The organism is Roseibium sp. Sym1 (genome assembly GCF_027359675.1).
In the GTDB taxonomy this organism is placed as follows: Bacteria; Pseudomonadota; Alphaproteobacteria; order Rhizobiales; family Stappiaceae; genus Roseibium.
The window spans coordinates 6,456,965-6,687,650 of the sequence record NZ_CP114786.1 but is presented as its reverse complement, the minus strand read 5'-3'; the positions used below and the strand labels follow the sequence as shown (position 1 = coordinate 6,687,650).

Genomic DNA, 230,686 nt, shown 5'->3' with positions numbered 1-230,686 from the left:
TCACCATGCGCCTCGAACGTTGCGCGCATCTCCGAATTGAACAGGTCGTGATGCCCGGGGCCTTTCTGCTTGGCGGACCGCAGCGCGAGGGCGACATCCGTGAGGATCTGATCCGTTGCCCGCACGCCGGTCTTCGAGACAAGGAGACCGGCATTGCAGTCAACGGTCGTCTTCTGGCCGTCGATAATCCGCTCCTTGCCGAGCTCATGAATGAGCTTGTCGGCAAACTGCTGGAACTGTTCGGTTTTCCGCAGACCGGTCCGCAAGAGCGTGAATTCGGTTCCACCCGTGCGGCTGAGAAAGTCGTCCGGCTCGGCCAGAAAGGTCAATTGCTGCGCGACGGTCCGCAGAAGCGAATCGCCGCTGCTGTCGCCGTAGGTGTCATTGATCTTCTTGAAATGCCGCAGGTCGATGACCATCAATCCCGTTTTTGTATCGGGCGAGGGCTCCGGGAGCGCGCGTATCGTGTTCAAGAGCGCACGGCGGTTGGGCAAGCCGGTCAGCGGGTCATGGAAGCCGAGGTCTTCAATCTCCTGCTGCGTGCGCGTTGCGAGTGCACGGCTCAGGGCAATCGCGATCGCGAAGGCGGCAACGATGACCAGACCGCCGAAGAGACCGGCAAACATCACGTCCAGGAGCGTTTTCCTGCGTTGAAGCTGAAGGTCTCCGTTCAGGTAGTCGAGGCTGGCCTGCCACAGAACGAACGTGGCGTTCACCAGAGCCGGATGGGCTTCGATCACCGGTGCCGCGTTCACGTCCTCGCCGGTTTTGGCCAGGATGGTCGAGGAAAGCAGTTTGCTGCCATGCGACTGGAAGATGAAATTCGCCTTCCGGAAAGCCTGCGCCTTGCTCTGGAGGCTCGCGGCGCCCTGGCCCGTCAGGTTGTCGAGATGTTCGGCCGTTCTGAGGGCGGCGCCGTCCGCCGAGACCTTGAATTTGCCGCCCTGGACCGGGATCAGCATTTTTTCCCAGACGTTGATGGTCGGTCTTTTGACGAGCTTGCGCGCGTTGTCGACCATTTTCGAGGATTCGATGATGACCGAAAACAGCATCGAATTGACGAGATGCGGGAGCGTGGAACTCTCATACGAGACCGACATGTCCAGCTGCGCGAGCCGGGATATCATGGTGCTGAGTTCCTGGGCATAGCCGAGCGAGGTCTTGACATCCGGTTCGTTGAGAAAGATGTCGAAACGGCTGGTCAGCCTTTCAGCCTGCGTGGCTCCGCCGAAACCGACAAGCTCTTCGCGAAGCTTTTCGGTGTCCTGTACCAGTTCTCCCGAGACGGCCTTTTCCTGGACAAGCGGACCCAGCGACTGGATCAACTGCAGGCCCGTGAGGCTGCGGTCGATCGCGTTGACGTCCTCGAATTTGTTGTAGAACCACAACGAGGCGAACAGGAGGCTGGGCACCAATAGAAAGACGATCAGTCCTGTCAGCCAACCGCGAATACGCACTTACAAGCCTCTTCGATTACCCCGCCTGACGTTTGTAGTAATGATAGAGGTTTAAGGATTGGCAAATTTGGAGTGGTATTCTGTCCCTAATGAAGGGCAAATTTAAAAATATGCCGAAAATTGAACAAGTTCACGAGCTGGTGAAGAACTTGCGCGGGTTTTTCTTTCGCGGCTCCAAGACAAGCCGGAGGCCGTTCGCTGTAGTGTCGAATCTGCCTCCTGCAGTAGCTTCCGGACTTGAGCTTGCGGGCCCAATGGCGTATCGCTCGGCTCCTGTCAGTCCCCGTTCAAGCCGTGGAAGCCGTTCATGTCGCATAACAGTTTTGGTCATCTGTTCAAGGTTACGACCTGGGGGGAAAGCCACGGACCGGCCATCGGTTGCGTGGTCGACGGATGTCCGCCGCTGATCCCGTTGACCGAAGCCGATATCCAGGGGTTCATGGACAAGCGCCGGCCGGGACAGTCCAAATACACCACGCAACGGCGCGAGCCCGATCAGGTGAAGATCCTGTCCGGCGTCATGGTCGATGACGACGGCGTGCAAAAGACCACCGGCACGCCCATTTCCCTGATGGTGGAGAACACCGACCAGCGCTCGAAGGACTATTCGGACATCAAGGACCGGTTCCGCCCGGGCCATGCGGATTTCACCTACAATGCCAAATACGGCATTCGCGACTATCGCGGTGGCGGACGCTCATCCGCGCGTGAAACCGCCATGCGCGTGGCTGCCGGGGCCGTGGCACGCAGGGTCCTGCAGGGTGTGACCATCCGTGCGGCGCTCGTTCAGGTCGGTCCGCACAAGATCGCCCGTGAGAACTGGGACTGGGCGGAAGTCGACAACAACCCGTTTTTCTCGCCCGATGCCGAGGCCGCAGCCTTCTGGGCGGATTATCTCGACGGCGTGCGCAAGGCGGGCTCTTCCGTCGGGGCCGTTGTCGAGGTTGTCGCCGAAGGTGTTCCGGCAGGCTGGGGCGCCCCTATCTATGGCAAGCTCGACACGGACATTTCGGCGGCGATGATGTCGATCAACGCGGTCAAGGGCGTGGAGATCGGCAACGGGTTCGAGGCAGCCAGCCTCACCGGCGAAGACAATGCCGATGAGATCCGCATCGACGATGTCGGCCAGCCGGTGTTCCTGACCAACCATGCGGGCGGCGTTCTCGGAGGCATTTCCAACGGCGATCCGCTGGTGGCCCGCTTCGCGGTCAAGCCGACGTCCTCGATCCTGACGGAACGCAAGTCGATTACCCGTCAGGGCGAAGAGGTCGATGTCATGACCAAGGGGCGGCACGACCCCTGTGTCGGCATTCGCGCGGTGCCGGTGGGCGAGGCCATGATGGCCTGCGTGCTCGCGGACCACTTCCTGCGCCATCGCGGCCAGGTCGGCTGACACCGGGCCGGCGGAAAGGGGGCCGGCGACACATCTTGTTACAATTTCCGAGGTCCTTTGCCCATGGACCTTGCTCGTCATGATCCTAGTTTCGATTGCAGCACGTCTGCGTGCCTATCAGGGAGTGATGACATGAACGAGATGACACCGGTGCGCCGCATGACGGCAAAAGACTTTCCGCAGGAATTGCTCGATCTTTATGACTATTACGCACATGGCAAGATCACCAAGCGCGAGTTCCTGAACGGCGCCGCCAGGTTCACTGTCGCAGGTGTGACGGCGGCCATGCTGCTGGACCAGCTGTCGCCCGACTACGCGCTTGCCCAGCAGGTTGCTCCGGACGATGCAGACATCGTCACCGAGCGCATCACCTATCCGTCCCCGAACGGCCATGGCGAGGTCAACGCTTACCTGGTCAGGCCCACCGGCGCGACGGGCAAGCTGGCTTCGGTGCTGGTGGTTCACGAGAACCGCGGCCTCAACCCGTATATCGAGGATGTCGCCCGCCGCCTCGGCAAGGCAGGGTTCATGGCGCTCGCACCGGACGGTCTGACCTCTGTCGGCGGCTATCCGGGCACGGATGACGAGGGCCGCGAACTGCAGCGCACGGTCGACCGGGAAAAGCTGCTCAACGATTTCTTCGCAGGCTTCGAGTTTCTGCTCAATCACGAAGGCAGCACCGGCAAGGTCGGCGCGGTCGGTTTCTGCTACGGCGGCGGTGTCGTCAACGCCATCGCGGTCGCCTATCCGGAACTGGCGGCGGGTGTGCCCTTCTATGGCCGCCAGGCGGACGCCGCCGACGTGCCGAAGATCCAGGCGCCGCTCATGCTGCAATATGCCGAGCTGGACGAGCGCATCAACGCCGGCTGGCCGGCCTATGAAGAAGCGCTGAAAGCCAATGGCAAGGACTACGTCGCCCACATGTATCCGGGCGTGAACCACGGCTTCCACAACGACACCACGCCGCGTTACGACGAGGCGGCCGCCAAGCTTGCCGAAGAGCGCACGGTGGAGTTCTTCAAGGAACATCTGATGTAGGCGTTCGCAAATCCCAAGGGGGCGCCGCAAACACATCCTTGTTCGTCATTGCCGGACTTGATCCGGCAATCCATGCCGTGACCTCGCACAGTCCAGAGGCCTTGCAACTGGATACGGAACGGCATGGATCCCATGGTCAAGCCCACTGCTGTCCGGTTAAGCAGGAACCTCTGACCACAATCAGGCTATGCCGCTTGTTCCAGTCTCCCCCCCCGGAGGGGGAGATGTCTCCGATAGGAGACAGAGGGGGGGCTCAACCTCTCGGCAAACAAGGCCTTTTTCGAATTCGCGGAACCGCTGCGCCCCCCTCTGTCCGGTTCCCGGACATCTCCCCCTCCAGGGGGGAGAGGGGCGCAAGCGGCAAGACGCTACGTGTCCCGGATCGGAAAAAGCGGAAATATCGACAATGAATCAATGACCTGTTGAACATGGACCGAGTTAAACCGGGCAGCAGTGGGTCAAGCCTGGGATGACGACGATGGGAAGGTGTTCCTTCCGGGGCCCGGTCTTGCCGCTTTCGCGTCATACCGCGATGACACATCATCTTGTGTCGAGAGGAGCTGCACCTCAAACGAACTTGAACGCCCGGATGCGGCTGAGGATTTCCTCCGGGTCGGCGGCGAGCGTGTGCAGGTTGATGGCGATCAGCTCCCGCCCGTGTTCGCGCGGGGTGCGTTTCCAGTTGCGCATCATCAACGTCTTCCACACAGGGAAGGTCTGCGCCTTTGCAACGGCGTCGTCCAGGGAACGTGTCAGGAGAACGTCGAGCCGGACAAGCTCCATGTTGCGTACAGAGGTCCGCTTGACATCCGTCATCCGGATCGCGGCCCAGTCAATGAACCCGATGCGCTCCACGTAAAGACCGTCCTCGCTGGCGCCGAGCTGGGGCCTGCCCTTTTCGACCATCGGGTAGTGCCGGTAGGCGATGCCGAGCGGCGCCAGCCCGGCGACGGCAAGCAGGGGAAGCTCGCCGACGAGACCGATCGCCACAAACAGGATGCCGAGCAGAAGGCTTCCGTAAACGAGCCCCTCGCTCTGGCCCCGGTTGAAGCCGACGGTGAAGGCCACGGGATCCGGCCGTGTGGTCTCCTCTTTTGAAACTGCCTCTGTCTTGGCTGCCATGAAGGATCACCTCGTGAAGGATCCCCTAGGTGTCGAGGATCTCGGTTTCGTCAATCTTTATGTCGAACCCTTCCAGCCCCACGTAATGGCGTTCACGCGATGCCAGCAGGCGAATGGAACTGACACCCAGGTCCTTCAGGATCTGTGCGCCGAGCCCCACTTCACGCCATTGTTCCTGTCTGGCTTGCGCGGAGCTGTGCTCTTCGGTATCGGCGGCTTCAAAATCCGATCTCGCACGCCTGGATTGCCGGGCGACCCCCACGGAGCCCTCGCGCAGATAGACGATCACGCCCCGGCCGCGATCGGCGAAATGCTTCATGATCTGGTCGAGCGGCTGGGCGTCGCCGAAGACATCGTCGAGAACCGATTCCAGCTGCAGGCGGACAGGCACGCTGCGGCCGTCGAGAATGTCTCCATAGACGATGGCCACATGGTGCATCGGGTCATAGGGGGTGGAATAGGTCATGGCGTAGGCCGGGCCGAACACCGTGTCCACGGGCTGCTCGTTGACCCGCTCGACCATGCGCTCGGTGCGCTGGCGCCAGGCGATCAGGTCGGAGACCGAGACCATTTTCAGGTCGTGTTCCGCGGCGAATTCGGCAACCTGCTGGCCGCGCTTGACAGTGCCGTCGTCGTTGACCAGCTCGCTGATCACGCCGACCTGTTCCAGGCCGGCAAGGCGGCAGAGGTCGACGGCGGCTTCCGTGTGGCCGGAGCGGATCATGACGCCGCCTTCCTTGGCGACCAGCGGAAAGATGTGGCCCGGGCGGACGAAGTCGTCGGCGCCGACATTCGGGTTGGCGAGCGCGCGCACGGTCGAGCAGCGTTCCTCGGCAGAGATCCCCGTGGTCAGGCCCTGCCGGTAGTCGACGGAGATGGTGAAGGCGGTTGCGAGCGGCGCGTCGTTCTCGGCGACCATCGGATCGAGCCGGAGCCGCCGTGCATGCGCGACCGTCATCGGCGCACAGATGATGCCGGATGTGTGGCGGACCATGAAGGCCATCTGTTCGGGCACGACCTTGGAAGCGGCAACGATCAGGTCGCCTTCGTTCTCGCGGTCGTCATCGTCGGTCACGACAACCATTTCACCGCGTTCGAATGCGCGGATTGCTTCTGCGACACGGGCCTGGGACACGGGATGCTCCTTGGTTGTGGCTAGTCCGAGAAAATCGTTGGGGGTGACTTCGCCATTGGTGGCAATGGCGATCTTGCGGGCCATGTCCCGCGAGACCCAGACATTGGGGTCATTGCAAAGGGCGGTGACAGAGGCAGGCGACAGGTTTGCGCGGCGCGCGAAGGCGCTGCGGTTTTCCCCGGTCTGCAAAAGCCATTGATCCAGTCTCATGGCCGAGCATATACGCCCAATCTCCTTCAGCCTCAAGAGAAGGAGGAGCAAAAATTCAGTGATACTGAAAGATTAGTCGCTTTTGACATATTCCGCGACGCGCGAGACGAAGGCGGAGGTCCACCAGCGCTCTTCAAGACCGTTGCTGGCGGCCATTCGGCTGAAGTCTTCCGTGAGATAGCTCGTATAATACGGCTCGTGGAACAGCTGCGGGAAGACCGACAAGAGACCGTCATAATCCGGCACGTCTCCGGTCTGCAGGCTGTCGACAAACAGGAAGGAGCCGCCGGGTTTGAGCACCCGGGCGACTTCACCGAACACCTGGCGCCGTATCTTGGGCGGCAGCTCGTGAAACAGGAAGACGCAGGAGACCACGTCGAGCGAATTGTCGGCAAAGGGAAGCTGTTCGGCCATGGCCGTGACAAAACGGGCGCGGCGGGACTTCAGCCGGTCGCGGGCGACGTTGAGATAGGGCTCGGAGAGATCGATGCCGGTTCCGGTCAGGCGCGGGAAGGCGGCGAGCGCCGGGCGCAGCAAACCGCCCGTTCCGCAGGCAAGGTCCGCATAGGCAACCTTGCGCTGGTCCTTCCGGCGCAGGATCTTCGCGAACGGCACCAGCGCCCGCCGGCGCATGGCGGCGGTCGCTCCGGAAAACAGCACATCCACCTGGAAGTCGTAGAGCCTGGCGCTGCCTTCCGACAGCCAGCCGTCGGTCTGGAAATGGAAATTCTGGCGATAGTAGCGCGGCAGGGCGGCGGTAAAGCCGCTGGTGCCTTCGTTGACTTCCTGGTGCGCACCGGTGGCGCGGCGCCGTGTCACCTCCGGCGCATCCCTGAAGAAGGCCCGGCTGGTGGCGAGCAACTCGCCCGGCGTCATGGTCCCGTCCGAGGGCATCGGGTAAAGCCCGTCCTCGACGGCGGTCAGGTCGGCGGCGAACAGCTTGACGATATCGGCAAGCATGCGCCGCTGGCTGGGCACCGGCCCGTCCGGCACGACTTTCGGGATCTCCGGAAGATCTTTCTGCAGCTCCCGGTTCATGCGGCGCACGGCTTCGGAATGCAGCGTATAGAGCGCCACGCGGCTGCCCTGGTGAAGCGCATAGCGTGTCCTGCGGGCGAGGGTGAAAAATGGCGCCAGGCTGCGTTCCCTTGAGGGTCCGACGTCCTCTTCCACCGCGCTCATGGCTCACTCCCTTGTCAGTACCGCCACCGCTTCAATATGGGGCGAATAGTGGAACTGGTCCACCGGTGTGACGCTTTGCAGCGTGTAGCCGCCGTCGATCAGGATCCTGAGGTCCCGGGCCAGCGTCGCCGGATTGCAGGAAACGGCGACGATTGTCTTGACCGTGGAGATCGCCAGCTGTTCCGCCTGGGCCTGGGCGCCGGCGCGCGGCGGGTCGAACACCACGGTGTCGAACGGTTCAAGCTCGTCGCGGACAAGCGGCCGCCGGGACAGGTCGCGCCGCTCGAAGGTGACTTTCTTCAGGCCCTGCGGTTTGCGCAGCGCCTTGTCGAAGGCGGCAAGCGCGGCCGCGTCGCCCTCGACGGCATGCACGTTGGCATTCCGGGCGACACGAAGGGCAAAGGTGCCGACACCGGAAAACAGGTCCGCAACGTTTTTCGCCTTGCCGACACCGCGCAGGACGAGGTCCGAGAGCGCATGTTCTGCGGCAATGGTCGCCTGGGTGAACCCGCCGGGTGCAGCGACGATGCCGACACCGCCCATGTCGAGCAGCGGCGGGCGCACTTCCAGGATCACCTCGCCATTGACCGACAGGCGGGCAAGGTCCAGTTCGACGACTTTCTGGGAGAGTGCCGGGATCTTGTGGTCGTAATTCTTGTCGGCCTTGTCGATGGCCACATCGAGCCCGGCGGTGGTGGCGAGCACGGTCAGGCGCAGGTCACCCTTTTTCGGCATGACCTGCGCGGCCAGGGTTTTCAGTCCGGGCAGCGCCGCGACGATGACCGGGTCGAGCACCGGGCATTCCGAGATGTCGACCAGCCGGTGGCTGGCCTTCTCGTGGTACCCAAGCAGCGTGTGACGTCCGGCGCGGGTTGCCGTCAGAACGGCCCGGCGGCGTCCCCCGGCCGTCGCGGCGATCGTCCCGGCCACCTCCGTTTCGATGCCCCGATCGGCGAGCGCCTTGACGACAAGTCCGCGCTTCCAGTCCAGATAGGGACGTTCGGCCAGATGCTGGACCGAGCAACCGCCGCAGGTTTTGAAATGCCGGCAGATCGGCTCGATCCGGTCCGGGGACCGGGTCTTGATGACCGGCTTCCTCGCACGTCCATCCACCACGTCGGCATGAACGGTTTCGCCGGGCAGGGCGCCTGCGACAAACACAGGGCCGGTCTCGGTCGGGGCGATACCGTCACCGCGATGTCCGAGTTCGGTAACTTCAAGCTCTCTCTCACTCATGGGGGAGCGATAGCGCCAACCGCGCCGCTGGGCAAGCAAATCGGGGAAGGGAACCGCAAGAACTTCAGGAGACGGGCTTGTCAGCCCGCCTTTTGCCCATGAAGCAGCCATTCGGCATTGCCGTCACCCCCCTTCACGGGAGAGGGGATCAGTTCACCGGCCTGCCAGCCCGGTACCGAGCCGAGCCAGTCCTGCAGCTCCGCCGCGACATCCTGAGCGACCGCCGGGTCCACCAGGCCACCTTTCCCGATACGCGCCCTGCCGGCTTCGAACTGGGGTTTGACCAGAAAAAGGCCTTCCGCGCCCGGCGCGGCGAGTTCCAGCGCCGGCGGCAGGGCCAGTTTCAGGGAGATGAAACTGACATCGGAAACCAGCACCTGCGGATGGTCGCCGTCAAGGTCTTCGAGCATCAGGTCTCGGGCATTGAGGCCTTCGCGCACCATCACGCGTGGATCACCGCGCAGGCTGTCGTGCAACTGCTCGTGGCCGACATCGATGGCGTGGACACGGGCAGCTCCGCGTTCCAGCAGCACCTGGGTGAAGCCGCCGGTGGAGGCGCCGATGTCCAGGCAGATCCGGCCCGCCGGATCGACCCCGAAACGCTCGAGACCTTCAATGAGCTTGAGCGCGGCCCGGGACACATATGCCGCTGCCGGGTCCTCGACGGCAATGACGGCGCTCGCGGCAGTCTTTTGGGCCGGCTTGGTAACGACGGTTCCGTCGACGGTCACCGTTCCGCGCAGCACCGCGTCCCGGGCCCGGGCCCGGCTGGGGAAAAACCCGGCATCGACAAGGTGCTGGTCTAGGCGCTGTCTGGACATGTCTTGCGGTCGTCAGAAACAGCCGGCGATGGCGGAAATCAGCCGGTCGACATAGACCTGTTCGCCGGCGTAAAGCCACAGCAACAGCGCCAGCGCGAGGAGACCCGTCGCGCCGGCCGTCAGGCCTATGTAAAGCGTCTTGCCCATCTTGGCCGGGGTGCTCCCTGGATCGGACCGTCAGGAAGACGCCGGCGCGCTGTCGACCAGCCGGCGCAGCTTCCGCATGGCGTTTTCCGTGTCCTCGTTGAAGGCGATCGTGCCGACGAACTTGTTGTCCGCATTCATCAGGAAAACCGCTGCGGAATGGTCCATCGTATAGTCGCCATCGTCAAGGGGGACCTTCTTGGCGTAGACACGGTAGGCCTTCAGCATGGCGTCGATCTGCTCGCGCGAGCCCGTCAGCGGCACGATGCGCTTGTCGAAGGCCCAGACATAGTCTCGCATGACGTCGGGCGTGTCCCGCTCGGGATCGACGGTCACGAACGCATAGTTCAGTTTCCCGGCATCCGGCCCAAGCTGCTCCATCCAGCCTTGCAGTTCCGACAGGGTCGTCGGACAGACATCCGGGCAGAAGGTGAAACCGAAGAAGATCACCAGCGGTTTGCCGGCGAACGTCTTGTCGGTCACCGTTTCCCCCGTGCCGCTGACGAGCTCGAACGGGCCGCCGATCGAGGCCAACGGTTCGATCAGGGCACCGGAATTCCCGTTGCCCGCGGTCTGCTGGTAGACCAGCCATCCGGACACGACGGCGAGGGCGGCAACCGCCGCCCAGGCCACGTACCGGAAGAGTTTCAAACCAGACATGGTGGTCGTCCTCTTCTTTGTCCGATCAGTTGCTGCTGTGGTTCATCTTGCCGTGATCCATGTCGCCGCCGGCAGGGCTCTTGGCGCCCATCCTGGCGACAGGCAGGTCCACGGCAACCTCACCGGCCTTTTCGAAGGTCAGGATCACCGGCACGGTAGACCCCTCCTCGAAAGACTGTTTCAGCCCCATGAACATGATGTGGAGACCTCCGGGTTTCAGCGCAACGGTCTCTCCGGCCGGAATGGCAATGCCGTCTTCCATTTCGCGCATCTTCATGACGCCGTCGGTGACGGACATTTCATGGAGTTCGACCTTGGCCGCGACATCGGAACTGGCTGCAACGAGGCGATCGTCCTCCGCCCCGCCGTTGACGATCTGGACGAAGCCGCCGCCGGCCTTGGCCTTGGGCGGTGTGGCTCGGGTCCAGGCCTGCATGAGGGTCAGGTCGCCGGCCTTGTAGTCCTTGGCAAGCGCGGAGAGGGAAACGAGCGTGAGCGCCGTTGCGAGGGCAACGGATTTGATGATGTTCATTTGATTTTGTCCTGATTTCTGAAGGGGTGATGTCTCAGATCAGGAAAGCGGTGGCGCACGAATGGCTCTGGTGCGGTCGAGCCCTCTTTGAACAGGGGAACCCTGCGGAACCGCGGCGGCAACGGACTGCGACGCCGGAGTTCGGCCTTCCGCGGATGGGTCTGCGGCAAGGCAGGGGCCAAGCGCACAGCCATGGGCGCAGATCGGGCCGCACTGGCAGGCGAGCGGATCGTGGGACGCCGGAACGCCTTGTTCCAGCGCCGAGGGCTGGCACAGGCTGGTGAGGCCGGCGGACGCAGCGGTCTGGGGCGACAGCGCGCTGGCAAGCACCAGCAGGCACAGGCGCATCACGAAGGCAAGGCCTGCCAGCGCCACCAGGGGGCTGCGTTCCTGCCTGAGCAACTGCATGTGTGTGATGCGCGGCGTCATGCAGCGGCTATAGTCCGGATCGGGCGGGAAGTCGAGCGGCGAAACGGCGCAGTGCAGGCGCTCTCAACTTCGTTTGTCGGATGCCTCGGCGTCGGTCGCATCGTCTTGTGTGGCCGCGGTCTCACCGGTCTCGTCTTCGTCGGTCTTGGGTGTGTCTTCTTCGGCATGCTCGAAATTGTAGATGTCGTCCTCATAGGCCGGGAATTCTTCCGGCGGGATGACATATTCTTCCGCTTCCGCATCCAGGGGTTCCGGCGAAATGACCGAACCGACCTGGGCCGTGGAGGTGTATTCGAAGTCCGTCTTCTCTTCGGCGGTAAGGGCCTGGCGCGCATAGATCCGGGTCAGGATGAAGGCCACCATGGCGATATTGGCCACGATCAACATGACAAACAGACCGGAAGGACCGATCTGTCTCATGATCAGGGACGCCGCAAGAGGTCCGACGATCGAGCCGATGCCAAAGGACAGCAACATGCCGGAAGAGGTCTCGACAAAGGCTTCCGACGGCGCATGGTCGAAGGCATGGGCAACCGAAATCGCGTAGAGCGGCTGTGTAAACATGCCGAGCAGCACTGCCGAGACAATGGCAACCAGGAACTCATTCGGCGAGAAAAACGCGATCGCGAGCGAGGCGGCGATGGTGGCAATGCCAAGTCCGACCAGCACGAGACGGCGGTCGATCCGGTCCGACAGGCGTCCGACCGGCCATTGTGCCAGCATCCCGCCACCGATGATCGCAGCGGCGTAGAACGCGGACTGGTTCGTGCTCAGGCCGATCTGGGAGCCATAGAGCGGCGACAGGGTCAGGAGCGCGCCCTGGGTCGCGCCGACAAAGACAACGCCGACAAAGGCGGCCGGAGAGTTCCTGTAAAGTTGTCTGGGGCGGAACCGCACAAGCGTGATCGGTGCCGGCTGCGTCGAGGTCGTCAGCGAAATGGGGATGATCGCAATGCTGACGGTGACCGAGGCGATCACGAAGGGCACGAACGAGGAGATGCTCATCGTCGCGATCGAGATCTGCCCCATCATCAGCGCCGCGAACAGGATCACGATGTAGAAGGACATGATCGTGCCGCGGTTTTCGTTAGTCGCCGTTTCGTTCAGCCAGCTCTCCACGATCATGTAGAAGCCCGCCAGGCAGAAACCGGAGATCATGCGGATCAGGAACCAGGCATAGGGATCGACGATCACCGGATGCATGATCGCCGATGCGGACATCAGGGACACGAGCGCCGCGAAGGCACGGATATGACCGGCGCGCATGATGATCAGGGGAGCGCCGAGACAGCCCAGAACCATGCCTACGAAATAGGCCGACGACATCGCACCGATTTCGAGGTCGGTGAAATAGAAACGGTCCGCGGCCAGCGGCAAAAGGGTCGTCTGCAGGCCGTGCCCGAAAATGAACAGGGCAACGGACAACAGGAGGGCGGACACGGAAAGGAGCGTCTGAGCCATGGCGGCATCCTGATTAGGTGCGCGGCAAGCCTGAAGTGACCTGCCGACATCCTGCGCGGGCACGTATTCGAACGCGCCGGCAGCTGCCGACGCAAATGTCGCTGAAATCCAGCCTTTTCAGGTCTTTATGCCCGTGTCAATGATCAATCGAACCCGCTCCCCAAGCCAGGTGCGGGGAGCGTTTGTCGCGGAAGTGGCGAAACACGCTCAGGCGCGCCGCGGCGCGCTCAGCGTTGCCGTGCCGAGCGCGGTGAACACGGTCTTCAGGATGCCGTCGCAATTGAGACCGGCCCTGGCGTACATGGCATCCGGCTTGTCCTGGTCGAGATATGCATCCGGCAGGGCGAGCGTGCGCACTTTCAGGCCGTTGTCGAGCAGGCCTTCTTCCGCCAGACGCGTCAGCACATGGCTGCCGAAACCGCCCGCGGACCCTTCCTCGATCGTTACCAGTACCTCGTGTTCGCGGGCAAGCCGCCGGATCATGTCCATGTCGAGCGGTTTCGCGAAACGGGCATCGGCAACGGTCGTCGACAGGCCCGCCGCATCCAGCTCCTCTGCAGCCTTCAGGCATTCGCTCATGCGTCCGCCGAAACTGAGCAGCGCCACCTTGGTGCCCTCGCGGCGGATCAGGCCCTTGCCGATTTCCAGCACGCTGCCGCGTTCCGGCAGGTCGAGGCCGACGCCTTCGCCGCGCGGATAGCGGAAGGAGATCGGCCCCTCGTCATAGGCGACCGCCGTGGCCACCATGTGGCGCAGCTCGACCTCGTCGGCCGCAGCCATGACCACGAAACCTGGCAGGCAGGTGAGAAAGGCGGTGTCGAAGGCGCCCGCATGGGTCGGACCGTCAGCACCGACGAGACCGGCCCGGTCGATCGGGAAGCGGACAGGCAGCCCCTGGATCGCGACGTCATGGATCACCTGGTCGTAGGCGCGCTGCAGGAACGTGGAATAGATCGCCGCGAAGGGCTTGTAGCCTTCCGTGGCAAGTCCCGCGGCGAAGGTCACGGCGTGCTGTTCGGCAATGCCTACATCAAATGTGCGCTCCGGATAGGCTTCGCCGAACAGGTCGAGCCCGGTGCCGTCCGGCATGGCCGCCGTGATCGCGACCACCTTGTCGTCGGTCTCCGCTTCCTTGATGAGTGAGGTCGCGAACACGTTGGTATAGCTGGGCGCATTCGCCTTCGGCTTCGACTGTTTGCCGGTGACAACGTCGAATTTGGCGACGCCGTGATACTTGTCCTTCGCACCTTCCGCCGGACCGTAGCCCTTGCCCTTCTGGGTCACGGCATGAATGAGGACCGGACCGTGATGGGTGTCCCGCACATTCTTGAGGATGGGTAGGAGGTGCTCCAGGTTGTGCCCGTCCACCGGGCCCACATAGTAGAACCCGAGCTCTTCGAACAGCGTGCCGCCGGTCCAGAAACCGCGCGCATATTCCTCGGCGCGGGCGGCCTTTTCGAACATCTGCTTGGGCAGGTTCTTGGCAAGGTTCTTCGCCGCGTCACGCAGCGTCTGGTAGGTCGGGCCGGAAACGAGTTTGGCCAGGTAGGCCGACATGGCGCCGACAGGCGGGGCGATCGACATGTCGTTGTCATTGAGAATGACGATCAGCCGGGAGCCGAGATGGCCGGCGTTGTTCATGGCTTCGTAGGCCATGCCGGCGGACATGGCGCCGTCACCGATAACAGCGATGACATTGTTGTCGCCGCCCTTCAGATCCCGCGCCGCGGCCATGCCGAGGCCGGCGGAAATCGACGTGGACGAATGGGCCGCGCCAAAGGGGTCATACGCGCTTTCCGCCCGTTTTGTGAAGCCGGACAAGCCGTTTCCCTGGCGCAGGGTGCGGATCCGGTCGCGGCGCTCGGTCAGGATCTTGTGCGGGTAGCATTGATGCCCGACATCCCAGATGATCTTGTCCTCGGGCGTGTTGAACACGTAATGCATTGCGACGGTCAGTTCGACGACGCCGAGCCCGGCTCCCAGGTGGCCACCCGTGATCGACACGGCGTCGATGGTTTCCGAGCGCAATTCTTCAGCAAGCTGTTGCAGGTCGGATTCTTCAAGCCGACGCAGGTCCGCAGGTGAATGGACCTTGTCGAGAAGAGGCGTTTCAGGCTTGGAAGTCACGCTGGAGATCGCTCCACGATTGGAAAACAGGCGGGCAGGCATACACCAACCGGATATAGGGCGCAAATTCGCCGAGTGGAATGTGCCAAATTGGCCGTCATTGTCAGGAGTACGAGCCTTCGTTGAATTTGTCCGACTAAATTAAAAGTTGGAATCGCAAAATATGTGCAACTTTCCATGAAAATGCTCTCAGTCACCCTTTTGGGTGATGATTTGGGGGCGGATCTATCCTAAGGGAAAGGGGTGGTCGATGGGGCCACGTGCACAGTGATCAACTTGGGGTCGCAATTCGCGGCCCCATTTTTCGTTCACGGTGAGGCAGCCGCGCCGGATGCAAACAACCTGTCTTGCGAGCCTTTTGGAGCTTTGAAAAGGGCGCGCTGATAAATGTCAGAACAGTTGCGCAAGCCTGTGGACGAGCATTGCCAGCTGGAGTTGTGTGTTCACCCCGGTCTTTTCATAGATGCGCCGCAGGTGGGTCTTTGCCGTGTTCCGGGTGATGGCAAGGTCATCGGCCGTGGCGTTCATCGAGCCGGTCACGGTCAGATGCCGGGCCAGATGGGCCTCGGACTGCGAGAGATCGAAATGGTCCTGCAGGCATTTCTCGATTTCGCCGGACAATTCCCGCGTCTCCACCAGCCTGACAACGAACATTGCTGACTGGTTATGAGCCGGGTGCGCCGGAATTACGGTGCTGATGGTCACCCGCTTCAGGAAGCCTTCCGGATCCGCGATGAAGACGGAGCGTTGTGGGGGCGGTCCGGCAATGCCGGACTGCCTGTCGGGATGCTGGCGTGTTGCGACTGCCAGCTCCAGCAGCGCGGCGTCCAGCTGCTTGTTTTTAACAAGGAGTGTTTGCCGCGCCTGGGACGCGATGTCCGCTCGAGCCAGGGCTTCCAGCGCGGATGGTGTCCAGGCAAGAATGTCCCGATCTGCGTTGACGAGCAGTGCCGGACCTTCAGCGGACGACAGGAGCAGGCGCTGGTGTTCGTTGTCCAGGCGCTTCTTTTCCATCTCGAAGTGGATGTTCAGTCCCGGTTCGAGCATCTTGACGATCGTGCGAAACGTCTCGCTGGCAGTGTCGGTGTCGATAGCGTCCAGATCATGCGAGGAAAAGAAACAGCTGAACAGGATGGTGGATCGTCCGCTGCGCCAGATCGGCGAAACCAGCCCGGGCGCCATGTGCAGCTTGTCTTCGGCACTGGATCCGTCGGCAGCCTCCATCTGCGATGGGGTCTGCGACGCGACTGTATCTGGCGCATGGTCCTTCGACGGGTCGCTGGCCGGCGCGTTACGGGCGAGTGTTGTTTTGCAATAGGGATAAAACAGCGCTGCTTCGGACAGCAGAAACTGGAGTGCGGTGCGTCCGCCTTCGGTTTCAATCCGCTGCAGGACCTGCCCAAGTGTCTCGGCCGGGGGCGTGCCGCCGAACCGGGGCTGGGGCGTGCCGTTTTCGTCGAATTCCGACAGGAAGGATGTGCACCCGAGTGTTTCATCGATGAAATCGAGGACTTGAGGCCATCCGTCGGATTGTGTCGAGCACTCAAGAACTCGCATAAGTAGATTTATGCGATCTGTTTCGTTGAGTGCTGGCCAGTCTTGCATGATCTACTAACTATTACATAAAAGCCTCTGTTTATTTTCTATACAATTAGCAATTTGGCGCCTTCATGGCAATGCATGCAATAAAGTTTAGCTTGTCGGCCTCTTTTGGAAGTAGGAAGACCGGCGCAATTCAACCGGCGCACGCAGGGCTGCGGACAGTGCGGCCGGCCGTTCTCTTGTTGCCGGACCGCGTCCGGCCTGCGTGCCGCGGACATGTCTGAACCTGAGCCGGGCCGGCCGGACGGGACCCGCGTGGCGGCTGTGCCGGTCTGGCGGGCAATCGCAGGAAAGGGGCGGTACAGTCCGCCGGAAATCAGTCTACTGGGGGTCGAGGGCTTCGGTGCCGCCGGCTTCGCCATTCTGTCCGAGCTGGATCTTCTCCACCTTGGCTTCGGCGGATTTCAAAAGCGTATCGCAATGTTTGCGCAGCGCGTCCCCGCGCTCATACATGTCGATACTGCGCTCCAACGGGACGTTGCCCTGCTCCAGCTCGCGCACAATGGTCTCAAGCTGCTTGAGGGCGTCCTCAAAGGAGAGGCCGGAAATGTCGTTCGCTGCGTCGGTCATGGGCGATCCAGTGTTTCGGCGTTTCGTCAGTCTCGAGGCAAACTTGCGGTCCGGGCGGCGAAGGTCAAGGGACCGAATGAAATTCGGGCAGGTCATCCCCGTGGTTTTGACGCAGGAGCGCCGTGACGGAGCCAAGGATCGTCCTGGGACGCATCTGCCGGAGCTCAGCCGGTCATCAGTGTCATCACGTGCGCGGCGGTCGAGCGGGCCAGACCTTCCAGATCGTATCCACCTTCAAGAACGGAAATCAGGTGCCCGTCGCCATGCTTGTCGGCAACATCCATCAGCGCCCGCGTCGCCCAGGCGAAATCCGCTTCCACCAGGTTGAGCCCGCCGAGAGGGTCGCGTGCATGCGCATCAAAGCCCGCTGAAATGATGACCAGTTCCGGCGCGAAGTGCTCGAGGCGCGGCAGGATCACCACCTCGAAGGCTTCCTTGAAGCCGGTGCCGTCCTCGCCCGGCGGCAGCGGAACATTGACAATCGTGTTGGCTTCACCGGTTTCGGAAGCGGCGCCCGAGCCCGGATAGAGCGGCATCTGGTGCGTGGAACAGTACATCATCGAGGCGTCGTCCCAGAAGATGTCCTGCGTGCCGTTGCCGTGATGAACGTCGAAATCGACGATCGCAACCCTGTCGAGCCCATATTTGGCTTGAGCGTAACGTGCGGCCACAGCGGCGTTGTTGAAAAAGCAGAAGCCCATCGCCCGGGTCTTTTCCGCGTGGTGTCCGGGAGGCCTGGACGCGGAAAAGGCATTGCTGACCCTGTTCGTCAGAACCTCGTCGACGGCCCGGCAGGCACCGCCGACACCGCGCAACGCGGCTTCCCAGGTGCCGGGAGACATGGTGGTGTCCGCGTCGACCCGCGCCGTGCCTTCCTCCGGAGCAAGCCGGTGTATCTGATCGACATAGCTCATCGGATGCGCGCGCGCGATGTCCTCCACGGCGCCCATCGGTGCCATATCCCGCTCCACGGACTGGAATTTCTCGTGTTCCAGAATCCGGTCGATGGCCCGGATCCGGTCCGGACGTTCGGGATGTCCCACCGGTGTCAGGTGGTCGAGATAAGACGGATGGTGCAGGATCAATGTGGACAAGGAGGCGTTTCCGGAAGGTCGATTGTTCAGGTTGTCTTTGCCGGTTATCAGATCGCTTGCAATGGAGACTGTCAATTGTCGGAAAGTAAATGCGTTTCGCGAAGACCTGGTTTGAGCCGCAGGCTTGTTCAGAAACGGCGAAAACACCGGTTCCATGAAAGTGGAACAGTGTTGTCCGGAGTGTCGCGGGCTTCACCGCCGCCAGTTCCGCGCGTCACGATGGCGAACCGCTCGCCGCCGGCCACCGTTGGATGTTTCGGACGAAGACAGGTGCAGGAAGCAGAAATGTTTCAGGCCCGGTAGCCATAGAGTTCTGCCGCAAGTGTCGATGGACTATCGGAATTGGACCTTGGGGAGGGGGAAGGGGCGTTCCGCTTTTTTTTTGACCGTATCGCAAAAAAATAGGCCGGCTATGTGTAAGCCGGCCCTTTCAGAGGTGCGAGCACCGCAATGCCCGAGGGGAGGTCCGCTGCATCTCAAATCTGATTCTTAAACTACGTGATTCCAGTAAGGGAATGCGAGCTTTTTACCGTAATCCATTTGGGTTATGGTGTTGATAAGTTTGAGGCAGGTGCAGATTTGTAGGCTTCTATTGTATGAATTGCTTAACCTAAATCAGGTTGCTCGAGCTTGCAGTAGTTGTCCGTTAAAACGGAAGCTTGGAGCTTGTGCTGATTAACTTCAGGTGATCGCGGTTCAACTTCTGAATCAGGATTGCCGCACGAACTGCTGATATTTCAGGCTTTTTGAATCCGTGATGAAGAATGTGCCAGAAGGAGCGGGCCAATCCGCCGCAGGCATCTGGTTTCTACCGGGCGCGTATCTTTAGTCACGCGGGGCCGCGGCGCGGCGCAACCGGTCGTTGATGGCTTCGCCGAGGCCAAAGTTGGGGATAAATTGAACCCGGATCGTCTTCGCGCCGCTGGAATCGAGAATTCTCATGGCGCGGAACAGGTTGGCGGCGGCTTCACGAGGGTCACCGCTGGGGCTCAGATTGAATTCCGCGTGCGCTTGAGTTGCCCCCGGCAAGGGGTCGGGGCCAAAGGAGAGCAGGGCGTCCTCGGGTGCGGCTTCCCGTGCGTTGAGGATCATGCGGGCGTCGGGAGCATAGTGCGACGACAGCATGCCGGGCGCTGCCGGTGCGTCCGGCCGCATGGCCGGGCTGGCGCCCGCAAGGGCCATTCCCAGAACGGTCTCGACGTCTTCCCGGGCAATGCCACCGGGTCGAAGCAGCCGTGGTGTGCCGTCGGCCAGGCCGACAATCGTCGACTCGATGCCAACCGCGCAAGGTCCGGCGTCGATCACGAAGCTCAGGGCGTCTTCAAGATCGGCAACCACGTCTTCGGCCCGGGTCGGGCTGATCCTGCCGGACCTGTTGGCGCTGGGCGCTGCCAGCGGACGTCCGGTTTTTTCCGACAGAAAGCGCATCACCGGTCCGTCGGGCACACGCAGGGCAACCGTGTCCAGACCCGCGGTTGCCAGGTCTGAGATCTGCGAGGTCTCGCGTTTCGGAACGACCAGGGTCAGCGGACCCGGCCAGAAGGCCTCGGCAAGCGCAAGAGCCTGCTTGTTGAAGATGCCGTGATCCAGGGCAGCGTCGAGGGAGGCCACATGGGAGATCAGGGGATTGAACTGGGGTCGGCCCTTGGCCTCGAATATTTTCGCGCAGGCGGCGCCGTTGGTGGCGTCGGCGGCAAGACCGTAGACCGTCTCGGTCGGCACCGCGACAAGGTCGCCGGCCAGAAGTGCCTTGCAGACGTCATCCGCTTCAGGAGCGGTCTGCCAGCCGGGGCTGTGGATGTCGAGTGTCCAGCGCTGCATGTCGCGTGTCTCGCCCGTTGGGTTCCTGCGAATTGACCAAAAAGACGATGACCTGCCGCTGCGATACGGGTTGACGTTAACGTCAACTGGTCTATTGTCCACTCAAATCGCTGCCGATAGCGCCTTTTGCGGAGAAGCCTCGCATCCGTCAAGCTCGGAACAGCCAAAAAACAGTCATGCGTCGGTGCGAACCCGCCCCGGCCGGTTTGGGAGGACCTGAATGTATCGCGCCCCTGTCGATGAGATCGCCTTTACGCTGAAACAAGTCTGCGGACTGGGAGATCTTCGGGAAAGTGCCCGTTATGCGGAATTGAGTGACGATCTTGTCGATGCCATTCTCACCGAGGCCGGCCGGTTCTCGGCCGAGGAGATCGCGCCGCTCAACGCTGTTGCCGACCGGCATGGCACGCCGTTGGAAAACGGCAATGTGTCGACGCCTCCGGGCTGGCGCGAGGCCTATCATGCCTGGATCGAGGGCGGCTGGAACGGACTGACCGCCGATCCGGAATCCGGAGGCCAGGGGCTGCCGCAGATGCTGTCCGCGGCGGCGCTGGAGATGTGGAACTCCGGGTCCATGGCTTTCGCCATCGGACCGACCCTGACCATCGGCGCCGTCGAGGCCATGGAAAAACATGCTTCCGAGGACCTGAAGGCCAGGTACCTGGAAAAACTGGTTTCCGGCGAGTGGATGGGCACCATGAACCTGACCGAGCCGCAGGCCGGGTCGGACCTCAACGCCCTGAAGGCCAAGGCGGAACGCAACGACGACGGCACCTACCGCATCTTCGGCCAGAAGATCTTCATCACCTATGGCGACCACGACCTGACCGACAACATCATCCATATGGTGCTGGCGCGCCTGCCGGACGCGCCTCCCGGCACCAAGGGCATTTCCCTGTTTCTGGTGCCGAAATTCCTGGTCAATGACGACGGCACGCTCGGCGAACGCAACGACGTCAAGGTGGCCGGGGTCGAGCACAAGATGGGTATTCACGGTTCGCCGACCTGCACCATGGTCTATGGCGACGAAGGCGGCGCGAAAGGCTGGCTGATCGGTGAGGAGAACCGGGGCCTCGCCTGCATGTTCACCATGATGAACAACGCCCGCCTCGCGGTCGGCATCCAGGGGCTGGGGGTTGCCGAGCGCGCCTACCAGCACGCTCTAGCCTATGCGATCGAACGCAAGCAGGGCCGGGCGCCGGGGGATACGGGCGAGGACGGCATGAGCCCGATCGCGCGCCATCCGGACATCAAACGCATGCTGCTTGGCATGAAGTCGAGGACCCAGGTTGCCCGGGCGATCTGCTACGCCTGTGCCCATGCCATCGACATGGCGAATGCCGCCGGAGATGCCGACGGCAGGACCTTCTGGAGCGAACGCGCCAGCCTGCTGACGCCGATTGCCAAGGCGTTGTCGACCGATTTCGGTGTCGAGGTCGCCTCGCTCGGTGTCCAGATCCACGGCGGCATGGGTTTTATCGAGGAAACAGGTGCCGCGCAGCACCTGCGGGATGCCCGCATCGCCCCGATTTACGAAGGCACCAACGGCATCCAGTCGATCGACCTGGTGACGCGCAAGCTGCCGCTGTCCGGCGGCGCACATGTCAAGGGTTTCATAGCGGAACTGACCGCCATTGCGGACGAGGTTGCCGCGTCCAACCGGCCGGAATTCGGCGCGACGGCGGAGCGGCTCGCGGCAAGCCTTCAGGATTTGGCCGAGGCGACCGACTACATGCTGGCGGCGCAGGCCGATGGCCGGGTTGCCGACGCACTCTCGGGTGCAACACCCTACCTGCGGCTGGCCGGACTGGCGCTTGGCGGCGCGCTTCTGGCCAAGGGCGCCCTGCGCTCCGCCGGGGAACAGGCGCAGCGGTTGGCAGAACGCACGCTGCTGGCGCGCGGTTACTGCGAAACCACGTTGGGAGAAACAGCCGGCCTGAAGTCCGACATCCTTCTGTCGGCGGAGGCGATACAGACCTTCGATCCGGAAACGCTGGCCTCCTGAACCGGCCCTGGAGCACCTGATGATACAGAAATCGATTGAAGACGGCGTCCGGGTCCTGCGTCTGGACCGGCCGGAGAAGAAGAATGCCCTGACGGGGGACATGTACAACGCCCTTGCCGAAGCGCTCGAGACCGGCAACGGCGATGACGGCATCCGCTGCCAGCTGATCTGTGGCCAGCCGGAGGTCTTTACCGCCGGCAACGACATCGGCGACTTCCTGCAACATGCCGGCAAGGCCGGCCTCGACGAAACGCCGGTCGTGCACTTCCTGCGGGCGCTGGTCCGCAACGAGAAGCCGCTGGTCGCATCCGTCGACGGCATCGCCATCGGTGTCGGCACAACGTTGCTGATGCATTGCGACATGGTCTTTGCCAGCCCGCGCTCCCTGATCCGCTCGCCTTTCGTCGATCTCGGCCTGGTGCCGGAGGCCGGGTCCAGCCTGCTCGGTCCGCAGCTGATGGGCCATGCCCGGGCGTTCGAGCTGCTGTGCCTCGGCAAGGGTTTCTCCGCGGAGAAGGCGGCCGCCTGCGGCCTCGTCAACGAAGTGGTCGAGGGAGATGTCGATGCGGCGGCTTTGGCATGCGCGAAGGAGATTGCCTCGAAGCCGCCTGAAGCCATGGCGCTCTCGAGAAAACTGCTGCGCGGCGACATTTCAGTGCTGTCGGATCGCGTGGAGGAGGAGATCAGGATCTTCGCCAGCCGTCTGAGCGCTCCGGAAACCATCGCCGCCTTCCAGGCCTTTATGATGAAGAAGAAGGCCTGAGCCATAAAATGAAATGTCATCCCCGCGGAAGCGGGGACCCAGGAAACTTCATCTTCGGTGAGGAAAACAACGGTCCCGGAATCCTGGGTCCCGGCTCGTCGCTTCGCTTGGCCGGGATGACAACATTGGAGACCGTAAGGTCGTCGCACAAAGCGACATATGGAGGAACGACCATGTCCCTGAAGGGGAAGACACTTTTCATCACCGGCGCCTCACGCGGAATCGGCAAGGAAATCGCACTGCGCGCGGCGCGTGACGGCGCCAACATCGCTGTCGCGGCGAAAACCGCCGAGCCCCACCCGAAGCTCGAAGGCACGATCTTTACCGCCGCAGAAGAGATTGAAGCAGCGGGCGGCAAGGCTTTGCCGGTGGTGCTCGACGTTCGTGACGATGAAGCCGTCAAGGAAGCCATCGACAAGACGGCGGCCCATTTCGGCGGGCTCGACATTCTGGTGAACAATGCCAGCGCCATCCAGCTCACGCCCCTGCAGCAGACCGACATGAAGCGTTTCGACCTGATGCACCAGATCAACACACGCGGAACTCTGGCCTGTTCCAAACACGCGATCGAGCATCTCAAGAACGCGGACAACCCGCATATCATGATGCTGTCGCCGCCGCTCGACATGCAGGAAAAGTGGTTCGCTCCGTTCACGCCCTATTCGATCGCCAAATACGGCATGAGCCTTGTGGTGCTGGGCCTGGCCGGCGAGCTGCGCTCCAAGGGCATCGCGGTCAACGCACTTTGGCCGCGCACCACGATCGCGACGGCGGCGATCAAGAACATCATTGGCGGCGACAAGATGATGCAGCAGAGCCGGACGCCGGCCATCCTGGCCGATGCCGCCTACGAGATCTTCACCTCGCCGTCGAAGGAGTTCACCGGCCAGTTCCTTATCGACGACACGTTCCTGGCAAGCCGCGGTGTCACCGACTTCGACAAGTACCGTGTCGACCCGAGCCTTGCGCTGGCCCCGGATTTCTTCGTGCCGGACGACAGCGAGGCGCCTTGCGACCTCGGCCCCGCAAAAGGCTGAGCAGAGAGGGTGGACACCGGAACGGGCTTGCAATGCCTTGCCCGTTCCTGCAGGATTCCGGTGCCGACGAGGGCGGCAGCCGGATCCGCGGAAAGCGAAAGCACCCTGACACCCGACGATACTTGCCGGTTTTTCACCTGCGCCCGACACAAGCGGATCACCCGGGCTTTTCAAACAGGAGAAAAGCCATGTCCGACGGACCTGCATCTTCCCTTGAGGCTTACAAGAAATCCGCCCGCCGCCTGCGCAAGGCCCATTTGAAGGGGGACGCGGACGCGATTGCGCGCGTTGCCGCCCATGTCGATCCGGCGAAGGGTCTGAGACATGCCGATTTCCTGCATGTGATTGCCCGCGAAGCCGGCCACGACAGCTGGCCGAAGCTGAAATTTGCGCATGAATCCTTGGCCATGACCCGGGCCGAGAGAGCCGAGCGATTGAAGATCGCGCTCTATCATGGACAGCACTGGATCACGGACAGGCTCCTGGCGGATGACCCGTCGCTGAAAGACGACAATCTCGGTCTGCAAGTCGCCCTGATCGATCCGGCGGCGGTACATGCGGCCCTTGCCGCCGACCCGGCTGCTGGCACGCGCAAGGTCGGTCCGCGCAGTCCTCTTCTGCATCTGGCCTTTTCCAGGGAAATCCACCGCAGTCCGGAAAAGCGGGCGGACATGCTGGCGATCGCCGAGATGCTTGTCGCGAACGGCGCGGATGTGAATGACGGCTATCCACCGGAGCCTGGCGCGGATCACACGCTCTCCGCGCTCTATGGCGCGCTGTGTCACGCCGACAATTTCGAACTCGGCCGCTGGTTCCTGGAAAAGGGCGCCGATCCGAATGACAACGAGAGCCTCTATCACGCGACGGAGCTTGGCCAGGCGCACGCGCTGGAGCTGCTTCTGAAGCACGGTGCCCGCCCGAACGGAACCAACGCCCTGCCGCGCGCGCTCGATTTCGACGACATCCGCAAGGTCCGGCTGCTTCTGGAGGCAGGGGCCGATCCGAACGTCACCGAGCCGGACCACCCGAGCGGCCTGCCGATGAACACAATCCCCTCCCTGCACCAGGCGGTGCGGCGCGGCCGGTCGCCAGAGGTCATGGCCTTGCTCCTGGAATTCGGCGCGGACGCGGACGCTGTCTGGAGCGGGCACACGGCCTATGCTCTGGCCCGTATCCACGGCAACCGGGCGGCGGCGCAATATCTGGAGAGGCAGGGTCATGCAGGCCCCTTGTCCGCCAACGAGAGTGTACTGGCCGCTTGTGCGGACGGAGCACCAGAGCCCGGAAAACTGGACCTCGCCACACTCAGCGAGGAGGACCGGAGCCTTCTCACCGAGCTCGCGGGACAACCCGGACGGCTTAGGCACCTGAAGGCGCTGATCGCGGCGGGACTGGATCCCGACCAGACCGACTATATGGGCCTGCCGCCGCTGCATCTGGCCGGCTGGAACGGCCTTGCGCCGGAATTGGCGTTCTTCCTGTCTTTTCGTCCGGATCTGGCGCGCAGGAACCGCTATGGCGGCGACGCCCTCGACACGGTGGTCCATGGCTCCGAGTTCGCGCCGCACCGGCCGGACGCGGATCACGTTTCCTGCGCGCGGTTGCTTCTGGAAGCGGGGAGCGTGCTCGAGCCACGCTATATCGCCGGCTGCGGCAATCCGGAAATGGTGGCGTTTCTGGAGGAATGGCGTGAGAGCCCGGCCTGACGCCCGTGACGGCGCCGGGGCGGTCTGTCCGGTGCCGAAGATGCCAGCCGAATTTGACGGAGCGCGGTGCTGGCCAGCAAATCGATCCACTGTTAGAACTTCTACGTATTGAATTCGTTTTTTCAGGACGGAGAAGATTTCATGGATAGCGCAATGGACCAGGTCAGCGTCTGGATGCCACTGGTGATCAACGCGGTGAAAGCCCTAGTTGTACTGATCATCGGCTGGTTCCTGGCCGGATTTCTCGCCGCTCTTGCAAAGAAGCGGATTGTCAGCCACCCGCGCATCGACGACACGATCGGCGGCTTTGCGTCCTCGATCGTACGCTGGCTGATCCTGCTGATCACGGTGATCGCGATCCTGCAGCTCTTCGGCATTCAGGCCACCAGCCTGGTCGCCGTGCTCGGCGCCGGCACGCTTGCCATCGGCCTTGCCCTCCAGGGAACGCTCAGTGACCTGGCCGCGGGTGTGATGCTGATCATCTTCCGGCCCTACAAGGTCGGACAGTTTGTCGACATCGGCGGGACTTCCGGAACGGTCAAGGACCTCAACATCTTCGTGACGGAGCTTGTGACCCCGGACAACGTCCAGATCATCATGCCAAACGGCAAGGCCTGGGGCACCGTGGTGACCAATTTCTCCGCCCATTCGACCCGCCGCCTCGATCTGACCTTCGGCATCGACTATGGCGACGACATCGACAAGGCGGTCCAGATCATCCTCGATGTCGCCAATGCGGACGCACGTGTCCACAAGGACCCGGAACCCTGGGTGCGGCTCACCAACCTGGGCGACAGTTCCGTCGACCTCGGCGTGCGCCTCTGGTGCGATGCCGGCGACTACTGGGAACTGAAATTCCACATGCTGAAGGCGGTCAAGGAAGCGTTCGACGCCGGCGGCATTTCCATTCCCTATCCGCATTCGGTGGAAATCCAGAAGGCGGGGTAGGGGGCATTCACGCCCACCTGTTCGTTATGCCCTGGCCCGACCATGGCATCCATGCCGTTTCAGTGCCAAGCGAATACCGTCACCTGTTGAATCGCAACGGTATGGATTGCCGGGTCAGGCCCACTGCTGTCCGGTCGGGCAGGAGCCGCTGCGCGCAAACAGATTTCGCCGCTTGTTCCAGTCGCCCCCCTGGAGGGGGAGATGTCTCCGACAGGAGACAGGGGGGGGGCAATCTCTCAGCATACAGGGCCTTTTCCGAATTCGAGGAACCGCTGCGCCCCCCCTCTGTCCGGTTCCCGAACATCCCCCTCCAGGGCAGGGCAATCGCATTTGACTAACGTCCTGTCCGCAGTCGCCAAATTTACCTCTCCCACGGGGAGAGGTCGGACCGAAGGTCCGGGTGAGGGGGCAGACTTTTCTGCAGGTCTCAGGCGTTTGTTCCCTCACCCCAACCCTCTCCCACAGGGAGAGGGGGCCATGCTCTGCCAAATGCGATTGCCCTGCCCTCCAAAGGGAGAGGGGAACAAGCGGCGAAGCCTGTTTGCGCGCAGCGGCTCCTGCCTGACCGGACACCAGTGGGTCAGGCCCTGCAAGGACGACGGTGAGGGCGTTTGATCGATCCGCGTCCAACAACTCGGTTGGAAAGCCGCTTCCCCAAAACTGTCATCCCCGCTTCCGTGTTCAGACCTGAGAACTAGATAAAGGTGTAAACCATGTCCCCGAACAGGCGTAAACCATCTCTCAAGTCTGAACATTCCGCAGGGGATGACACCACGTGAGATGATAGCGCTTAGCCGGTTCCGAAAGTTGGGCCGGCAATGTGCGCTTTGCCGGCCTCACGCCGTTTCCGCTTCCTTCTTCAGGTCCTTGTTCCGGGTTTCAGCCGCGTCCCGAGTGGCGTCTTCACCGGTCGGTGCCGACTTGGTTTCAGTGGGCTTCTCGGCATCTGGCCCGGTCTTCTCTTCCGAAAGCTCTCGTCTCGCCTCGCCAGGCTCCTCGTGTGTACCATCGACTGGCCGGGCTTCCTCCGAGGATTGTTCCTTTGGCGCAGCTTCCTCTGAATTTGCATCTTCCTGCGTGACCGTCCTGTCGTCTTCAGGCACGGTTTCCGTTTCGTCCAACTCGGCGTCTTCGGCTGCCGCCGTTTCCGCAGAGCTGATCTCGGACACCTGTTCCCCGTCGTCGATCGCGGTATCGCCGTCCCGGGACGTGATCGCAGCGTCTACAAACACGGGAACCACCGGATCCTCGATATCCGCCTCCTGGTCGTCCGTATTCATCAGCTGTCGTTTTTTCGCAAGCGAGACCACGTGCTGGCGCAGGTCTTCGTGTTCGCTCATCAAGGCCTTGAAGTCCTGCGCCCGGAGGCTCAGCAACTGGCAATAGCCGAGCGCGACCACGTCTGCGCTGCGCCGGCCTCCGGTCATCAGGGCGATCTCGCCGAAAACATCGCCACGTCCGAGACGAACGTTGTGGGTCGGCGTCCGCACCTCCACGGCACCGGACGCGATGAAATAGGCCGCGTCGCCCCTGTCGCCCTTGCGGATCAGTGTCTCGCCCGGTGTCGCGAATTGCGGTCGCATCATGCGGCGGATTGCCTTTTGCTGCTTCTTCGGCAGGTCTGCGAACAGGGGGTGCGCGCTGACCAGCTCACGGGTCTTGAGGCCGAGATCCAGTTTCGGCCTGGTGTGGCATTCACGCCGTGCGCGCTCGACATCGCGCAGGAGGTCGCGATGCAGTTCCGTGCCGATCAGCATCTGCTCCTTGGCCTCGTCATACGCTGTTTCCTCGAGGCGAACGCCGGCCTTGCGCAGGAACTGGCCCTCGAGCGCGTCGGCATAATCGGGATATTGCAGGCGCAACGCGTCGATGGCCGCCAGGGTCTCGTCTTGCCTGATCGTCAGCGTGTCCTGGAGAATGTCGGCAACGCGGTCGCCCAGGAGAGGCCTGATCCGCCGGTTGTTGAAGACGATCAATTCGTCGGCGAGGATCCTGTAGACCAGCAGGAATTCGAAGCGGTCGGCCAGCCGGATCGCAAGGGGGCGGGCAATGCGCAGGCGTCGCTGCAGGGTCTGGGCCAGGCGAAAACCGAGGCCGAACTTGAGTGGCTGGCGCGTGGCCTTGTTGTAGCCGGACCGGCCGTCGCTACGGGCGAGGTCACCGGTCCTGCCGGTCAGCGTCAGAAAACGTGAAACCGACCGGCCCGAGAGGGTCTTCTCGTGAAAATGCTCGAGAACCAGCTGCTGTTCGCGATCGGCGAGGGCGATCAGGCCCATGCGCACACGGTCCCAATCCTTCAGCTCCTCCAGCTTGCTGGTCTGCGCGGCTGCCGCGGCCCGGACCTCGTAGTCCTTCAGGACCGCACCGGTGACGACAGGGCCAATGTGATAGTTGCTGGCCGCCGTTTCGAGTTCGTGGCGGACGTCCGACAGGGCGAGTGCCAGAAACTGCGTCCGCAGTGCCTCGTCGCGGGCATTGAGCCGGTCGAGGCCGAGCAGGCGGATCAGCGGTTTCAGGCTGGTGCCATAGACCAGGAGCGTGAACAGGACAAAGCCCGTGGCCAGCTTGGTCACGAAACCCGAAACCTCCGTGGACAGCAACGGGTGTTCGGACACGGACAGGGCAAGCGTTAGGGTGACGGCGCCGCGCATGCCGCCCCACAGGATCACGGTCTTGAACTTGGTGTTGACCGACTGGCCCATCCTGAACACGCTCAGGAACGGCAACACGCCAAAAATCACGACGCCTCTGGCGGCCAGGGCGGCAATGATCACGATCAGCAACAGCAAAATGTCGAGCGGTGTGAAACCTTCCACGAAGCGCGGGATCAGGATCGCCGACAGCAGGAAGATCAGCGAGGCGGCCCAGAACGAAATCTGCTCCCAGACCGCATGCAGGAACTGCCAGCTCGAGGGCTGTATCCGGGCAAGTCCGTAAAAATTGAACACCGTGCCGGCGCAAACTACCGCGACCACGGCCGAGACATCGACGAACTGGTCGCTGAGCACGTAGGTGCCGTAGGGCAGGGCCAGGCTGAGTGTCACCTGCGCCAGCGGAAGATCGCGCATCAGCGGCAGCAGGCCGACGGCGATCCGTCCCAGGAGAGCACCGACAATGATGCCGCCGGCAAAGGACCGGCAGAAAGCGATCAGGGCTTCGCTGACGGTCAGGGAGTTCTGACCGGTCAGCATGTGCAGCAGGATGACGAAGATCACGATGGCCGCGGCATCGTTCAACAGGCTTTCGCCCTCGACAATCCGGCCGAGACGCGCCGGAGCGCCGATATCCCGGAATATGGCCACGACGGCCACCGGGTCGGTTGTTGCCACGATTGCCCCGAGCAGGAGGCAGGCGATCAGCCCGATTTCGGGCAGGGAGAACAGCAGGGCCAGCGGGTAGAGGCCGAAGCCGATGAAGGCGGTCGCGACGAAGACGGCGACGACGGCCATCACCAGGATGGGCGCGATGTCTTCCATGATCCTGCGGACGTCCAGGGTCAGGGCGGTCTGGAACAGGAGGATCGGCAGGAAGATGTAGAGGATCATCTCCGAATCCAGCGGAGGATTGATGAAGACATCCGCTATGGCATTGAAGGAATCGGTCTCGGCCGTGTAGCGCAGGTAGATCGCCAGGATGCCGATCAGCGTGCCGACGGTGGCCAACAGGACGCTGGGTGCCAGTCCGAGCCGGCGCGCGAGCGGCTGCAGCAGGGAAATCGTGATCAGCAGCAGCGCAAAAGCGCCTGTTATCAAAGGTGTTTCCATCGTGGCATGGTGCACCGCGATTGCGGCAATTTCAAATACGCCGACTGTTATTTCACAGTCTCATGAGGTTTGTGAGAAACGGAACCGGGCCCGGGTGTCAGCCTGCCGCCTTGCGTTCGGAAAGCCAGATGCCGCCCAGCACAAGCGCAAGCGCCGTCCCGTGATGCCATTCGAAGGCCTCGCCGAGGATCGAGACAGCCAGGATGGCAGCAAAGATCGGCACGAGATTGATGAAGACACCGGCCCGGGCCGGACCGATCAGCTCGACACCGCGCATGAAGGTGATCTGCGACAGCAGGGACGGGAAGAAGGCAATGTAGAGGACAACGAGCCAGCCCTTAAGGGTTGGCCACTGGGCGGTGCCGGTGGATATTTCATAGACCAGGCCCGGGACTGAGGTCAGGGCGGCGATCCCCGACAAAATGGCGAAGAAGGCCAGCGGCGACACACGCGGCCGGTTCCTCAGAGCCAGTGTGTAGCCGGAATAGAGCACGCAGGCGACCAGCATGACACCGTCACCCGGATTGACGGCAAGCGCCATCAGCACCTCCAGCTTGCCCTGGGCGGCGATCAGCGTGACGCCGGTCAGGGTCAGCAGGATGCCGAGCACCTGCAGGAGGCGCACCTTCGCGCCGAAGGCGATCACGGACCCGATCAGAACGAGGATCGGCATGGACCCCTGGATGATACCGAGATTGACGGCGGTCGTCTTGGTGGCGGCGATGTAGAACAGCGAATTGAAGCCGACAAACCCGAAGATCGCCATCAGCAGCATATAGGGGAAATAAGGCCGCATCTGTGGCCACTCGCGGCGGATCTGCCGCCCCTGTAAGGGCAGCATGATCACGGCCACGATCACCCAGCGCAGGAACACGACGACCATTGGCGAAACCTCGCCCACCGCGAGGCGGCCAGCCACGGTGTTGCCGCCCCAGAACAGGGTCGTCAAGGCCAGCATCAAGATGGCATTGCCATAGGTCAGGTCGCCTAGTCGTTTTGCCAGCGCAATCATGAGGTCCTGTGGGATATGGTGCGAGGAGAATTGAGTCCCGCCGCTGCGGAGACGCATCGGTAGCGGAAGAGGCGCCTCTCTGAAAGGCCATTCTTTTTGTATACCGGCATATACTGTTGGAGATAATGATTTTGATCTTTTCGAAATTGGAAAAAGTCATGAGTGGCAGCCGGAGATTGACGATTGCTGCCTTTGACCCCAAAACACCAACCAATATCTTGATGTGAGAGTTTGAGACAGGAGCTGACCCATGACAGGCCGGATCGACGCGTACGGATTGCAAGTTGCCAAGGATCTTTTTGATTTCGTCAACGACAAGGCATTGCCGGACACCGGCGTCGATCGGGACCATTTCTGGAAGAGCCTGTCGGATCTCGTGCACGATCTTGGCCCGAAGAACCGCGCGCTGCTGGTAAAGCGCGATCAGCTCCAGGAAAAGATCGACACCTGGCACAAGGCCCATCCGGGAACGCCGGAGATGGAGGGCTACAAGAGCTTCCTTCAGGAAATCGGCTACCTCGTTCCGGAAGGACCGGATTTCGAAGTCGGCACCGCGAACGTCGATCCGGAAATCGGCAGCGTGGCCGGGCCGCAGCTTGTCGTTCCGGTGATGAATGCGCGTTACGCCCTCAATGCCGCCAACGCGCGCTGGGGCTCGCTCTACGACGCCCTTTACGGCACCGATGCCATGGGCTCGAAACCAGAAGGCAGGGGCTTTGACCCGGCACGTGGTGCGCAGGTCATCGCCTTTGCCCGCGGGATCCTCGACGACGCCGCGCCGCTTGCCGACGGCAGCTGGACCGATGTCACCGGCTTTGCCATCCAGGACGAGCAGCTGGTCATTGCGACGGAGGGCGGTTCCACCGCGCTGAAGGATCCGGCGCAGTTCGCGGGTTACTCCGGCGACACGGCCGCACCCTACAAGGTGCTTCTGGTCAGGAACGGCCTGCATCTGGAAATCGACATCGATGGTCAGCATCCGATCGGCAAGACCGACAAGGCCCATATCGCTGATGTCATTCTGGAATCGGCCATGTCCACCATCATGGATTGCGAGGACAGCGTTGCCGCCGTCGACGCGGAAGACAAGGTCGTCGTCTATTCCAACTGGCTCGGCCTGATGAAGGGCGATCTGGAAGAAACCTTCGAAAAAGGCGGCGAGACCGTCACCCGGCGCATGAATGCCGACAGGCAATACACCGCTCCCGATGGCAGCGCCCTGAGCCTGCATGGCCGCTCGCTGCTGCTGGTGCGCAATGTCGGTCACCTGATGACCATCGATGCGGTGCTCGACAGGGACGGCAACGAGGTGCCCGAGGGACTTCTGGACGGCATGATTACCGCCATGATCGCGCTGCACGACATCGGCCCCAACGGCCGCGAACTCAACAGCCGCGCCGGCTCGGTCTATATCGTCAAGCCGAAGATGCACGGCCCCGAAGAGGTTGCCTTTGCCTGCGAGATCTTCAACAGGGTCGAGGACGCGCTCGGCATGGCGCGCAACACGCTCAAGATGGGCATCATGGATGAGGAACGCCGGACCACGGTGAACCTCAAGGAATGTATCCGCCAGGCAAAGGACCGGGTGTTCTTCATCAATACCGGCTTCCTCGACCGCACCGGCGACGAGATGCACACCTCGATGGAAGCCGGTCCGATGATCCGCAAGGGCGACATGAAGGCCGCCACCTGGATCGGTGCCTACGAGAACAACAATGTCGATGTCGGCCTTGCCTGCGGCCTGCCGGGCCATGCGCAGATCGGCAAGGGCATGTGGGCGATGCCGGACCTGATGAACGCCATGCTGGAGCAGAAGATCGGTCATCCGATGTCTGGCGCCAACACGGCCTGGGTGCCGTCTCCGACCGCCGCCACCCTGCATGCGCTGCACTATCACAAGGTGAGTGTTGCGGGCCGTCAGGCGGAACTGAAGGCCCGCGAGGCCGCCAAGCTCGAGGACATTCTCTCCATTCCTGTCGCCGCGAGGCCCAACTGGGCGCCGGAAGACATCCAGGCGGAACTCGACAACAACGCCCAGGGCATTCTGGGATACGTTGTGCGGTGGGTCGAGCAGGGCATCGGCTGTTCCAAGGTGCCGGACATCAACGATGTCGGGCTGATGGAGGACCGGGCCACGCTGCGGATTTCCTCCCAGCACATTGCCAACTGGCTGCATCATGGCGTGGCGTCCAGGGACCAGGTTCTGGAGACGATGAAGCGCATGGCCGCTGTGGTGGACGGGCAGAATGCGGGCGATCCGCTCTACCGGCCGATGGCGGAGGATTTTGAAGGTTCCGTTGCCTTCCAGGCCGCATGCGAGCTTGTTTTCGAAGGCACGAAGCAGCCCAACGGCTACACCGAACCGGTGCTGCACCGCCGGCGTATCGAGTTCAAGGCCAAGACGGCCGCCTGACGAAAAGATCAGCCAGGCAACGAGGTGTCCGCGCAGGATCGCGGGCGCCTCGTTGCTTTTTGGAACGCGTCCCGGGCGCGTGTTTTTGTCTTCGGTCACCGTTTGAAGGGAATGGTAAACGGGTGAAAATTGAGACAGACCTTCAACGGGTCTTTTGCATATGTGAAAAAGTATTTTATTAAATTAATTCAATATCTTGATCGTATTTACCACGCGTTATCCATAAGTGATTCAAGATACGTGTTTTTACGACTCCCGAGGCAAAAGACGGTAGATTGCATCTTCGTGGAGTAGATGATGCTAACTGTCCTGTCGTGCATAGCCTTTGAGCATGATCCGCTGTTTCTTGCCCTGGCGGTGATAATCCTGACGGTCGGCTCGGTATTGACCATGCGCCTTTACGCAAGGGTCCGGCGCACGCAGGGCAATCTCAAGTACATGTGGCTGTTGCTGTCGGGCCTGATCGCGGGCGGAACGATTTGGAGCACGCATTTCGTCTCGATGATCGCCTACAAGAGCCCGTTGATTCTCGGCTACGATCTGGAACTGACTGCTTTCTCTCTCCTTGTGGCCGTTGCGGGAACGACAGCCGGATTTCTGATCAGCTCGGTGACACAGCGCTCCTACCTGATCGAAGTCGGCGGAGTGGTCTTCGGGGCGTCGATCGCGGCGATGCATTTCATGGGCATCGAGGCGCTGCAGGTGTCGGGGATCGTGACGCTGTCCACGCCCTTTGTGGTCACGTCCGTTTTGCTGTCCTGCGTCTTTGGCATGTTCGCGACCAGCCGGATCGCGCGGCCCGTCACCCGCTATTGCAAATACGGCGCCGCCATTAGCTTTATTCTCGCGGTCGCGAGCCTGCATTTCGTCGCCATGGGTGGTCTCGATATCTTGCCTCTGCGCCTGGATGGCAGCGTGAAGGACCTTGTGTCGAACCAGCTGATGGGCATTTCGGTGGTCTTCACCATGAGCGTTCTGATGCTGTCCGCAATGATCACCCATTCGATCGACAACGTGAACACCGAGGTGGCTGATAGTCGCCTGAACCACATTGCCCACCACGATCCGCTCACGGGCCTGCCGAACCGCGCCGCACTTGACCGCCATCTGGACGGGTTCATTTCCAGTGTGGCCATGGACAATGCCCGGGTCATTGTCCTGAACTGCAATCTCAGCCGGTTCAAGGAAATCAACGAGGTGCTTGGTCACGCGGGTGGTGACGCTGTTCTGCGCCAAGTGGCCAAGAGCCTGTCGGAGAACCTGGATCCTGAAGAATACGTCGCCCGGATCAGCGGCGACGAATTCGTCGTCGTCGGCAAGCCGGTCTATTACCGAGGTTACATGCTCGACCTGTGCAAGCGGGTTCAAAAGCTTGTGGGCCTGCCCTTGTCCTGGAAGGGCGAGGATATCCGGATTGCCTGCAGCGTTGGCTATGCCACCTATCCGGATCACGCCGCGACGGGCCAGGAACTGATGGAAGCGGCCGCCCGGGCCATGCACCGGGCCAAATCCAACGGTGGCAACGCGGCCCTTTGCTATGATGCGGACAAGGATGAGCAAACCCGTGACCGCAGCGCGCTCGCGCTGGATCTGCGCAATGCGCTCAAGAATGGCGAATTCGAGCTTTTCTATCAGTTGCAGAACGATGTCACGACCCGGGAAGTGACGGGCACGGAAGTTCTGTTGCGGTGGCATCATCCCGTCAGGGGCATGGTGCCGCCGTTCGAGTTCATTCCGATTGCCGAGGAAACGGGCCTGATCAAGGACATCGGCGCCTGGGTCATCCGCACCGCCTGCCGCGAGGCCGCGTCCTGGGCGAACCCGGTCAAGGTCGCCATCAACGTGGCCCCGGTGCAACTGGCCGACAGTCACTTCCCGGACATTGTCGCCCATGCTCTGAAGGAGAGTGGTCTCAGGCCGGAACGCCTGGAACTGGAGATCACCGAAACCGGGATCATTGCCGACACGTCCCATGCGCTCCAGATCATCCATCAGCTCAAGAAGCTCGGCGTGCGTATCGCCATGGACGATTTCGGTACCGGTTATTCCTCGCTCGCGACCTTGCAGGCGTTTCCGTTCGACAAGATCAAGATCGATCGGGAATTCGTCAAGGATCTGGGCGGCAACAAGCAATCCGAGGCCATTGTCAGGGCGACGATCATCCTCGGCGAAAGCCTTCAGATCCCGGTGCTTGCAGAAGGCGTGGAAACGGAAGGCCACCTGGGCTTCCTGGCGTCCCAGGGCTGCGCCGAGGTCCAGGGGTTCCTGTTCGGCAAGCCGATGCCGGTGCGGGACATCCGCCGGGCCCTGATGGCCTCGACGGCGATCCGTCCGACCGACGGCGAGCCATCGGCCGGTGACGTCCCGAAAGTCAACCTCGTCAGCCAGGTGGCGTGAGCCGGAAACACTCCGACTGAGGTGCTGGAGGCAATTCCGGTCCCGGGGAGGTCGAAGAGCGCCGCTTTTTCGTCTGCCTCACATTCGCCAGCCGAGCAGGCGCCGCTCGATCACGCCGATCGTCGCGCTGACGAGCACGCCCAGCAGAGACAGGATCACGACACCTGCGAACAGGCGTTCCAGATCGTAGAGCGAGCCCGCTTCGAGGATATAGGCGCCGATCCCGTATTCGGCACCAAGCATTTCGGCCGCGACCAGCAGGATGATCGCGATGGCGAGGCTGATGCGAAGGCCGGACAGGATACCGGGCATGGCGCCGGGCAGCACAATCTTGCGCACGATGGACCACCACGAAAGACCAAAACTTTGCCCCATGCGGATCAGGGTCCGGTCGACATTGTCCACAGCGCCATAGGTCGCCACGACGGTGGGTGTGAAAGTACCAAAGGCAATCAGGGCATATTTCGAGCCTTCGCCAATCCCGAACCAGATGACAAAGAGCGGCAGGAGCGCGATCTTCGGGATCGGGAAGATCGCCGCGACCACCGGAACCAGCCCCGACCGGACGTAGGAAAACAGACCGATCAGGACGCCGACGCTGATGCCGATGCTGACCCCGATCGCCGCGCCGACCACTAGCCGGGACAGGGAAGGACCGAGATGTCTGAACAGGAGTCCGCTCTGGTAAAGTTCGCCAAAGGTCTCCAGAACATCCGATGGTTTGGGGAGCGTCAGTGCCGAAATCCACCCGGTTCGGGTGCCCCATTCCGCAATCAGGATCAGGCCGACAAAGACGGCGAACCCCACCCAGCGATGGGACTTTGGGGCGAAGCCGCCACCACGGAAGGTGACGGCATTTCCATTTGCAGTATCCTCAGACATGGATCAACTCCGCATCGGCCGCACGGGCTTCATCGCGCATAAGCTGCCAGAGATGCTTCTGAGCCGCTTCCAGATCCGCATCGCCGAATTCACGTTCCGCGAGCGGCTTGTCGATGGTAACGATCTCGCGGATTTGGCCCGGACGCCGTGACAGGACCACAACCTGATGCCCGAGCCGCACCGCCTCGGCCAGATTGTGCGTGACATAAACCGCCGTGAAGGGCTGGCGCGTCCACAGGTCCACCAGATCGTCCATCAGGAGCTCACGCGTCTGACTGTCGAGCGCGGACAGAGGCTCGTCCATGAGCAGAACGGCCGGGTTGACCGCAAGAGCCCGGGCGATGGCGACCCGTTGTTTCATGCCGCCGGAAAGCTGTTTCGGCAAGGCCCCGGAAAAGTCGGTGAGCTTTGTGCGCGCCAGGACATCGGCAATGATGGCACGCGCCTTGTCGCCCTTGATGCCGTGGTCTTCCAGAACCAGGGAAATGTTCCCGGAAACGGTCCGCCACGGCAGCAGCGCAAAATCCTGAAAGATATAGGTCAGCGGATTGAGGCAGCCTTCCGGCGGTTCGCCGAGTTGCAGGACCTGTCCGGCCATGGGCCGTTCCAGGCCGCCGATAAAGCGCAGCAGCGTGGACTTGCCGCAGCCTGACGGCCCCACGATACACGCGATCTGCCCGCTGGGAATGTCCAGCGTGATGTCTCGCATGACTTCGAATGAGTCGTAGGAATGGCTGATGCCATCCAGTCGGATGTCCATGGAGGGTCTCGCAAAAAAGCAGGGCCGAATGCAATCGGCCCTGCCCGGGAAAAGGTCAGGCGTCGATCATGTCCACATAGGATCCGTCGACAACCTGCTCGATGGTGATGTCCGCATCGACCAGCCCCTCGGACTGGAACCAGGCCAGCTGGTCCTTGATCGAGGCGAGGTTGAGGGCCGCGCCCTTGTTGAGGCGCATGGTTCCGTTGATGATCGACGGGGCCGCTTTTTCACGCGGCCGATCCGTGTAGACATATTTATGGATCAGGTCGACCATGGCGTCCTGGTCAGCGGTCTTGTCGATCATGGCGGCGGCATAATCATCCACGCCCTTTGAGTAGCCGGCAAGGAAGCTCTCCGTCAGACCACGTTCCTCTGCTGCGTTCCTGGCCGAGGTAAAGACCGTGGTCACCTGGTAGTTCGGAAGGTAGTCGGAGACGTCGCCGATGATATGAACGGCACCGGACCCGGCCAGCGGCTTGGCGATATGCGGCACGATGGACCAGCCGTCCACCTGGCCGGACTTCATGGCACCAATGATCGCGCCCACCTTCTGCAAGGGTGTGAAGGACATCTCGATGCCTTCGGCCGCGGCCATTTTCGAGCCCATGTAATGGAAGGACGAGCCGGCCTGGGTGACGGCAAATTTCTTGCCTGCCAGGTCCTTCGGTGTTTTCACGCCGGCCTGGAAGGCCGCATCGGAGGCCAGGAATTTCTGCCCGTCAATACCGTCTTCTTCGCTCAAGGCGCCACCGATCACCTTGATCGCCCCCTTCTGGGCCAGGCTGATCAGTCCGCCGGAAACGGCCGTGACGGCATAGTCGACATCGCCCGACGCAATGGCGACGGCCATGGGCTGCGCGGCCTGGAAGAATTCGAACTCGACGTCGAGACCGGCATCGGCGAAATAGCCGCGCTCAAGCGCGACGAAATTGCCGGCATGTGACGTGAAGCGCAGAGCGCCGACCTTGATTTTCCTGTTCGACGCCAGTGCGGGGGCAGCAAGGCCCGTTGCCGCGAGTGTTCCACCCATCAGGGCAAGTGCCTTCCGGCGGTTGAGTATGGTCATCTTTTTTCCTCCCTATGATTTTCAAGCCGATTTCAGCTCTGCTTCGATCTCTGCCTGCAGAAGCGCGAGCGCATTCTTTTCGTCTTTTGCCAGCACCGCCTCCAGCAATGCCTTCTGGCGTGCTTGCCGCCCGGTCCAGTCAAGCTTTCCTTCGCGCATCTGCGCGAGCCGGAACCGCCGGCTCTGGTCGAAAAACTTGCACTGCAGATCGATCAGCCGCGGGCTTGCGCAAGCTTCGATCAGGGCCGCGGCAAACCCTCCGCAGGCCTTGTCCCATTCGAGCGCCGTGAGATCGTCCGGGCTCGCCGCGACCCGCGCCTCCGCTTTCTGCAAGGCGTGATGCGCCGCGATCACGCGCCCCTCCCAGGCGACGTCCCCGAGCCGGATCGCCCGGCCAAGGGCAACTGTCTCGATCTGAAGGCGAACCAGTTGAATGTCGCGCAGGTCGTCCTCGGTGGCGGAGGTCACGCGGAAACCGCGCTGCGCGGTCGCCTCGACAAGGCCCTCGGAAGACAGGATCCTCAAGGTCTCGCGCATGGAATGGTTCGACCCGCCATAGCGCATGCGGAGCTCTCTGATCTTCAGTTTCTGATCTGGCAGCAATTTCCCGAACGCGATGTCCTTGCGCAAGGCGGACGCCAGCAGCTCTACAATCGTGTTGTCTTCAGTCGTTTTTCCAGAGAAAAGCATTCCAGCCCGCATATCCAAAAATGTTGGATATTTTTGATATTAATGCACAATCCTGTCAATCTCTCATCAATCGAAAGCGGCCCCTTGACCGGCAATAGCCGCGCTGGACTTCCTTAAATTCATACCGCCGGGTGTCGACTTGCCAGTTCGCAGGTCGTCTCCCCCTGACCCCGGCAGTTTCCTTCAGACCGGAGCTCTCAAAGCGGCGGCGCCGGGCTTTCCTGAAACCCGAGATGCAGGTCGTTGCCCTCGTAGGGATGCGCCCGGGCAACGTCCTCGTTGAGGTCATGCCCGAGACCGGGTTCTCTTGACGGAATGACATAGCCGTCCTCCCAGCGGATCGGAGTTGTCAGCAGCTCGGCGTAGAAGCCGTCAAATGTCCGGATCGATTCCAGCACCAGAAAATTCGGGCTGCACGTCGCCAGCTGGATGTTGGCGAGCGCCACCAGAGGCCCGCAATAGAGATGCGGCGCGATCTGCGCCGAGTGGCATTCCGCCATGCCGGCGATTTTCTTGCCTTCCAGAAGACCGCCGACCCGGCCGAGATTCATCTGCAGGATGCTCGCGGCACCGGTTTCCAGGATGCGGGCGAATTCATATTTGGTGCAGAGCCGCTCGCCGGTGGCAACGGGAATTGAGGTGTAGCGGGCAACCTCGGCCATGTCCTCGGGCCTTTCCGGAGGGATCGGTTCCTCGAACCAGAGCGGGTCGTAGGCTTCCAGCCGCCGGGCCATGCGCTTGGCCCCGGAAACGGTGAACTGGCCATGGGTGCCGAAGAGCATGTCGGCCTTCGCGCCGACCGCCGCCCGGATCTCGCGGCAGAAGGCCTCAGAACGCTCCAGGTCTTCCAGGTTCGGCTGGTGGCCGTCATAGATCGTGTAAGCACCCGCCGGATCGAACTTCACCGCCGTGAAGCCTTTTGCCACGGCAAGGGCCGCGGCTTCGGCGGCGATGGTGGCGTCGTTGTAGACATTGGGTTTCGACGGGTCCGGATAGACGTCTCCCTCCGCCGGGTAGAGATAGGTGTAGGATCTCAGCCGCTCGTGCACCCTGCCGCCGAGCAACTCGTAGACAGGCTTGCCGGCGGCCTTGCCGATGATGTCCCAGCAGGCCATTTCCAGGCCCGACAGCACGCCCATGACGGAGACATCCGGGCGCTGCGTGAAACCGGCGCCATAGGTCTTGTGCCAGAGCTTCTCGATATGGTGCGGATCCTCGCCCTTAAATTGCCGGTGGAACACGTCTTTCGCCATCTCGGCCACCAGATGCGGACCGAAGGTGGCGTTGTAGATCTCGCCATAGCCGGTGATCCCGCTGGAGGTCACCAGCTTGACGAAGATGAAATAGCGTCCGCCATGACGGGGCGGCGGGTTGCCGACGACGAAGGTCTCGATTTGGTCGAGTCTCATGTGACTTCCGTTAGCTGTCGTTGCTGATGGTGATCGGCTTTACCTTGGTACAGGCACCGGGACCTTCCCAGACTTTTTCGCGCCTGTAACCGGATTTCTTTTTGCCGCCAAAGGGCAGTTAGGGTGCGGACCCTAGGCCTCCGGCCCGGTGGTCGCCGGCCGGAACCTGGCCGCGATCCCTGGGATTGGGCGACCCGCACGGCCGGGCTTTGGATCGGTCCCGCCACCCCGAAAAGTGGCTGTCAGCCGCTGCTCATTCCACCTTGAAGGTGAATTCGAAAAGGCGTTCGATCGGATCCAGGGCCTTGGGGTCCCGGTAGCGGTTGAGATCAAGAAGCCCGGCCTCGACAGCGTCCTGGGCGTTGAGGCCGGCCTGGATCCGGTCATAGATCGACCAGAAGTCCTCATCTGTCCTGCGAATGCCAAAGACCTTGATGACAGCGAGATAATCGTCCTGGGTCCTGATCTGCCGGACCGCGGCGACAAACGCGTCAACCCGGTCTTCCGGAACCCGGAAGACGAAGTTCGGATAGCTGCTGAACTGTCCGGGAACGATGGTCAGCCTGTCCTCTTCTGGCTGCCGGCGCAGGTCCTCGTTGAAGATGAAGGCGACATTCGAGTGTGCCTGGTCATGCACCAGAGAGAAGATCTCGTCACCGTCGGTGGTTTCGACCAGGAGCAAGGCGATGTCCGGCAGGAACTTTGCGAACGGGGCGGGCGTCACGGTGAGCGGGCGCAGCCGTCCGGCGATCGTGTCTGCGGGCGCGCAGGCGTCGCCCCTGCAACGGTTGATGGGATCCGTGCCCGGCCAGAGTTCCGGATCGATTGCAAGCAGATGGGTCAGGAACTCTGCCTTCGGATCACTGCTCTGAAAGGCAATGCCAGACGGAGATGTCTGGTCGAGGGCACTTTCCTTCCAGAGATCGACAAGACTGACCAGCGGTCCCTGATACCAGCTTTCATGGAGCTGCTCGCGCTGATCGGGTGGCAGAAAGGACAGGAAAATCCGCTCGCCTTCCCGGCGCAGGCTGTCCATGTAGATACGCGTCGTCAGCTGATGCTCGACATTGCCGAAGACATCGAAACCGGCCACAAGATTGTAGTAGATCCGCTCGAACAGCGGGAAATCGATCACCCAGGCGGTCTCCGGAACGGAGCCGGTGAACCCGGTCGTCACCGACGCGGAGGAAAAGTTCCGGTAGATGGTCAGCCGGGCATCGGAATTGTGCCCCTCGCCATTCCAGATATCCGAATAGTCCGGCCCACCTTCGGCGGCATATTTGCGGGCGTATCGCGATTGCCGGAACGCCTGGTATTTGACCGGACCGAGCTGGAGGAAACTCTTCAGGCGATCGCTGACCTTGCTCTCGGATATCGCCACCGGCAATTCGAGAATAGGAATGGCCCGTTCAAGATAAGCGGGATCGGTGACAGACAGATCCGCGTCCGGATCCAGGAAGGACACCCAAAACCGGTCCTCGATCACGTTGACGGCCACCTGGCCGTAACAGACCGGACCCCGGATGAACGAGCGCACGAAGTAGAGTGCGTCGTCGAGGAGAAAGCCGTAACGGCTGCGCGCCGGAATCGCCCGGAACGTCGACAGAGGATTGCCGCCCGCGGCGGTCGAATAGGCGGGCAGTGCGTCAAGGGTCCAGGTGTCATCCAGGAACAGCTGCCGGTACCGGTCGAGCCGCCGTGGCCCGATCTCGTAGATCATGTGCTCCTTGTGCAGGATCGTGCCTGTGAGCGGCACGAGCCGGTAGAAGAATGGCCCGCCAGGAGCGTCGAACGGCCGCCGCGTCGCGATTTGTTCCGGTGGCTCTCCGGAGGGTGTTCGCGAGCGGATCAGCCGGAAAAACCGCCTGGGATCGTCCTTTTCCAGATGCAGGTGGGCCAGGAACAGGTGCTCGTAAAGATACCGCGCCACCAGCCGGGCCCTGAGCGCGTCGTCGTTCAGGAAGGCTTCGAATGTGTCGACCTGCCGCGTGACGTCTTCCGGCAGCTCCGGCGGAGCGGGTGGTTCGGGCGCCCCTGCCGCGGCCCAGGTGATGAGATTCTGAAAATCGACATCCGGCAACGGCGCCATGGCAAAGGGCATTCCGCCCTGGGCATGATCTCCCAGGTATTCCTTGACGCCGTCATGCGCCGGACAGACATTCTTGCGCAGCGTCGAGATGTCGATGCTGTCCGGAAGCGGCGCGCCGAGCTTGAAGGGCGTATCGCGTCCGGCCCGCAAAAGCTTCTCGAGAACCGACTGGCCGCCGGCGTTGTCGGTCACGGAAAAGAAGTCCTTCTGCCGCCACGCGGGCACGGACCTCGCATCGATGCCGAGCCGCGTCATCGGGGCGTCCTCCAGCCGTGAGGAATCGTAGACCTTCTGCTTGCTTGCCCCGCGCGCCCAGCCGTCCGGTGACGACAGTTTCAGCTGGCAGGGGGCGTCATAACAGCCATGGCAGACAACGCAGCGCTTGTTCAGGACGTCCTGGATCGGTGGTGCCGCTTCCTGCGCAGCTGCGGCCGTTGCCAGCACCAGCGAGACAGCGGGCAACACTGCCGGCCGGCGCCAGACGGTTGTCTGGCGGAGACGCTTCAGCCACGAACCGAACGACAGGCCTGTGCACGGGGTCATGAAGAACTAGCCTTCGTCCTCATCCATCCTCGGCCGGGTCACGCGATCCGGATGGTCCGGCCCCTTGTAGGCGACGAGATAGGACCAGCCGGCATAAGCGGTGATCGCGGCCATGATATAAACCCAGGTCGTGTTGCCGTATGAATATTCGACGCCGGTCCAGCCTGCACAGAAGGCGACAAGCACGATCCTGCGCCAAAGCGGATCAAACCAGGGGTGTTCTACGGGTCCAAACAAAATTTTGCCTTCCTTTTGCGTCATTCGGGCGCTGGCAGGTGACGGTAACTTGACGCTACGACAGCCTCAAGAGCTTGCAAAACCACGCAAAACCTGGCCGCCTTGAATTGATTACACCTTGAAACCAGCCGCTGAACAAGGGATTGTGACCATGCTATCTGGGTCGCATCCAATCTTGTTGAAAAAGGAGCCGGGGATCTGACATGCTGACTGCGCTTGATCTCCTGACAGCCAATGACACCCCGGGCCAGCATGCTCCGTCCTATTATGCCACGACAGCGAACTGGACAACAACGCATCCGCCGCTGGAAGGGCCGCGAAGCTGCAGCGTCTGCATTGTCGGAGGTGGATATACCGGGCTTTCCGCCGCCCTGCACCTGGCCGAACGGGGACTGGATGTCATTTTGCTGGAGGCGAACCGGATCGGCTGGGGAGCGTCCGGACGCAATGGAGGCCAGGTCGGCTCGGGGCAGAGGGTCGAACAGACTGTTCTGGAAGAGCGCCACGGCAAGTCCCACGCAAGGTTGCTCTGGGATCTTGCCGAAGACTCCAAGTCCCTGGTCAAGAGCCTGATCGCAAGGAACGAGATCGATTGCGACTACACCCCCGGCATCCTCCATGCCGACCACCGCAAGAGCTTCGTCACCGAAAGCCGCGACTACGTGGAACATCTCAGGCTCGTCTACGGCTATGAGCACATCCGTTTCATCGGCGGCGACGAGATCGGCAACCACGTCGGCAGCCCGCGCTACCATGGCGGTTCACTCGACATGGGGGCCGGTCATCTGCATCCGCTCAATTTTGCGCTCGGTATCGGACGGGCCGCGGATGCCGCCGGCGCCAAGCTGTTCGAGGAGACAAGGGTCACCGGGATTGAAGGCAAGGGCACGGGGCGCGTCACCGTGAAGACGGAACGCGGCGAGGTCCGCGCCGATCATCTGATCCTGGCCTGCAACGGTTACCTCGGCCGGCTTGACCGCGAGACGGCCGCACATGTCATGCCGATAAACAATTTCATCGTCGCAACCGAACCCCTTTCGGAATGCGAGGCGAGGACGATCATTCCGAACAATGCCGCCGTCGCCGACAGCAAGTTCGTGATCAACTACTTCCGGCTGTCCGCCGACCGGCGTCTGCTCTTCGGGGGAGGCGAGAACTACGGATATCGCTTTCCGGAAGACATCAAGGCCTTTGTCCGCTCACCGATGCTGGAGATCTTTCCGCAGCTGGAAGACGTTGCGGTCGATTATGGCTGGGGCGGTACGCTGGCGATCACGCCCAAGCGCATGCCTTATTTCGCGCGGCTCGCCCCCAACATGCTGACAGCCTCGGGCTATTCCGGACACGGCGTCGCCATGGCGACGCTCGGCGGCCAGCTCCTGGCGGAAGCGGTTGCCGGAACGGCCGGCCGGTTCGATGTTTTTGAAAAGCTGGATATACCCGCGTTTCCCGGTGGCGACAGATTGCGGTTCCCGTTGCTTGTTCTGGCCATGACGTGGTTTTCCCTGCGCGACAGGCTGGGGTTCTGACGTGTTGCAGACCCGTAACGAACCGCGCCGGACCGTCGGCAGCTTTTGGGAAGCGAGTGTCCCGCCGCCGAAACAGGACAGGCAGCTGATCGGCAATGCCATGTTCGAGGTTGCCGTCATCGGCGCCGGGTTTGCGGGACTGAGCGCGGCGCTCAAGCTGGCGCAGGCAGGCGTGTCCGTCTGCGTTCTGGAAGCCGAGCATGTCGGCTACGGCGCTTCCGGGCGCAATGGCGGTTTCTGCTGTCTTGGCGGAACCAAGCTCGATGAGCGACAGCTGATCCGGAAATTCGGCCTCGAGGAGGCCCGCAAGTTTGTCGCCTACCAGGTGGCCGGGATCAATCTGGTCGCCCAGAGGCTGGACAGCTGGGGCGTCGGGGCGGACCGCCACTCGAAAGGTGAGATCTACCTGGCCCACCGGCCGAAGGATGTTGCAGCGCTCCGCGAGGAAGCCGGCTTTCTGAAGGAAAATTTCGGTATCAAGGCCCGGATGCTGTCACGCGAAGACCTTCAGGCGGAAGGCTATGGCGGTCCGGGATTCCATGGTGGCATGCACATGCCCTATGGCTTTGCGCTCAATCCCATGGCCTACATCCAGGCGCTTGCCGACCACGTGCGCCGGGCAGGGGGCAAGATCTTTGGCAAAACGCCGGTTACCGGGCTGACCCGGGACGGTGACCGCTGGAACCTTGAAACGGAACACGGTTTCGTGCGGGCAAGAAAGGTCGTGCTCGCAGCCAACGGCTATGCAAACGAGAATGTGCCGAGGTGGCTGCACGGACGCACGCTGCCGGTGATGTCATCCGTTCAGGTGACCCGTCCCCTGAGCGAGGCGGAGCTTTCGGCTCAGGGATGGACATCGGAGACGATGGCGGCCGACACCAGAACCCTGCTGCATTACTTCCGTCTGCTGCCCGACCGCCGTTTCCTGTTCGGGACACGCGGAGGCATATTCGAAAGCCCGTCGGCGCTGGCAGCGATGCAAAAGCGCGCGCGTGCGGATTTCAGCACGATGTTCCCGGCCTGGGCGGGTATCGAACCGGACTACAGCTGGCACGGCCATGTCTGCCTGTCCCGGTCGCTGACCCCGTTTGTCGGCGAAGTGCCGGGCCTTGACGGTGTCTATGCGGCCATGGGCTGGCACGGCAGCGGTATCGCCATGGCGTCGATCTCGGGTGAAAAGGTCGCGGGCCTGATCACCGGCAAGTTTCGCCAGCAGGACCTGCCCGCACCGTTGCAAAGGCCTTTCCGGAAATTTCCGTTGCCGGCTCTGCGCAAGCTTTATCTCCAGGGGGCCTATTGGTGGTATGGCTGGCGGGATCGCTGAAACAGAGACCCGGCGCGGGCCACGATCATTTGATCTGGCCGGTCATTTTACCTTGATGATGTATTTGTCGACCACGTTCCGGATCTTGCCGGAGCCGGCCTCATACATGTCCATGACGAAACCCACCTTGAACACGTCCTCGCCCTTGTAGCCCCTGTCGGGCTTGTAGATCACCAGGGTTCCCTTGACGGGTTTGCCGGCACAGCGTCCTGATTTTTCATTCAGCTTGCCATTGATCTGCTTGAAGCTGACCTTGCCGTGCTTCGGAGCCTGCCTGACCTTCATCTTGGGCGGGACACCGGCCACGCAACCCGGCAGCGTCGTCGCCCTCGAACCCACAACGGTTGCCTTGTTGCGTGGAACGGTTTCGCGGAACGTGTCCGCCTGAGCCATCACCGGAAAAGTCAAAACAAACAGACATGTCAACAAAATACGCATAGTAGCCCCTGTAATTTATAACAGGAGTGTCTTTAAAGAGCGAAAGCGCGATTTGCAACCAGTCAGGGTGCGGGACGTGCAGGACAGTGTCGGCGTGTGGCCGATATGCCCGGGACCAGAAATGCGTTGAACCCTGCAGCCGTGTCTGGTTGGTAAGCGACGGCACTCCCTTTTGAAAGGCGGAGACAACCGATCATGAATGATACAGTTCGGGTCCGTTCCGCGGAGTTCCGCGATCTGGAGGCGGCCTATGAGATCTGCCTGAAGACCGGCGATGCAGGCCGGGATGCGACCGGCCTTTACCGCGACAGCCGGCTGATCGGCCATATCTATGCCGGCCCCTATCTGGCGCTCGACGGGTTCATAGGTGTTGTTGCCGAGGACCGTGACGGCGTACTTGGTTATGCGGTCGGGGCCGCCGACACCCGGGCCTGTGAACGCCGCCTGGAGCGCGACTGGTGGCCGTCCCTGCGGCAACGCTATCCGGACCCTTCCGGCGACCCGGCCGGCTGGACGCCAGATGAACGCCGGATCCGGTCGATCCACCATCCCGCTATGGTGCCGGAGTACGTCGTCGAGGCTTATCCGGCTCACATTCACATGAACCTTCTGCCGCGTGCACAAGGGCAGGGGCTGGGAAGCCGTTTGCTTGCAGCCTGGTCGGTCGAGGCACGCGGGCAGGCCGTGTCATCGGTTCACGCCGGGGTCAACGCCCGGAACAAGGCTGGGCTGGCCTTCTGGAAAGCACGGGGCTTCGAGCCGGTGGGGGCGGTTCGGGACAGCGGGACCATCTGGTGCGGGCGTCATCTCTAAAAGGCCCTGCGAACTACCGCGACATTCACCTCCCGCCAGATTTCGAAGCCAAGTTTGCGGTAGAGGGCGATGGCGCCGTGATTGTCCGCGTAGGCATGCAGGAATGGGGTATCTCCACTTGCCCGCACGGCGGCGGCGACATGGACGGCAAGATCGGACGCAAGTCCGCGCCCGCGAAAATCCGGATGGGTGCAAATCCCGCTGATCTCGGTGAAACCGGTCAGGTTCAGACGGGTCCCGGCCATGGCTGCGAGCCTGTTGTCGAGCTTGACGCCGAAAAAGGGACCAAGTTCCGGCGTGCGCGGCGTGAAGGGGCCGGGTTTGGTCAGCTCGGCCAGCGCCACCATCTCGGGAATGTCGGCCTCGGTGAGCCGGACAATGCGAGCGGTGGGAGCGGTGGCTTTTGGCATCTGTGTCTGTGTCATCAGGATGCCCGCGGCCGTCACGTCCGCCACCAGCGTTCGCGGAAGCGCGATGTCCTCGGCCTGTACCAGATAGACGTGGTCCTCACCCGGACCGATCAATCCGGCGAGTTCTTCAAGGGCTTCCGGAGAATTGTCTTTCGATGCGGCGAAAGGGGAGACGGACGGGTCGAACCGGCGGGCGAGGTTGCCGCCACGCACAAACCCCCGCTGCCGGGTGGTGAGCGCGGACCAGATCACGCGCATCAGGGCGCTTTCCGCCGTTTCAGTCATGGCGTCGTGCATCTCTATTGCTCCTCGGCGGAGGTCAGGGTGTCCCAGTCAGGCAGAGGCTGTCCCGTCTGGCGCGCACTGAGTGTCTTGTCGGCAAGCGCGGTTTCCAGCTGATCGAGCTGATCGAGCAACGCCCCGTCCAGATCCCTGCAGGCATCCGCCACAGCGAGTGACACTGCCGGCCACAGCGTCGCTTTCAGGTGGTCGACGAGGTTTCGTCCCCTGGCCGTCAGGGCGATGGTGCTGACACGGCGGTCGTCTTCATGGGGCCGGGCGGCCACCAGTCCGTCGGATTTCATCCTGTTGATCATGCGGGTCACGCCCGGCTGGCTTTGGCCGAGGACCCGGGCCAGCTCGCCGATGCTCAAGGGGCCTTGCCGGTCAAGTGCCGCCAGCACCGGGTTCTGTGGTGTCGGCAGGTCTGTTCCGGCAAGTTCGCTTGTCAGGTCCTGTGTTTGTGCCTGCAGCATTTCACCTATGCGCTTCAACCGGCTGCCAAGCGTGGCATAACCGAGCGCGCGGACGACATCTTCCATCATACTGTCCTTATAAACATAACAAGTTATATAACATGGCATGAAAGAAATCGCAACCGTGGCTGGACACGGGCCGCTTTGTAATATAACTATTTGGTTATGGAACAGGTTGGTTATGAAATGGAGGGCGGCAATCTCGATGCGGTATTTTCCGCGCTCGCCGATCCCACACGCAGGGCGATCCTGACAAGGCTTGCCGCCGGAGAAGCGCCGGTCAACGAGCTGGCCAAACCATTCGAGATGAGCCAGCCCGCTGTGTCGAAACACCTGAAAGTGCTGGAAAGGGCGGGATTGATCACGCGCGGTGTCGAGCGGCAATCCAGACCGGCAAGGCTGAATGCCGCGCCGATGAAGGAGGCGATCGCCTGGCTTGAGGAGTTTCAGCGTTTCTGGTCATCAAACTTCGACCAGCTCGACGCGCTTCTGGAAGAACTCAAAAACGTTGAACGTTAGGGAGACGAAAAGTGGCTTTGCCGGAATTCATACTTGATAGACGTTTTAATGCGCCCCGCGATCTTGTCTGGCGAAGCTGGACGGAGCCGGACCTTTTGGCCCGCTGGTACGGGCCAGGGGTCGAAACGGTCATCCACAAGCTGGATGTCAGGCCAGGCGGCCTGTGGCTCAACGAGATGAAATTCGGAGGCGGCTCCCACTTTCAACGGGTCGAGTACACCGAAGTGGTCGAACCGGAAAAACTCGTCTGGCTGCATTCTGTCTCGGACGCCGACTGGAACGTTTCCGCCAATCCGATGATGCCCGACTGGCCGCGTGTTCTCCTGACCACGGTGACGTTTCAAACGGAGGGCGATCAAACGGATGTCCGGCTGGTCTGGACACCCCACGAGGCCACCGACGCCGAAATCGCCTGTTTCGCCGGCGCCATAAGTGGCCTCGACAAGGGCTGGGGCAAGGGCATGGAGATGCTGGCCGAGCTTCTGGAAGAACTGCAGGCCTGACCGGGCGCCGTGTCTTGCCGCCCAAACGAAAAGTGCCGCCTCACGGCGGCACTTGGTCCTTGGCACTTTGCTGTGGCCGGTTCAGTCGAACTCCGGTCCACGTGCCCTGTAGGGCGTGATTTCCTTCCAGGCCTTCATCAGGGTGTCCAGCTCATCGTCGCCATGCGGCGGCATGATGATCTGCAGCTTGACCAAAAGGTCGCCGTGGCCGCCATTCTTGGTCGGCAGGCCCTTTCCCTTGAGGCGCATGGTCTTGCCGCTGGAGGCATTGGCCGGAATGGTCAGGCTGACCGCCCCTGACAGCGTGGGTGTCCGCACCTTGGCGCCCAGCACCGCTTCGTAGAGCGTCAGCGGCAGGTCGAGATGCAAATCCGATCCCTTGACCTCGAACAGCTTGTGCGGTTTCAGCCGGATTTCCACCATGGCGTCGCCTGGAGGACCACCGTTTTCTCCCGGATGGCCCTGCCCCTTGAGACGGATCTTCTCGCCTTCCACGACCCCCTTGGGAAGCGTGACATTGACGGTCTTGCCGCTCGGCAGCGTAACCTGGGTCTTGCCGGAGTTGACAATGTCCTCCAGGGACACCCGGGCAACGATCTCGGCATTGCTGCCTTTCTGCTTGGGCGCGGCCTTTGCGCGCGCCCCGCCGGCAAAGCCTTCGCCGCCGCCGCTACGTGCACGCCCGCCGCCGCCGAAACTTCCGAAGATGTCGTTGAGAATATCGTCGAAACTGCCGCCGCCGGAACTGCCGCCCGGACGTGCGCCACCGGACCGGAACCCACGGGTACCGCCCGCCGCGCCAAAATCCTCATATCCGGAAAAGCCGTCGAAACCGCCGCCCTGAAAGCGCGGTTTGCCTTCCGCGTCGATTTCACCGCGGTCGAATTTGGCACGCTTTTCCTTGTCGCCAACGATTTCATACGCCTGGTTGGCTTCGGAGAAACGCTTCTGGGCTTCCGGATCGTCCTTGTTCTGATCCGGATGGTATTTCTTGGCCAGTTTTCGGAAGGCCTTTTTTATGTCGCCCTCGCTGGCGGATTTCGCCACCCCGAGAACGCTGTAGGGATCACGCATTCGTTGCACCAGGTTTCCTAGATTTTCCGGCAAGGCGTCCCATGCTCAGCTGTCCCTGCCGAATTTGGGTGCAGGAGAGCCGGACTGTGGCGACCGGGCCTGGCCGGACTTGCCCTCTATATCGGGATGGATAGGAAAAAATTCCAGACCTCCGCACCGGATTGAAGACTTCCCGGTTTAAGCAGGTTTTCCCTGCTATTCAAGCGTCGGAAACGGTAAGCGAGATGACGGCAAACTTTTGGGTCACGTCCCGGCAGGCCGAACCGTCGTAAAGCTTGATCCCGGCAATGGTGTTGGCTGTTGTGCGGAAGGACAGGCAGCCGGTATCGCCAAGCAAGGACACATCAATGCGGGAAACGGTTCCGGAATTGCCGCTGACGGAATTCAGCCAGGACACGGACAGGGTCTCAACGGTTTGGACGTCCGACAGGTCTTCGCTGAGCGAATCGAGATGCGCGGCGATGATGCCGCGGTCGCCTTCGCTGATGTCGGAATATGCGACGTCGGACGCGGAGGGGATCGACCCCGTCAGGACCGTTGGCGTATCGATGTTGTTGCTGCCCACCGGCACGGAGACCTGGCTGCAGCCACCCAGGGCGGTGCCTGCCACAAGCAGGATTGCCGCAAGGGGGTGGATCTTGATGTGCCGGCCAGTATATGAACGCATACAAACATCTCGAGACTGCCCCGTATTCGGCATGTGCTTGCCTGGCTGCAGGGCGTCAATTCCTTCGACAGGTTACCGATGACAGACCTCAAAGATCCGCCGGAAGAGTTAACAAAAGGTGACTTCACACAGGTTGTGGAACCGTTTGACCTTTTTTCTGAATGGCTTGAAGACGCCAAGGCGTCCGAACCGAACGATCCGAACGCTTTGTCGTTGGCGACAGTCGACGAGGACGGCCTGCCGAATGTGCGGATGGTGCTGCTCAAGGGTTTCGATGAAGGCGGTTTCGTTTTTTACACAAATTTCGAAAGCGCCAAGGGCCGTGAACTTCTGGCCTCCGGCAAGGCGGCTATGTGTTTTCACTGGAAGTCCCTGCGCCGGCAGGTCCGGATCCGGGGAAATGTCGTTGAGGTTTCCGGCGAGGAAGCCGACGAATATTACCAGTCGCGTGCGCGCGGCAGCCGGATAGGGGCCTGGGCATCGAAACAGTCCCGGCCGCTGGAAAGCCGCTTCGCGCTGGAAAAGGAAGTTGCCAAATACACCGCCCGGTTTGGCATCGGGGAAATTCCGCGGCCCGGTCACTGGTCCGGCATGCGGCTCGTGCCGACATCAATCGAATTCTGGCACGACAGGCCGTTCCGGCTGCATGACAGGGTTCAGTTCACCCGCACGGGGCCGGATCAGCCCTGGTCGAAAGTGCGGCTGTATCCCTGAATACACAATTTAATAGGTCACTACGGCCTAGAGCAGCCGCTTCCACCGGAAGAACAAAAAGGTCAGAACGACCGAGACCAGCATCATTCCGATGGAAAACAGGAAACCCTGCTGCCATTCCAGTTCGGGCATGTTGGTGAAGTTCATTCCGTAGATCGACGCGATCAGGGTGGGCGGCAGGAAAACCAGCCCTAGCACCGTGAAGATCTTGGAAATCTGGTTTTGCTCGAGCGTGACCAGACCGACCGTGGCGTCCAGCAGAAACGACAGCTTGTTGTCGAGGGCGTCGCCGTGCTCCTTGATCGAGTGGATATCGCGGCCGAACATCTTGCAGTCCGCGACCTGTTGCTCGTCAAGGCCGAGCCGTTTGGCGTTGGTGCTCATGTAGAGCAGCATCCTGGACAGGCTCGTGCACACGTCATGCATCTTGGAAACATGCAGGCCGACCTGTCCCAGACGCTTGATGGCGATCTGGTAACTCGCGGTCTTGCGCGTGTTGAGCCCTTCGCCGAAGACCTCGACGGCGAGATCGTCATAACGCGCGGACGCGTTCTCCATTTCATCGGCGCAGCGGTCGACGATGATGTCCAGCATCGCGAACAGGACCGCTGGCCCCTTGTGGGCGATGGTCTTGTCACCCTGCACCTTCTTCGACACCAGCGAGATCGATCTGGGCTCGCCGTAGCGCACCGTCACCAACCGTTTTGCGTTGACAACGAAGGTCACCGAAGACAGGGCCGGATCGATCATCCGCGTGGCAATGGGCAGCTGTGCCGTCATGACGACAGCACCCGGTTCCAGATAGAGCCGCTCCGACGTCTCGATCGAAGCTATTTCCTCGCGAGTCGGAATCTCGGCGCCCATCAGCTTTTCGGCCGATTGCTGCTCGGCCTGGGTGGGCGCGACAAGGTCGATCCAGATGGAGGTGGGGGGCAAGGAATCGCCGGGCGCCAGTTCAACGCGCTCCAGGCCATTGACCGAGGGACAGTAGGCAATGATCATTTCGGCAATCTCCGCATGGACACGAAGCGTGCCCTTGTCGGCGGCAGTTTGCCCAAGTGGCCCTGTCTCGGCAACCGTCGAGCGGCCTTCAGGCGGCACGGGCCGGACCGTTGCCCGGTCCGGCAATCAGATGATCAGGTGCCGCCGGGTCGAGGCGGTTTACTTGCCTTTTTTCGTCACCGTGGCCGGTTTCCGGCACAGCGCCGCCGCGTTGAGTGCAGCAATTCCGACCGGCTTGTAGAGATTGACAAGTTTCGCGTCGGCCGAATTGGACTGGGTCGGGCGGTTGGTTTGCTCAGACATTTGTCAGGTCCGTTTTTCATTACCAGGGCCCGCATACTGGTTGAGAGTTGGTTTCCGCGGGCCGCGTGCATGTCGTATCCAAATGCGGCAAAGGAAGGGCATGTTGCCCTTGCGTCTGTCGATTCCTGATTTCGACGGTTAAAGCATGCGCCTGATGGCGGAAAACGGCCAGTCAAAAACCATAACAAGATGTAACGAAAAGGAGATGAAAATGAAGTATTGAGGTAAGGTTTTATTTACCAAATGGCGGATCTTACCTTTGAAGGCGGTCTCGCCGGGTCAAACAAGATAGCTTTTCGGATTGCGAAGCGGGCGGCCGAGCAGGGCCCGGCAGAACCCGTTGCAGCAGCGCGCAAGGGTCAGCGTCAGGGTTGCCGCGATCAGGCCCAGGCCTGCAAGCATCAAGCCCGACGACAGGGGTGCACCGAAGAGGATCAACAGGCCGCCGGTTCCGGTGCCGATCACGAGAACGGCAATCGTTGTACGGAGATAGAGGTAGTGAGCCTCCAGGCAGCGGCCTTCGGGGGCCGCGTAGCGAATGGAAATCGCCAGGGCAAGCGGCACTGTCAGAAGAGCCAGGACCATCAGGTGGCACAGGCAGATATTGACATATCCGGGACGGAACAGCGCAGCTGGAAACCGGCCGGCGCTGCCGGGTCTCCTGCTTCTCCGGTGATCCGGCCCTTCTGCCGGATGACGGGAGCGTATTCCGGTCATTCCCCACCCCGAATTTCGACTGGTTGCTGCTTGTCCGCCAGTGCGGATTTCGTGTTGCCCTGTGAACATTTATGCGCCGTCGGACGCGGAAGTGAAGTTCATTTTTGACTTTTGGGCCGTATACGAACAAACAATGAGGTCACGTCCGGCCGTCCGTTATGGCCGCGTGTTCGCATGGCAAGACGGGACAACATGAAGCGCTACGCCGTTTATCGCACCTCCGCGGCTCCTGCCAGCCGCAAGCTGGGCTCCATCGGCCTGGCCGTTGCCGCGACCGCGTTCCTGGCAAAACGCTTCGGCTTGATCGATGCAGACGTCTTCGTTCTGTCGCTCATGGTGGCCGCGGTCATCGCATTGGGCGCGCTCGCGCTTGCCTTTTACGCCTTCAACCGCATCTGGGCCAGGGGAGGGCCAGGCGTTCCCGCCGCGCTGACCGGAACGGTCTTCGGCCTGCTTGCGCTCGGGCCGCCCGCGCTGGTCGTCGGCATACTGATCCTTCGTCCCGGTGCGCATGACCTGTCGACGGACGCCGCGCAACCGCCGGAAATCAAGTTGCGGGCCATCGCGGAAGATCAACCCTTTCTGGCATGGTTTGACGATGCGCTTGAACAACATGTCTGGCCCGCTTTTACCGGTGCGGCGCAGGACGGGCGTCTGCAGGCCGATAGGCAGCCCGCGCGTTTTGCGGACATCGTTTCGAGACGGTATCGCATCTCGACCGCGCAATTGCACGCCGCCGGTGCCAAGGCGCTGGAAGGCCTGAATTGGCAGGTCGTGGACGAATTGCCGCCCGACCTGCTCGATGCCGCCACGCGCCTGCAGGCGGAAGGCTCTTCGCAGCTCCTGGGACTTGAAACGGATGTGGTCCTTCGCATCCGGCCCGATCCTGTGGGCGCGCTCCTGGATGTTCGCGCCCGGTCCCGCACACCGCTCAAGGACCTGACGGGAAACGCGGATCACATTCGCAGTGTATTCGCCGAGATCGACCGCGTGCTTCTGGAGACGTATGGCGATCTCTCCCGGCTCGCGGTCGACGAGAGCCAGGTGGAGGAGGAGGAGCTGCAGCCCGAGCCTGCCGTGGAGCCGCGCGAGACAATCCCGTTGCCGGGGTTCAAGCCCTTTTTCGAGGAGGAGGACGCGCCCGTCGCGGACGGGCCCGACCAGACCGATCTGGAAGGATAGGCTGCGCGCCATGTGCGGTCGGACATTGTCTCAAGCGCTGGCGCGGTAGCGGGCGCCGAGCGTCAGCGCGGGGGTGGGTGTCACAAGATCCCGGCCGGACAGGTCCTCCAGATGGGCAAACACCGACAGGCCCGCGGCGGGATGCAGGGCGGGATCGATGTCCGCGTACAGCGCCGCCACAATCTCCTGAATGGTTTTTTCGGCACCTGCCAGCTGGTCCAGAATGGCGCTTTCGCGCTTGAGCCTGTGCTGTTTCAGCGCTTCGACATAGGTCAGGGCATCGGCAACAGCGCCGCCATGCCCGGGAAGATAGATGTTTTCGCTCCGTTTCAGCAGCGTGTCTATGGACGCCATGTAGTCGCGCATGTTGCCGTCGGGCGGGGCGACGACGGACGTCGCCCATCCCATGACGTGATCGGCCGACAGCAGCAATTGCGTGCCTTCAATGGCAAAACACAGATGATTGGCCGTGTGCCCCGGCGTGCCGACGGTCTCAAGCCGCAGTTCGCTGGCGGCGAAGATGTCGCCGTCGCCGAGCAGGCGGTCCGGTTGGTGGAGCTTGTCACCGCTGGCATCGAGCGGATTGATCTCGTTCTCGCCGAGCGCGCGGGCGGGTTTATGCGGGCCGCAACCGACAATCGGGGCGCCGCAATGCTCTTTCAAAAGGCGCGCGCCGGGCGAATGATCGACATGGGTGTGGGTGACCAGGATGGCCTCGATCTCCGCGCCGTCCGCAATCCTGAGGATCGTCTCGACATGCTCCGGCATGGCGGGACCCGGGTCGACGCAGATCAGCCTGCGTGTGCCGAGAAGATACGTGTTGGTTCCGAAGAATGTGAAAGGGCCGGGGTTGTTCGCAGTCAGCCGGCGGATGCCCGGTGCCACTTCAGTGGCACTTCCGTAGTTCGGATCAAACTGTCGATCATGTTTCATGCCGGCCGGTTTCCCTTGTCATGCACGCGGTGCCGCGTCATGTATCTGACGTTTGAATCGGATAGGGAAGCAGAACTTTGCCAATCCGGGGCTTTCTGTGAAACAGTATGAAATGGATTCAATCGTTTAACTGTCACCAATGCTCTACGAAACACGATGACGCACGAAACAGAATGCCGGTTCGAAAGTTTGCTTGACCTGCCCAGGGATCAGGCCTTCTCGCTGTTTGTCGACCGGCTCGACCTCTGGTGGCCGTCGCCGTTCCGGGAAGCGGGCGACGGCGAGGTCGAGGCGGGAATTGAACCCTTCGCCGGCGGCGCGTGTTACGAGATCGACGGCAACGGACGCCGGCGCATCTGGGGAACGGTGCTGTCCATCGAAGCTCCCTTGTACATCCGGCTGGCCTGGCAGGTGAGCCAGGATGGCGAAGAGGTCGCCGACCCGGCCGCTGCGAGCCGGGTGATGGTCAATTTCCGCGAATCGGGCGGTGCAACCCGCCTGGAGCTCGTGCACAATGCCTTTCTGAGGCATGGCGAAGCCGGCGCCGAATACCTTGCGCGCATGTGTGCCCCCGAAGGCTGGCCCCGAATTCTGGGCAACCTCAAAACGGCTGCGCGGAGCAAGGAAATGCGTTGACGGGCAGCTTGCCTGGTGCGCACGCAAAAATCGCCTGCCTGTCGCCTGTTTGACATGTTTGCCGTGCTACGTGGGGTCTCCGAAACACAGCGTTTCCCCTGTTTCAGCCTTGCACATTTCCTGAGGCGTCGAAATAGTGTCCGCGGTTGGCGATATCCGCCGGTCTCCTGAGCAACACCCCTTGGTATCACGTCACCCACGAACCCATGACCAATCCGCAATCGCCCCCTGAGCAGTCCACCGACGTCCCGCAGGCCGTATCGCCGCTGACACGGTTGGGCGAGGCGCGCTGGGTGCTGCTCACGGCCCTACTGGCCGCCGCCGCCGCCGTCATTCTCTATGACGTGCCGTTCTGGCCGGTGGTCGGGTTTCTGGCGGCCATGGTCGCCGTCGCGGGCCTGATCCCGCGCCGTGCCGCAAGCCGGCGGTTGAAACTGAATGCCCAGCGGGAAATCCGGCGGATGTGGCCCGGCACGGGCATGAAGGTGACCGTGGATGCCTTGCCGACACCCTGTTTTGTCGCGGACGGACGTGGCATCACGCGTTATGTGAACACGCAGGCGCAGAAGACCTATGAAGGGGTGAAGCCCGGGGATCCGCTTTCCTTTTCCCTGAGGACGCCGTCTCTCCTGGAGGCATTCGACCGTGTGCGCGCCACGGGGGAAGCGGAGCGGATCAGCTGGACCGAGAAGGTGCCGACGGAATCCTGGTACGAAGCCCATATCGCTCCGATCTACATGCCCGGACAAGCGGGCGTTGAGCAAGGTCCCGGCCTGCCGGACTTTATTCTCGTGGTGATCAGGGATCTGACGGAGAATCGCCGTCTGGAGCGCATGCGAACGGATTTTGTCGCCAACGCCAGCCATGAGCTGCGCACGCCACTCGCCTCGCTGACCGGCTTCATCGAGACACTGCAGGGCCCCGCGCGCGACGATCCGGACGCCCGGGAACGGTTCTTGTCGATCATGCTGGACCAGGCCGGCCGCATGCGCCGGCTCATCGACGATATCCTGTCGCTGTCGCGCATCGAGCTCAAGGCCCATGTGCGCCCGGCGAGTATCGTCGACTTCGCGGAGATCGTGCGCCATTCGAGCGATGCCCTGTCGCCGCTTGCCGCGGACATGGGTGTCGAAATCCGTCTCCGGCTTCCCGACACCCCCGTCAGGATCAAGGGCGATCGCGACGAACTTATCCAGGTCACGGAAAACCTGATCGAAAATGCATTGAAATACGGGCACAGCGGACAGTTTGTCGATGTCAGCCTGACCGAACTGGCCGACGCGCCGGAAGCACCGGCCTGGCAACTCGCGATACGCGATTTCGGCGAGGGGATTCCGCCGGAGCACCTGCCCCGCCTGACCGAACGCTTCTATCGGGTCGAAGTGGATTCCAGCCGGGCCGCCAAGGGCACCGGCCTTGGACTGGCGATCGTCAAGCACATTCTCGCCCGCCACCGCGGGCGGCTCGAAGTGGAAAGCGAACCCGGAAACGGCGCGACCTTCAAGGTCAGTTTGCCTTCGCTCGAGAACGCCGACGGACTGCCGGAAAAGGTGTCGGCATGAGCCGATAGGCTGGCTCAACGAATGCCGGCGAGGCTGACTGTCCTGCAACAAGACCGACTGCGGTCGCGGAGCGCCCTCCACGGGAACCCTCCATCGCCTGGCGGCGGTTCGAACGCGGCACCGGAAGATCGGCCGAGGGATGCAAACCCTGTCAGCAATACGGAGTCGGATTCAAGGCCGCTTTCGCCCGCTATGTGACAGGCTTTTCGGCGGTCTGGAGACACAAAACTTTCAACTGCGGCAAAAAGTATATATTTTTCAATAAGTTAAATTGTCACAAAACTGAAAAACAACTGTCATAGAACTCTCATCCACGGGGCCTAGGTTCCCGGCATCGCTCGTGCAGCTCACTGCCCGGTGATCATCTAGAAACCTTGACATTCAAAGGGAGTGGTCAAGTGAAATTTACGACCCTCGTTAGCGCAACTGCCCTGGCCGTTGCTTCCACTGCATTCGTTGGCGCAGCCCAGGCTCGCGACCAGGTCCAGGTTGCCGGTTCCTCGACCGTCCTGCCTTACGCTTCCATCGTCGCCGAAGCTTTTGGTGAAAACACCGATTTCCCGACCCCGGTCGTTGAATCCGGTGGTTCTTCCGCTGGCCTGAAGCGCTTCTGTGAAGGTGTTGGCGAAAACACCATCGACGTTGCCAACGCTTCGCGCAAGATCCGCGACAAGGAAATCAAGGCCTGTGCAGAAGCCGGCGTCAAGGACATCATCGAAGTCCGCATCGGTTATGACGGCATCGTCTTCGCGTCCCAGAAAGACGGCCCGGCCTTCACCGCGTTCCAGCCGGCTGACATCTTCAACGCTCTCGGCGCCAAGGTGCTGAAAGACGGCGAAATCGTCGACAATCCGTACAACAACTGGGCCGAGTTCAACGGCGACCTGCCGGATGTCGGCATTGCCGCTTTCATCCCGGGCACCAAGCACGGCACCCGTGAAGTGTTCGAAGAGAAGGTCCTCGCCGTGGGTTGTGAAGCTACCGGTGCCCTCCAGGCCATGATCGACAGCGGCATGTCCGAAGACGACGCTGAAGACGCTTGCATTGACGTGCGCGCCGACGGCAAGTCCACCGACATTGACGGCGACTACACCGAGACCCTGGCTCGCATCGACAGCAACCCGAACGGCATCGGCATCTTCGGTCTGGCGTTCTACGAGAACAACCAGGACAAGCTGAAAGTTGCCACCATGGGTGACGTGGCTCCGTCCACCGAATCCATCGCTTCCGGCGAGTATCCGGTTTCCCGCCCGCTGTTCTTCTACATCAAGAAGGCACATATCGGCGTGATCCCGGGCCTGAAGGAATACGCACAGTTCTTCACCGCTGACGAAATCGCAGGCCCGGACGGCCCGCTCGCTCAGTACGGCCTGGTTGCCGATCCGGAACTGGCCGCGACCCAGGCTTCCATCGAAGCTGAAGAAACCATGAAGTAATCGGGCCCAGGCTCGTTTCGAGGGGCGGCTTTCCCGCCGCCCCTTTCTCATTTCCGGACATTATTATTCCTCGGGGGACCACATGTCCTTGTTCTGGCTCCTTGTGATCGTGCTCGCGATTGCCGCCGTTGGCTATTTCGTCGGGCGCGCGCGTGCCTTGGCCAGTGCCGGAGGAGACATGCGGTCGCTGCATTCTCTTCCGTCCTATTACGGGGCGAACGTGGCGATGAAGGCCGCGGTTCCCGCTATTGTGATCCTCGTTGTCTGGCTGCTCGCGCAGCCCTTTTACATTAACAGCGTTGTCTCCGGGGTGATCCCGGAATCGGCAATCGGCGAAGGCTCGTCACTCGGTCTCGTCATGGCGGAAGTCCGCCGGGCGGCCACCGGCCTCGACAACGCGGTTGCAGCCGGTCAGATGACCGACGAATTCGCGCGCAGCGCGCGTGCCGACTTCAACGACATCACGGCCCGGCTCAAGGATGCCGGGCAGATCATCACGTCGCAAATCACCCAGCCGGTGATGCGCGCGGCGCAGTCCTATCGGATCATGGTGTCTACCGGCAACATGTTCATGTCCATCGTGGTCATCCTGGCCTCGATCGCCGGAACCTTCTGGGCGCTTCGCGAAACCAACGCGGGCTTCAGGGCCCGCAACAGCGTTGAAAGGGGCGTGCGGTTCATTCTTCTCGCCTCCGCCTCGATCGCCATTCTGACGACGGTCGGGATTGTTCTGTCGCTGGTGTTCAACACCGTGGAGTTCTTCCGGCTCTATCCGGCCCTGGACTTCTTCTTCGGTACTACCTGGTCCCCGAGTTTCTCCGGTCGTGGCGGCTCGTCCGAACTGGGCATCATTCCGCTGCTCTGGGGCACGTTCTACATTTCCTTCGTAGCCCTGGTCGTTGCCGTTCCGATCGGCCTGTTCGCGGCTATCTACCTGTCTGAATATGCCGGCCCGAAAGTGCGCGCCGTTGCCAAGCCGCTTCTGGAAATCCTGGCCGGCATCCCGACCATCGTCTACGGCCTGTTCGCCCTTTTGACCGTCGGTCCTCTGCTTCTGTCGGTCTTCGGGGACGACGGTCTTGGCGTCATGAAGGCCGGCACGGCGGTGATGACGGCGGGGCTTGTCATGGGCATCATGCTGATCCCCTTCGTGAGCTCGCTCTCCGACGACATCATCAACGCGGTGCCGCAGGCCATGCGCGACGGTTCCTACGGACTGGGCGCAACCAAGTCAGAAACCGTCAAGCAGGTTATCCTGCCCGCGGCCCTGCCGGGCATCGTCGGTGCCATCCTGCTGGCGGCCTCACGTGCCATCGGTGAAACGATGATCGTGGTGCTCGGGGCGGGCGCGGCCGCGCGCCTCAGCCTCAATCCCTTCGAAGCCATGACCACGGTGACGGCCAAGATCGTCAGCCAGCTGACCGGCGACGCCGACTTCGCCTCACCCGTTGCGCTGGTCGCATTCGCCCTCGGCATGACCCTCTTCGTGGTGACCCTGGGTCTCAACATCGTCGCGCTCTACATCGTGCGCAAGTACCGGGAGCAGTATGACTGATGACCGACACGACGCTTACTCCCCCGACTTCCGAAACATCCTCGAACGCGCAGGCCAAGCCCAAGTCGCTCTACGCGATCGACGACCTGACCCGCAAGCGCAACGCCGCCGAGAAACGCTTCAAGGCCTACGGCATCGGCGCCATCGCGATCGGCCTGTTCTTCCTTGTCGTGCTCGCGGTGTCGATCATCTCCGAAGGCCTTCCGGCCTTCACCAAGACGGTGGTCTCGGTGGACTTCACCCTGACGCAGGAACAGTTCGACGAGGCGGAAGGCACGCTTTTCAAGACAAAGGCCTACGAGGGGATCTTTGTCGGCGCGCTCCAGGGCCAGCTTGAAGCCGGCGGTGTCAGCGTGCCCTTCGACGCGGCGGCCATCGAGCGCATCGTGGGCAAGCCGGGCGGCACCATCCGCGAATTTTTCAAGGCCAACCCGGACAAGCTGAGGGAGCCGGTGCAGTTCGAGCTGGCGGCCTCGTCCAGGGTTGACGGCTACATGAACGGCCGCGTCACCCGCGACAACATGACCGACAGCCGCTTCCTGATGAAGTCCGACCTGGATCTGGTCGACACGTTGCGGGAGAGCGGCGTCATCAAGACGGTGTTCAACTGGAACTTCATCACCGGAGCGGATTCCGGCGTGGACAATCCGGGGGGCGCCGGCATCGGCGCCTCCGTTGTCGGGTCCTTCTTCATGATGCTGGTGGTCCTGTTCCTGGCGCTGCCGATCGGGGTAGCAACCTCGATCTACCTGGAAGAGTTCGCACCGCAAAACAAGTTCACCGACCTGATCGAGGTGAACATCTCCAACCTGGCCGCCGTCCCGTCCATCGTCTTCGGTATCCTCGGCCTGGCGGTGTTCATCCAGTTCATGCATCTGCCGCAATCGGCGCCGCTCGTGGGCGGTCTGGTGCTGACGCTGATGACCCTGCCGACGATCATCATCTCGACCCGCGCCTCGCTGAAAGCGGTGCCGCCGAGCATTCGTGACGCGGCCCTGGGCGTCGGTGCTTCCAAGATGCAGGCCATTTTCCACCATGTGCTGCCGCTGGCCATGCCGGGCATCCTGACCGGCACGATCATCGGCCTCGCTCAGGCGCTGGGGGAAACCGCGCCGCTGCTCCTGATCGGCATGGTCGGTTTCGTGGCCCGCGGATATCCGGACGGCATCGTTTCCGGTTTCGTCGATCCAAACTCGGCAATGCCGGCACAGATCTACACGTGGGCCGCCCGCGCGGATTATGCCTTTTACGAAAAAGCCTGGGGTGGGATCATTGTCCTTCTGGTGTTCCTCCTCACCATGAACATACTTGCGGTCATCCTGCGCCGCAGATTTGAACGCCGCTGGTAAGGGACGAACCAATGAACCAGATGCTCAATACCGAACGGGCGAACAGCATGACCGACAGCAAGATTTCCGCAAGCAAGGTGCAGGTCTATTATGGCGATACCCACGCCATCAAGGACGTGGACATCGAAATCCGGCCGCGCTCGGTCACCGCTTTCATCGGCCCGTCCGGCTGTGGCAAGTCGACCTTCCTGCGGAGCATCAACCGCATGAACGACACGATCGACATCTGCCGCGTCGAAGGCTCCATCAGGATCGACGGCGAGGATATCTACGATCCCAAGGTCGACCCGGTGCAGTTGCGTGCCAAGGTCGGCATGGTGTTCCAGAAGCCGAACCCGTTCCCGAAGTCGATCTACGACAACATTGCCTACGGTCCGCGCATTCACGGTCTTGCCAGGAACAAGTCCGAGCTCGACGACATCGTCGCCTCAAGTCTGCAGAAGGCGGGTCTTTGGGAAGAGGTGAAAAACCGTCTGGATGAACCGGGCACCGGCATGTCCGGCGGTCAGCAACAGCGCCTGTGCATCGCCCGCGCTATCGCCGTCAGCCCGGAAGTCATCCTGATGGACGAACCCTGTTCGGCGCTCGACCCGATTGCGACGGCAAAGGTCGAGGAGTTGATCGATGAGCTGCGCGAGAACTACACGATCGTCATCGTGACGCACTCCATGCAGCAGGCGGCCCGCGTGTCGCAGCGCACCGCATTCTTCCATCTCGGCATTCTGGTTGAGGAAGGTCCGACCGAGGACATCTTTACCAATCCGAAAGACAAGCGTACGCAGGACTACATCACTGGCCGCTTCGGCTAGGCGATTTCCGATTTCTGAAGGGGACACGGGATGTCTGAACATACAGTCTCGGCTTATGACGAGGAACTGACGGCGATGGCCGGCAAGATCGCCGAAATGGGTGGTCTGGCGGAGAAAGCCTTTGCCGATGCCGTGCATGCGCTGGTTTCGCAGGATCTGGACCTCGCCAAGGCAACGATTGCAAACGACGCGCGACTGGACGCCTTGCACCACGAGGTCGAGGTCAAGCTGATCGAGATCATCGCCCGCCGCCAGCCCATGGGCCAGGACCTGCGCGAAGTCACCGCCGCGACCCGGATCGCCAACGACCTGGAGCGTGTCGGCGACCTGGCCAAGAATGTGGCCAAGCGCGTGATTGCGATCGACAGCGATCTGCAGTCCAAGAAGCTTGCGATCGGTGTCGAGCACATGACCGAACTCGCGCTGTCACAGCTCAAGAAGGTCCTTGACGCCTATGCGCGCAAGGACGCGGACGCTGCCCGTCACGTACAGGAAGCCGACGCGGAGATCGATGCGATCTACACGTCGCTGTTCCGCGAATTGCTCACCTACATGATGGAAGACCCCCGGGTCATCACGCAGTGCGTTCATCTGCTTTTCTGCGCCAAGAACATCGAACGCATCGGCGATCACGCGACCAACATCGCCGAAAACGTCTTTTACATGGTGACGGGTGATCGGTTGCCGGAAGAGCGTGCCAAGGTTGACGAAACCGGTGCCGTGTAACCACTGACGCCGGTCGCGGAAGCGATCCGGCCGGCGCGTGGCCCCGGGAGGCCGCGCAGGATGCCGAATTTGGAGCGAAATGCATGCCGAAGGTGCTCATCGTTGAAGACGAAGAACCTCTCAGCCTTCTGTTAAGATACAACCTGGAAGCGGAAGGCTACGCGGTTGAATCGTGTGTCCGCGGCGACGAGGCCGAAATCCGCTTGCGGGAAAGCCTGCCGGACCTGCTTCTTCTCGACTGGATGCTGCCGGGCCTGTCCGGTATCGAGCTCTGCAGGCGGTTGCGCGCCCGCGAGGATACCGAACGCCTGCCGGTGATCATGCTGACCGCGCGCGGTGAGGAGGCGGAGCGTATCCGCGGCCTGGCCACCGGTGCGGACGACTATGTCGTCAAGCCGTTCTCGGTGCCGGAACTGATGGCACGGGTGCGGGCGATCCTGCGCCGGGCGAGCCCGGAAGTGGTTTCGACCATGCTGCGCTCCGGTGACATCGAACTGGATCGCGAAACCCACAGGGTGCGCAGGAACGCCAAGGAAGTCCATCTGGGGCCGACGGAATTTCGCCTGCTGGAGTTCCTGATGACGTCTCCAGGTCGTGTGTTTTCGCGCGAGCAACTGCTCGACGGCGTCTGGGGCCATGACGTCTATGTCGACGAACGCACCGTCGATGTCCATGTCGGGCGCCTGCGCAAGGCTCTCAACAAGGGCAAGGCCAAGGATCCGATCCGGACCGTGCGCGGTGCTGGCTACGCCTTCAACGACCAGTTCACCGCCACTGCCTGATCACCTTCAGGGACCCTGGAAAGAGCCCGCCCTTTGGCGGGCTTTTTTGGGCGCGCCCTGCCGAATGCGGTTCACGGCGAAACATCGGCGCTGACCTGCGCGGCATGAGCCAATGTTGTCTCTCGCCACCGGATTGACTAGCCTTGGCTGCGATATCAGCGCCAGGTTAGGAGGGGGCATGACCGCGTTCGTGATCGGCCAGATGCAGATCCACAGCCGCGACTGGATGGCGGAATATTTCGCCAAGGTCCCGGACCTCGTTGCCGCTCATGGTGGGCAGTTCCTTGTCCGCGGAGGAAACCCGGGCCATCTCGAAGGTGACAACCCGGTTCCCGATGCAGCCTTCATCCTCGAGTTCCCCGACCGGGAACATGCCAGTGAATTCTGGAATTCACCGGAATTTCAGCAACTTGCCAAGCTGCGCCGGACAGGTTCCGCACTGAATGCGATTTTGGTCGATAAATTGACCGGCAATTGAAGGCTGTGGATCGCGGAGGCAAAAAAGCCCGCCGTGAGGCGGGCCTTGAATGCCTGGGTGGACCTTGTTTTGCCCGGTCGTCAACCGGCCTGGGCGACCACCTTGCGGTCACGCCGGCGGTCGGCGACCGGCTGGTAGGCGATCTTGCAGTGATGGGCGCAATAGGGCACGCCGGCATCGGACTGGCGGCCGCAGAAATAGAAGTCATCCGTTGCAGGATCGCCGATCGGCCATTTGCAGGTCCGTTCCGTGAGCGTGAGAATGGACGCCCGTTGCGAGATCGGCACCAGATCCGCAATCGGCTCCACTGCGGGTTTGGCTTGCACGACTGGCACCGGGTCGATATCGGCCTTCAGCGCGGTTGCACCGACAGTCTGCGGCTGATGAGACGGTTTCTTCGGGGCGGCGCTGCCGGGTGTGGCAGTGCGTGCACGGCGGGGTTTCGCACTGGAGGAAGAAGACTTGGCGCGGCCGGACAGACCCAGGCGATGCACCTTGCCGATCACGGCATTGCGGGTCACACCGCCCAGCTCACCTGCGATCTGGCTTGCACTCAAGCCATCGCCCCAAAGCTTTTTGAGAAGCTCAACCCGTTCGTTCGTCCAACTCATTGCCGCACCCTTTATTTTGACTGCGTTGCAGCCATTAACCCCGTGTTAAGCACGCGTCCGCATGCCTAATGATGGCATATCTAGTGCCTCTTGGTGATTTGCCTCACGAGATCTCGTGTTTGATGACCCAGAGGTTACAATAACGTTAATTTGTCAGGCAACCGCCCGGCTCAAACCAGTTGGGGATGAAAGGACTTTTCCCCAAATAAGGGTCTGTCGAGATTTAGTTTTCGGTCGTGGCGCGTGTCGAATTTCGGTCTCCGAGCAGGAGGAAAGTCCGCAGTGGTGTCTCCCACCACAAGGAATTTCCGACGCCCTCGGGGCCGAAATTCGCCGCGTCCCGGAGGGATTTGGTGAAAAGCGCTCATTTCCGCGTCGCGAAAGCTTGAAAGGGATAGCCCTTACTTTGCTTCCGCTTCTTGAACTGAGCGCTTTTCACCCAAACCACGACCAAATCCTAAGTCTCGACAGACCCTCGCCGAGGTCCTTGAGAATTTTACGAAATCCGCTCCGGGGACCCACACATATATCTTGTGCGCCATTTCCATTGACAGTCCATGGTGGGGGCGGTGTATAAGAAAACCGCTGCGTGCCGCCCGAAGAGGCGGCACGTTGCGTTTTGGCCCAATGACACCGAGACGAGGTGTCGGCCCGCGTCAGGGTGACGTCGGGTCGTTTGGGCGTTGTTGAGGAGACACACGAGGTTATGTCCGCGTCGGCACTATTCGGAAACTACGCAAGATCGAACCTGACGTTCGATCACGGGGAAGGCGTCTGGCTGGTAACGGCTGACGGTCGACGATTCCTCGACTGCGGTTCCGGCATCGCGGTCAATTCTCTCGGACACAGTCATCCGCATCTGGTGGGCGCCCTGCAGGAGCAGGCCGCCAAGCTTTGGCACATCTCCAACCTGCACCAGATCCCGGAAGGTGAACGGCTGGCACAGCGCCTGTGCGAGGCGACCTTTGCCGAGAAGGTCCTGTTCGTGAATTCCGGCGCCGAAGCCATGGAAGCCGCGATCAAGTGCGCGCGCCGCTATCACTATGACAACGGCCAGCCCGAGCGGTTCCACATCATCACCTTCGAAGGCGCCTTCCACGGCCGCACGATTGCGACGATCGCGGCCGGTGGCCAGGCGAAATACCTGGAAGGCTTCGGTCCCAAGGCGCCCGGTTTCGACCAGGTTCCCGCAAATGATCTCGATGCCCTGAAGGCCGCCATCGGCCCGCAGACCGCGGCGATCTGTATCGAACCGATCCAGGGCGAGGGCGGTATCCGCGAGATTCCCACCGAATTCCTGCGTGCCGTGCGCAAGCTGTGCGACGACAACGGCCTCCTGCTGATCTTCGACGAGATCCAGACCGGGGTCGGCCGCACGGGCAAGCTGTTCGCCCATCAGTGGACCGGTGTCACGCCGGACCTGATGGCAATCGCCAAGGGCATCGGCGGCGGCTTTCCGATGGGCGCCTGCCTGGCAACGGCGGAAACCGCCGCTGCTCTGTCGCCGGGGACCCACGGCACGACCTTTGGCGGCAACCCGCTGGCCATGGCGGTCGGCAATGCCGTTCTGGACGTGGTGCTGGCGGACGGCTTTCTGGAAGAGGTCCAGCGCAAGGGGCTCAGTTTCAAGCAGAAGCTGGCCGGTCTGGTCGACAGCCATCCGGCGGTTCTCGGCGAAGTGCGCGGAAACGGGCTGATGCTTGGACTGAAATGCGTGGTGCCGGCGGCAGACTATGTCGGCGCGGCGCGCGAAGCCGGCCTTCTTGCGGTGCCGGCGGGCGACAATGTGGTGCGCATCATGCCACCGCTGACCATGAATGAAGACGAAATTTCACTGGCCGTCGAGCGTCTGGAACAGGCGGCTCTGGCAGTGGAAGCGAGCTTGGCGGAAGGAGCGGCAGGATGACCGCTAACGGAACGTACCGGAATTTCCTGGACCTGACCGATTTCGAAGGCGACGAATTGCGCGCCATCCTGGAGACCAGCCGGAAGATCAAGGCCAGCCGCAACGGCGTTCACCGCGGGGAAGGGCCCCTGGCCGGCAAGGTGCTGGCGATGATCTTCGAACAGCCGTCGACACGGACCCGCATTTCTTTTGACGTCGGCATGCGCGAGCTTGGCGGCGAGACCCTGATGCTGACCGGAGCGGAAATGCAGCTCGGCCGGGGCGAGACCATTGCCGACACGGCGCGTGTCCTGTCGCGCTTCGTCGACGCCATCATGATCCGGATCCTGGACCATAACGAGCTCAGGGAACTGGCCGAAGCGGCGACGGTTCCGGTGATCAACGGTCTGACGAAACAGTCGCATCCGTGCCAGATCATGGCCGACCTGCTCACCTTCGAGGAACATCGCGGCTCGATCGCCGGCAAGAGCGTCGCCTGGACCGGCGACAGCAACAACGTGCTGGCATCGTGGATCCACGCGGCACCGCGTTTCGATTTCGAATTGCGCGTTGCAACTCCGGCGGAACTCGCACCGCCACAGGAGCTGATCGACACCGCCAGGGCCAAGGGTGGTTCCATTGTGGTGACGTCGGACCCATATGAGGCCGTCAAGGGAACCGACTGCGTGATCACCGACTGCTGGGTGTCGATGGGGGACGATGACGCGGAATCGCGTCACAACCTGCTGAGCGCCTATCAGGTCAACGAACGGCTGATGGCGGAGGCGAATGGCGATGCCCTGTTCATGCATTGCCTGCCGGCCCACCGGGGTGAGGAAGTCACCTCGGAGGTGATGGACGGTCCCAATTCCGTTGTGTTTGACGAGGCCGAAAACCGGCTCCATGCCCAGAAGGGCATCCTGGCCTGGTGTTTCGGCGCAGCTTGAGGCAGAGCCATCGTGGCACTCAATCTTGATGATCTGGGCATCACGCCTGCCGGGCTGGATGCAGTCCGGCCCTTTGCCGTGGAAGCCCTCGACGTGCGCGGCCGAGCGGTCGCGCTCGGTCCGGTGCTGGAAACCATCCTGGCGCGGCACGATTACCCGGAACCGGTGTCCCGCCTGCTGGCCGAAGCCATCGTCCTGACCAGCCTGCTCGGCACGTCGCTGAAATTCGATGGCCGGTTCACGCTGCAGACCCAAACCGACGGCCCGGTCTCCATGCTGGTCGTGGATTTCGCGACGCCTGACGCCATCCGCGCCTGCGCCACCTTCGACAGGGAAGTGGTGGAAGAGCTCATGGCCGGCGGCAAGGCGACCCAGGAAACCCTGCTCGGACGTGGACATCTGGCCATGACCATCGACCAGGGCCGGCACATGCAGCGCTACCAGGGCCTGGTGGAGCTGGACGGGGTGTCGCTGGAAGAAGTCGCCCGGCGCTATTTCGAACGCTCCGAGCAGATCCCGACGGAGGTGCGTCTGGGCGTCGGTGAACTGTTCGTCCGCAGGGAAGGCGAGGGCCACGCCAGGACATGGACCGCCGGCGGGATCCTGATCCAGTTCCTGCCCGAAGCGCCCGAGCGGATGAAACAGGCCGATATCGACCCGGGTGATGCGCCGGAAGGCACCACCCCGCACGAGATCGACGAGGACGATGCCTGGGTGGAAGCCAAGGCGCTGGTCGATACGGTCAAGGATATCGAACTGACGGATCCGGAAGTCAGCGTGGAGATGTTGCTGTTCCGGCTGTTTCACGAACGTGGCGTTCGGCTGTTCGAACCCCAGCCCCTGGCGGACAAGTGCAGCTGCTCGCGCGAGAAGATCCAGGGCGTGCTCGCCGGCTTCAGCGCGGAGGAGATCGAACACATGACGGTTGACGGCAAGATCGTCGTCACCTGTGAGTTCTGCAGCAGCAGGTACGATTTCGACGCCTGATCGGCGTAGCCCGCTACGATTGTACATACTTGGTAACCGGAGGTCGCCGCAGCGACCCCCGGACACATTCTGTTACAAATTTCACCGTGCCAATATTTGCCTTCAAAGGTAAGCCGGGCTTGAATCTTGCAGTGCAAAGCAAAATGTTAGCTCGTGCGCGCAGAAAACAGCCCGAAAGGCCTTGGTGAGCAGATATGTTGCAGTCCCTACAGCCAGACGCCGGAAAACAGTCCGCCTCCGACCTGACGCCTTCCGCCGAAAGGCTGGTGGAGCGGCGCAGGGCACGCGGTCCGCTGGTTCTCAAGGCGTTGCTTCAGCTGCTGCTGGCGTTTGCCATCCTGTTCGGGGCTTTCAAGGGCATGAACGCACTGGTCGCCACGAAGCCGGACGTCCCCAAGCGCCCCATCCAGGAAACAAGCTATGCGGTTGAAACGCTCACCGTCGCGGCCGCCGACCATGCTCCGACGATAAGTGTCTACGGCGAGACGACGGCCGGGCGGGAAGTGGAGCTGCGCGCGCTCGTGGCCGGAGAGATCGTTGAAGTTCATCCGAACCTCAAGGCGGGCGGAGCCGTGAAACAGGACGAAGTCCTGGTCGCCATCGACCGGTTCGATTTCGAGGGCGCCGTTACCGAGGCCGAGGCCAACCTCGCCGAAGCACGCGCCGCCCTGGTCGAGAGCGAGGGCGGCGTCACGTTGCAGCAGGGAAACCTTGTCCGTGCCCGGGAGCAGCTGGAATTTGCCCAGAAGGATCTGGAGCGCGCTGAAGACCTGCTCGGCAAGGGGGCGGTCACGGAGCGGACGCTGGACGACCGCAAGCTGATCGTGTCGCAGCGCCGGCAGACGGTGGAACAGGCCCAGAATGCGCTCGCCCTGGAAGAGGCCCGGGTCGACCAGCAGAAAGCTGCGATCATGCGGCTCGAATGGCGCCTGCAAAACGCGCAGCGCCAGCTGCAAAACACGATCCTGAAAGCACCGTTCGATGCCATCGTGCGCTCGGAATCCGCCGAGCGGGGCCGTTTGGTCGGCGTCAATGACGCCATCGTCTCGCTTTACAGCAGCGACGCTTTTGAAGTCCGGTTCACGCTCTCCGACAACCAGTATGGCCGCTTGCTGGCGGAAACGGGAACGGTGATCGGCCGCCCCGTGATCGTGACCTGGTATCTGGGCAACCAGCCGGTGACCTACCCGGCAACGGTCACGCGCATCGGTGCGGATGTGGCCAGCACCCGTGGCGGCGTCGACCTGATCGCCCTGATCGACGGGTCCAACACCACTGTGCCGCTTCGTCCCGGAGCCTTTGTCGAAGTGTCCCTGTCAGACCAGAGCTACGCAGACAGTTTCCGGATCCCGGAGACCGCATTCTACGGTGAAGGCACGGTCTACGTGCTCAGGGACAGCCGGCTGGAGCCGCGCACGGTCAGGTCGCTGGCCATCGACGACGGTTACATCCTTGTCGAGGGGGGACTGGAGGACGGCGACGTCCTGCTGACCACCCGGATCCCGGAGGCCGGCGAGGGCCTGCTGGTGAAAAACCTGTCCGCGGACGAGACACCGGTTGGCGAGGCGCCGAAAGGGGACGCCGCGAGCGCCGGTACCGGCCAGTGACGCAGTCTTCCGACATGACGGCAAACCGGTCCCGCGGCTTCCTCGAACTGATCGTGCGCCATGCCAATGCCGCCAACCTGATCATGGCGATCATGGTGCTTTTCGGCGCCTATGGCTTTGCCAAGCTCAATACGCAGTTCTTTCCGACCATCAAGACCGACCGGATATCGGTGTCCATCACCTGGTCCGGTGCCAGCGCGGAAGATGTCGCCGCCAACATTCTGGAGGTGATCGAGCCGGAACTGCGCTTTATCGACGGCCTCGATGAAATCGTCTCCTATGCCCGTGAGGGCAGTGCCTCGGTGCAGATGGAATTCGTCGAAGGCACCAACATGCAGCAGGCGCTGTCGGACGTCGAGCAGGCGGTCTCCGGCGTCACCACCCTGCCGGTGGATTCAGAAACCCCGGTGGTGTCCGCCTCCACCTTTACCGACGGCGTCGCGACTCTGGCGTTGCGTGGACCCTTTGGCGAACAGGCGCTGAAGATCTTCGCCCGGCAAATCCGGGACGATCTGCTGGCACGCGGCATCGACAAGGTCGAGCTCTATGGCTACAGGTCGCCGGAATATCTCGTCGAGATCCCGGAACGCGAATTGCGCAGGCTGGACTTGACCATATCGGATGTGGCCAACCAGATCGCCGGCAACACCATCGACCTGCCGGCCGGCAATCTGGACGGTGCCGTCGAGCGGCAGATCCGGGCACTGTCCGAAGAACGCTCGCCGGGCGCGGTCAGCCGGGTCGAGGTCAAGTCCTTTGCCTCGGGCGAAAAGACGCTCGTGAAGGATATCGGCACTGTCACCCGGGATTTCGACACCAGCGAGAACCAGGGCTTCTCCGGTGGCGACAGGGCGGTCGAACTGCAGATCCTCAGGGCGGAAAAGACCGACACGCTGAAGGCGGCCGAGATCGTCGATGACTACCTGGCCGAGATCACCCCGCAATTGCCCCGCTCCCTGGAAATCCTGAAATACGACGTGCGCGCGGATGCGGTCGAGGGCCGTATCACACTGCTCGTGGAAAACGGCCTGTCAGGCCTGGTCCTTGTGGTCGCCATCCTGTTCCTGTTCCTGAACGCACGCATCGCGCTCTGGGTGGCTGCCGGCATTCCGGTGGCAATGATGGCGACGCTCGGCATCATGTGGCTGATGGGCGAGAGCATCAACATGATCTCCCTGTTCGCGTTGATCATGATGCTCGGCGTGATCGTCGACGATGCGATTGTCGTCGGGGAACACACGGCAACCCGGCAGAGCCTCGGCGACAGCCCGGGCGACGCCGCGGTCAACGGCGCAACCACCATGCTGGCGCCGATCTTCGCCGCCAGCCTGACCACCATCGCCGCCTTCCTGCCGATCCTGCTGGTGAGCGACGTGCTCGGCCAGATCATGGGAACGTTGCCCGTCGTCGTCGTCTCGGTGGTGATCACGTCGCTGATCGAGTGTTTCCTGGTCCTGCCGGGACACCTCTCCCATGCGCTGCACAGCCGGCCGGGCTGGAGCTGGTGGCGGGTCGTGCTGATTGCCGGCATCCCGGCGTTCTTCCTGAGCGCACTCGTGTCCCAGCCGGACATGTCGATCTCTCCCTATCTCGACCAGGTGTACGATCCGCTCAAAGGCCTGAGGGACACTGCCGGCGTCTTCGTTTTCGAACTGATGCTCGTTGTGGTCTGCTTTGTCACGGCGCTTGGACTGGAAACCCTGCTGATGGCGATGCGCCGCTCGAGGCGGCAAAGCGGCAATTACGAACGGCCGGGCTGGTTCCGCCGGTCCTTCGACGCCGGCTTCAACTGGCTGCGCGACTTTCCTTTCCGGGCTCTCGTCTCTGCCGCGGTCAACTGGCGCTATGTCACGCTGGCCATCGCGGTGGCCTCCATGATCCTGGCGGTCGGCCTGGTGCGCGGCGGCCGGGTTGGTTTCACCTTCTTCCCTTCGCCGGAATCGGAAAACCTGACGGCGTCGATCTTCTTCCATGCCGGCATTCCGGAAGACCGGGCCATCGACGGCATTCTGCGGATCGAGGCCGCCCTGGGCGAGGCGGAGGCGAGCCTGACGGAAGGGTCGGACCAGAAACTGGTCGTCGCAAGCTATGCGACGCTCGGCAGGGCGGGCAACAATCGCGGCGACAATGTCGCCAACATCACGGTCCAGCTGACACGGTCCGAGGAACGCTCGATCCGCACGCCGGAAGTGGTGCGGGCCTGGCGAGCCGCACTGCCGTCCATCCCGGGCATTGCCAGGATCGCGATTGCCGAGCGCCGGGGTGGCCCTCCGGGCCGCGACCTCGACATCCGCCTGACGGGCGCGTCGCTCAACGAATTGAAGGCGGCCGCCCAGGAATTGCAGCAGGAACTGTCTGGCTTTCCCGGCACCAGCGGCGTCGAGGACGACCTGCCCTATGGCAAGCCGGAACTGGTCGTGGAGCTGACCCCTCGCGGCCGTGCGCTCGGCTTCACTGTGGAAAGCGCCGCGCGGCAGATCCGCAACGCCTTTGAAGGCAACATCGCGCGCCGGTTCGCGGAAGGCGACGAGGAAGTCTCCGTCCGGGTGAAGCAGGTGTTCGACCAGGACGGCACGGCCGCGCTGCGCCAATTGTCGCTGAAGACACCGGCGGGCAATTTCGTGCCGCTTACGGAGGTGGTCAACCTCACGGACGACCAGGGTTTCTCGGTGATCCTGCGCCGCGACGGCAAGACCGTCGTCACGGTGGTTGCCGATGTCGACAGCACGGTCACCTCGAACACCCAGATCATCGCCGAGCTGGGCGAGGCCTTCCTGCCGGAACTCGCCGAGCGCTACGGCCTCGACTATTCCTTTGCCGGACGGGCGGAGGAGCAGTCGACCGCGTTTTCCGATCTTCTGACCGGGGTGCTGCTGGCGGTGGTCGGCATCTACATCATCCTGGCGGCGATCTTCGCCAGCTATTCCCGCCCGATCGTGGTGATGTCGATCATTCCTTTCGGCATCGTCGGGGCGATCGTCGGCCACTACCTGATGGGCTTCAACCTGACCATCCTCAGCATGATCGGGCTCCTGGGCCTTGCCGGCATCCTGGTCAACAACTCGATCATTCTGGTGGCGCGGTTCGAGGAACGCCGGGCGACCGGTGAGGACCTCGAGACGGCGGCCGTCGGCTCCAGCTGCGACCGCTTGCGGGCGGTGCTGCTGACGTCGCTGACGACCATCGGCGGGTTGTTGCCGCTGATGTTCGAGACCAGCCTGCAGGCCCAGTTCCTGCTGCCGATGGCGATCACCATCGTCTTCGGTCTCGGCACGGCAACGGCGCTGGTCCTGGTGCTGGTTCCCGCATTGATCAAGATCGGCGACGACCTGGGTGGCCTGGTCCGGCTCCGGCGCCTGCCGCAGCCTCCGGCGGGCACCGGGCGTGATCTTGCTCCGGCGGAATGATCAGAGCGACTTGGCGAATTCGGCCGCTGTCCTGGCGGCTTCTTTGATATTGCCGTCGAGCGTTGCCGGCGACTTGCCGCGTGGCCCGAAATCGTGGTTGCCGTCTTCCAGGTAGGCCACCGACACATGGCCGGGCAGGGTAATCTCGTCCAGTTCCGCGCGGGTGCCGAACGGGTCCCGGTCGCCCTGCAGGATCTTCACCGGCCGCCGGGCCTCTTCAAGGGGCGCCAGCCGCCACTCGGCCTCCGCCTTGCCCGTCGGATGGAACGGATAGCCGAAGCAGGCCACGCCCTTGACCCGGCCGGGCAGGGACCCGCCACCGGCGAGAATCGCCGCGACACGCCCGCCCATCGACTTGCCGCCGACCACAAGCGGACCGTCAACTTCGCCCATCAGGGCCTGCAGCGCGGTCTGGAATTCACCGATCAGCTTGTCGGCTTTCGGCGGCGGTTTCTTCGGCCCGCCCGTGCGCCGGCCGGCCATATAGGCGAATTCGAACCGTGCCACCGCCATGCCTTCCGCCGCCAGAGCCGCGGCAAGCTTCTCCATGAAGGTGGAATCCATCGGCGCGCCGGCGCCATGCGCCAGCAGGAACGTTGCGGTCGGGTCGGTGTCGGGACGGGTCCAGAGAAAGTCGGTCATGGTGATGTGATCTGTCGCAGCGGCCAAAGATGTATAGAAGGGTATGATCTGCCCTACAGAGCCGTCTTGACCTTGGCAAGCGGCATCGACTCGAAAGACGATAAAGACCTGCATGTTTGACCAGATCGACATCAACCAGCTGCGCATGGCCTGTTTCGCGGGCATCTTTCTGGCGATGGCGCTGCTGGAAGCCGGCCTGCCGAGGCGCGAGTTGAAAAACGGCCGCCTGAAGCGCTGGCCGACCAACTGGGGCTTCATCCTGCTCGACGCGCTGCTGGTGCGGCTGATCTTTCCGATCGGCGGCGTCGGTCTCGCCCTTCTGGCCCGGGAAAACGGCTGGGGCCTGTTCGGCCTCCTGGGCTGGTCCGGCTTCCTGGCCGGGCTGGTGTCCTTCCTGACGCTCGATCTTGCCGTCTGGTTCCAGCATCTCGTCTCTCACAAGGTGCCGCTGTTCTGGCGCATCCACCGGGTGCACCATGCCGACAGCGAGGTCGATGCCACCACGGCGCTGCGCTTCCACCCGATCGAGATCCTGCTGTCCTTCGTCTGGAAGGGAGCGGTCATCGTTGCGCTTGGCGGGCCGTGGGAAGCGGTGCTGATCTTCGAGATCGTCCTCAACGGGTCAGCCGTGTTCAGCCACGCCAACCTGAAGATCCCGGAGCGCGCCGACCGGCTGCTGCGCTGGCTGGTCGTCACGCCCGACATGCACCGCATCCACCATTCGGTCATCCGCCGCGAGACCGACAGCAATTACGGCTTCTACCTTTCCATCTGGGACAGGATCTTCGGCACCTACACGGAAGACCCCGAACAGGGCCACGAGGCCATGGAAATCGGTCTCGGCCCGGCGCTGACGCCGCGGGCCCATTCCTTCCCCTTCAGCCTGGCCATTCCCTTCGTGACGACACACGAGCAGAAACGCGGCGAGGAGGACGTGAAGGCGCCGGACCGCTGACCGCCGGAATGCCGGCAACTGTTGTTGTGACTCCGCAGCGGTGCCGCCATCGTCTCCCTCCCCCTTGTGGGGAGGGACCAAGGGTGGGGGAGCGGCGCAGCCGTACAGACGAGCCGAGAACGACCTCGCAAATCCGGATTCAGCAAGACCCCCACCCCTAACCCCTCCCCACAAGGGGGAGGGGGATCAGGCCCTGCCGGGTGGTCAGGCAAGTGCTCGGCAGGATGAACGGCGACACGTTTGTTTTCGCCCAAGCGGTGCCGCCATCGTCTCCCTCCCGCTTATGGCAGGGCAATCGCATTTGACAGAAATTCTGTCCGCGGTCGCCAAAGTCACCTCTCCCATTGGGAGAGGTCGGACCGAAGGTCCGGGTGAGGGAGCAGACTTTTCAGCAGTTCTTGGGCATTTGTTCCCTCACCCCAACCCTCCCATCGGGAGAGGGAGCCAGGTGCCGCCGTGCCCTGTCCAAGGAGGTGGGGGATCAGGCCGCGGACCTGGCCGGGCTTTCGGCGTCACCCCGGGCGAGCAAGGCGAGACCCGGGGCCTACTCGTTCGCAGAGCTTTTGTTGGGGCACCAGAGACGCCGGAGACGCAGTCTGGTGCTTCAGCAAGTGGTTCAGCGAATAGGCCCCGGATCTGCGCTGCGCTTGTCCGGGGTGACACCGGGTGCACATTCGTCCAAGGAGTGGCTGCAGGCACGCATCAACGGCTGCGAGGCCGGGTTCGTCCAAAAAACGCAGAAAATCAGTAAAAACTCAGCGGGAAATAGCGCAGGTAGAGTTCGCGGTAGATGCCTTTCTGGTGCAGCTGGCGCAGGGCGTAGGTGAGGGCGGCGGCGCGTTCCGGGTCACTGGCGCGGGTCGCGATCGCCATGCCCTCGTCGAAATAGCCCGGCTCCAGCCAGGGGCCGCCGGCAAAGGCACAGCAGCCGTCGGCCGCCTCGCTCGGCAACCAGAAGGACAGGCTGAGGCCGTCGCCGAAATGGGCGTCCGCCGCGCCGGACTTCACCGCGTCACGGGCGTCCAGCGGATTTTCGAAGCCGAGAATTTCCGCCTCCGGCCAGAAACGGGTGGCAAAGGCCTCGTGGCGCGAGCCTTCGACGACGGCGATTTTCAAGCCCGTCAGGGCCTGCTCGTCGAACGTCTCCGCCTTGTCCGCCGGCACGATGAAACGGGCGGGCAGTTTCAGGTAATCCTCGGTGAAATTGAGCCCGCGTCCGGCGGCGCGCTTGCGTGACAGTCCGGCAATGATCGCGTCGCCCTCTTCCTCGTCGAGCGCGGGCATCAGGATGTCGAACAGCTTGATCCGGAGCGCACAGGAGCTGCCGAGCTCCTGGCAGAGCGCGCGGGCAAGATCGACATTGAACCCGGTCAGCCGCCCCTGCGGGTCGCGAAAGACGAAAGGCGGGTAGTTGTCGATCGCCAGGAACTGGATCTTGTCGGGAATGGTGGTCGGCCGGTCATGCACCGCCTTCGGGTCCCAGAAATTGGGTACGCGGACGTCCGGTTCCTGGGCGGAGGCAGGTGCGACGAGGTTCGCAGTAATGGCTGCGGCACCGGCGAGAACCAGCAGCCCGGCCGTCAGCCGGCGAAGGTTCCGCAGAAGAGGCAATGAAAATGGCACGCGGCCGTCCCGTTCCGTATCAAGTCAAGGCCGGTCCAGAAGAACCGGGAATCGCTGCGGCAGAATATCGTGAACCGGCGGCGCTTGTCAGCCCGCTCTTTGGAAGAGGGTAGAAAGCCTCGCCACAAACCTCGGTGTCACCCCGGGCGCGCAACGCGCGACCCGGGGCCCACTCATTTCCAGAGCGCCGAGCTGTTTGAAACGCTGCCGCGCAAAAACGATGGCTTCGACAAGCGGCATCGCGAGTGGGCCCCGGATCGGCGCCTCGCTTGTCCGGGGTGACGCCAGGTGTGTGTGGCTGAGCTTGTCTTTTCGCCTAAAGTCCAGCCCCGGCTTCTTCCAACGGATCATAGGACCTCAGCACCACGATCGTGTCGAAGCCCTTGATCTCCTCGGCATAGAAATGCCGCTCGGTGAAGGCGGCGTAGTCTTCCATGGAGGCGCATTCGATGGTCAGGACAAGGTCGGCCTTGCCGGTGACATGGTAGAGCTTCTTCACTTCCGGCAGTCTCAAGAGCCTCTCGCGCGCCCGCGCGTTCCGTTCCGGCTGGCCACGGATCATTTCCAGCATGGCCAGCAGCGTGACGGTGGTTCCGGTCACCTCCGGTGCCAGGATGGCGACTTCCTTGCGGATGGCGCCGATCTCGCGAAGCCGCTGCACCCGGCGCAGGCATGCCGCCGGCGACAGGCCGACCTTCCCGGACAGCTCCTTGCCGGTCTGTCGCGCATCCAGGCTGAGCAGCCGCAACAGCTGGTGATCGAAATCGTCGAGATCCATGGGAACCTGCTTTTTCTCTCGAATTCGAGAGAAATTATCGCAGATCAGGAAAATATGCGACAGAAAATCCATTTAGTGCGAAGATCACGCACCAATCGCAAGGCAGTCTCGTAGGCTTGTTTCATCGATCCTCGAAGGAGCAAGACCATGACCGACCAGATCCTGATCTCAAAAATTGCTGCAGAAAAACCTGCGTCCCAACTCAATCCGTCACGCGCACTGCGGCGCGCATGGCAAATCTTCGCCCGCATGCTGCGCCGCCGACGCGACCGGGCGCATCTGGCGGAACTGCCGGACTATCTCCTGGAGGATATCGGGCTGACGCGTGCCGATGTGCCGGGGACGCCTGCGGTGGGGGAGGGGTGGCGGTGATTCGAAGATTTCGGGCAATTGCCCGATCTTTTACATAGGTTACAGTCCATTTCCGACGCGACCGGATGGAGGGCTGTGACCGGGCCGCCTGCTGGTGCGGCGGGGTGGTGATGTTGGGAGTCAACCAAATGGTATTAAAGGGAAAAAAATGAAAGAGCATTTAAAATTTTTCTTTTTTGTGGTTTTGCTCGTAGCAATATCAATGTTTTCTGATGTTTTTCTAAATGAACCCTACGATGAATATTTTGCCTTTATTATTGTGATGTTTGGTTCAGCCTATGTTGTTTTTAAATGGCGATAGGGTTTTCCGAATGGGTAAAGGAAGGGAAGATAGAAACAACAACGAAGCTGACAAATGAGCTTGAGTGCGAAAATAGTTCAGGCTGATGCTTCTAAATTAGAGATTAAGTTAGAGGTAGCGAGAAGGTATTTTGAAAATCTGGAGTAATTCATAGTGGCGGATCCAAGATAATTTTTGCCACTGTTATAGAAAAGCACCGTAACGCGCACTGTGGCGCGCCCGGCAAATCTGCGCCCGCCTGCTGCGCCGCCGTCGCGACCGGGCGCATCTGGCCGAACTGCCGGACTATCTCCTGGAGGATATCGGGCTCAGCCGAGAAGATGTGCCGGGGACGCCGGCTGTGGGGGAGGAGTGGCGGTGAAAGGCCGCGCATGAGGTAGCGAGTTTCGCGCACATATCCATTTTTTGGGTCGAGCTATCGAGTGTATCCGGAATGTGCTAAGCACTCAGCGAATACTTAACTTGATTTTGTTGCCCTGAATTTGCCCTATGGTGAACGGGGAAATACATAGAACGATTGTGAGGTTATATGCTGAGCACGAGAGATTTTATCGCATTTCTATGCGTTGATCTATTATTGTTTGCATTACTTGCGTATATCGCGAAGTGTATTTTGTATGATATCTTTTTTTATCGTGCCAACGGTTGGAATTTTGAAGAAAAGCGTGAGGGCGCTCTGAAGGTTTTCGATGGAGACCCGGGTGGTGATGTTCCACTGACAGGGAGAAACAGGTTCTACTCGCAAATGTTTTGCTTGGGGGTGTGTGGCTTCCTCTTTGTCGTTTTTCTGGCTCCTTTGATTTCAAGTGCGCTTCAGTGGGAAAAGTGACGAATAGTTTTAGATTAATTAGGTGGAACCATTTAAATCTAAAAATGAAAAATTAGTTCTGTGGTATCTATCGTTGGATATGGACTTGAATCCCCTTGGTATTGTGTTGCAAATTGCGGCACTGGAATAGAATTGGCTCAAAAATCCACTGTTCATTTAGCGGATTTCTCGTTTCTGAATTTGCGTAAGTGAAAAAATGGAGCGGGCGAGGGGGATCGAACCCCCGTCTTAAGCTTGGGAAGCTTCTGCTCTACCATTGAGCTACACACGTTTTTGGTCCGTGCCGGACCAGTGTGGTGTCTGCCTTCTTTCCGGGCGTACAGAGCTCATCTGCAGGTCTTGACGTGCGCAGTTTTGGCAAGCGCATCCTGAAGATTATGTATGCATTGCCGGCGCGTCCCACGTCGTTTCTTCTTGGGAATTCATGTTGATAGACTTGCTGCGGTTCGGGTGGGTGTCGTGATTTCCTTCCGTTTGGTTCGAAATTGATGCTAGGCTGTGCAACGAAGAGGCGCGGGGCCGGTTTCCTGATCGTTCGCGCAAAGAGCGCTATCCCGCCTTTGAATCGCGAGCTCCGAAAGATCAGATGCGACATTTTTCCCTGCTCCTGTTGACCACCACGATAGCCGGACTGGCAGCTGCGGGAGCTCAGGCGCAGGAAGGTCTGCTCGTCTATTCTCCGAATTTCAACGACAACACGGTCGGCGTCTATACGACCCAGAACGACGGAACACTGTCGGCGACCACCACGATCGGCAGCCTCGGGTTTACGCTGCTCTTCAATTATGTCCGTCCGGACCAGGCCTTCGCCTATGTGGCCGCAAGGTCGTCCAACACGATCAGCGTCATCGATACGGCGACGCAGACGGTTGTCCAGACGATTGCCGCGGGAACCCAGCCGTCCGGCATGGTCGCCAGTCCGGACGGGATGACCTTCTACACGGCGAATGGCAATGGCGAGGTGACGACCTTTACCGCCGATCCGGTCACGGGTCTGCTCACGGCCGGCACAAGCATCGACACGGGTGCCGGAAGCGGCAACAGGGATCTGGAGATAAGCCCGGACGGCTCGACGCTCTATGTCGTCGACCAGTTCAAGGACCAGGTAAATGTGATCGACACGGCCACGAACACTGTCACGACAAGCATTTCCGTCGGCGATCAGCCGCTCGGGGTGGCCGTGAGTCCCGATGGATCCAAGGTCTATGTGAGCAATTTTTCTGATGACACTGTCTCGGTCATCGACACGGCAACGAACACCGTGACCGCAACCCTCAGCCTGAGCTTCGGCGCCACAAACGGTCTCGGGCCCGACGGTGTCACGACGAGCCCGGATGGAAGCTTTGTGTACGTCGCCAACCGGTCGAGCGGAAACCTCACTGTCATCGATGCGGCAACGAACACATCAGTGGCGATCTATACAGTGGGGCCCTCGACCAACGGTGTCGCTGTGTCGCCCGATGGGGCCTACCTTTATGTTAGTTCTCAGGGCGCTGGTGACCAGATCACCGCCTACAGCATCGATTCTTCAACCGGTTTTCTGACATCCATCGCATCGGTCGGTACCGGAGACTCGCCCCTGCACCCGAGCATCTGTGGCTACGGCGACACCCTGTTGGCGAGCGGCAACACTTTTGTCGCCAACGCCGGTGCGGCGCTCCGCTGCACGGGAACGTCTGCCGACTTCACGGGCGGCACGCTGCTGGTCAACGGTACGGGTCTTGATTTCGACACGGACGCAAGCCTTGGCAGCGCCGGCGGAACGGTTGATACCAACGGCAACACCGCGACCCTGTCGGGAACCGTCAGCGGATCCGGCGGCCTGACAAAATCGGGCTCCGGCACGCTGACGCTTTCCGGCACGAACACCTACACAGGCGCAACCGCTGTCAGCGCGGGCACGCTCCAGGCAGGTTCCACTTCCGCCTTCGGCAGCAATTCGGCAGTCACAGTGGCGTCAGGCGCGACCCTTGATCTCGCCGGTTTTTCCAACGCGATCGGTTCCCTTGCCGGTGCGGGAACGGTCACCACCAGCACGGCGGGCAGTGCCACGCTGACGACGGGCGGTGACAACAGCTCCACCACCTTCTCCGGAAGCCTCGAGGACGGCTCGGGGACGCTCGGACTCACCAAGACCGGCTCCGGAACACTGACGCTCTCCGGAACGAGCACCCATACCGGGGCAACCGATATCCAGGCCGGCATCCTCGCGGTCAATGGCAGCATTGCCAGTGATGTGACCGTCAGCGGCGGCAGGCTTCAGGGAACCGGCACGGTCGGGTCCGTCAGCGTTCAGTCCGGCGGTACCTTCGCGCCGGGCAATTCCATCGGCACGACGACCGTCTCCGGCAATGTCTCTTTCGCGAGCGGCTCGGACTACGAGGTCGAGGTCAATGACGGCGGCACCACGGCGGGTACGAACAACGATCTGATTTCCGCATCGGGAACCGCGACGCTTGACAGCGGCGCCTCCGTCACCGTGCTTGCCGAAAACGGCACGGACGACGGCTCCAGCTATGCGGCCGTATCGACCTACACCATCCTGACCGCGGCGGGGGGCATCACCGGGACCTTCGGCACGCTTAATGAGAACTTTGCCTTCCTGGACGGGGCGCTCAGCTACGACACGCTGAATGTCTACCTGACGCTGACCCGCAACGACGCGGACCTGACAAGCGCCGCCCAGACCCTCAACCAGCTGAAAACGGCCTCCGCCCTCGAGGATATCGACACCGGGTCCAGCCTGTACGCGGCGGTCATCTCGCAAAGCGCTTCAGGTGCGCGCGCGGCCTATGACGACCTGTCGGGCGAAATCCACGCGTCCCTCTCGACGGTTCTGATCGAGGACGCTCGCTTCCTGCGCAACGCCGCCTATGATCGGAGCCGGGGCGTCATGACCCGGCTCGGCACGATCGACGTGGAACCGGGCGGCGGCACGGCGCAGACCGCCACCTACGGGGACAGCTTTTCCGCAGCGGGCAGCGCGCTCTGGATCACCGCGCTCGGCGGTTTCGGGGACTGGTCCGCAACGGGGAACACGGCGGGCGTCTCCAGTTCGTCGGGCGGCTTCCTGGCCGGCGCCGACGGCGTTCTGGGCGAAGCCGTCCATCTCGGCCTGATGGGCGGATACCAGAGGGCATCGGTCGATGTGAATGCGCGCGCGTCCTCGTCGACGGTGGACAGCTATCTCTTCGGACTTTACGGCTCCACCCACGTCAACGCACTCGCCCTGCGGTTCGGCGGCTCCTACGCCTGGCACGGCATCGACACCAACCGCAGCGTCACGGTCGGCAACTTCTCCGACAGCCTGTCGGCGGACTATACCGGCCGAACCCTCCAGGCCTTCGCCGAAGCCGGCTACGAGGTTGCTCTCGGCGCCTATGCGCTCGAGCCCTTTGCCGGCCTGGCCCATGTCAATCTGCACACGGACGGCTTCACCGAAAGCGGCGGCGCCGCCGCCCTGACGGTCAACGCCGCCAATTCCTCGGCCACATTCTCCACCCTCGGCCTGCGTGCAGGCGGCAGCTTCGATCTCGGTCAGGCGGTCCTGAAGGTCCATGGTGGCCTCGGTTGGCAGCACGCCTTCGGTGCCCTGAATCCCTCGGTTCAAAACAGTTTCGCCGGCGGTGCGGATTTTTCGGTCTGGGGCGCCCCCATCGCGCGCGACGTCCTGACCATCGATGCCGGGCTGGATCTCGACCTGACAGAGAACGCCACGCTCGGCGTTGCTTATGACGGCTATCTCTCCGGCGACAGCAACCTGCACGACGTCAAGGCCAATCTGACATTCCGGTTTTAAAGGCTATTTGAACGGGGAAAGCGTCTGGAGCGGGTGAGGGGAATCGAACCCCCGTCTTAAGCTTGGGAAGCTTCTGCTCTACCATTGAGCTACACCCGCTTATGGTCCGTGCCGGACCGTTCAAGCTTTCTGCGCCGAAGCGCCGAAGCTGTCAAGCTGGCTTGTCTGCGGGAAAGCCGCTTTTCCCGTTCCTCCTGATCTTGCACTGCGGCATTAAAATCGCCATGTTCCGCCCGGCGCGGCGCGAAGCCGTGCGTTTGGCAGGACAATCGGGTCAGATACATGCGGAATCAGGTCAAGGCGCTGGTCACCTCGCGCAATTGGGAACTTGTCATCATCGGGATCATTGTCCTGAACGCGGTGACGCTCGGGCTGGAGACCAGTCCGTCGGTGATGGCCGACATGGGCGGTTTCCTGGTGCTGGTCGACCGAACCATCCTGGGCATCTTCGTGGTCGAACTGGTGCTGCGGCTCTATGCCCACGGCCCGAGATTCTTCCGCGATCCCTGGAGCGTGTTCGACTTCCTGATCGTCGCGATCTCGCTGATGCCGGCGACCGGCAATCTCTCCGTGCTGCGCTCGCTCAGGATCTTGCGTGTTCTGCGCCTCATCTCGGTGGTGCCGTCACTCCGGCGCGTCATCGGCGGGCTGATCGCCGCCCTGCCGGGCATGGGCTCGATCGTGGTGCTGATGGCGCTGGTCTTCTATGTCTTCGCCGTCATGGCGACCAAGCTCTTCGGCGCGGCCTTTCCCGAATGGTTCGGCGACCTTGGCGCCTCGCTCTACACCCTGTTCCAGATCATGACCCTGGAAAGCTGGTCCATGGGCATCGTCCGGCCGGTGATGGAGGCTTATCCTCTGGCCTGGCTGTTCTTCGTGCCTTTCATCCTGTGCACGGCCTTCACGGTGCTGAACCTCTTCATCGGTATCATCGTCTCGGCGATGCAGGAGGAGCATGACGCGGAAGCCGACGCCAACCGCCAGGCGATCCACGACGACACCGGACTGATCCTGGAAGAGGTCAAGGCGCTCCGGGCGGAGCTGCGGCAGCTGAAGGCGGAGGTCGGCGGCCAGAGGGCGTGAGGCGCTTGTATCTCGGTCTTGGCCGTTTTACGACAAACCCCTCGCCAAGCCGCGGCGTTTTGTGAGGGCCGTTGAGAATGTGGCCGATCCTTCGAGACGCCGCTGCGCGGCTCCTCAGGATGACGCAGAATGTGTTGCGCCCCTGTGATTGTGCCATTCCTTCTGCGTCATCCTGAGGAAGCGCGTCAGCGCTGTCTCGAAGGAGTGGCCCCGCACTCAAACCCCTCAATCTTCGTCATTGCCGGACTTGATCCGGCAATCCATGCCGTGACAGTGGCCAACAGCAATCGCATTGGTTTGGGATACGCAACGGCATGGGTCCCCCGATCCCGTCGAAGGCAGGCCCATGGTCGAGCCATGGGACGACGACGGAGCGTGTTCAACAAGACGGAACAAATGGTGGGCCGGCTTAAAGCTTCGCCAGCACCTCGTCCGGCCCCTCCACCGTCAGCGTCACGCCGTCTTCGGTGTAGTCGCGCGCAAGCACCGTCAAGCCGAGGCTTTCGATCCGTCCTTCCAGGTCCGAGCTTGAGGCGAAGTCCGCGCTGACGGTCCGGGTCAGGATCTTCCGGAACGGCACCAGCCTGGCGTTGTTGATGGCATCCTGGGCGGCGCCGGAATAGGCGCGGGCGAGGCCGCCGCCGCCGAGCTTGGTGCCGCCGAAATAGCGCACGATCAGCACCGCGCAATTGATCAGCTCCGCGCCCTGCAGGACCCGGAGGGTCGGCATGCCGGAGGTGCCGGCCGGTTCGCCGTCATCCTTGCCGCTTTCCTCGATGCGGTCGTCCTCCAGCAGGCGCCGGTGCGCGGTGACGATATGGGCCGCTTTCCTGTGTTCCTTGCGCAATTCCTCGAGACGCCGGTCGAAGTCGTCCACCGGGACCAGATGCGCCAGGAAGCGTGACTTCCTGTCTTCCAGGAAGCCTTCATATTCGCGGGTGACGGTTTTCAGGGCCATGTCCGGATCAGGCAGGCGTCCGGAAATGCTTGGACAGCTTCAGCGCCTGGCCCTGGTAATTGGAGCCGATGCCCTCGCCATAGAGCCGCTCGGGACGCTCGGCCATGTGCTCGTAGACCAGCCGGCCAATGGTCTGGCCGTGTTCGACGATGAACGGGACGTCGTGAGAGCGCACTTCAAGAACCGCGCGCGAGCCGACGCCACCGGCACCCGCATGGCCGAAGCCGGGATCGAAGAAGCCGGCATAGTGGACGCGGAACTCGCCGACCAGCGGGTCGAACGGCACCATTTCGGCGGCATAGTCCGGCGGCACATGCACCGCTTCCTGGCTGACCAGGATGTAGAAGGCATCCGGATCGAGGATCAGTTCGGAGCGCTGGCGCCGGTAGATCGGCTCCCAGAAATCGAGCACGTCCTGCGCGCCGACGACATCGACATCGATCAGGCCGGAATGCTGCTTGGCGCGGTAGCCGATCAGACTGCCCTCGCCGGTGCCTTCCAGGTCGATGGAGAGCTGCACGCCGTTGCCGATGCGCTCGTTGCCGCCGCTCATCAACGTGTGCGCCCTGTGCACCTCTTCCAACGTGGCATCGGGAATGAGCGACTGGCCGCGGCGGAAGCGGATCTGGCTGAGCCGCGAACCGCTGCGCACCAGGATCGGGAAGGTCAGCGGCGAGATTTCCGCGTAGAGCGGACCGGTGTAGCCGGCGGGAATGGTGTCGAAGGCAAGGCCGTTGTCGGTGATGACACGGGTAAAGACGTCGAGCCGGCCGGTGGAGCTCTTCGGGTTGGCGGTCGCGGAAATGTCGGCGGCCAGCGCGAGACTTTCCTGCAGCGGCACGATATAGACGCATCCGGTTTCCAGAACGGCGCCCTCGGACAGGTCGACCGTGTGCAGCTTGAGCTGTTCGAGCCGGTCCGCCACCTTGATCGCCGGTCCGGGCAGGAAACTCGCCCTGACGCGGTAGGCCACCCGGCCGAGGCGCAGGTCGAGGCTGGCGGGCTGTACCTGGCCGTCGACCGGCGGGGCGGCCGCGGCAATTTCGCCGGCGGCGAACATGGCGTGAATGATCCGCTCGGGCAGAATGCCCTCGGTCTTAAGAGATGCGCTTCCGTTCAAGACCTGCCCCACTGTCATATTCATCGAGAATTCCCGCGATAATCCTTCCTAACGTCCTTAACGGATGCGGCCCGCCGCGCCAACCGGCTTTGCGCGTGGGAAGCTGTTTTCGCCAAAGAAGATTGACCCCCGCGGCTTTATCCCGTAGGACAAGGGCACTTCGTGGTGATTTGGGCCGGCCGGCTTGCAGCCACGTTAAACAAGTCGCTAAAAAGGCCGGAGGTGCAAACCCCGGTCTTGAGGCTGGGGTTTTTTGCGTTTGGAGCATGGAAGAAGATGACTGAGATCACCAAGACCGGAAACAAGAACTGGCGTCCCGCAACCAATCTGGTCCATGGCGGCACCATGCGTTCGCCCTTCGGTGAGACGTCGGAAACCATCTACCTGACGCAGGGCTTCACCTACAGCGATGCCGAGGCCGCCGAGGCACGCTTCAACGGCGACGATCCGGGTTACGTCTATTCGCGCTATGCCAACCCGACGGTCACCATGTTCGAGGACCGTATCAAGGCGCTGGAAGGCGCGGAGGCCGCGCGCGGCACGGCCAGCGGCATGGCCGCGGTCAACCTGGCGCTGATGGCGTCGGTGAAGGCCGGCGACCACGTCATCGCCGCCAAGGCCCTGTTCGGCTCCTGCCGCTATATCTGCGAGACCCTGCTGCCGCGCTTCGGCGTGGAAAGCACGCTGGTCGACGGCACCGACATCGACCAGTGGAAGGCCGCCGTCCGTCCGAACACCAAGGCGCTGTTCCTGGAAAGCCCGACCAACCCGACGCTTGAGGTAATCGACCTTGCCGCTGTCTCGGCGATAGCCAAGGAAGCCGGTGCCCGGCTGATCGTCGACAATGTTTTCGCGACGCCGCTCTACCAGTCGCCGCTGGAATTCGGCGCGGACGTCGTCATCTATTCCGCCACCAAGCACATTGACGGCCAGGGCAGGTGCCTCGGCGGTGTTGTCCTGTCCGACGAGGAATGGATCACCGACGAGGTGATGCCCTTCATCAAGCATACCGGCCCGCACATGAGCCCGTTCAGCGCCTGGGTGCTGCTGAAAGGCCTGGAAACCCTGCCGCTGCGTGTCGCGCGCCAGACCGAGACCGCCGGCCAGGTTGCGGATTTCCTGGCAGGCCAGTCGAAGGTCTCCCGGCTGATCTATCCGGGCCGGGACGACCACCCGCAGGCCGACGTCGCCAAGCGCCAGATGAGCGGTGGCTCGACCATGCTGGCCTTCGAGATCGACGGCGGCAAGGAAGCGGCGTTCCGCTTCACCAACGCGCTGGAAATCATCAAGATTTCCAACAATCTGGGTGACGCCAAGAGCCTGATCACCCATCCGGCGACCACCACGCACCAGTCCATCGGCGAGGAAGCCCGCGCGGAACTCGACATTTCCGACGGCCTGCTGCGCCTGTCGATCGGCCTGGAAGATCCGCTGGATCTGCTGGAGGATGTCGAAAAGGCACTCGGCGCGATCTAGTCGCCGTGGATTAGCAGCGCCTGGACGCCGATCAGCACCCTTGCGCCGGCGGAGACAAAACAGACGGCGGCAAAGCCCCAGGCGAGCACCGGGAACCAGCCGGGCAGCAGCGCCATCAGCAGGAAGAGGGCAATGGTCTCCGTGCCCTCGGCCAGCCCGCCGATGTAATAGAGCGATTTCGAGCCCTGGGCGGCGGTTGTGAGCCTGTTCTTTTCCGCCATGATGGCGAAGGCGAGGAAGGCCGATCCGTTGGCGTAGAAGCTGGCGAGCAGGGCGGCGGCGGCAAGGGCGTTGGCCTCGGGGTTCTGGACCGCAAAGGCCAGCGGAATCGCGCTGTAGAAGAAGAAGTCGAGGGTGATGTCGAGATAGCCGCCGAGATCCGTCTTGCGGCTGGCGCGGGCAACGGCCCCGTCGAGCCCGTCCGCGAGGCGGTTGAGCGCAATCAGCACAAGCCCCGGCAAGGAATGTCCGAGTGCAATCGCCAGGGCAGCGCCCAGGCCCAGGACAAAGCCGACCAGCGTCACCGTGTTCGCTCCGACGCCGGCGCGGGCAAGGATCAGGCCCGCGCGGTTGAGCGGCGGGTCGATCAGGGGGCGCAGGCGGGCATCGAACATGGGGCGGATCAACTTTGTTTGGATTGTGCCGTCTACATGCAAAATCCTTCCGCAAATCACAAGCAAATCCGGGTGAGGGATGAACAACCCTCTTTCACGCTTGTGTCATTCGCCCTATAAGCGCCTCCGGAACGTAAGCCTGAAGGCAAAAGGAACAAACGTGTCGGGCAGTTACAGCGCCATCACCGAAGGGATCGAAGTCTCGGTCGAGCCATTTTACCTGGACGATGAATCGTTGCCGGAAGAGCGCGAGTTCGTCTGGGCCTACATGGTCGAGATCCACAACGGTGGCAGCGAACCCGTGCAGCTGAAGACGCGCTACTGGCAGATCACGGACGGGATCGGCCGCCAGGAAGAAGTCAGCGGCGAAGGCGTTGTCGGCGAGCAGCCGGTGATCGAGCCCGGCGAAACCTACGAGTATTCCTCACGCTGCCCCCTGTCGACCGACAGCGGCATCATGGCCGGATTCTATTCCATGGAACGTCCGGACGGGTCCTCGTTCGACGTCGTCATACCGGCCTTTTCCCTTGACCTGCCGGACGCGATCTACAGCCTGAACTGATCCCTCGAGCGGTCGGGCTCAGACGCTGAGCAAACCGCCGACAAAGCCGATCAGGACCCAGACGATCCATTTCCGGCGCTTGAAGGCCGTCAGCAGCGTAACGGCGAGCGCTCCGAAGACCAGGTAGAGGGTGTGCCCGGCAAGGCCGGTTCCGAGCACGATGGCAAAAAGGTCGGGATCCCGGTCCTTGGCAAGGTGAAAGTGGTGTTCGGCGAACATCACCAGGGAGTCTGCCGCCAGGCCGCAGACGAACCCAGCAACGGCGATCAGCAGCCTTTGACCCCAGTTGACCGGCTTGGGCCCGGTGCGCACGCGGATCGTGCGCATTTCGATCGGTCGCCGCCTCCGCACAGACACACGCTGCCGTTTGCGCCGCAAGGGATAGCGCACGCCGACCTGATCCCCGAAAGCCTGACTGTTCATGCACCGTTCCCGTTGCTGGTGACACAAAGGTGGAGGCAGGCGGCCGGCTTGGCCCGGCACCGCTCCCCGTCCCCTGAAACGGTCATAAGGGGCCGTGTTTTAGGGAAGGGCAAACAAAACCGTTTCAATTTGAACGTTCAGTGGCAGTTGACGTTCAACCGGCCTTTCTAGCCCGCTCCAGGATCCAGCCCGTCAGGGTGTCCAGCGCTCCCGGCGCATAGGCCTTCCGGCCGAGCAGTGCAAAGGCAAGTTTGGTCCAGGCGGGCATGTCGCCATCCCTCTGCTGGTTGAAGAGGGCTGTTCTCAAGAGGGCGTGGCTGCCATCCGGGATCACCAGAAAACGGTTGGCATCGTTGCGGCCTTCCAGGAAGTCCCGGTAGTGGCCGGAATTATAGGCCGGGTCGACATTGAGATCGCCGCTGCCATGCAGTGTCAAAATGGGTGCCGAAATGCGCTGGAGGCTGGCGCTGGAATCGGCAAGGGCATTTCGCCGGACAAATGCGAAGCGGCTTTCGGACATGGGTATGCCGATTGTGTGATCGGACAGATAGGACGCGTAGGAATACCCGGCTGACAGCAGTTTCCTGTTGCCGGCCTCAGCGTCCGCCAGCGTTGCCTCGACCGTCTTGATGTCCGCCCCGGCCAGTTCCAGTCGGCGCTTGGTGTAGTACCTGCCCTGGCGCAGCCAGTTGACCGCCCCGCCGATGATCACGAAGAAATCGGCCTTCGCCGGCGCTTCTGCCAGGATGGGCACTACCCAGCCGCCCTGTGAAAAACCGACGAAACCGATTGGCGAGGACCGGAATTCGGGCTGGCTTTTTACGGTGTCCAGCGCGGTTGATGCCAGCCTGGACCGGTCTTCCATGGAAAAGCTCAGCCAGTCTCCACTGCTCTCGCCAACACCCGGCTTGTCCCAGCTGTAGACAGCAATGCCGCTGTCCAGAAGCGTGCTGATCAACGGCATGTAGGCGCCGCCGGAATAGCGGTCCGCAGGCCCGTCGCCATGGACCAGTAGCACGACGGGCGGGTTGTCAGTTTCCGGGGAATGCAGCGTTCCGGCAACTGTGGCGTCATCAAAGAAAAAGGAGAGAGGCCGCGTCCTGTATTCGGAAAGGTCGAAATCCCGTAGTCCCGGGAACGCCAGAGCCAGCAGGGCCAGGACAACGAGGAATGCTGTCCCGGTCCAGACTAGAACCCGCCTGCGTTTCAAGGGATGCTCCCTGGGCTCAGGCCGGCCTGTGGCGGGCAATGGCCCCGCGTTCGATGGCGGCGACGGTGAGCTTGTCGAGGCCGAAGCGGTCGCGCAGGAGTTGCAGGATGCGCAGCTCTTCCTGTTCGACATGCAGGTCCGCTGCCGCGACTTCAACCGCCAGCGCATAGGCCGTGTCGTAGAGCTTGTGCGGCAGCACGTCGCCGACAAGTTCGAGCACCAGTTGCAGGCCGTTGTCTTCCTGGAGAATGTCGCCGCAGCGCTGGGCAGCGGGAATGATCCGGCCGCCGTCATAGCCCTGGAAGACGGGCAGCATCTTGACCACGTCGCCGATCGTGGCCAGTTCCTTGTCGGTCATTTCATTGTCCGACGCCGAAACGATGACCATCACGTAGATGAGGGCTTCCTGAACGCTGATCGGCTCATTCATAGACACTATTCATTCTCCAGTGGCGCCAGTTGGAACGCGAAATCGAAGGCCCGGTGTATCGGGTTGGCGGGAAAGCTTCAAGTCATGGTCTTGCGACATGTGATTGCACATGCATGCGGCTTGATCTAGTGTCGCGCCGCAGCAATCGGTGGGACCACACAAAAACCTGCCTGCGCTGCACTCCATCCAACCAAATGAACAGAACAGACCTTACAAAATGACCGACCAATCCCTGCCTCCGCTTGACCTTTCGCAAGAGTTTGTCGAGGCGGCCCGGAAATCGAAAGCCTGGCCGTTCGAAGAAGCGCGAAAACTGGTCAAACGGATCGAGAAGCGGGATCCGGCCAAACCGGTTCTGTTCGAGACCGGCTATGGTCCGTCCGGCCTGCCGCATATCGGCACCTTCGGAGAAGTGCTTCGCACGACCATGGTGCGCACGGCCTTCCGGCTGCTCACCGAAGACCGGATCCCGACCCGTCTTCTGTGTTTCTCCGACGACATGGACGGCATGCGCAAGATCCCGGAAAACGTGCCGGACCGGGCCGCGCTGGAACCCTATCTTCAGATGCCGCTCAGCGCCGTGCCGAACCCGTTCGAGGGCGACTACGAAAGCTTTGCCGCGCACAACAACGCCATGCTGCGCCGGTTCCTGGACACGTTCGGCTTCGACTACGAGTTCGCCAGCGCGACCGAATACTACAAGGCCGGCAAGTTCGACGACGTCCTGATCAGGGCGACCGAGAAGTACCGGAAAATCATGGACGTCATGCTGCCGACGCTCGGCGCGGAACGCCAGGCGACCTATTCACCGTTTCTGCCGATCTCGCCGACTTCCGGCCGCGTGCTTTACGTGCCGATGAAGGATGTCAACGCCAAGGACGGCACGATCACCTTCGAGGACGAAACCGGCGAGGACATTACGCTCCCGGTGACCGGGGGCAAGGTGAAGCTGCAGTGGAAGCCGGATTTCGGCATGCGCTGGGCCGCGCTCGATGTCGATTTCGAGATGTTCGGCAAGGACCATATGACCAACGCGCCGATCTACGACAAGATCTGCAACATCCTGGGCGGCAAGGCGCCGGAGCATTACGTCTACGAGCTGTTCCTGGACGACAAGGGCGAAAAGATCTCCAAGTCCAAGGGCAACGGCCTGACAATCGACGAGTGGCTGACCTACGCCTCGCCGGAAAGCCTGGCGCTCTACAACTACCAGAAGCCGAAAACGGCGAAGAAGCTCTATTTCGACGTCATTCCGAAGGCGGTGGACGAATATTACACCTTCGTCCAGAAATACGAGCAGATGCCGGTGGAGCAGAAGCTGCAGAACCCGGCCTGGCACATCCATTCGGGCAACATCCCGAAAATCGACATGCCGGTGTCTTTCGCGATGCTGCTGAACCTTGTCTCCGCGTCCAATGCGGAAAACAAGGACGTGCTGTGGGCGTTCATCTCGCGCTATGCGCCGGGCGTGACCGCTGCAACGCACCCGGAACTGGACGCGCTGGTCGGCTACGCGATCCGCTACTTCGACGATTTCGTCAAGCCGAACAAGTCGTTCAAGACAGCGGACGAAGTCGAGCGGACTGCCCTGCAGCAGCTGGATGAAAAGCTGGCCTCGTTGCCGGCGGATTCCGATGGTGCGGCGATCCAGGACGCGGTTCTGGATGTGGCGCGGGCGATCGAGCGCTACCAGGATCCGAACAAGAAGGGTCCCGATGGCGGCCCGGGCGTGTCCGTGGCGTGGTTCTCGGCGCTCTACCAGCTCCTGCTCGGCCAGGAAAAGGGGCCTCGTTTCGGCTCCTTCGTGGCGCTCTACGGCATTGCCGAGACACGCGAAATGATCCGCAAGGCGCTGGCAGGCGAACTGGCGGCCTGAGCCAGCTGAACGCAACTCTCTAAGGCGGCGCGATGTGTGCCGTCTTTTTTGTTGGAACCGTAGTCCCGGCCACCGGTACTCAGTCCTCGCCTGCTATGGTACGGACACGTTCGGTGCTGGCTTCCAGCCCTTCCGCGATCAGGCCGGCGAGGCCAAGCTCCTGCATCCTGATCAGGCCGGCGGCCGTCGTGCCCGCATAGTCGACCATCTCCCGGACCCGGTCCTCCGGAGAGACCGTATCGGCCGACATGATCTGTCCGGACGCGAGGAACAATTGTTTGACAGCGCGGATGGCAATGTCCGGCTCAACGCCGTTCGCAAGCGCATATTGCACCATGCTGTCGGCAAAAAAGGCCGCAAATCCCGGGACCGGGCCGGTGAGCGCGGTGAATATCTCGATCTGACCTTCGTCGGGGACCGCATCCGACAGGCCGCAGGCCGACAACAGGGTATCGACGGCCTCCCTGTCGGGGCCGGAGAGGCCGCTCTCCGCAGTCCAGGGGGAGTACGCCAGCTGCTGCCGGGCCGCCGGGCTCGACATGGCGCGGACCAGGCGGGAGGAGCCGGTATGCGCGGCAAGTTGCTTCAGGGAGACGCCCGCCATAACGGAGATGATGAGCTTGCCCCGTGCCGAGATTTTAACCGTGTCCAGCAAGGCCGGGGGCACGGAGAGAATGATAATGTCGCAGGCGTCGGCGAGTGCCTGGTTGGAGTTGGTGAAGGTGATGTCCGGCCAGGCGTCAAATCCGGAGCTGCTGCCCGACCTGTTCGCAATCCACAGGTTGCCCGGCGTGATGCAGCCGCTGTCGAGCCAGGCGGTGGCCATCGCGCTGCCGAGCTGGCCGGTTCCGCCGATCACGCCGACGGTCTTGTGAAGAGACATGAAGCACTCCGGAGTTCACAAACAGGACCTCCGGAGCCTAGCGGGGACGGATCGTGTTGTCATCGGGCGAGCAATGCCCGCTCGCGCATGCAGCGTCCTACTTGTGGTCGTCGAAATACTGCACGCCGACCCTGTTGCCGTCCACCCAGATCACGTGACCAAGACGCTCCTTGCCGTCGAGGTGCAGACACACCGTCTGTCCGGCCTTTGCGCCGGTCACACCCTTCAGGCCGACACCTGTCTTGGAGCGGTTTTCCAGTTCGACCGACAGGGTCTTTCCGTCTATCTGGACCTGCGCCGTGGACTTCACATCTTGACGAGGTGCCTTGCGCGCTTCCGCATCCTTGAGCTCGTTGTCCATGGCCGCGGCCAGGTTGGTCAGGCCCTTCAGAACCTGCACGCTGGCCTTGTCCAGATCGACAAGCGCTGCAAATGCCTCGGTCGAGTTGCCCTGTTCCGCCGCGTGCAAGGCCCTGTGTCCGGCATCATGTACCGCTTTGTGCGGCTCGACGAGATTCCTGAAGGCAGGGTGTGACCTGATCTTTTCGTTCTTGATATTGTCGTACCATTTGCCCAGGCGGCAATGATGGTGATCGGGCATGGCAGCCGTTTCCCAGTTGTCGTGACCGGTGACGGTATCGACAACGCGCTTCTTGAAGAGCACATGATCGATACGTGCCATTTCAATCAGGGACTTGTCGGAATCAGCATCGAAAAAGGATTTTGCCGCATCGCCGAAGCTGTCGTTGCTGCTCTTCATGACCTTCTGCATGTTGCCGAGCTGCTCGTCGGTGTTGCGGTTGGAGTCCGCGACATTGGAGACATTGCGCGCGATTTCGTGGCTGGCATCTTTCTGTTGATGCAGGATCTCGGTTATCTGGGTGACTCGTTCGGAAACGGTGCCGACCATGCCGTCGATGGATTGCATGATCTCGTTCGCAGCGCCGATGGCGTCCTCGCCGTTCTTGATGGCACCTTCGGAGTTCTGGATATCCGCCTGGATGGTCTCCATGCCGGCAGTCAGTGCCTCGATGCGCTGGGCAATGTCCTCGGTCGCTTTCCCGGTCTGCGACGCCAGGGTCTTGACTTCCGACGCGACGACGGCGAAGCCCTTGCCGGCTTCACCGGCGCGGGCCGCCTCGATGGTCGCGTTCAGGGCGAGCAGGTTGGTCTGGTCTGCAATGGACTGGATGACGGAAAGGAACTCGCTGATCTGCGAGGCTGCCTCGCTGAGGTCGGCCAGGCTCTGGGAGGTCTGCCGGGACGTTGAGGATATGTCGCCAATCGCCTTCGAGACGGCGGACATCTTGGACAGACCGTCCTTGGCCGCATTGTTGGTGTGTTTGGCTTCGTCCGCCGCACCTTCGCTGTTCTCGGATATCTGTCCGATGGAGGCAACCAGTTGGTCGGCCGCCGCGGAAATCGACTGGCCGTTCGCGTTGGCTTCCTTGGTGTTGCGGGACAGCAGGGCCATCGACATGACGATTTCGTTGAGTTCGCAGATCGTGTCCGCGGTCGTCCGGAGATTGATGAGATCGATGGTTTCCCGTTTTTCGATGTCTTCCAGGCGGCGTTGCTCTGTTTCGAAGGCACGCTGCGCAAGGATCATGTCGAGAAACAGGCGCGTGACAACCGACTGCATGTCACGGATCATCGCACCTTGCGAAAACCTGTTTTTCTTCATGATCACCGGGAGGATTTCGTTCAGGAGGCGGCCGAATGCCGACATCAGCCATTCCGCCTTGAGGCCGATCTTCACATGCGCCTGGCCAATCCTGGCTGCCTGGCCGATGAACTCCAGGTCCGGATCGTGGGTAAAGATATAGTCCCAGTGTTTGCTCTGGGCATTCTTGAGCGGCGTCGTGTTGTTCTCGTGAACGCCCATTTTCTGACGAAGCTCATCCTGTTTGAGAAGCTCTTCGTAAAACCGGTCCAGAATACCGGGCAGGGCAGACTGCAGGGAACTCCAGGCTTTTCGCGCCGCGGTGGTGTCGCTTCCGGAATTCGACATGAACTGAATATACTTGGCGATATTGTCAGTTTCTGCAGGATTTTTGTGGGCGGCTGCGCTCATTAATTCTCGGCCCTTGTGGATTTGGTGATGGGGTGGGCCCAATTTCGCAGATCTGCGTAAAAATAGTTCTAATTGTATGACCTGTAATATGTACGTATTAACCGCATTCGACGTTGGTCTACAGGGCGTTAGGAAACTTGAGCGTACTGGCAGCCAGTGGGCGCCGTTTGGTATTCCGGTTCATTGAACCGGAGAGGGAGGTATGGCCTCGAAACCCGGTTGACCCTCGGACGGGTCGTCCGTTCTCAAGCTCCATTCGACGATTTCCGGTTCCAGTTCTTCCAGACCGGGCAGGGTGGCGGCAGGATCGTCTTCCCAGGAGGTTTTCGGCAGGTCGCTCAGCCACTCGGACTGCCACTTGCCGATCTTTTTTTTCCTGGCCTGTTCGGCGAGTTCGATGAGTTCGGTCCCGGCATCGTCGCCGGGGTCGGCCCAGCCGTAACGAACAAGCCGCTTGCTCAGGTCGAATTTCCCTCGGCTACAGGTGGCAAGTATCTGTTGCGGACCCGTTTCCTCGATCTTTTCGCAAGTCACCTTGAACTGGCGGACCAGCCCACGCAGGAACGTGCGTGCCCGCGCACCGCAGGGCCAGCTGCCGCCGAGGCGGGACAGGCAGGTTTCGTCCAGTTTCAAGGGTTTGATATGTGCAAGTGTCACCGTTAGACGGTCGGACTTGATGTGACCACCGTCCAGGACCTGAACACGAACCAGCTCGATCGGACCGTCGGGAATGGGCTCGACCGGAGGGTCCTTGAGTTCCAGGTAGCGTTTCGAAGGTTCGATGCGCTTGAGACTGCCGTCGACCCTGGGGGCCGATACGCCTTCAGGCGACACGTCGCGAATGTCGTCGGGCAATGGCGCGGTTACCGTTTGCTGCGCCACCGTCTGACCTGTGTCGACGGAAGGCGAGGGCGAAGTTCCAGCCGCAGGCACGCCACCGGCATCACCCGTCCTTGCAGCCTGTTCCTGCGAGGGACCCGGCGGCTCCGCGAGCAACAGCCACCCGGCCAGACCGCCGGAAACGGTCAGGAGGAAGGCTGGCATCAAGAGCGGCCGAATGTTCATACGCTGTCACTCGCTTTCACTGGCTCTTGCCGATAATACGGGCTGTCCCCCCGATTGCCGAGTGTCCAAAACTTGGCGATGCGGGCTTGTCCCCCATTGAACGAAGTTTCTGCCCGGCCGGTTTTGTGCCGGTGTGTTCAAAAGGGCAAGGTCTCCATCGTTCGGATTGAACGTGATCGGGTCAAGGCCAACGTGCCGATTGCTGCCCGGATTGTTTCATGCACGCATGTGGTTGCCAGGAACCCCGGAGTTGGTCGGACTGGAAGGTTTTTCTTTCCCCGGGATACTGTTTTCCCCGGCGAAAGTTCAAAAGTGGCCGGAACGGCGGCACTGCCCGGCTTGTTCCCGGACGGTCTCCTGAGTAGTGTCCCGACCGGTCGGCATGCAGACAGGCAGGTTCAAGGCGCAGATGACACTGATATTCAAGATCGCACCGAAGTCCCTCTGGCAGGAGGCTGTCGAGCGTGGCGTCTTTGAAGGCGCGCCCGTCGACCTGGCGGACGGGTACATCCATTTCTCGACCGGCGACCAGGCACGGGAAACGGCCGCAAAACATTTTGCAGGCCAGAGCGATCTGCTTCTGGTCGCCTTCGAGGCGGACAGGCTCGGCGATGCCCTGAAATGGGAACCGTCGCGCGGCGGTGCGCTGTTCCCGCATCTCTACGGCACTTTTGAGCCGGGCGCGGCGCTCTGGGTCCGCGAGTTGCCGCTTTCGGCGGATGGCGTGCATGTCTTTCCGGAGCTTGACCAGTGAGGCTGCCCTGGCTCGAAAACGCCGCCCTGAAGGGCCTGCAATGCCTGGATGCGGAAACCGCACACCGGATGACGGTCAAGGCCTTGAAAACCGGCCTGGTGCCCGGATCGCGTGCTGCGGCCGATCCGCGCCTGGCCGTCAAGCTCTGGGATCTGACGTTTCCCAACCCGCTCGGCATGGCCGCCGGTTTCGACAAGAACGGCGAAGTGCCGGATGCGTTGCTGCGCCTCGGCTTCGGCTACACGGAAGTCGGTTCCGTCACGCCGCGGCCGCAACCGGGAAATCCACGACCGCGCGTCTTCCGCCTGCCGATGGACCAGGGCGTCATCAACCGCTACGGCTTCAACAACGAAGGCCATGCCGCGCTGCGCGCGCGCCTCGACGCCCGCAAGAGCCTCACCGGCATTGTCGGGATCAATGTCGGCGCCAACAAGGACGCCGAGGACCGTATTGCCGACTACGTTGCCGGTATCGAACAGTTTGCAGACATCGCCTCCTATTTCACGGTGAACATCTCATCTCCGAACACGCCCGGCCTGCGTGACCTGCAGGCGCGGTCCGCCCTTGCGGACCTGCTGACGGCCGTGATCTCGTCCCGGGACGCCTGCACACATACGCTTGGCCGCCATGTTCCGGTTCTGCTCAAGATCGCGCCCGATGTCGCCGACGGAGACCTCAACGACATCGTCGAAGAGGTTCTGGCGAAGAATGTCGACGGCCTGATCGTCTCCAACACGACGATTACCCGCGACGGCCTGAGCGAAGCCGGCCCCGTTGACGAGGCCGGTGGCCTTTCCGGGCGGCCGCTGTTCCGCAGGTCGACGATCATGCTGGCCCGGGCGCGCAAGCTGGCCGGCCCGGACCTCCCGATCATCGGCGTCGGTGGCATCGACAGCGCGGAGACCGCCTGGATCAAGATCACCGCGGGCGCCGACCTGTTGCAGCTCTATTCCGCGCTGGTGTTCAAGGGGACGGCGCTGGTTGACGAGATCCTGTCCGGACTGTCGGCGAAGCTGCAGCAAAACGGATTGTCGTCCCTGCGAGAGGCCCGCGACGCCAATGTCGAGGCTTGGGCGTCCGAGACGGTTTAAGAGCCAAGAGTCGCCAGAATATTCAGCCTCATCCTGAGGAGGGCCAAAGGCCCGTCTCGAAGGATCCGCAACGCACTCCTGAACAAGCGGCCTGTCCTTCGAGACGGCGCTGCGCGCCTCCTCAGGATGACGACTTTATGTTTGGCGCATACTTTTTTGAGGCGGCGTGTACGGCGGAGTTCAACCAGTCCAAATCACGCAAACGTCTCCGCCGCACGTTTCCTGCAGGCAGCCAGCAGCGTCACGCCCCTGATGCCGAAGAACAGCAGGAGGGCCAGCCAGAGCCCGTGATTGCCGAGCAGCGGAAACAGGGCGTGATAGGCGGCCAGGTAGATTGCCAGGGACAGCAGCATCATGTTGCGCATGGTTGAGGACCAGGTGGCGCCGATGAAGACGCCGTCCATCTGGAAGGCGAGCACGCCGAAAAGCGGCGTCAGTACCGCCCAGACCAGATAGGATTGCGCGGCGCCGCGCACGTCCTCGGCCGTCGTCATGAAAGCGATCATTGCTGGACCGGCAGCCCAGAAGAGAAAGGCCAGAAGGCCGGCCAGCGAGAAACTCCACAGCGCGGTCAGTTTCAGCGTCCTGTCGAAGGCCGGACGGTATCTGGCGCCGACGGCCCTGCCGGCGAGCTGTTCCGCCGCGGTGGCGAGGCCATCCAGGAAGAACGCGCCCACCATGATGAATTTTTCGAGCAACGCGTTTGCCGCGAGAATGGTGTCGCCTTGCTCGGCCGACCGGGACATGAAGAAGGCAAAGGCGTAGAGCAGGGTGAAGGACCGGATCATGATGTCCCGGTTCACTGCCATCATGCGCATCAGGAGACGCCGGTCGAATACGATCGCAGGAGCGGGCCAGGACCCTCTCCTGGCACTCGCCAGCACCAGAATAACCCCCAGGACCGTTGCTGCGATCTCCGACAGGACGGTGGCAAGCGCAACCCCCTCCACACTCCAGCCCAGTCCGATCACGAACAGCACACTGAGGGCGATGTTGAGCCCGTTCAGGACCAGCTGCAGAAGAAGGCCGGTGCGCGCGCGGCCAAGGCCGATGAACCAGCCGAGAATGGCATAATTCGCCAGCAGAAAGGGCGCGCTGAACATGCGGACGTCGAAATAGCGGCTGGTTGCGGCCTGGACATCCTCACTGCCGCCGAGGAACCAGAGGCCGACATGGAGTAGCGGTGCGTTCAGGGCGATCACGGCGAGGCCACCGGCAACGGCGATCACCAGGGCGCGCAGGAGCGTTGCCTTGACCTCTTCCTCATTACGGCCACCGACGGCCTGGGCGGTCAACCCGGTGGTGCCGGACCGCAAGAAATTGAAGGTGGTGAAGACGAGGTCGAAAATAATGCCACCGAGCGCGATGCCGCCGAGCAGGGCGGCATCTCCCAACCGGCCGATCACCGCCATGTCGACAATCCCGAGCAGCGGGGTCGACAGATAGGCAAGCGTCATCGGCACGGCAATGGCCAGAACCGAGCGGTGCGTGACGGAAAAGGCATGCGCCGAAGGCGGGGGCGCGGTAGGGGACTGGGACATGAAGGACTCTGGCTGTCTGAGCCGCCCTTCTTGTCCAGCTTTGGCCGGGGCGTCAATCCCCGGCATGGCATGACGAGTATTCGAAATAGTGGCTGCCTGGTAGAGGTGAACAGGGGCTGGCGGTTCCGACCACCTGGCATATATTGCGAGCAATGACTTTGCCGATTGTCCATCATCCGGCCTATTGCGCCGAACTGCCTGCCAATCACCGGTTCCCGATGAACAAATTCCGGGCGGTGGCCGAGTTGATCGGGACGGAAAATCTGCTGGAAGGCATGCCATTTGTCCGGCCGAGGCCCGCTCCGTTCGAATGGGTCGCACTCGCTCACGAGCCGCTCTACGTGGATCAGGTCTTCAACGGACAGGTTTCCGAGAAGGTCGCGCGGGAAATCGGTTTTCCCATGCGCGCGGACATCGCTTTGCGCGCGCGCTGTGCCACCGGCGGTACGGTTCTGACCGGCTATCTTGCCCTGGAGCACGGCATTGCCTGCAACACGGCGGGTGGCAGCCATCACGCCAGGCGGGCGCATGGGGCGGGCTTCTGCGTGTTCAACGACGTGGCTGTTGCCATCAGGGTGATGCAGGCGGACGGTGCGATTCAAAAGGCGCTGGTTATCGATCTTGACGTGCATCAGGGCGACGGGACGTCCGACATCTTCCAGGGAGACCCTGACGTCTTCACCTTTTCAATGCATTCGGAAAAGAACTATCCGGTTCGCAAGGTGCCCTCGCATCTGGATATCGCTCTGGCGGACGGCACCGGAGATGAGGTCTACCTTGCCTCCCTCGCGGGGGTCCTGCCCGACCTGCTCTCGCGTCACGCGTGGGATATCGTGTTCTTCAATGCAGGCGTCGATCCCTATGGCGGCGACCGGCTGGGGCGCCTGGCGTTGACCCGGCACGGATTGCGGCGGCGCGACCGGTACGTGATCGAAACCGTCCGGAGCGCGGGCATTCCGTTGGCCGGGGTCCTCGGGGGCGGTTACTCGACCGATATCGACGAGCTGGCGGACCGGCATCTTAACCTGCATCGCATGGCGAAAGCGGTCATGAACGGGAGCGTCCCATCGCCAGAAGCCGCGTGACCAGCCAGATCGGAACCACCACGATTGCACCGATAACCAGGTAATTGCCCAGCCGGCCGATTGCGTGGAAACCCATGTCCCAAAGCCGTTCAACGAATTCGACCGCCATGTTCACCAGGTCGAGCGGGTCCAGGTTGAGCGCGGACAGCACGATGCCGACCACAAAGGACAGGAACACAAGCCGCAGCAGAACCTGTGCGGGAGACCCTCCCAGAAAACGGCTCAGGCCGGTATCGGACATGTGGAACTCCTGCGTGATAGTGACCGTCCAGCTGGAAGTTAGGGAGGATGGCACAAAATTACAATGTGGTACCTCGTCCGGCGCGGGCGGTTTCAAGTCTATCCCGCGAGACCATCGGTAATAGTGGCGATTAACTGCAGTTGGTGTCGTAAATCGTTAAATCCTGTTCGCATCCCGCCAAAGACAAAGCGCCTCTGCCATCATATTCAAGAGGGCAGGAAGTTGCAGCCGACGCTTCGAGAAGCTCCCACTCTCTCTTGCGTCCAGCATTCCTCCACCTGCGGCGAAAGATGCCTTCCCGGCATGCGGCGAAAGCCACCGGGAAACGAAAACACGACCACGCCGCGGGACATTGACCCTTGGTTATCCGGATTGCGCCACGTTGTTCCCGCGGCCGGACAAGGGGGATGCCAGGCAAGTCTCCGGTAAGGACACCGGGCGGTTTTGCCGGCAAGGAAACGATCTACGGCACGGCGGTGGCTGGCCCGAGGCCATCCCGTGCCGCACTTCTTTCGGCTTCATTCTGGTCTGGCAGCGGTTCGTTACTCAGCTGCAACAATGGTGTTGCGGGTAACCGCGCCACGGACCCGTCCAGGCTTTGCGTGTGCTCGATAGGAGCTGTCGCGAACCTTCTTGGGTGAAACGCCAAACCAGGTTTTCACGGCACGTGAGAAGGTGCTCAGCTCGGAAAAGCCGAGCAGATACGCGATTTCCTTCATCGGCATGTCCGATCCGCGCAGATACCGCTCGGCGGCAGAGCGACGGATCTCCTCGCTGAGTTTCCTGAAGCTGGTGCCTTCCTTTTCCAGAAGACGCTGTACCGCGCGCTGTGACATGCCGAGTTTTGAGGCGATCTGCGGCAGAGTGCACGCGCCGTCGGACAGGTTGGAGGCCACCTCGTTGGCAATGCGTGACAGGGGCGACTCCATTTGTCCGAACCGGTCCAGTTCACTTCTCGCCGACTTCAGGATGATCTCATAGAGATGCGCGTCGTTGCGGCACAGGGGGCGTGACAGCAGGGTACTCGGGATCATGATCCGGTTGTGAGACGCGCCGAACTTCAGGCGGCCCTGGTATTTTTTCTGAAAATTCGACGTGCCCACCGGTTCCGCCGTGGCCAGTTCGATCAGGACCGGGGGAACGCTCATATCCAGGGCGAGTTCAATTTGTTGCACGGCCCAGCCGATGCGGGCGAACATGTTCTGGCGCCATTCTCCGCGGCCCTCCAGGATGGGCCATTCAACATATCCTCCCGTTTCATCCTCTTCGAAGATCATCCGGTAGGCGTTGGTGCGGATCGGGCAGAATTCGACCCAGGCCTGACAGGCCTCCCTCAGAGAAGGCGCGCACGCAAACAGGTAGTCGAAAATGGAAAAACAGCCGATGTCGATATTGTTGAACAGGTCGAACATCACTGCATCGTTGCCGAGCTCTTCGGCGACATGCTCAAACACGGCATGCCAGGCGGTGATAGGAACGGTTCCCTGGGGATCGTCGAGGCTGGCGAGATCGAAATTGTAAAGGCGCGCCATATGCGGCCAGTCCAAATTTGCATTTGGACAAATGTCGCGCAGAACCCGGAACACATCCGAGCGCGCCCACTCGCCATCAAGTGGCATGAAAGTCTCCTGCCAGACCGTGCACAAAATCTTTTCAGGAACTTTGCATGACAAGTCAGAGGGGATCAAGTTCTGGCGTAATTTGCTAACAAATATGTCGTTTTTCTTACGTATATTTGACAATGCCGCCTCCGATTGGAGGCGGCAAACAGGATCAAATCAGGCAGCGTCCTTGACCTTTTCCGCAGCCTTGGGAGGAAATTTTCCGTAGAAGGTCGCGTTCTCCTTGGCCATCTCGCGCAGCAGTTTGTTCGGCTTGAATCGGGGGCCCCATTTGCGGGTGAACTTCTTGCACAGGTCCACAAAGGCCGGTGTGCCCATCATGTCGATATAGCTGAGCGTGCCGCCTGAATAGGGGGCAAAGCCGAAGCCGAGGATCGAGCCGACATCGGCTTCGCGCACATCGGTGAGACATTTCTCCTCGAAGATGCGGGCGGTCTCGAGTGCCTGCATCACCAGGAGACGCTGTTTCAGCTCCTCGATGTTGAAGCTGTCCGCCGGCTTTGGCTGGCCGACCACGTCCGGAATGCCCGGCCACAGGCTCTTGTCCCGGCCCTTGTAGTCGTAAAAACCCTTGCCGTTCTTGCGGCCGAAGCGCTCCTGTTTGACCACCATCTCTTCCAGGATGTTGTCCAGCGGGCCCTCGACATATTTGACGCCGAGGTCCTTGCGGGTGGCCGAGACGATTTTCCAGGCGAGATCCAGCGCTACTTCGTCGCCGAGCGACAACGGTCCGACCGGCATGCCGGCCATCTTCCCGGCATTCTCGATCATGGCCGCCGGAACGCCGTCCGCCAGCATCATCAGGCCTTCGCGAATATAGGTCATGACAACACGGGAGGTGTAGAAGCCGCGGCTGTCATTGACCACGATCGGCGTTTTCTTGATGGCCTTGATGTAGTCGAGCGCCATGGCCAGCGCACGGTCCGACGTGCGCTTGCCGAGGATCACTTCCACCAGCATCATCTTGTCGACCGGCGAGAAGAAGTGAATGCCGATGAAATTCTTCGGCCGCTTGGACGCCTGGGCAAGCGACGTGATCGGCAGGGTCGAGGTGTTGGAGGCGAAGATCGCCCGGGACTTCATCACGGCTTCCGCCTGTTCGGTCACGGTCTTCTTGATGTCGCGATCCTCGAACACCGCCTCGATCACCAGGTCGCAATCGCCGAGCGTCTCGTAGTCGGTGGTGGCGTTGATCTTCGACAGAAGCTTCACCTTCTGCTCCTCGGTGCCGCGGCCACGCTTGATGGCCTTGGTCATCAGCTCGTCGGTATGGGCCTTGCCCTTGTCGGCGGCTTCCTGGCTGCGGTCGATCAGGACGACGTCGATGCCGGCCTGGGCGGTCACATAGGCAATGCCGGCGCCCATGAAGCCGGCGCCCAGAATGCCGACCTTCTTGATCTTGTTCGGGCGCTGGTCCACAGGGCGGCGGGCCAGTTTGTTCAGCTCCTGCATGGAGACGAACAGCGAACGGATCATGCTGGCCGCTTCCGGCGTCTGCAGCACCTTGGCGAAGTAGCGGCTTTCCACCTGAAGGGCGAGATCCATCGGCAGTTGCAGGCCCTCGACCACCGAGTGCAGCAGGTAGCGGGCACCCGGGTAGTTGTCGTAGGTCTCGCGGCGGTAGATCGCGTTGGCCGCCGGCCAGAACTGGAACCCGGCCGGAGAATAGACCTTGCCGCCCGGCAGCTTGTAGCCCTTCTTGTCCCAGTCCTTGACCGGGTCGAGGCCGGCCTTCAGCATCTTCTTGGCGGCAGCCACCAGCTTCTTGGTGCCGGTGACCTCGTCGACCAGCTTCATCTGCTTGGCCTGCGGTGCACGCAGGGTGCGGCCTTGAAGCAGGAACTGCATGCCCTGCTGGCCGTCGGTCATGCGCATGACGCGCTGTGTGCCGCCGGCGCCCGGGAAAAGCCCGACCTTCACTTCCGGCAGGCCCATCTTCAGGCCCTCGTCAACGACGCGGCCGTGGCAGGCCAGCGCCAGCTCGGTGCCGCCGCCCATGCAGGTGCCGGCAACCGCGGCGACGAAGGGTTTGCCGCAGGTTTCCAGCTTGCGATAGACCTGAGACAGCTTGCGCGAGCCTTCAAAGAGGGCCTTTGCGGCCGCCTCCGGATCGTTGCCCCGCTTGACGTGGAAGTCCTTCAGGAGGCCTTCCAGCATGGTCAAGTCGGCACCGCCGGAAAAGGCCGCCTTGCCGGAGGTGATCACCGCGCCCTTGATGGCGTCGTCGCCGGCGACCTTGTCGACCAGGGCGTCCAATTCGTCCATCACGGAGAGATCGATGACATTCATCGACTTTTCCGGCATGTCCCAGGTGATCAGGGCGAAACCGTCCTCATCGGTTTCAATGGTGAAATTCTTGTAGCTCATCTTGAAAATCCTCCTCGGGGTCAGGCGGTGCCGGAAGGCAGGTGGGCGCGCTGCTGCGCTGCCGTCTTGGTGCCTTCAACGACGACGTCGCCGGTGTGTTTGGTTTCCGCGGGCTCGAACAGCATCACCCAGCATTCCTCTTCGGCGATCGGGTTGTGCTCGACGCCTTTCGGGACGACATGCATGTCGCCGGTGGAAAGCACCGCGTCCTCCCGATCCCGGTAGCGGATGGTCAGGGAGCCCTTGACGATGAAGAACAGTTCGTCCTCGTCCTCGTGATCATGCCAGACGAATTCGCCCTTCAGCTTGGCCAGCTTGACGCTCTGGTTGTTGACATCGGCCACGACCCGCGGCGACCAGTAGTCGGTGATCGCACCGAATTCCTTTTCGATGTTGCTGATCATGGCTCAGACCCGTTCGATGATGGTAGCCGTTCCCATGCCGGCGCCGATGCACAGCGTGACAAGGGCGGTGTTGAGATCGCGTCGCTCCAGTTCGTCCAGAACGGTGCCCAGGATCATGGCGCCGGTGGCGCCGAGCGGATGGCCGAGCGCAATCGCGCCGCCATTGACGTTGACGGTCCCCGGGTCGAGGTCGAACGCCTGCTGATAGCGCAGCACGACGGAGGCAAAGGCCTCGTTGATCTCGATGAGATCGATATCCTTCATCTCCATCTTGGCGTTCTTCAGGAGCTTCTCGGTGACATCCACCGGCCCGGTCAGCATCAGCGCGGGTTCGGAGCCGATATTGGCGAAGGCCTTGATGCGCGCGCGCGGTTTCAAACCGGACGACCGTCCCGCGGTGCTGGAACCGATCAGGACGGCGGCGGCACCGTCGACGATGCCGGAGGAGTTGCCGGCGTGGTGCACGTGCTTGATGGCCTCGACTTCCGGATGGGCCTGGATGCCGACCGCGTCGAAACCACCCATCGCGCCCATCATCTCGAAGGATGGGTTGAGCGAGGCCAGGGATTGCATGTCCGTGTCCGGACGCATGTGCTCGTCCCGGTCGAGAATGGTGATGCCGTTGATGTCTCTCACCGGCACGACGGATTTGGAGAACCGGCCCTCGTCCCAGGACTTGCCGGCGCGTTTCTGGCTTTCCACCGCGTAGGCATCGCAGTCGTCGCGGGAAAAGCCGTATTTGGTGGCGATCAGGTCGGCGGACACGCCCTGCGGCATGAAATAGGAGGGGATGGCAACTTGCGGCTCGATCGGCCAGGCGCCCCCGGAAGCGCCGAGGCCGACGCGGCTCATGCTCTCGACACCGCCGGCGATGACCAGCTTGTGCTGGCCGGACATGACCTGCGCGGAGGCCATGTTGACCGCGTCGAGACCCGAGGCGCAAAAGCGGTTGATCTGCATGCCCGGAACCGATGTCTCGTACCCCGCTGCGAACACCGCCGCGCGGGCAATGTCGCCGCCGGCCTCGCCGACCGGGTCGACACAGCCGAGCACGACGTCGTCGACACGTCCGGTGTCAAGGCCGTTGCGGTCGCGGATGGCTTCCAGCGCCGTTGCGGCAAGACGGACGGCGGGCACTTCGTGCAGGGCGCCGTCCTTCTTGCCCCGGCCGCGCGGCGTGCGCACGTGGTCGTAAATATAGGCTTCGGGCATCAGATCCTCCTCTAGATCAGATCATCCTCAATTGCTGTCCGGCAACGGGTGGCCGGGCATGAGGTCATAGGGGTGTTTCCAGCCGGGCAGGGCCTTGATCCGGTCCAGCCAGGCGACAACATTCGGGTAGGCGGCAAGGTCGATGCCGAGCTCGCCGTCATAAAAGAGATAGCTGCACAGCGAGAAATCGGCGGTTGTCGGCTTCGCGCCGATGGCGAATTCGGTCCCGGCGAAATGCTTGTCCATGATGGCAAGCGCCCCCCGGGCACGGCCGTCCAGGAATTTGGTCACGTCGGTCTCGCCGGTCTTTGCCAGCGTGCGCATGAAGCGCAAGGGGCCGATCAGGCCGGATACCTTCTGGTTGTCGAAGATGGTCCAGCGCAGCACTTCGCGCCGTTCCTCATCCGTGTCCCAGCCGAAGCGTCCGAACTTCTCGACCAGGTAGTCCATGATCACCGCGGATTGGGTCAGCAGCTTGCCGCGATGGTCAAGAACCGGAACCTCGCCCATTTCATTCAATGTCGAGCGGAACTCCTCCGTACGGGTTTCCCCGTTGAAGAAATCCACCCATCTGGGCGTCCAGTCGGCGCCGCACAGTTCCAGCATCAGAGCCACCTTGTAGGAGTGACCGGACTGGGCCATGCAGTGAAGAACGTAATCAGCCATAACGTGAAATCTCCCTGGCAAATTGAATCCGGAGCGAGACTAAACAGGTTGAATCCAATTTGCTTGGGTGAATTTCCGGCACGGGCACACATGTCGGTGACCGGGCCGGAAAGTCTCAAAAGGCGTCTGCGCCGACCGACATCATGGTGTCCGAGCCGGTGGAGATCCGGGCAAGATGGGCCGCGGTTTCCGGCATGGTGCGCTCCATGAAGAAGGTGCCGAAGGCCAGCTTGGTTTCCAGCCACTCGGCCTTGTCGCCGGCGCCGTCCGCCAGCTTCTCCTTGATGGTCCTGGCCATCTGGGTCCACATGTAGCCGAGGGCGACCAGGCCGAACAGATGCATGTAGTCGGTGGAACCGGCCCCGGCATTGTCCGGGTTCTTCATGGCGTTGTTCATGAACCACATGGTTGCGGCCTGAAGGTCGTCGGCGCCTTTCTTCAGCGGGCCGGTGAACGCGGCGAGGTCCTCGTTGTCCTTGTTGTCCTTCAGGAAGGTGTTGAGTTCGTTGAAGAAACTCATGACGGCGCGGCCGCCGTTGGCCGGCAGCTTGCGGCCGACAAGGTCGAGCGCCTGGATGCCGTTGGCGCCCTCGTAGATCATGGCGATACGGGCGTCGCGCACGAACTGCTCCATGCCCCATTCGCCGATATAGCCGTGACCGCCATACATCTGCTGGGCGTTGACCGCATTGGCGAATCCGGTGTCGGTCAGGACCCCCTTCAGAACCGGTGTCATCAGGCCCATCATGTCGTCGGAAAACTGGCGCGACTTCTCGTCGTCCGAACGGTGCGAGACATCACCGTGGAGCGCGGTCCAGATAACCAGGGCCCGGGCGGCTTCGTTGAAGGCCCGGATCGACATCAGCGTGCGGCGGACATCCGGGTGCACGATGATCGGGTCGGCGGGCTTGTCGGCGTTTTTCGGTCCGGTCAGCGCGCGGCCCTGAAGGCGGTCCCTCGCATAGGTGACCGCGTTCTGATAGGCGACTTCGGACTGGGACAGGCCCTGGACGGCGACGCCGAGGCGGGCCTCGTTCATCATGATGAACATGGCGCGCAAGCCCTTGTTCTCCTCGCCGACCAGCCAGCCGGTGGCGTTGTCGTAGTTCATCACGCAGGTGGCGTTGCCGTGAATGCCCATCTTGTGTTCGATCGAGCCGCAGGAGACGCCGTTGTTGTCGCCGACGGAACCGTCCTCGGCGATCCGGTTGCGCGGCACGACGAAGAGCGAGATGCCCTTGGTGCCTTCCGGAGCGCCCTCGATCCGAGCGAGCACGAGGTGAATGATGTTCTCCGCCAGGTCATGTTCGCCGGCGGAAATGAAGATCTTGGTACCGGTGATCTTGTAGGAGCCGTCCGCCTGCGGAACCGCCTTTGTGCGGATCAGGCCGAGATCCGTGCCGCAATGGGGTTCCGTCAGGTTCATGGTGCCGGTCCAGGTGCCGGCAATCATGTTGGGGAGATATTTCTGCTTCTGTTCGTCCGAGCCGTGAGTGGTCAGCGCCGCGACGGCGCCGGCGGTCAGGCCGGGATACATGGAAAAAGCCATGTTCGCCGAGGAGGCGAATTCGTTGAACACCGTTGCCAGCGTGTGCGGCAGGCCCTGTCCGCCATAGTCCGGATCCGCCGACAACGTGCCCCAGCCGTTTTCGCAAAAGGCCTTGTAGGCCTCGTTGAAGCCCTTCGGCGTCGTCACCGTGCCGTCGTCGTTGCGGATGCAGCCTTCCTGGTCGCCGGTCTGGTTGAGTGGCTGCAGGATCTCCTCTGCGAACTTGCCGCCCTCGCGCAGGATCGCTTCGACCAGATCGAGCGGCGCGTCGGAAAAACCGGGCAGATTTGAGTAGCGTTCGTATCCGAAGACGTCTTTCAGGAGAAACAGCGTGTCATCGACGGGCGCGGAATAGCTCGGCATGGAAATCCTCCCAGATCTGCCGGTTGGTCTCAGATTTACGTTTCCGTAAACGTCACCTTGAAGCTCTATATACGCGTGTAGAATTGCTCCGGCAAGTGGTGTCCCTAGGGAAGGGATGACAAAAAAATACGCCCAAAACGTGCTCAATGGAATGATTTTGGGGAAACCTGTGCACGGTTTCGTGTTTGGAGACCCGAAAATCGTGGGATTTGGCTGATACGCGCAAATCGCGATAAAATTCAAGAAGCAATCCCTGATTGTTGTTTTTGGGCGGCGCCTGGAAGGAGATTGCCGCGCGAGAAGACGCGGAGACGAAAAAACCGCCGGCTGGACGGCCGGCGGTTCCAAAACCACCCGAAGATGGAAGGGAGAGGTTTACGCCTCTTCGGCTTCCTTGTGCTTCAGCATGCCGGAAACGATCTCGACGGTGCGGGACAGTTCCTCGATGGCCTGCTCGATGTCCTGGCGCTGCTCTTCGAGAACGGCGATCTGTTCGTTGAACTTGGACAGGGCTACGCGCAGCTGGGTTACCTGACCGTCGCGCAGGTCGTAAAGATCGAGCATGTCGCGGATTTCGGACAGGGAGAAGCCGACCCGCTTGCCCATCAGGACCAGCTTCAGGCGGGCACGGTCGCGGCGGTTATAGACACGGTTGAGGCCGTCACGCTTCGGATTCAGAAGACCCTTGTCTTCATAGAATCGCAGTGTGCGCAGGGTGCAGCCGAATTCCTTGGCCAGGTCACCGATGGTGAATTGGGTTTTCTTGGTGCTGTCATCGTTTGCGGAAACAACGTCGACAAGGTCGTCCTCATTGAGGATCGAAAGCGCTTCGCTCATGGCAGATTGTACTCATCTTCAAGCCGTTCACCGGCTCATCGTTGATATTTTCAGTTTGTCGAAACCCGCGCCGGAGACGTGTTTCCCGGTGCGATTGCAGGCGATGCGGATGCGGTAAGGCGCAAATTGGCTCAGCCGGTTTCTTGCGCATTGTTTAGCTTACGTTTGCGTTAAGGTCCAGTCGCGTAAGGTTGCCTTGTAAAAAATCGTTAACGCGACGTCGGGCGATTCGGCCGCCTGAAGGCTGTGGATTGCGAAAACGGCTTCGAAAACAATCGGTTTTTGCAATTAGCGAGACCAATTAACGGCCTGTTTACCCTAAACCGACACAGTCTTGCAAAACACTGTGCTTTTCGTCATTTGGGCGAAATCCGGGCACAGACTGTTCCATCAGCGGTCTGAATGACCGTAAGCCCAGGGTCAAGACATGCCGGCTTGGAAGAAACACGAGGCAGGACGCCGCGGCCGCGATGCGTATGACAGCGACGACCATTACGACGCACCACGCCGCGAACCGGCACGCAGCCGTATTGAGCGGCTGACCCGCACGGCGACGGCGCTCGGTGGTCGTGACCGCTATCCGCAGGACGACCGTGACGAGGACCTGGACGCCGTGGCCGATGAACTGGACCGCTTGCTGGCCGACCGCGACCCGTCCGCCGGCCGCCGCAATCCGCCCCGCCGGCGGGCAGCGCGCCGCGAGCCTGGCATTGACGATGTCATGGGAGCCCTCGACCGGCTCGACGAACAAGTGCAGGGTCTGTCGGACCACGACGATCCGGACGAGGCATATGATCCGGCCCCGCGGCGTCAGCGCCGGCCAGGCGGTTACGCGATCGACAACCTGCCCGACGATGACTACTACACCGAAGACGACGACGAGGATTATGCGCCGCGCCGGGGCCGGGGCCGGCGTCGAAACGCCAGTGCGAGCCGCGACGCCTCGATGCATGCCTACAAGGATCTTGGCCGTCGAATCGATTCCCTGAGAGCACCGCAGGAAAAGGCCTTCAACCAGGTTCGTGATGAAATCGGGTCCCTGCGCGACGCGTTGGGCGGCCTGTCGCGCGGCACCAACGAGACGGTCGGCCGTCAGAACGCGGAACTGCGCCGCCTGGCGGACATGGTCGAGCGCCTGCGCGCCGACAAGAAAAACGATCTGCTTGCCAAGGAAATCCGCAAGGAGGTCGCCGATCTGAAGTCCATGGTCGGCCGCACCAACGTGGAAGGCGCCCTGCAGACCCTGGAACACGGCTACGCGCATATCCTCCAGCGTCTCGATGAATTGTCGCGCGCTTCGGTGGATCCCAGGATCCTGCGCGGCGTGACGGTTCGTCTCAACGAGATTGAGGATGCCTTCGCGGTGCTGCCGCGCTCCGAGCACATGATGGTGCTCGAAGACCGGGTGATCAGCATTGCCGAGCGCATGGAAGAGTTGCTGCAGCGCAAGGACCATGCCGATATCGAGCCGCTGCGGGCAGAGCTTCGCGAAGTGCGCGGCTTTGTCGAACAGATCGACATCAAGGGGCTGGTCGAAGGCATCGACGACCGCATGAAATTCGTGTCCAGCCGGCTGGACGACCTGGAAGGGCTGGCCCGCGAACAGCGTGGCCTCGACAATCGCCTGTCGGCCATGGAACAGCGCATGCCCGAGCCGGAAACCATTTCCAGGCTCCAGGGCAGGCTTGAAGACATCGTCGGCATGATGTCCGACGACCGTGCACTGCCGACCGACGGTGACCACCTCTCGCAGGTGGACCGCCGACTGAACGATATTGTCGACCGCCTGGAACGGATGGAACAAAGCCCGCCCCTTCCGGCTGGAGACGGCGGTGCCTTCGAGGCGCTTGAAAAACGGCTGGAGGCAATTTCCGGAAAAATCGACGCGATCGAAAAGAAATCCTCGCGTCCCGTTCCGGTTCTGGATGCAGCGACCATGCGCGCCGGTGGCGGCGGCGACACAAAGGTCATGGTGGAGCTGCAGGAGCGGCTCAACGAACTGAGCGACCGGCTTGACCAGCCGCAAGACAGGGTAACGACCTCCGACCTGGACAAGCTGCGCCAGGAAATCGGGTCCATGCGCGCCAGCGTCGCAACGCCTCCGAATACGGAAGCTCTTGAACAGAGGATTTCGGATCTCGCGCAAATCGTCTCCAAGGGAGCGGAAGTTTCCGACGACAGCCGCTTCGAACAGCTGGGCGCCAAGGTTGCCGCGCTGGCGGAGCAGATCGAAAACACGTCCACCAAGGCGTTCAGCGTCGACCAGTTCTCACCCTATTTCGAACGGCTCGAAAAGGGCCTTGCGCAGACGCGCGAGGATGTCGCCGACATCGCCAGGCAGGCGGCCCGGGAGGCCGTGGCCACCGCGCCGGGGCCGAAAAATGCCCAGTATGACGAAGCGATCACCGAACTTCAGGGAGATCTGAAGCGGCTGCTGGATGCCGCCGAGGGCAGCGAGGAGCGGACCCGCAACACCTTTGACGGGGTCAAGTCGGTTCTCGGGTCGCTGACCGAACGGCTGGACAGTCTGGAACGCGCCGAGCACCTCGGGGAAACGCGGCCGGCATCCGCGGGGGAGGCGGCGCCCGCCGCAAGCTTCTCGCCGATCAAGGTCGAGGAACCTGCTCCGCTGTTTGGCCGCGCGCCGCAGACCGACAGGCCGGAAACCCCCGAGGGGCCTCAGGCCGCCGAGGGGCGGCCGGAGGACAAGTCCCGGGACCGCAAGGCCGACTTTATCGCCGCTGCCCGGCGTGCAGCGCAGGCGGCATCTCAGGAAGCCGCCCAACTGGACAAGGACCAGGAACCCGAGGACGCAGACGAGGAACGCGGCAAGGCGCGTGTCGGCTGGTTGCGCAATGTTCTGAGGCGGGACAAGTCGGGTGCTGCGAAACAGGACAAGGTCGCGCAGGACGAAGATCTGGAACTCAGCCCGGAAGAGGTTACCGACCGGGAGTTTGAAGAACAGGAGGCAGCGGTCCTGCCCGGTGACCGGCCCGCGCCCGAAGCGCCCCAGTCGTCCGGCGGCCGCCGCCGTGCAATCCTTTACACCGCCGCTGCCGTGGTGCTCCTGATCGGAACCCTGCAGGTGTTCCGTCTGGCCTCGACCGGCGGGGAGGAAAGCAACCAGCTTGCCTCGGCCACTCCTGAAACGCAGGAAACGGATGAGGCGGTTCCGGCGGCGATGCCGGCCGACACGGCGTCCGCGCCGGCAGACCCGCAGGCGCCCACCGAGACCGTTGCGCTTGCCGAGGACCCCGGCCCGATCGCGGAGGGCCCAATCGCGGAGGGCTCGGTCACGGGCGGATCCGTCACCGAACCGGTTGCTGCGGTTCCGGTTGCCCCGTCTCCTGCAGCCAACGTGCCGCCGGTTGTCTCGGCACCGGCTGCACCAGTGGATCCGGTCAACCGGGCAGAGGACGTTCAGGCCGCTTCCGCCACTGGTCCGGTGGAGCCGGAAACGGACCTGGCGTTCGCACCGCCGTCCGGGGTTTCCGGCAGTTTCGGAGCACCGCCCGAAGATACGACAAACGGCTTCAAGCGGGCGGAAGCGCCCGACACATCGGCCAGCCTGCTTGCGTCCCTGCCGCCGGAAGGCGTCGGCCCGATCGCATTGCGCAGCGCGGCCGCAGGCGGCAATCCGGCGGCGGAGTTCCTGGTCGGTGTGAAATACACCGAGGGCAACGGCGTCGCACCTGACCTGACCAAGGCGGCGGTCTGGTACCAGAAAGCGGCCGACAAGGGACTTGCTCCGGCACAGTACCGGCTGGCCAGCCTTTACGAAAAGGGACGCGGCGTCGAGAAGGACGTGCCCAAGGCGAAGGCGTGGTATTCCAAGGCCGCCGAGGCCGGCAACGCCAAGGCCATGCATAATCTGGCGGTGCTGTTTGCCGAAGGCGGCGGTGGTCAGCCGGACTACGCGGCCGCGGCCAAATGGTTCGAGGCGGCCGCCAATTACGGGGTCAAGGACAGCCTGTTCAATCTCGGCATCCTCTATGCCGGCGGCATCGGCGTCGATAAGGACCTGGTTGCCAGCTACAAGTGGTTTGCCATCGCTGCCGATCAGGGCGATCCGGAAGCGGCCAAGCGCCGCGACGACGTCGCCAACATGATGGACCAGGAAACCCTGGCCAATGCCCGGCTGGCTGTCGAACAGTTTGCGCTGAAGGCACCGGACCCGGCAGCCAACAAGGTCACCATGGAGCCGGGATGGGCCGACAGTTCGTCCCTGCCGGCGGAAAAGGCCTCGGTGAGCACGGCCGACAACACCGCGATGATCCGGGAAGCCCAGGACAAGCTGAACTATCTCGGCTTCGATACCGGCACGCCCGACGGCCAGATGGGGCCACGCACCCGCAGCGCCATTCGCGCGTTCCAGCGCAGCCTTGGCCTTCCGGAAACCGGTGAAGTCGACAAACGCCTGATTGACGAGCTCAAAAGCCAGGCAATCTGATGTGAATCCGGCTGACAGTGGTCCAATTTCGACCAACCGAACCGAACGGACCCGCTGGCCGGTTGACACACCGGCCAGCACGGGTCTTTAACCATTTCATAGGTAGCCTTTCCTCAACTTACTCTGCAGTCAGTTCCGGCGTGACCCTGTGCAATTATACCTGCCCATAGCCGAGATTCCGGTCAATATCTTCGTGATATTTGCGATGGGCGGCGCCGTGGGTTTTCTGTCGGGCCTGTTCGGGATCGGCGGCGGCTTTCTGCTGACCCCTTTGCTGATCTTCTCGGGCATTCCGCCTGCTGTATCCGTCGCGACTGTCACCACCCAGGTCGTTGCCTCGTCGGCGTCTGCGGTGGTCAACTACTGGCGCCGCAAGGCGATTGATCTCAAACTGGCCGGTATCCTGCTCGCGGGCGGTGTCCTCGGGTCCCTGATCGGTGTCGTGCTCTTCGATGTCCTGCAATCGGTCGGCCAGCTCGACCTGGTGATTTCGCTGTCCTACGTGACCTTCCTGGGCACGATCGGCGGCCTGATGCTGTTTGAATCGGTCAGGGCGATCCGCCGGCGCAAGTCCGGGGCTGCCCCGAAAGCCCGAAAACCCGGCCAGCACAACTGGATCCACGGCCTGCCGCTGAAAGTGCGGTTCCGCCGGTCCAAGCTCTATGTCAGCGTCATTCCCGTGGTCGGGCTTGGGGCGATAATCGGCTTTCTCGGCACGGTGCTCGGCATCGGCGGCGGTTTCATGATGGTGCCGGCGCTGATCTACCTGCTGCGCGTGCCCACCAACATCGTCATCGGCACCTCCCTGTTCCAGATCCTGTTCACCATGGCGGCGGCAACCGTGTTCCACTCGATGGGGACGAAGACCGTCGACATCGTCCTGGCGATGACCTTGATGGTCGGCGGTGTCATAGGCGCGCAGTTCGGGGCCCGCATGGGCCAGAACCTGCGCGGCGACCAGCTGCGCCTGCTGCTGGCTCTGCTTGTGCTTGGGGTCGGTTTGCGCTTTGCGATCGACCTTCTGCTGGTGCCGGACGACTTCTATTCCATCGCCATTCGCAAGGGGGCCGGTTCATGATCCGTCTGGCTGTCCTCCTGGCGGCGCTGCTCGTATCCGCCAATGCCTTCGCACAGAACCGGCACGGCCTCGATCTGGTGACATCGCTGTCGTCCGACGTGATTTCGATCCAGTCCAATTTCACCGGCACCGAAATCGTGATTTTCGGCCAGGCTCAGAACATCGTGCGCCAGCCCAACGATCCGAGCGGCTACGAGCTCGCCATCGTCGTGGAGGGCCCGCCCCAGGACATCACCACCCGCCGCAAGGGCCGGTTCCTGGGCGTCTGGGTCAACCGGGAGGCCGAACGCTTCCAGAACGTGCCGTCCTTCTATGCCGTTGCCAGCACCATCGACATCGGCAACATGGCAAACCGGACGGTTCTGGACGAGCTCGGTATCGGCCTGAATCACATCAACCTCGCGGTCTCTGGTGTTTCCAACGTCCCGCTTGCCGACCGGGACGATTTCCGGCGCGCCTTCGTCCGGCTGCGCGAGGAGACCGGGCTTTATTCGGAGCAGGAAACCTCGATCACTTTCCTGACCGACACCATGTTCCGCACCAACATTCCGCTGCCGGCGAACATTCCCGTCGGCAAGTACAAGGTGAAGAGCTTCCTGTTTCACCACGGCGACGTTGTCTCGCAGACAGAGCAGACGCTGGATGTCGCCAAGACCGGCTTCGAGCAGATCACCTTCGAGCTCGCCCAGAACTATCCCCTTGTCTACGGCCTGCTTGCTGTTGCGCTCGCCATCTTCACCGGCTGGCTGGCCGGGGTGATCTTCCGAAGGGATTGAATGAAGGCGGGGCAGCTCCCCGAAAAGGCACGTAGAGTCGTCTGGCCGCGGGGAAAAGTTGCCACTCCTTCGAGACGCCGCTTGCACGGCTCCACAGTGTCTGGCCCGAAAGTGATCCAGGACGCGGTTTTCATCGTTCCTGGCACGAACTCGCCCCCTCTCAGTTGTCATCCCCGCGAAGGCGGGAACCTGGTAACCTCATGAATTCGCTCTATAAATTTAGATTTAACCTCACGGAGTCCTGGTTTCCCGCTTTCGCGGGAATAACAAATGTGAGTGAAGCATTCGCCCCGGCCATCATTTTCAGGCCAGACACTCAGGATGACGCCGGTGTGTGTGGCGGCATCGGTGATGCGCCGGTATCCCGGTCTTTTGCCTCGCAACTCCGAAGAACGCTGACCCCACACTCGGCGTCATCCTGAGGAGGACCGTCAGGTCCGTCTCGAAGGATCGCCCACAGACTTCGAAGCTCACCTTGCATGGCTCCACAGCATCGTGTGCCGTTCTGTTGCAATTCCTCTCAATGCACTTTGCGCTGGCACTCCGGGCAAGCACGGCTATTGTCGACTTGGCAGAGTTTTCAGACACGGGGCAGGGCCATGACGACAGAGCCGAGGTCGGATCCATCCGCGGAAGAAGCGCGCAAACCCGAACCTTCCGTCGACGCCAGGGTGATCGACATTGCCATCCGGCTCGGCGTCCTTGGCCTGTTCGCTTATTTCTCGCTGCAGCTGATCGCGCCGTTTTTCCTGTTCCTGCTCTGGGCGGTTGTGCTCACCGTCGCGCTCTACCCGGTCTATGCCTGGCTGGCGGAAAAACTCGGTGGCCGCAAGGTCCTGTCGGCAGTGCTGGTGACACTGGTCTGCCTAGCCATCGTCATCGGCCCGGTCGCGGTTCTGGTGGTCAGTCTGGCGGAGACGCTGCAAGGCTGGCTGCATGGCCTGTCCGCCGGCGCGCTCAAACTGCCGCCCTTGCCGGATCGGCTGGCCGGCTTGCCTCTGGTCGGCGACAAGATCGCCGCCGCCTGGTCCCATGCCGCCACGGGGCTGGCGGATGTCATCACCAAGGTCGGACCGATGCTGGTACCCGCTGGCGGACGTATTCTCTCGATGCTGGCCGCGCTCAGCGGCTCGGTCCTGTTTTTCATCGTCTCGATCATTCTCTCCGGCTGCCTGTTCGTGCCCGGCCCCTCGCTCGCAAAGGGGGCCAAGCGCTTTGCAGACCGGATCATCGCCCCGCGCGGCGCCGAGTTCGTCGATCTGGCAGGCGCCACCATCCGCAACGTTTCACGTGGCGTGATCGGCGTCGCGGTGATCCAGGGCCTGCTGACCGGCATTCTCCTGATCGCCTTCTCGGTGCCGCTGGCGGGCGTCCTGGCCTTCGCGGCGCTGTTCCTGTGCATCATCCAGATCGGGCCGGCGCTGGTCATCATTCCGACCATCATCTGGGCGTGGAGCTCCTGGGAGGTCATGCCCGCGCTCCTCTTCACCGTTCTCATGGTGCCGGTGATGCTGGTCGACAACGTGCTCCGGCCGATCCTGATGTCCCGCGGCCTCGACGTGCCGATGCTGGTCATCCTGATCGGCGTCCTTGGCGGCACCATCGCCTACGGCCTGATCGGCCTTTTCCTGGGACCGGTCGTGCTGGCGGTGTTCTACGAACTGGTGATCGCCTGGGTGAAGGTCGGGGAGGAAACCAAGGACAATGCGTCATAAGAAAACGCAGAATTTGGTCTGGAACAAACGTGCTGCAAATCCAGGTGTCACCCCGGGCGAGCATCGCGAGACCCGGGGCCTACTCGCTGCCAGAGAGCCGGCGATGAAACTCCCTCTTCGAACGACACCGACACACTTTTCCAAGCGGTGCTGAGAGTAGGCCCCGGGTCTGCGCTGCGCTTGCCCGGGGTGAAACTGGTGGGTATGGCATAGGCTGACGCCCGTGTTCGGAATGCCGGAGTCATAACGGCTTCAACCGCAAGGAAACCCGATGAGCAAGCAGCTCGACAGCTTTCTGCGCAAGGAACTGCGCAAGACCGTTTTTCTGGGTGTCGTGGCGATCGCGGTGCTGGTCTGGGCCGGGTATCGGCTGTTGTGAACCCGCAGGAGCGCTCCGATCGGCCGAAAGACGGTGTGAACGCGCCGGAGCGCTCCGCCTTTTTCAGAGGCTCCGGAAATAACCGCTGACGGGGTCTTCGGCGAGATGACCGGAGATCGCCGCCCAGGTGCCGTCGGCGACGAGGCCGTCGATATGGGACTTGTGGATCTCGACGCTGTCCCAGGTTTCCACCAGCGTGAACCGGCAGGCATCCTCGCGGTCCTGTAGCACTTCGACGCCCCGGCATCCGGCGACACCCGGCAGGTCTTTCGACACGGAACGCATGAGGACTTGGAAATCCTCCTGCCTGTTCTCAAGGGCCTTGAACTGAACGACGACTTTCACGGACATGATCTTCCTTTCGCGATTTCGGTACATGACCCGCGAAGGGATACGGCCATCCATTGAACAGGAACAGATCCGATCCTGCCGAAGACCTGCCCGATCCTGCCGGTTCGCCCTCAGGCGGAAGCAAGGCGTGCGGATCTCATCGCGTTTGCGTACTGGCGCGGGGCCAGCCCGAAGAGAGACTTGAAGTCGCGCGTGAAATGCGACTGGCTGGCATAACCGGCCTGTTCCGCGGCCACGGCAACACTGGACCCGGCCGAGAGCAGATAGCGCCGGGCACGCTCCAGCCGGACCTGCTTGCGATACTGCATCGGCGATTGTCCGTAGAGCGCGGTGAAGCCGTGGGCAAAGCGCGACGGGCTCATGGCGACTTCAGAAGCGATCTCCGCGACGGTGAGATCGGCGCGGTCCGCGTGGGTCTCGATGTAGTGCAGGGCCTTGACCAGCCGCGCATCCGCCCCGGACACCAGCGATCTCAGGACACCGAAGGCGGGCGAGCGGAGGATGCGGTAGCAGATTTCCTTCAGATGCAGCGGTGCCAGCATGTGGCAATCCGCCGGCTCCCTGAAGCACTCCAGCAACCGCAACAGGGGGCCCGCAAGGGCATTATCCAGCGGTTGGCTGGAGAGCAGGCTGCTGTTCTCGGCCGAAGGCGGTTCCTGCCCGGTTTCCGCGAAACGGACCAGGGTCCCGGCGACGAGGTCCGGTGGCAGCTGCAGCTTCAGGGCGATGTAGGGCTCGGCAGGGCTTGCCCGGACGACCGCCTCGTAGGCCGTGTCGCCATGCATGGCGATGACCTGGCCGCTGTCATTGACAACTGTCCTGCCGTCCAGCGTGACGATCTTGCGGCCCGAGACCGCCACCGCGACCGACAGCCCGCTGTTGCGGCCCCGGTGATAGGGCACGTTGTTGCCGATCCTCATCACCCAGACATTGGCAAGCGGGGTCGGTGTGACGCCCTCCGATGTGGCGAGATCGCGCACGACTGACAACAGCCGTTCGACTTCGGGTGACGCTGTTTCGCGAAGGGTCAAGGGACTGGGAGGAGACGGGGCAATCGACATGGCAAAGGCATAGCCAGTCGCGCCGGATTGCACAAGAAACGTTGGTGTGCGCGGGTCAGTCGCCGACCAGCCGGCTGGCCGTGAACGGAAACAGCCGGTCGTTGCCGAGCATGAACACCGAGAACTGGCGCCGGCGGAAGATCATGCTGTAGGCCTCGTTGGTGACGTTGAGCCCGCCGGTGAGCGCACCGAAGGCGGGCAGGACAAGACGGGTGTTGTCGGTGACGAAACAGGCCCGCCGGATCGACCGGCCGAAGCGGCGCACGCGCGCCGCCGGGTGCAGATGGCCGCAGACCTCGCCGATGGCCGCCGGGGCCCCGACCTTTTCGACCGGCTCGTGGCGGAAGGTAAGGGGGCCGATCTTGACTTCATCGACGGTGACACCGCACAGGCGCACCGGTGCGACCGGGTCGTGGTTGCCCGTCACCCAGATCCATTCGCGGCCGAGCTGCAGCGTTGTCAGCATGGCCCGGTAGGTCGGGGGAAGACGGTCGGACCCGTCGGCATCGTGGAAGCTGTCGCCGAGGCAGATGACACAGGCCGGATCGAAGGCGTCGATCACGCCGGCCAGCTTTTCCAGCGTTGCACCGGTGTCATAGGGCGGCAGCATGATGCCGCGCCGGGCAAAGCTGGACCCCTTTTCAAGGTGCAGGTCGGCGACCACGAGGATGGACTCGTCCGGCCACCACAGGACGCCGCTGTCATGCAGGCCGACCAGCTGTCCGTTGATCTGAATGTCATGACATACCGGCGCAGCAGCATATTTGCGCAAATGGGATGTCAGGGCACTCATTCCATGGCCTCCAGGATCAGTTCTTCCGCCGCATCCGCCAGCAGCGTGTCGATGGCTTCCCCGTAGACCGGTTCCTTCCCGATTTCCAGGAGAATGGGCACGGCGAGGGGAGAGACATGTGGAAGACCAGTATGCGTGATTCGTCCGCGAATTCTGGCAAGAAGTTCGCCCAGGCGGGAGATATCCAGAAGTCCTTCGGCGGCATCGTTCCAGGTGGCCTTGAGCAGGATGTGGTCCGGTTCATGGGCCCGCAACACGTCATAGATGAGATCGGAGGACACGGTGACCTGGCGGCCCGTCTTTTCCTGCCCCGGGTGGCGGCGTTCGATCAGACCGGCAATCACCGCACAATTGCGGAAGGTGCGTTTCATGAGGCTGGATTCGGCGAGCCAGGCGTCCAGGTCGTCACCGAGAATGTCCTCTTCGAAGAGCTGGTCGAGCGGGATCTTGCCGGACGCGAACAAGAGCGACAGGTCGCCAAGTCCCCAGACCGACAGCGCATAGTCATTGGCGACGAAGCCGAGGGGGCGGGCGCCGAGCCGTTCCAGCCGCTTGGTCAGCAGCATGCCGAGGGTCTGGTGCGCCAGACGGCCCTCGAACGGGTAGCAGACCATGTAATGCTTGTTGGCGCGCGGGAAGGTTTCCACCAGGAGGCCGTCCTTCGCCGGCAGGACCGATTTGTCCCGCTGGATTTCCAGCCAGTCGCTGACCTGGTCCGGCAGGGCTTTCCAGGAGGATGGCGTTGCCAGCATCGTCCTGACACCCTCTGCGAGATAGGTGGAGAGCGGAAACTTGCCGCCCATATAGGACGGGATCATCGGGTTGTCGGACCTGGTGCGCGAGACATAGGCCTCGTTTTCGCGCAGGCCCTCGAAGCGCACCACTTCGCCGCCGAAGAGGAACGTGTCGCCCGGCGCCATCTGTTCCAGGAAATATTCCTCCATCTCGCCGAGCACCCGGCCGCCGCGGCCGACCGGCGTGCGCCGCCCGTCGGCCTTGGAGCGCACCAGCCGCACTTTCAGCATCGGCGCCTCGACGATGGTGCCGACATTCAGCCTGTATTGCTGAGCGATCTTCGGATGGGAAATGCGCCAGAGCCCGTCCTTGCCTTTCCGGAGCTTGGCGTATTGATCGTAGCTCTTCAGGGCGTAGCCGCCGGTGGCGACAAAATCGAGCACCTTCTCGAACGTCTCCCAGTCCAGGTGCCGGTAGGTCTCCGACGAGCGGATCTCTTCGAAGGTCGCCAGCGCATCGAGCGGATCGGCGCAGGCGAGGCCGAGCAGGTGCTGGGCCAGGACGTCGAGGGCACCCTGGCGCAGCGGCGGCGTGTCCTGGATGCCCCGTTTCGAGGCCGCCAGAGCCGCCTGGCATTCCAGTACCTCGAAGCGGTTGGAGGGGATCAGGATTGCCTTGGACGGTTCGTCCATGCGGTGATTGGCGCGGCCGATGCGCTGTGCCAGACGGCTGGCCCCTTTGGGAGCGCCGATATTGATGACAAGGTCGATGTCGCCCCAGTCGATGCCCATGTCGAGCGAGGACGTCGCGACCACCGCCCGCAGGGTTCCGGAAGCCATGGCCGCCTCCACCTTGCGCCTCTGGCCGACATCGAGCGAACCGTGATGGAGCGCGATCGGCAGCGTGTCGTCGTTGATGCGCCAGAGTTCCTGGAACACCATTTCCGCCTGGCTGCGCGTGTTGACGAACAGCAGGGAGACATTGTGCTTCTTGATCAGTTCATAGATGTCGCGGACGGCATAGCGCGAGGAATGGCCGGACCAGGGCACGCGTTCCTCGCTGTCGAGGATCGAAATGTCCGGCTGGGCGCCCCCGGAAACCTCGACCACATGGGAAAGAGCGCGTGCCTCCGGTTCCGGCTGGTCGACCAGATAGGCCCTCAGGTCATCCGGTTCGGCGACGGTCGCCGACAGTCCTATGGTCCTGAGCCCCGGTGCCAGACGGCGCAGCCGGGCGAGGCCGAGCGCCAGAAGATCGCCGCGCTTGGAGGTGACCAGTGCGTGCAGCTCGTCCAGGATGACGGTCTTCAGCGAGGCGAACAGCCGCGCGGAGGCCGGGTCGGACAGGAGCAGGGCGATCTGTTCCGGCGTGGTCAGCAGGATATCCGGCGGGTTGAGTTTCTGCCGCTGGCGCTTGTGCGAGGGCGTGTCGCCGGTGCGGGTTTCGAGCTTCACCGGCAGGCCCATTTCGCAGACCGGGGCTTCCAGGTTGCGGGCAATGTCGACGGCGAGCGCCTTCAGGGGCGAGATGTAGAGCGTGTGAATGCCGCTTCCGGCCGCGCCCGGCTTGCGCTTGCCGCGTGCCTCCAGCTCGACCAGGCTCGGCAGGAACCCGGCCAGCGTCTTGCCGGCGCCGGTCGGGGCGATCAGCAGCGTCGAGTGCCCCGCCGAAAGATGATCGATCAGCTGCAGCTGATGCGGCCGCGGCGCCCAGCCCCGCGCGGCAAACCAGCTCTGGAATCGGTTGGGAAGCAATGCGGCGTCCATGGTCTTGTTTTAGGCAGAATGGCGGCAAAAGGCGAGGGGGCGCATCGTCATATGTTCAGCTTGTGTTCAGGTTCCCCATAGTCAATTCTGCGGTGATAAATACCGATGGAGGTTTACTTGAAATCGATTGCTTTTGCCGGGCTGCTGACCGCAGCCATCTTGTTTGCCGGCAGCGCTGCCAATGCATCGGAAAGCCTGTCTTACCGGTGCAATCTCGGGAACCAGTTTGTCTTCGTGCAGACAATCCCTGAAGAAGGGCGCGCCGTCCTGGAGGATATCAACGGAAACACCTCGCTGGTTCCCGATGGGCGCGGGGGGTATTTCAATGACGCAGAGGAGATTTCCTTCGAACCCGACACCAAGTCCAGGCTGTGGCTCGGAGACGTATCCCATCCCTGCCAGCTGGCAACGGCCGATGTGGGCATCAAATCCAGTGGTGGCGGTGCGCACCTGAATGCGCAGGGCCAGTCGCTCGGAGGCAAACTGCGTGCCGGGCCGGGCATGAGCTTTCCGCAAACCGGCAGTCTTTCGGAAGGCACATGGATCACGATCCTGGCCAATTCCGGCGTCCGGATGGACGGATATGACTGGTTCGAAGTTGCGACGGATACCGGTCAGCGCGGTTTCCAGTGGGGCGGCATCATGTGCTCCAACGGCCAGCAGCTCGCCGGAACATTCCAGGCCTGCCGGGCTCAGGCGGCTGCCCCGCGATCGGGAACGCAGGTGGCTCAGGGCCGCGGATGGATGGCATTCGCGCTTGCGCCCGGTGGTGCCTTCGGCCACGGCGCGGCGCCGACCAAAGGAGGAGCTGAGCAGTATGCCATGCAGTATTGCGGCAACGCGCAGTGCCGGATCGCCGACACCACACAGGCAAGATGCCATGCGCTGGCGGTATCACCCAACAGCAACGGCATCGGTGCGGGCGACAGTGAACAGGCGGCGATCAATTTCGCCATGGGCAGGTGCTCCAACAACGGCGCGAGAGGGTGCACAGTCAAATACAGTTATTGCCAGTAGCCAAATGCCCGCAGACATTGGCTGGTGGGCGCGCGGGTTGACCCCGCGAGCCCATGGCAGTTCCCGTCAATTGTCTTATCTGTAAGAGAATGTCCGAGCTCCTCACCCTGACGCCCGAAGGCCTCTATGCGCCGGAGGCCGATGCCCATATCGACCCGGTGCGGCCGGTCGACAAGGCCATCATCACGCATGGCCATGCCGACCATGCCCGGGCCGGACACGGCGCCGTGCTGGCGACCCGGCAGACACTCGACATCATGGCGATCCGTTACGGCGAAGATTTCTGCGGTCAGGCACAGGAAATCGGCTATGGCGAAAGGCTCACGCTCGGCGGTGTCGAGGTGTCACTGCATCCGGCCGGCCATGTGCTTGGCTCCGCCCAGGTCCTGCTCAACGCTACGGGACAGCGCACGGTCGTCTCCGGTGATTACAAGCGCCAGGCGGATCCGACCTGCGCGCCCTTCGAGTTGGTCCCCTGCGACACCTTCGTGACCGAGGCGACATTCGGCCTGCCGGTGTTTCGCCACCCGCTGGCCTCGGATGAGATCGCCAAGTTGCTTTCCTCGCTTGAGCTGTTCCCGGAACAGACCCATCTGGTCGGCGCCTATGCGCTCGGCAAGGCACAGCGGGTGATCGGAGAACTCAGGGCGGCGGGTTACACGAAAACCATCTATTTGCATGGCGCCCTGGAAAAGCTGACGGCCTATTACGAAAGCCAGGGGATCACGCTCGGGCCGGTCGAACCGGTCGGAAAACGCGGCAGGGAGCTGGCCGGGGAAATCGTGCTCTGCCCGCCCGGCCAGCTCGCCGACCGCTGGGCCCGGCGTTTCGGCGATCCGGTCACCGCCATGTCGTCCGGCTGGATGCGGGTGCGCGCCCGGGCGCGCCAGCGGGGCGCGGAACTGCCGCTGATCCTCTCCGACCACGCCGACTGGGACGATCTGTGCCGCACGATCCTGGAAACCGGGGCCGAACAGATCTGGGTCACACACGGAGCCGAAGAGGCCCTTGTCCACTGGTGCGAATTGAATGGACGAAAGGCCCGCCCGCTCAATATGATAGGCTATGACGACGGCGAGGAAGCCGATTCCGGGATGGTTGCCAGCGGCTGACCAGCCCGGCGGCTTTCAGACGGTGGCAAGGTCATTTGGGGAGGCAGTCATGGCGGACGACGGTGGATTTGAAAGGGCCGGTAACGGCTCGGCCAATGGCGCCGGAGCCAGCGCCAATGGCGACGCGGAAGAAGCGATCGCGCAGCTCTTTGATGACTACCAGGCCGGCTTCAACGATTACGACATCGACCGGATCTGCGACTGCTTTGCGCTGCCGACGATTATCTGGCAGCACGAAAAGGGCCATGTCTTCAATGACGACGAGGAGCTGATCGAAAACATCGAGGCCCTCTTGAAGGCGCTGGAAAAGGAAGGCGTCAGCCATTCCGATTTTCACGTCGCCTCCAGCCACGTCAGTGGATCCACCGCGCTGGTCACCCTGGACTGGACGCAGGAAAGTTCGGACGGTGAGGCGGTGTTCGAATTCACCTGCCATTATCAGCTGATCCAGGACGGGGCAGACTGGATGATTGCCGGCATCGTCAACGAATAGGCCACCCGGGCCGGGGCTTAAACCGGTATTGGCCAGCCGTGCTCGCTCACAAGACAAAGCCGGCAGATTTCGCTGCCGGCTTTGCTATTCAGGACTTGGCTTTGGCCGCCTTGCGTTCGGAGCGTGACGGCTTGTTTTTCTTCACCGCCTTCTTCTTGCCGGGCGCGGGCTTCGCGCCCGCCCGGCTGCGCGGCTTGCGGCGCTCGCCGTCGCCCGCTTCGTCGTGCCGGGCCTTGCGGGGCGGACGGTCGTTGCCGTCGAGATCCCGTGCCAGCGCCTTCATGTCGAGCGGCTCGTAGGCGGGGTGATGCGGGGTGGCATCGTCGTCGCCGTGGCGGCGCTTCTTGCCGCGCGGACCATCGAACCTGTCCTTGTGGCCACGTTTCGGCCGGTCGGGTTTCAGGCTGTCTTCGCGGCCCATGCTTTCATAGTCCGGAGCATCGCCGCCGCGCGGACGGCGCTTGGGCGGCGGACCCGAGCGGTCGCGGCGGAAACCGCTTTCCTTCGGTGGGGACGGCACCTTGCCGCCGCGTGCGTCGAGCAGCGTGATGGTGACATTGTCCTCGCCGGTGCCGTCGCGCTTGATGACTTCGTTGAAGCGCTGGCCATGGCTGCCGGCGATCTCGAAATAGAGCTCGTTCTGGAAGATCTTGATCGCGCCGACTTCCTTCTTGGTGACATGCCCGGCACGGCAGATCATCGGCAGGATCCAGCGCGGTTCGGCGCGCTGACGGTGGCCGAGCGACAGCGAGAACCAGATGCCGTCCTCGAACTTGCCGGTGATTTCGGCGCTGCGTCCGCCCTTCGAGCCGGCGTCGCGGCCGCGAAGCGAACTCTCGTCGAGATCGGAGACCTCTTCCGGTGCCGGCAGACGCGACTGGCGCAGCTTGACGAAGGCGGCGGCGAGCTGTTCCGGGCTGTGCAGGGACAGCAGTTCCAGGGCGATCGCGCGTTCTTCTTCCTCGAGTTCCACGGTCAGGGCCGGATCGGCCAGAAGCCTTTCCTTGTCCTTGGCACGGATGTCGTCGGAGGTCGGCGCGCCTTTCCAGGTCGCGGTGATGCCTGCGAAATGCAGGACACGCTCGGCCTGGCGGCGGCGCGGGAACGGCACCATCAGCACGCACGTCCCCTTGCGCCCGGCGCGGCCGGTCCGGCCGGAGCGGTGCAGCAGCGCGGCCTTGCCGGTCGGCAGGTCGGCGTGAATGACAAGATCCAGGTTCGGCAGGTCGATGCCCCGGGCGGCAACGTCGGTGGCGACGCAAACCCGGGCCCGGCCGTCCTTCATCGCGGCCAGGGCGTTGGAGCGCTGTTCCTGGCTGAGTTCGCCGGAGAGCGAGACGATGGAAAAACCGCGGTTGGCCAGGCGCGACGTCAGCCGGCTGACGGCTTCGCGGGTCGAGCAGAACACGATCGCCTTTTCCGCATCATGCAGACGCAGCACGTTGATCAGGGCGTTTTCACGCTCGTTCGGGGCGACCGGGTGGGCCACATAGTCGATGTCGACATGCTGCTCGCGGGCATTGATGGTCGACAGGCGCACGGCATCCTTCTGGAAGCGTTTGGCCAGTTCGGCGATCGGACGGGGCACGGTGGCGGAGAACATCAGGGTGCGCCGGCTGGACGGCGCTGCATCCAGGATGAATTCCAGGTCTTCCCGGAAGCCCATGTCGAGCATTTCGTCCGCTTCGTCGAGGACGACGGCCTTCAGTTCCGACAGATCCAGCGCACCGCGTTCGATGTGGTCGCGCAGGCGGCCGGGCGTGCCGACCACGATATGCGCGCCGCGCTCAAGCGCGCGCCGTTCGGTGCGGGGGTCCATGCCGCCAACGCAGGACGTGGTGACGGCGCCGGCATCGGCGTATAGCCAGGTCAGCTCTTCCTTGACCTGCAGGGCAAGTTCACGGGTCGGGGCGATGGCAAGAGCCACGGGCGCGGCCGCCTGGCCGAGTTGGTCGTCTTCGCCGAGCAGGGTCGGTGCGAGCGCCAGGCCGAAGGCCACGGTCTTGCCGGAACCTGTCTGGGCGGACACCAGCAGGTCCGCCTCGGGCGGCGCATCGGTGAGGACACTTTCCTGGACGGGTGTGAGGCTTTCATAGCCCCGTTTCGCCAGCGCGGCCTTGAGGGCCGGGGCGACGGAAGTCAATTCGGTCATAGAGATCTTTCAACTGCTCCGGATCATCTGCATGCCAGTCAGCAGTCTACCGGATCGGGCAAATACCACACATGCCCTTGGATGGCCGGGGCTTATACAGGCAAATACCCCCCGCGTCCATCCCGCAAAAATCGCGAAGTTCCCAGCCCGATAGGTACATTTACCAATCCGTTTTCGAGCTGTGACGGGGATATCCTGTTTCTTCTACCAAGGGTAATCAAGTGCCTATTATTTCATCTTCTGGTTATGGAAAATGTTAACCGGACGCCGCGTTCAATCGCCAAACTTCTGAAGTTTGGGGGATCTCCATGCTGAAATCGATTCGCGCGCAAATTGCACTTTTGGCAATTGTTCCGTTGCTGGCCTACGCGATCACGAGTTTTGTCGCCCTTTACGAGGCCGGTATGCAAAGCCGTCTGGCATCGGAAACCGTTCCGATCACGAATATCGCCGAGCGCGCCGAGGCGGCCCTGCATGAACTTCAGAAGGAACGGGGCCGAACGGCCGTCATGCTGGCTTCGGGCTACGCGGAGAAGCCGAAAAGCCTGCTCGCCAAGCAGCGGCAGGAGACCGATGCCGCGCTGGCCGACATGCGTGCCGAGGTTACCGCGTTCGACATCAGCAACAAACAGCTGCTCGACAAGGTCCGGTCGACTGCTGCCGGCCTTGACGATATTGCTGCGCACCGCTCCCGTATTGATGCCAAGTCGGTCAAGGGAGCGGGAAATCTGGCGTTCTATTCGGGCAAGGTCCGCGATCTGATCACGCTGATACAAAGCGCCGCCCAGGCAAATTCCGACAATGCGTATGCGGAACAGATGACACCGTTTCTCGCGCTGACGGAAGCCATTGAAGCCGGCGGTCTGGAACGGGCAATCGGCGGTCAGTTGTTTGCAATTGTCGGGAATACGGGCGAAGTGCCGTCCGACCGCTTCCTTGCCTATTACGACCGGCTTGCTGTCGAGACGGCTTTCCTGAACAACTTCAAAAGGGTCGCGACGCCTGAACAGGCGGCTTCGTTCAACAGCATGGTCGCCGGGGCATCGGTTGACCAGGTCATGGACTGGCGCAAGGTGCTGCGGACACTACCCGAAACGAAAGACGGCCAGGGCATTGAGGGGTCCGTGTGGTTCGGCAAGGCAACAGACCGCCTGAACCTCATCCGGGACTCGTCGCTGGAAATGCTCCAGTCCGCCAGGATGAGGGCGCAGGCGCTCGCCGTTTCGGCATCGTCGCATTTCAACTTTGTTCTGCTGCAAACCATCGTGGTTGTCGTGGTCACCCTCGGTATTTGCATCTGGCAACTGCGCGGCATCAACGGCCTGCTGAGCCGCTTGCGTGAAAACCTCGTGCGGATTTCTGAAGGCGACATCGACTTCAAGATGCCTTTCGACGAGCGCAAGGACGCCATCGGCGACCTTGCCCGGGCGGGGGAGATCTTTCAGGAAAACGCGAGGGTGAGGGCGACCCTGGAATCGGAAGCCGTCAAGGAGCGCGACCGCGAGCGCATGCGCCAGAACCATGTCGAAGGCCTGATTGCGAAATTCGAAAAGCTGATGGCAACCGTGAGCAGCGATGTGGACCGGAAAACCGGCGAGATGACGGAGATCGCGTCACGGGTGCGGACGATTGCGCAGGACGCTTCCGGTGCCGCCACTCAGGCAAGGGATGCCTCGACATCGTCTTCAAACAATGTCCAGACGGTTGCGGCGGCGGCGGAAGAGATGTCGGCTGCCATCCAGGAAATCATGAGCCAGTCGGAAAGGGCCTCGAGCGTTACCGAGGAAGCGACGGATGTTGCAAAACGCACGGACGCGAATGTTTCCAGCCTTGCCGACGCCGTCGATAAGATCGGTACGGTGGTCGAGATGATCCGCGCGATCGCGGAACAGACCAACCTTCTGGCCTTGAATGCAACCATCGAGGCGGCGCGGGCCGGGGAGTCCGGCAAGGGCTTTGCGGTTGTCGCAGCTGAAGTCAAGGAGCTGTCGACGCAGACCGCCAGGGCGACCGAGGAGATTTCCAGCCAGATTTCCTCCGTTCAGGGCCTAACCAACGAGGCGGTGGAGTCGATCCGTCTCATTTCCGGCGCGATCGGTCAGATCAGCGAGGTGACCGGTGCAATTACGGCCGCCGTTGGAGAACAGAGCGTGGCGACCCAGGAGATCTCGCAGAGCATCACCATGGCGGCGAGCGAAACAGGCAATGCCGTCAACAGTGCCGAAGCTGTGGACAAGGCAATCCGGTCCACGGCAGGCGAAGCGGAATCCGTCGACCGTATCGCGGGTGAGGTCAGGCAGGTTGCGGATCAAATGGCGCACGGCATCGAGGGCTTCCTTGAGGAAATGACCCAAGACGTCGAGGAGCGCCGCCGCGCCAGCCGCAAACAGGAGCTGGGCCAGAATGTGAAACTGGTCACGGGGTCGGGCGAAGAAATCCGGACCCGGCTCATGAACAGCTCGGAAGGCGGCATCGGCGTCAGCGCCTTCCACGGGGCCCGGGAAGGCATGCAGGTCGCCTATGAAGATGTCTCGGGCAGGCGGTACCCCATGGAAGTGAAATGGGTGCGCGACAACGTTGCCGGTCTCCAGTTTCTGCAAGCGGAAGGCAGCAATGCTGTTGCGGCCTGACAGGTGCGGTCTTGATCACCGGACCTTGAGTGTCATCTAACCGGGAAGGACTTGTCCTGAACCGTTTTTCCCGGTTGGATCGTGACCATGCATGCCTTCGCCCGATTGCTTGACAGGCTCTCGCTTGAGCCCCGGCGCCTCGCCAAGGAGGCGTTGCTGGTGCGCTATTTCCGGGAGATACCGGATCCGGAGCGCGGATATGCCCTGGCGGCGCTTACCGGGGGGCTGAGTTTCAAACATGCCAAGCCCGCGCTGCTGAGAGCCCTGATCGGCGAGCGGACCGATCCGCGGTTGTTTGCGCTGTCCTATGATTTTGTCGGCGACCTTTCTGAAACCATTGCGCTGATGTGGCCGCGAACGGAACGCTTTCCGGCCCGGTCCGCGCCGCCGCACTTGTCCGAGGTTGTCGAAAATCTCGAAAATGCGGGAAAGACCCAGGTGCCCCGTCTCTTGTCGGACTGGATGGATGCGCTTGACGAGACGGGCCGCTGGGCCTTGTTGAAACTCGTCACCGGCGGAATGCGGGTCGGTGTGTCCGCCCGGCTTGCAAAGACGGCCGTCGCCAGGTTCGGTTCCCTGGACGTGGCTGATGTCGAGGAGGTCTGGCACGGCCTTCAGCTTCCCTATCTTGACCTGTTCGCCTGGGCAGAGGGGCGCAGTGGCCGGCCGGAAACACGTGATCCGGCACCGTTCCGGCCGGTTATGCTGGCGCATCCGCTCGACGAGGAAAAGGACCCCGGCCAGTTGGAGGCGGCAAGGTTTGCGGTGGAATGGAAATGGGACGGGATCCGCATCCAGGCCGCGGCAGGGCGGCTGGAAAGCGGTCAGGAGATCCGGCGCCTTTACAGCCGAACGGGCGAGGACATTTCCAGAGCCTTTCCGGATGTGGTCGAGTTGCTCGACTTCGAGGCCTGCATCGATGGCGAGCTGCTGGTGGTCTCCGATGGCAGGGTGCGGCCGTTTTCCGATCTTCAGAAAAGACTCAACCGCAAGACCGCCGGACCGAAGCTGATGCGCGACTATCCGGCTGCCATCCGCGTCTACGACCTGCTCAGCCTCGGGAAAGAAGACCTGCGCGGTCTGCCGTTTTCCGAGCGCCGCAGGAAGCTGGAAACATTTGTTGCCGGGCTGCCGGACCGGCGGATCGACCTGTCGCCGATGGTGACGGTCGAGGGCTGGGAAGGCTTCGCCGCTGCACGGGCCAATCCGCACGCTCACTTGACGCAGGACGATGCCGAGGCTGTCGAGGGTCTGATGCTGAAAAGATGGGACGCGCCCTATGTCACCGGCCGGCCCAAGGGGCTCTGGTACAAGTGGAAGAAGGAGCCGCACCTGATCGATGCCGTGCTGATGTATGCGCAACGCGGCCACGGCAAACGCTCTTCCTTCTATTCGGACTACACGTTCGGTGTCTGGAAGGATGGCGACGACGGTCCGGAACTGGTGCCGGTCGGCAAGGCCTATTTCGGTTTCACCGACGAGGAGCTGCGGCAGATTGACCGGTTCGTCCGTAACAACACCACCAACCGGTTCGGTCCCGTTCGCGAGGTCGCCTATGGCAGCGAAACCGGGCTCGTTCTGGAAGTCGCCTTCGAGGGGCTCAACCGGTCCGGCCGCCACAAGTCCGGTGTTGCCATGCGCTTTCCGCGAATTTCACGTCTGAGATGGGACAAGCCGGCGGCTGAAGCCGATCGCCTGGAGACGCTCGAAAGGATGCTGCCGGCGCGGTCTGGTTAGCGGCGGTCGGGATTGAATGGCGAAAAAACCGCGATTGGCCGTGCTTTGGCCACGGAATCATGGCACCCATTGTAGAAACACGAACAGTCGGCACATGCCGGCACCGGAGAGGCTCCATGACGATCCGCACCCCCCTGTTCGCGCTTGTTGCCGCTGGTTTGACCGCGGCCATGCTGAGCACCGCCGCCGCACAGGACAAGATTGCGCCCGAAGATGCCGAAGCTGCGACGGACGGACAGCCCGGACGGTTTTCCCTCGTTGCCGTCGACGGGGACATCCTGAGAATCGATCGCCAGAACGGCACGGTTTCCATCTGCCTCGAGCAGAACGGTGCCTGGCGCTGCAATCCGGTTCCGCTTGCGGAGGAAGCCTATCTCGCCGAAATCGGTGAGCTTGCCGGCGAGGTCGACCGGCTGTCAGCCCGCCTGGCGGAACTTGAAACCGGGGTTGAGGAAACGGATCGCCAATTGCCGCCGGGAGCAGCGCTGGACCGCCCGGAAAAAGGCCCGGACAAGAAGGATGGTTCCGCGCCTTTGAGCGAGGAAGACGAAGAACTTGAAAAGGTCCTGACCTTCACCGAAAGCGCGATGCGGCGTTTCTTCGGCATGGTCCGCGATCTCCAGAAGGACTTCGAGAGCGACGGGAACTGAGCCGTACGCTCAGGAAACAATCTAATTCCAGGCTGCCCCCAAATTGTCACTGCAGCCTAGTCGATCAGCATCTTGTTGATGGCCTGATGGGCTTCGGGTGGCAATTCGACCGCGCTCCGTTTGGCAAGATCCATCGTCAGGGCAACGACATCCAGCGTGGCAACGAGCCGGCTGGTTCTGCTTTCAAACAGATGATGGCGCATGGAGAATGTCTTGGCGCCAACACCGGTGAAACCGGAGATGACGAGCATCATGTCACCCGATTTCAGCGGCGTTGCCCAGGTGAGTTTCATTTCCACGGCAACCCGGCCGTAGCCGTTTTCGGTCAGGTAGCCATGGCTCATCGGCGTGCGTTGCCAGACATGGGCGACACCGTCGGTGCAGCAGGACAGGGCGTAGCGGTCGTCGGCCTTGCCGTCGATCCCGAGGTCCCGCGGCAGAACCGTGCCGCGATAGATGATCCTGGCTCCCTTGGCCTCCAGTCCGGACAGGGTGGTCCTCGCGTTCGCGGGACCCGCCGGAATTCCCTTCGGGCCGGCCTCCGCAATCATCGATGTCTGGTAGTCCTTGAACCGCTGCCTCAGGGGTTTGACCGAGTTGGCGTTCGGTTCGTAGCCGTCCAGGGCTGTTGCCGCGAGCTCACCGGTGGCGCCGTCGCGCAACTCGTGGATGACGGTCAGCATGTGCGGACCGTCAAAGGCAATGCTCGAATGCACGGTGATCAGGTCGCCTGTTCGCAACTCGGAATGAAACCGGACATGACGGACCCTGCGAGCGCCCACGAGGGTTTCGTTCAGTCCGCAAAGCAATCGGAATTGGCGGTCAGCCTCGTCGAAACGGCTGAAGTAGAATTGGACGTTTAGGTGGTCGTTCTCATCGCATTCCCAGCGATTGACAAACGAAAACAGGGTCGCCTGAAGAGTCATGATAGGGTTCGCACACTCAGTGATTTTGATTATCTGTTGTTCTCGGGCAGCTCATTTGTTGCTGTCTTTGTGGTGATGAGAAACATGAAACGTGGACTGTGATCAAGGAGCCTATCCGACGATGCCGTGATGTTTGAAGATTATTTTTCAGGCAGGACGGCTGCGCTGCAGATCCTGGGTTGCTCCAAGGGAGGCGCTGCAATTTTGAGGGGTTTCCACGGGCCCGATTGCACATCGAATGTGTTGGGAGCCTCCGCAGAAATGCCAGCGTAGGTCAAAAGCATGGTTTGACTTGCGCGTAACCGGTGTTGCAAACATACTTCCAAAAGGCCGCAACAAAGTGTCACTGCCTTGAAGTCAATTGACCTGAGCGCGCGCCGGGAGGAATGGGCGAGCGCCAAATCGGGGGCAATTTGCACATTCAAGGCCGGTGAGGGAGGAATAGCAACGTGTCGGCGACAACGTATCGGTTCATAATCGCGGATGATCACCCCCTGTTTCGGGGCGCCCTGCGCCAAACGCTGGAAACCCAGTTTCCGGATGCCGCGATCGAGGAGGCGGGTGCCCTGGAGGACGTGACCAACCGGCTGGAACAGGATGGCGACGTGGACCTGATCCTGCTGGATCTGTCTATGCCCGGGATGCGCGGCTTCTCCGGGCTCATGTATTTGCGCGCGCAATATGCGGGCGTGCCGGTGGTTGTCGTCTCGGCCAACGAGGATCCGCAGGCGATCCGGCGGGCGGTTGAATTTGGCGCCTCCGGCTTCATTCCGAAGTCGCACGGGATCGAGGTGATCCGCGAAGCCATATCCGAGGTCATGTCGGGCAACATGTGGACACCGCCGGATGTGGATCTGGCCGCGGATGATGGCAGCGGCGACCTCGTCCAGCGGCTTTCCACCCTGACGCCACAGCAGGTCCGCGTTCTGATGATGTTGTCGGAAGGGCTTTTGAACAAGCAGATTGCGTACGAGTTGTCCGTGTCCGAAGCGACCGTCAAGGCACATGTTTCCGCGATCCTGCAAAAGCTGGGTGTCGAAAGCCGGACCCAGGCGGTCATCGCCGCTTCGAAGATCGAGGCGGGTCAATGGCAGCTGGGCGGCGAAGCCACCGAAGCCGCAAGCGCACAGTAGCCGCACGACTTCGTCACGCGGTCTCCGGTTCCAGAGATGGAACCGGTGCAGGCAACGCGTGAGAAAATGCCCTGCCGCATCCACACGTTGCTGAAAGAGTTGCAAGTACCGCCGAATCCGGGGGTGCGTTTTTACCGGAATTTCAGGGAATAGCTGTAACGGTAGGTTCCGCGGGGCTGTGCCGCGCACGGTCGAGACCCAATTGCGGAGACAAAATGCGGCTCAGCTCCAACTGGAACCTGGTCCTTCAGACGATTTGTATGGCCTTTCTGAAGCCGGGACAGACGTTCCAGGCTGCGAGCCGTTTTCGGCCTGCGGAACAGGCCGGCACAAAGGCGTCCGACCCGGCTCAGGCATTCCTGCTGGCGTTCGGGCACCCGGTTGTTGACGAATTGCTGGCTCGGCGGGTGCGGGCTGCACAGATTTCCAGCATTGCCAGGCTGACGCCCCTCATTGTCTTTGCAAATATCATCAACACGCTGGTCATCACGCTGGCCTTCCGGGACTTTGTCCCGATCGGATTTCTGACGCTTTGGGTGGTCTCGGTCGTCGCCTTTCTGGCTTACACGACGCTGAGATGGATCAAGGCAAACAGGTCGCCGGTCGACCTCGCGTCCCGCAGGTCGTTGAAAAAGGCGGTCTTGCACGCGACCGTGTTCAGCGGCCTCTGGGCGGTCGTTCCGATAACTGCGTTTGCGTACGGGGATCCGGACGGTATCTGGATGGCATCCTGCGTCACCACGGGCATGCTTTGCGGTGGTGGTTTCACGCTTGCGACCGTGCCTCAGGCAGCCTTCCGCTGGGTCGGGATTCTTTACCTGTCGGCCCTTGTGTCACTTGCCATCGGGCAAACCACGGACTTGTGGCCATTGCTGCTGCTGTTGACCAGCTACACGCTGGTGGTGATCGGCAGCGTGGCCTCCGCGGGCTGGCTGTTCTCCTCGCATTTCCTGGCGGAAGCCGAGCTGGAACAACGGGGTGAACTGATTGCGCTGCTCCTCAATGAATTTGAGGAAAAGGCCAGCGACTGGATCTGGGAGACAAACAGCCGTGGCGGCTTGCGCAATGTTTCCGACCGGTTCCTGAACGCCAGCGGCAAGTCCCGGCCGGTACTGGAAACCATGCGCATGGTCGACCTCGCCTACACGCTGGAGGAAGATGACGCCCGTTCCGCGGTGGCGGTCCTCGAAGACGCCATGAAAACGCAGAACGCCTTTCGTGATGTCGTGATCGGTGTCGACGTGAATGGCGAGGAACGCTGGTGGTCGCTGGCGGCCCGTCCGATGTACGACGATCATGGTTCCTTCACGGGGTACCGCGGTGTCGCCTCCGACGTCACCGAGGCACGGCGTGCCAGCGCGCTGGTGTCGCATCTGGCGGAACATGACTCCCTCACCGGGATCGGCAATCGCAGCTGGTTCCTCAAGGAGGCCGAGGCGCTCCTGGAGCGACAGCACCAATTCGGCGACAATACGCTGACGCTGTTCCTCATCGATCTGGACAATTTCAAGGTTGTCAATGACACCAGCGGTCACCCGGCCGGCGACGAACTGCTGCGTCAGGTTGCGAGCCGGTTCATGTCCTTGAGCGAGGACAAGACCATTCTCGCACGGTTCGGCGGTGACGAGTTCGCAGCGCTCGGTCAATTCGACGATGACGAGACGGCCTATGCCTTTGCGGACGAACTGGTCAACGTGACCCGGAAACCGTTCCGAATTTTCCGGCGCGATTTCGCCATCGGCGCGACGGTCGGTTTTACCCGCTTCCGCGACAGCCGCGACACGCTCGATGATCTGATGCGCAAGGCGGATATCGCGCTCTACAAGGCCAAGGAGGGGGGCCGGGGCCGCGCTCTTGCCTTTGAACATGAAATGGAACGCGAGGTGCGTGAGCGCCGAGAGCTTGAGGCCGACCTGCGAGAAGCCTTCGAGTACGAAAAGCTCAATGTCGATTTTCAGCCGATCGTGGAGGCCAGGTCCGGCAAGGTGGTTTCCAGCGAGGTTCTGGTGCGTTGGCTGCACCCTGTCCGGGGGGAGGTGCCGCCGGACACGTTCATTCCGATCGCGGAACACGCGGGTCTCATCCTGCCGCTCGGCAACTGGGTTCTGAGAAAGGCCTGCGCGGCCGCTGCCCGGTGCCCGGAACTGAACAGCGTCGCGGTCAACCTGTCGCCGGTGCAGTTCATGGACCCGAATCTGGTCGAGCACATTTGTTCGGTCTTGCAGGAAACGGGTTTCCCGCCGGAGCGTCTGGTCCTGGAAATCACCGAATCCGTGTTTCTCCGGGACTTTGGCTCCGCCGCCGCCAAGCTCCAGAAATTGCGTGACCTCGGCATTTCAATCGCCCTGGACGATTTCGGAACCGGCTACTCCTCACTGTCCTATCTGAGACAGTACAAGTTCGACAAGATCAAGATCGACAAGTCCTTCGTGGACGAGATCGGCGAACGCAGCGACGGTCTCGCGATCATTTCCGCCATCATCGCACTGGCGCACAATCTCGGTCTCGAAGTGACGGCGGAAGGGGTGGAACGCCAGTTCCAGGTCGATGCGCTGCGCACGCTCGGCTGCGACACCATGCAGGGATACTATTTTGGCAAGCCGCATCCCAATCCGCTGATGGTCGCCCAGATCAGGAAAGAGGACTGGGAAGACCGTTCACCCAGTACCGCACCGAAGAACCCGGCTGACCTGCGCTCTGCCTCCTGAAGCTTTGTACGACAGGTTTTGCCCGCGGCGGGAAGCGCAGGAAGGCGCAATATCGGTCCTGAGCCGGTTTATTCGGCGGCCTGGCCGGCCTGGCAACGGGCAAGGTGAGCGCGCAAAGCCGCCGGTTTCAGCGGTTTGTTGAAAAAGGCGATGTCCTTTTCGCTGGCCTCGGTGCGAACAGCGCGGCTTCTGTCCGCCGTGATCAGGATGGCCGGGATCTGCTGTCCGAATTTCCAGCGCAGCTTGACGATCGCCTCGATGCCGGTGCCGTTGTCCAGATGATAGTCGGCCAGGATAACGTCGGGTGTGAGCCCTGCCTTGTTCAGCTCGATGGCCGCCTCCGTGTCATCGGGCGCGGTCACGACCCTGCAGTGCCAGTTCGTCAGCAGGTGCCGCATGCCGCTCAGGATATCCGGTTCGTTGTCGATGGCGACGACGCAGAGGCCGTCCAGTTGGCCGGCAGGGGTCGAGTGTTGCTGCATCGGGACAATGTCGGGAATGGACGCGGACCGCGGTAATTCGACCGAGAAACAGGAACCGCGATTGGCCTCGGACCGGAGTTTCACCGGATGGTCCAGCACGTGGCTGATACGCTCGACGATGGACAGGCCCAGGCCGAGCCCCTTGGCCACGCGCATGCCGTCATCCAGGCGGTGAAATTCCTGGAAAATGGCTCTCTGCTTGCTTTTCGGGATGCCCATGCCCGTGTCGTGGATCTCGACGAGGACACGGTTGCCGCGCTGGCGGCATCCGACGAGGACGCGGCCGTGCTGCGTGTATTTCAGGGCATTGGAGACAAGGTTCTGCAAAAGGCGCCGAAGCAGCCTTCTGTCCGTGCGCACGGAAACCGAGGTCGGCACGATCCGGAGCTCCAGCCCCTTTTCTTCCGCGACCGGCCGGAAGTCGAGCGCCAGTCCGTTCAGGAGTTCGTCGAGGCGGAACACCGTCGGCTCGGGTTTCAGGGCCCCGGTATCCAGCCGCGAGATGTCGAGAACGGCGCCGAGAATGTCCTCCACCGATTCCAGTGCCATTTCCACGTTGCGCACCAGCGCGCCGTCGTCACCTTCCTTGAGTTTGTCGACCAGGACGGAGGCATAGAGGCGTGCCGCGTTCAGCGGCTGCAGAATGTCGTGGCCGGCGGCCGCCAGGAAACGCGTCTTGCCGATATTGGCTTCCTCGGCCGCACGTGTGGCCTCCACGAGCCGTACATTGACATGGGTCAGTTCCTCGGTCCGCTCCCGCACCCGCCGTTCCAGGGTTTCGTTCGCCCGGGCTAGCGCTTCTTCGGCCATCACCCGTTCCGTGATGTCGGTGTAGGTGGTCACGATACCGCCATCAGGCATGGGGCTGATGCGGACTTCGAAAACGGTTCCGCTGGATTCCAGCTTTTCCTGAAAGGTTTCCTGGAGGAGGACCAGTTTCTCGATGCGGTCCGCGATGATGCTTTCAACCGGACCCGCGCCGTGTTCGCCCCGTTCGGCATTGTAGCGCAGGATCGCATCCAGGGTAGTGCCGACCTGCCCGTATTCCGCCGGCAATCCGAGCATGTCGCGGTACTGGCGGTTCCAGCAGATCAGCCTGAGGTCCCGGTCAAAGACGGCGATGCCCTGACGGACCTGGTCGAGCGCGGTCTGCAGCAGGTCCCGGTTGTACTGGATCGCCATTGAGGCGTCGTCGAGCAGCTTGACTGCGCCCTTGGTGGACGGGTCGTGCCGCTTCAGCATCAAGGTCAGGACCAGGCGGGACGAGGCCGCGCCGATCGCGCTGGCCAGCAGCTGTTCGGAGAACCGCAGCAGGTTGGCGTCCGCCAGAATATTCGGATCCAGTTCCTTGCCGCGTTCGCTGGCGAACCGGCGGAAAGACCGCTCGGTACGTTCTTCTCCGAGATAGCGGGCGACCGTTGCCTGCAGGTCGCCGGCGGTCACGGAGGTGCGCCAGTAGCGCAGGTTCGGCGAAGGAGCCAGTTCCACAGGCACGAAGACATTTGCCTGCAGGGTCTCTGCCGGCAGCGGCTTCCTCAGGAAGGACGCGCCGACAAACAGGAGGATATTGACGAAAAGGCTCCACAGGGTGCCGTGAATGAAGGGATCGGCCTCGATCCCGAGCAGCGCCTGGGGCTTCAGCATGCCGAAGCCGAAGGGGCCGGTTTCAAGGAACCCGTCCGAGATCAGTCCCGATTTGGCGAAGGTCGGCAGCAGCAGCGTATAGGCCCAGATCAGGAAACCGCCGCTCAGGCCGGCGATCGCCCCAAGCGACGTTGCCCGCCGCCAGAACAGGGCGCCGACAAAGGCCGGGGCGAATTGCGCAATGGCCGCGAAGGACAACAGCCCGATCGAGACGAGCGCGGCGGTGTTGCCCGCGGCCTTGTAATAGGCATAGGCCAGCAGCAATATGCCGAAAATCGCCAGGCGCCGGATGGTGAGCAGGCTGTTGCTCATGTCCTGACCGGTGGCGTTGATGATCTCGTCTTCGCTGTGGCGTCTGAGCATCAGCGGCACGACGATGTCGTTGGAGATCATGATGGCGAGTGCGACTGTCGCCACGATTACCATGGCGGTTGCTGCGGACAATCCGCCGATAAAGGCAAACAGCGCCAGCCAGCTCTGGCCCGCGTCGATGGGCAGGGCGAGCACGAATGTGTCCGGGTTGACGTCCTGTCCGAAGCGCAGCAGGCCGGCGGCGGCAATCGGGATGACGAACAGGTTGATCAGCACCAGGTAGACGGGAAACATCCATGTTGCGCGCCGCAGTTCCGCGTCGGAGTTGTTCTCCGTGACGGTCACGTGAAACTGGCGCGGCAGCAGCAGTACGGCGAAGGCGGACAGGGTCGACATGACCAGCCAGTTGCCGATATTCAGAGGCCTTTCAAACAGGTCGGCGACTTCTGGTGCCTCGGATATTGCCCGGATGAGATCGACGGGGCCGTCGAACAGGAAATAGGTGACCCAGACGCCGACCGCCAGGAACGCCAGCAGCTTGACCACCGCTTCGGTGGCAATCGCCAGCATCAGGCCTTCCTGGTGTTCGGTGGCGTCGATGTGCCGTGTGCCGAAAGCCCAGCTGAAGATTGCCATACCGAGCGCAATCAGCAGCGTGATGTCGTCGAAGACCGGGGTGAAGATGTCGCTGGGCGAGATCAGCGGACCGACCATCGTGGTGATGGAAAGCGACACGGCCTTGAGCTGCAGGGCGATATAGGGAACGACGCCGATCACCGCGATCAGCGTTGCAAGTGCGGCCACGGATTGGCTCTTGCCGTAGCGGGCGCCGATGAAATCGGCAATCGAGGTGATGCTCTCCGTCTTCGAGATCCGGATGATCCGCTGCAGGAGCGGGTAGCCGAGGGCAAAGACGAGCAATGGACCGATGTAGATCGTCAGGAATTCGATGCCCGTGCGGCTGGCGTTGCCGACGGAGCCGAAAAAGGTCCAGGACGTGCAGTAGACCGAAAGCGACAGTGCGTAAATGAACGGACGGCCGCTCGAGCGTGGCGCCTTGCGGCGAGTCATGCGGTCGCCATAGCTGGCAATGGCGAACAAGCACAGGATGTAGGCCGTCGCGGCCAATATCACGAGCCATCCATGCAGCATGGTCTGCCTTGCCGTCCTCCCGAGCGGTTAAGTGTTTGCCGCGCCTCTTGCCGGGTCGCTTCAAACTGTTGCACGGAGCTGTGTTCCGCTGCAAAGCCCGATCGGAACACAGCTAAGTTGTTCTGTCTATTCGCCTTGTGAACGAGACCGGCAGCGGCGAGGCTCAATATCCATGAAGCGCGAAGCAGGCAACCGATCACGGATGGTGAAGTTTCCTTCACATCCTTTCATGAATCATCCCGCGGCAAACCCGCTAATGTGCGCTGACGAAACGTGGAAGGAAATCGATTTGACCAGCCTGATCGACCGGTTGAGCGCGGGTGCACGCGGCGCTCCGGAAAGCGGAATTGTCGAGGTGTTCAATGCGGGGTGGGGCCGCGAGGACCTGATTCCCCTCTGGGCGGGCGAGGGCGATCTGCCGACGCCGGAGTTCATTCGCGATGCCGCCAAGGCCTCGCTCGACCGTGGGGAGACCTTCTACACCTACCAGCGGGGCATCCCGCCCCTGCGCGAGGCACTTGCGGCCTATCACCGGGACCTTTACGGGCGCTCCTTTTCTCCGGACCGGTTTTTCGTGACCGGGTCCGGAATGCAGGCGATTCAGCTTGCGGTTCAGGCCGTCTGTGGCAGCGGCAGCGAAGTGATCGTGCCGACACCGGCCTGGCCGAATATAACGGCTGCAGTCGAAATCCATGGTGCTCGCGCGGTTACCGTGCCGATGCACGAAGACGACAACGGCTGGGAACTGCGCATCGAGGATATCGAGGCGGCGATCACGCCGCGAACGACGGCCCTTTTCCTGAACTCGCCCTGCAACCCGACGGGCTGGGTTGCCGGTGAAAGCCTGTTGAAGGCGTTCCTCGATCTGGCGCGCAGGCACAAGCTCTGGATCATTGCCGACGAGATCTATGCCCTGTTCCACTATGGCGAGGGGGAGCGGTCCCCCTCCTTCTATGACATTGCCGACGACGACGACCAGATCATTTTCGTCAATTCCATGTCCAAGAACTGGGCCATGACCGGTTGGCGTGTGGGCTGGATATCGGCTCCGGCCGAGCTGGGGCAGGTGTTTGAAAACCTGATCCAGTATTCGACGTCGGGCGTGCCGTCCTTCTCTCAATGGGCCGCGGTCGCGGCATTGACCGACGGCCGCGCGTTTCTCACCGAACAGGTGGCGAGAGCACGGGCGGGTCGGGACTGTGTGCTCAAGGGGCTCAAGGCGTTGAACCGTGTCAGGGTGGCGCCGCCACAGGGGGCGTTCTACCTGTTCTTTTCCATCGACGGCGTAACCGACACACGTCAGTTCGCGCTCGACCTCGTGCGCCAGACCGGCGTTGGTCTGGCACCGGGAACAGCTTTCGGAGACGGCGGCGGCCATTGTTTGCGGCTGTGCTACGCCCGCAGCCAGGACCAGTTGGAGGAGGCGGTGCGTCGAATTAGCGCTTGGTTGCCAGCAATTTAGGGTTTCACAGGGTTGCTGGTATACGGGAAACCCCTTAAACCTTGACTGGAAGTGATTTCCATTTGGGTGCCGGGATGGTCCGCGACGGCGTTATTGAACAAGATGAAGAAAATGCCGCGGTAACGGAAGCGCGGCTTGCCAGCGTGTTCGATACGGCGGCGGACGGCATGGTTGTGATCAACGACCGGGCGCAGGTTCTGGCCTTCAACAAGGCCTGCGAGCGCTTGTTCGGCTATGAGGCGGCAGACCTCCTGGGCCGCAATGTCAGCAGGATCATGCCGGAAGAATATGCCCGCGCGCATGACCACTATGTCCAGAATTACCTCGACACGGGCCAGCGAAAGATCATCGGCATCGGCCGCGAGGTCCTGGCGCGCCACAAGGACGGAACGGTCTTTCCGATCGAACTGTCGGTCGGCGAGGCATCCACACCCTGCGGCCGGCAGTTTATCGGCATTCTGCGTGACTTGCGGTCCCGCAAGCAGATGGAAGACCGGCTGGCCAAGACCCAGGCGCAGCTACTGCACATGACGCGAATCAGCGCCCTGGATGAAATGGGCGCTGCGATTGCACACGAGCTGAACCAGCCGTTGACGGCGGTCCTGCTCTATCTTCAGTCGGTGTCCCGGAAGACCAGGACGGATGGGTCGCTTGACCCGCTGATACTCGAGGTGATCGACAAGGCCGTTCGCGAGGCCGAGCGGGCGGGCGAGATCATTCAGCGCATGCGCCAGCTCGTGGAGAAAAAGGCTCCGGAACGCCAGGCAATCGAGGTTTCCGATCTGGTCGGGACGTGCCTGGAAATGGCCGAGCTCGGGAGCGGCGAGGGCGCATCCTACATGCAGGCCGACATCGAACCCGGCTTGCCGGCCCTGAAGGCGGACCCGGTACAGATCCGGCAAATTCTCATCAACCTTCTGCGCAATGCGCGTGAAGCGGTTGCGGACAAGGTGGGGCGCGAAGTTGTTCTGTCGGTCCGCCGCAACGCGGACAGGCTGGAATTTCGCGTGACCGACAACGGCCCGGGCGTCCCGGAAGAACTGGTCGATGGCCTGTTCCGTGCCTTCACGGGAGCCAAACACAAGGGCGTCGGGCTCGGCTTGGCCATCTCGCGCTCGATTGCGCAAAATCATGGCGGCGATCTGCGCCTGGAAACGGGGCAGGGCGAAAGCGGTGCCTCCTTCCTGCTGACCCTGCCGCTCGATCCGCAGGATGATGATCCGGGCGGATTGCTTGCCACCATCGGAACTGACGACAAACCAGGGAACGCACACAAATGAAAGCTGACGCGGAGGCCATCTACATTGTTGACGACGATCCAGCGGTTCGCGACGCCCTGTCGGTTCTGTTCAACATGGAAGGTTTTGTCGTCGAGACCTTTTCCGACGGCGATGCCTTCGTGAATTCCGCGCTCAAGTCCGTACCGGCCTGCGTGATGCTCGATGTGCACATGCCGGGCCGTTCCGGGATCGAGATCCTCAAGGCACTCAATGCCGAGAACTACCCCGCGCCGATTTTCATCATTTCGGGGCAGGGTGATATTCCGATGGCGGTCGAGGCGATCCGCAACGGTGCATTCGACTTCGTGGAAAAGCCTTTTTCCGCCGAGACGGTTCTGGAACGGGTCCGCGAGAGCATCGCCGCCACCAAGCAGCGCAAAGACGACGCGGCTGCGCCTTCTTTCCAGGGTGCGGACCTGCTGACCAGGCGTGAACTTGAAGTGCTGAAGGAAATCACCGACGGTGCCTCCAACAAGGAGGCAGGACGCACGCTCGGCATCAGTCCCAGGACGGTCGAAGTGCATCGGGCGCGCATCATGGAAAAACTCGGTGCCCGCAACGCGGCAGACCTTGTTCGCATTGTATTGGGGCATCCGAACCACGATTGATCCGGAGCAGACATGCTCCAAGATCGAACCTTGAGATACGTAATCCCTCGAAAGCGTAGTATTGCGTACATCACCCATGTCAAAATTGGCGTATATAGGCCGATGGTCCGGGCAATCCCGCCCGGCTTGAAGGGTGAATGTGCGTGATCGTTCATATCGTCGAAGATGACGAGGCGGTGGCTGACGCGCTTGCGGTTGTGCTGCAGGCCCTCGATCATCATGCCGTTACGTATCGAGACGGCGAGACCTTTCTTGCATCGGGCGTCCCGTCTGCCGGAGACCTTGTGATTGTCGATCTGGGGCTGCCCGGACGGAGCGGTTCCGAGATCGTGCAGGAACTTAAGAACCGGAATGATCCGCCGAGCATTGTCGCCATTTCCGGAAAGTCGCACACCAAACTGCAGCGGCACTTGCGTGATCTGCCCGACCTGACTGTTCTCAGAAAACCCTTGTCGATTGAGATGATTACCGCTGTCCTGGTGTAAGGCGCAGCGGGTTTTGTCTTCCGCGCGCCTGCTACGATGCGTCTCATATGTAGTTCTTCTTACGCAGTCGAACGAATTTCTTCAGGCCGGTTAGAGGGTTAGTGTTCCTCCTGCAAGCTGCGAAGCGTCGGACGGGACGCCATGCGCAGCTGGCCTTTCTCCGGACGCATGGACGATCGGCGTCGGGGAAAACACTGCGGCACTGCCGCAATCAGTTGCCGTGCAAGATGCACGAAGGAGGGACTATGGCTTATTTCGACGCGGGCCTCCCGGGCCAGGGCACCGGTGCAAGACATCAAGGCGTACCGCTTTGCACTCCCAACGGGACATCATTTTCTGATTTCGGCGGCAAGGTGGCGCATTACGACACCCATGCCGTCATCTACTATGAAGGCGACCCTGCCAGGCGGCTCTACGAGCTCGTCAAGGGATCGGTGATGCTCTACAAGCTCTTGCCGGACGGGCGCCGCCAGGTCGTTGAAGTCCTGCGGCCGGGCGACATTTTCGGTCTGGCCGGCGGCGAGGAAAACGATTGCACTGCCGAAACGCTGACGGATGCCGAAGTTCAGGAAATCGATCTCCGGCACGTGGAGCGGTCCGACGAATTGCAGCGCACCCTGACCAAAAGCCTGACCAACCAGATGCGGCTCCTGCATGAACACGCCGTGCTGCTCGGCCGCAAATCCGCGGTGGAGCGGGTTGCCAGCTTCCTGCTGCACCTGGTGCCGGATCGTGGCGGAGTGGGCTGTGTCGGACCGGCGGAGGCCGGGGGCGACGGGTATGACCTGCATTTGCACATGACCCGCCAGGAAATTGCCGATTATCTCGGCCTGACCATCGAGACCGTCAGCCGTGTCGTGTCCGACCTGAAACGCAAGGGCGTGATCCGGGTCGACAAGGCGGACAAGATCCATCTCAACAAGGTCTGCAACCTCTGCCAGATGACCGGCATGCACTGACCGGACGTCACCTTTCTGACTTTGCAAGAGCCGCGGTTTCGCGGCTCTTTTTGTTTCAGTCGACGGCGATGTCGCAATTCAGGTTGCGCGAGGCGATGCCTTTTCCTTTCCGCGGCGCCGGCCGCTGGCTCATACGGCCGCCGAGTGCCGCGCCTTGCCATGCGCCAGGTAGGCATCAAAGGCTGCCGCGGCGAGACGCACATAGGGGCGGCCAGCCTCGGTCACCGCGACCCTGGCATTGTCGTTTGTATCCGTTTCAAGCCGGACCAGCCCGTCCGCGGCAAGCTCGCCCAGTGTTGCGAGCGCGTCCTGCAGATGGCCGGGTGTCAGGCCGTAAGACTTGCAGACCGGCGTCAGGTCGCATTCGTAGCTGGTCATGATCTCTTCGATGATGCGCCCGCGCAGCCGGTCGTCGGTCGACAGGGCCAAGCCTTTGGAGACCGGCAAATGTCCCTTTTCCACGGCGCGGCGCCAGTTTCCGACATCAGGCATGTTCTGGACAAAGCCGGAGGACAGTTTGCCGATGGAGGAAACGCCGAAGCCGATCAACTGGTCACCCTGGTCGGTGGTGTAGCCCTGGAAGTTGCGTTTCAGCGAGCCGTCGCCAAGCGCGATGGCCATGCTGTCGTCGGGGCGGGCGAAATGGTCGAGCCCGATGGCGACATAGCCGGCCTTGAGAAGCTCGGCACGGGCCAGGTCCGCCAGTTCGAGCCGCTCGGCGGCCGAGGGCAGGGTGCTCTCGTCGATGAGCCGCTGGTGCTTGCGCATCCAGGGTACGTGTGCATAGCCGAACAGCGCAATCCGTCCGGGTGACAGCGTCAGGGTTCTTTCAACGCTGTCCAGGATGGTTTCGCGGCTTTGTCCCGGCAGGCCATACATCAGGTCGAAATTGAGCGCGTTCAAGCCGGCGCCGCGCAGATGCGCCGCCGCCCTTGCCACGGTCTCATAGGGTTGAACGCGTCCGATGGCCTTCTGGACGCCCGGATCGAAATCCTGAACGCCGAGGCTTGCCCGGTTGACACCGATCAGCGCCAGAGTTTCGGCGAGCTCCGCAGTGACCAGCCGGGGATCGAGCTCGATGGCGTGTTCCAGATCCTCCGCCAGGTCGAAATGGACCCGCATCAGGCCGGCAAGATCGACCAGGCTCTGCCGCGGCAGCAGGCTCGGCGTGCCGCCACCCCAATGAATATGCCGGACAGGGCCGGCCTGTGTCAGGTGGGAGGCGACCAGGCCGATTTCCGCGCCAAGTGTCGTGGCATAGGCCTTGAGTGGCGCATCCTGGCGGGTCGCCTTCGTATGGCAGCCGCAATAATGGCAGAGTTCCCGGCAGTAGGGAACGTGCAGGTAGAGCGACAGAGAGTCGTCCGGTCCGACCGCTCCGAGCCAGTCGGCATAGGTCTCTGCCGTAACCCCGTCGTGAAAATGGGGCGCGGTCGGATAGCTGGTGTAGCGCGGAACGCTGCGCATGGCGTGGGAGAGCGGATCTTTCATCATGCGGTCATTTAGGCTGCCGACGCTTCGGGCTGCCTTGATATTGCTCAAGGCGGAAGCCGAACCGAAAACAAAAGAGGAAAGCCGGCATGAACCAGTGTCTTCCTTCCGGGCATGACCAGGGTGCAAGCGGAACCACGCTGACGCGATACCGGCTGCACGGGTCTCCCGACAGCGCGAACCTGGTGGTCCGCATGGTCCTGGAGGAACTTGGTGCAGCCTATGACTATGTCCCCGTTGACAGGGCCGCCGCGCAGCAGAAGTCCAGGGCCTATCTTGATCTCAATCCGCAAGGGCTGATCCCGGTCCTTGAAGTTCCCGGCCAGGATGCGCCGCTGTTCGAGACCGGGGCGATCCTTCTCTTCCTGTGTGACCGGTACGGGGCGCTTGCTCCGGAGGCGACGTCACCGGCGCGCGGCCGGTATCTGAAATGGCTGTTTTTCCTGTCCAACACACTTCATTCGGACCTGCGCATTTCCTTCAAGGTGGAACGCTACCTGCCCGATGAAACCCGGCAACAATTGTTTGCGGACACATTGCTGGGCCGGATCGCCGCGGCTTTCCGTCATCTGGAGGCGGAACTTGACGCGTCAGGTGGCCCATTCCTGTTGGGCAGGGAACTCACCTGCGTTGACATCTATCTTGCCGCCTGTGCACGCTGGACACAGATCTATGGCAATAAGGGCAGGTGGGACCTCGCGGCAACGCCGCTTCTGCGTGGGGTGTGTGAGCGCCTCGAGGAAAGGGCCGCACTCCGCCGGGCCTGCGAAAGGGAAGGAATTGAGGGGCTGCCCTTCACGGAACCAAAGCCGGTTTCGCTGGCGGGCGTGACTGATTGATATTGATTATGTTGATCCATGCAATCAATCATGAAAGGTCGTTTTCTTCGCGCTATAGCTCCGGATGTCCGATGATGATATCCGGTTGCCCATGACGCTCTCCCAAATAAAGACTGCCGCGCTCCGCCTGGGCCTGACGCTGGTGATCGCAGCCTGTGGCGGCGCGATTTTTCAGGTTATCGGCCTGCCGGCGGCATGGCTCTCCGGCGCGATGGTGTTCGTGGCGGTGGCAACGCTGGCCGGTGCCCCGACCCTCTTGCCGAACAGGCTGCGCGACGCCCTGTTCATCGTCATCGGAATTTCCATGGGGGCGGGCGTGCGGCCGGACGTGGTCGAGCGGGTCGGGGAATGGCCGATCTCCATGGCGCTTCTGGTGCTGGTTGTCGTCTGCGTCACGCTCGTGGGCTACGTGGTCCTGCATTTCGGTGCGAAGTGGTCGCGGGAAACGGCCTATTTCGGCGCCATTCCGGGCGCGCTGTCCTACGTGATCGCACTGGCGACCGACCGCGGCGCCGATTTGCCCCGGATTGCCTCCAGCCAGTCGCTGCGCCTGTTTGTACTGGTTGCGATCCTGCCATTCGCGGTGGTGTCCTCCAGCGGCGCGGTCGGCGGGAACGGCAGCGCGCCGTATGTCTCCAGTCCGCTCGAGACGCTGCTCGGCGTGCCGTTGTGTCTCGCTGCAAGCTGGTTGGCGGTCAGGCTCAGGGTTCCGGGTGGCTGGATGACCGGGGCATTCTTCATGAGCGCGGGGCTGAATGCCTCCGGTGCGCTGACGCTGGTGCTGCCGCATTACGTGGTGGTGCCCTCGTTTGTCATGATGGGCGCCATGATCGGGTGCCGCTTTGCAACCATGACCTTCCGCCAGTTCGTGAGTGTGCTTGGCGCTTCCCTGGCCGCGTTCAGCGCGGCCTTCCTGACATCGATTGCCGGTGCCCTGCTCGCGTCGAGCCTTGTCGACATTCCCTTCGGCCAGGCACTGCTGGCCTACGCACCGGGGGGGCTGGAGGTGATGACGCTGCTTGCCTTCATGCTCGACCTCGACCCGGCATTTGTCGCCGCCCACCAGATCGCCCGCTTCACCGGCATGGTGCTGCTCCTGCCGTTTGTCACGGGGCTTGTTCTGGGGCGGCAACAGCCCTGACTGCATTTCAGCCGTGAATATGATGCAGGCGGTCGAACTGCTTGCGCCAGTCCGCGACACGGCCTGCCATGGCGTGGGGGTCGTTTGAGCGCAGCGCCTCGGCAATCAGTTTGCCAAGCTCCGGCATGTGCTCCTCGTTCATGCCCCAGCGCACCAGCTCCGGGGTTCCGATCCTCAGACCGTTCATGTCGCCTTCCACCGGAGCAATCGGCAAGCCGATGCCGCAGGCGAGGAACCCGGCCATGCGCAGCTTTTTCGAGGCGGTCTGGCCACCGCCGAAGGCCGCCGCCTCCAGCGCGAACTGGTGCGAGGCGGTCATGCCCTTGGAGGTGGCGAAGACCGGCAGGCCGTCGGCGGCAAGCGCCTCCGCGAGACCGCGGGCCGTTGCCGCCATCTCCTGCGCGTAGGTCTTGCCGAAGTCTCTCCAGTCCAGCAGCGTGATCGCCAGCGCCGCGGACTTGGCAACGTCGAAATTGGCCGTGAGCCCCGGGAAGGCGATGGCGTCCAGCTTCCGGGCGAGGTCACCATCGTTGCTGACAATCAGCCCGCCCGCCGGTCCACCCAGGCTCTTGTAGGTGCTCATGGTCATCAGATGCGCGCCTTCCGCCAGCGGATCGGCAAAAACGCCGCCGGCGATCATGCCGCATTGATGGGCCGCGTCGAACAGCACATGGGCGCCGACCTCGTCGGCGATGGCGCGGATTTCACGCACCGGATGCGGAAAGAGATTGAGGCTCATGCCGATGGTGATCAGCTTCGGCCGCACCTGTCTTGCCAGGGCGCGCAGGCCTTCCAGGTCGATGGTGTAGCCGTCCGCGTCCACCGGTGCTTCATGTATGTCGAGGCCGTACAGCCCGGCACAGCCCGGGGCGTGATGAGTGACATGACCGCCGACGCATGCAGGTGGTGCGATGATCGTGTCGCCTGGCTTCGTCGTTGCCATGAAGGCATAGAGATTGGCGAGTGCGCCCGAGGCGACCCGGATTTCAGCATGCTTTGAGCGGAAGATCTCGCAGGCCAGGTTCGCGGCGATCACCTCGATTTCCTCGATCGCCTCCAGGCCCATCTCGTATTTGTCGCCCGGATAACCAAGGGAGGGGCGCGACCCCAGACCGCTGGCGAGCAGCGCCTCGGCCCGCGGGTTCATCACATTGGTGGCCGGGTTGAGGTTGAAGCAATCGCGCTCGTGGATCTTCCTGTTTTCCTCCGCGAGCGCCTCAATGCGCGACGCAAGGCCTTCGCTGGACAGCGCGGCGGTTGCCGCCGTGATCTCGTCGATGCGGGCAATGGCGGCTTGCGGCAACCACGGACTTGTTTTCACGACACTCATTGGGGGCTCCTGGCTGGGACAAGTAGGTTGATACCAGTTTCAGGCACGGCTTGCGTTTCGGCAAACCAGATTTTAGAATTTCAAGGGCTAGAAAAAATAGGTCTTGATCATGCCGGTTGCGCCTCCCTTCCCCAGACTGCCGTCTCTCAACGCTCTCAGGGCTTTCGAGGCTGCCGCCCGGCTTGGCGGTTTCGCACTGGCGGCCGAGGAGCTCCAGGTCACGCCGGGCGCGGTGGCGGCACAGATCAAATCACTTGAAGAGGACATCGGCGCGGCGCTGTTCGTTCGCCACGCCCGGGGTGTCGGCCTGACCGCGCTCGGGAAACGGGCGCTGCCGGGTTTCGTGGCCGCATTTGACAGCCTCGGTCTCGCGGTCACGGCACTCAGGCGGGAGGCCGCGCCGAGGCGGGTGCATATTGCGGCCTTGCCGGCACTTGCCGAACTATGGCTGGCCCCGAAACTGCCGGCCATCCGGACCAGGCTTCCGGAGGTCGATGTCTCGATCACCGCCATGGAGGTGCCGCCGAACCTGAAACGCGTTCCCTTCGATCTGTGCCTGTTTTATGCCGGATCCGGGGCCGCGGATGGTGCGGCCCTTGTGCAGGACGAGATGCTGCCGGTCTGCGCACCGGAGGTGGCCAGGTCGCTGACACGGCCTGAAGACCTGCTCAACGCGGTCTGTCTGACCGACACGGCCTGGGCGGGGGACTGGCAGACCTGGGCGGACGGAGCCTTTCCCGGACTGGAGTTTGCTCCCAGGGGGCCGGTGTTCTCACTCTATTCGCTTGCGGTCCAGGAAGCGCTCAGTGGAGCGGGGGTCCTGATGGCGCACAGGTCGCTGGTCGCGGGACACCTGGCCTCGGGCGCGCTGGTCGCCCCCTTTTCGGTGTCCGTTCCGTTGCCGGAACCGATTTCGCTGTGGAGCCTTCCCGGGGGACGCGGCGACGAGACCGTCGACAGGCTCGCTGCGGAGCTCCGGCTGCTTGCCCGGGAGGAGATGCGCACGCCGGACTAGGTGACGGACCCTAGTTCCGCGACCGCGCCTTGTTGCCCCGCCACAGGATGAACAGGCCGGACCCGACGATGATGCCGCAGCCGATCAGCATCTGGGCGTCGATGCTTTCCTCGAACCAGATGACACCAAGAAGCACACCGAACAGCAGCCGTGAATAGCGGAAGGGCGTCACGGTGGCGACCTCGCCGGTCCGCATGGCCTTCATCAGCGCCCCATAGGCAAACACACCGCAGCCGACGGCGGCGGCAAGGGCCGTCAGTGCCGACGCGGAGGGGAGGATCAGCGGTGTGCGGTCCCACAGGCCGAACACCAATCCGGCGACAATGATCGTCACGAAGCCGTAGAAGCCCAGAATGTTGGTGCTCAGGGACGCGGGCGCCGCACGGCTGGCCAGGTCGCGTCCGGAAAATCCCAGCATGCCGATGACAGCGAGCAGGGACAGCATGGAGAAGCTGTCGCCCGTGGGGCGCAGCACAATGAGCACGCCGAAAAGGCCGGTGAAGATCGCGGTCCAGCGGCGCCAGCCGACGGTTTCACCGAAGAACAGCGCGGCGCCAAGCACGACAAAAATCGGGGCGGCCTGCAGGATCGCGGTGGTGGACGACAGTGGCGTCAGGGCGAGGGCCAGCACATAGAACAGGCGGCCGACCAGTTCGAAGACGAATCGGATCCGCATCACGCGTGATGTAACGTCACGGCTGAATATCGGCTCCCTGTTCATCGCTGCCAGCGCCCAGAAGGCCAATGCCCCGCCAAGTCCGAACAACAGCAGGATCTCGCTCACCGGCAGCTGGAGGGCGGCGCGTTTGACAAAGGCGTCTTCGAGCGCAAAGGCCCCCATGGCGGCGATCATCCAGAGGCTGCCGGCGACATTGGGCTGCAAGAGGGCGTTGTTGGAAGACTGCGTGGTCAAGGCGCGGGGTCCGGTAAGGCTGGAACGGCTTGGAGAGGGCAGCGCAGGCTTGCCGGCAACCCGGCTGGTGGGGAGCAGCTCATGGCCTAGCACAATCAACGGGAGAGGGCGTCGAAAAAGCGGCCCGTTCGGAGCCTTAGGGCAGTTTTCTGCCTTTGTGTGCGACAATCTGCCGGTCTTGCGCGACACGGTGTTCGACCATTTCAACCCAACTCAGGCATGGTATCTTGATATGAATCAACGCGGCTTTCACGAAGTCGTGCACATGGTCGTGCCATCGTTGGCACCTTGTAACGATTTTAAGGACTGGGGCGCTAAAATGGCACAAAACAAGGCCAAAATGGTCTCGCTCGAGGAAGGTGGTTTTGCCATCTTCCTCGTGCTGCTTGCATTTGCCTGCATCATCGTGGCGGGCAAGACCTTTGATCAGGTCATGGCATTTCACGCTGGCATCGGCGCATTGTTCGCCGCCGTCAGTGTCTTTCTGATCTTCAAAAAATACTTCGACGATGGCGGGGAACCGATCCCGGCAGAAATCGATGGCAAACCCAACTACAATATCGGGCCGGTCAAGTTCGGCGCGATCGCGGCGATGTTCTGGGGCATTGCCGGTTTCACGGTTGGCCTGGTGATCGCGTTGCAGCTGGCCTGGCCGGCACTCAACTTCGATCTGCCCTGGACCAACTTCGGCCGCCTGCGCCCGTTGCACACCTCCGCGGTGATTTTCGCCTTTGGCGGCAACGTGCTTTTGGCGACGTCCATGTATGTGGTGCAGCGGACCTGCCGTGTACGCATGCCGGGCAAGATCCTGCCCTGGTTCGTGATCCTGGGTTACAACGCCTTCATCGTGATCGCCGGTACCGGTTATCTGCTCGGTGCGACGCAGGGCAAGGAATATGCCGAGCCGGAATGGTACGCCGACCTGTGGTTGACCATCGTCTGGGTGTTCTACCTGCTCCTGTTCCTCGGCACGCTGTGGAAGCGCAAGGAACCGCATATCTATGTGGCCAACTGGTTCTATCTGGCGTTCATCGTCACGATCGCCATGCTGCATATCACCAACAACCTGACGATCCCGGTCTCGATCTACTCGACCAAGTCCTACATCGTCTGGGCGGGTGTGCAGGATGCGATGGTGCAATGGTGGTACGGCCACAACGCGGTGGGTTTCTTCCTGACCGCGGGCTTCCTGGCCATCATGTATTACTTCATCCCGAAGCGCGCCGAACGGCCGGTCTACTCCTACCGCCTGTCGATCGTGCACTTCTGGGCCCTGATCTTCATCTACATCTGGGCCGGACCGCACCACCTGCATTACACGGCTCTGCCGCAATGGGCCTCGACCCTCGGCGCGACCTTCTCGATTATCCTGTGGATGCCCTCCTGGGGCGGCATGATCAACGGTCTGATGACCCTGTCGGGTGCCTGGGACAAGCTGAGGACCGACCCGGTCCTGCGCATGATGGTGGTTTCGGTCGCCTTCTACGGCATGTCCACCTTCGAGGGTCCGCTGATGAGCCTGCGTTCGGTCAACTCCCTGTCGCATTACACCGACTGGACCATTGGCCACGTGCATTCCGGTGCGCTCGGCTGGGTCGGCTACATCTCCTTCGGTGCGATCTACTGCCTGGTTCCGTGGCTGTGGAACAAGAAGAGCCTCTATTCGCTGAAACTGGTGAACTGGCACTTCTGGCTGTCCACGCTCGGCATCGTTCTCTACATCACCGCGATGTGGGTGTCCGGCATCATGCAGGGCCTGATGTGGCGCGCCTATGACAGCCTCGGCTTCCTGGAATACTCCTTCGTGGAAACCGTGGAAGCGATGCATCCTTTCTACATCATCCGTGCTCTCGGCGGTGCGCTCTTCGTGGTCGGCGCCCTGATCATGGCCTACAATCTCTGGATGACCGTCCGTCACGGCGAGGCTGAAGAAGCCGATGCCACGCCGGCTGGCTCCCTGGCTCCGGCCGAATAAGGGAGGCGAGAAACATGTCTGCATGGAAAAAACACGAAGTCTTTGAAAAGAACTCCTTCGTCCTGCTGGTCGGCATTCTGGTCATGGTCGCCATCGGCGGCCTGGTCGAGATCGCACCGCTCTTCTACCTGAAGAGCACGATCGAGAAGACGGAAGGGATGCGGCCCTACACGCCGCTGGAACTGACCGGACGCGACATCTACATCCGCGAAGGCTGCTATCTGTGCCATTCGCAGATGGTGCGCCCGATGCGCGACGAGATGGAGCGCTACGGACACTTCTCGCTGGCTGCGGAGTCGATGTACGACCATCCGTTCCAGTGGGGGTCCAAACGGACCGGTCCGGATCTGGCCCGTGTCGGCGGGAAATACTCGGACGACTGGCATGTCGAGCACCTGAAGGATCCGCGTTCCCTGGTTCCTGCCTCGATCATGCCGGGCTATCCGTTCCTGTCGGAAAACAAGCTGGATGCGCGTGACATCGAAGCGGCCCTTTCCGTCAACACCATCGTTGGTGTGCCCTACACGGAAGAGCAGATCGCCAATGCGAAAAGCGACTTGCTGGGTCAGGCCAGGCCGGATTCGGATGCCGCCTACGCCTTCGAGGAGCGCTGGCCGACCGCCACGATCCGCGATTTCGACGGCAATCCGGGCGAGGTCACGGAGATGGACGCTCTCGTGGCGTATCTCCAGGTCCTCGGCACGATGGTCGACTTCTCCATCTATGACGACGCTGCAAACGCGAGGTAAGGACGATGAACGAGACTTATTCCGCATTCGCAGGCTTCGCTCAAACCTGGGGCCTTCTCTACTTCATGCTCCTGTTCGGCATCGTCCTGGCCTACGCCTTGTGGCCCAAGAACCGCAAAAAGTTCGACGACGCTGCTCAGATCCCGTTTCGGGAGGATTGATTGATGTCAGACACACATAACAAGGAAGTCGACCAGATCTCCGGGGTCGAAACCACCGGCCACGAATGGGACGGCCTGAAGGAACTCAACAATCCCCTGCCGAAATGGTGGCTGTACCTGTTCTACGTCACCATCGTCTGGGCGGTGATCTACTGGGTGCTCTATCCCTCCTGGCCGCTGATCTCCAGCTACACCTCCGGTGTCCTGGGGGCCAACCAGCGCCTGGAAGCGATCCAGGCCTATGATGACGGCGTTGCCGGCCGCTCGGAGTTTGCCGACAAGATCGTCGCGGCGTCGCTGGACGACATTGCGGCGGACCAGGAGCTTCTGCAGTTCGCCTTGGCCAACGGCCAGGCGGCTTTCGGTGACAACTGCGCACCGTGCCACGGTTCCGGCGGTACGGGCGCGGAAGGCTATCCGAACCTGCAGGACGACACCTGGCTCTGGGGCGGCACGCTGGACGACATTCACACCACGCTGCTCTACGGCATCCGTAGCGGCAACGACGATGCCCGCATCGGTGAAATGCCGGCCTTCGGCCGCGACGAATTGCTGAGCCGTGAGGAAGTCAGCCAGGTCTCCAACTTTGTCGCGTCCCGTGCCGGTCTCGAGACCGACGACGGCGTCGACCTGGCGGCTGGGCAGACCCTTTACGTGGACAATTGCGCAGCCTGTCATGGTGAGAATCTCGAGGGCATTCAGGAACTCGGCGCGCCGAGCCTGAACTCCGCAAACTACCTCTATGGCAAGTCGCTCGAGGCCATCAAGGCGCAGGTCAACAACCCGCGCAACGGCGTGATGCCCGCCTGGGTGGACCGTCTGGACCCGGCGACAATCAAGTCGCTGACCGTCTATGTCCATTCCTTCGGGGGCGGTCAGTAACACCTAGGAGATCCGGTGCGACAAAAGTGCCGGATCGCCGCAACGAATTGATCCGGCGCAAAGTGTGACGCTTTGCGCCGGTTTATTTTAAGCTCACGCTGCTAACGTTGAGCGGTGAATGTTTTTCCGAAGATCCCATTGGGGCGGGGTCGCGTTGAAAAGGACGGACGGTATGTCTACGGACACCGAGACGCAGGAGGGCGCGCAATCCGAGGATTGGTTCGCGTCTGCCAAGAAAATCTATCCCATGGCAACCCACGGCCTGTTCCGCAGGATCAAGTGGACGCTGCTTTTCATCACCCTGGGCATCTATTATTTCCTGCCCTTCATCCGTTATGATCGCGGACCGAACGCGCCCGATCAGGCCGTCCTGATCGACATGGAGGCCAAGAGGGCCTACTTCTTCTTCATCGAGATCTGGCCCCAGGAAGTCTATTACCTGACCGGGCTCCTGATCATCGCCGCCGTGGCGCTGTTCCTCATGAACGCGGTCGCCGGCCGGATATGGTGCGGCTACCTGTGTCCGCAAACGGTCTGGACCGACCTGTTCCTGTGGGTCGAGCGCAAGGTTGAAGGCGACCGCCGCGAACGGATTGCGCTCGACAAGGACCCCTGGACCTTCGGCAAGGTGCGCAAGCGGGCCACCAAGCATTTCTTCTGGCTGATGATCGCCTGGTGGACCGGCGGGGCCTGGGTACTCTATTTCAACGACGCGCCGACGCTGGTCTGGCAGTTGCTGACCTTTCAGGCGCCCATGGTGGCCTACATCTGGATCGCGATCCTGACGACGACCACCTATCTGCTGGCCGGTTTCATGCGCGAACAGGTCTGTATCTACATGTGCCCGTGGCCGCGCATCCAGGCGGCGCTGACCGACGAGAAGGCGCTCAACGTCACGTATCGCTGGGACAGGGGCGAACCGCGGGGGTCGCTCAAGCAGAACAAGAAACTTGCGGCCGAAGGTCTGCCGGCGGGTGACTGTATTGACTGCTACCAGTGTTTCCAGGTCTGCCCGACCGGGGTCGACATCCGCAAGGGCATGCAGTTGGACTGCATCCAGTGCGGCCTTTGCATCGATGCCTGCGACAACATCATGACCAAGATCGGCAAGCCGACGGGCCTGATCGCCTATGATACGGACGAGAATATCGAGCGCCGGATCGAAGGCAAGGAACCGGTCTACGAGATCGTCCGGGTGCGAACGGTCATCTATGCCGCCATCATCGCGCTGGTCGGTGCGATCATGCTGTTCACGCTCTTGAACCGCGATTTCTCCGATATCAGCGTGCTGCATGACCGCAATCCGGTCTTCGTCGAACAGTCGGACGGCACGGTCCGCAACGGCTACACCGTGCGCCTCGCCAACAAGCGCCGGCACGACCGAAGCTTCATGCTGCATGTGGAAGGCATGCCGCCCAATACGCTGGTCGAGGCCGTGGGTGTCGAGGCAACCTTTGCCGGCCGGCCGATCGTTTCCGTCGGGCCCGACACGACACGGGAAGTGCGCGTCCTGGTGACATCGCCACCCTGGGTGAAGATGCCGCATTCAACGCCTGTGACTTTCCGGATCACCGAAAGCGTCATGGGCGAGGTCGTGACGGCCAACGACACGTTCAAGGCACCGGGAACCCCCTGAGGAGCAACTGATGACAATGGTTCAGTCGAACATGAAAGACCCCAAGGCCATCACCGGCAAGACGGTACTCGCCTGGCTGCTTGGCTTCTTCGGTGTGATATTCGCCGCGAATGCCGTTTTCATCTATCTCGCGCTCGGGTCCTTCCCGGGCGTGGTGGTGGAAAGCTCCTACGAAGCCGGCCAGGCCTACAATCAGGAAATCGCCGCCGCCAAATTGCAGGCGGATCTGAAATGGCAGGTGTCGAGCGAACTTGTGCTCAACGGATCTGACAGCGGCAAACTGGTCGTGACGGCAAAGGATGCGGAGGGCGCACCGCTGTATGGGGTCGAGCTGAACGCCATGCTGCGCAACCCTGTCCATGACGGGGCCGACGTCCAGGTAACGTTCCACGCCGATGGCGGCGGCCGGTATGTGGGTGAGGTCGAGAACCTGGCGGCAGGCAACTGGACGCTGATTCTTCTGATCAGTCAGGACGGCGAGCGCAAGTTCAAATCCGAAAACCGGATCTTCGTGAAAGAGTGACACGGTGACGGCACATCAGCGCGACTGGCAGGCCTTTGTAACACCCGGCAAGGACGGCGCGGTCCACATGGATCTTGCCGTCGACGGCATCACCTGTGCCGCCTGCATGGGCGAGATCGAGCGCGGCCTGAAACGGCTTCCCGGTATTCGCACGGCCCGCGTCAACCTGACCAGCCAGCGTCTCGCCGTCGACTGGGTCGAGGATGAGACGGGCGCCGACGAGATCGTCGCCGAACTCACCCGGCTCGGCTACACCGCGCATCCCTTTGATCCGGCAAGCCAGAAACAGCGCCAGGACAACACCGGCAAGCAGCTCCTGCGCTGCCTGGCGGTGGCCGGTTTCGCGGGCATGAACATCATGCTCCTGTCGGTCTCCGTGTGGTCGGGCAACGCCACTGACATCACTCCGGAAACCCGGGACTTCTTCCACTGGCTGTCCGCCCTGATCGCGTTGCCGACGGTTGCCTATTCGGGCCGGCCCTTCGTTTCCAGCGCTTTCCGGGCCCTTGCGGCGGGACGGCTCAATATGGACGTGCCGATCGTGATCGGCGTTTTCCTCGCCGTGGCCCTCTCGGTCGTGCAGACGATCCAGCACCAGCATCACGCCTATTTCGAATCCGCGGTGATGCTGCTGTTCTTCCTGCTGGTCGGCCGCTATCTCGACCACAACATGAAGGGCCGCACACGGTCATTCGCCGAAAACATCGCCGCGCTCAAGGCGGAAGTCGCAGCGCGTATCAACGGTGATGGCAGCGTGCGCGAGGTGCCGCTTTCGAAGATCGCAACGGGCGACCTCGTTCTGGTCTCTGGCGGCGAGCGCGTACCCGTCGACGGGGTTGTGCAGACCGGAACATCGGAGATCGACCAGAGCCTTGTCACGGGCGAAAGCGTGCTGGTGCCCGTCACCTCCGGCCAGCGGGTCTATGCCGGCACACTGAACGGGGCAGGGGCTCTGCAGGTGCTGGTTGAGGCCGCCTCCGGCGCGACACTGCTCGACGAGGTCAACCGGTTGCTTGAGGCCGCCTCGCAGGCGAAGTCGAAATATGTTCGTATCGCGGACCGCGCCGCCCGGCTCTACGCGCCCCTGGTCCATGGTGCCGCCGCACTCACCTTTCTCGGGTGGCTGCTCGCCGGTCTGGAATGGCAACCGGCTCTGGTCATTTCCATTTCGGTGCTGATCATCACCTGTCCCTGTGCCCTGGGGCTCGCTGTTCCGGCAGTCCAGGTCGTGGCTTCTGGTCAGTTGTTCCGGCGCGGCGTATTGCTGAACTCCGGGGACGCGATTGAGCGGCTTGCGGAAATCGACACCATCCTGTTCGACAAGACCGGGACGCTGACGCTGGCCGAACCCGACCTTTGCGGTGACATCGATCCCCAGTCAGAGGACATTGCCCTTGCCGGGCGCCTGGCGCTTGCCAGCCGGCATCCCCTGTCGATGGCCCTGGTCAGGGCGACGGGCGCCCTGACGCCGTTGCCTGAGGTCACGGAAGTTTCCGGAGCAGGCCTTGAAACCGACATTGGCGGTGAACGCCTGCGTCTTGGCAGTCCTCTCTATTGTGGTGCATTGCAGGACCAGATCGACAACGCCCTGGAACGGGCGCCCGGCGCTTCGCTGCTGGCGATCCGCTTCGGGGACCGCCCGGTGCGCCTGCTGGCTTTCCGTCAGCGCCTGCGTCCCGACGCAAAGGCGGTTGTCGGCGCGTTGAAGGCGAAGGGGTTTGAACTGGAGATCCTTTCGGGCGACACCCGCCCCGCCGTCGCAGACTGTGCGCATACCCTGGGCGTCTCCTCCTGGCAGTCCGGCATGAAACCTGCCCAGAAGATCGCCCGGCTTGAGGAATTGCAGCGGCAGGGGCGCAAGGTGCTGATGGTGGGAGATGGGCTCAACGATGCGCCGGCATTGGCCGGGGCTCATGTTTCGCTGTCTCCGGTTTCGGCGGTTCACCTCAGCCAGGCCGCGGCCGATGCCGTGTTTCTGGGCGACAGGCTGCAGCCCGTCGCCGACGCGCTGAGCCTGTCGAAACGCGCACGCGCGGCCATCGAACAGAACCTCTGGATCTCGGCGGTTTACAATGTCATAGCCGTGCCGATAGCGGTTGCCGGTTTCGTCACGCCCCTGATGGCCGCCGTCGCCATGTCGGCGTCGTCCCTGGCGGTCACCGCCAATGCCCTGAAGCTGCGCTGGGGCGAGAGCCGCCCTGAAGCCGCCCGGCCGGCGGAAACCAACGAAACGGCAGCGGTGAAAGGGTAACGACCATGGATGTCCTGATCTTCCTGATACCGATCGCGCTTCTGCTGGGCGCGCTTGGCCTGGGGGCCTTTCTCTGGTCCCTGAAGAGCGGCCAGTATGACGACCTTGAGGGGGCCAAGTGGCGCATTCTGGACGACGATGATCTCCCGGACTGAAGCCGGACCGGTGGCAGGTGCGCCTTGACAGTGCCGCAAAGGCCCCCTAGCGGGAGGCACTGTCATTTTTGCGAGGTCGAGGCCATGGAGCAGTTTCCCGAAGCGCACAAGCCGGGCTACGCGGTTTATTCAAGAAAGTCCCTTGCCGTCTATGACGCCCTGGTGCTCGGCTTTTCAAACAGCCTCATATGGCGCTGTCCGAGCGGGAACCTCGTCGATCTCTATTCCAGGCACCTGTCTGCAGACCATCTCGATATCGGTGTCGGCACCGGTTATTTCCTCGACAAGGCCACCTTTCCGGTGGCGCAGCCGACCATAACGTTGCTCGATCCGAACGCGGAATGCCTGGCAACGGCCGTGGCCCGGATCAGCCGCTACAAGCCTCGGACCGTTCAGGCCGACGCACTGGTCCCCTGGCCGGAGACGCTCGGCACCTTCCAGTCCATCGGTCTGAATTACGTCTTCCATTGCCTGCCGGGAACCATGGGGGAAAAGACGGTCCTGTTTGACCATCTCCGTCCTCACCTCGCACCGGGCGGCACCGTCTTCGGGTCGACGATCCTGCAAGGCGACGTGCCGCGATCCTGGGCCGCGCGGAAGCTGATGGCGGTCTACAATTCCAAGGGGGTGTTCTCCAATGAACACGACACCCGCGAAGAGCTGGAGAAGGCCCTGACGTCACGATTCGAGGATGTTCGGATCGAGCTGATCGGATGCGTGGCGCTGTTCAGCGCAAGGGCGAAGGTCTGATGGAGGCGAGCTATTTGTCTGCGGCCGGGAGACAGATATCGCCGCTGCCTTAAGACAGGATGTTGGAGAGGGCCATTCCGGTGGCGAGCAGCACCAGGCCGACACCGGCGAGCAGAAGAACATTGTCGCGCAGGCGACCATTGACGCGCGGGTCGGACATCTGGGGCTCGTGAGGGAGCGGTTTGTCTTCCCCGAAAGGGTCAGGTTCCCGGGACATGGCTCTTACAGTCGTTGGCAAAGGCTTCTCGTGGTGTTTGTTCTCTTTGCAACAAGATGGGCGCCAGTTTTGAAAGTCCCGTTAATTTGGCCGGCTGCAAAAGATTAATTCGCCGCAATATTACCAAGGCATGAAATCAATTCCTGTATTCCGAAGTTTTCGCGCAAGGTGTCGTGTCTGGCCGAGGTCACGAAAGGTCCGGTTTCGAGGGGCCGGGCCTGTCGGCCGTTGTCCGGGCTAACTCATTATTCAGACTTTCATGACAAGACTGGGCTGAAACATGGAGGACTAGGTGAGCCTCGATCTTGCCTCGCTGACATTCTTGCTGGTCGAAGACAGTGCCTATATGCGGACGATCCTGCGCACCATGCTGCAGGGGTTCGGCGCGCGCCGTATTGTCGAGGCCGAAGACGGGGCGTCCGGGCTTGAGGCCATGGACCGCGCAAACCCGGACATTCTTATCCTCGACTGGGTCATGCCCATCCTGGATGGCGCCGACATGGTGCGCATGATCCGGAGCCCGAACAACCCCTTCGCCTACATCCCGATCATCATGGTGACAGCGCATACGGAAAGAAGCCGGATCGTGGAAGCGCGGCGGCTTGGGGTGCATGAGTTGCTGTCAAAGCCGATTTCAGCCAAGTCTCTGTATCAGAGGGTTTCGAGCGTGATCCTGCATCCGCGCGATTTCATCAAGACGGCCACCTATTTCGGACCCGCGCCGCGAGAAATCCGTAACCGCCAGAAAATCTGGCAAGGCGGTCCCGGTCAACCTCCCAGTCAGGAAGGCGGCGACGGAAGTCTCACCGCGATCGGGTAAGCTCCAGAAAATTCCGGAAAGTCTCAGGCTGCGGACTGCGCGCTTGACCGCGCGTCTTCGTGGAACGAGGAGCCGTTCTGCGCGGTGGCGCCGGAACTGTCGGATGTTTCGGCAAATTGCGCCAGGACATCCAGGTCGACGGTATAGTGGTCCAGCAGGAACTGCGAAAGCACGTCGAGCGGCAAGTGCTGGTATCCCTCAACCGCTGCCATCAGTGCTTCGAGTGTGTCCAGCCGTTCCCGCTTTACCATGATTTCCCGTTGAGCCGTCATTCTCTTGCCCTGGATATTCATCGTTAATAATGCGTAAAGACGTTCAGCGCAAGGGCGCGCTCCGGCGCTTGCGCCGCGTCCGGAAGCCGTCCACAGCGTTTTGCTGATAAACCGCGAGAATCTTGGTAGAAAACGCAATGACACAGGATGTTGCCAAGGCAACACGGGGGATTTCTGCATGGCGCTTTCGATCTACGTTCTGAACGGACCGAATCTCAATCTGCTCGGACTGAGAGAGCCGGAAATCTATGGCCGGCAGACCCTGGATGACGTCTGCGGCTTGTGCGAGGAAGGGGGCAGCGAACTTGGGCTGAACATTGTCTTCCGCCAGAGCAATGCCGAGCACGACCTGATCGATTGGGTGCATGAGGCGAGAGAAACCGCTGCGGGCATCGTCATCAACCCGGCGGCCTATTCGCACACCTCGGTGGCGCTTCTGGATGCCCTCAATGCCTTCGACGGCCCCGTGATCGAGGTTCACATTTCGAACATTCACAAGCGTGAGAATTTTCGCCACCATTCCTATGTGTCCGCGCGCGCGGACGGGGTCATCGCTGGGTGTGGTGTCGAAGGATACCTGTTGGCGCTGCGGCGGCTGGCGAGCTTGTGCGGGTCGCCTTGACGCGATCGGGACGGAACGCGGGCACGGCCTTCCCTTCATGCTGGAACAGGCCGGTCAGTAACCGTTGCCCATGAAGAACTCTTTCATGAGGGTGACGGATATGATCTTGACGTCCAGCAGGACGGATTGCCTGCGAACATAGGCGAGATCATATTCCAGCCGCATGCGTGCCGCGTAGGAGTCCCTGGTTTCTCCGCGGAAGCCCTTTACCTGGGCCAGCCCGGTTATTCCCGGAAGCACCGCGTGACGGTCCATGTATCTCGGGTCGAAGATTTCGTAGGGCACGCCGGACGCAAGCATGCCCGGCACATGTGGCCTGGGACCGACCAGCGACATGTCTCCCTTCAGAACGTTTATCAGCTGCGGCAACTCGTCGAAATTGCTCTTGCGCAGGAAAGCGCCGACCGCCGTCAGGCGGGGGTCGTTCTCCACGGTCTGGGCAACGCCGGAGGCATCGCAGCGCTCGACATGCATGGTCCTGAACTTGAGCACCGTGAACAGCTCGCCATTGCGTCCGTATCTCTGCTGGCGGAACAGCACCGGGCCGCGGCTGGTTGTCTTGATCGCAATTGAAACTGCAACCAGAAGGGGAAGAAGCAGGATCATGCCCGCCGTTGCGCCTGTTATGTCGAGCGTTTTTTTCAGTCCACCGTTCAGCAGCCGCGCCAGGCGGAGCCGACGCACTCGCCGTGCTGCCGGCACATCCTGAACGGTCAGATCCTGACCGTGCCAGACGTTGCCCGGGAGCCTGATGGCGTTATGGCCGTGGTCGTGAGCGTCGTAAGAAACAGTTTCGTTTGCCACGTTGCGCCAGCCTCAACCCGTAATGATTCACAAAAGGGGTTCTAACAAGTTGCATGATATCCGGCCGCGCTGAACCGCGCCATGTTTTCGTTAACGAATGGTTAACGAAGTCCGGAAAATTGTTGCTTATTAAGGATTTGGATACCATGACCAAGGGGGAGGGGCAACGTGCCCGAAGAAAATGTGATGTGAAATTTTGGTAATCTGAAAAGCAGAACGCCGGGCCTGTTCAGCCCGGCGTTGCAAAAGTGGTTGTGATGCGCGTTAAGGTGGTTGTCAGTAGCTGCGGCCGACGCTGGTATACTCAAAGCCCTGGGCAGTCATGTAGTCCAGCTTGTAGATGTTGCGCAGGTCGACCACCTTCGGTGCATTGACCAGCGTCTTGACCCGATTCAGATCAAGAGCGCGGAACTGGTCCCACTCGGTGACGATTACAACCACGTCCGCATTTTCGATCGCATGGTAGGGGCCGTCGCAGAACAGGACGTCCGACATCACCTTCTCGGCTTCTTCCATGCTGGCCGGGTCGTAGGCCCGGATTTTGGCGCCGGCAGCCTGAAGTTTTTCGACAATGTCGATGCTGGGCGCCTCGCGCATGTCGTCGGTGTTCGGTTTAAAGGCAAGGCCCAGGAGCGCGATGGTTTTGCCTTGGACGTCGCCGCCCAGGAAATCTATGACCTTGTCGGCCATCTTCTTCTTGCGGGCGGCATTCACCTCGATGACGCTGTCGACGATCTTCAGGTCGGAATTTGCGTCGGCCGCGATCTTGGAGAGAGCCAGCGTATCCTTCGGGAAGCAGGAACCGCCATAGCCGGGACCGGCATGCAGGAACTTGCCGCCGATCCGGTTGTCCAGGCCGATGCCGCGGGACACTTCCTGGACGTTCGCACCGACCTTTTCGCACAGGTCCGCGATTTCGTTGATGAAGGTGATCTTGACGGCCAGGAAGGCATTGGCGGCATATTTGATCAGTTCCGACGTGCGCCGGCGGGTCACGATGATGGGCGTTTCGTTGAGATAAAGCGGCCTGTAGAGCTCCTGCATCACCTCGATGGCCCTGTCGTCTTCCGTCCCGACAACCACCCGGTCGGGGCGCTTGAAATCGTTGATGGCCGCACCTTCGCGCAGGAATTCCGGATTGGAGACAACCGCGAAATCGGCAGTCGGATTTGTCTTGGCTATGATGGCTTCAACTTCATCGCCGGTTCCGACGGGGACGGTCGACTTGTTCACGATGACTGTAAAACCGTCCAGAAGCCCGGCAATTTCCTCCGCCGCCGCGTAGACATAGGACAGGTCCGCGTGACCGTCGCCGCGGCGTGTCGGTGTGCCGACCGCAATGAACACGGCGTCGGCCTGCCGGATCGCGTCGGTCGGGTCGGTGGTGAAAAAGAGCCGTTCCTCGTCGACATTCTTCGCAACGAGGTCCTGCAGGCCGGGCTCGTAGATCGGGATCTGGCCGTCGTTGAGGGCATCGATCTTCGCTGCGTCCTTGTCGATGCAAGTCACCACGTGGCCGAAATCTGCAAAACATGTTCCCGATACCAGACCGACATAGCCGGTACCAATCATTGCAACGCGCATTCTAAAGTTCCTGCTTCTGGGCGTCATGCCGGCAGATGCCGGTCGCCGCGAGGCTGTCGAAGTGTGCCCGGATTACATCCCCGGGTTCGAAAAGACCAGACCCGAAGTCGGCCGGGCCGTCAATTTGCCGCGTCCGGTTTTGGGACGTTTACATGGCTATGGACGGTCGCGGTGACACGAGAGGCGGCATCTCAGGGCGGGTTAAGCCGGCGCGATGCCGCACCACGCAGCCGCAAACAGCGCGATCGTCTGCGTGACCCGTTTGAGGGACGGCAGGTTCACGCATTCGTCGATGCCGTGAATGTTCTTCGTCAGCGGGCCGTAGGTCAGTGAAGGAATGCCGCAATGGTTCATGTAGAGCGCGGCGTCGAGGTAGCAGGCCATGATCGAACGGTTGAGCGATGCACCGGTCACGGCGCCGTGCGCCGATGCCAGCACCGCTTCGGCGTCGGTTCCTGCTTCAAGTCGATACCCGGCCTGGCAGGTGCCTATCCATTCCAGCCTTGGATTGGCTTGCTCGAGACGCGGATCCAGGGACCCGATTTCAGACAGCATTTTTTCAAGGGCCGCCATGCGGTCTGCCGGCCGGTCCCCCGGATAGAAGCCGATCCGGCCCTCGAAACGGCACTCGAACGGAATGGAGGCCGGCCATTCCCCACCCGAGATCGTGCCGATATTGAGACTGGCCGGATTCGCGAGCTGGTCGAAACCCGGGTGATCGAGCTTTTCCGCGTTCCAGCGCGCTTCCAGAACCTTGAGCTCCTGGATCACCAGATAGGCCGCCTCGATGGCACTGAGGCCGGATTCCGGTTCGCGCGGATGGGCAGGCACGCCCTGGACGGTGATGCGGAACTTGATGACACCGGAGTTGGCGAAGGTGAGTTCTTCGTCGGTCGGTTCGGGGATCAATACCGCATCCGCGGTCGCACCGCGCAGGATGGCGGCGGCGGTACCGTTGCCGGTGACTTCCTCGTCGATGACCGACTGGAATTCCAGCGGTGCCTGAAGCTTGAAGCCTGCAGCCTCGATGGCCGCCACCGCGAAGAGATTGGCGGAAAGACCCGCCTTCATGTCTCCGGCACCGCGGCCGAACAGCCAGTCACCCTCGCGGCTGGCGGAAAAGGGCGGCCGGGTCCAGCAATCCGGTTTCGCGGTCGGTACCACATCGACATGGGCGTTCAGGATCAGCGAGCGGCCGGACGAAGCGGCGGGTGCCTTTCTGCCCGAGACGTTGAATGTATCGGCATAGTCGATTGTTGCCGGGGACCCAGCCGGGTGCTCCTTCAGGGCGGCGACGTCGAGCGGATAGGTCTCGACCTCGTAGCCTCGTTCCTTCAGCGCCCCGGAAACGATCCTCTGGACACCTGCCTCCTCGCCGCGCAGGGACGGCGCGCGGACGATCTCCTGCAGGAAAGCGACCTGGTTTTCAAACTGCGCGTCAACAGCGGAGGTTATGGCAGCGATGGCGTCTTGGGAAAGAGGCATGGGAATCCGGAGTGGTTGAAAAGAGGCGGGTGATTTGCCCGCACCCTATCAATCACGGACCGCACGTCAAATCCCGGACAGGGTCAAGTAGGACTGCGTCATCCTGAGGAGGCGCGAAGCGCCGTCTCGAAGGATCCGCAACACATTCCGGAGCAAGCGGCCGATCCTTCGAGACGGACCTTGCGGTCCTCCTCAGGATGACGCGGAAGTTTGCTTGGTCACCGGATCAAACCGTCAAGAACCGCCGGACTTCCGTCTCCGACAGGTCCGCGCCGCGGCCCGAAAGCACGATCTCGCCCCGGTCCATGACGGCGTAGTCGTCGGCGAGATCGCGGGCAAATTCGAAATACTGCTCCACCAGGACGATCGCCATGGTGCCCTGGTCGCGCAGCCAGGAAATGGCCCGGCCGATGTCCTTGATGATCGACGGCTGGATGCCTTCGGTCGGCTCGTCCAGGACAAGAAGCTTCGGCCGGGTGACCAGTGCGCGGGCAATGGCCAGTTGCTGCTGCTGGCCGCCGGAGAGGTCGCCGCCGCGGCGCGAGAGCATGTCCTTCAGCACCGGAAACAGTTCGAAAATCGTCTCCGGAACGAAACGGTCCTTGCGCGCGATCGGGGCGTAGCCGGTTTCCAGGTTTTCCTTGACCGTCAGAAGGGAAAAGATTTCCCGGCCCTGGGGCACGATGGCGATGCCCTTCTTGGCGCGGGCATGGGCGGGGAGGGCGGAGATATCCTCGCCGTCCCAGAGGATCTTGCCCGAGCTGATGCCGTGCTGGCCGGCGACGGCGCGCAAGGTCGAGGTCTTGCCGACCCCGTTTCGGCCCATCAGGCAGGTCACCTTGCCCACTTCGGCGGAGAGCGAAACCTTTTTCAGCGCCTGGGCCGCGCCGTAGTGCAGATCGATGTTGTCTACTTGCAGCATTCTTCACCGTCCCAGATAAACTTCGACAACCCGCTCGTCGGCGGACACATGGTCGAGCGAGCCTTCTGCGAGGACCGAGCCTTCGTGGAGGACCGTAACCTTGACACCCAGGGAACGCACAAACACCATGTCGTGCTCGACCACGACGACCGAGTGATCATTGGCAATATCCTTCAAGAGTTCGGCGGTTTCGGCGGTCTCCGCATCGGTCATGCCGGCGGCGGGTTCGTCGACCAGCAGCAATTTCGGATCCTGGGCGAGCAGCATGCCGATTTCCAGCCACTGCTTCTGGCCGTGGCTCAGGTTGGCGGCCAGCTCACCCCGTTTCGGCCCCAGCCGGATCAGGTCGAGCAGATAGTCGAGGCGTTTCTTTTCAGCCTGCGCGATCACGTGAAAGAGGGTGGCGAAAGGCCCGCGCGGGGCCTTGAGGGCCAGTTCCAGGTTGTCCTGCACCGTGTGGCTTTCGAACACGGTCGGCTTCTGGAACTTGCGGCCGATACCGAGTTCGGCGATCGAGGCCTCGTCTTCGCCGGTCAGGTCGACGGTGCCGTTGAAAAAGACCTCTCCGGTGTCGGGCCGGGTCTTGCCGGTGATGACGTCCATCATCGTGGTCTTGCCGGCGCCGTTCGGGCCGATGATGGCGCGCATCTCGCCGGGGGCAATCGTCAGCGACAGGTCGTTCAGCGCCTTGAAGCCGTCAAAGGAGACAGACACGCCGTCGAGATACAATAGGCTTGTGGCTCTGGCCATCTGCTTACTCCGCTGGCTGGGGTTCGGCGTCGGCCGGAACGGTCGAGGCGGAAGGTTTCGGGCTGACATTCGCCGGTGAGGCGGGTGATTGCGGCGGCGCGGGCGGTTCGTCAGAACCTGCCTCGTAGGCCGCCGATACCTTGCGCTGGCGCAGGGCCGTCCAGCCCTGGCTGAAAGTGCCCAGGATACCCTTTGGCAGGAACAGGGTGACGAATACGAACAATCCCCCGAGCGCGAACAGCCAGATGTCCGGCAGGGCGGCGGTGAACCAGGTCTTGGCGAAGTTCACCAGAACCGCGCCAAGAACGGCGCCGACAAGCGTGCCGCGGCCGCCGACTGCCACCCAGATCACGACCTCGATGGAGTTGGCCGGTGCGAACTCGCCCGGATTGATGATGCCGACCTGGGGCACGTAGAGCGCCCCGGCGATGCCGGCCATCATGGCGGACAGCGTCCATACGAACAGCTTGTAATGTTCGACCCGGTAGCCGAGGAAGCGTGTCCGGCTTTCAGCATCGCGTACCGCCACCAGCACCTTGCCCAGCTTGGAGCGCGTGATCGCGCGGCAGATCACGAAACACACGACCAGCGCCAGGCCCGAGGCTGCGAACAGGCCGGCGCGGGTCGTGTCGGCCTGAATGTCGAAGCCGAGGATGTCCTTGAAATCGGTCAGGCCGTTGTTGCCGCCAAATCCCATGTCATTGCGGAAGAAGGCCAGCAGCAGGGCATAGGTCAGCGCCTGGGTAATGATCGAGAGATAGACTCCGGTGACGCGCGAGCGGAAAGCAAACCAGCCAAAGACGAAGGCGAGCAGACCCGGCACCAGCAGCACCATCAGGGCCGCGAACCAGAACATGTCGAAGCCGTACCAGTACCAGGGCAGTTCCTGCCAGTTCAGGAACACCATGAAATCCGGCAGGATCGGGTCGCCATAGACACCGCGCGTGCCGATCTGGCGCATCAGGTACATGCCCATGGCATAGCCGCCGAGCGCAAAGAACGCCGCGTGCCCGAGCGAGAGAATGCCGCAATAGCCCCAGACAAGGTCGACCGCCAGCGCCAGCAGCGCATAGGTCAGGTACTTGCCCATCAGCGTGACGGCATAGGTCGGCACGTGGAAGGCCGATCCTTCCGGAACCAGCAGGTTGCCGGCCGGCACGAGGATGATCACGGCGGCCATGAGGGCGAGAAAAACCCCGGCCCGGGCATCCATGGCGCGGAAAAGGAAGGACGACATCATGCTTCGACTGCCCGGCCCTTGAGGGCGAACAGCCCCCTCGGACGCTTCTGGATAAAGAGAATGATGAACACGAGCACGAAGATCTTGCCGAGCACCGCACCGGCATAGGGCTCAAGGAACTTGTTGACCACGCCGAGCGTCATTGCACCGACAAGCGTGCCCCAGAGATTTCCGACCCCGCCGAAGACCACGACCATGAAACTGTCGATGATGTAGCCCTGGCCGAGGTTCGGCGAGACGTTGTCGATCTGGCTGAGCGCCACGCCGGCAATGCCGGCAATGCCCGAGCCGAGCCCGAAGGTGAGGGCATCGACCCAGGGCGTGCGGATGCCCATGGAGGCGGCCATGCGCCGGTTCTGGGTGACGGCCCTCGTGTAGAGCCCGAAGGGGGTCTTCTTCAGGACCAGCATCAGTCCGGCAAAGACCAGCATCGCAAAGACGATGATCCACATGCGGTTATAGGTGATCGTCATCTGGCCGATCTCGAAGGCGCCGGACATCCAGTCCGGATTGCCGACCTCGCGGTTTGTGGGGCCGAACAGCGAGCGCACCGCCTGCTGCAGGACCAGGGAAATGCCCCAGGTGGCCAGCAGCGTTTCCAGCGGCCGGCCGTAAAGCCAGCGGATGACGCCGCGCTCGATGGCAACGCCGACAAGGCCGGAGGCAAGGAAGGCCAGCGGCAGGGCGATGAACAGGGAGTATTCGAACAGGCCCGGCGCGGAGGTGCGGATCAGTTCCTGCACCACGAATGTTGTGTAGGCGCCGATCATGACCATCTCGCCATGGGCCATGTTGATGACGCCCATGACGCCGAAGGTGATGGCCAGACCGATGGCGGCCAGCAGCAGGACGGAGCCGAGCGACAGGCCGTACCAGATATTCTGTGCCGCATCCCAGGCGGCGATGGACTTCTCGATCTTGGCGATCGCCTGCGTGGCGGCGTCGCGCACGGCGCCTTCGGTGGAGGATTGCACACCGAGCAGGAGTGACAGCGCGTCCCGGTTGCCCATGTCGGACAGGGTCTGGACCGCGTCCAGCTTTTGCGCCTCGTCCATGTCGGAATTGAGAACCGCCGCGGCACGGGCTTCTTCCATGACCTTGCGCACACTGTCATCCGTTTCGGCGGCCAGTGCGGCGTCGAGCGCCTCGATGCCGTCCGGATCCTGCGCCTTGAAAATGGCTTCGGCCGCCTGGCGGCGCACGGCAGGGTCCGGTGCCATCAGGGTCAGCGAGCCGAGTGCGGAGCGGATTACCCGGCGCAGCCGGTTGTTGACCTTGATCTTCTTGACCTCGCGCCGGCCGGCTTCACCGGCGGCTTCCAGCGTCAGAGGGTCGGTCAGCGCGTAGCCTTTGCCCTCCTTCTTCGTGATGAACACTGCCCCGTCGGATTTGCGGAAATAGAGATCGCCTTCACCGAGCGCCTCGAGCGCGGGCGCGACAATCGGGTCACCGGTGGCGGCCAGTGCTTCGATCTGTTTCTGCGTCTGGTCGTATTTGCCTTCCGCCAGCTCGTTGATCAGCGGGCGCAGGCTTTCCGGATCGGACTGGGCGAGGGCTGGCCCCGCAACAACGCTGGTAATCAGCGCGAAGAAAAGAAGTAATGGTCTTGCCAGGGACATCGTGTCCGCCTTGAGGATTGGAAGATTTCGGCCGCCTGTTGGCGGCTTTCATTTGCAATGAACCCCCACCCCTAACCCCTCCCCACAAGAGGGAGGGAGACCAGGTCTTGCCTGCCTTAGCACCCTGCCTAATGCGACCTTGCCTATGTGAAACGGGCAGCAGGGTCTGGTTCGGCGGAATTCCCCTCCCCCTTGTGGGGAGGGGGTAGGGGTGGGGGGCCTTCCCGGCTCGAAGCCGGGAAAAGGAACGGGCCCGGAGGCCCGTCCCAACTCCGTTCCTCCCTTAGGACCCGGAGCCGCCGCACTTGCCGGTGGCGGTGTTGAAGTTGCCGCAGGAGAGCGGTGCACGCCAATCGGAGATCAGGTCCTTGGAGCCTTCCAGGTAATCGGACCAGGCGTCGCCGACGACGAGGCCGGAGGTCTCCCAGACGGTTTCGAACTGGCCGTCATCCTGGATCTCGCCGATCAGCACCGGTTTGGTGATGTGGTGGTTCGGCATCATGGCGGACATGCCGCCGGTCAGGTTCGGAACCGAGACGCCGACGATGGCGTCGATGACCGCGTCCGGATCGGTGGTGCCGGCCTTCTCGACCGCTTCGACCCACATGTTGAAGCCGATGAAGTGCGCTTCCATCGGGTCGTTGGTCACGCGCTCGTCGTCACCGATGAAGGCCTGCCAGGTTTCGATGAACTCGGCGTTGGCGTCGGTGTCGGCGGACTGGAAGTAGTTCCAGGCGGCGAGGTGACCGACCAGCGGAGCGGTGTCGAGACCGGCGAGTTCCTCTTCACCCACGGAGAAGGCCACGACCGGAATGTCCTCGGCCTTGATGCCGGCATTGCCGAGTTCCTTGTAGAAGGGAACGTTGGCGTCGCCGTTGATGGTGGAGACCACGGCGGTCTTCTTGCCGGCCGAGCCGAAGGTCTTGATGTCGGAGACGATCGTCTGCCAGTCGGAATGACCGAACGGCGTGTAGTTGATCATGATGTCTTCTTCGGCGACACCCTTGGACTTCAGGTAGGCTTCCAGGATCTTGTTGGTCGTGCGCGGATAGACATAGTCGGTACCGGCCAGGACCCAGCGCTCGACGCCTTCCTCGTTCATCAGGTAGTCGACGGCCGGAATGGCCTGCTGGTTCGGCGCCGCGCCGGTGTAGAAGACGTTGCGCTGGCTTTCCTCGCCTTCGTACTGGACCGGATAGAACAGCAGCGAGTTCAGTTCCTCGAAGACCGGCAGAACGGACTTGCGCGACACGGAGGTCCAGCAACCGAAGACGGCGTCAACACCGTTGACCTCGATCAGCTCACGCGCCTTTTCCGCGAACAGCGGCCAGTCGGAGGCCGGGTCGACGACGACGGCTTCCAGTTTCTTGCCGAGAAGGCCGCCCTTCTTGTTCTGCTCCTCGATGAGCATCAGCATGGCGTCTTTGAGCGTGGTTTCCGAGATCGCCATCGTGCCGGACAGCGAATGCAGGATACCGACCTTGATGGTGTCTTCCTGGGCGGCAGCGCCGCCGATCATGGTGGAGGCCATCAGGCCGGCAAGTGCAAGTTTGGTGAAAGTCGTTTTCATGAATGTTCCCCTATTGATGACATCACCGGTTCCCACGCCGGTGATCTGCGGCAGGAAGGAGCGCCGCTGTCGGGGAAGGATCGTGCGCCGGATGTGCCGCGCCGCAACATACGTCAATTGACGTAAGTCGCGTGAGATTGCCTTTCACACCTCACAGATATGCTCTGATTGTCATGCGGACTGCCCAGGAAGAACGTTTTGCGTTCGCTATTGAAGTGTTTTTGGGGTTTGATCAAAAAGGGGGACGGTACCAATCGCAGTATTCCGAAATGATTTCCGGGAGTGACTGACTTGTATTGCCATCGAGACAAGAGTGAGGGAACTTATGTTTGGACGTCGTGATCACGGCAATTTTGCAAATTCAATTTCTTTGTTTCTCACCGCTGCCGTCGCCCTTGGTACGACAGTCTTGCCGGCTGCTGCGGCGTCCATCGACCAGCAATCCTTTTACCGTCTGACCACCCAGTTCCGTGGCAGCGGCATGTGTCTCGATGTCTTCAACGGCGGCGACAAGAACAACATGACCCACCTCGCGCCCTGTGCGGACTTCAGCGGACAATATTGGCGGTTGCAGGCGGCCGGCCCGGGATATTACCGGCTTACGACCATGTTCCGCGGCGCAAACATGTGCCTTGACGTGTTTAACGGCGGGCCGCTCAACAACCAGCCCCATCTTACGCAATGCGCCAACTACTCCGGACAATTGTGGCAGATCACGGAACAAGGTGGCTGGAGCCGGTTGACCACGCAGTTTCGCGGTACCGGCATGTGCCTGGATATTTTCAACGGCGGCCCGGACAACAACATGCCTCACCTCACGAACTGTGCAAATTACTCCGGACAGTTCTGGCAGCTGACCAGAACGGACAAGCGCTTCTAGCCGCTTCCGGCTGGTCGGAGACGTGGGAAGACTGGACCCCGGCACAGGGGAGCAAGTCCCGGCACAAAATTTGCTCAGTCGCAATTATCGGTTAAGAATGAGGTTGTAGCGGGCGGCGTTCCTTTGCTTTCTGAAAAGATGTGCGTAAAAATTAGGCGAATGCCTATTTGTGAGGCGGGCTGGTGACGGCTCGCCAACGCATTCTGCCGGTTCGACGCCAGTACAACAAATGGGTCAACAACCAGACCCTGGAAGACTATGCCCTGCGTTTTACCGCCAAGAGCGCGCGCCGGTTCTCTTCCCGTGCCATCTCGCAAACGGCCATCGGCGCAATATCCTTCCTGGCCCTGGAAGCCATTGGCGGCGCCATCACCCTGTCGCACGGTACCGCCAACGCCTTTCTCGCCATCCTGGTGGGCAGCCTCGTCCTGCTCGTCGTCGGCCTGCCGATCAGCCGCTATGCCATGCGCTACGGCGTCGACATCGATCTTCTGACCCGGGGGGCGGGCTTCGGCTATATCGGTTCGACCGTGACCTCGCTGATCTATGCCAGCTTCACCTTCATCCTGTTCGCTATCGAGGCGTCGATCATGTCGAGCGCGCTCGAATTCGCCTTCGGCGTGCCGCTCTGGCTTGGCTATATCATCAGTGCGGTGGCGGTGATCCCGCTGGTGACCCACGGGATCACCTGGATCAGCCGGTTCCAGCTTGCCACCCAGCCTTTCTGGATCATCCTGAACATCCTGCCATTCATTTTCATCATCTTCACCGACTGGCAGGCGGTCGGCACATGGCTGAGTTTCACCGGGATCGATCCGGTCACGCAGGCGCCGCGTCAAAGCGAGGGCGGATGGGCCAGCATCAACCTGATCAGCTTCGGAGCAGCCTCCGCCGTGATCCTGGCGCTGATGGCGCAGATCGGCGAACAGGTCGATTTCCTTCGGTTCCTGCCTGCCCAGGATTTCGCCCGCAAGCGCCACCGCCTGGCGCTGTTCCTGGCCGGGCCGGGCTGGGTCGTTCTCGGCGCACCGAAGATGATCGCCGGGTCCTTTCTGGCGGTGCTGGTGTTGTCGCACGGTGTGCCGGTCGGCCACGCGGACGAACCCTCGCGCATGTATGCCGTTGCCTTCGGCTACATGATCCCGAATGAAACCGTGGTGCTGTTGCTGATGGCCGCCTTCGTGGTGGTGGCGCAGCTCAAGATCAATGTCATGAACGCCTATGCGGGCTCGCTCGCCTGGTCGAACTTCTTTTCCCGGCTGACCCATTCCCACCCGGGGCGGGTGGTCTGGCTCGTGTTCAATGTCGGCATCGCGCTGCTTTTGATGGAGCTCGGCATCTACGGCCTGCTTGAGGAGACGCTCGGCGTCTTTTCCATCGTCGCCATGGCGTGGCTGTCTGCAATCTCGGCGGATCTCTTCATCAACAAGCCGTTCGGGCTGTCTCCACCGGGAATCGAATTCAAGCGGGCCCATCTTTACGACATCAATCCGGTGGGCACGGGAGCGATGCTGCTGGCGACGACCGTCTCGCTGGCCGCACATTTCGAGCTGTTCGGCGATATCGCCGCGGCACTGGCGACCTTCCTGGCCATGGCCATAGCTTTCGTCGCCGCGCCGGTGATTGCCTACCTGACCAAGGGGCGGTTCTACCTTGCCCGCAAGCCGCGCCAGAGTTGGCAGGCGAAGGATCAGATCGCCTGTTCCATCTGCGAGAACCCGTTCGAGCCGGAGGACATGGCCTATTGCCCGGCCTATCAGGCGCCGATCTGCTCGCTGTGCTGTTCCCTCGATGCGCGCTGTCACGACAGCTGCAAGCCGAAGGCACGCGTCGCCCACCAGGTCGGTACGGTTGCCTCCCGGTTCCTGCCGGAAACCGCGCTGGTCTATCTTCGGTCCCGGCTGGGCCGTTATGCGCTCGCGTCCGCCCTGTCCATGACGGGCATCGGTCTCGTGCTGTGGATCATCTATGCCCAGGCCGCCAGCCGGCTGGGGGATCCGACGGGCATCATTGCCCAGACAGTCGCCCTGATCTTCTTCGTCTTTGCGGTCGTCGCGGGAATTGCCTGCTGGTTCCTGGTCCTGGCCCACGACACGCGCCGCGTGGCGGAAGAGGAGTCCGCCCGGCAGAACGCATTGCTGCAACGGGAAATCGATGCGCACAGGATCACCGACGCGGCCTTGCAAAAGGCCAAGGAAAACGCCGAAGCGGCCAACCTTGCCAAGAGCCGCTACGTTGTCGGTCTCAGTCACGAGCTTCGCACACCGCTCAATGCGGTGATGGGATATGCCCAGGTGCTGGAGCGCGACGAGAGCCTGCCGCCCGAACGCAAACCGGCAATCAGCACGATCCGGCGCAGTGCCGAGCATCTGTCCGGTCTCATCGACGGCCTGCTGGACATTTCCCGGATCGAGGCGGGCCGGCTGCAGATCTATTCCAACGAGATCAACATTCACGAGTTTCTCGACCAGATCGTCGACATGTTTCGCATGCAGGCCGCCGCAAAAGGGCTCAGCTTCCACTATGAGCGGGCCTCCAACCTGCCGGTGTTCGTGCGCACGGACGAAAAACGCCTGCGCCAGATCCTCGTCAACTTGCTGTCCAATGCGATCAAGTTTACCGGGGAAGGCGGGGTTTCGATCGCGGTCGGCTACAGGTCGCAGGTGGCCAGTTTTGTCGTTTCCGACAGCGGACCGGGTGTCGAGCTGGAGGACCAGGCAAAGATCTTCGAACCGTTCGGGCGCAGCCGTGCCGCCAGCGGCGGGCGCGTGCCGGGTCTGGGGCTCGGTCTGACAATCACCAAGCTCCTGACCGAGACCATGGGCGGGGCGATTGCCCTGTCCAGCGAAGCCGGCAAGGGTGCTTCTTTCGAGGTGCGCCTGATGCTGGCGGCGGTGGACCGCCCGGTGGACACCATCAGGCTGGAGCGGCAGGTCCGGGGCTATCAGGGTGCGCGGCGGACCATTGCCGTGGTCGACGACAATCCGGATCATCGCGCCCTGGTGGGCGATATACTCAAACCCATCGGATTCGACGTGGTGGAAGCCGATAGCGGCCGCGCCTGTCTGGAAAGCGTTGCGGCGTTGGGGCCGGATCTTTACCTGGTCGACATTCTGATGCCGGGCATGAACGGCTGGGAGCTGGCCGAGGCCTTGCGGGACGGCGGTGTTGCGGCACCGATCATCATGCTCTCGGCCAATATCGGCGACCAGAGCCTGCGCCCGGACGGACCTGTCCACCACTCGGCAACGCTTGCAAAGCCGTTCGACATCGGCCAGCTCTACGACCTGTTGCAGAAGCATATGGGCGTGGTCTGGACGGAACAGGCGAATGACCGTGCAAGTTCGCCTGCGCCTGCTGCTCCGCTGCGCTCTCCCGGCGCGGATCACGTAGCCGATCTGATGTCCCTCGCCGATATCGGATTTGTGGAAGGGATCGAGGCCAAATTGAGCGAACTGGCGGATACCCCGGAAAACCGGCCCTTGATCGAGGAGTTGCAAGGCCATCTCGCCCGGTTTGATTTCGATGGCTACAGAAATGTCTTGAGCGGACTGGAAACCCATGACGGATGAACGCCGAGATACGGTTCTGGTGGTGGACGACAGTCCGGACACCCTGGGGTTCGTCACCGAAGCCCTGAAGAAAACCGGCATTGCCGTCCTGGTCGCGACCAGCGGCGAGGCGGCGCTGAAGATATGCGAGCGGGTGACGCCGGACACGATCCTGATGGATGCCGTGATGCCGGGGCTGGACGGGTTCGATACCTGCCGCCGGATCAAGGACAATCCGGCCCTGCGGCATGTCCCCGTGATCTTCATGACCGGGCTGTCCGAAACCGAGCATATCGTCAAGGCGCTGGATTCCGGCGGTGTCGATTTTCTCACCAAGCCGATCGATGTCGACGAACTCAAGGCCCGGATCAGGGTCCACCTGAAAAATGCACGTTCCGTTCAAAGCGCCCATGTGGCGCTCGACGCGGCCGGCCGTCATCTGGTTGCGGTTTCGGCGGAAGGCACGGTGCTGTGGTCGACACCGCAGATCCATAATCTGCTGGCGCGTACCGGGGCCGCGGAGACCAGCCTGTTCCGGCTTGGTCAGGCGCTGGGTGACTGGCTCGAGGGCGTGAGCGAGGGCGAGGGAAGACGCAAGAGCTTCATGCTTGGCCTCTCCGAGGATCTTGCCGTCCAGCTGCATCCGCTTGGACGTGTCGGGCCCGACGAGAATCTCTTCCGGGTCACCGCGGAAGACGAGGCCGGCCAGGTGCAGGCGCTTCAGGAACGCTTCGAGCTCACCCAGCGCGAGGCAGAGGTCCTGATCTGGATTTCCAAGGGCAAGTCCAACAAGGATATCGGCGAAATCCTGGGCCTTTCGCCGCGTACGGTGAACAAACATCTGGAGCAGATCTTCGTCAAACTCGGTGTCGAGAACCGGGCCTCGGCGGCGGTTCGCGCCGCCGAAATTATCTTTTCACTGTAACGATTCCGACCTGAACGCGCGCAAAGGCTTTCCGAACGGAAAGCGCGGCTCGACAAGACCCGCGCCTTGCCCTATGCATGCATTGGCGCGCGGTATTAGCCAAAAGGATTAGATGGGTTGAGCTGCGCGCGGGGCCGCTGACAAGAAAGAAACGCCCGCGGGATAGGGCAAGAGGAGCGTGGCTTATGACGGAATTTCGGGAGGTGCGGCGTTCGTCGCTGTTGCCGGATCAGATCGCCGCCGACATCATGGCGAAAATATCGGACGGCGAGTTGTTGCCGGGGGACACGCTTCCGACCGAGCACGCGCTTGCGGGGACGTTCGGTGTCAGCCGGAATGTGGTGCGTGAAGCAATCGCCCGCCTGCGTTCGGACGGGATCGTGGAATCACGCCAGGGACGCGGCGCAGTGGTCAAGCCGATCTCGGAGCGGGAGACGTTTCGCGTCGACATTCATTCGCTGGGAAAATCCGGGAACCTGGCCGACCTGTTCGAACTGCGCGGCCTTCTGGAAATCGAGGCGGCGGGTCTGGCGGCGGTCCGCAGGACGTCCCTGGATATCGAGGAAATGTGCAAGGCGATTGCCGAACTCGATGGTGACTTCCAGTTCGACGAGCGCCGCCTGGAAGCCGACGCGGCCTTTCACCGGGCGGTCGGCAAGGCGGCGGGCAATGCCTATCTCTATGGGATCATCTGTTACATATCGTCCCGATTGAAGGAAACCACGCGTGTGACCTCAAACATCTACACAAGAGATGATCTCGTGCAGGTGACACGCAACGAGCACCTCAAGATACTGAAGTCGATCGAGGCGGGCGACCGCGCCGGAGCGCGCAAGGCCATGGCCGCGCATATCGGCGGGGCTTCCGAGCGGCTGAAGGTGCCGGTCAGGTCGGTCAGCCTTCTTTAATACCAACCGCAATTAATGGGAACCGATCTGATGTCGTTGTTCCGGTTTGCCGGCAAGGCGCGTTGCGCAGGACGGCCTGGTTGGCCGTTCAAGCGGCGCAACGCCGTCCGGCGGGCCGGAACAGGCCACCGAAGGCCGCGTTTGGAGGCTGTTCTGCCGCGTCGCAGATTTTGGACGATACCCCGTATCGATCTGCAATCTGCTCCTTGCCGAACAGTCTCCAAACGCGGTCAGATGGGTTCCTATTAATTGCGGTTGGTATAAGCCGGTATTTCCGCGTTACGCGCGTTGAAACCACCACCGGCTGGCATGGCCGCGTGGCCGCCCCAGCAGCCTCGAACCGTCGCGGCCTCGACTTTTTCAGATTCCTTTCTTGACAATTTTGGAACGTTCCAATAATCAAAATGAAGAATTGGAACGTTCCAAAAAAGATAGAACAAGTGTTGCAGTTGGGAGATCAGAATGCGGTGGGCTCTGATAGGCGCGAGCCGGATTGCGTCGAGCTACATGATGGATGCGATGCGGGCACAGGGTGGAAGCATCCTGTCGGTGCTCAGCTCGGATGCCGGCCGCGGCGAAGACTATGCGCGCGAACACGGTATTGACCGGAGCTATACCGATCTCGGTACGCTGCTTGAAGACGACAGCGTCAATGCCGTCTACATCTCCACGACCAACGAAAAACACCATGCGCAGGCGCTGGCGGCGATCGCGGCCGGCAAGCATGTCCTGTGCGAAAAGCCGCTGGCAATGACGCTGGACGAAGCGTGCGAGATGGTCCGCGCCGCACGGGACAAGGGTGTCGTCTTCGCGACCAACCACCATTTGCGAAATGCCGGCTCCCACCTTGCCATCCGGGAGCTGATCCGGTCGGGCCGCATCGGCCAGGTTCTGAGTGCACGGGTCTTTCACGCCGTCAGCCTGCCGGAGGCCCTGCGGGGCTGGCGCATCAACGACGCGGCCGCCGGCGGCGGCGTCATTCCGGACATCACCGTCCATGACGCCGACACGGTTCGCTTCCATCTGGGTGAGGATCCTCTGGACGTCGTCGCCAAGGCAGGCGCGTCCGGCCTGGGGCAGGGGGTAGAGGACAGCGTCATGTCGGTCTGGTCGATGCCCTCTGGCGTCATGGTGGAGAGCCACGAGAGCTTCACTCACCCCTTTGCCGGCACCGGCATCGAGTTCCATGGCACGAGGGGATCGATCTTCGCGCGCAACGTCATGACACAGGAACCGGTCGGCGAGGTCACCCTGGTCGATGCGGCGGGCACGCACGCGGTCCCGTTCGAGACACACAATCTCTACGAATACGCCCTCGGCCTCTTCAGAGGCGCTGTGGCGGGCAAAGGAGCTCCGTCGGCGGATGGCGTTGACGGCATCAAGTCGCTTGCGGTTGCCCTGGCCGTGCGGGAGGCCGCGCAGAGCGGCCGGGCCGTTGCCGTCGACTACGGAGGCTATTGAACCATGGTCTCCAAGATCGTCTCCATGGAAGACGCGGCCGGCCGCATCGCGGACGGTGCGGTCGTCACCGTTTCCTCTTCCTCCGGCCTCGGGTGCCCGGACCGGATCCTGAAAGCCATTGGCGACAGGTTCGACCGGGAAGGGCACCCGAGGAACCTTACGACCCTGCATCCGATCGCCGCCGGTGACATGTACGGCATCAAGGGCATCGACCACATTGCCAAGGACGGGTTGCTGTCGACCATCATCGCCGGGTCCTACCCATCCGGACCATCGTCCCTGCCGATGCCGGAGATCTGGCGCATGCTGGTCGACAACCGGGTCGCTGCCTACAACGTGCCTTCGGGTATCCTCTTCGACATGCACCGCGACGTCGCGGCGCGCCGTCCGGGCGTAATGACCAAGGTGGGCCTCGACACGTTTGTGGATCCCGTTCGCCAGGGTTGCGCCATGAACGAGGCGGCCGCGGCCAGACCGATCGTCAACCGTCTGGAACTCGCCGGCGAGACATGGCTGCATTTCCCGAACATCGTGCCCGACGTCGCCATCGTCCGTGCAACGACGGCGGATGAAAGCGGCAACCTGACCTACGAGCACGAGGGCGCCTATCTCGGCGGCCTCGAACAGGCCATCGCCGTGCGCAACCATGGCGGCCTGGTGATTGCCCAGGTCAAGCGTGTCACCGCTTGCGGATCCCTTCGGCCCCATGACGTGCGCATTCCCGGTCACCTGGTCGACCTGATCGTGGTCGATCCCGACCAGCGCCAGACCACCGAAACGGATTACGATCCCGCCATTTCGGGTGAAGTCATGCGGCCCTGGAACAGTTTTTCCCTGGCCGAGCACAGTGTGGAAAAGGTTGTTGCAAGGCGCGCGGCGATGGAACTGCGCGCCGGCCAGACGGCAAATCTCGGCTTCGGCATTTCCGCGATCGTTCCCCGCGTCCTGCTGGAGGCGGGCCACGAACAGGCCGTCACCTGGGCGATCGAGCAGGGTGCGACCGGCGGCATGCCGCTGACGGGTTTTGCCTTCGGCTGCGCGTCGAATGCCGATGCCTTCATGCCGTCGCCGCAGCAGTTCACCTATTTTCAGGGTGGCGGTTTCGACGTCTCGTTCCTGTCGTTTCTCGAGGTCGACCTGGAGGGCAACGTCAATGTCTCCAAGCTCGGCAAGAAGCCTTACCTCACCGCGGGCTGCGGTGGTTTTGTCGACATCACCGCCAATGCCGGAAAAATCGTCTTTTCCGGCCTGTTCGAGGCCGGTGCCGAGATCGACCTGACCCCCGATGCCCTCAAGGTGAAGACGCCGGGCAGGTTCACCAAGATGGTCGACGAGGTCGAGCACGTCACCTTCTCCGGACGCCGCGCCCGGGACCTTGGACAGGAGGTGCTCTATGTCACCGAGCGCTGCGTGATCGAGCTGACCGGAAACGGCCTGACGGCAACCGAAATCATGCCGGGCATCGACCCGCAGAAGGACATTGTCGACGCGTCCGGTGGTCGGGTGAAGCTGGCAGGCAACCTGCGGGTGATGCCGACATCGTTGCTGAATGAAGGTGCGATGGAGCTGTCCCTATGAGCGCCCTGCACCTGATCCGCCACGGCAGTGTCGCCGAGCTGAGGCTGGACAATCCCGCGAAACTGAACGCCTTCACGCTCGAAATGCTCGAAGCCGTCGAACCGCATTGTGCCGAGATCTTGCGGGATGACAGCATCCGCGCCGTTGTCATCAGCGCCGAGGACAGCCGTGCCTTCTGTGCCGGTGCCGACATTGTTGCCTGGTCTGAACTGGAACCCTGGGAATTCGCCCGCAACTGGGTGCGCTACGGGCATCGGATCTTCGACCGCCTGGCGCGGCTCGCCAAGCCGACGATTGCGGCCGTGAACGGTCACGCCTTTGGCGGCGGTCTGGAATTTGCCGGGACAGCCGACATGCGCGTCATGTCGCCGGGCGCAACGTTGGCCCTTCCGGAAGCTGCGGTCGGCATCGTGCCCGGCTGGTCGGGCACCCAGCGGCTGGTCCGGCTGCTCGGCGAACCGCTTGTGAAGGAAATGGCGCTGTTCGGCCGCAGGATATCGGCGGAGCGCGCCTTTGCCGCCGGGTTCTGCGCGGAGATCACGGAAGACCCGCGCACCAGGGCCTTCGAGATCGCGGAGGAGCAGGCGAACCGGTCATCCTGCGCCATCGAGGTCGCGAAATACATGATCCACGCAGCCGTCGATGAAGACCGCGGTGCCATGATCGAGGCCCTTGGCGCGGGCATGATCGGGCAAACGGCGGACCGGACCGAGGGGGTGACCGCCTTCCGTGAAAAACGCAAACCGAATTTCCCTGGAAAATGACCATGAGCGACCTCAACGTAGTTTCGATCAGCGAAGCAAAGATCCCGACCGAACCCTTCATTGCCCGTCACCTGATCGACGGCAGCTGGCGTGACAGCGCCGACGGCGCGACATTCGACCGGGTCTCGCCCTCGCATGCGAGCCTTGTGACACGGGCGAGCCGGGGCGGCGTACGCGACGTCGATGCGGCGATTTCCGCAGCAAGGGTGGCTTTTGACAAGGGGCGCTGGTCCTGGACCAGCGGCAAGGACCGGGCGACGCTCCTTCTGAAGGTCGCCGATCTCATCGACCGGGAGCGCGAGCGGATCGCGTTCATGGAAACGCTGGAATCCGGCAAACCGATCAGCCAGGCGCGGGCGGAGATCGAGGGCGCTGCCGACATCTGGCGCTTTGCAGCGTCCCTGGCCCGAACCCTTCACGGCGAGAGCTACAATTCCCTGGGCAAGGACTTTCTCGGCCTGGTCCTCAAGGAACCGGTCGGCGTCGTCTCCATCATCACGCCATGGAACTTTCCGTTCCTGATCGTTTCCCAGAAGCTGCCCTTCGCGCTGGCCGCCGGTTGCACGGCGGTCATCAAGCCCTCCGAAATGACCCCGGCGACCACGGTCATTCTCGGCGAATTGCTGATAGAGGCCGGCCTGCCGGCTGGCGTCGTCAACATCGTGCTCGGACATGGCGATCCGGTGGGCACCGCGATGACGGCCGACAGGCGCGTCGACATGGTCACCTTCACCGGCTCGACGGGCGTCGGCAAGGCCATCGTCAAGGCGGCATCCGGCACATTGAAGAAGGTGTCGCTCGAACTTGGCGGAAAAAACCCGCAGGTCATCTTTCCGGATGCTGATCTGGAAAGTGCCGTCGATGCGGTCGTGTTCGGTGTCTATTTCAATGCGGGCGAATGCTGCAACTCCGGATCGAGAATTATCGTGCACGAGGACATTGCCGAGGCATTCATTGCGCGCACCGTGGAGGTGTCACGCAAGGTTCCCTTCGGTGACCCGTTGGACCCATCGACCAAGGTCGGGGCGATCATCACCCCCGACCACCAGCGGAAAATAGATGCCTATGTCCGGGACGCTGCAAAGGCGGGCGCGGATGTGCGGCTCGGCGGCGGGAGCCTTGAGGTTCCCGGTCTCGCCGGCCAGTTCTACCAGCCGACCGTGGTCGCCAACGCCAAGAGCCACATGCCGATTGCCCGGGAGGAAGTGTTCGGGCCGGTACTCACGGTCCTGACGTTCAGGACGCCGGACGAGGCCATCGAACTGGTCAACGACGCGGACTACGGCCTGTCCGCCGGTGTCTGGAGCGAGAACGTTCACACCTGTCTGGAATTTGCGCGCCGTGCGCAGGCCGGGACCGTCTGGACCAACACCTGGATGGACGGCTTCGCCGAACTGCCCTTCGGCGGCGTCAAGGAAAGCGGCCAGGGGCGGGAACTGGGCAAATACGGACTGGAGGAGTTTCTCGAGGCGAAAACCGTGACGATGCGGATCGGCCGCACGCGCGCGCCTTGGGTCGACCCGGGGACCTGATTCCCGGACTGGAAGGATGAAGATACGCACCTAGGGAGGAAACCATGCGTAAGTTCACGACCATGATGACAGCCGCCGCCGCACTGATTGCGGCCGGTACGGCAGTGAAAGCAGAGGACGTCGAGGTCCTGCACTGGTGGACGTCGGGCGGCGAGGCTGCTGCCCTCAACGTCCTGAAGGAAGACCTGGAAAGCCAGGGCATCGGCTGGCAGGACATGCCGGTCGCCGGCGGCGGCGGTTCCCAGGCCATGACCGTGCTGCGTGCCCGCGTCACGTCCGGCAACCCGCCCACCGCCGTGCAGATGCTCGGCTTCGACATCACCGACTGGGCCAAGGAAGGCGCGCTCGCCGACCTGAACATCCTGGCCGGCATGGAAGGCTGGGACGACGTGGTGCCCGAGGCGCTGCAGAAATTCTCCAAGCATGACGGCAAATGGGTCGCAGCACCCGTGAACGTCCACTCCACCAACTGGGTCTGGGCCAACAAGGCCGTTCTCGACGAACTCGGCATCGCGCCGCCCCAGACCTGGGACGAGTTTGTCGCCGCTCTGGAAAAGGTGAAGGCCTCCGGCAAGACCGCGATTGCCCATGGCGGCCAGGCCTGGCAGGACGCAACGGTGTTTGACGCCGTGGCCATGTCGACCGGCGGTCCGGAATTCTACAAGAAGGCGTTCATCGATCTCGACGAGGAAACGCTCGGCTCCGACACCATGAAGGAAACCTTCGACCGCATGGCCGTCATCCGCTCCTATGTGGACGACAACTTCTCCGGCCGCGACTGGAACCTGGCGACCGCCATGGTCATCAACGGCGACGCCGCCTTCCAGATGATGGGCGACTGGGCCAAGGGCGAGTTCCTCAATGCCGGCAAGACGCCGGACGAGGACTTCCTGTGCTTCCGCTTCCCGGGCACGCAGGACCAGGTCACCTTCAACGCCGACCAGTTCGCCATGTTCTCGCAGGGGCCCGAAGTCGGCAAGGAACAGGCCGCGCTCGCAACCGCGATCCTGTCGCCGAACTTCCAGTCTGCCTTCAACGTCGTGAAAGGGTCCGTCCCGGCCCGTACGGACGTTCCGAACGATGCCTTCGATGCCTGCGGCAAGAAAGGCATGGCAGACCTGGCGAAAGCCGCCGACAGCGGTAATCTCTATGGCTCGATGGCCCACGGTCATGCCAATCCGGCAGCTGTGAAAAACGCGATGTACGACGTCATCACCGCGCATTTCAACGGCGAATACGACAGCGAGACCGCTGTCGAGGAACTCGTGACCGCGGTCCAGATCAACAAGTAAACATGCCCTGGAGAGCGGTGATGCGTCACCGCTCTCTGCAAGGGACCGGGGACTGACAATGTCTATTTCCGAAACGGAGAACCCGCGCGGTTCCGTTGCCGACAGAGTGCGTGACGCCTTGCCCAGGCTGGTCTTGAGCCCGACCGTCGCCATCGTGGCGATCTTCGTCTACGGCTTCATCCTGTTCACGCTCTACCTGTCCTTCACTGACAGCCGGATCCTGCCGAGTTTCGGTTGGGTCGGGTGGCAGAACTACGAGAACCTGTTCCGGATCAGGGCCTGGGACACGGCCGTTTCCAACCTCGTCATCTTCGGGGTGCTCTACATCGCCATCTGCTGTGCGCTGGGACTACTCCTGGCGATCCTGCTCGACCAGCGCATACGAGCGGAAGGCTTTATCCGGACCATCTATCTCTATCCGATGGCGCTCAGCTTCATCGTCACCGGGGTGGCGTGGAAATGGTTCCTGGACCCGGGCATCGGCATCGAGGCCGTGGTCCAGGGCTGGGGCTGGACGGATTTCAAGTTCAACTGGATCAAGGATCGCGAAATGGCGATCTACACCATCGTGATCGCCGCGGTCTGGCAGACCTCCGGCTTTGTCATGGCCATGTTCCTGGCCGGATTGCGCGGCATCGACAGCGAGATGATGAAGGCGGCGCAGATCGACGGCGCGTCCACCTTCGCGCTCTACCGCCGCATTGTCATTCCCCAGCTGCGTCCGGCCTTCATGTCCGCGTTCGTGGTCCTGGCCCACATGGCGATCAAGTCCTACGACCTCGTTATCGCGCTGACCGGGGGCGGTCCGGGCACGGCGACCGAACTGCCGGCGACCTTCATGTATTCCTATACGTTCACCCGGAACCAGATGGGCATCGGCGCGGCTTCCGCCGTGATCATGCTGATGACGATCGCGGCGATCATCGTGCCCTACCTCTGGTCGGAACTGCGGGAGAAAAAGTGATGGCGACGGCAACGAAATCCCGCTCTTTCAGCGCGGCCCGGTTCGTTCTCTACGCACTGCTGGCCCTGTTCTGCATCTATTATTTGCTGCCGCTCTACGTGATGCTGGTGAATTCCCTGAAGCCTTTGTCGGAAATCACCGCGGGCGGCATGATGGCACTGCCGCAGGACTGGACGATAGCGCCCTGGCTGAGCGCCTGGTCGACCGCCCAGGTCGGTGTCGAGGCCACGGGCCTCAGGCCCTATTTCCTCAACTCGATCATCATGGTCGTACCGGCCGTCGCCCTGTCGACGCTGGTCGGCGCACTCAACGGCTATGTCCTGACAAAATGGACCTTCCGCGGTGCGACCGTCGTCTTCGGCCTGCTGCTGTTCGGCTGCTTCATTCCATTTCAGATGGTGCTGATCCCGATGGCGCGCATGCTCGGGCTGATGGGCCTTGCCGGTTCCGTCACCGGGCTGATCTTCGTGCATTTCGTCTACGGCATCGGCTTCTCGACGCTCTATTTCCGCAACTACTACGCCGCGTTTCCGACCGAGCTGGTCAGGGCGGCGCAGATCGACGGAGCCGGGTTCTTCCGGATCTTCTGGCGCATCCTGCTGCCGTCGTCGGGGCCGATTGCGGTGGTCTGCATCATCTGGCAGTTCACCAACATCTGGAACGACTTCCTGTTCGGTGCCTCCTTCTCGGATTTCAGCAGCCAGCCGATGACTGTCGCACTCAACAACCTGGTGCAGTCGTCGACGGGCGTGAAGGAATACAACGTTCATTTTGCCGGCGCGATCATGGCCGCGCTGCCCACGCTGCTCGTCTACATCGTCGCCGGGCGTTACTTCGTCCGCGGCCTGATGGCCGGCTCAGTCAAAGGATAAGACCATGGGCTTCCTGGATATCAAACAAGCCACAAAATCATACGGGGCCCTGAAAGTCCTGCACGAGACGAACATCTCCATCGAGGAAGGCGAGTTTCTCGTCCTGGTGGGACCGTCCGGCTGCGGCAAGTCCACGCTGCTCAACATGATCGCGGGCCTTGAGGACATCACCTCCGGCGAGATCGCCATTCGCGACCGCAGCATGAACGGCGTCAAGCCGGCGGATCGCAATATTGCCATGGTGTTCCAGTCCTACGCGCTCTATCCGAACATGTCCGTTGCAGGGAACATCTCCTTCGGCATGGAAATGCACGGCATCCCGAAGCCGGAACGCGAAAAGCGCATCGGCCAGGTGGCCGACCTTCTGCAGATCAGCCATCTGCTGGACCGCAAACCCGGCCAGCTCTCCGGCGGCCAGCGCCAGCGTGTCGCCATGGGCCGGGCGCTGGTGCGGGAACCGGACGTGTTCCTGTTCGACGAACCGCTTTCCAACCTCGACGCCAAGCTGCGTGTCGACATGCGCACCGAGATCAAGAAACTGCACCAGAAGCTCGGCACCACCATTGTCTACGTGACCCACGACCAGATCGAGGCCCTGACACTGTCCACCCGGATTGCGGTCATGTTCGGCGGTTATGTCCAGCAGCTCGGCACGCCCAAGGAGATCTACGACAATCCGGCCAACATGTTCGTCGCCGGCTTCATGGGGTCGCCGTCGATGAACCTGTTTCCGGCGAAGGTCGTTGCCGTCGACGGCCGGCCGGCAGCCGAAATCTCGCTGGCGGACGGCAAGACCGCGTCAGTTCCCTTCGCAGGTGAAACCCTTGCCTCGAGCGTTGGTCGTGACATCGTGCTCGGCATCCGTCCGGAAGCAATTACGGACAAGGATGGCGCCGACCGCAATTCAAAAGCCGTTCACATGGTTGAGGCCCCGGTCGAAGTGACAGAGCCGGCGGGCTCGGACACGTTCGTCGTCAGTCAGATCGGCGGCAAGGACGTGACCGGCCGGTTCCGCGCCGACGTCAATGTGCGGGCAGGGGATGTCTTTCCCTTTGCCTTCAACATGGAAAAGGCGGTCGCCTTCGATCCTCAGACCGAAAACAGGATTGCCTGACCCGTGAGCAATGCCCCGGACATCGTGATCATCGGCAGCGGCATGGGCGGCGCAACGCTTGCCGCAGGCCTTGCCCCGTCCGGTGCCAACATCCTCATACTGGAGCGGGGCGAGCGCATCCCGGACGATGCGCCGGCGCGTGATCCCTGGCGCATCTACACCAACAGCGCGTTCCGCTCCGCCGAGACCTGGCTCGATGCCGACGGGACCCCGTTCGAGCCGGGCAACTACTACAATGTCGGTGGCAATTCGAAACTCTATGGTGCGGTCCTGATCCGCTACCGGAAAGAGGACTTCGATACTTTAGAGCATTTCGACGGCGTCTCGCCTGCCTGGCCCTTCGCCTATGAGGAGCTGTCGCCCTGGTACGACGCCGCCGAGCAGCTGTTCCAGGTCCGCGGCGACGCCGCGTCCGATGCCACCGAACCGCCGCATGGCCGGCCCTATCCGTTTCCTCCCGTGCCCGACGAAGAACCGATCCGCCTCGCCAGACACCGCCTGGAACAGGCAGGGGTCAAGCCCTTCAGCCTGCCGCTCGGGGTCGATATCGACCGCTGGCTGGAGGCCGGGCGCACCGGCTGGGACGGCTATCCGGATCTGCGCTGCGGCAAGATGGATGCGGAAACCTGTCCGCTCGAGGCGGCGCTCGCCCATGACAATGTCAGGCTCGTGACCGGTGCCGAGGTGACCGGTCTGAGGAAGGGTGACAGGTCCGGCCGCATCGAGGAGGTTGCCTACCGGAAGGATGGTGAGGAGATCGTTCTGACGCCGGGTGTGGTGGCGTTGTGTGCCGGCGCCGTCCAGTCCGCCGCGCTGCTGCTGCGCTCCGGCATCGCCAACGGATCCGATTACGTCGGCCGCTGCTTCATGAACCACAATGCGACCGCGATGATCGCCATCGATCCGCGCTTCCGCAACACCGCCGTCTACCAGAAGACCTTCGGCATCAACGCGTGGTACCTGGACGACGGCGAGGCCGGCAGGCCGCTGGGCAATGTCCAGCTTCTGGGCCGGGTCACACCGGACATCCTGAAGATCCAGGTCCCGCATTTGCCACGTTTCGCGGCCCGCTGGATTTCCGGACACGCACTCGATCTTTATCTCATTTCAGAAGACCTGCCCGACCCGGAGAGCCGGGTGGTCCTGAAGGACGGCAAGGTGCAGCTCATCTGGCGCCGGTCCAACATGACGGCTCATGACAAGCTGGTTGCCAGGACGCGGAAAACGCTGCGCCGGGCCGGGTTCCCCCTTGTCCTGACGCGTCTCTTCGACGGCCGGGTGCCGTCCCATCAATGCGGCACCGTTCGCATGGGCAACGACCCGGCGACATCGGTGCTCGGCCCGGACTGCAGGTCCTGGGATCATCCGAACCTTTTTGTCACCGATGCCGGTGCGTTGCCGACCTCGGCCGCCGTCAACCCGGCCCTGACCGTCGCGGCGCTTGCGCTCAGGACAGCGGAAACGATTCAAAAGGATCTGGCGGCATGAGCAGGCTGGCACTGGTCACAGGAGGACAGAGGGGCATCGGTCTCGGCATCGCCGAAGCGCTGGTTGCAGCGGGTTACAAGGTGGCTCTTGTGGCGCAGCTGCCGGCCGAAGATCCGGAAGTCGTCGGGGCGCTTGCCCGGCTCGGTCAAGGCGCTGCCTATTTCCAGCATGATCTTCAGGACATCGATGGACATGCGGCCTTGCTCGACCGGATCGAGCAGGCCCTCGGTCCGGTCACCACGCTGGTATCCAATGCCGGCGTTCCGGCGAAGGTTCGCGGCGACTTGCTGGATCTTGCGCCGGACAGCTTCGATTTCGTCATGGGGGTGAACCTGCGCGGCGCGTTCTTCCTGGCGCAGGAGGTTGCGCGGCGCATGCTGGACCGCGAAGCAGACAATTACCGCTCCCTGATCTTCATCACCTCGGTCAGCGCCGGCATGGTCTCCGTCGAGCGCGCCGAATACTGCCTGTCGAAGGCGGGTGCCGCCATGATGGCCGAACTCTTCGCCGTGCGCCTGGCACCTCACGGCATCGGCGTCTTCGAAATCCGCCCGGGCATCATCGAGACGCCGATGACGGCGGGCGTGAAGGACAAATACACCGCGCAAATCGAACAGGGGCTGGTGCCGGCGGCGCGCTGGGGGCAGCCGGAAGATATCGCCGCTGCCGTGCTGCCGCTCGCCGGGGGCCAAATGGCCTTTGCGACCGGTTCCACCATCAAGGTGGATGGCGGCCTGTCGATCCCGCGTCTTTGAGAAACAGCACTCTTTGGAATGAACATGGAAAAAGGCTTCGACTTCATCATCATCGGCGGCGGCAGTGCCGGATCCGTCGTGGCGGCGCGGCTGACCGAGGATCCGGACATCCAGGTGCTGCTGCTGGAAGCGGGCGGGAGCGACCGGCACCCGTTCTATCATCTGCCGGCCGGGTTCGCGAAAATGACCAAGGGCATCGGCTCCTGGGGCTGGCACACGGTACCGCAAAGGCACATGAACGACCGCGTCTTCCGCTACACCCAGGCCCGGGTGATCGGTGGCGGTTCCGCGATCAATGCCCAGATCTACACCCGCGGCAATCCGCTCGACTATGACGAATGGCGCCAGATGGGCTGCGAGGGCTGGGGCTACGATGACGTGCTGCCCTATTATCGCAAGGCCGAGGACAATGACAGCTACGACAACCGCTACCACGGCAAGGGCGGACCGCTTGGCGTGTCGAAACCCTGCGCACCGCTGCCGATCTGCGAAGCCTATTTCGAGGCCGCGGCCGCGCTCGGCATCCCGAAGAACGAGGATGTCACCGGCGAAAAACAGGACGGGGTTGCCTATTACCAGCTGACCCAGCGCAATGCCCGCCGCTCCTCGGCCGCCATGGCCTATCTCGCGCCCAACCGGAGCAGACCGAACCTCGTGGTGCGCACCGGGGCCAATGTGCGCCGGATCGTGGTCGAGGCCGGAAAGGCCACCGGAGTGGAACTCGTCGACGGCACCCGGCTGACAGCTTCATCGGAGGTGATCCTGTCGTCCGGCTCGATCGGCTCGCCCAGGCTGTTGCAGCTCTCCGGGATCGGCCCGGCGGACGAGCTGCGCGCTCTTGGCCTCGACGTGATCCTCGACCGTCCGTCCGTCGGCGCCAATCTCCAGGACCATCTCGATCTCTATTGTATCTGCGAGGTCAGCGGTCCGCACACCTACGACCGTTACGCCAAGCCGCACATGTCGGTGATCGCGGGCCTGCAGTATCTCCTCACCCGGCGCGGGCCGGTGGCCTCCAGCCTGTTCGAGACCGGAGGCTTCTGGTACGCGGATCCGGAAGCCCGGTCACCCGACCTCCAGTTTCACTTAGGGTTAGGCACCGGCATTGAATCGGGTGTCGCGGCCATGCCCGACGGCGGCGTGACCCTCAATTCCTGCTACCTGCGTCCGCGCTCGCGCGGTTCGGTGCGTCTGCGCAGTGCCGATCCGTCCGCCGAGCCGCTCATTGATCCGAACTACCTGGAGGATCCGCGTGACCGGGAGATGTCGATCCGCGGCCTGAAACTGACCCAGGAGATCCTGGGGCAGGCGCCGCTCAAGCCGTTCATCAAGGCCGAGCGCCTGCCCGGGCCGGATGTGCTCACCGACGACGACTATTTCCGTTTCATCTGCGAGCATTCCAAGACCTCGCATCATCCGGCCGGCACCTGCCGGATGGGTGTCGACGACGATGCCGTCGTCAACCCGCGCCTCAGGTTCAACGGCATAGACAGGCTGCGCGTCGTCGACGCCTCCATCATGCCGAATGTCATTTCCTCCAACACCAATGCCGCGGCCATCATGATCGGCGAAAAAGCCGCCGACATGATCCGCGAAGACCACGGAGCCCGGACATGATCCGCCATATCGTCCTCATCAGGTTCAGGCCGGACGTCTCCGAGGACACCATTTCGGGCCTGTTTTCCGAACTGCGCGAGATCGAAAAGAAGGTCTCCGGCATCCGGGACATCACTTCCGGGCGCAGCGAAAGCCCGGAGAAGATCGAGCGCGGCTACATGCACGGCTTTGTCGTCGATTTCGACGACTGGGATGCGCTGGAACGCTACCAGACACACCCGGACCACAAGGCTCTCGGCAGCAAGCTGGTCGCCAATGCGATCGGCGGGATCGACGGCATCCTGGTGCTGGACATTCCCGTCGCCGCCTGACCCGTTGCCAATTCTGGAGCTGCCTATGCTGACCCTTCCAACCTATGACAAGACCCTTGAACCCTACCGGCTGACGGGCGAGCCGCTGGTGCCGCGCGCGCCTGAAGTGCCGCTCACCCGCACGGCCTTTGCCGCGGCCCATGTGGTTTCCGATCCGCTGGCCGAGCGGGATCCCTGGGTCGGCTCGCCGGCCGTCGACTGGGACAACACGCTCCGGTTCCGGCACTGGCTGTGGAACCAGGGGCTGGGCCTTGCCGAGGCCATGGACACGGCGCAGCGCGGCATGGGCGTCGACTGGCCGACCGCGAAGGAACTGATCGAACGCACGATGCGCGAAGCGAAAGCCCATCCGCTGAAGCCGCGGGTTGCCTGCGGCGCCGGCACCGATCAGAAACCGCTTGCCGAGCTGAGGACACGGGACGAGATCCTGGCCGCCTATTCCGAGCAGATGGAGGCTGTCGAAGCGGCCGGCGGGCAGGTGATCCTGATGGCGTCGCGCGCCTTTCCCGCGATGAGCGCAACAGCAGACGATTATGCCCACGTTTATGGCAGGCTGCTGGACCAGGCCGCTGCGCCGGTGATCCTGCACTGGCTTGGCGACATGTTCGATCCGGCCCTTGCCGGTTACTGGGGCGCTGCCGACTTCGAAACCGCATCCGAAGCCGTGCTGGACATCATCCGGGCACACGAGGACAAGGTTGACGGCATCAAGATCTCGCTGCTCGACCAGGCCTGCGAAGAAGACTTCCGCGCCCGCCTGCCGGACGGTGTCCGGCTCTATACCGGCGACGATTTCAACTATGCCGACCTGATCGCCGGTGACGGCACGCATTATTCGCATGCGCTCCTGGGCGCCTTCGCGGCCATCGCGCCTGCGGCGTGCCAGGCGCTCGAAGCCCTGGCCCGCGATGACCTCGAGACTTATCACGGCCTGCTCGCACCAACGGTGCCGCTCAGCCGCGAGATCTTCAAGGCGCCGACGCAATTCTACAAGGCCGGCATTGCCTTCCTGGCCTGGCTCAACGGAGCGCAAAGCCACTTCATCATGCCGGCGGGCTTCCAGTCCGCCCGCGAGATCACCCATTATGCGGAGGTCTTTCGGCTTGCGGATCAGGCGCGCGTGCTGTCAAAACCGGAATTGGCGGTCGAGCGGATGAAGCTGCTGTTGAAACTCCACGGGGTGGATTGAACAGGATTGGGCGGGGGAATGGGCAAGCGAGCGACCATACTGGATGTGGCGAAAAAGGCGGGCGTCTCCAAGTCGACCGTTTCTCTCGTCCTGCAGAATTCCTCCCTGGTCAAGCAGCAGACCCGGGATCAGGTCATGGCCGCGATGGAAGCGCTCGGCTATGTCTACAACCGCTCGGCGGCCGGCCTGCGCGGGGCGGCATCCGGCCTGATCGGGCTGATCATCAACGACCTGCGCAATCCCTTCTTCACCGAGTTTGCGGCCAGCGCCCAGATGAGCTTCGCCCGGCAGGGCTATTCCACCGTCATTGCCAACACGGACGAGGATCCGGAGATCCAGGCGCAGGTGATCGACAGCATGATCGAACACGGTGTCTCCGCCTTTGTCGTGTCGCCGACCTATGGCGGCGAGGACCGGCCGTTCGACCGCATCGAACGGGCCGGGATCCCGACCATGCAGGTGCTCCGCCAGGTGGATGACCGCACCAACCTGTTTCCCTTTGCCTCCCATGACTATGCGGCGGGCGGCCGGCTTGCTGGCGAACACCTGATCGCCCAGGGCTGCCGGAAGATTGCCTTTGTCGGCGGCATCGAGGACCGGCCGATCACGCTGGAGCGCATGTCCGGATACAACGCGGCCATGGCGGCGGGCGGCCTGGCACCACGGGCTTTCTACGGCCGCCCATCAAGGGCCTTTGGCCGCGAGATCGCCCTGCGCCTTGCCAAGGATCACAAGGACATCGAAGCGGCGATCTGTTTCAGCGATCTTGTCGCGCTCGGCATGCTGAGCGGCTTTGCCGAAGCCGGCATCCGGACCGGCCGGGACTTCAGGATCGTCGGCTTCGACGACATCGAGGAATGCTCGATCGCCTTTCCCCGGCTCAGTTCCGTCCGTTGTGACTCCGCCGCCTTCGGCCGCAATGCCGCCGAGGCGATGCTGGCCTGGATCACCCATGGCGAGCGCCCGCCGGACCGGAAACGCTACGATGTCGAGTTGATCACGCGCCAGTCCAGCCTGTGGACGGAGACCGAAACCTGACACTCCCCGCCCTTTGTTGAGTTTGCGGCTGCACAAGCTTCGTTCTGGGGCCGGAAAAACGACGGTTCAGCCAACTCGTGCAAGTAAAGGCAAGTGCAGTCAGGCGCGTGGGGGCGTCTTCTGCTGTCTTCGGTCGGAGAACTTCGATTTGACTAGAGTGAAGAAGCGGCAGTAGACCCATTGGCGAGGCTGCGTTTGCAATCCTCTCACGAACTCGCCACGCCGGAAGACCGAACGCCGCATGTCAAACTCAAGGACCCGGGAGATGTCCCTCGACCGAAACGCAGATGACAGGCTCACGGTCGAAATCTTCATCCAGCCCGGCTTTTCCGAACTGGAACTGTCCTCGGTGATTGCCGTATTGAGGGCCGCCAACGAGATCCTGAGCCGGGACCGGTTCTCCTGGCAGGTAACGTCGGACAGTCCGGGTTTCGTCAACAGCCGTTCGGAGCTGATTGCGCGCGCAGACCCGACAATCGGTGACCAGTTTCTGCGGGACTGCCTGTTTGTCGTTGCCGGGACTGGCGCGCCGCGCGAGGGATGGATGCGCCGGCTGAGGGCGATGCAGAAGCTGCAGCGGCGCGTCGTCCTGCTCTCCGAAGCCTCGCGGGAATATGTCAAGGCGTCCAATCTGGAGGACGGCAGTGCCACCGCCCATTGGCGCGACGCGGCTCTGCTGCGCGAGGTCGGCAACGGCCCGGCACTGTCGGACCATCTTGCGCAGGAAAAGGGCAGCATCGTCACCTGTGCCGGGGAGGGCTACACCGTCGAGGCGGTGATCGGAGTTCTGGCCGATGTGCTGGAAGCCTGGGAATGCGCGGAAATAGCCAGTCTTCTGGTGGTCGAGAATGTGCGCGGCTTTGCCCACCCGCAGCCGCGGGGCATGAGCGACAACACCAACCTGTTCGAAAAGCGGCTCCAGAAGGTGGTGCAGCTCATGGAGCACAATATCGAGGTGCCGCTGCGGCTGGCCGATCTGGCAAGCCAGGTCGGGTTGTCTCCCCGTCACCTGGAGCGCCTGTTCACCGTCTATCTCAACACCACACCGGCAAGGTTCTACAAGAAGATCCGCCTGAAGAAGGCACACACGCTGGTGACCGGCACCCACATTTCCCTGATCGAAATCGCCCTCGCCAGCGGCTTTCTGACGGCGCCGTCCTTCTCGCAGGCCTACAAGGCCGAATACGGCGAGACACCCACACAGATACGCCGAAAGCGCATGGGTGCCTGACTGGCCCTTGCCATACGAGCCGGGCGGGTTTCACAGCACAAATCGGTGTGTGAAAGGGGCCGCCGGAGAGATCTTCACTCTGTATGCATGTCCACGAGTAGGCGCGTCGGCCAGGACAGTACCTGGTAAGTTGTTCCGGTCGTTGCCTTGCGCATGGCAAGGTGTACCCGCATCAGGCCGCCTTCTCGGGTGTGATGCCGGAGATCGCCTGGATGAGATTGTCTTCCGTGACTTCCTCGGAGGTGAAGGTGCGGATGATCTCGCCGGAGAACATGGCGACGATCCGGTCGCTGACATGAAGCACTTCCGGCATTTCGGAACTGATCACGATCACCGCATAGCCCTGGGCGGCGAGCTCGCGGATCAGATTGTGGATCTCCGACTTGCTGCCGACATCGATACCGCGCGTCGGCTCGTCGACGATCAGCACGTTCGGGTGCATGGACAGCCATTTGCCGATGACGATTTTCTGCTGGTTGCCGCCGGATAGATTGCCGACCGTCTGCTTCCAGCCGGGTGTGCGGATGTCGAGCCGGTCGCGATACTGGTCGAATATGGCGATCTCGGCGCCTTCGGCCACGAACGGACCGGCCTTCAGGTCACTGACCTGGGGCAGGGTCATGTTGTCCCGGCAGTTCATGCCGAGCACCAGGCCCTGGCCCTTGCGGTCTTCGGGTACGAGCGAGATGCCCTTCTGAATGGCGTCGGCAGGAGAGTGGATCACGGTCTCCTGGCCGTCGAGCAGGATCTTACCGCTTGTCGGCTCGCGCAGGCCGAACAGGGTTTCGGCGATCTCGGTGCGGCCGGCACCGACGAGGCCGTAAAAGCCGACAACCTCGCCCCGGCGCACCTCGAAACTGACATTGCGGAACAGCTTGCCGCAGGAAAGGTCACGCACCTCGAGGGCAACACCCCCGATGTCGTGATGGCTCTCGTTGCGCGACAGGTCCAGCTTGCGTCCGATCATCAGCTGCGTGATTTCGTCTTCACTGGTCTCGGCAGTGGTCAGCGTGCCGCGATACTGGCCGTCCCTCAGCACACTGATCCGGTCGGTGATCCTGAAGATCTCCTCCATGCGGTGGGAAATGTAGATGATGCCGACGCCGTGGTTTTTCAGGTCTTCGATGACGTCGAACAGGACCACTTTTTCCGCATCCGTCAGGGAGGCGGTCGGCTCGTCGAAGATGACAGCCTTGGCCTCGACGGTCAGCGCACGGGCGATCTCGACCATCTGCTGGTTGGCGATGGACAGGTCGCCGACCCGTGTGCCTGCGTCGAACCCGACTTTGAGCTTGCCGAGGATCTCGTTTGTCTGGGCATGGAGCTGCTGCCAGTCGACACGGCCGAAGCTCTTTTTCGGCAGTTCGCCCAGATAGATGTTCTCGGCAACGGTCAGCTCCTCGGCAAGGCTCAGCTCCTGGTGGATGAAGACGATGCCCTTGGACTTGGCCTGCAGGGGCGATGTCATCACCACCGGCTCTTCGCTGACGATGATCCGGCCTTCCTCGGGCTGGTAAATGCCGCCGAGCACCTTCATCAGCGTGGACTTGCCGGCACCGTTCTCGCCCATCAGGGCATGAACCTCGCCCGGCATCACCGAGAAGGACACGTTGTCGAGGGCGCGCACGCCGGGGAAGGTCTTGACGATGCCCTCAAGGCGCAGGGCTGGGGTTTCTTCACTCATATTCTCAGCGCCTCCCGGCCCTTGAGGTTCAATTGACGGTCCAGGAACAGGACCGCGATCAGGATCAGGCCGATCACCAGGTTGACGGTTTCGGTATCCGCGCCGATATGGCCGAGCCCCTTGCGCAGCAACTGGATCGCCAGAACGCCGCCCAAGGTCGAGAGCACCGAGCCGGCGCCGCCGGTCAGCTTGGTGCCGCCCAGGACGACCGCGGTGATCACCCAGAGTTCGTAGAGTTCGCCGTCATTGGGGTTCACGGACCCGGATTCGGAATAGAAGACCACGGCGGACAGCGAGGCCAGGAAGCCGATGATCATGAAGTTGATCATCATGTGCGGGCCGACGCGAATGCCGGCGTTGATCGCGGCGGTGCGGTTGTCGCCGATGGCATAGGCGTTGCGGCCATGCACGGTGCGGTTCATCACGAACCAGATCACGGCGGTGACGGCGATCAGGAACCAGGTGGCGGTGTGCAGACCCAGGAACTGCGCCTCGGCGAAATCCACCAAGGTCCAGTTGAGGTGTGAGGTCGGCTGTTCGCCATTATACATGAACACCAGGCCACGATAGCCGAGCATGGCGCCGAGCGTGACGATGAAGGCATCGACGCCGGTTTTCCAGACGATCAGGCCGTTCAGTGCGCCGAGAACGATCCCAGTCATCAGGGCGAGCCCCCAGGAAATCGGGATGACCCAGTCGCCGAGACCGGCGAAGATCGGCCATGTCATGCTGTCCAGCAGCACCACGGCGCTCAGGGCGAAGGTCGCGCCGACGCTGAGGTCGATATTGCCGTTGATCATGATGATGGTCATGCCGATGGCGATGATGCCGATCGGGGCCGACTGCTTGAACAGAAGCAGCATGTTGTCGACGTCCATGAAGGCCTTGTCGCTGAGCGACAGGTATTCGCCGGCGATGGAGAAGAAGATCAGCTCCACGACGATGAAACCCCAGATCGCGCCGCGCTTCAGAAAGGTGCTGAGTGTGCCCGGTTCCATGTGCTTCCCCCTACGCAATCGGTGACCAGAGCTTGCCGCGCTTGGCCGCGATGTCGAGCCAGACTGCAAGGATGATGATGATCCAGGTGACGACGTACTGGGCGTAGAACTGCAGCCCGACCAGAAGGAGGCCGTTCTGGATGAAACCGAGGATCAGGACGCCGATGACGGTCTTGAAAATGGTGCCGGATCCGCCGAGCAGCGAGGCACCGCCGAGGATGATCGCGGCAAGGACTTCCAGCTCGAGCCCCTGGCCGACGGTGTTCTGGCTGCCCAGCGACCGGCTGGCCTGGAGCAGGCCGGCCGTGCCGACGCAGAGGGCCGACATCAGGTAGCAGCAGAACACCACGCGCGCCCGGCGGATGCCGGAAAAGGTCGCCGCTGTGCCGTTGCCGCCTACGGCATAGACCTTGCGGCCGAACGGGGTCTTGGCAAGCATGATCCCGAGCACCGAGGCCACCAGCGCGAAGATCAGGATCGGCACGGGAATGCCGAGCACGTCGGACTGGCCGAAGAAGCTGAACCAGGTGCCCTCCTTGTCGGCAATGTCCATGTTCTTGCCGCCCGAATAGGTCAGTGTCAGGCCGTGGATCGCCGACAGCATGCCCAGCGTGACGATGAGGGAATTGAGCTTGAGATAACCGACCAGGAAGCCGATGAAAGCGCCAAGGCAAAGCACCATGGCATACATCGACGGTATGGCCAGCGTCGGACCGATCTTGTCGTGCAGGTCGAGGACCACGATGGTCGCGAAGGACATCATCGAGCCGACCGACAGATCCAGGTTGCCGCTGATGACAACAAAGGTCACGCCGAGCGCCATCACGCCCAGGATGGCCGAGGAACGGACCACGCCCATGATGTTGTCCGGGTCCAGGAAACGTTCATTGGCGATCGTGAAGCCGATCATGAACAGGGCGAAGGCCACGAGAATGCCCTGCTTCGCAAGGAATGTCCCCACGCCCGACAGGTTGGACGGCCGCATAGGTCTCTCCTTGGTGCCGCCGGAACGGCTTTCTGCCTTTGTCGTTATGTCGGACAACAGATCCTCCCTGGAGTCCCGGTCGGTCAGATTGTTCTAACCTGTTGATTCTTCTATACGAGCGTCATGCCGCCATCGATCATGACAATCTGCCCGGTCATGTAGTCGCTGTCACGCGAGGCCAGGAAAGTCGTCGTTCCCGTGATATCCGCCGGCGTTGCCACACGGCCGCGCAGGATATCGGCAGAAAACGCCTCCATGGCCTCGCCAGGCTTTGCGGAGGCGCCGATGCGCATCAGGTCTTCGTCGACCTGTTCCCACATTTCGGTGGCGACGACACCGGGCGCGAAGCCCGTGACCGTGATGTCGTGCTTGGCCAGGTCCCGCGCGCCCGACTGGGTCAGCGACACCACCGCCCATTTCGAGGCGCAGTAGGGGGCCACGTTGTCGAAGCCCTGGCGGCTGGCGATCGAGGCGGTGTTGACGATCTTGCCGCCACCGCCCTGCGCGATCATCTGGCGGGCCGCCTCCTGCATGCCGATCAGGCAGCCGAGACCGTTCACGCCCATGACGAAATTCCAGTTGTCCTCGGTCACGTCGAGGAAATTCATCGGCTTGTTGACGCCGGCATTGTTGAATTTCACGTCGAGCCGGCCGAACTCCGCGACGGTCTTTTCGATCATCGCCCGGACCGCGTCCCGGCTGGTCACATCGACGTCAGCCCAGGTCGCCCGCCCGCCGTTTCTTTCGGCCCGCTCGCTATTCGCCGCTGCAACGGACCTGGCCTGGTCGCCGTTGATATCGGCGAAACAGACCAGCGCGCCCTCGTCGAGAAGTGCTTCGCCGATTGCGCGGCCAATCCCCCTGGCAGCGCCGGTCACAATGCAGGAACGCCCGGACACCCGGCCCATGGTTTCCTCCCGGTCACTTGAAACGTCTTGAAGAAAAAGGGGCGCGGGTGGGAGCCCGCGCCCAGGTCGGGCTTGTCTTAGAAGACCGGCTTGGAGAATTCGGCCATGTTGTCCTGGGTGATCTTCGGGGTGTCGAAATAGTTCAGGAACGGCACGTCCTTGCCGGACAGCACATCAATGGCGGTCTGGAGCGCGGCCTCGGCGTCATCCACCGGGGACTGGTAGATGGAGCCCCAGTATTCGCCACGGTCCATGGCTTCATAGCCGACGGCGAAGTTGGTGGCGCCGACAAAGATGATGCCTTCGCGCCCGGCGGCCTTCGCGGCGTTCAGTGCACCGACCCCCATGTTGTCATCACCGGCATAAACGCCGTCGATGTCATCATATTTTACCAGAAAGGCTTCCATCACCTTTTGGGACTTCTCGCGGTTCCAGTCACCTGGTTGCTTGTCGATCTGCGTCACATTCGGGCAGACCTCAGGCAGACGATCGTCGAAACCCTTCGCGCGCTCGATTGCGGTCGTGTAGCCGGGCTGACCGGTGATGTGCACGACTTTGGCTTCGTTTTCGATGCCCATATCCTTGAACTTGTCGCACATGATCTCGGCAGAGCGCTTGCCCTGGGTGATGTTGTCCGGCCCGGAGAAGGACTTGACGAATTCGAAGCCCTGCTCGGCGATGTTCGAGTTGGTCACGATCACCGGAATGCCGGCCTTGTGGGCCTTGCGGACAGCCGGGATCACGGCCTCGCCGTTGGTCGGCCAGATGATGATGGCATCGACTTCCTGCTGGATCAGGTCTTCCATCTGCGCGATCTGGCGCGCAACGTCGCCACCGGCATCCAGCACGACGGTCTCGACATCGGCGTTGGCGTCAGCGGCGGCAATGAAGGCTTTTTCGTAGGTCGTCTGGTAGCTGTCGACGCCGACATTGTTCTGCGTGATGCCGATTTTCATCGTTTCGGCGGAAGCTGCAGTAGCAAGGGCCAGGCCTGCGACGGCGGTCGTTGCCACGAGCAACGAGCGAAACTGGTACGTCATTCTGTTTTCCTCCCGTGAAGACCGGTGGGGTCTTGATCTTCTCCGCATCTCCTCCTGACGCGGATGTCGCACTCGTCTTGAGCGTCGACGACAAGCCTGCATGGAGGCCGATGATGCCGCGCCATCGAAAATATCCAAAATGAATGTTTTAATATCCAGAATGAACAATTTGGCCATTTAGCCGGATTGCAGGCTCACACACTCTTTGGGGCACGATCAATGTCGATCCAAAAAATATTCAATCTGAGGAAACGCAACAGTGGTTTGTCCCGTCCGGATCTTGGAGACGCGAGATGAACCACAATGAAGGAGAGCTGGTTCGCGAAACGTCATTTCTCACACCGCAGGCCAAAACGGAGATTCTCGAGGTGCTTTCGTTCCTGGAGAGTTTCGACGGCGAGCTTGACGGTCTGATCGAAATGTCTGTGCCGAACCCGTATGTCAAAATGTCGGCCTATCTGGTTCAAAGACATCTGGAGGCAAAGGTTGTCACGCCGACATCGCTGATCGGCGCGTCCGGCGTGCCCTATGCCACGGCGACCCGCCGGATCAAGGAGATGGTCGACAGCGGTCTGGTCGAGCAGCGGCCCCGCACGGCCTCAGGCCGCAGCTTCTCCCTCCACCCGAGCGCGGACATGCTGGAATCCTGGACCCAGTTCAGCAGCCGTGTCCGCCGGCTCGCGGCGCAGCATTTCGGCACCGCCGAAAAGCGGGCCGGCACCCAGGACTATTATTTCGGCGGGTCCTATCTCGAGGCACAGACCATCCAGCCGCCGCAGGTTCTGCTCGATCCGCTGAAGCTGTCCGGCGGCTTGCGTGTTCTCGTGCATGGCGACCCGACCTTCATGGTCATGCACGGGCTCAAGCGCCAGATCGAACAGGTGGTCGGTTGCCCGATCCAGCAGCGGGCCTTCTCCATCGACAGGCTGCACGACGAGGCGGTGAAGAACGCCCAGCGACCGACCAGCCGCTATGACCTGATTGCGCTCGACCTGCCCTGGGTCGGAGAATTTGCCGGAAACGGTTACCTGATGCCGCTCGACAAGGCGCTCGACGTCGAGCGTCTCAATCCCAGCGACTTTCACACCGCCGGCTGGCAGGCTGCTCACTGGAACGGGCAGGCGTACGGCGTGCCGTCTCAAACGACGCCTGAATTGCTGTTCTACCGCCGCGACCTGCTGGCCGAAGCGGGACTGGAACCACCACACACGACCGACGCACTGCTGAAGGCCGCCAAGGTGCTGCACGAACCGGCACAGGGGCGCTACGGCATTGCGTGGAACGCCGCCCGCGGCACCGCCCTCGGCCACACCTTCATGATGACCTGCGCCGATTTCGGTCAGCCTGTTCTGGATCTTCCGAGGCAGGCGGGCGGATTTGACGCCTCGCGGCTCGCGGACGGTGAGCACCGCGCCACCATCGACACGGAAAGGGGCCTGGCTGCAGCCGAATATCTCATGGAGCTGCTGCATTATTCGCCGCCGGACATTCTGTCGATGTCCTGGTACGAGCGCGTCCGGCCCTTTGCGAACGGCAAGGTCGCCATGGCCTATGGCTACACGCTGCTGGCGCCGTATTTCGAACAGAACCCGGCGTGCGCCGCGTTCGGCAAGGTCGGCTACCTGCCGCATCCTTCCGGTCCGAAGGCATCCAACATCGCGCCTGTGGGCGGCTACCTGCTGTGCATCCCCTCGAACATCGCGCCGGAACGGTTGGAAGCGGCCGCGGAGGCCCTGATCGTGTTCACCTCGCCGGAGGCGCAGAAGCTCTATGTCGAGCACGGCAGCCGCACCAACCCGCGCTATTCCGTGGGAGCCGATCCGGAAGTTCGCCGGCTGTCGCCGATCTTCGAGGCGGTGGACGCCATGTCCTGGCGCGACGAGCTGCAGTTCTGGCCGCGCCCGCCGATCCCGGAAATCAACAACATCATCCGCGTGTGCGGAGAGGAATGCCACGACATGCTGCGCGGCGTTCAGACACCGAAAGCTGCGCTGAAAGCGGCCCAGAAGCGCGCCGACCGGATCTTGCGGGAGGCGGGAAAACCATAATGGGAGGAATTCATGGACCCCGAACGCCTTAAGGGAAAGAACATTCTGATCACCGGTGCCGCACAGGGCATGGGGGCTGCCAACGCGGAGTATTTTGCCGCGCAGGGGGCCAATGTCGCGCTGGGTGACATCAATGTCGACGGGGTCAACGAGGTCGCCGGCCGGATCAACGCGGCCGGCAACGGCAGGGCAATCGCGTTCGGGCTCGACGTCACCAAACGCGGTGACCACACATCCGCTGTCAACGCGACGGCGGAGGAGTTCGGTTCGATCAACATCATGATCAACAATGCCGGCGTGAACAAACCCAAGATGTTTCTCGACATCGACGAGGACAACTGGGACCTGATCATGAACATCAACGCCAAGGGCATGCTGTTCGGCATGCAGGAGGCGGCCAAGAAGATGATCGCCCAGGGACCGATGGACGATCATCCCTACAAGATCATCAATGTGGGCAGCATCGTCTCGCGCACGGCGTTTCTCGATGTGGTGCCCTATTCCTGTTCCAAATACTGCGCGCTCGCGATGATCATCGGCGGGGCCAAGGCGCTCTGGGAACACAAGATCACGGTGAACGGCTACGGCCCGGGGGTGGTGAAGACCGAACTCTGGGAACAGCTCGACAAGGATCTCGTCGAGATCGGAATGTTCGAGAAGGAAGGCCAGTCGATGGATCACCTGGCCCAGACCATGATCCTGATGAAGCAGCTGTCCACGCCCGACGATGTCAAGGGAACCGCCGCGTTCCTGTGTTCCGACGAAAGTGACTACATGACCGGCCAGCTCATCATGATCGATGGCGGCATGATCATGCAATAACGACGTAACCTACTGATATTCAATGGGAACAGGCGCGGCATGCTGCGCCTGAAGGAGAAGCTCATGTCCCGCGCACTGACACCGAACCTGCTGACGCCTCAAGATCTCGATCCGAACTGGAGATGGGAGAACCGCCTGCCTGCCTGGGGCCATACCTCGGTGGATTTTGAACGCCGCATCGACCATGACCGCCTGCGCCGCTACCGCCTGTCCCGTACAAGGGAAGCCCTGAAGGCCTCGCCGGCCGGCACGCTGCTGCTTTTCGACGTCAACAACATCCGCTACGTGTCGGCGACCAAGATCGGCGAGTGGGAGCGGGACAAGATGTGCCGCTTCTGCCTGCTGACCGGCGACGATTCCCCCTATGTCTGGGACTTCGGCTCTGCCGCCTATCACCACAAGAAGTTCTCCGACTGGCTGGAGCCCGACCATTGCCTGGCCGGCGTCGTCGGCATGCGCGGCACCATCCCGCCGGAATTCGGCCTGATGCGCAAATACGCAAGGGACATTGCCGGCCTGATCCGCGATGCCGGCATGGCCGACATGCCGGTCGGCGTCGATTATGCCGAGACGGCCATGTTCCACGCACTGCAGGAAGAAGGCCTGAACGTCATCGACGGCCAGCAGATCATGCTGGCGGCGCGCGAGATCAAGAACTGGGACGAGATCCAGCTGCTCACCCAGGCGGCGTCCATGGTCGACGGCGTCTACCACATGATCTACGAGGAGCTGAAACCGGGCATTCGCGAGAACGACATCGTCGCCCTGTCCAACAAGATGCTCTACGAAATGGGCTCGGACGATGTCGAGGCGATCAACGCGATCTCCGGCGAGCGCTGCAATCCGCATCCGCACAACTTCACCGACCGCTATTTCCGGCCCGGCGACCAGGCCTTCTTCGACATCCTGCAATCCTACCAGGGCTACCGGACCTGCTACTACCGCACCTTCAACATCGGCCGCGCCACGCCGGCCCAGCACGACGCCTATGTGAAGGCGCGCGAGTGGATCGACGCGTCGATCGAGATGATCAAGCCCGGCGTTTCCACCGACAAGGTGGCTGCCGTCTGGCCAAAGGCGGAGGAATTCGGCTTCCCGAGCGAGGAGGCTGCCTTCGGCCTGCAGTTCGGCCACGGGCTCGGCCTGGCCCTGCATGAGCGGCCGATCATCTCGCGCGCGGTCTCGCTGGATCACCCGATGGAGATCAAGACCGGCATGGTCTTCGCCCTGGAGACCTATTGCCCGGCGGCGGACGGCTACTCGGCGGCCCGCATCGAGGAAGAGGTGGTCGTCACCGACACGGGCGTCGAGGTCATCAGCCTGTTCCCGGCCGAAGAGCTTCCGATCGCCAACCGGTACTGACCGGCCCGTCTGACCCGGCCTGCCCTAACGGGCCGGGTTCTGTCTGGGGCCGAGAGTTTCAAGGGACATCAAGATGAGCGCTGCCATAGCGAAAAAGAAGCACAACACGGAAGACTATCTGCGCATGTACAGGCAGATGGTCCGTATCCGTGCCTTCGAGGACAACGCCAACCAGCTGTATCTCTCCGCCAAGATGCCCGGCCTGACGCACATGTATTCCGGACAGGAAGCGGTGGCCGTCGGCATCTGTGAGGCGCTGACGCCGGAGGACAAGATTACCTCCACCCACCGCGGCCATGGCCACTGCGTTGCCAAGGGCGCGGAGTTCAGGGAAATGTTCTGCGAGCTGCTGGGCAAGGAGGAGGGCTATTGCCGCGGCAAGGGCGGGTCGATGCACATTGCCGACCAGGCCAACGGCAATCTCGGTGCCAACGCCATTGTCGGCGGGTCCATGGGGATCGCCACAGGCTCGGCCCTGTCGGCGAAGACGCTTGGAAACAAGCAGGTCACAGTCTGCTTCTTCGGCGACGGCGCGACGGCGCAGGGGCTCTGGTACGAGGTCATGAACATGGCCGCGCTCTGGAAGCTGCCGGTAATCTATGCCTGCGAGAACAACGGCTACAGCGAATACACAAAGACGGAAGAGATCGCCGCCGGATCGCTGACGGCCCGCGCCGAAGCCTTCGGCATCGAGAGCTTCAAGGTCGACGGCCAGGATGTTCTGGCGGTCAACAAGCTGGCCGAACAGCTCAGCGAGCGCTGCCGCAAGGGCGAGGGGCCCTTCTTCATCGAGCTCGACACCTACCGCTATCACGGCCACCACGTCGGCGACATCAACCGCGACTATTACCGTTCCAGGGACGAGGAGGCCGAGTGGAAAAAGGTCCGTGACCCGATCACCAATTTCGGCAAGTGGCTGATCGCGGAAAAGATCATGACCGCCGACGAGCTGGTCGCCATCGACAAGGAGATCGAAGCCGACGCGGAGGCTGCCGTCGCCTATGCGCTCGACGCGAAATATCCGGACCAGCGCGAAGTCGACATGCATGTCTATGCCGAGACGGCGGCCTGAGGAGAGACGCCATGACACGTGAAATCACCCTGTCCAAAGCCGTCAACGAAGCCATCGCGGAGGAAATGCGCCGCGATCCGGCAATCGTTCTCCTTGGCGAGGACGTCGCCGAGGCCGGTACGCCGTTCAAGGTCCTGTCCGGCCTGGTCGAGGAATTCGGCACGGAACGGATCATCGACACGCCGATCTCCGAACCCGGCTTCATGGGCATTGCCGTCGGCGCGGCCATGACGGGCCTGAGACCGATCGTCGACCTGATGTTCGGCGATTTTCTCTATCTCGTCATGGACCAGCTCTGCAACCAGGCGGCCAAGACCCATTACATGTCCGGCGGCAAGCTGACCGTGCCGCTGGTGCTCCGCACCAACATGGGCGCGACACGCCGCTCCGCCGCACAGCACAGCCAGTCGCTGCAGGCACTGGTCGCCCATATTCCTGGGCTGAAGGTGGCGATGCCGTCTACGGCCTATGAGGCCAAGGGTCTGATGAAGACCGCGATACGGGACAACAACCCGGTCGTCATCTTCGAAGACAAGCTGATGTACAACGACAAGGCTCCCGTGCCGGAGGAGGAATACCTGATCCCCTTCGGCGAGGCGCATATCAAGCGGGAGGGCCGTGACGTGACGCTGGTCGCGACCTCCTCGATGGTGCAGGTGGCCGAGGAAGCCGCGGAAACGCTGGCCGGGGAGGGCATCAGCGCCGAGATCATCGACCCGCGCACAATCGTGCCGCTTGACGAGGAAACGATCCTGGCCTCCGTCCGCAAGACGTCGCGCGCCATCGTCATCGACGAGGGCCACCAGAGCTACGGCGTCACGGCGGAAATCGCGGCGCGCATCAGCGAAAAGGCCTTCTATCATCTGGATGCACCGGTGATCCGCATGGGCGCCATGGATGTGCCGGTGCCGTTCTCGCCGGCGCTTGAGGACATCACCGTGCCGACGGCGGCCGGTGTCGTTGAAAACGCGCGCAGGATCTGCCGCGGGGAGCTGGTCCATGCCGCATGAGGTGATCATGCCCGCGCTGGGCATGGCCCAGGACACGGGCCAGATCCTGGCCTGGCACAAGCAGCCGGGGGAGGCGGTGGCGGCGGGTGACGTGCTTTTCGAGGTGGAAACCGACAAGGCCGCCATGGAAGTCGAGGCGCCGAAGCCGGGCTACCTGACCGAGGTCACCGCCGAGGCCGGCAGCAATGTGCCCGTCGGCCAGGTGATTGCCCTGATCTCCGAGACACCGGACGGCAGGAGCACCGGCAGCGGAGCCGATGAGACCAACGAACCGGTCAATTTGCCGAAAGAGCCTGCCGAAATCGAGGGTCGCGACGTCATCATGCCGACACTCGGCATGGCCCAGGACACGGGGCTGCTGGTCGGCTGGCTGAAGCAGCCCGGCGATCAGGTCGCGGCCGACGACGTGCTGTTCGAGGTCGAGACCGACAAGAGCACCGTGGAGGTCAACGCGGGCCGGGACGGCTACGTCGCGGCGCTGCTTGCCGAAGCGGGCGAAGACGTGCCGGTCGGCCAGGTGATCGCGGTGATCAGTGCGGAAAAACCGGAGGCTCCCATCACGCGTAGCGCAGGCTCCCGGGCACCCGCGGCCTCTTCGCCCGAAGGACCGGAACCGGTCTCGGAACCGGAACCGGAACCGGAACCGGAGACAGCGGCAGCGCCCGTCCCGGCGCCATCGCTACCGGCCCGAACGCTCGAGCACGCGCGACAAGGAGGCAGGATCCTGGCCTCTCCGAAGGCAAAACGCCTTGCCCGGGAACAGGGGCTGGATCTGGGCCGTCTGGCCGAAGCCGGTCACGCCCAGCCGTTCCACGTCAGGGATCTGGAAGCGCTCAGGGCCTTGCCGGCGAAAGTTTCGGCAAGCGCCGCAGCGGTTTCGGCATGCCATCTGACAGCGGACATTCCCGGAGACGGTTTCGCCGACTTCTCGGACTGGGCGGCGAAAAGCGCAGGGCTGGCCGACACCGGTGCCCTGCTGGCCGGACTTGCCGGAGCAAGCGGCAAAACCCTGCCGGTGACGGTCGCGGTCGAGAGGTTCGGCTCCAGCCGGGTCTATTCCGTGCCGTCGACCCTGCTCGGCGACGTGTCGAAGGTGGAGCCGGAAACCGTTCCGGACCTCATCCTGCGCGACCTGCGTGACAGCCGCATCAGCGGGGTTCGGCTGGGGGCGGGCGACAGCCCGGCCATCAGCATCACCCGCTCGGGGACCGGTTTGTGCCTGACCCTTGAATGCGGCACGGTTCAGCTGAGCGCTGACGAGGCGCTCGATCTTCTTTCCAATTTCGCGGGCCGGATGGAGCAGCCGCTCCGCCACCTGCTCTGACCCCCGGGGTACATCATGGATTATACGGATCTTTATATTGACGGGACCTGGCGCCAGGGCTCTGGCGGCGAGCGCTTCGATGTCCTGAACCCGGCCACGGAAGAGGTGATTGCCTCCGTCGCCTCGGCGGAGATCGAGGACGCCAACGCTGCCCTCGATGCGGCAGAAAGGGCCATGGCCGACTGGGCCGCGCGGACGCCGCGCCAGCGCTCGGAAGTCCTGCGCAAGGCCTGGGAGCTGATGACCGGGCGCCTGGAGCATTTTGCCCGGCTGATCACTTTGGAAAACGGCAAGGCACGGGGTGATGCCATCGGCGAGGCGACCTATGCGGCCGAGTTCTTCCGCTGGTTTGCCGAGGAAGCCGTGCGCGCGGACGGTCTCGTGACGCATGCGCCGGCCTCCGGAGCCCGCATCATGGTCCAGCACAAGCCCGCCGGCCTGGCGGTGCTGGTGACGCCCTGGAACTACCCCGCCGCGATGGGCACCCGCAAGATCGCCCCGGCGCTGGCGGCGGGCTGCGCCGTCATCATCAAGCCGGCCTCCGAAACGCCGCTCACCATGCTGGCGCTGATGCCGTTGCTGGAGGAAGCCGGCGTGCCGGCCGGGCTCGTCAACGTGCTGCCGTCGAAACGCACCGGCGCGCTGGTCGATCACATGCTGCACGATCCGCGCGTTCGGGTGGTGTCCTTCACCGGCTCGACGGCGGTGGGGCGCAAGCTGCTGCATTCGGCGGCGGACCAGGTGCTGAAACCGGCCATGGAACTTGGCGGCAATGCGCCGCTGATCGTGTTCGACGACGCCGATCTCGATGTCGCCGTCGAAGGCGCGATGCTGGCCAAGATGCGCAATCTCGGCGAAGCCTGCACGGCCGCCAACCGCATCTATGTGCAAGAGGCGATCGCACCGGAATTCACCCGGCGTCTCGCCGAGGCCATGGGCAGGCTGAAGGTCGGCGACGGCCTCGATCCAATGGTGGATGTCGGGCCGCTGGTCAACGCGGAAACCCGCGAGAAGGTGGCGGAATTCGTCAATGATGCGGTTGCCAAGGGCGCCCGTGTGGAGGTCGGGGGCGAGGTCCCGGCCGGCAAGGGTTTCTTCTATATGCCGACCGTGCTCTCCAACGTGCCCGAGACGGCGGATTGCGTCCATGACGAGATCTTTGGGCCGGTGGCGGCGCTGCAGACCTTCGTCGACCAGGGAGACGTCATCCGGCGCGCCAACAACACCGAATACGGGCTGGTCGCCTATGTTTTTACCGGGGACATGAAGCGCGGCCTCCAGGTCTGCGAGCGGCTGGACTACGGCATGGTCGGTCTCAACCGGGGCCTCGTCTCCGACCCGGCGGCGCCTTTTGGGGGCACCAAGCAGTCCGGCCTCGGCCGGGAAGGTGGCCACGAGGGCATGCTGGAATTCATGGAAACCCAGTATATTTCGGCAAGCTGGTAGGGGGGAGCGCATGTCAGAGGTCATTGCACCGCCCTCGGTCCGGGCGCTCGCCCGGCAAAAGGGCATCGACATTGAAAAGCTGGCCCGGGAGATTGGCCGCACGTCCATCGCCCGCGAGGATGTGGAGGGTGGCGGTGAACCGGAAACCGCATCACCGGCCACCGGGGCGGACACTTCCTACTGGGATGTGGACAATGCGCTTTACGGGCCTGTGAGCGAGGAACCGGTCAGCCGGTTCGCGCAGGTCGCGGCCCGCAACATGGCCGCGGCCCAGGCTCTCATACCCGCCGTCACCCATCACGACCGCGCCGACATGACGGCCGTCGAGAATGTGCGCAGGGAATGGAAGGGGGACGCGCAGGAAAGAGGCGTGAAGCTCACGGCGCTGGCCTTTCACGCCAGGGCGCTGGCGCGGGCCTTGCGCGAATTCCCGAAATTCAACGCCTCGCTGAGTGCCGACGGCAAGACCCTGATCCTGAAGGACTACGTCCATCTCGGCATCGCCGTCGACACGGCCCACGGCCTGATGGTGCCGGTTATCCGGGATGTGGACCGCAAGGGGCTCTGGCAGATTGCGTCCGAAATCACCGACCTGGCCTCAAGGGCCCAGGAGCGCAAGATCCGCCCGGAGGAAATGGGCGGGGCCTCGATGACCATCTCCAGCCTGGGCGGCATCGGCGGCACCGCCTTCACGCCGATCGTCAACCCGCCGGAAGTCGCCATCCTCGGCATCACCCGCACGGAGACCGTGCCGGTCTGGGATGGCGAAGCCTTTCAGCCGGTGCAGATGGTGCCCCTCGATCTCAGCTATGACCACCGCGTGATCAACGGCGCCGACGCAGCCCGGTTTCTCAGTTATTACGCCGGATTGCTGGCGGACCCGCGCCGTATGCTGATCTGAGAACGGCGACAGAGAGGCACGAGGACCTGACCGAACGCCATCAATGGTGCCGAGGGACAACAAGGACTTGTAGGAAGATCAATGACTTGAATGGTGCTGCCGGAGAGATTTGAACTCTCGACCTCTCCCTTACCAAGGGAGTGCTCTACCCCTGAGCTACGGCAGCCTGCGCGCGTCTTTATAAGACGGGCTTTGCGTCGGGGCCGGTGCCTTGCAGGCGCTGGCGGTTGGGACGCAAGGAGTGCTCCCGATCAGCGGTGCCGACCGGAATGAGGGGGCTTTTGCCATAAGAGCCTGTGGGACGCAAGCGCTGATTTGCATTTTTTGGGGAGCCGGATTTCCGCGCGGGGGCAGGGACGGCGTGAAGTCCGCAATTGGCCGTGAACGCGGGCATTGTGCCGCCCATTCCTGCCTGTGGATATCAAGCAATCCCGCCATGGGACGCCTCCCGGGGCCGCGCAAGATGCGGCGCGGGACCAGGCGGTCCCGGCCGGTTGTCTCCGCGTGGTAGCGCCGGTGATGGTGACCCGCTCGCGCGGGGCTTTGCAAGCCCGGCGGCGGTTGCTAAACAGGGGCCTTCGGATCTGAAGATGGTTTGCCATGAGCGAAAAAGACCAGAAAGGCCAACCGGTTGATGAGGCCAAGTCCAGGTCGGCCGGTGCCGGGAGCGAGGGCGCGCAGAAGAACCGGCCGGCGGCGCGTGAAGACCGTTTGGCCGAGGCGCTGAGAGCTAATCTGCGCCGCCGCAAGAGCGCGGCCAAGTCCCGCAAGGACGGTTGACCGCGCGAACGGCCACGAAACGGGCGGCACGCGCGGCCATAAAATCGCCCGCCCTGCGGCACCTGACTGCCTTGCATGGGCCATAAGTTGCGTGTAGACCGCGACTTTGTTGTGAGTTTTTGATGGGACGACCGCGCGGGGCGCGCGGTCCGGTTCGGGGACAGAGATGGACAGTATCAAGGTCGTTGGCGGTGTCGAGCTGAACGGAACGATCCCGATTTCGGGTGCGAAGAACGCGGCGCTGCCGCTGATGATCGCCTCCCTGCTGACGGACGAGACCCTGACGCTGTCCAACGTGCCGCGTCTGCGCGACGTTGCCCAGCTGATGCAGATCCTGTCCAATCACGGCGTCGACTATTCGGTCAACGGCAAGCGCAGCGGCCAGGATGACCTGGCCGGCCAGACGCTGAACCTGACCGCGCGCGAGATCGTCGACACCACAGCCCCCTATGAACTCGTCTCCAAGATGCGCGCCAGCTTCTGGGTCATCGGTCCGCTCGTGGCCCGGTGCCATGAGGCCCGCGTGTCGCTGCCCGGCGGCTGTGCCATCGGCACGCGTCCCGTCGACTTCTTCATCGACGGTCTGAGTGCTCTGGGCGCCGAGATCGAGATCGAGGGCGGGTACGTGGTCGTGCGCGCGCCTGGCGGCCTCAAGGGCGGCCGGGTGGAATTCCCGAAGGTTTCCGTCGGCGCCACCCACACCATCATGATGGCCGCGACGCTTGCCCAAGGCGAAACCGAAATCGTCAATGCCGCCTGCGAGCCGGAAGTGGTTGACCTGGCGCAATGCCTGAAGGCGATGGGCGCGAAGATCGAGGGCGAGGGCACCTCGACCATCCGCATCCAGGGCGTTCCGCGTCTGCACGGCGCCCATCACGCGGTGGTCGCGGACCGGATCGAGACCGGCACCTATGCCATGGCGGTGGCCATGACCGGCGGCGACGTGCTGCTGCGGGGCGCACGGTCCGACCTGCTGGAGACGGCGCTGGACACCCTGCGCCAGACCGGCGCCGACATCACCCAGACACCGGAGGGCATCAAGGTCTATCGCAACGGCAACGGCATCCAGCCGGTGGATGTCACCACCGAGCCCTTCCCGGGCTTCCCGACCGACCTGCAGGCGCAGTTCATGGCCTTGATGACCAAGGCGGGCGGCACCAGCCGGATCACAGAGACCATCTTCGAAAACCGCTTCATGCATGTCCAGGAACTGGCGCGCCTCGGCGCCCAGATCCATATCGACGGCCGCACGGCCACCGTCGACGGCGTGTCGACCCTGCGCGGCGCGCCGGTGATGGCCACCGACCTGCGTGCCTCCGTTTCGCTGGTGATCGCCGGTCTGGCGGCCGAGGGCGAGACCACGGTCAACCGCGTCTATCACCTCGATCGGGGCTTCGAACGCCTCGAAGACAAGCTCACCCGCTGCGGCGCGCAGATCGAGCGCATTTCGGGCTGAGTGCGGGTATTCGCTGTTGTTGAAAATCGACCAAGGCGAAAAAAACGTCTCTGGGATCAAAATTGCTCGTACGGAGAGCAATTAACCTACCATTTTCACATTTTGACACTAAGATAAAGCTATGACACAGGGCGTTGAAAACGTTGTCGCAGCTCTTAGCGAAGACCAAGTCTCTAAAATCACTGAACTTTCTAAAGGTCAGCTGAGGGCTTGGGACCGCAGAGGCTTCTTTGTGCCTCGTTATGCTTACGACAACCGATCGGTTGCATACAGTCGTATCTATTCCTTCAGAGATGCTGTTGGTCTGCGGACACTTGCCAAACTGAGGTCGACGTACAAAATCAGACTTGCTCGCCTGGAAAACCTCGCAAAGGAAATGGAAAAGGACGGCATCAGCCATTGGGCGGACGCACGTGTCTGGGTTGTCAAGGGTGAACCGCACTATCTTCGACCAAAACAGAATGAGGTCAAAGGCGCAGAAACCGGCCAGCTCGCTATGCTTCCGATTATCGATGTGATCGAAGAAGTTAAGTCGCGAGTAGAGGATCTAAAAAAGCGAAGCCAAGAAACCATCGGAAAGGTGGAGCGACACAAGTACATTGCCCGCAATTCTTGGGTAATTTCTGGCACACGCATTCCTACTGCAACCATTCGCCGCTACCATGAGGCAGGGTTCACTTCGGCGCAGATTTTGGAAGAATATCCCACCCTGACTGAAGCGGATATTGTTGCTGCTCTTGCGCATGAAAAAGAACTGGCGTTAAGCGCGTAGAGTCGATCTTATGCTCGCATGCGTTTCATACTTGATGAAAATGTTGCTGTTTCCGTACTGAATAAGCTGCGAGAACTTGATTTTGAGGCTGAATTCATTCGGGAACTTATCCCTGAGGGATCGGCAGATCCTCTGGTTTCCTTTGTGGCTGAAGACCAGCGGTGCGTGCTTGTAAGTCACGACGGTGATTTTCAAAAGATAGCGCCGCGTATTCCGGACGGACAAAAGCAACGCTTCCGGAAGCTCAGCAGGATAAAGCTAAATTGCGATGAGTTTAAAGCTGCGAAACGGATCGAACAGACTATTGATTTCATACAGTCTGAGTATCAAGTTGCCCAATCCAAGCGCGATAAGCGGATGATCCTTCAAATAGGGAAATCTTATGTCCGTTCGGATCGATAGTTTTTCTGCGTTCCCAAGCATTTCTGTATTCTCGCGTAGTAGAATACCTACTCTGCCACCCGCCGCTCGATCACCCGCCCGCGCGAGGTGAAGGACGGGCCGGGACCGCCGCTGCCGCTGGTCATGATCGCCTCGGCGATCGGGCTGAGGGCAGGCTGCTCCGAGGACCATTCAGCCAGGAAATTGGCGCCGACGCCGCCGCTGGTGTCGTTGATCGGGATGAGCACGGTGGTCGACTGCAACGGCGCGAGATCCCGCGGGGTGTCCAGAAGACTGCGCAACAACGTACCGTCCTCGCCGTGATATTCGACCGACGTCAGCCGGATCGGCGTATCAGGGTCGACATTGTGGATCGCCAGCGTGGCGGCCAGCAGGTCGGAGCGGTTCGGATGGGAAAAAATGCGCGAATAGGCGGGAACATAGATGGTCTCGCCAAGAACTTTTGCTGGCAGGTCCTGGGCCGCGCGACCCGGAACGGCACCAGCAGGGCGATCAGCAAGGCGGCCCCGGTCAACGTCTTCAGCATGGTCGTCTCCGGAAACAGCTGCCGAAAACAGCTGCAGGTTAAGGACTTGGAGGTCACTTTCTGAAATGCTGGACAGGAAAGCAAGACCGCCAAGAGAAAGGGCAAGACTTGGGTGCCCAGACGATCCGTTTCCTGATTCAGCTCGGCTTTGCCTTTGCGGGCCTTGCCGCCGTCGTATTTGTCCCGGCCCCCCATGGACCGGCTCTTGGCCTGATTCTCGTGATCTTCGGCCTGTGGCTCGGGCGGCGCGTGTTCAGGCGCATCGCCAGCCTGGACGAGGTCAAGGCGGACCTGCGCCAACGGGTGGATGACGGGCCGTGAATATTCCGGGACTGGGCCGGGACAGGGCCGGCAGCCCGGTTTTCAGCATTCGACATTGCCAAACGCTGATTTCCCGATTAGGTCAACAGCCTTGGGAATAGGTCAAAAATCGCCTATATGCCTCCTGCCGATGAATGAATGACCGGATCAGAACAAGACCGACATGGATCAGCTGAAACTTGCCGCCCTTGATGAGGAAGACCTTCAGGTCCTCTCCGCCCATTTGCAGGACGCCGTCCTGACGGTTGCCGACATTCGCTACCTGCCGAAGGAAAAGAAGGCAGTGTTCGTGATGAATCGCTTCGTCTGGGACAAGGAGGCCGACAAGCGCTCCAAGGAACATGAGCGCCGCCGCTCCGCGCTGGCCTTCGCACAGGTCTCCGCCATGAAGGCGCAGAATATCGACCAGACCGCCAAGGGCGCCGTGCTGGAGCTGCTTGCCGTGACCTTCGAGACCGGCGATGAGCCGGCAGGCAAGATCCTGCTTGCCTTTGCCGGAGGCGCCAGCCTGGAACTTGCCGTGGACTGCATCGAGGCACAGCTGTCGGACCTGGGTGCCGCCTGGTCGACCCCGAACCTGCCGCGGCACGATTTCGGCTGAGCCCGATCTTGAGGATTACGGCGCGACGCGCCGGACAGAAGGAATGAACGTGTGGTTCTACGCCTGAACAGCAGTGACGCCCGTTTCGAGGAGCAGTTCACGGCACTTCTCGCCGGAAAGCGGGAAGTCTCCGAGGATGTCGACCAGATCGTGCGCGACATCCTTGACCGGGTGCGCGCCGAAGGCGATGGCGCAGTCCTGGACTACACGAAAAAATTCGACCGGCTCGACGCCGCGTCCATGGACGACCTGAAGGTCTCCGAGGCCGAGATCGAGGCCGCGCTTGCGGAGATCCCTCAGGAGACCCTGGACGCGCTGCAGCTCGCCCATGACCGCATCAAGGCCCACCACGCCCGCCAGATGCCGAGGGACGACCGCTACACCGACGCCATCGGTGTCGAACTCGGCTCGCTCTGGACGGCGGTCGAGGCTGTTGGCGTTTATGTGCCGGGGGGGCTGGCGAGCTATCCGAGTTCCGTCCTGATGAATGTGGTGCCGGCGCGGGTCGCGGGCGTGGAACGCATCGTCATGGTGGTGCCGAGCCCGGACGGCGTGCTCAATCCTCTGGTGCTGGCGGCCGCAAGGGTTGCGGGCGTCTCCGAGATCTACCGCATCGGCGGTGCCCAGGCTGTCGCCGCGCTCGCCTACGGTACGGAGACGATCGCGCCGGTTGCCAAGATCGTCGGCCCCGGCAATGCCTTTGTGGCGGCTGCCAAGCGCCGGGTGTTCGGCACGGTCGGTATCGACATGATCGCGGGCCCGTCCGAAGTGCTGATCCTGGCCGACGAGGGCAACAATCCCGACTGGGTGGCGGCCGACCTGCTGGCACAGGCCGAGCATGACACGGCGGCCCAGTCGATCCTGGTCACCGACAGTCCCGACCTGGCCGACCAGGTGGAAAAAGCTGTCGAGGCGCAGCTCAAGACCCTGCCGCGTGAAGATGTCGCGCGTGCCAGTTGGGAAGATTTCGGTGCGATCATCCTGGTGGACGATCTGGACGGCGCCATGCCGCTGGCCAACCGGATCGCACCCGAGCACCTGGAGCTTGCGGTGACCGATCCGGAAGCCCTCTTGAAAAAGGTGCGCAACGCCGGTGCGGTCTTCCTGGGACATTACACCCCGGAGGCGATCGGGGACTATGTCGGCGGTTCCAACCATGTTCTGCCGACAGCGCGGTCTGCCCGGTTTTCCTCAGGGCTTTCGGTGCTGGAATTCGTCAAGCGCACGTCGGTTCTCAAATGCAATCCGGACAATCTGCGCCAGCTCGGCCCGGCCGCGATCGCGCTTGGTGAATCGGAGGGGTTGTCGGCGCACGCGCGCTCTGTTTCCATCAGGTTGAATATGTAGGCCGCGACAAGAGAGGCTTCTTGAGCATGAGCGAACCGCAACCGGGATCCGATCCGCAGAAGGCCGGTGGCCGACTGGTCGATGTGGTCTTGGACGAAGCCTCCATTTCCCGTTCGACCCCGGAGGTCGAACATGACCGCGCGGTCGCGATCTACGACCTGATCGAGGAAAACGCCTTCCAGCCGGTCGGCCAGCCCGCGATCAACTACGTGCTCAGGCTGTCGGTCGTTGAAAAGAAACTGGTCTTCCAGATCCGGACCGAGGACGACAGGGAAGTGGTCACCCATGTTCTGTCGCTGTCTCCCCTGCGCAAGATCGTCAAGGACTACGACCTCATCTGCGAGAGCTATTACGAGGCCATCCGCCACGCAACGCCCAGCCAGATCGAGGCCATCGACATGGGCCGGCGCGGTGTTCACAACGAAGGCTCGGCGATCCTCATGGAACGGCTCGCCGGGAAGATCGAGGTGGACATGCAGACCGCGCGTCGGCTGTTCACGCTCGTTTACGCCCTGCACTGGAAGGGCTGACGGAGGTGACCGGGCCGGGCCTGCGTCCGACTGCGGTGTTGTTTGCGTGCGGGATGAATTCCGTGCGCTCGCCGATGGCCGAGGGCCTGACCTCGAAACTGTTCCCGGGACAGATTTACGTGCGTTCGGCTGGTGTCCGGGCGGGCAAGATCGATCCGTTCGTCGATGCGGTCATGGCCGAGATCGGCATCGACATGAGCAGGCATCAGCCCAAGACCTTCGAGGACCTCGATGAATCGGGCTTCGACCTCGTGGTGACCCTGGCGCCGGAGGCCCACCACAAGGCCCTCGACATGACCCGCACCGATGCTGTCGACGTGGAATACTGGCCGACCCTCGACCCGACGGTGGCCACCGGCAGCCGGGAGCAGATTCTGAACGAATACCGCGCCGTGCGCGACCAGTTGATGATGCGCATCAAGAAGCGCCTCGACTGGACGCCGCCTCCAAGCGGGTGATCTGGGGCAGCGAAGCAATGACATACGAAGTCACGTCCCCGGTCGAAACCGAGCGGCTGGTGCTGCGTCCGATGACGCTGCACGACGCGGAGGCCATCCATGCCTACCAGTCGCTGCCGGAGATTGCGCGCTACCAGTACTGGGAGCCGCGCAGCCTTGAGGAGATCCGGGGGAAACTGACGGAGTGGACACAAATGCATCGGCTGGAAGGTGAAGGCACGCTTGCCTTTGCAGTCGAAACCCGGGGGGACGGCGCGTTTGTCGGCGATGTCTCGCTGCGGGTGACATCGGTCGAGGCGCGGCAGGGCACGATCGGCTTTACCCTCAATCCGGACCATCAGGGACGCGGCTTTGCGACCGAGGCCTGCCGGGCGTTGTTGAGGCTCGCTTTCGAGGATCTTGGCCTGCACCGAGTCTTTGCCTGCTGCGACGCCCGGAATATCGGCTCGTGGCGGGTCATGGAACGGCTCGGCATGCGCCGCGAAGCGCATTTCAGGGAACATGCGCTCTTCAAGGGCGGCTGGGACGAAGAGTTTTATTATGCACTTCTGGAAGACGAGTGGCGGCAAATGGGTGCCGGACCCGAGAAAACACGGAGCTGAGCTGCTGGTCGGGCAAGTGTTAAGGTGATGCGCATGTCGGACTTGCAGTTTCTTTGCACAGCGGTGGAAAGAAAGGTTCACTTTTTCCCGCTGATCCGCTAGGTTCCGCGGCACCCGCGGGCAGGGCCCGCTATATTCAGGATATCAAATGGCCAAAGAAGAAGCTCTGGAGTTTCCGGGCGTCGTAACAGAACTGTTGCCGAATGCGACGTTCCGCGTAAAACTTGAAAATGACCACGAAATCATCGCGCACACCGCCGGGCGCATGCGCAAGAACCGGATCCGCGTGCTTGCGGGCGACAAGGTTCTGGTTGAAATGACCCCGTACGACCTGACCAAGGGTCGGATCACCTACCGCTTCAAGTAGGCGGTTGCTGGGTGATACCGGTTGCAAGGCGCGCGCTAACATGACCAGCACTCCTCAGTTGATTCTGGCTTCCGCCTCGCCGCGACGCTTGGCGCTGCTGCAGCAGATCGGTCTGGAACCGGACCACCTCCTGCCCGCGGATATCGACGAAACTCCCAAGAAGCACGAAACGCCACGCAGTCTTGCGCTTCGTCTTGCACGAGCCAAGGCCGAGGCGGTGCGCCAGACGGCGGACGCCTCGGAGCCTTTGAGAGACAGCGTCATCCTGGCCGCGGACACCGTCGTCGCCGTCGGACGCAGGGCCCTGCCGAAGGCCGAACTGACCGAGCAGGCCCTCATGTGCCTGTCGTTGCTGTCCGGCCGTGGCCACCGTGTCTTCACCGGTGTGGCCGTGGCCGAAGCCAACGGCAAGGTCCGGTCGAAGCTGGTCGAGACCCGGGTCCGCTTCAAGCGGTTGTCGCGCAAGGACATGGACGACTACATTGCGTCCGGCGAATGGCGTGGCAAGGCCGGCGGCTATGCCATCCAGGGACTGGCGGGAAGCTTTGTCGTCAAACTGGTCGGGTCGTATCCCGCCGTTGTCGGCCTGCCGCTGGTGGAAACCGCAAATCTGCTCGGCACGGCCGGATATCCGGTTCACCAGGGCTGGGCAACGGCCGCCGCCTGACGGCGGTGCACCTCCACACCACCAAATGGAGACAGTCATGGCTGACAGTCAGAAACCGGAACGGCGCATGCGTCCCTGTCCGATCTGTTCGAAACTGTCGACCCCGGCCGACTATCCCTTCTGCTCGGATCGCTGCGCCAAGGTCGACCTGAACCGCTGGTTTTCCGAGGGTTACACCATTCCGGTCGTGGAGACCGACGACATTGACGAGAGCAATTTTCCCGACGAGTGAGCCTGTTCCTCGTCCTGCTTTCTGACCTGCCCAAAATTTAGACGGATAATCGCCTGAGCCGGTCACGCCGCCGTTGCAGGGAATGCGGTCATTTTGCATGCCGTTTCAACCTGAGGTGTCATGTTCAGCTCTGTGCGCACCGGCTGGTTTGGCGAATTTGTGCGATTAACGGGCAGGTCTGCAAAAATATTTATCCAGCAAAATTTTTTTCAGTTTCACGGCATCCGGCTCTTGCGGCTGTCATGAAACTGCACCAAGATCCTTTTATACCGGCGAGCCCGGCGCCACCGGTCCCGGTTGTGTCCTGTCAAGACGACATGCCGCCGGGATGGTTGCTGCGGGTCGAAAACAACACCGGGAGCCGCTGACGGGAGACAATCCCGGACACGGCATCACCAACCTGTCCAAGGGCGAGGGTCCGATGAAAAAACTATTTCTGAGCGCCGCAGTGCTGTCCGTAACCACGGCGCTGTCCACGGCGGCCTATGCCGATTATTCGCTGACAATCCTGCACACGAACGACTTTCACAGCCGCATCGAGCCGATCAACAAGTATGATTCCACCTGCGGTGCGGAAGACAACGCGGAAGGCAAGTGCTTCGGTGGCACGGCACGCCTTGATACGGTGATCAAGGACCGTCGCGCGGCCAGCAACAACTCGATCCTTGTCGACGGCGGTGACCAGTTCCAGGGCACGCTGTTCTACACCTATTACAAGGGCAAGGCCGCGGCCGAGTTCATGAACAAGCTGGGCTATGACGGGATGACCGTCGGCAACCACGAATTCGACGATGGCCCGGAAGTGCTGCGCGGTTTCATGGATGCGGTCGAATTCCCGGTGTTGATGTCCAATGCGGATGTTTCCAAGGAACCGCAGCTGGCCGATGTCCTGAAACCCTCCATCGTGATCGAACGCGGCGGCGAAAAGATCGGCCTGATCGGTCTCACACCGGAAGACACCGACGAGCTGGCCAGCCCGGGGGCGAATATTTCCTTTACCGATCCGGTTGAGGCGGTGACCCGCGAAGCGGAAAAACTGGCCGCCGAAGGCGTCACAAAGATCATCGTTCTCAGCCATTCCGGCTACGCTGTCGACCAGGAAGTCGCCGCCAAGGCACCGGGCATCGACGTGATCGTCGGGGGCCATTCCAATACCTATCTCTCCAACACGTCAGACAAGGCCGCGGGTCCGTACCCGACCATGATCGACGGTCCGGACGGCACCCCGACCGCCGTTGTTCAGGCCTATGCCTATGGCAAGTTCCTGGGTGAGCTGAACGTGACCTTCGACGACAACGGCGTCATCACCGAAGCTGTTGGTGAACCGATCATCGTCGACGGCCAGATTGCGGAAAATGCCGAACTCGTTTCCCGTATCAAGGAGTTGGCGGAACCGCTTGACGAAATCCGCCAGGAAGTGGTTGCCCAGACCGAAGCGCCGATCGGTGGCGAGCGTGATGTCTGCCGGGCCGGGATCTGTGAAATGGGCGTTCTCGTTGCCGATGCCATGCTGGAGCGCGTGAAGGGGCAGGGCGTCCAGATCGCCATCCAGAACGGTGGTGGCCTGCGCGCCTCCATCGATGCCGGTGAAGTGACCAAGGGCGAAGTCCTGACGGTGTTGCCGTTCCAGAACACCCTGTCGACTTTCGAACTGAAGGGGTCGGACGTGCTGGCGGCGCTGGAAAACGGTGTCAGCCAGGTCGAAGATGGAGCGGGCCGTTTCCCTCAGGTCTCCGGGCTGAAATACAGCTTCGACAAGTCGAAGCCAGCCGGTGAACGTATTTCCGATGTCATGGTCAAGGACGGCGACGGCTTTGTTCCGCTCGATCCCGACAAGACTTACGGCGTTGTCTCCAACAACTACATGCGCGGTGGCGGGGACGGCTACGACATCTTCGAAACCGCGGGCATGAACGCCTACGACTTCGGTCCCGACCTGGCGGATGTCGTGTCGGAATACCTGGCGCAAAAGAACGGCTACACGCCTTATACCGACGACCGCATTACCGCGAAATAAGACAGGGACTCACCTGTGGGACACAAGGCGCGCCGAACTCCGGCGCGCCTTTTTTTCGCAAGGCGCGTGAAACCGGCGCGGTGGCCCCTGGTGTCGATGTATTTCCGTCGCGGAACCAAAGCCTTGCCCATTTCCTAATTGAATCTTAATATGCATCGCTGTTTCGACAGGTTTCTCCGGAGCCTGCCGGCTTTCAATTTTCTGTGGTGTGCGTACTCCGCTATTTCAGGCAGGAGATCAGTTTTTTGAGCGGGACAGACAAGGTAACCGGCCTGGGACGGCTTGCGTTTGTTGCGAGCGCGGTTTTCCTGATGGCCTTTGTTCTGGTCGCTGCCACCGCCATTCCGGGGCGAACCGCGGAAGACGGGCCTGATGCACGGCCGGAAATTGCGCAGGCTCCGGAAGTGCTCGCCGCACGCCAGTCCGCCTTGCTGGCCGCGATGCTGGCGGCGCCGGACGATCTGGACACGGCCTTCGAATATGCCATGGTGTCCTCGCTGCTCGGTGACTACGAGGCGGCGGTGTCCACCCTGGAACGCATGCTGATCTACGCACCGGGCCTTGCACGTGTGCAGCTGGAACTCGGGGTTCTCTATTTCCGCCTGGGCTCCACGGAAACCGCCCGCTACTATTTCCAGCAGGCCGTGAGCGGGCCGGACGTTCCGCCGGAGGTCGAAGCGCGTGTTCAGGCCTATCTCGTCACGATTGACAAGCAGCAGAACCCGGCCGACTTTCGCGCCGCAGTCGTCACCGGGGTCCGGTACCAGACCAATGCCAATGCCGCGCCGGGCAGCCGGAGGGTCGATCTGAACGGCGGCACGTTCCTGCTCGACGACACGGCGACAGGGCAGGCTGACGTAAATGCCTTTCTTGCCGGCCGGGCTCATGGTTCCTACGATCTCGGACGCCAGGGGGACCTGCTTGAGGCGGATTTCATTTTTTACGGCGCGCGCTATGCAGACATCGTCCGTCTGGACACCGCCCTGGCGGAACTGACATTCGGGCCGTCCCTGAACCTGGAACGCTTCAATCTCGACGATTCAAGGCTGGGGCTCTACGCGATCGCGGCCGGGATCAGACTGAACCATGCCAATTACAACGGTGCCTTGGGACTGGGCGCACGCTTCGTGTCCCAGGTCACGCCCGCCGTGCTGGTGGATGCGAAGGTCGAATGGCGCCGCAGGTGGTACAACGACACGGCGGAATATTCGACAGTGTCCGACCGCAACGGCTCCTATTGGAGGCTGGCGGCCGTCGTCTCCCGCAAACTGTCTCCTGCCGTAACGATGCGCGCGCTGATCCTGGCGGATTTCGAGGAAGCCAAGCAGCAATGGACACAGAGCTGGGAGGCCGGTGGCGGTCTTGGGGCGACGGTCCGGTTTGCGGCACCGTTCGAAAGGCTCCGGCTGCCCTGGTCACTGGACCTCGAGGCAGGATACATATTCCGGTCTTATCAGGGACCGGATCCCCTTGTGAGTGCCACCACCGCCCAGCAGGATCATGAAGGCTGGTTCCGAACCGGACTGTCGGTTCCTCTCAGCCGGGATTTTGCACTCGGCGTCACCGGCGAGTTTCGCCGCCAGAAATCGAACTATGACCTTGGCACCTATACGAACTCGTCGGCGCTGCTGTCGCTGACCAAGACCTTTTAGGATATCGGCTCATGAAACCCGGATCTCGCCAGAAATTGCCGACCTGCCTGTATCGCGCCGCCGTGGCGGTCGCGGGCAGCTGCCTTCTGGTGTGGTCCGCGCAGGCGGCCGAGGTCGGTGTGGCCGCCGCCGTCAACTCGGACGCCTTCGGCACACCGCCCGGCGGGGCCCGGGAAACAAAGGTCCTGGGCGACAACGTCATCTACAACGAGCGGATCGAAACCAGCGGTTCCGGCCTGGTGCAGGTCCTGCTTGTTGACGGATCGACCTTCACGGTCGGAGCCAATTCCGATCTGGTGATTGACGAGTTCGTCTATGACCCGAATGCGGGAACGGGCAAACTCGTGAGCACCTTCGGCAAGGGCGTCGCCCGGTTCGTCGGCGGCAAGCTCAGCAAGAAGCGGGGAGGTGTCACGGTCAGGACACCGGTCGGCACCATCGGCATTCGTGGCGGGATTGCCAACATCAACCTTCAAAGCAATCCGCCGGTGTTCTCGCTGCTGTTCGGCAAGGACCTGATCTTCACCGGTCCGGACGGCAGGACATCCCGTATCCACCAGGCCGGTTATTCGATGGAAATCGGTCCGGGCGGCGGCACTAGGATACGGCGCAGCACCGAGGCCGATTTCGGCGCCGTGCAGACGGCCCTGACCAACAGCCGGCAGAATGGCGGCATCGGGTTGCCGCCCACCGATGTGAGGGTCGCGCAGTCCGGTCTCGACCGTGTCAATTCCGGCCTCGGCGGCATTTTCGCGACGCCGCCGTCCAAGCCGAGCCCCGTCCAGTCGACCAAGCTCACGGACACCGAGGAGACACTGGTCCAGACGCAGGTGTTGACCCAGCTTCAGAACACGCAATATCTGGAGGAGGAAACAAGCACCGTCGTCACCGACCAGGTGAGGATCCTGCGTGCCGGTACGTCTTTCGCCGGCGTATCACAGGCCAGCCTCGATCCGGGCTCGCTCGGCCTCGTCGGCGGCTCTTTCGGTTATGACGAGGTTGTCGTCTTTTCCAGGGACCCGGACACCGACAACGATGCCTACCGGCTGTGGACGGGTACGGCGGACGGAACCGACATATACGTGTTTGATCCGAATGGTTCGGTGAACGAGTATTTCACCCAGTCGGTCAACGCGGACGGCGACATCGTCGAAAACTACAACTCCAGCTACATTCCGGATGCGCCGTCCATCAGCGGGACCATCGTTCACAACGCGCGCGGACAAAGGATCACGGGCGAGGGCTTCGGATTCTTCGTCAATTTTGTCGCAACGGAAGCCGGGTCCAGCCCGACCTTCAATTACGGCGGAACGGACTTTTTCTACGGCCTTGTCGGCGAAGCCACCGATTTCGACGCGCTCGATGGAGACGGCACGGAAAAACTGCGGACCTACACGCTGCACGGCGACATCCTGACCGCGTTCCAACTGGCGTCGCAAGACGATTTCGAGGTGTTGCAGCCCGCCGTTTCGTCCGCCTTGTTCCTGAATCCCGCCGTTGCGCAAGACCTGGGCACGGCTTTCCTGGAAGAGGTGAAGAGCAGCGGTCTGAAGGTTCTTGAAACAACTCCCGACACGCTGGACGGTGCCCGCTACGTGGCTGCGTCGATGTATGTTTCAAGCGGCAGCAACACTCAGATGTCCTTTGTGTCGCTTTCGCTGGGCGACGTTGGCTCGGAGGGAGATGCCCTTGTCCTTTCCGGGGTTCGGCGCGGAGGACACCGGACCGATGCCGACAATTCGTCAGGACTGTATGGCGGCCTTGTCGAGAGCCTGGAAGGAGGCACGGGCGGCACGATCTTCGGCGCCAACGCAGATTATATGCTGCTCGGTCCGGGGGATCTGGAAAACGGCAGCACCTTTACGGACGGCTATGCCGAGGTTCCTGCCGGGATCATCGCGACCAATCAGCAGAGCGGCACGATGCATGTCGCGGAACTGTCGAGCGAAGTCGATGTCTCCTCGCTGGAGCGCACCGGCGGAACCCTGACCGGTTATGCCGCAGGTGTGCTGGAGTCGAATGTCAACCTGGCCTCGCCCTCGGTGGGGCCCGTTGTCATGAACAGCGACACCCCGGGGGATTTCGAGATCAGTTTCGACGGTGAGAACGGATCGCTTTACGCGACCATGTCACTGGAGGACATCACGGTCAGCAACAAGGAAGTCAAGGACTACCTTATCGCGTTTGGAGAGCAGTCCGGATCCGGCCAGTCGGTCTTTATTGACGCCGACACCTATGCCGCCGTTGAAACGGTCGACGGTGCCGGGACCGTCCTCGTCACCTATGATGAAGACAGCATCGCTCCCAAGACGGGCACCACGCCGCAGAGCTATCTGATCGCCAACACTCTGGTGGAGGACGCCGACGCGGCGCTGCTGGCCGATAAGACACAATGTACCTGTGCCTTTCTGGAATGGGGCTATTGGGGGGCGAAGGTCGAGGCCAGTGACGCGGCCCTGGCGGAAGGCGACAGGTTCGACACGTTTCATATAGGCACCTGGGTCGCCGGCGACGTGACCAATTCGGCGGATTTGCCCACAACCGGAAGCGCGACCTATGCCGGCCACGCCGTCGGCAATGTGGTCAATGGTACCGCACAATATCTGGCCGCGGGTGACTTCAGCATGTCGCTGGACTTCGCCAAGCGCGCGGGAACGGCAACCATCTCCAATTTCGATGACAGGACGATGAGCGCAATAATCACCGAACAGACCGTCGACCAGGGAAACCTGTTTTCCGGTCCGCTTACCGCTCCCGGAAGTCTCAACGGAGACATCAACACGTCTCTCGTGTCCGGTCCTGTGTCCAATAACCAGGGGGTCATCGGAGATTTTCACGCTGTTCAGGGTACTTGGTCCGCGGTTGGCATCGTCGCGGGAGAAAAGCAATAACCACAAACCT

At 62.3% G+C, this 230,686-nt stretch carries 196 protein-coding genes, 2 tRNA genes and 1 riboswitch (1 of these 199 only partly in view); of the genes, 115 read left to right on the top strand and 83 right to left on the bottom strand.

The annotated features are described in order from the left end of the window. Positions 1-1,457, bottom strand: partial view of a putative bifunctional diguanylate cyclase/phosphodiesterase gene (locus tag O6760_RS30625; RefSeq protein ID WP_269583438.1) — the 5' portion only. It extends 817 nt beyond the left edge of the window; 1,457 of the gene's 2,274 nt are visible here — the first part of the coding sequence; it begins with the start codon at positions 1,455-1,457; its stop codon lies beyond the left edge, outside the window. Between the two features lie 307 nt (positions 1,458-1,764). Between O6760_RS30625 and aroC the strand changes: the two genes are divergently transcribed. Both aroC and yghX read left to right on the top strand, forming a co-directional pair. After that, positions 1,765-2,850 carry a chorismate synthase gene (aroC, locus tag O6760_RS30620; RefSeq protein ID WP_269583437.1) on the top strand — a complete coding sequence of 362 codons (1,086 nt, stop codon included), beginning with the start codon at positions 1,765-1,767 and terminating at the stop codon, positions 2,848-2,850. 150 nt (positions 2,851-3,000) lie between these two features. Beyond that, the gene (gene yghX, locus O6760_RS30615; RefSeq protein WP_269586386.1) at positions 3,001-3,888 is read left to right on the top strand and encodes a YghX family hydrolase; all 888 of its coding nucleotides are present in this window, start codon (positions 3,001-3,003) and stop codon (positions 3,886-3,888) included. Between the two features lie 567 nt (positions 3,889-4,455). Here yghX and O6760_RS30610 read toward each other — a convergent pair. From O6760_RS30610 to O6760_RS30540, 15 genes are all read right to left on the bottom strand, one after another. Then, on the bottom strand, positions 4,456-5,010 hold the full coding sequence (locus O6760_RS30610) for a hypothetical protein (RefSeq protein WP_269583436.1): 555 nt from the start codon (positions 5,008-5,010) through the stop codon (positions 4,456-4,458). A gap of 25 nt (positions 5,011-5,035) precedes the next feature. Beyond that, a complete protein-coding gene (ribB, locus tag O6760_RS30605) occupies positions 5,036-6,355 on the bottom strand; it encodes a 3,4-dihydroxy-2-butanone-4-phosphate synthase (protein ID WP_269583435.1) in 1,320 nt (439 codons plus the stop codon). A 72-nt stretch (positions 6,356-6,427) separates the two neighbouring features. Continuing rightward, positions 6,428-7,537 carry a class I SAM-dependent methyltransferase gene (locus tag O6760_RS30600; RefSeq protein ID WP_269583434.1) on the bottom strand — a complete coding sequence of 370 codons (1,110 nt, stop codon included), beginning with the start codon at positions 7,535-7,537 and terminating at the stop codon, positions 6,428-6,430. Between the two features lie 3 nt (positions 7,538-7,540). Then, the gene (locus tag O6760_RS30595; RefSeq protein ID WP_269583433.1) at positions 7,541-8,773 is read right to left on the bottom strand and encodes a class I SAM-dependent RNA methyltransferase; all 1,233 of its coding nucleotides are present in this window, start codon (positions 8,771-8,773) and stop codon (positions 7,541-7,543) included. Positions 8,774-8,853: 80 nt separating this feature from the next. Continuing rightward, the gene (locus O6760_RS30590) at positions 8,854-9,594 is read right to left on the bottom strand and encodes a TlyA family RNA methyltransferase (RefSeq protein ID WP_269583432.1); all 741 of its coding nucleotides are present in this window, start codon (positions 9,592-9,594) and stop codon (positions 8,854-8,856) included. Between the two features lie 12 nt (positions 9,595-9,606). After that, the gene (locus O6760_RS30585) at positions 9,607-9,741 is read right to left on the bottom strand and encodes a hypothetical protein (protein WP_269583431.1); all 135 of its coding nucleotides are present in this window, start codon (positions 9,739-9,741) and stop codon (positions 9,607-9,609) included. Positions 9,742-9,771: 30 nt separating this feature from the next. Beyond that, positions 9,772-10,398: an SCO family protein gene (locus O6760_RS30580; protein ID WP_269583430.1), complete on the bottom strand. Its 627-nt coding sequence runs from the start codon at positions 10,396-10,398 to the stop codon at positions 9,772-9,774. A 25-nt stretch (positions 10,399-10,423) separates the two neighbouring features. Continuing rightward, entirely contained in the window at positions 10,424-10,930 is a 507-nt protein-coding gene (locus O6760_RS30575) for a copper chaperone PCu(A)C (RefSeq protein WP_269583429.1), read from the bottom strand. A 39-nt stretch (positions 10,931-10,969) separates the two neighbouring features. Next, complete coding sequence (locus tag O6760_RS30570; protein WP_269583428.1) at positions 10,970-11,359, bottom strand: hypothetical protein; 390 nt, start codon at positions 11,357-11,359, stop codon at positions 10,970-10,972. Between the two features lie 63 nt (positions 11,360-11,422). Then, a complete protein-coding gene (locus O6760_RS30565) occupies positions 11,423-12,820 on the bottom strand; it encodes an MFS transporter (RefSeq protein WP_269583427.1) in 1,398 nt (465 codons plus the stop codon). A gap of 207 nt (positions 12,821-13,027) precedes the next feature. Further along, on the bottom strand, positions 13,028-14,989 hold the full coding sequence (gene dxs / locus O6760_RS30560) for a 1-deoxy-D-xylulose-5-phosphate synthase (RefSeq protein WP_269583426.1): 1,962 nt from the start codon (positions 14,987-14,989) through the stop codon (positions 13,028-13,030). 348 nt (positions 14,990-15,337) lie between these two features. Continuing rightward, the gene (locus O6760_RS30555; protein WP_269583425.1) at positions 15,338-16,504 is read right to left on the bottom strand and encodes a helix-turn-helix transcriptional regulator; all 1,167 of its coding nucleotides are present in this window, start codon (positions 16,502-16,504) and stop codon (positions 15,338-15,340) included. 366 nt (positions 16,505-16,870) lie between these two features. Next, positions 16,871-17,119 (bottom strand): exodeoxyribonuclease VII small subunit, encoded by a 249-nt coding sequence (locus tag O6760_RS30550; protein WP_269583424.1) that lies wholly within the window; start codon positions 17,117-17,119, stop codon positions 16,871-16,873. A gap of 164 nt (positions 17,120-17,283) precedes the next feature. Next, positions 17,284-18,213: a histone deacetylase family protein gene (locus O6760_RS30545; protein WP_269583423.1), complete on the bottom strand. Its 930-nt coding sequence runs from the start codon at positions 18,211-18,213 to the stop codon at positions 17,284-17,286. Positions 18,214-19,038: 825 nt separating this feature from the next. After that, complete coding sequence (locus O6760_RS30540; RefSeq protein WP_269583422.1) at positions 19,039-20,034, bottom strand: L-threonylcarbamoyladenylate synthase; 996 nt, start codon at positions 20,032-20,034, stop codon at positions 19,039-19,041. Positions 20,035-20,254: 220 nt separating this feature from the next. Between O6760_RS30540 and O6760_RS30535 the strand changes: the two genes are divergently transcribed. From O6760_RS30535 to O6760_RS30515, 5 genes are all read left to right on the top strand, one after another. Then, on the top strand, positions 20,255-22,039 hold the full coding sequence (locus tag O6760_RS30535; RefSeq protein ID WP_269583421.1) for an acyl-CoA dehydrogenase: 1,785 nt from the start codon (positions 20,255-20,257) through the stop codon (positions 22,037-22,039). Between the two features lie 19 nt (positions 22,040-22,058). Then, positions 22,059-22,802, top strand: a complete 744-nt coding sequence (locus O6760_RS30530; protein ID WP_269583420.1) for a crotonase/enoyl-CoA hydratase family protein — start codon at positions 22,059-22,061, stop codon at positions 22,800-22,802. A gap of 173 nt (positions 22,803-22,975) precedes the next feature. Then, the gene (locus O6760_RS30525; RefSeq protein ID WP_269583419.1) at positions 22,976-23,839 is read left to right on the top strand and encodes an SDR family oxidoreductase; all 864 of its coding nucleotides are present in this window, start codon (positions 22,976-22,978) and stop codon (positions 23,837-23,839) included. 188 nt (positions 23,840-24,027) lie between these two features. Beyond that, positions 24,028-25,545 (top strand): ankyrin repeat domain-containing protein, encoded by a 1,518-nt coding sequence (locus tag O6760_RS30520; protein ID WP_269583418.1) that lies wholly within the window; start codon positions 24,028-24,030, stop codon positions 25,543-25,545. A gap of 141 nt (positions 25,546-25,686) precedes the next feature. Then, on the top strand, positions 25,687-26,493 hold the full coding sequence (locus O6760_RS30515) for a mechanosensitive ion channel family protein (RefSeq protein WP_269583417.1): 807 nt from the start codon (positions 25,687-25,689) through the stop codon (positions 26,491-26,493). Between the two features lie 836 nt (positions 26,494-27,329). Here the strand turns inward: O6760_RS30515 and O6760_RS30510 are convergent. Further along, on the bottom strand, positions 27,330-30,245 hold the full coding sequence (locus O6760_RS30510; RefSeq protein ID WP_269583416.1) for a cation:proton antiporter domain-containing protein: 2,916 nt from the start codon (positions 30,243-30,245) through the stop codon (positions 27,330-27,332). Positions 30,246-30,354: 109 nt separating this feature from the next. Further along, positions 30,355-31,269, bottom strand: coding sequence for a DMT family transporter (locus O6760_RS30505; protein ID WP_269583415.1), 915 nt, complete (start codon positions 31,267-31,269; stop codon positions 30,355-30,357). Positions 31,270-31,519: 250 nt separating this feature from the next. Between O6760_RS30505 and O6760_RS30500 the strand changes: the two genes are divergently transcribed. Continuing rightward, positions 31,520-33,682 carry a malate synthase G gene (locus O6760_RS30500; RefSeq protein WP_269583414.1) on the top strand — a complete coding sequence of 721 codons (2,163 nt, stop codon included), beginning with the start codon at positions 31,520-31,522 and terminating at the stop codon, positions 33,680-33,682. Positions 33,683-33,976: 294 nt separating this feature from the next. Then, positions 33,977-36,079, top strand: coding sequence for a putative bifunctional diguanylate cyclase/phosphodiesterase (locus O6760_RS30495; protein ID WP_269583413.1), 2,103 nt, complete (start codon positions 33,977-33,979; stop codon positions 36,077-36,079). 78 nt (positions 36,080-36,157) lie between these two features. Here O6760_RS30495 and O6760_RS30490 read toward each other — a convergent pair whose 3' ends face one another. The 7 genes from O6760_RS30490 to O6760_RS30460 form a co-directional block, all read right to left on the bottom strand. Further along, positions 36,158-36,961 (bottom strand): ABC transporter permease, encoded by an 804-nt coding sequence (locus O6760_RS30490; protein WP_269583412.1) that lies wholly within the window; start codon positions 36,959-36,961, stop codon positions 36,158-36,160. Continuing rightward, positions 36,954-37,721 carry an ABC transporter ATP-binding protein gene (locus O6760_RS30485; protein ID WP_269583411.1) on the bottom strand — a complete coding sequence of 256 codons (768 nt, stop codon included), beginning with the start codon at positions 37,719-37,721 and terminating at the stop codon, positions 36,954-36,956. Before O6760_RS30485 ends, O6760_RS30490 begins: the two co-directional genes overlap by 8 nt. A 55-nt stretch (positions 37,722-37,776) precedes the next feature. Next, complete coding sequence (locus O6760_RS30480; protein WP_269583410.1) at positions 37,777-38,790, bottom strand: ABC transporter substrate-binding protein; 1,014 nt, start codon at positions 38,788-38,790, stop codon at positions 37,777-37,779. A gap of 21 nt (positions 38,791-38,811) precedes the next feature. Further along, the gene (locus O6760_RS30475; RefSeq protein ID WP_269583409.1) at positions 38,812-39,480 is read right to left on the bottom strand and encodes a GntR family transcriptional regulator; all 669 of its coding nucleotides are present in this window, start codon (positions 39,478-39,480) and stop codon (positions 38,812-38,814) included. Positions 39,481-39,677: 197 nt separating this feature from the next. Beyond that, on the bottom strand, positions 39,678-40,889 hold the full coding sequence (locus tag O6760_RS30470) for a mandelate racemase/muconate lactonizing enzyme family protein (RefSeq protein ID WP_269583408.1): 1,212 nt from the start codon (positions 40,887-40,889) through the stop codon (positions 39,678-39,680). A 253-nt stretch (positions 40,890-41,142) separates the two neighbouring features. Further along, entirely contained in the window at positions 41,143-43,521 is a 2,379-nt protein-coding gene (locus tag O6760_RS30465; RefSeq protein WP_269583407.1) for a fatty acid cis/trans isomerase, read from the bottom strand. Between the two features lie 6 nt (positions 43,522-43,527). Beyond that, on the bottom strand, positions 43,528-43,758 hold the full coding sequence (locus O6760_RS30460) for a hypothetical protein (protein ID WP_269583406.1): 231 nt from the start codon (positions 43,756-43,758) through the stop codon (positions 43,528-43,530). A 203-nt stretch (positions 43,759-43,961) separates the two neighbouring features. Here O6760_RS30460 and O6760_RS30455 point away from each other — a divergent pair, with 203 nt between their 5' ends. Both O6760_RS30455 and O6760_RS30450 read left to right on the top strand, forming a co-directional pair. Continuing rightward, positions 43,962-45,287 carry an NAD(P)/FAD-dependent oxidoreductase gene (locus O6760_RS30455; RefSeq protein WP_269583405.1) on the top strand — a complete coding sequence of 442 codons (1,326 nt, stop codon included), beginning with the start codon at positions 43,962-43,964 and terminating at the stop codon, positions 45,285-45,287. Between the two features lies 1 nt (position 45,288). Beyond that, positions 45,289-46,611 (top strand): NAD(P)/FAD-dependent oxidoreductase, encoded by a 1,323-nt coding sequence (locus O6760_RS30450; protein ID WP_269583404.1) that lies wholly within the window; start codon positions 45,289-45,291, stop codon positions 46,609-46,611. 42 nt (positions 46,612-46,653) lie between these two features. On the opposite strand, the gene O6760_RS30445 is transcribed toward O6760_RS30450, so the two are convergent. After that, positions 46,654-47,007: a hypothetical protein gene (locus tag O6760_RS30445; RefSeq protein ID WP_269583403.1), complete on the bottom strand. Its 354-nt coding sequence runs from the start codon at positions 47,005-47,007 to the stop codon at positions 46,654-46,656. A gap of 237 nt (positions 47,008-47,244) precedes the next feature. Here O6760_RS30445 and O6760_RS30440 point away from each other — a divergent pair, with 237 nt between their 5' ends. Further along, a complete protein-coding gene (locus tag O6760_RS30440; protein ID WP_269583402.1) occupies positions 47,245-47,862 on the top strand; it encodes a GNAT family N-acetyltransferase in 618 nt (205 codons plus the stop codon). On the opposite strand, the gene O6760_RS30435 is transcribed toward O6760_RS30440, so the two are convergent. Continuing rightward, on the bottom strand, positions 47,859-48,569 hold the full coding sequence (locus tag O6760_RS30435) for a GNAT family N-acetyltransferase (RefSeq protein WP_269583401.1): 711 nt from the start codon (positions 48,567-48,569) through the stop codon (positions 47,859-47,861). The two genes, O6760_RS30440 and O6760_RS30435, sit on opposite strands and share 4 nt — an antisense overlap. 2 nt (positions 48,570-48,571) lie before the next feature. Beyond that, positions 48,572-49,093, bottom strand: coding sequence for a MarR family winged helix-turn-helix transcriptional regulator (locus O6760_RS30430; RefSeq protein WP_442969841.1), 522 nt, complete (start codon positions 49,091-49,093; stop codon positions 48,572-48,574). Between the two features lie 99 nt (positions 49,094-49,192). On the opposite strand from O6760_RS30430, the gene O6760_RS30425 reads away from it, so the two are divergent. Next, positions 49,193-49,546, top strand: a complete 354-nt coding sequence (locus O6760_RS30425; RefSeq protein WP_269583399.1) for an ArsR/SmtB family transcription factor — start codon at positions 49,193-49,195, stop codon at positions 49,544-49,546. Positions 49,547-49,557: 11 nt separating this feature from the next. After that, positions 49,558-50,049: an SRPBCC family protein gene (locus O6760_RS30420; protein ID WP_269583398.1), complete on the top strand. Its 492-nt coding sequence runs from the start codon at positions 49,558-49,560 to the stop codon at positions 50,047-50,049. Between the two features lie 81 nt (positions 50,050-50,130). Here the strand turns inward: O6760_RS30420 and O6760_RS30415 are convergent, their stop codons facing one another. Further along, positions 50,131-51,123, bottom strand: coding sequence for a J domain-containing protein (locus tag O6760_RS30415; RefSeq protein ID WP_269583397.1), 993 nt, complete (start codon positions 51,121-51,123; stop codon positions 50,131-50,133). A gap of 199 nt (positions 51,124-51,322) precedes the next feature. Beyond that, positions 51,323-51,790 carry an RT0821/Lpp0805 family surface protein gene (locus O6760_RS30410; RefSeq protein WP_269583396.1) on the bottom strand — a complete coding sequence of 156 codons (468 nt, stop codon included), beginning with the start codon at positions 51,788-51,790 and terminating at the stop codon, positions 51,323-51,325. A 78-nt stretch (positions 51,791-51,868) separates the two neighbouring features. On the opposite strand from O6760_RS30410, the gene pdxH reads away from it, so the two are divergent. Further along, on the top strand, positions 51,869-52,504 hold the full coding sequence (pdxH, locus tag O6760_RS30405; protein ID WP_269583395.1) for a pyridoxamine 5'-phosphate oxidase: 636 nt from the start codon (positions 51,869-51,871) through the stop codon (positions 52,502-52,504). A gap of 27 nt (positions 52,505-52,531) precedes the next feature. Here pdxH and O6760_RS30400 read toward each other — a convergent pair whose 3' ends face one another. The 3 genes from O6760_RS30400 to O6760_RS30390 form a co-directional block, all read right to left on the bottom strand. Further along, positions 52,532-53,632 carry a magnesium transporter CorA family protein gene (locus tag O6760_RS30400; RefSeq protein WP_269583394.1) on the bottom strand — a complete coding sequence of 367 codons (1,101 nt, stop codon included), beginning with the start codon at positions 53,630-53,632 and terminating at the stop codon, positions 52,532-52,534. A gap of 33 nt (positions 53,633-53,665) precedes the next feature. Then, positions 53,666-53,809, bottom strand: coding sequence for a hypothetical protein (locus O6760_RS30395; RefSeq protein WP_269583393.1), 144 nt, complete (start codon positions 53,807-53,809; stop codon positions 53,666-53,668). Between the two features lie 279 nt (positions 53,810-54,088). Next, the gene (locus tag O6760_RS30390) at positions 54,089-54,526 is read right to left on the bottom strand and encodes a hypothetical protein (protein WP_269583392.1); all 438 of its coding nucleotides are present in this window, start codon (positions 54,524-54,526) and stop codon (positions 54,089-54,091) included. Positions 54,527-54,718: 192 nt separating this feature from the next. Between O6760_RS30390 and O6760_RS30385 the strand changes: the two genes are divergently transcribed. Continuing rightward, entirely contained in the window at positions 54,719-55,708 is a 990-nt protein-coding gene (locus O6760_RS30385; protein WP_269583391.1) for a DUF1499 domain-containing protein, read from the top strand. 30 nt (positions 55,709-55,738) lie between these two features. Here the strand turns inward: O6760_RS30385 and O6760_RS30380 are convergent, their stop codons facing one another. Continuing rightward, positions 55,739-56,641 carry an MBL fold metallo-hydrolase gene (locus O6760_RS30380; protein WP_269583390.1) on the bottom strand — a complete coding sequence of 301 codons (903 nt, stop codon included), beginning with the start codon at positions 56,639-56,641 and terminating at the stop codon, positions 55,739-55,741. A gap of 156 nt (positions 56,642-56,797) precedes the next feature. Here O6760_RS30380 and O6760_RS30375 point away from each other — a divergent pair, with 156 nt between their 5' ends. The 9 genes from O6760_RS30375 to O6760_RS30335 all read left to right on the top strand — a co-directional run bounded on the left by O6760_RS30375 (position 56,798) and on the right by O6760_RS30335 (position 65,974). Beyond that, a complete protein-coding gene (locus tag O6760_RS30375; protein ID WP_269583389.1) occupies positions 56,798-57,277 on the top strand; it encodes an SRPBCC family protein in 480 nt (159 codons plus the stop codon). A gap of 146 nt (positions 57,278-57,423) precedes the next feature. Further along, positions 57,424-58,839 carry an ATP-binding protein gene (locus tag O6760_RS30370; RefSeq protein WP_332306211.1) on the top strand — a complete coding sequence of 472 codons (1,416 nt, stop codon included), beginning with the start codon at positions 57,424-57,426 and terminating at the stop codon, positions 58,837-58,839. 398 nt (positions 58,840-59,237) lie between these two features. After that, positions 59,238-60,275 (top strand): substrate-binding domain-containing protein, encoded by a 1,038-nt coding sequence (locus O6760_RS30365; protein WP_269583388.1) that lies wholly within the window; start codon positions 59,238-59,240, stop codon positions 60,273-60,275. Between the two features lie 82 nt (positions 60,276-60,357). Beyond that, entirely contained in the window at positions 60,358-61,830 is a 1,473-nt protein-coding gene (pstC, locus tag O6760_RS30360) for a phosphate ABC transporter permease subunit PstC (protein ID WP_269583387.1), read from the top strand. After that, positions 61,830-63,179 (top strand): phosphate ABC transporter permease PstA, encoded by a 1,350-nt coding sequence (pstA, locus tag O6760_RS30355; protein ID WP_269583386.1) that lies wholly within the window; start codon positions 61,830-61,832, stop codon positions 63,177-63,179. The genes pstC and pstA overlap by 1 nt, the downstream gene beginning before the upstream one ends. A 20-nt stretch (positions 63,180-63,199) precedes the next feature. Beyond that, a complete protein-coding gene (gene pstB / locus O6760_RS30350; RefSeq protein ID WP_269586384.1) occupies positions 63,200-63,988 on the top strand; it encodes a phosphate ABC transporter ATP-binding protein PstB in 789 nt (262 codons plus the stop codon). 30 nt (positions 63,989-64,018) lie between these two features. After that, positions 64,019-64,714: a phosphate signaling complex protein PhoU gene (gene phoU, locus O6760_RS30345; RefSeq protein ID WP_269583385.1), complete on the top strand. Its 696-nt coding sequence runs from the start codon at positions 64,019-64,021 to the stop codon at positions 64,712-64,714. Positions 64,715-64,797: 83 nt separating this feature from the next. Continuing rightward, a complete protein-coding gene (gene phoB, locus O6760_RS30340) occupies positions 64,798-65,496 on the top strand; it encodes a phosphate regulon transcriptional regulator PhoB (protein ID WP_269583384.1) in 699 nt (232 codons plus the stop codon). Between the two features lie 112 nt (positions 65,497-65,608). Then, complete coding sequence (locus O6760_RS30335) at positions 65,609-65,974, top strand: DUF1330 domain-containing protein (RefSeq protein ID WP_269583383.1); 366 nt, start codon at positions 65,609-65,611, stop codon at positions 65,972-65,974. Between the two features lie 80 nt (positions 65,975-66,054). Here the strand turns inward: O6760_RS30335 and O6760_RS30330 are convergent, their stop codons facing one another. Beyond that, the gene (locus O6760_RS30330) at positions 66,055-66,585 is read right to left on the bottom strand and encodes a GcrA family cell cycle regulator (protein WP_269583382.1); all 531 of its coding nucleotides are present in this window, start codon (positions 66,583-66,585) and stop codon (positions 66,055-66,057) included. A 706-nt stretch (positions 66,586-67,291) separates the two neighbouring features. Here O6760_RS30330 and O6760_RS30325 point away from each other — a divergent pair. The 5 genes from O6760_RS30325 to O6760_RS30305 all read left to right on the top strand — a co-directional run bounded on the left by O6760_RS30325 (position 67,292) and on the right by O6760_RS30305 (position 75,418). Further along, entirely contained in the window at positions 67,292-68,491 is a 1,200-nt protein-coding gene (locus tag O6760_RS30325) for an aspartate aminotransferase family protein (protein WP_269583381.1), read from the top strand. After that, positions 68,488-69,417 carry an ornithine carbamoyltransferase gene (gene argF, locus O6760_RS30320; RefSeq protein ID WP_269583380.1) on the top strand — a complete coding sequence of 310 codons (930 nt, stop codon included), beginning with the start codon at positions 68,488-68,490 and terminating at the stop codon, positions 69,415-69,417. The genes O6760_RS30325 and argF overlap by 4 nt, the downstream gene beginning before the upstream one ends. 12 nt (positions 69,418-69,429) lie before the next feature. Beyond that, positions 69,430-70,404 carry an Hsp33 family molecular chaperone gene (locus tag O6760_RS30315; protein ID WP_269583379.1) on the top strand — a complete coding sequence of 325 codons (975 nt, stop codon included), beginning with the start codon at positions 69,430-69,432 and terminating at the stop codon, positions 70,402-70,404. Positions 70,405-70,598: 194 nt separating this feature from the next. Continuing rightward, positions 70,599-72,011, top strand: a complete 1,413-nt coding sequence (locus tag O6760_RS30310) for an efflux RND transporter periplasmic adaptor subunit (RefSeq protein WP_269583378.1) — start codon at positions 70,599-70,601, stop codon at positions 72,009-72,011. Then, positions 72,008-75,418: an efflux RND transporter permease subunit gene (locus O6760_RS30305; protein WP_269583377.1), complete on the top strand. Its 3,411-nt coding sequence runs from the start codon at positions 72,008-72,010 to the stop codon at positions 75,416-75,418. The genes O6760_RS30310 and O6760_RS30305 overlap by 4 nt, the downstream gene beginning before the upstream one ends. Here O6760_RS30305 and O6760_RS30300 read toward each other — a convergent pair whose 3' ends face one another. After that, a complete protein-coding gene (locus O6760_RS30300; RefSeq protein ID WP_269583376.1) occupies positions 75,419-76,060 on the bottom strand; it encodes an alpha/beta fold hydrolase in 642 nt (213 codons plus the stop codon). 112 nt (positions 76,061-76,172) lie between these two features. Here O6760_RS30300 and O6760_RS30295 point away from each other — a divergent pair, with 112 nt between their 5' ends. Beyond that, on the top strand, positions 76,173-77,015 hold the full coding sequence (locus O6760_RS30295) for a sterol desaturase family protein (protein WP_269583375.1): 843 nt from the start codon (positions 76,173-76,175) through the stop codon (positions 77,013-77,015). 744 nt (positions 77,016-77,759) lie between these two features. Here the strand turns inward: O6760_RS30295 and O6760_RS30290 are convergent. After that, complete coding sequence (locus tag O6760_RS30290) at positions 77,760-78,638, bottom strand: transporter substrate-binding domain-containing protein (RefSeq protein ID WP_269583374.1); 879 nt, start codon at positions 78,636-78,638, stop codon at positions 77,760-77,762. Positions 78,639-78,954: 316 nt separating this feature from the next. After that, positions 78,955-79,416 carry an Lrp/AsnC family transcriptional regulator gene (locus O6760_RS30285; RefSeq protein WP_269583373.1) on the bottom strand — a complete coding sequence of 154 codons (462 nt, stop codon included), beginning with the start codon at positions 79,414-79,416 and terminating at the stop codon, positions 78,955-78,957. A 147-nt stretch (positions 79,417-79,563) separates the two neighbouring features. Here O6760_RS30285 and O6760_RS30280 point away from each other — a divergent pair, with 147 nt between their 5' ends. The 3 genes from O6760_RS30280 to O6760_RS30275 all read left to right on the top strand — a co-directional run bounded on the left by O6760_RS30280 (position 79,564) and on the right by O6760_RS30275 (position 84,717). Continuing rightward, complete coding sequence (locus O6760_RS30280) at positions 79,564-79,788, top strand: DUF1127 domain-containing protein (protein WP_269583372.1); 225 nt, start codon at positions 79,564-79,566, stop codon at positions 79,786-79,788. Between the two features lie 509 nt (positions 79,789-80,297). Beyond that, a complete protein-coding gene (locus tag O6760_RS33495) occupies positions 80,298-80,450 on the top strand; it encodes a DUF1127 domain-containing protein (RefSeq protein ID WP_442969947.1) in 153 nt (50 codons plus the stop codon). 1,054 nt (positions 80,451-81,504) lie between these two features. Further along, complete coding sequence (locus tag O6760_RS30275) at positions 81,505-84,717, top strand: autotransporter domain-containing protein (protein ID WP_269583371.1); 3,213 nt, start codon at positions 81,505-81,507, stop codon at positions 84,715-84,717. A gap of 25 nt (positions 84,718-84,742) precedes the next feature. On the opposite strand, the gene O6760_RS30270 is transcribed toward O6760_RS30275, so the two are convergent. Further along, a tRNA-Gly gene (locus O6760_RS30270) sits at positions 84,743-84,816 on the bottom strand. A gap of 183 nt (positions 84,817-84,999) precedes the next feature. Between O6760_RS30270 and O6760_RS30265 the strand changes: the two genes are divergently transcribed. Further along, positions 85,000-85,800, top strand: coding sequence for an ion transporter (locus O6760_RS30265; protein WP_269583370.1), 801 nt, complete (start codon positions 85,000-85,002; stop codon positions 85,798-85,800). Positions 85,801-86,209: 409 nt separating this feature from the next. Here the strand turns inward: O6760_RS30265 and O6760_RS30260 are convergent, their stop codons facing one another. Further along, on the bottom strand, positions 86,210-86,758 hold the full coding sequence (locus tag O6760_RS30260; protein ID WP_269583369.1) for an IMPACT family protein: 549 nt from the start codon (positions 86,756-86,758) through the stop codon (positions 86,210-86,212). 7 nt (positions 86,759-86,765) lie between these two features. Further along, the gene (locus tag O6760_RS30255) at positions 86,766-87,902 is read right to left on the bottom strand and encodes a 2'-deoxycytidine 5'-triphosphate deaminase (protein ID WP_269583368.1); all 1,137 of its coding nucleotides are present in this window, start codon (positions 87,900-87,902) and stop codon (positions 86,766-86,768) included. A 128-nt stretch (positions 87,903-88,030) separates the two neighbouring features. Next, positions 88,031-88,110: riboswitch (SAM riboswitch) on the top strand. Positions 88,111-88,154: 44 nt separating this feature from the next. Between O6760_RS30255 and O6760_RS30250 the strand changes: the two genes are divergently transcribed. Further along, positions 88,155-89,354, top strand: coding sequence for an O-succinylhomoserine sulfhydrylase (locus O6760_RS30250; RefSeq protein ID WP_269583367.1), 1,200 nt, complete (start codon positions 88,155-88,157; stop codon positions 89,352-89,354). Here O6760_RS30250 and O6760_RS30245 read toward each other — a convergent pair. Next, positions 89,351-89,968, bottom strand: coding sequence for a CDP-alcohol phosphatidyltransferase family protein (locus O6760_RS30245; protein WP_269583366.1), 618 nt, complete (start codon positions 89,966-89,968; stop codon positions 89,351-89,353). The two genes, O6760_RS30250 and O6760_RS30245, sit on opposite strands and share 4 nt — an antisense overlap. A 160-nt stretch (positions 89,969-90,128) precedes the next feature. On the opposite strand from O6760_RS30245, the gene apaG reads away from it, so the two are divergent. Beyond that, the gene (gene apaG / locus O6760_RS30240) at positions 90,129-90,530 is read left to right on the top strand and encodes a Co2+/Mg2+ efflux protein ApaG (RefSeq protein WP_269583365.1); all 402 of its coding nucleotides are present in this window, start codon (positions 90,129-90,131) and stop codon (positions 90,528-90,530) included. 18 nt (positions 90,531-90,548) lie between these two features. On the opposite strand, the gene O6760_RS30235 is transcribed toward apaG, so the two are convergent. From O6760_RS30235 to O6760_RS30225, 3 genes are all read right to left on the bottom strand, one after another. Next, positions 90,549-90,953, bottom strand: coding sequence for a hypothetical protein (locus tag O6760_RS30235; protein ID WP_269583364.1), 405 nt, complete (start codon positions 90,951-90,953; stop codon positions 90,549-90,551). A gap of 154 nt (positions 90,954-91,107) precedes the next feature. Further along, on the bottom strand, positions 91,108-92,163 hold the full coding sequence (locus tag O6760_RS30230; RefSeq protein ID WP_269583363.1) for an alpha/beta hydrolase family protein: 1,056 nt from the start codon (positions 92,161-92,163) through the stop codon (positions 91,108-91,110). Positions 92,164-92,179: 16 nt separating this feature from the next. Next, positions 92,180-92,593, bottom strand: a complete 414-nt coding sequence (locus O6760_RS30225; RefSeq protein WP_269586383.1) for a tellurite resistance TerB family protein — start codon at positions 92,591-92,593, stop codon at positions 92,180-92,182. A 217-nt stretch (positions 92,594-92,810) separates the two neighbouring features. Here O6760_RS30225 and O6760_RS30220 point away from each other — a divergent pair, with 217 nt between their 5' ends. After that, complete coding sequence (locus tag O6760_RS30220; RefSeq protein WP_269583362.1) at positions 92,811-94,469, top strand: lysine--tRNA ligase; 1,659 nt, start codon at positions 92,811-92,813, stop codon at positions 94,467-94,469. Between the two features lie 79 nt (positions 94,470-94,548). On the opposite strand, the gene O6760_RS30215 is transcribed toward O6760_RS30220, so the two are convergent. The 3 genes from O6760_RS30215 to O6760_RS30205 all read right to left on the bottom strand — a co-directional run bounded on the left by O6760_RS30215 (position 94,549) and on the right by O6760_RS30205 (position 98,470). Next, positions 94,549-95,352 (bottom strand): pyrroline-5-carboxylate reductase family protein, encoded by an 804-nt coding sequence (locus tag O6760_RS30215; protein WP_269583361.1) that lies wholly within the window; start codon positions 95,350-95,352, stop codon positions 94,549-94,551. A 97-nt stretch (positions 95,353-95,449) separates the two neighbouring features. Next, positions 95,450-97,363 carry a methyl-accepting chemotaxis protein gene (locus tag O6760_RS30210; RefSeq protein WP_269583360.1) on the bottom strand — a complete coding sequence of 638 codons (1,914 nt, stop codon included), beginning with the start codon at positions 97,361-97,363 and terminating at the stop codon, positions 95,450-95,452. A 243-nt stretch (positions 97,364-97,606) separates the two neighbouring features. After that, on the bottom strand, positions 97,607-98,470 hold the full coding sequence (locus O6760_RS30205) for a thermonuclease family protein (RefSeq protein WP_269583359.1): 864 nt from the start codon (positions 98,468-98,470) through the stop codon (positions 97,607-97,609). A gap of 430 nt (positions 98,471-98,900) precedes the next feature. Between O6760_RS30205 and O6760_RS30200 the strand changes: the two genes are divergently transcribed. Next, entirely contained in the window at positions 98,901-99,245 is a 345-nt protein-coding gene (locus O6760_RS30200; RefSeq protein WP_269583358.1) for a DUF952 domain-containing protein, read from the top strand. Positions 99,246-99,247: 2 nt separating this feature from the next. Further along, entirely contained in the window at positions 99,248-100,336 is a 1,089-nt protein-coding gene (locus O6760_RS30195; RefSeq protein ID WP_442969946.1) for a quinone-dependent dihydroorotate dehydrogenase, read from the top strand. 194 nt (positions 100,337-100,530) lie between these two features. Here O6760_RS30195 and O6760_RS30190 read toward each other — a convergent pair whose 3' ends face one another. Beyond that, positions 100,531-101,877 carry an MATE family efflux transporter gene (locus O6760_RS30190; protein ID WP_269583356.1) on the bottom strand — a complete coding sequence of 449 codons (1,347 nt, stop codon included), beginning with the start codon at positions 101,875-101,877 and terminating at the stop codon, positions 100,531-100,533. Between the two features lie 152 nt (positions 101,878-102,029). On the opposite strand from O6760_RS30190, the gene O6760_RS30185 reads away from it, so the two are divergent. Then, positions 102,030-102,962, top strand: coding sequence for a histone deacetylase family protein (locus O6760_RS30185; RefSeq protein WP_269583355.1), 933 nt, complete (start codon positions 102,030-102,032; stop codon positions 102,960-102,962). Here O6760_RS30185 and O6760_RS30180 read toward each other — a convergent pair. From O6760_RS30180 to O6760_RS30145, 8 genes are all read right to left on the bottom strand, one after another. Next, a complete protein-coding gene (locus tag O6760_RS30180; protein WP_269583354.1) occupies positions 102,925-103,203 on the bottom strand; it encodes a DUF6460 domain-containing protein in 279 nt (92 codons plus the stop codon). The genes O6760_RS30185 and O6760_RS30180 overlap by 38 nt on opposite strands. 542 nt (positions 103,204-103,745) lie before the next feature. Then, a complete protein-coding gene (locus tag O6760_RS30175; RefSeq protein ID WP_269583353.1) occupies positions 103,746-104,822 on the bottom strand; it encodes an AraC family transcriptional regulator in 1,077 nt (358 codons plus the stop codon). Between the two features lie 159 nt (positions 104,823-104,981). Continuing rightward, complete coding sequence (locus O6760_RS30170; RefSeq protein WP_269583352.1) at positions 104,982-107,192, bottom strand: 3-hydroxyacyl-CoA dehydrogenase NAD-binding domain-containing protein; 2,211 nt, start codon at positions 107,190-107,192, stop codon at positions 104,982-104,984. A 20-nt stretch (positions 107,193-107,212) separates the two neighbouring features. Continuing rightward, positions 107,213-107,596, bottom strand: coding sequence for a cupin domain-containing protein (locus tag O6760_RS30165; protein WP_269583351.1), 384 nt, complete (start codon positions 107,594-107,596; stop codon positions 107,213-107,215). Between the two features lie 3 nt (positions 107,597-107,599). Next, positions 107,600-108,808, bottom strand: a complete 1,209-nt coding sequence (locus O6760_RS30160) for an acetyl-CoA C-acetyltransferase (RefSeq protein WP_269583350.1) — start codon at positions 108,806-108,808, stop codon at positions 107,600-107,602. Positions 108,809-108,835: 27 nt separating this feature from the next. Continuing rightward, positions 108,836-109,474 carry a glutathione S-transferase family protein gene (locus tag O6760_RS30155; protein WP_269583349.1) on the bottom strand — a complete coding sequence of 213 codons (639 nt, stop codon included), beginning with the start codon at positions 109,472-109,474 and terminating at the stop codon, positions 108,836-108,838. A 115-nt stretch (positions 109,475-109,589) separates the two neighbouring features. After that, entirely contained in the window at positions 109,590-111,386 is a 1,797-nt protein-coding gene (locus O6760_RS30150; protein ID WP_269583348.1) for an acyl-CoA dehydrogenase C-terminal domain-containing protein, read from the bottom strand. 375 nt (positions 111,387-111,761) lie between these two features. Beyond that, positions 111,762-112,223, bottom strand: a complete 462-nt coding sequence (locus tag O6760_RS30145) for a MerR family transcriptional regulator (RefSeq protein WP_269583347.1) — start codon at positions 112,221-112,223, stop codon at positions 111,762-111,764. A 427-nt stretch (positions 112,224-112,650) separates the two neighbouring features. Between O6760_RS30145 and O6760_RS30140 the strand changes: the two genes are divergently transcribed. From O6760_RS30140 to O6760_RS30125, 4 genes are all read left to right on the top strand, one after another. After that, complete coding sequence (locus O6760_RS30140) at positions 112,651-116,673, top strand: peptidoglycan-binding protein (RefSeq protein WP_269583346.1); 4,023 nt, start codon at positions 112,651-112,653, stop codon at positions 116,671-116,673. Between the two features lie 148 nt (positions 116,674-116,821). After that, positions 116,822-117,751 carry a sulfite exporter TauE/SafE family protein gene (locus tag O6760_RS30135; protein WP_269583345.1) on the top strand — a complete coding sequence of 310 codons (930 nt, stop codon included), beginning with the start codon at positions 116,822-116,824 and terminating at the stop codon, positions 117,749-117,751. Further along, entirely contained in the window at positions 117,748-118,527 is a 780-nt protein-coding gene (locus O6760_RS30130; RefSeq protein WP_269583344.1) for a TIGR02186 family protein, read from the top strand. The genes O6760_RS30135 and O6760_RS30130 overlap by 4 nt, the downstream gene beginning before the upstream one ends. Positions 118,528-119,126: 599 nt before the next feature. Further along, on the top strand, positions 119,127-120,242 hold the full coding sequence (locus O6760_RS30125) for an AI-2E family transporter (protein ID WP_269583343.1): 1,116 nt from the start codon (positions 119,127-119,129) through the stop codon (positions 120,240-120,242). Positions 120,243-120,684: 442 nt separating this feature from the next. Here the strand turns inward: O6760_RS30125 and O6760_RS30120 are convergent, their stop codons facing one another. From O6760_RS30120 to O6760_RS30105, 4 genes are all read right to left on the bottom strand, one after another. Beyond that, complete coding sequence (locus O6760_RS30120) at positions 120,685-120,972, bottom strand: putative quinol monooxygenase (protein ID WP_269583342.1); 288 nt, start codon at positions 120,970-120,972, stop codon at positions 120,685-120,687. Positions 120,973-121,082: 110 nt separating this feature from the next. Next, positions 121,083-122,033: a helix-turn-helix transcriptional regulator gene (locus tag O6760_RS30115; protein ID WP_269583341.1), complete on the bottom strand. Its 951-nt coding sequence runs from the start codon at positions 122,031-122,033 to the stop codon at positions 121,083-121,085. A 55-nt stretch (positions 122,034-122,088) separates the two neighbouring features. Beyond that, positions 122,089-122,826: a ligase-associated DNA damage response endonuclease PdeM gene (pdeM, locus tag O6760_RS30110; RefSeq protein ID WP_269583340.1), complete on the bottom strand. Its 738-nt coding sequence runs from the start codon at positions 122,824-122,826 to the stop codon at positions 122,089-122,091. Continuing rightward, positions 122,823-125,327, bottom strand: coding sequence for a ligase-associated DNA damage response DEXH box helicase (locus O6760_RS30105; protein WP_269583339.1), 2,505 nt, complete (start codon positions 125,325-125,327; stop codon positions 122,823-122,825). The genes pdeM and O6760_RS30105 overlap by 4 nt, the downstream gene beginning before the upstream one ends. A gap of 117 nt (positions 125,328-125,444) precedes the next feature. On the opposite strand from O6760_RS30105, the gene O6760_RS30100 reads away from it, so the two are divergent. From O6760_RS30100 to O6760_RS30090, 3 genes are all read left to right on the top strand, one after another. Next, a complete protein-coding gene (locus O6760_RS30100; protein WP_269583338.1) occupies positions 125,445-126,344 on the top strand; it encodes a DUF4189 domain-containing protein in 900 nt (299 codons plus the stop codon). An 89-nt stretch (positions 126,345-126,433) separates the two neighbouring features. Continuing rightward, the gene (locus tag O6760_RS30095) at positions 126,434-127,456 is read left to right on the top strand and encodes a ligase-associated DNA damage response exonuclease (protein WP_269583337.1); all 1,023 of its coding nucleotides are present in this window, start codon (positions 126,434-126,436) and stop codon (positions 127,454-127,456) included. Between the two features lie 49 nt (positions 127,457-127,505). Then, a complete protein-coding gene (locus O6760_RS30090) occupies positions 127,506-127,949 on the top strand; it encodes a DUF4440 domain-containing protein (RefSeq protein WP_269583336.1) in 444 nt (147 codons plus the stop codon). 88 nt (positions 127,950-128,037) lie between these two features. Here the strand turns inward: O6760_RS30090 and O6760_RS30085 are convergent, their stop codons facing one another. Next, a complete protein-coding gene (locus O6760_RS30085) occupies positions 128,038-130,101 on the bottom strand; it encodes a DEAD/DEAH box helicase (protein WP_269583335.1) in 2,064 nt (687 codons plus the stop codon). A 308-nt stretch (positions 130,102-130,409) separates the two neighbouring features. Here O6760_RS30085 and O6760_RS30080 point away from each other — a divergent pair, with 308 nt between their 5' ends. From O6760_RS30080 to O6760_RS30070, 3 genes are all read left to right on the top strand, one after another. After that, the gene (locus tag O6760_RS30080; RefSeq protein WP_269583334.1) at positions 130,410-132,731 is read left to right on the top strand and encodes a methyl-accepting chemotaxis protein; all 2,322 of its coding nucleotides are present in this window, start codon (positions 130,410-130,412) and stop codon (positions 132,729-132,731) included. An 87-nt stretch (positions 132,732-132,818) separates the two neighbouring features. Then, entirely contained in the window at positions 132,819-134,468 is a 1,650-nt protein-coding gene (locus O6760_RS30075; RefSeq protein WP_269583333.1) for a cisplatin damage response ATP-dependent DNA ligase, read from the top strand. A gap of 116 nt (positions 134,469-134,584) precedes the next feature. Next, positions 134,585-135,118, top strand: coding sequence for a hypothetical protein (locus tag O6760_RS30070; protein ID WP_269583332.1), 534 nt, complete (start codon positions 134,585-134,587; stop codon positions 135,116-135,118). Positions 135,119-135,174: 56 nt separating this feature from the next. On the opposite strand, the gene O6760_RS30065 is transcribed toward O6760_RS30070, so the two are convergent. Further along, the gene (locus tag O6760_RS30065; RefSeq protein ID WP_269583331.1) at positions 135,175-136,044 is read right to left on the bottom strand and encodes an acyl-CoA thioesterase; all 870 of its coding nucleotides are present in this window, start codon (positions 136,042-136,044) and stop codon (positions 135,175-135,177) included. Between the two features lie 449 nt (positions 136,045-136,493). Between O6760_RS30065 and O6760_RS30060 the strand changes: the two genes are divergently transcribed. Continuing rightward, a complete protein-coding gene (locus O6760_RS30060; RefSeq protein ID WP_269583330.1) occupies positions 136,494-137,177 on the top strand; it encodes a response regulator transcription factor in 684 nt (227 codons plus the stop codon). A gap of 215 nt (positions 137,178-137,392) precedes the next feature. Further along, the gene (locus O6760_RS30055; protein ID WP_269583329.1) at positions 137,393-139,885 is read left to right on the top strand and encodes a putative bifunctional diguanylate cyclase/phosphodiesterase; all 2,493 of its coding nucleotides are present in this window, start codon (positions 137,393-137,395) and stop codon (positions 139,883-139,885) included. A gap of 68 nt (positions 139,886-139,953) precedes the next feature. Here the strand turns inward: O6760_RS30055 and O6760_RS30050 are convergent, their stop codons facing one another. Further along, complete coding sequence (locus tag O6760_RS30050) at positions 139,954-143,475, bottom strand: PAS domain-containing hybrid sensor histidine kinase/response regulator (protein WP_269583328.1); 3,522 nt, start codon at positions 143,473-143,475, stop codon at positions 139,954-139,956. A gap of 289 nt (positions 143,476-143,764) precedes the next feature. Between O6760_RS30050 and O6760_RS30045 the strand changes: the two genes are divergently transcribed. The 5 genes from O6760_RS30045 (at position 143,765) to O6760_RS30025 (ending at position 148,269) form a co-directional block, all read left to right on the top strand. After that, positions 143,765-144,937, top strand: coding sequence for a pyridoxal phosphate-dependent aminotransferase (locus O6760_RS30045; RefSeq protein WP_269583327.1), 1,173 nt, complete (start codon positions 143,765-143,767; stop codon positions 144,935-144,937). 41 nt (positions 144,938-144,978) lie between these two features. After that, positions 144,979-146,217 carry a two-component system sensor histidine kinase NtrB gene (locus O6760_RS30040; RefSeq protein ID WP_269583326.1) on the top strand — a complete coding sequence of 413 codons (1,239 nt, stop codon included), beginning with the start codon at positions 144,979-144,981 and terminating at the stop codon, positions 146,215-146,217. After that, positions 146,214-146,825, top strand: coding sequence for a response regulator transcription factor (locus tag O6760_RS30035; protein WP_269583325.1), 612 nt, complete (start codon positions 146,214-146,216; stop codon positions 146,823-146,825). The genes O6760_RS30040 and O6760_RS30035 overlap by 4 nt, the downstream gene beginning before the upstream one ends. A 137-nt stretch (positions 146,826-146,962) precedes the next feature. Beyond that, entirely contained in the window at positions 146,963-147,310 is a 348-nt protein-coding gene (locus tag O6760_RS30030) for a response regulator (protein WP_269583324.1), read from the top strand. Positions 147,311-147,555: 245 nt separating this feature from the next. Further along, a complete protein-coding gene (locus O6760_RS30025) occupies positions 147,556-148,269 on the top strand; it encodes a Crp/Fnr family transcriptional regulator (protein ID WP_269583323.1) in 714 nt (237 codons plus the stop codon). A gap of 129 nt (positions 148,270-148,398) precedes the next feature. Here the strand turns inward: O6760_RS30025 and hemN are convergent, their stop codons facing one another. After that, entirely contained in the window at positions 148,399-149,763 is a 1,365-nt protein-coding gene (gene hemN, locus O6760_RS30020) for an oxygen-independent coproporphyrinogen III oxidase (protein WP_269583322.1), read from the bottom strand. 86 nt (positions 149,764-149,849) lie between these two features. On the opposite strand from hemN, the gene O6760_RS30015 reads away from it, so the two are divergent. Further along, the gene (locus tag O6760_RS30015) at positions 149,850-150,599 is read left to right on the top strand and encodes a glutathione S-transferase family protein (protein ID WP_269583321.1); all 750 of its coding nucleotides are present in this window, start codon (positions 149,850-149,852) and stop codon (positions 150,597-150,599) included. A gap of 91 nt (positions 150,600-150,690) precedes the next feature. Then, positions 150,691-151,740 carry an AbrB family transcriptional regulator gene (locus tag O6760_RS30010; protein ID WP_269583320.1) on the top strand — a complete coding sequence of 350 codons (1,050 nt, stop codon included), beginning with the start codon at positions 150,691-150,693 and terminating at the stop codon, positions 151,738-151,740. 7 nt (positions 151,741-151,747) lie between these two features. On the opposite strand, the gene glyA is transcribed toward O6760_RS30010, so the two are convergent. Next, positions 151,748-153,070: a serine hydroxymethyltransferase gene (gene glyA / locus O6760_RS30005; RefSeq protein ID WP_269583319.1), complete on the bottom strand. Its 1,323-nt coding sequence runs from the start codon at positions 153,068-153,070 to the stop codon at positions 151,748-151,750. Between the two features lie 109 nt (positions 153,071-153,179). Here glyA and O6760_RS30000 point away from each other — a divergent pair, with 109 nt between their 5' ends. Beyond that, complete coding sequence (locus tag O6760_RS30000) at positions 153,180-154,085, top strand: LysR family transcriptional regulator (protein ID WP_269583318.1); 906 nt, start codon at positions 153,180-153,182, stop codon at positions 154,083-154,085. 10 nt (positions 154,086-154,095) lie between these two features. Here O6760_RS30000 and O6760_RS29995 read toward each other — a convergent pair whose 3' ends face one another. After that, positions 154,096-154,998 carry a DMT family transporter gene (locus O6760_RS29995; RefSeq protein WP_269583317.1) on the bottom strand — a complete coding sequence of 301 codons (903 nt, stop codon included), beginning with the start codon at positions 154,996-154,998 and terminating at the stop codon, positions 154,096-154,098. 319 nt (positions 154,999-155,317) lie between these two features. On the opposite strand from O6760_RS29995, the gene ccoN reads away from it, so the two are divergent. The 10 genes from ccoN to O6760_RS29945 all read left to right on the top strand — a co-directional run bounded on the left by ccoN (position 155,318) and on the right by O6760_RS29945 (position 165,117). After that, on the top strand, positions 155,318-156,973 hold the full coding sequence (gene ccoN, locus O6760_RS29990; RefSeq protein ID WP_269583316.1) for a cytochrome-c oxidase, cbb3-type subunit I: 1,656 nt from the start codon (positions 155,318-155,320) through the stop codon (positions 156,971-156,973). 14 nt (positions 156,974-156,987) lie between these two features. Further along, complete coding sequence (gene ccoO, locus O6760_RS29985; RefSeq protein WP_269583315.1) at positions 156,988-157,722, top strand: cytochrome-c oxidase, cbb3-type subunit II; 735 nt, start codon at positions 156,988-156,990, stop codon at positions 157,720-157,722. A gap of 5 nt (positions 157,723-157,727) precedes the next feature. Further along, on the top strand, positions 157,728-157,883 hold the full coding sequence (locus O6760_RS29980; protein ID WP_269583314.1) for a cbb3-type cytochrome c oxidase subunit 3: 156 nt from the start codon (positions 157,728-157,730) through the stop codon (positions 157,881-157,883). A 3-nt stretch (positions 157,884-157,886) separates the two neighbouring features. Then, the gene (gene ccoP, locus O6760_RS29975) at positions 157,887-158,765 is read left to right on the top strand and encodes a cytochrome-c oxidase, cbb3-type subunit III (protein ID WP_269583313.1); all 879 of its coding nucleotides are present in this window, start codon (positions 157,887-157,889) and stop codon (positions 158,763-158,765) included. Between the two features lie 172 nt (positions 158,766-158,937). Beyond that, positions 158,938-160,401 carry a cytochrome c oxidase accessory protein CcoG gene (ccoG, locus tag O6760_RS29970; protein ID WP_269583312.1) on the top strand — a complete coding sequence of 488 codons (1,464 nt, stop codon included), beginning with the start codon at positions 158,938-158,940 and terminating at the stop codon, positions 160,399-160,401. Positions 160,402-160,411: 10 nt separating this feature from the next. Further along, on the top strand, positions 160,412-160,924 hold the full coding sequence (locus tag O6760_RS29965) for a FixH family protein (RefSeq protein WP_269583311.1): 513 nt from the start codon (positions 160,412-160,414) through the stop codon (positions 160,922-160,924). A gap of 4 nt (positions 160,925-160,928) precedes the next feature. Further along, positions 160,929-163,175, top strand: a complete 2,247-nt coding sequence (locus O6760_RS29960) for a cation-translocating P-type ATPase (RefSeq protein WP_269583310.1) — start codon at positions 160,929-160,931, stop codon at positions 163,173-163,175. A gap of 5 nt (positions 163,176-163,180) precedes the next feature. Next, on the top strand, positions 163,181-163,330 hold the full coding sequence (ccoS, locus tag O6760_RS29955; RefSeq protein WP_269583309.1) for a cbb3-type cytochrome oxidase assembly protein CcoS: 150 nt from the start codon (positions 163,181-163,183) through the stop codon (positions 163,328-163,330). 84 nt (positions 163,331-163,414) lie between these two features. Further along, positions 163,415-164,080 carry a class I SAM-dependent methyltransferase gene (locus O6760_RS29950; RefSeq protein ID WP_269583308.1) on the top strand — a complete coding sequence of 222 codons (666 nt, stop codon included), beginning with the start codon at positions 163,415-163,417 and terminating at the stop codon, positions 164,078-164,080. A gap of 563 nt (positions 164,081-164,643) precedes the next feature. Further along, on the top strand, positions 164,644-165,117 hold the full coding sequence (locus O6760_RS29945) for a response regulator (RefSeq protein WP_269586382.1): 474 nt from the start codon (positions 164,644-164,646) through the stop codon (positions 165,115-165,117). 23 nt (positions 165,118-165,140) lie between these two features. Here the strand turns inward: O6760_RS29945 and O6760_RS29940 are convergent, their stop codons facing one another. Next, on the bottom strand, positions 165,141-165,389 hold the full coding sequence (locus tag O6760_RS29940; protein WP_269583307.1) for a hypothetical protein: 249 nt from the start codon (positions 165,387-165,389) through the stop codon (positions 165,141-165,143). 178 nt (positions 165,390-165,567) lie between these two features. Between O6760_RS29940 and aroQ the strand changes: the two genes are divergently transcribed. Next, positions 165,568-166,011 (top strand): type II 3-dehydroquinate dehydratase, encoded by a 444-nt coding sequence (aroQ, locus tag O6760_RS29935; RefSeq protein WP_269583306.1) that lies wholly within the window; start codon positions 165,568-165,570, stop codon positions 166,009-166,011. A 54-nt stretch (positions 166,012-166,065) separates the two neighbouring features. Here the strand turns inward: aroQ and O6760_RS29930 are convergent, their stop codons facing one another. From O6760_RS29930 to urtA, 8 genes are all read right to left on the bottom strand, one after another. After that, entirely contained in the window at positions 166,066-166,815 is a 750-nt protein-coding gene (locus tag O6760_RS29930) for a sugar transferase (RefSeq protein WP_269583305.1), read from the bottom strand. A gap of 276 nt (positions 166,816-167,091) precedes the next feature. Next, positions 167,092-168,399, bottom strand: coding sequence for a UDP-glucose dehydrogenase family protein (locus O6760_RS29925; protein WP_269583304.1), 1,308 nt, complete (start codon positions 168,397-168,399; stop codon positions 167,092-167,094). A 201-nt stretch (positions 168,400-168,600) separates the two neighbouring features. Further along, complete coding sequence (locus O6760_RS29920; protein WP_269583303.1) at positions 168,601-169,884, bottom strand: ArgE/DapE family deacylase; 1,284 nt, start codon at positions 169,882-169,884, stop codon at positions 168,601-168,603. A gap of 226 nt (positions 169,885-170,110) precedes the next feature. Continuing rightward, on the bottom strand, positions 170,111-170,806 hold the full coding sequence (gene urtE, locus O6760_RS29915) for an urea ABC transporter ATP-binding subunit UrtE (RefSeq protein WP_269583302.1): 696 nt from the start codon (positions 170,804-170,806) through the stop codon (positions 170,111-170,113). Positions 170,807-170,809: 3 nt separating this feature from the next. Further along, positions 170,810-171,556, bottom strand: coding sequence for an urea ABC transporter ATP-binding protein UrtD (gene urtD / locus O6760_RS29910; protein WP_269583301.1), 747 nt, complete (start codon positions 171,554-171,556; stop codon positions 170,810-170,812). 4 nt (positions 171,557-171,560) lie between these two features. Then, on the bottom strand, positions 171,561-172,796 hold the full coding sequence (urtC, locus tag O6760_RS29905) for an urea ABC transporter permease subunit UrtC (protein ID WP_269583300.1): 1,236 nt from the start codon (positions 172,794-172,796) through the stop codon (positions 171,561-171,563). Continuing rightward, entirely contained in the window at positions 172,793-174,415 is a 1,623-nt protein-coding gene (urtB, locus tag O6760_RS29900; protein ID WP_269583299.1) for an urea ABC transporter permease subunit UrtB, read from the bottom strand. Before urtB ends, urtC begins: the two co-directional genes overlap by 4 nt. 283 nt (positions 174,416-174,698) lie before the next feature. Beyond that, on the bottom strand, positions 174,699-175,985 hold the full coding sequence (gene urtA / locus O6760_RS29895; RefSeq protein WP_269583298.1) for an urea ABC transporter substrate-binding protein: 1,287 nt from the start codon (positions 175,983-175,985) through the stop codon (positions 174,699-174,701). Between the two features lie 409 nt (positions 175,986-176,394). On the opposite strand from urtA, the gene O6760_RS29890 reads away from it, so the two are divergent. The 19 genes from O6760_RS29890 (at position 176,395) to O6760_RS29800 (ending at position 199,455) form a co-directional block, all read left to right on the top strand. Continuing rightward, positions 176,395-176,865 carry an RICIN domain-containing protein gene (locus O6760_RS29890; protein ID WP_269583297.1) on the top strand — a complete coding sequence of 157 codons (471 nt, stop codon included), beginning with the start codon at positions 176,395-176,397 and terminating at the stop codon, positions 176,863-176,865. Positions 176,866-177,047: 182 nt separating this feature from the next. Further along, entirely contained in the window at positions 177,048-180,437 is a 3,390-nt protein-coding gene (locus tag O6760_RS29885; RefSeq protein ID WP_269583296.1) for a hybrid sensor histidine kinase/response regulator, read from the top strand. Then, a complete protein-coding gene (locus O6760_RS29880; RefSeq protein WP_269583295.1) occupies positions 180,427-181,341 on the top strand; it encodes a response regulator transcription factor in 915 nt (304 codons plus the stop codon). The genes O6760_RS29885 and O6760_RS29880 overlap by 11 nt, the downstream gene beginning before the upstream one ends. Positions 181,342-181,526: 185 nt before the next feature. Then, positions 181,527-182,249 (top strand): FadR/GntR family transcriptional regulator, encoded by a 723-nt coding sequence (locus O6760_RS29875; protein ID WP_269583294.1) that lies wholly within the window; start codon positions 181,527-181,529, stop codon positions 182,247-182,249. A gap of 462 nt (positions 182,250-182,711) precedes the next feature. Next, positions 182,712-183,710 carry a Gfo/Idh/MocA family protein gene (locus O6760_RS29870; protein ID WP_269583293.1) on the top strand — a complete coding sequence of 333 codons (999 nt, stop codon included), beginning with the start codon at positions 182,712-182,714 and terminating at the stop codon, positions 183,708-183,710. 3 nt (positions 183,711-183,713) lie between these two features. Then, the gene (locus tag O6760_RS29865) at positions 183,714-185,288 is read left to right on the top strand and encodes an acyl CoA:acetate/3-ketoacid CoA transferase (protein ID WP_269583292.1); all 1,575 of its coding nucleotides are present in this window, start codon (positions 183,714-183,716) and stop codon (positions 185,286-185,288) included. Further along, positions 185,285-186,052 (top strand): enoyl-CoA hydratase/isomerase family protein, encoded by a 768-nt coding sequence (locus O6760_RS29860; RefSeq protein WP_269583291.1) that lies wholly within the window; start codon positions 185,285-185,287, stop codon positions 186,050-186,052. Before O6760_RS29865 ends, O6760_RS29860 begins: the two co-directional genes overlap by 4 nt. Positions 186,053-186,054: 2 nt before the next feature. Then, on the top strand, positions 186,055-187,584 hold the full coding sequence (locus O6760_RS29855) for an aldehyde dehydrogenase family protein (RefSeq protein WP_269583290.1): 1,530 nt from the start codon (positions 186,055-186,057) through the stop codon (positions 187,582-187,584). A gap of 44 nt (positions 187,585-187,628) precedes the next feature. Next, entirely contained in the window at positions 187,629-188,876 is a 1,248-nt protein-coding gene (locus O6760_RS29850; protein ID WP_269583289.1) for an ABC transporter substrate-binding protein, read from the top strand. Between the two features lie 58 nt (positions 188,877-188,934). Further along, positions 188,935-189,840: a carbohydrate ABC transporter permease gene (locus O6760_RS29845; RefSeq protein ID WP_269583288.1), complete on the top strand. Its 906-nt coding sequence runs from the start codon at positions 188,935-188,937 to the stop codon at positions 189,838-189,840. Next, positions 189,840-190,712, top strand: a complete 873-nt coding sequence (locus tag O6760_RS29840; protein ID WP_269583287.1) for a carbohydrate ABC transporter permease — start codon at positions 189,840-189,842, stop codon at positions 190,710-190,712. The genes O6760_RS29845 and O6760_RS29840 overlap by 1 nt, the downstream gene beginning before the upstream one ends. 4 nt (positions 190,713-190,716) lie before the next feature. After that, positions 190,717-191,826 carry an ABC transporter ATP-binding protein gene (locus O6760_RS29835; protein ID WP_269583286.1) on the top strand — a complete coding sequence of 370 codons (1,110 nt, stop codon included), beginning with the start codon at positions 190,717-190,719 and terminating at the stop codon, positions 191,824-191,826. 3 nt (positions 191,827-191,829) lie between these two features. Then, positions 191,830-193,314, top strand: coding sequence for a GMC oxidoreductase (locus O6760_RS29830; protein ID WP_269583285.1), 1,485 nt, complete (start codon positions 191,830-191,832; stop codon positions 193,312-193,314). Then, complete coding sequence (locus O6760_RS29825; RefSeq protein ID WP_269583284.1) at positions 193,311-194,069, top strand: 3-ketoacyl-ACP reductase; 759 nt, start codon at positions 193,311-193,313, stop codon at positions 194,067-194,069. Before O6760_RS29830 ends, O6760_RS29825 begins: the two co-directional genes overlap by 4 nt. 24 nt (positions 194,070-194,093) lie before the next feature. Next, complete coding sequence (locus O6760_RS29820; protein WP_269583283.1) at positions 194,094-195,686, top strand: GMC family oxidoreductase; 1,593 nt, start codon at positions 194,094-194,096, stop codon at positions 195,684-195,686. After that, positions 195,683-195,997, top strand: coding sequence for a Dabb family protein (locus O6760_RS29815; protein WP_269583282.1), 315 nt, complete (start codon positions 195,683-195,685; stop codon positions 195,995-195,997). The genes O6760_RS29820 and O6760_RS29815 overlap by 4 nt, the downstream gene beginning before the upstream one ends. A gap of 19 nt (positions 195,998-196,016) precedes the next feature. Next, a complete protein-coding gene (locus O6760_RS29810; protein WP_269586381.1) occupies positions 196,017-197,186 on the top strand; it encodes a dihydrodipicolinate synthase family protein in 1,170 nt (389 codons plus the stop codon). 18 nt (positions 197,187-197,204) lie between these two features. After that, the gene (locus tag O6760_RS29805) at positions 197,205-198,224 is read left to right on the top strand and encodes a LacI family DNA-binding transcriptional regulator (protein WP_269583281.1); all 1,020 of its coding nucleotides are present in this window, start codon (positions 197,205-197,207) and stop codon (positions 198,222-198,224) included. A gap of 265 nt (positions 198,225-198,489) precedes the next feature. Further along, entirely contained in the window at positions 198,490-199,455 is a 966-nt protein-coding gene (locus tag O6760_RS29800) for a GlxA family transcriptional regulator (RefSeq protein WP_269583280.1), read from the top strand. Positions 199,456-199,627: 172 nt separating this feature from the next. On the opposite strand, the gene O6760_RS29795 is transcribed toward O6760_RS29800, so the two are convergent. From O6760_RS29795 to O6760_RS29775, 5 genes are all read right to left on the bottom strand, one after another. Next, positions 199,628-201,139, bottom strand: coding sequence for a sugar ABC transporter ATP-binding protein (locus O6760_RS29795; RefSeq protein ID WP_269583279.1), 1,512 nt, complete (start codon positions 201,137-201,139; stop codon positions 199,628-199,630). Further along, a complete protein-coding gene (locus O6760_RS29790; protein ID WP_269583278.1) occupies positions 201,136-202,137 on the bottom strand; it encodes an ABC transporter permease in 1,002 nt (333 codons plus the stop codon). Before O6760_RS29790 ends, O6760_RS29795 begins: the two co-directional genes overlap by 4 nt. 10 nt (positions 202,138-202,147) lie before the next feature. Then, positions 202,148-203,122 (bottom strand): ABC transporter permease, encoded by a 975-nt coding sequence (locus O6760_RS29785; protein ID WP_269583277.1) that lies wholly within the window; start codon positions 203,120-203,122, stop codon positions 202,148-202,150. Positions 203,123-203,232: 110 nt separating this feature from the next. Beyond that, on the bottom strand, positions 203,233-204,030 hold the full coding sequence (locus O6760_RS29780; RefSeq protein WP_269583276.1) for an SDR family NAD(P)-dependent oxidoreductase: 798 nt from the start codon (positions 204,028-204,030) through the stop codon (positions 203,233-203,235). Between the two features lie 77 nt (positions 204,031-204,107). Continuing rightward, entirely contained in the window at positions 204,108-205,070 is a 963-nt protein-coding gene (locus tag O6760_RS29775; protein WP_269583275.1) for a sugar ABC transporter substrate-binding protein, read from the bottom strand. 293 nt (positions 205,071-205,363) lie between these two features. Here O6760_RS29775 and O6760_RS29770 point away from each other — a divergent pair, with 293 nt between their 5' ends. From O6760_RS29770 to O6760_RS29735, 8 genes are all read left to right on the top strand, one after another. Continuing rightward, the gene (locus tag O6760_RS29770) at positions 205,364-207,118 is read left to right on the top strand and encodes an ABC transporter substrate-binding protein (protein WP_269583274.1); all 1,755 of its coding nucleotides are present in this window, start codon (positions 205,364-205,366) and stop codon (positions 207,116-207,118) included. Between the two features lie 12 nt (positions 207,119-207,130). Beyond that, positions 207,131-207,940, top strand: coding sequence for an SDR family NAD(P)-dependent oxidoreductase (locus O6760_RS29765; RefSeq protein WP_269583273.1), 810 nt, complete (start codon positions 207,131-207,133; stop codon positions 207,938-207,940). Positions 207,941-208,003: 63 nt separating this feature from the next. Further along, on the top strand, positions 208,004-209,302 hold the full coding sequence (locus tag O6760_RS29760) for a M24 family metallopeptidase (RefSeq protein WP_269583272.1): 1,299 nt from the start codon (positions 208,004-208,006) through the stop codon (positions 209,300-209,302). Between the two features lie 73 nt (positions 209,303-209,375). Next, the gene (locus O6760_RS29755) at positions 209,376-210,374 is read left to right on the top strand and encodes a thiamine pyrophosphate-dependent dehydrogenase E1 component subunit alpha (RefSeq protein ID WP_269583271.1); all 999 of its coding nucleotides are present in this window, start codon (positions 209,376-209,378) and stop codon (positions 210,372-210,374) included. An 11-nt stretch (positions 210,375-210,385) separates the two neighbouring features. Next, positions 210,386-211,384, top strand: a complete 999-nt coding sequence (locus O6760_RS29750; RefSeq protein WP_269583270.1) for an alpha-ketoacid dehydrogenase subunit beta — start codon at positions 210,386-210,388, stop codon at positions 211,382-211,384. Next, the gene (locus O6760_RS29745) at positions 211,374-212,708 is read left to right on the top strand and encodes a biotin/lipoyl-containing protein (RefSeq protein ID WP_269583269.1); all 1,335 of its coding nucleotides are present in this window, start codon (positions 211,374-211,376) and stop codon (positions 212,706-212,708) included. Before O6760_RS29750 ends, O6760_RS29745 begins: the two co-directional genes overlap by 11 nt. A gap of 15 nt (positions 212,709-212,723) precedes the next feature. After that, on the top strand, positions 212,724-214,154 hold the full coding sequence (locus O6760_RS29740) for an NAD-dependent succinate-semialdehyde dehydrogenase (protein ID WP_269583268.1): 1,431 nt from the start codon (positions 212,724-212,726) through the stop codon (positions 214,152-214,154). A 10-nt stretch (positions 214,155-214,164) separates the two neighbouring features. Further along, the gene (locus O6760_RS29735) at positions 214,165-215,055 is read left to right on the top strand and encodes a 2-oxo acid dehydrogenase subunit E2 (RefSeq protein WP_269583267.1); all 891 of its coding nucleotides are present in this window, start codon (positions 214,165-214,167) and stop codon (positions 215,053-215,055) included. Between the two features lie 91 nt (positions 215,056-215,146). Here O6760_RS29735 and O6760_RS29730 read toward each other — a convergent pair. Further along, positions 215,147-215,221 (bottom strand) — tRNA-Thr (locus O6760_RS29730). 434 nt (positions 215,222-215,655) lie between these two features. Here O6760_RS29730 and O6760_RS29725 point away from each other — a divergent pair. The 4 genes from O6760_RS29725 (at position 215,656) to O6760_RS29710 (ending at position 218,465) form a co-directional block, all read left to right on the top strand. Further along, the gene (locus tag O6760_RS29725) at positions 215,656-215,835 is read left to right on the top strand and encodes a hypothetical protein (RefSeq protein ID WP_269583266.1); all 180 of its coding nucleotides are present in this window, start codon (positions 215,656-215,658) and stop codon (positions 215,833-215,835) included. Between the two features lie 166 nt (positions 215,836-216,001). Beyond that, positions 216,002-217,291 carry a UDP-N-acetylglucosamine 1-carboxyvinyltransferase gene (gene murA, locus O6760_RS29720; protein WP_269583265.1) on the top strand — a complete coding sequence of 430 codons (1,290 nt, stop codon included), beginning with the start codon at positions 216,002-216,004 and terminating at the stop codon, positions 217,289-217,291. 121 nt (positions 217,292-217,412) lie between these two features. Beyond that, positions 217,413-218,063 (top strand): DUF433 domain-containing protein, encoded by a 651-nt coding sequence (locus O6760_RS29715; protein WP_269583264.1) that lies wholly within the window; start codon positions 217,413-217,415, stop codon positions 218,061-218,063. Between the two features lie 18 nt (positions 218,064-218,081). After that, a complete protein-coding gene (locus O6760_RS29710; RefSeq protein WP_269583263.1) occupies positions 218,082-218,465 on the top strand; it encodes a DUF5615 family PIN-like protein in 384 nt (127 codons plus the stop codon). Positions 218,466-218,512: 47 nt separating this feature from the next. Here the strand turns inward: O6760_RS29710 and O6760_RS29705 are convergent, their stop codons facing one another. Further along, positions 218,513-218,839, bottom strand: coding sequence for a DUF3124 domain-containing protein (locus O6760_RS29705; RefSeq protein WP_269586380.1), 327 nt, complete (start codon positions 218,837-218,839; stop codon positions 218,513-218,515). A 260-nt stretch (positions 218,840-219,099) separates the two neighbouring features. Between O6760_RS29705 and O6760_RS29700 the strand changes: the two genes are divergently transcribed. The 12 genes from O6760_RS29700 to O6760_RS29645 all read left to right on the top strand — a co-directional run bounded on the left by O6760_RS29700 (position 219,100) and on the right by O6760_RS29645 (position 230,676). Beyond that, positions 219,100-219,312 carry a hypothetical protein gene (locus tag O6760_RS29700; RefSeq protein WP_269583262.1) on the top strand — a complete coding sequence of 71 codons (213 nt, stop codon included), beginning with the start codon at positions 219,100-219,102 and terminating at the stop codon, positions 219,310-219,312. A gap of 163 nt (positions 219,313-219,475) precedes the next feature. Further along, positions 219,476-219,913 carry a DUF2948 family protein gene (locus tag O6760_RS29695; RefSeq protein ID WP_269583261.1) on the top strand — a complete coding sequence of 146 codons (438 nt, stop codon included), beginning with the start codon at positions 219,476-219,478 and terminating at the stop codon, positions 219,911-219,913. A 51-nt stretch (positions 219,914-219,964) separates the two neighbouring features. Continuing rightward, entirely contained in the window at positions 219,965-221,260 is a 1,296-nt protein-coding gene (hisD, locus tag O6760_RS29690; RefSeq protein ID WP_269583260.1) for a histidinol dehydrogenase, read from the top strand. A 26-nt stretch (positions 221,261-221,286) separates the two neighbouring features. Beyond that, positions 221,287-221,790, top strand: a complete 504-nt coding sequence (locus O6760_RS29685) for a UPF0262 family protein (RefSeq protein WP_269583259.1) — start codon at positions 221,287-221,289, stop codon at positions 221,788-221,790. A 53-nt stretch (positions 221,791-221,843) separates the two neighbouring features. After that, positions 221,844-222,248, top strand: coding sequence for an arsenate-mycothiol transferase ArsC (locus tag O6760_RS29680; RefSeq protein ID WP_269583258.1), 405 nt, complete (start codon positions 221,844-221,846; stop codon positions 222,246-222,248). A gap of 17 nt (positions 222,249-222,265) precedes the next feature. Beyond that, on the top strand, positions 222,266-222,850 hold the full coding sequence (locus O6760_RS29675) for a GNAT family N-acetyltransferase (protein WP_269583257.1): 585 nt from the start codon (positions 222,266-222,268) through the stop codon (positions 222,848-222,850). Between the two features lie 148 nt (positions 222,851-222,998). After that, a complete protein-coding gene (infA, locus tag O6760_RS29670; protein ID WP_006939340.1) occupies positions 222,999-223,217 on the top strand; it encodes a translation initiation factor IF-1 in 219 nt (72 codons plus the stop codon). A gap of 40 nt (positions 223,218-223,257) precedes the next feature. Then, positions 223,258-223,884: a Maf-like protein gene (locus O6760_RS29665; RefSeq protein WP_269583256.1), complete on the top strand. Its 627-nt coding sequence runs from the start codon at positions 223,258-223,260 to the stop codon at positions 223,882-223,884. A gap of 37 nt (positions 223,885-223,921) precedes the next feature. After that, complete coding sequence (gene yacG / locus O6760_RS29660; RefSeq protein WP_269583255.1) at positions 223,922-224,116, top strand: DNA gyrase inhibitor YacG; 195 nt, start codon at positions 223,922-223,924, stop codon at positions 224,114-224,116. A gap of 421 nt (positions 224,117-224,537) precedes the next feature. Next, positions 224,538-226,133: a bifunctional metallophosphatase/5'-nucleotidase gene (locus O6760_RS29655; protein WP_269583254.1), complete on the top strand. Its 1,596-nt coding sequence runs from the start codon at positions 224,538-224,540 to the stop codon at positions 226,131-226,133. A gap of 245 nt (positions 226,134-226,378) precedes the next feature. Then, positions 226,379-227,785 carry a hypothetical protein gene (locus O6760_RS29650; protein WP_269583253.1) on the top strand — a complete coding sequence of 469 codons (1,407 nt, stop codon included), beginning with the start codon at positions 226,379-226,381 and terminating at the stop codon, positions 227,783-227,785. Between the two features lie 11 nt (positions 227,786-227,796). After that, complete coding sequence (locus tag O6760_RS29645) at positions 227,797-230,676, top strand: FecR domain-containing protein (RefSeq protein ID WP_269583252.1); 2,880 nt, start codon at positions 227,797-227,799, stop codon at positions 230,674-230,676. Positions 230,677-230,686 lie beyond the last annotated feature (10 nt).

What these genes read in the sequence shown, in the direction of transcription:
- glyA (WP_269583319.1), bottom strand. Translation starts at nt 153,070, where the DNA reads ATGAGTGTCGTGAAAACAAGTCCGTGGTTGCCGCAAGCCGCCATTGCC.
- O6760_RS29695 (WP_269583261.1), top strand. Translation starts at nt 219,476, where the DNA reads ATGGATCAGCTGAAACTTGCCGCCCTTGATGAGGAAGACCTTCAGGTC.
- O6760_RS29965 (WP_269583311.1), top strand. Translation starts at nt 160,412, where the DNA reads ATGACAATGGTTCAGTCGAACATGAAAGACCCCAAGGCCATCACCGGC.
- O6760_RS30125 (WP_269583343.1), top strand. Translation starts at nt 119,127, where the DNA reads ATGACGACAGAGCCGAGGTCGGATCCATCCGCGGAAGAAGCGCGCAAA.
- aroC (WP_269583437.1), top strand. Translation starts at nt 1,765, where the DNA reads ATGTCGCATAACAGTTTTGGTCATCTGTTCAAGGTTACGACCTGGGGG.
- O6760_RS29860 (WP_269583291.1), top strand. Translation starts at nt 185,285, where the DNA reads ATGAGCGCCCTGCACCTGATCCGCCACGGCAGTGTCGCCGAGCTGAGG.
- O6760_RS29825 (WP_269583284.1), top strand. Translation starts at nt 193,311, where the DNA reads ATGAGCAGGCTGGCACTGGTCACAGGAGGACAGAGGGGCATCGGTCTC.
- O6760_RS30415 (WP_269583397.1), bottom strand. Translation starts at nt 51,123, where the DNA reads ATGCGTGATCCCTACAGCGTTCTCGGGGTGGCGAAATCCGCCAGCGAG.
- O6760_RS30385 (WP_269583391.1), top strand. Translation starts at nt 54,719, where the DNA reads ATGAAGCGCTACGCCGTTTATCGCACCTCCGCGGCTCCTGCCAGCCGC.
- O6760_RS30095 (WP_269583337.1), top strand. Translation starts at nt 126,434, where the DNA reads ATGTCCGAGCTCCTCACCCTGACGCCCGAAGGCCTCTATGCGCCGGAG.
- O6760_RS30130 (WP_269583344.1), top strand. Translation starts at nt 117,748, where the DNA reads ATGATCCGTCTGGCTGTCCTCCTGGCGGCGCTGCTCGTATCCGCCAAT.
- ccoP (WP_269583313.1), top strand. Translation starts at nt 157,887, where the DNA reads ATGTCAGACACACATAACAAGGAAGTCGACCAGATCTCCGGGGTCGAA.
- O6760_RS30595 (WP_269583433.1), bottom strand. Translation starts at nt 8,773, where the DNA reads ATGAGTGAGAGAGAGCTTGAAGTTACCGAACTCGGACATCGCGGTGAC.
- O6760_RS30265 (WP_269583370.1), top strand. Translation starts at nt 85,000, where the DNA reads ATGCGGAATCAGGTCAAGGCGCTGGTCACCTCGCGCAATTGGGAACTT.
- ccoN (WP_269583316.1), top strand. Translation starts at nt 155,318, where the DNA reads ATGGCACAAAACAAGGCCAAAATGGTCTCGCTCGAGGAAGGTGGTTTT.
- O6760_RS29820 (WP_269583283.1), top strand. Translation starts at nt 194,094, where the DNA reads ATGGAAAAAGGCTTCGACTTCATCATCATCGGCGGCGGCAGTGCCGGA.
- O6760_RS30330 (WP_269583382.1), bottom strand. Translation starts at nt 66,585, where the DNA reads ATGAGTTGGACGAACGAACGGGTTGAGCTTCTCAAAAAGCTTTGGGGC.
- O6760_RS29815 (WP_269583282.1), top strand. Translation starts at nt 195,683, where the DNA reads ATGATCCGCCATATCGTCCTCATCAGGTTCAGGCCGGACGTCTCCGAG.
- O6760_RS29790 (WP_269583278.1), bottom strand. Translation starts at nt 202,137, where the DNA reads ATGGAACCGGGCACACTCAGCACCTTTCTGAAGCGCGGCGCGATCTGG.
- phoU (WP_269583385.1), top strand. Translation starts at nt 64,019, where the DNA reads ATGTCTGAACATACAGTCTCGGCTTATGACGAGGAACTGACGGCGATG.
- O6760_RS30525 (WP_269583419.1), top strand. Translation starts at nt 22,976, where the DNA reads ATGTCCCTGAAGGGGAAGACACTTTTCATCACCGGCGCCTCACGCGGA.
- O6760_RS30520 (WP_269583418.1), top strand. Translation starts at nt 24,028, where the DNA reads ATGTCCGACGGACCTGCATCTTCCCTTGAGGCTTACAAGAAATCCGCC.
- O6760_RS29880 (WP_269583295.1), top strand. Translation starts at nt 180,427, where the DNA reads ATGACGGATGAACGCCGAGATACGGTTCTGGTGGTGGACGACAGTCCG.
- O6760_RS29655 (WP_269583254.1), top strand. Translation starts at nt 224,538, where the DNA reads ATGAAAAAACTATTTCTGAGCGCCGCAGTGCTGTCCGTAACCACGGCG.
- O6760_RS30075 (WP_269583333.1), top strand. Translation starts at nt 132,819, where the DNA reads ATGCATGCCTTCGCCCGATTGCTTGACAGGCTCTCGCTTGAGCCCCGG.
- O6760_RS30090 (WP_269583336.1), top strand. Translation starts at nt 127,506, where the DNA reads ATGGCGGACGACGGTGGATTTGAAAGGGCCGGTAACGGCTCGGCCAAT.
- O6760_RS30540 (WP_269583422.1), bottom strand. Translation starts at nt 20,034, where the DNA reads ATGCAGCGCTGGACACTCGACATCCACAGCCCCGGCTGGCAGACCGCT.
- O6760_RS30140 (WP_269583346.1), top strand. Translation starts at nt 112,651, where the DNA reads ATGCCGGCTTGGAAGAAACACGAGGCAGGACGCCGCGGCCGCGATGCG.
- urtD (WP_269583301.1), bottom strand. Translation starts at nt 171,556, where the DNA reads ATGGCCAGAGCCACAAGCCTATTGTATCTCGACGGCGTGTCTGTCTCC.
- O6760_RS29795 (WP_269583279.1), bottom strand. Translation starts at nt 201,139, where the DNA reads ATGAGTGAAGAAACCCCAGCCCTGCGCCTTGAGGGCATCGTCAAGACC.
- O6760_RS30275 (WP_269583371.1), top strand. Translation starts at nt 81,505, where the DNA reads ATGCGACATTTTTCCCTGCTCCTGTTGACCACCACGATAGCCGGACTG.
- O6760_RS29685 (WP_269583259.1), top strand. Translation starts at nt 221,287, where the DNA reads ATGAGCGAACCGCAACCGGGATCCGATCCGCAGAAGGCCGGTGGCCGA.
- O6760_RS29850 (WP_269583289.1), top strand. Translation starts at nt 187,629, where the DNA reads ATGCGTAAGTTCACGACCATGATGACAGCCGCCGCCGCACTGATTGCG.
- urtA (WP_269583298.1), bottom strand. Translation starts at nt 175,985, where the DNA reads ATGAAAACGACTTTCACCAAACTTGCACTTGCCGGCCTGATGGCCTCC.
- ccoS (WP_269583309.1), top strand. Translation starts at nt 163,181, where the DNA reads ATGGATGTCCTGATCTTCCTGATACCGATCGCGCTTCTGCTGGGCGCG.
- ccoO (WP_269583315.1), top strand. Translation starts at nt 156,988, where the DNA reads ATGTCTGCATGGAAAAAACACGAAGTCTTTGAAAAGAACTCCTTCGTC.
- O6760_RS30015 (WP_269583321.1), top strand. Translation starts at nt 149,850, where the DNA reads ATGAACCAGTGTCTTCCTTCCGGGCATGACCAGGGTGCAAGCGGAACC.
- urtC (WP_269583300.1), bottom strand. Translation starts at nt 172,796, where the DNA reads ATGATGTCGTCCTTCCTTTTCCGCGCCATGGATGCCCGGGCCGGGGTT.
- O6760_RS30160 (WP_269583350.1), bottom strand. Translation starts at nt 108,808, where the DNA reads ATGCCCGAAGCCTATATTTACGACCACGTGCGCACGCCGCGCGGCCGG.
- O6760_RS29870 (WP_269583293.1), top strand. Translation starts at nt 182,712, where the DNA reads ATGCGGTGGGCTCTGATAGGCGCGAGCCGGATTGCGTCGAGCTACATG.
- O6760_RS30145 (WP_269583347.1), bottom strand. Translation starts at nt 112,223, where the DNA reads ATGAGCGAAGCGCTTTCGATCCTCAATGAGGACGACCTTGTCGACGTT.
- O6760_RS29675 (WP_269583257.1), top strand. Translation starts at nt 222,266, where the DNA reads ATGACATACGAAGTCACGTCCCCGGTCGAAACCGAGCGGCTGGTGCTG.
- O6760_RS30580 (WP_269583430.1), bottom strand. Translation starts at nt 10,398, where the DNA reads ATGTCTGGTTTGAAACTCTTCCGGTACGTGGCCTGGGCGGCGGTTGCC.
- O6760_RS30515 (WP_269583417.1), top strand. Translation starts at nt 25,687, where the DNA reads ATGGATAGCGCAATGGACCAGGTCAGCGTCTGGATGCCACTGGTGATC.
- O6760_RS30180 (WP_269583354.1), bottom strand. Translation starts at nt 103,203, where the DNA reads ATGTCCGATACCGGCCTGAGCCGTTTTCTGGGAGGGTCTCCCGCACAG.
- O6760_RS30105 (WP_269583339.1), bottom strand. Translation starts at nt 125,327, where the DNA reads ATGGACGCCGCATTGCTTCCCAACCGATTCCAGAGCTGGTTTGCCGCG.
- O6760_RS30395 (WP_269583393.1), bottom strand. Translation starts at nt 53,809, where the DNA reads ATGTCTGAGCAAACCAACCGCCCGACCCAGTCCAATTCGGCCGACGCG.
- O6760_RS30010 (WP_269583320.1), top strand. Translation starts at nt 150,691, where the DNA reads ATGACGCTCTCCCAAATAAAGACTGCCGCGCTCCGCCTGGGCCTGACG.
- O6760_RS30245 (WP_269583366.1), bottom strand. Translation starts at nt 89,968, where the DNA reads ATGTTCGATGCCCGCCTGCGCCCCCTGATCGACCCGCCGCTCAACCGC.
- O6760_RS30065 (WP_269583331.1), bottom strand. Translation starts at nt 136,044, where the DNA reads ATGACTCTTCAGGCGACCCTGTTTTCGTTTGTCAATCGCTGGGAATGC.
- O6760_RS30410 (WP_269583396.1), bottom strand. Translation starts at nt 51,790, where the DNA reads ATGCGTTCATATACTGGCCGGCACATCAAGATCCACCCCCTTGCGGCA.
- O6760_RS30590 (WP_269583432.1), bottom strand. Translation starts at nt 9,594, where the DNA reads ATGTCCAGACAGCGCCTAGACCAGCACCTTGTCGATGCCGGGTTTTTC.
- hemN (WP_269583322.1), bottom strand. Translation starts at nt 149,763, where the DNA reads ATGATGAAAGATCCGCTCTCCCACGCCATGCGCAGCGTTCCGCGCTAC.
- O6760_RS29645 (WP_269583252.1), top strand. Translation starts at nt 227,797, where the DNA reads ATGAAACCCGGATCTCGCCAGAAATTGCCGACCTGCCTGTATCGCGCC.
- O6760_RS30610 (WP_269583436.1), bottom strand. Translation starts at nt 5,010, where the DNA reads ATGGCAGCCAAGACAGAGGCAGTTTCAAAAGAGGAGACCACACGGCCG.
- aroQ (WP_269583306.1), top strand. Translation starts at nt 165,568, where the DNA reads ATGGCGCTTTCGATCTACGTTCTGAACGGACCGAATCTCAATCTGCTC.
- O6760_RS30465 (WP_269583407.1), bottom strand. Translation starts at nt 43,521, where the DNA reads ATGACCCCGTGCACAGGCCTGTCGTTCGGTTCGTGGCTGAAGCGTCTC.
- O6760_RS30565 (WP_269583427.1), bottom strand. Translation starts at nt 12,820, where the DNA reads ATGGCTCAGACGCTCCTTTCCGTGTCCGCCCTCCTGTTGTCCGTTGCC.
- O6760_RS29805 (WP_269583281.1), top strand. Translation starts at nt 197,205, where the DNA reads ATGGGCAAGCGAGCGACCATACTGGATGTGGCGAAAAAGGCGGGCGTC.
- O6760_RS30030 (WP_269583324.1), top strand. Translation starts at nt 146,963, where the DNA reads ATGTGCGTGATCGTTCATATCGTCGAAGATGACGAGGCGGTGGCTGAC.
- O6760_RS29925 (WP_269583304.1), bottom strand. Translation starts at nt 168,399, where the DNA reads ATGCGCGTTGCAATGATTGGTACCGGCTATGTCGGTCTGGTATCGGGA.
- O6760_RS29665 (WP_269583256.1), top strand. Translation starts at nt 223,258, where the DNA reads ATGACCAGCACTCCTCAGTTGATTCTGGCTTCCGCCTCGCCGCGACGC.
- O6760_RS30000 (WP_269583318.1), top strand. Translation starts at nt 153,180, where the DNA reads ATGCCGGTTGCGCCTCCCTTCCCCAGACTGCCGTCTCTCAACGCTCTC.
- O6760_RS30255 (WP_269583368.1), bottom strand. Translation starts at nt 87,902, where the DNA reads ATGAATATGACAGTGGGGCAGGTCTTGAACGGAAGCGCATCTCTTAAG.
- O6760_RS30490 (WP_269583412.1), bottom strand. Translation starts at nt 36,961, where the DNA reads ATGTCTGAGGATACTGCAAATGGAAATGCCGTCACCTTCCGTGGTGGC.
- O6760_RS30295 (WP_269583375.1), top strand. Translation starts at nt 76,173, where the DNA reads ATGTTTGACCAGATCGACATCAACCAGCTGCGCATGGCCTGTTTCGCG.
- O6760_RS30285 (WP_269583373.1), bottom strand. Translation starts at nt 79,416, where the DNA reads ATGGATCTCGACGATTTCGATCACCAGCTGTTGCGGCTGCTCAGCCTG.
- O6760_RS30455 (WP_269583405.1), top strand. Translation starts at nt 43,962, where the DNA reads ATGCTGACTGCGCTTGATCTCCTGACAGCCAATGACACCCCGGGCCAG.
- ccoG (WP_269583312.1), top strand. Translation starts at nt 158,938, where the DNA reads ATGTCTACGGACACCGAGACGCAGGAGGGCGCGCAATCCGAGGATTGG.
- O6760_RS30430 (WP_442969841.1), bottom strand. Translation starts at nt 49,093, where the DNA reads ATGGAAGATGTCGTCCGCGCGCTCGGTTATGCCACGCTTGGCAGCCGG.
- O6760_RS29835 (WP_269583286.1), top strand. Translation starts at nt 190,717, where the DNA reads ATGGGCTTCCTGGATATCAAACAAGCCACAAAATCATACGGGGCCCTG.
- O6760_RS30390 (WP_269583392.1), bottom strand. Translation starts at nt 54,526, where the DNA reads ATGACCGGAATACGCTCCCGTCATCCGGCAGAAGGGCCGGATCACCGG.
- O6760_RS30470 (WP_269583408.1), bottom strand. Translation starts at nt 40,889, where the DNA reads ATGAGACTCGACCAAATCGAGACCTTCGTCGTCGGCAACCCGCCGCCC.
- O6760_RS30050 (WP_269583328.1), bottom strand. Translation starts at nt 143,475, where the DNA reads ATGCTGCATGGATGGCTCGTGATATTGGCCGCGACGGCCTACATCCTG.
- O6760_RS30120 (WP_269583342.1), bottom strand. Translation starts at nt 120,972, where the DNA reads ATGTCCGTGAAAGTCGTCGTTCAGTTCAAGGCCCTTGAGAACAGGCAG.
- O6760_RS29920 (WP_269583303.1), bottom strand. Translation starts at nt 169,884, where the DNA reads ATGCCTCTTTCCCAAGACGCCATCGCTGCCATAACCTCCGCTGTTGAC.
- O6760_RS30025 (WP_269583323.1), top strand. Translation starts at nt 147,556, where the DNA reads ATGGCTTATTTCGACGCGGGCCTCCCGGGCCAGGGCACCGGTGCAAGA.
- O6760_RS30335 (WP_269583383.1), top strand. Translation starts at nt 65,609, where the DNA reads ATGTTGTCTCTCGCCACCGGATTGACTAGCCTTGGCTGCGATATCAGC.
- O6760_RS30440 (WP_269583402.1), top strand. Translation starts at nt 47,245, where the DNA reads ATGAATGATACAGTTCGGGTCCGTTCCGCGGAGTTCCGCGATCTGGAG.
- urtE (WP_269583302.1), bottom strand. Translation starts at nt 170,806, where the DNA reads ATGCTGCAAGTAGACAACATCGATCTGCACTACGGCGCGGCCCAGGCG.
- O6760_RS29755 (WP_269583271.1), top strand. Translation starts at nt 209,376, where the DNA reads ATGAGCGCTGCCATAGCGAAAAAGAAGCACAACACGGAAGACTATCTG.
- pstA (WP_269583386.1), top strand. Translation starts at nt 61,830, where the DNA reads ATGACCGACACGACGCTTACTCCCCCGACTTCCGAAACATCCTCGAAC.
- argF (WP_269583380.1), top strand. Translation starts at nt 68,488, where the DNA reads ATGACCGCTAACGGAACGTACCGGAATTTCCTGGACCTGACCGATTTC.
- yacG (WP_269583255.1), top strand. Translation starts at nt 223,922, where the DNA reads ATGGCTGACAGTCAGAAACCGGAACGGCGCATGCGTCCCTGTCCGATC.
- O6760_RS30505 (WP_269583415.1), bottom strand. Translation starts at nt 31,269, where the DNA reads ATGATTGCGCTGGCAAAACGACTAGGCGACCTGACCTATGGCAATGCC.
- O6760_RS29715 (WP_269583264.1), top strand. Translation starts at nt 217,413, where the DNA reads ATGACACAGGGCGTTGAAAACGTTGTCGCAGCTCTTAGCGAAGACCAA.
- O6760_RS29745 (WP_269583269.1), top strand. Translation starts at nt 211,374, where the DNA reads ATGCCGCATGAGGTGATCATGCCCGCGCTGGGCATGGCCCAGGACACG.
- O6760_RS30530 (WP_269583420.1), top strand. Translation starts at nt 22,059, where the DNA reads ATGATACAGAAATCGATTGAAGACGGCGTCCGGGTCCTGCGTCTGGAC.
- O6760_RS30575 (WP_269583429.1), bottom strand. Translation starts at nt 10,930, where the DNA reads ATGAACATCATCAAATCCGTTGCCCTCGCAACGGCGCTCACGCTCGTT.
- O6760_RS30425 (WP_269583399.1), top strand. Translation starts at nt 49,193, where the DNA reads ATGGAACAGGTTGGTTATGAAATGGAGGGCGGCAATCTCGATGCGGTA.
- O6760_RS29980 (WP_269583314.1), top strand. Translation starts at nt 157,728, where the DNA reads ATGAACGAGACTTATTCCGCATTCGCAGGCTTCGCTCAAACCTGGGGC.
- O6760_RS29735 (WP_269583267.1), top strand. Translation starts at nt 214,165, where the DNA reads ATGTCAGAGGTCATTGCACCGCCCTCGGTCCGGGCGCTCGCCCGGCAA.
- pdeM (WP_269583340.1), bottom strand. Translation starts at nt 122,826, where the DNA reads ATGAGTGCCCTGACATCCCATTTGCGCAAATATGCTGCTGCGCCGGTA.
- O6760_RS29855 (WP_269583290.1), top strand. Translation starts at nt 186,055, where the DNA reads ATGAGCGACCTCAACGTAGTTTCGATCAGCGAAGCAAAGATCCCGACC.
- O6760_RS29780 (WP_269583276.1), bottom strand. Translation starts at nt 204,030, where the DNA reads ATGGGCCGGGTGTCCGGGCGTTCCTGCATTGTGACCGGCGCTGCCAGG.
- murA (WP_269583265.1), top strand. Translation starts at nt 216,002, where the DNA reads ATGGACAGTATCAAGGTCGTTGGCGGTGTCGAGCTGAACGGAACGATC.
- O6760_RS29750 (WP_269583270.1), top strand. Translation starts at nt 210,386, where the DNA reads ATGACACGTGAAATCACCCTGTCCAAAGCCGTCAACGAAGCCATCGCG.
- pstC (WP_269583387.1), top strand. Translation starts at nt 60,358, where the DNA reads ATGTCCTTGTTCTGGCTCCTTGTGATCGTGCTCGCGATTGCCGCCGTT.
- O6760_RS30155 (WP_269583349.1), bottom strand. Translation starts at nt 109,474, where the DNA reads ATGGCTGATTACGTTCTTCACTGCATGGCCCAGTCCGGTCACTCCTAC.
- ribB (WP_269583435.1), bottom strand. Translation starts at nt 6,355, where the DNA reads ATGAGACTGGATCAATGGCTTTTGCAGACCGGGGAAAACCGCAGCGCC.
- O6760_RS30080 (WP_269583334.1), top strand. Translation starts at nt 130,410, where the DNA reads ATGCTGAAATCGATTCGCGCGCAAATTGCACTTTTGGCAATTGTTCCG.
- O6760_RS30055 (WP_269583329.1), top strand. Translation starts at nt 137,393, where the DNA reads ATGCGGCTCAGCTCCAACTGGAACCTGGTCCTTCAGACGATTTGTATG.
- O6760_RS30300 (WP_269583376.1), bottom strand. Translation starts at nt 76,060, where the DNA reads ATGACCGACTTTCTCTGGACCCGTCCCGACACCGACCCGACCGCAACG.
- O6760_RS29800 (WP_269583280.1), top strand. Translation starts at nt 198,490, where the DNA reads ATGTCCCTCGACCGAAACGCAGATGACAGGCTCACGGTCGAAATCTTC.
- O6760_RS30205 (WP_269583359.1), bottom strand. Translation starts at nt 98,470, where the DNA reads ATGCCAGCCTTCCTCCTGACCGTTTCCGGCGGTCTGGCCGGGTGGCTG.
- O6760_RS30380 (WP_269583390.1), bottom strand. Translation starts at nt 56,641, where the DNA reads ATGAAACATGATCGACAGTTTGATCCGAACTACGGAAGTGCCACTGAA.
- O6760_RS30475 (WP_269583409.1), bottom strand. Translation starts at nt 39,480, where the DNA reads ATGCTTTTCTCTGGAAAAACGACTGAAGACAACACGATTGTAGAGCTG.
- O6760_RS30535 (WP_269583421.1), top strand. Translation starts at nt 20,255, where the DNA reads ATGTATCGCGCCCCTGTCGATGAGATCGCCTTTACGCTGAAACAAGTC.
- O6760_RS30585 (WP_269583431.1), bottom strand. Translation starts at nt 9,741, where the DNA reads ATGGGCAAGACGCTTTACATAGGCCTGACGGCCGGCGCGACGGGTCTC.
- O6760_RS30570 (WP_269583428.1), bottom strand. Translation starts at nt 11,359, where the DNA reads ATGACGCCGCGCATCACACACATGCAGTTGCTCAGGCAGGAACGCAGC.
- O6760_RS30185 (WP_269583355.1), top strand. Translation starts at nt 102,030, where the DNA reads ATGACTTTGCCGATTGTCCATCATCCGGCCTATTGCGCCGAACTGCCT.
- O6760_RS30200 (WP_269583358.1), top strand. Translation starts at nt 98,901, where the DNA reads ATGACACTGATATTCAAGATCGCACCGAAGTCCCTCTGGCAGGAGGCT.
- O6760_RS29865 (WP_269583292.1), top strand. Translation starts at nt 183,714, where the DNA reads ATGGTCTCCAAGATCGTCTCCATGGAAGACGCGGCCGGCCGCATCGCG.
- O6760_RS30220 (WP_269583362.1), top strand. Translation starts at nt 92,811, where the DNA reads ATGACCGACCAATCCCTGCCTCCGCTTGACCTTTCGCAAGAGTTTGTC.
- O6760_RS30070 (WP_269583332.1), top strand. Translation starts at nt 134,585, where the DNA reads ATGACGATCCGCACCCCCCTGTTCGCGCTTGTTGCCGCTGGTTTGACC.
- urtB (WP_269583299.1), bottom strand. Translation starts at nt 174,415, where the DNA reads ATGTCCCTGGCAAGACCATTACTTCTTTTCTTCGCGCTGATTACCAGC.
- O6760_RS30600 (WP_269583434.1), bottom strand. Translation starts at nt 7,537, where the DNA reads ATGAGCGCGGTGGAAGAGGACGTCGGACCCTCAAGGGAACGCAGCCTG.
- O6760_RS29740 (WP_269583268.1), top strand. Translation starts at nt 212,724, where the DNA reads ATGGATTATACGGATCTTTATATTGACGGGACCTGGCGCCAGGGCTCT.
- O6760_RS29710 (WP_269583263.1), top strand. Translation starts at nt 218,082, where the DNA reads ATGCGTTTCATACTTGATGAAAATGTTGCTGTTTCCGTACTGAATAAG.
- O6760_RS29785 (WP_269583277.1), bottom strand. Translation starts at nt 203,122, where the DNA reads ATGCGGCCGTCCAACCTGTCGGGCGTGGGGACATTCCTTGCGAAGCAG.
- O6760_RS30170 (WP_269583352.1), bottom strand. Translation starts at nt 107,192, where the DNA reads ATGAGCTACAAGAATTTCACCATTGAAACCGATGAGGACGGTTTCGCC.
- O6760_RS29845 (WP_269583288.1), top strand. Translation starts at nt 188,935, where the DNA reads ATGTCTATTTCCGAAACGGAGAACCCGCGCGGTTCCGTTGCCGACAGA.
- O6760_RS30550 (WP_269583424.1), bottom strand. Translation starts at nt 17,119, where the DNA reads ATGACCGACGCAGCGAACGACATTTCCGGCCTCTCCTTTGAGGACGCC.
- O6760_RS30175 (WP_269583353.1), bottom strand. Translation starts at nt 104,822, where the DNA reads ATGCCACTTGATGGCGAGTGGGCGCGCTCGGATGTGTTCCGGGTTCTG.
- O6760_RS29840 (WP_269583287.1), top strand. Translation starts at nt 189,840, where the DNA reads ATGGCGACGGCAACGAAATCCCGCTCTTTCAGCGCGGCCCGGTTCGTT.
- pstB (WP_269586384.1), top strand. Translation starts at nt 63,200, where the DNA reads ATGCTCAATACCGAACGGGCGAACAGCATGACCGACAGCAAGATTTCC.
- O6760_RS30485 (WP_269583411.1), bottom strand. Translation starts at nt 37,721, where the DNA reads ATGGACATCCGACTGGATGGCATCAGCCATTCCTACGACTCATTCGAA.
- O6760_RS30500 (WP_269583414.1), top strand. Translation starts at nt 31,520, where the DNA reads ATGACAGGCCGGATCGACGCGTACGGATTGCAAGTTGCCAAGGATCTT.
- O6760_RS30150 (WP_269583348.1), bottom strand. Translation starts at nt 111,386, where the DNA reads ATGCCGAGCTATTCCGCGCCCGTCGATGACACGCTGTTTCTCCTGAAA.
- O6760_RS29945 (WP_269586382.1), top strand. Translation starts at nt 164,644, where the DNA reads ATGCGGACGATCCTGCGCACCATGCTGCAGGGGTTCGGCGCGCGCCGT.
- O6760_RS30165 (WP_269583351.1), bottom strand. Translation starts at nt 107,596, where the DNA reads ATGATCAGCAACATCGAAAAGGAATTCGGTGCGATCACCGACTACTGG.
- infA (WP_006939340.1), top strand. Translation starts at nt 222,999, where the DNA reads ATGGCCAAAGAAGAAGCTCTGGAGTTTCCGGGCGTCGTAACAGAACTG.
- O6760_RS30210 (WP_269583360.1), bottom strand. Translation starts at nt 97,363, where the DNA reads ATGTCGAATTCCGGAAGCGACACCACCGCGGCGCGAAAAGCCTGGAGT.
- O6760_RS30190 (WP_269583356.1), bottom strand. Translation starts at nt 101,877, where the DNA reads ATGTCCCAGTCCCCTACCGCGCCCCCGCCTTCGGCGCATGCCTTTTCC.
- O6760_RS29950 (WP_269583308.1), top strand. Translation starts at nt 163,415, where the DNA reads ATGGAGCAGTTTCCCGAAGCGCACAAGCCGGGCTACGCGGTTTATTCA.
- O6760_RS30250 (WP_269583367.1), top strand. Translation starts at nt 88,155, where the DNA reads ATGACTGAGATCACCAAGACCGGAAACAAGAACTGGCGTCCCGCAACC.
- phoB (WP_269583384.1), top strand. Translation starts at nt 64,798, where the DNA reads ATGCCGAAGGTGCTCATCGTTGAAGACGAAGAACCTCTCAGCCTTCTG.
- O6760_RS30085 (WP_269583335.1), bottom strand. Translation starts at nt 130,101, where the DNA reads ATGACCGAATTGACTTCCGTCGCCCCGGCCCTCAAGGCCGCGCTGGCG.
- O6760_RS29760 (WP_269583272.1), top strand. Translation starts at nt 208,004, where the DNA reads ATGTCCCGCGCACTGACACCGAACCTGCTGACGCCTCAAGATCTCGAT.
- O6760_RS30435 (WP_269583401.1), bottom strand. Translation starts at nt 48,569, where the DNA reads ATGCACGACGCCATGACTGAAACGGCGGAAAGCGCCCTGATGCGCGTG.
- O6760_RS30235 (WP_269583364.1), bottom strand. Translation starts at nt 90,953, where the DNA reads ATGAACAGTCAGGCTTTCGGGGATCAGGTCGGCGTGCGCTATCCCTTG.
- dxs (WP_269583426.1), bottom strand. Translation starts at nt 14,989, where the DNA reads ATGCCTGCCCGCCTGTTTTCCAATCGTGGAGCGATCTCCAGCGTGACT.
- O6760_RS29770 (WP_269583274.1), top strand. Translation starts at nt 205,364, where the DNA reads ATGAACCACAATGAAGGAGAGCTGGTTCGCGAAACGTCATTTCTCACA.
- O6760_RS30495 (WP_269583413.1), top strand. Translation starts at nt 33,977, where the DNA reads ATGATGCTAACTGTCCTGTCGTGCATAGCCTTTGAGCATGATCCGCTG.
- O6760_RS30310 (WP_269583378.1), top strand. Translation starts at nt 70,599, where the DNA reads ATGTTGCAGTCCCTACAGCCAGACGCCGGAAAACAGTCCGCCTCCGAC.
- O6760_RS29875 (WP_269583294.1), top strand. Translation starts at nt 181,527, where the DNA reads ATGACGGAATTTCGGGAGGTGCGGCGTTCGTCGCTGTTGCCGGATCAG.
- O6760_RS30480 (WP_269583410.1), bottom strand. Translation starts at nt 38,790, where the DNA reads ATGACCATACTCAACCGCCGGAAGGCACTTGCCCTGATGGGTGGAACA.
- O6760_RS30260 (WP_269583369.1), bottom strand. Translation starts at nt 86,758, where the DNA reads ATGGCCCTGAAAACCGTCACCCGCGAATATGAAGGCTTCCTGGAAGAC.
- O6760_RS29765 (WP_269583273.1), top strand. Translation starts at nt 207,131, where the DNA reads ATGGACCCCGAACGCCTTAAGGGAAAGAACATTCTGATCACCGGTGCC.
- pdxH (WP_269583395.1), top strand. Translation starts at nt 51,869, where the DNA reads ATGACAGACCTCAAAGATCCGCCGGAAGAGTTAACAAAAGGTGACTTC.
- O6760_RS30555 (WP_269583425.1), bottom strand. Translation starts at nt 16,504, where the DNA reads ATGCGAGTTCTTGAGTGCTCGACACAATCCGACGGATGGCCTCAAGTC.
- O6760_RS30215 (WP_269583361.1), bottom strand. Translation starts at nt 95,352, where the DNA reads ATGTCTCTTCACAAGACCGTCGGCGTGATCGGCGGAACCGGCCAGCTC.
- O6760_RS29775 (WP_269583275.1), bottom strand. Translation starts at nt 205,070, where the DNA reads ATGACGTACCAGTTTCGCTCGTTGCTCGTGGCAACGACCGCCGTCGCA.
- O6760_RS30035 (WP_269583325.1), top strand. Translation starts at nt 146,214, where the DNA reads ATGAAAGCTGACGCGGAGGCCATCTACATTGTTGACGACGATCCAGCG.
- O6760_RS30325 (WP_269583381.1), top strand. Translation starts at nt 67,292, where the DNA reads ATGTCCGCGTCGGCACTATTCGGAAACTACGCAAGATCGAACCTGACG.
- O6760_RS30115 (WP_269583341.1), bottom strand. Translation starts at nt 122,033, where the DNA reads ATGTCGATTGCCCCGTCTCCTCCCAGTCCCTTGACCCTTCGCGAAACA.
- O6760_RS30375 (WP_269583389.1), top strand. Translation starts at nt 56,798, where the DNA reads ATGACGCACGAAACAGAATGCCGGTTCGAAAGTTTGCTTGACCTGCCC.
- O6760_RS30225 (WP_269586383.1), bottom strand. Translation starts at nt 92,593, where the DNA reads ATGAATGAGCCGATCAGCGTTCAGGAAGCCCTCATCTACGTGATGGTC.
- O6760_RS30280 (WP_269583372.1), top strand. Translation starts at nt 79,564, where the DNA reads ATGACCGACCAGATCCTGATCTCAAAAATTGCTGCAGAAAAACCTGCG.
- O6760_RS29940 (WP_269583307.1), bottom strand. Translation starts at nt 165,389, where the DNA reads ATGACGGCTCAACGGGAAATCATGGTAAAGCGGGAACGGCTGGACACA.
- O6760_RS29680 (WP_269583258.1), top strand. Translation starts at nt 221,844, where the DNA reads ATGAATTCCGTGCGCTCGCCGATGGCCGAGGGCCTGACCTCGAAACTG.
- O6760_RS29725 (WP_269583266.1), top strand. Translation starts at nt 215,656, where the DNA reads ATGAGCGAAAAAGACCAGAAAGGCCAACCGGTTGATGAGGCCAAGTCC.